Here is a 221,649-nt window from a genome sequence, read left to right on the forward strand (position 1 = left end):
AGCAGCTCTTTCTCCGGTACCGCCTGCTGCATTTTATAAAAGATGCCGCGATCGGTGGCCACAATCATTTGCGGATGCGGCAGCGATTTCGCCGCCTGAATCAGCTGGCTGGTAGAGCCCACCGCGTCGGCCAGATCGACAATCGCCTGCGGCGACTCCGGATGCACCAGCACCGCTGCGTCGGGATAGAGCGCCTTCATGCGCTGCAGCGCCTGGGTTTTAAATTCGTCATGCACAATACAGGCGCCCTGCCAGCACAGCACATCCGCGCCCGATTTTTGCGTCACGTAGCGGCCAAGATGGCGATCCGGTGCCCAGATGATCTTCTCACCGAGACTGTCGAGATGTTCAATCAGCTCAACCGCGATGCTGGAGGTCACCACCCAGTCGGCGCGTGCTTTCACCGCCGCGGAGGTATTGGCGTAGACCACCACGGTACGATCGGGATGGGCATCGCAGAAGGCGTTAAACTCCTCAATCGGGCAGCCGAGATCGAGTGAGCATTCCGCCTGCAGCGTCGGCATCAGCACCCTCTTCTCCGGGCTGAGAATTTTGGCGGTTTCACCCATAAAGCGCACGCCCGCCACCAGCAAGGTCGTGGCCGGATGTTGACTGCCGAAGCGCGCCATCTCCAGCGAGTCCGAGACACAGCCGCCGGTCTCTTCGGCCAGCGCCTGAATTTCCGGGTCGGTATAGTAGTGCGCCACCATGACGGCGTTACGCGCTTTCAGCAACGCTTTGATTTTTTCGCGGTAGCCCGCTTTTTCATCGTCAGTCAGACGGGCCGGTTTAGGCGGAAAGGGGTAAACGGCGCTCTCAGGATCGAACATCACACTCATGACACAGCTCTCGTTTTATCTAATTAACGAAAATCGCCTGTTAAGGCGACTTATGGCGTTGATCCCGCCATCGTGTTTTATATGCTAAACACGATAGCGGAAATGTCTCGGTGTGTCGTGGGGTTTTTGTTCAGCCCGTATGAATAATCAGCTCACGTCGGGCTGCGTGGTGGTTGCCAGCGCCAGGTGTGCCTGCGGGGCTTCCAGTGCCAGCAGAAAGGCTTTGATCTCCAGTCCCCCGGCAAAGCCGGTGAGTTTACCGTTGGCACCAATCACCCGATGGCAGGGTGCGATAATCGAGAGCGGATTACGGCCGTTGGCGGCCCCGACCGCACGGACTGCCAGCGGATGACCAATCTCACGGGCAATCTGGCTGTAGCTGCGTGTTTCGCCAAACGGGATCGCCACCAGCGCCTGCCACACCTTCTTCTGAAAGTCGGTGCCGACAAAGTCGAGCGGCAGTTCGAAACAGCGGCGTTTGCCAGCAAAATATTCCGCCAGCTGCTGTTCGGCCGCCAGAAACACCGGCAGGTCATCGTGACGGGTTTGCGGTAGAAACCGGGTGCGTCTGGGATCGTCGTTCTCCCACAAAATGCCGACCAGACCACGGTCGCTGGCCACCAGCTTGAGTTCGCCGACCGGTGTGACGATAGGTTTGAAGTAATACATGCTGATTCTCCGCTCACTGAGTCAGTGCCGATTATCGCACTTTTCAGCCGTCAGGCTGGCTGTTTTCGGTCACGACGATAAACTGTTGTGCTGTCCGAAAACAGCCAGTCTGCCTGCCGTATCCGGCGTAGGCTGCGCTTTATTTGCCGGAGAAAGACCATGCTCGATCCCGAGATTGCCTATCAGGCGCTGACCTCACGTGATACCCGCTTCGATGGAGTTTTCTTCGTCGGCGTCACCTCAACCGGCATCTATTGCCGTCCGATCTGCCCGGTGAAAGCGCCGATGCAGAAAAACTGTCTGTTCTTCAGCAGCGCCGAAGCGGCCGAAAAAGCGCGGTTCCGTCCCTGCCTGCGCTGCCGGCCAGAACTGGCACCGGGCAATGCGCCGGTGGATCATGCGCATCGCATTGCCGATCGGCTGGTGCAGCGCATTGAGGAAGGCGTGCTGGAGCAGCACGAGGGGCTGGATGAGATTGCGGCCGAGTTTGGCATCAGCGCACGCCAGCTGCGGCGGATTGTGCAGCAGGAGCTGGGCGTCTCGCCGCTGGAGCTGAAGCAGACGCGTCGGATGCTGCTGGCGAAACAGCTACTGACCGAAACCCGGTTGCCGATTATTGATGTCGCCTATGCCAGCGGCTTTGGCAGCCTGCGGCGCTTCAATGATGTCTTTCAGGCCCGTTACCGCATGACACCGGGTGCCTTACGCAAGCAGACGCTGCCGGCGGCACAGCTGCAGCCTGATGATACTATGCGGCTGCGGCTTAGCTATCGTCCGCCTTACGACTGGCAGGCGATGCTCAGTTTTCTGCAGCTCCGCCTGATGAAAGAGATCGAGGCGGTTGAAGATAACTGTTACCGGCGCACCGTGGCGCTGGGCGACTATCGCGGCTGGGTCAGCGTGTCACATCTGCCGGCAAAACAGGCGTTGCAGGTTGAGTTCACCAGCAGCTTAACGCCGGTGTTGCCCGCCCTGCTGCGTCGGCTGCGCGATCTGTTCGATCTTAATGCGCAGCCACAGCGAATTGCGGCGCACCTGCAACAGGACCCGCTGCTGGCGCAGAGCCTGGCGGATTATCCCGGCCTGCGGGTGCCTGGTGCCTTTGACGGCTTTGAAATGGGGGTCCGGGCGATACTTGGTCAGCAGATCACGGTGAAAGCCGCGACCACGCTGAGCAGCCGTTTTGCTGAGGCGTTTGGCGAGGCCTGCGTGACGCCGTTCGCCGATCTGTCACGTTACTCCGCCCGTCCGGAACGGATTGCAGAAACCGCGCTGGATGAGATTGCCCGGCTCGGGATTGTCAGCGCCCGCGCCAGAGCGATTCAGGCGTTCGCCAGCGCCTGCGCCAGCGGTGAGCTACGGTTCAATGCCACGCTGTCGCCTGAGGCGATGATGACGCGGCTGATGAGCTTACCGGGCATTGGTCCGTGGACGGCTCACTATATTGCGATGCGCGCCCTGCGCTGGCCGGATGCGTTTCCGAAAGAAGATATTGCGGTGCGCAATAATCTGGGTGGCCTGACGCCGCGCGCCGCTGAGCAGCGTTCACAGGTCTGGCGGCCGTGGCGTAGCTACGCGGTGATGCATATCTGGAAAAGTCTGTCGTAGTCGGGAAATGGAGTGATGCTGGCGCATCAGCCGAACCTGCGGCAGGTTCTCATCCGGCACGCTTAACTCTGTGCCCTGAAAACGAAAAAAGCGCCTTAAAGGCGCTTCTTTTTTAATTGGTGGGTCGTGCAGGATAAGCCTCGGCCCATCCGGAGCCTCGCCCTGCGGGTGATGCTGGCGCATCAGCCTGAATCGCTCCTGGCGATTCAGTCGAACCTGCGGCAGGTTCTCATCCGGCACGTTTAACTCTGTGCCCTGAAAACGAAAAAAGCGCCTTAAAGGCGCTTCTTACTTAATTGGTGGGTCGTGCAGGATAAGCCTCGGCCCATCCGGGGCCTCGCCCTGCGGGTGATGCTGGCGCATCAGCCTGAATCGCTCCTGGCGCATCAGCCTGAATCGCTCCTGGCGATTCAGTCGAACCTGCGGCAGGTTCTCATCCGGCACGCTTAACTCTATGCCCTGAAAACGAAAAAAGCGCCTTAAAGGCGCTTCTTTCTTAATTGGTGGGTCGTGCAGGATTCGAACCTGCGACCAATTGATTAAAAGTCAACTGCTCTACCAACTGAGCTAACGACCCGCTGGGGGCTTACAACCGTTCTTCGCGCCAGGCGCCTGAAACAAGATGGTGGGTCGTGCAGGATTCGAACCTGCGACCAATTGATTAAAAGTCAACTGCTCTACCAACTGAGCTAACGACCCATCTTAGGTTGTGAAGCAATGCTGAAGGTTATTTCCTGAAAGGGCGCGCAATTAATAACGCGTCTGACCGGAGATGGTGGGTCGTGCAGGATTCGAACCTGCGACCAATTGATTAAAAGTCAACTGCTCTACCAACTGAGCTAACGACCCATCTTCAGGCTTACCGGACACTTTTGCAATTTTGCAATGTCACCCGGCAACGGCGGCATATATTACTGATTTACTGAGGTAGCGCAACCCTTATTTCTGCCAAAAGCGTCGTTTGCTTACCTTTCATACGGCAAGACCAGAAATCACACGATATCCGGTCTGAACCGTACAGATTACATCCCTGCCAGACGTTTTTGCGCCTGTTTTGCAGAGTCGGTATTGGGATAAAGTTTGATCACCTGCTGGTAAACCGCTTTGGCTTTCGCCGTGTCGTTTTTCTCCTGCATGATGACGCCCACTTTCAATAACGCCTCTGCGGCTTTCGGCGACTTCGGATAGTTTTTCACCACCGTGGCGTAATAATAGGCCGCGTCGTCCTTTTTGCCTTTGTTGTAGTTCAGCTGTCCCAGCCAGTAATTGGCGTTCGGCTGATAGGTCGAATCAGGGTAACGTTTTACCCATGCCTGCAGCGCAGTGATCGCCTGATCGTACTGTTTCTTCTCCAGAATCAGCGCAACAGCCGCATTGTAATCACTGTTCGCATCACCGCTCTGCGTCGGTGCGCTATCAGTGGCAGCCGCCGCACCCGCGTCGGTGGCCGCTGCTGCACCGGCTGAGGCATCGCTGCCAGCCGCTGACTGCGCGCCGCCGCTGTTACTGCTGCTCAGGCTGTCGATCTGCTGATAGAGCTGCTTCTGACGCTCGACGACCTGATTAAGCTGATACGAGTTTTGCTGGATTTGCCCACGCAGCGAGTCGATGTCACGCTGGTTATCGCTCATCTGCTGTTGCAGTTGTTGCATCAGCTGTGCCTGGGCATTGGAGATTCGTTCAAGAGTGGTGACACGGTCTTCGACCGAGCCGGAGCCAACGCTACTGATTGACGCTTGGGCATTAGCGGCCCAGGGGGCCGCTACGCCAATCAGTAACGACAGACTCAACAGATGATGTCTGAAGTTACTAACCATGTGATTCTCTTAGTAGACCAGTACGGCACGACGGTTTTTAGAGTAAGCCGCTTCGTCATGACCCAGAACCGCTGGCTTCTCTTTACCGTAAGAAACGATAGACATCTGATCGGCAGAAACGCCTTTGCCTTGCAGATACATTTTCACTGCGCTGGCGCGACGTTCGCCCAGGGCGATGTTGTATTCCGGCGTACCGCGCTCATCCGCGTGACCTTCAATGGTCACTTTGTAAGATGGGTTGCTACGCAGGAAGGCAGCATGCTGATCCAGCATCTGAGCGTAATCAGACTGAACGTCATATTTGTCCAGACCGAAGTAGACGATGTTGTTCTGCTGCAGCTGCTGCATCTGCAGACGCGCCTGCTCGTCAGAAGACATGTTGCCGCCGTTGCCGTTCATGCCAGAATTTGCACCGTAAGCGCCATCAGCGCCCATGCCAGTCTGGTCATTGTTGTTGTTTTTGTGTGAGCTACAAGCCGCTACTGCCAGAACCGGCAGAGCCAGCATCAAACCCTTCAGCACTTTGTTCAGTTGCATTTCAAAAATCCCATTATTGTTTATTGTTTGTGATGTCTGTTAAGTCAGACATTACAGATACGGCGACCAGGCAGGAAATTTTACCTGTCCATCAGTTGCCGGAAGACGCGCTTTGAAACGGCCGTCGGTTGAAACCAGCTGCAGCACGGAACCCATCCCCTGAGTAGAGCTATAGATTACCATTGTGCCGTTCGGTGCCAGGCTCGGCGTTTCATCCAGGAACGTGTCCGTTAACGTTTGAACGGCTCCCGTTTCCAGATCCTGTTTGGCGACGTGTTGAGCACCGCCACTGGTGCTAATCATCACCATTGATTTACCATCGGTAGCCACATCCGCATCCTGGTTCTGACCGCCTTCCCAGGTAATACGCTGTGGCGTGCCACCGTTGAGACCCACTTTATAAATCTGCGGCGCACCCGCCTGATCCGAGGTATAAGCCAGCGTCTGGCTATCCGGGAACCAGGTCGGTTCGGTGCTGTTATAACGGCCATCGGTCACCTGACGGGTCTGACCGGACGCCAGATCCATGACGTAGAGGTTGAGGCTGCCGGTTTTAGACAGGGCAAAAGCCAGTTTTGAGCCATCTGGTGAGAACGCCGGCGCACCGTTGTGACGTGGATAAGAGGCGACCTGGCGCACAGCACCGTTGGAGAGCGTCTGCACTACCAGCGCTGACTTGCCGCTTTCAAAGGTCACGTAAGCCACTTTGCTGCCATCTGGCGACCAGGCGGGTGACATCAGCGGCTGCGGCGAGCGGTGTACCACAAACTGGTTGTAGCCATCGTAATCCGCCACGCGCAGTTCATATGGGAACTGACCGCCGTTGGTCTGCACCACATAGGCGATACGGGTGCGGAAAGCGCCTTTAATGCCGGTCAGCTTCTGAAAGGTTTCGTCACTGGCGGTGTGCGCCGCATAGCGCAGCCACTGTTTGGTCACCTTGAAGGAGTTCTGTGCCAGCACGGTTCCTGGCGCGCCGCCGGTATCGACGAGCTGATAAGAGACCTGATAGCTGCCATCCGGGTTAGACTGCACCTGACCCACAACGACGGAATCAATGCCCAGCGCGCTCCAGGCAGCAGGCTGAACTTCCTGCGCGCTGGTTGGCTGCTGTGGCAGACGTGAGCGATCAAGCGGATTAAATTTACCGCTGTTGCGCAGGTCAGCCGCCACAATGCCACCGATATCTTCTGGCGCGGCGCCAGCACCGGCCCATTTAAACGGGACCACGCCAATCGGGCGTGCGGTATTCACACCCTGGGTGATCTCAATACGAACTTCTGCATGCAGCACGGCTGCCCACAGCAGGATAAAAAAGCCTAACGTAACGCGAAGAGCTTGCTTCATTTTATCTCCCTTATCTGAACCTCAGTCCACGATAATTGGCACTGTTCCTGGAAACCATGAGTACGACTTAATTACGGCAAGCTAACCTTAGATCAACTTGCCGTCAGATACTGCATTATTGCGGTTTAAAACGCATTGGGGCGTTTTTAAACACTTCGTAGACCGCCTGTGAAGGTGGCTTCGGTATACGTGCCTGTCTGGCGGCAGCAATCGCGGCCTGACAGAGCGCGGGATCGCCACCCTCTGACTTAACATCAATCAACAATCCATCAGGCGCAAGTTTAATCCGCAAATCACAGGTTTTTCCGCGATAGAGATCCGCATCATAGAATCGACTTTGAATTGCACTGACAACCTGGCCCATGTAGGAGTTAATCTCCGCTCCTGAGGCACCCGCTTTCTTCTGATTTCCCTGACCTGCTGCGCCGCCAGAAGTGCCACTTTTCGGCGCATTTTTACCGGAGGCGAGTCCGCCTAGCAGGTCATCAACATCGCTGTCGTTGGCGGCATCTGCAGCGGCTTTGGCCTTCGCATCGGCTTTCGCTTTGGCTGCGGCGTCAGCTTTTGCTTTGGCGGCTGCATCCGCTTTCGCTTTCGCAGCGGCTTCCGCTTTCTCTTTAGCTGCGTCCGCTTTGGCTTTGGCGGCGGCTTCTGCTTTCTCTTTAGCGGCTTCGGCTTTCGCTTTCGCGGCTTCAGCCGCCTTTTCTTTGGCTTCTTCAGCCGCTTTAGCTTTCGCATCGGCCGCAGCTTTCGCTTTAGCTTCTGCAGCGGCTTTCGCCTCAGCTTCCGACTTCGCTTTGGCTTCGGCTACGGCTTTTTCTTTGGCTGCCGCGGCCGCGGCCGCTTTAGCCTGCTGATCGGCCTGTTTCTTCGCCTCTGCGGCAGCCTGTTTGGCCTGTTCAGCAGCGGCTTTCGCCTGCGCATCCGCCTGAGCTTTTGCGTCCGCTTTCGCTTTCGCTGCAGCCGCTTCAGCGGTTTTTTGTTGCTCCTGCGCTTGCTTCGCTGCCTCTTCTGCCGCTTTTTGCTGTTCGGCCTGCTGCTTCGCCTGCTGTCTGGCGTTTTCCTGCGCTTCCAGCCGCTCTTTCTCCAGCGCTTTCAGACGCTGCTGCTCAGCGGCCTGTTTCTGTTGCAACTCTTCAGCCTGCTGCTGCGCCTGCTTTTTACGCTGCTGTTCAGCGCGCTGGCTGTCGCTCTGCTGGTTCTGCTGACGGTTGTATTGACTCACTACCGCACCGGGATCGACCATCACAGCATCAATATCGCTGCCGCCGCCACCGGCACTGCTGGCGTCAATGTGCTCATTAAACGAGCTCCATATCAGCAGCGCGATCAGCACGATGTGCAGAATCACCGAAATGATTATCGCGCGCTTTAACTTCTCGTTTTGCTCGGTTGCCTTCGACACACTCGGTTCCCAAAAAACGGTTCGATTTTAAATCGGCTGCGTCATCAAACCGACAGATTTAACACCCGCCTGGTGCAGCAGGTTGAGCGCTTTAATAATTTCGTCGTAAGGCACTTCTTTCGCGCCCCCGATCAAAAAGACGGTCTTTGGATTCGCTTCCAGTCGACGCTGCGCTTCGCTGATAACCTGCTCCGGTGGCAACTGATCCATACGATCGTGATCGACCACCAGACTGTACTGACCGACACCCGCCACTTCGACAATCACCGGCGGGTTATCGTCACTGGCGACGGTTTTCGAATCGGTGGCATCAGGCAGGTCCACTTCTACGCTCTGGGTAATAATGGGCGCCGTCGCCATGAAGATCAGCAACAGCACCAACAGGACGTCCAGTAGCGGAACGATGTTGATTTCCGACTTCAGGTCGCGGCGTTTGCGACCACGTACTCTGGCCATCATTAACCTCTATTTACTTAGCGCTATCGCTGGAGAAAGCCTGGCGATGCAGAATGGCGGTGAACTCTTCCATAAAGTTGTCATAGCCCTGCTCCAGTTTGTTCACGCGCTGGTTCAGTCGGTTATAGGCCATCACCGCCGGGATCGCCGCAAACAGACCGATCGCCGTGGCGATCAGCGCTTCAGCAATACCTGGTGCAACCATTTGCAGAGTCGCCTGCTTCACCGCGCCCAGCGCGATAAAGGCGTGCATGATTCCCCAGACGGTACCAAACAGACCGATATAGGGACTGATGGAACCGACGGTGCCGAGGAAAGGAATGTGGTTTTCCAGCGCCTCCAGCTCACGGTTCATCGAGATGCGCATTGCACGACTTGCGCCCTCAATGACGGCTTCAGGCGCGTGGTTATTCGCGCGATGCAGACGGGCAAACTCTTTGAAGCCGGAGTAGAAAATCTGCTCCGACCCGGCGAGTTCATCACGGCGACCCTGGCTCTCCTGATAGAGACGAGAGAGTTCGATACCGGACCAGAACTTGTCTTCAAACGCCTCCGCTTCCCGCCCCGCCGCGTTGAGAATACGCGTACGCTGAATAATGATCGCCCAGGAGGCAATCGAAAAGCCGATCAAAATCAACATGATAAGTTTGACCAGAAGGCTCGCCTTCAGGAACAAATCAAGAATGTTCATGTCAGTCACTGCTTGAACTCCGCGACAATAGACTTGGGAAGCGCAATCGGCTTCATCAGATGTGGGTTAATGCAGGCAATCAGGACCTCTGCCTCATTGAGCACTTTGCCTTCAGCATTCACGATACGCTGGGTAAACGTCATAGTCGCCCGGGTCATTGATGTCACTTCACTCTGGATTTCCAGAAGGTCATCAAGACGCGCTGCGGCCAGATAGTCCACCGTCATGCGCCGCACCACAAAAGCGACCTGCTGTTCTAACAGCGTCTGCTGATTGAAATGGTGCTGACGCAACATTTCGGTACGTGCTCGTTCATAAAAAGCGATATAGCTGGCGTGATAAACCACGCCACCGGCATCAGTATCTTCGTAATAGACCCGAACCGGCCAGCGAAACAGCGTTGTACTCACTCTATATCCCGGCCTCGTTTTAAACGTTGCTACTATACGCAAGACAAATCGGGTTTGGAATGGGTCGCCAGAGCCAGGCGAAAATAATTATCGCACCGAAACAAACGGAACGATTTCAGGGAGATTTCTTGACCGGACGCTGACAAAAACTCACTCACAGCGTCGATATGGCGGGAGATTAAGCGTAAAAGCGATAAAGCGCGATAAACAGCACCCCCATTGCCGGTAAGGGAGAAAACAGCGCCTGCCATCGGGTATGTTGTGGCCGGAAACCGACGCCGTGGATCACGCCACAGCAGATCGCCCAAATCAGCACCACCGCCTGCAGTGCAGGCAGCCGGCCTGCGTGGTCGGCAAAGCGCGTCGGGTCCCACAGCACGCCGCCAGCCGTCACCAGCGCCAGCAGCAGTGAAAGGGCCCGTAACGGGCCCTTATCCATCAGACCATAGAGCATCTGAATCACGGTACGCATCAGTGTGTCTCATCCTGCGCATCGACATGCTCAATCGCCAGTGCGGTGACGATACCAAAGGCACAGGCCAGCAAGGTGCCAAGAATCCAGGCAAAATACCACATGCGTCGTCTCCTTAATCAGTAGAGTGAGTGACTGTTGCTTTCAATGTGCTCTTTAGTGATGCGACCGAACATCTTCCAGTAACACCAGCTGGTGTAGGCAAGAATGATCGGTACGAAAATCACCGCGGCGACGGTCATAATTTTCAGGGTGAGCAGACTGGAGGTGGCATCCCACATCGTCAGGCTCATTCCCGGCACCGTGCTGGATGGCATGATGAACGGGAACATCGCGATACCGGCGGTCATGATGACGCAGGCCAGCGTCAGGGAAGAGAACAGGAACGCCCACGCGCCCTTCTCAACCCGTGAGCAGAGGATGGTCAGCAGCGGCAGCACAGTACCCAGCACCGGGAACAGCCACAGCACAGGATGATTCTGGAAGTTGACCATCCAGGCACCCGCTTCGCGCACCACGGTTTTACCCAATGGGTTAGAGGCAGCGAAGTGATCGATGGTGCTGGTGACTACGTAGCCATCAATCCCATATTTGACCCAGACGCCCGCCAGTACGAAGCAGACCATCATCACCAGCGCCGCCAGTTGTGCCGCAGTGCGTGACCGCAGATGCAGTTCACCGGTGGTGCGCATCTGCAGGTAGGTCGCGCCCTGCGCCAGAATCATCGCGACGCTGACCACGCCCGCCAGCAGGCCAAACGGATTCAGCAGCTGGAAGAAGTTACCGGTATAGAACAGGCGCAGATACTCATCAGCATGGAACGGTACGCCCTGCAACAGGTTACCGAACGCCACGCCAATCACCAGCGGTGGCACGAAGCTGCCGATGAAGATGCCCCAGTCCCAGGCACCGCGCCAGCGGTTGTCTTCAATCTTCGAGCGGTAATCGAAACCCACCGGACGGAAGAACAGCGAGGCGAGCACCAGAATCATCGCCACATAGAAGCCGGAAAACGCGGCGGCATAGACCATCGGCCAGGCAGCAAACAGCGCGCCGCCCGCCGTGATCAGCCACACCTGATTGCCATCCCAGTGCGGCGCAATCGAGTTAATCATGATGCGGCGTTCGGTATCGTTGCGGCCCAGAATGCGCGTCAGCATACCGACGCCCATATCAAAGCCATCCGCGACCGCAAAGCCAATCAGCAGGACGCCTATCAGCAGCCACCAGACAAAGCGCAGTACTTCATAATCAAACATGATCCTTCTCCTTATCCCTGCACCGGCTGGGTGATCGCCGTGATCTGTTCATGATGGTAACGCCCGGTTTTCAGGCTGCTCGGCCCGAGGCGGGCAAATTTAAACATCAGGTACATCTCAGCTATCAGGAACAGCGTGTAGAGGCCGCAGATCAGGATCATGGAGAACAGCAGATCGCCCGTGGTCAGCGACGAGTTGGCGACCGCGGTCGGCAGCACTTCACCGATCGCCCACGGCTGACGACCATATTCGGCCACAAACCAGCCCGATTCGATGGCAATCCACGGCAGCGGGATACCAAACAGCGCCGCTTTCAGTAACCAGCGATTCTTACCGATGCGGTTACGGATCACGCTCCAGAACGCCAGGGTCATCACACCCAGCAGCAGCACGCCGCAAAGAACCATGATGCGGAAGGCGAAGTAAAGCGGAGCCACGCGCGGGATGGAATCCTGCGTCGCCTGCTGAATCTGTGCTTCGGTCGCATCCGCCACGTTGTCGGTATAGCGCTTCAGCAGCAGACCATAACCAAGATCCTGTTTATGGGCGTTGAACGCATCGCGTACTGCCGGGTCTTGGCTGCCGCCACGCAGTTCATTCAGCAAGGCGTAGGCTTTCATGCCGTTACGGATACGCACTTCATGCTGCGCCATCAGATCTTTCAGACCGGTCACTGGCGTGTCGGTGGATCGGGTCGCGATCAGGCCGAGCAGCCACGGGATTTGAATGGCATATTTGTTTTCGCGGGTTTCCTGATCCGGCAGGCCAAACAGGGTAAATGACGCAGGCGCGGGCTGGGTTTCCCATTCCGCTTCAATCGCTGCCAGCTTGGTTTTCTGCACGTCGCCCATCTCATAACCGGACTCATCACCCAGCACGATTACCGACAGTATCGCCGCCATGCCAAAGCTGGCCGCAATGGCGAACGAGCGTTTAGCAAAGGCGAAGTCACGCCCTTTCAGCATGTACCAGGCGCTGATGCCCATAATGAACATCGCACCGGTGGTGTAACCGGCTGCCACGGTATGAACGAATTTCACCTGCGCAACCGGGTTCAGCACCAGCTCAGAGAAGCTGACCATCTCCATACGCATGGTTTCGAAGTTGAACTCAGAAGCGATGGGATTCTGCATCCAGCCGTTGGCCACCAGAATCCACAGCGCAGACATGTTTGAGCCAAGCGCCACCAGCCAGGTCACCGCCAGATGCTGCACTTTGCCCAGCCGATCCCAGCCAAAAAAGAACAGACCGACAAAGGTGGATTCGAGGAAGAACGCCATCAGGCCTTCAATGGCGAGCGGCGCACCGAAAATATCGCCGACGTAGTGAGAATAATAGGACCAGTTGGTGCCGAACTGAAATTCCATCGTCAGACCGGTAGCCACACCCAGCGCAAAGTTAATACCAAATAACTTGCCCCAGAATTTAGTCATATCTTTATAAATTTGTTTACCGCTCAGGACGTAAACCGTTTCCATGATCGCCAGCAAAAACGCCATACCCAGCGTTAAAGGCACGAACAGAAAATGGTACATCGCCGTTAAGGCAAACTGTAACCGCGACAGCTCGACGATATCTAACATAATGACTCCTTGCTCCTCGCATTATCTCGTTACGCGCGCGTCAGCGGCGCGCGTAATCTGAGTCAGGAACGACTGTTTATTAATTCCAGTTTTTTTATACCCGGCGGAACCGGTAAATGAGCTGCCCGATGCTGGCAAATAACGGGTAAAGCAGCCCTGAGTGTCAACGCAGCGCTATCTTCAACGTAAGCAGAAACAACAGAAAAGAGGGTGTCATCCCCGGTCAGAGCAAACGTTTGAAAGTTTGTGTAAAAGGCTGGATTGATGCAGCGCAATTTACGCCTTTAACGCTGCGCTTTGCCAGCGGAATAGTTGGTTATAACTTGCCGATAATTGATCTGGATTAACGCAATAAGTTTCCAGATATGTTCAGGTAGGTTTCTTGTTATCAGGATGTCATCGTCGCGCTGAATATTATTTAAAAAAGGTTACCTTTGATCTATTTAATTAACGTTGGCGGTTTTTAGAGGATGATTCAGCGCGGTATCCGGCCCAGCCGCACCAAGCTCTGGCGGCCGTTTAACCGCATAAAAAAAGCCACCCGCATGAGGTGGCTTTTTTGTCGGAACGGTCCGGCTTATTTCGCTGGCAGTACCGCTTTCACGGCATCACCAATGTCAGCCAGGCTGCGAACGGTTTTCACGCCCGCTGCTTCCAGCGCCGCAAACTTCTCGTCAGCGGTGCCTTTACCACCGGCAATGATGGCGCCCGCATGGCCCATACGCTTGCCTTTAGGTGCCGTCACACCCGCGATGTAACCAACAACCGGTTTGGTGACGTGCTCTTTGATGAACGCCGCCGCTTCTTCTTCCGCGCTGCCACCGATCTCACCGATCATCACGATCGCTTCGGTCTGTGGATCGTCCTGGAACATTTTCAGGATGTCGATGAAGTTAGAACCTGGGATCGGGTCGCCGCCGATGCCGACGCAGGTCGACTGGCCGTAACCGATGTCCGTGGTCTGCTTAACCGCTTCATAGGTTAGTGTCCCTGAACGTGACACGATGCCGACGCGGCCCGGCTGGTGAATGTGGCCCGGCATGATGCCGATTTTGCATTCGCCTGGGGTGATCACGCCTGGGCAGTTTGGACCGATCATCCGCACGCCTGCTTCATCCAGCTTCACTTTCACCGTCAGCATATCCAGCGTCGGGATACCTTCGGTGATGGTGATGATCAGTTTAATGCCCGCATCGATCGCTTCGAGGATGCCATCTTTACAGAACGGTGCCGGTACGTAGATGACGGTGGCGGTTGCGCCGGTCGCTTCTACGGCTTCGCGCACGGTATTGAACACCGGCAGACCAAGGTGCGTGGTGCCGCCTTTGCCTGGCGTCACGCCGCCAACCAGTTGGGTGCCGTAAGCCAGCGCCTGCTCAGAATGGAAAGTCCCCTGGCCACCGGTGAAACCCTGGCAAATGACTTTGGTGTTTTTGTCGATCAGAATGGACATTATTTACCCTCCGCGGCAGCAACAACACGCTGTGCGGCGTCTGTCAGGCTGGTTGCTGCAATGATGTTCAGACCGCTGTCCGCCAGTTTCTGGGCGCCCAGCTCGGCGTTGTTACCTTCCAGGCGTACCACGACTGGTACGTTAACACCCACTTCAGCCACTGCGCCGATGATGCCGTCGGCAATCAGGTCGCAGCGTACGATACCGCCGAAGATGTTAACAAACACGGCTTTCACCGCATCGTCAGACAGGATGATTTTGAAGGCTTCTGTGACGCGCTCTTTGGTTGCGCCGCCGCCGACATCAAGGAAGTTGGCTGGCTGACCGCCGTGGTGCTTAACGATGTCCATGGTACCCATCGCCAGACCTGCGCCGTTCACCATACAACCGATGTTGCCTTCCAGCGCAACATAGTTCAGTTCCCACTGTGTCGCATGGGCTTCACGCGGATCTTCCTGGCTTGGATCGCGCATTTCGCGCAGTTCTGGCTGACGGAACAGGGCATTGCCATCGGCGCCCAGTTTGCCATCCAGGCAGATCAGATCGCCCTGCTTAGTGATCACCAGCGGGTTGATCTCAACCATCGCCAGATCGCGCTCCAGGAACAGCGTCGCCAGACCCATAAAGATCTTGGTGAACTGACCCACCAGCTTACCGGACAAGCCCAGTTTGAATGCCAGCTCACGGCCCTGATAAGGCTGTGGACCGGTCAGGGGATCAAGCGCCATTTTGTGGATCAGGTGCGGGGTCTCTTCCGCCACTTTTTCGATTTCCACGCCGCCTTCGGTTGAGGCCATGAAGATCACGCGACGCGTTGCACGATCGACCACCGCACCCAGGTAAAGCTCCTGATCGATGTCGGTCGCTGCTTCAACCAGAATCTGGTTGACCGGCTGGCCATTGGCGTCTGTCTGGTAGGTCACCAGGCGTTTGCCCAGCCAGTTTTCAGCAAAGGCACGGATCTCTTCTTTGCTGTTAACCACTTTCACACCGCCCGCTTTACCGCGGCCACCGGCATGAACCTGACATTTTACTACCCACGGGCCTGCGCCAATTTTCGAGGCTGCTTCTTCCGCTTCACGTGGTGTAGTACAGGCGTAACCGGTCGGTGCTGGCATGCCATACCGTGCAAACAGTTGTTTCGCCTGGTATTCGTGTAAGTTCATGATGTTCTATCCATTCAGGTCTGAAAAGAGTAAAGAGGTTGGGCGCGCGGCGAGGCGCGCCCGATGAAAATCAGACATCCAGCAGCAGGCGCGCCGGGTCTTCCAGCATCTCTTTCACCGCAACCAGGTAGCCGACAGATTCACGGCCATCGATCAGACGGTGATCGTAGGAGAGCGCCAGATACATCATTGGCAGCACCACCACCTGACCATTGACCGCCATCGGACGATCTTTGATGGCGTGCATACCGAGGATGGCACTCTGTGGCGGGTTGATGATCGGTGTAGACATCAGGGAACCGAACACACCGCCGTTGGTGATGGTGAAGTTACCGCCGGTCAGATCCTCAACCGTCAGCTTGCCGTCACGGCCTTTCACCGCCAGTTCTTTAATTTTCTTCTCGATGTCAGCCATGCTCAGTGCATCAACATCGCGCAGCACTGGCGTGACCAGACCGCGTGGCGTCGAGACGGCAATGCTGACGTCGAAGTAGTTGTGGTAAACCACATCTTCGCCATCGATGGAGGCATTCACTTCCGGATAGCGTTTCAGCGCTTCAACAACCGCTTTAATGTAGAACGACATGAAGCCCAGACGCACGCCGTGACGCTTCTCGAACGCCTCACCATACTGCTTACGCAGATCCATGATTGGCTTCATGTTGATTTCGTTGAAGGTGGTCAGCATCGCAGTGCTGTTCTTCGCTTCCAGCAGACGTTCAGCCACGCGCTTACGCAGACGGGTCATCGGCACGCGTTTTTCGCTGCGGTTTGCCACAGCAGGCTGCGGCGCGCTGTCAGCGGCAGGTGCAGCGGCTTTCGGCGCAGCAGGCTTGTTGGCCAGATGTTTTTCAACATCTTCACGGGTCAGACGACCACCAACACCGCTGCCTTTGATCTGCGAAGCGTCGAGGTTATGTTCCGCGATCAGACGGCGAATGGCCGGGCTGAGCGCATCATTGCTCTCTTCTTCCAGGGAGGCGGTCTGACGCTGAGCCGGAGTCGACTCTTTGCTTTCAGACTTCGCGCTGCTCTCTTTACCGCCGCTGTTGCCCTCTTTCAGACGGCCCAGGATCTGGCGTGAAGTGACGGTTGCGCCCTCATCTTCCAGCACGGCTTCTAAGATACCGTCAGCGGATGCCGGCACTTCCAGCACCACTTTGTCAGTTTCAATTTCAACCAGCACTTCATCGCGAGTCACTGCATCGCCTGGTTTTTTGTGCCAGGTTGCCACGGAGGCATCGGCAACCGATTCAGGCAGGTCGGGAACGAGAATATCTACGCTACTCATTATCTTTCCTTTTAATTAATTAACGTTCAGCGCGTCATTAACCAGGTCTTGCTGCTGTTTTTGGTGTACGGACATGTAACCCACGGCCGGTGAAGCGGATGCCGGACGGCCTGCATAACGCAAGGTGGCGCCAAACGGCACGACTTCGCGGAAATGGTGCTGACTGCAGTACCATGCACCCTGATTCAGTGGCTCTTCCTGACACCAGACAAAATCCTGCACGTGGGAATACGCTTTTAAAGCTTCCTGTACCGCTTGATGCGGGAACGGATAGAGCTGCTCGATGCGCACGATAGCCACATCGGTCTGCTCATTTTTACGGCGCTGTTCCAGCAGGTCGTAATAGACTTTACCGGAGCACAACACCACGCGTTTCACGCCCTGCGGATCGAGATCGTCGATTTCGCCAATCGCCGGTTTGAAGCTGCCGTTAGCCAGTTCATCCAGCGTGGAGATCGCCAGCGGATGACGCAGCAGCGATTTCGGTGACATCACAATCAGTGGACGACGCATTCCGCGCAGCGCCTGACGACGCAGCATGTGATAAACCTGCGCTGGCGTAGACGGCACGCAGACCTGCATGTTCTGCTCAGCGCAGAGTTGCAGATAGCGCTCAAGGCGTGCTGAGGAGTGCTCAGGACCCTGACCTTCATAGCCGTGCGGCAGCAGCATCACCAGGCCACACATCCGGCCCCATTTCTGCTCACCGGAGCTGATGAACTGGTCGATCACCACCTGGGCACCGTTGGCGAAGTCACCAAACTGCGCTTCCCAGATGGTCAGGATACGCGGTTCTGCAGTGGCATAACCATATTCAAACGCCAGCACCGCCTCTTCTGACAGCACGGAGTCCCAGACTTTGAACTGGCCCTGACCACTGTGCACATGGTGCAGCGGGGTATAGGTTGAGCCGTTCGCCTGGTTGTGGACCACTGCGTGACGGTGGAAGAAGGTACCGCGACCGGTATCTTCGCCCGACAGGCGAACCGGGATACCTTCATCTACCAGCGTGGCATAGGCCAGGTTTTCCGCGCCGCCCCAGTCAAAGGCTTTTTCACCTTCGGCCATCAGTCGGCGATCGTTGTAGATCTTGGCGACGCGTGACTGGACTTCTACCTCTTCCGGCACCTGGCTGATACGCAGCGCCAGTTCCTTCAGACGTTTCATGTCGACCTGGGCCGGATATGGCTCATCCCACTCGTGGTTGAGGTAAGGCGACCAGGTAAAGGAGTGCAGGCTCATCGGACGCCATTCCGGCACCACGCATTCGCCGGCATCCAGCGCATCGCGGTAGAGATTGACCATCTCGGTCGCATCTTCCTGAGTGGCTACCCCTTCGCTCTCCAGACGGTCAGCGTAGATTTTACGCGGCGTCGGATGCTTTTTGATTTTCTGGTACATCAGCGGCTGGGTCGCACTCGGCTCATCGGCTTCGTTGTGACCATGACGGCGATAGCAGACCAGATCGATAAACACATCACGTTTAAAGGTGTTGCGATAATCGAGCGCCAGACGGGTAACAAACGCCACCGCTTCCGGATCATCCGCATTGACGTGGAAAATCGGTGCCAGCACCATTTTGCCGATGTCGGTGCAATAAGGCGTTGAGCGCGCATCTTTCGGGTTGGAGGTGGTGAAGCCAACCTGGTTGTTGATCACGATGCGAACGGTACCGCCCACTTCGTAACCGCGCGCCTGGGACATGTTCAGGGTTTCCTGCACCACGCCCTGGCCGATCACAGCGGCATCACCGTGAATGGTGATCGGTAACACTTTGTTGCTGCTTGGCTCTTCCAGACGATCCAGACGGGCACGCACTGACCCCATCACCACCGGGCTGACGATCTCCAGGTGCGATGGGTTAAACGCCAGCGCCAGGTGGACCAGGCCGCCTTCGGTTTCGACGTCAGACGAGAAGCCCATGTGGTACTTCACGTCACCGGTACCGAGGTGCTCTTTATGCTTACCGGCGAACTCGTCGAACAGATCCTGCGGCTTTTTACCCAGCACGTTGATCAGAACGTTGAGACGACCACGGTGCGCCATACCCAGTACCACTTCACGGGTACCGCTTTTACCGGCATGGCGAATCATTTCGCGCAGCATCGGCACCAGCGCATCGCCGCCTTCCAGCGAGAAGCGTTTGGCGCCCGGGAATTTAGCCCCGAGATATTTTTCCAGACCTTCTGCCGCGGTCAGCTCTTTCAGGAAACCTTTTTTCTCTTCGCTGCTGAATGACGCATGGCCCACCGCCGATTCAAGACGCTGCTGAATCCAGCGTTTCTCGTCGGTGTTATTGATGTGCATATACTCCGCACCAATCGAGCCACAGTAAGTCTGGGTCAGCGCCTCGAACAGATCGGCCAGCTTCATGGTCTCTTTGCCGATGGCAAACGAACCTACGTTAAAGCTTTCCTGAAAATCGGCGTCGGTCAGATCGTGAAAAGCCGGGTCCAGATCGGCAACCCGATCCTGCTTCCACAGGCCGAGCGGATCGAGATTGGCGTGCTGATGGCCGCGGAAACGGAACGCGTTAATCAGCTGCAGCACTTTCACTTGCTTGGAGTTGGTTTCTGGATCGGAGACAGATGAGGTGTAACGAGATGCGTCTTTCGCCAGGCGACGGAAGTACTCACGTGTGGTGGAGTGAAACTGCTCAGGTTTCATTCCGGTGCCCGGTAACTGTTGGAACATCGAGCGCCACACTGCATCGACAGAGTCAGGATCGGTCAGGAAATCCTCATAGAGTTGCTCTATGTAAGACTGGTTCGCGCCGGCCAGCCAGGAGGAGTCCAGCCAGGGCTTCATCGCGCTGTTCTGCATTGTGATCCCTTAAGCATTGCTATGCTTTTTTGAGGTTTCATTTGTTGCCGCTTTCGCGGTTTGCCGTAGTGAGTTCAGCGATACGAGCACTGTGCGCAGCGCGCGCGTGGCCCGTAAGGGAACCTTTGTAAACGTAGTACCAGACCGCGCTTACAGAGGCTTCCGTAAACCACCGGGAACCTGAGGTTCCCGGATGGTGTGGTGCTTATGCCCCGCGTTGCAGCAGCATCGACTTAATGTGGCCGATGGCGCGCGTCGGGTTCAGCCCTTTCGGGCATACGCTCACACAGTTCATAATGCTGTGACAGCGGAATACACTGAAAGCGTCGTTCAGATTGTCGAGACGCGCATCGGTTTCGGTGTCGCGGCTGTCGATCAGGAAGCGGTACGCGGCCAGCAGGCCAGCAGGTCCGATAAACTTCTCCGGATTCCACCAGAACGATGGGCATGAGGTTGAACAACAGGCACAGAGAATACATTCGTATAATCCGTCCAGATGCTCGCGCTCATCCGGCGATTGCAGATGCTCGCGTGCCGGCGGATTTTCCCCATTATTCAACAGGAAAGGCTTAATTTTCTCATATTGTGCATAAAACTGGCTCATGTCTACCACCAGGTCACGCACCACCGGTAAACCGGGCAGCGGACGGATAACAATTTTCTGTTTACCGTTGCCTAACGCCGAGACTGGCGTGATACAGGCCAGACCGTTTTTACCGTTCATGTTGAGGCCGTCAGAGCCGCACACACCTTCACGGCAGGAGCGACGAAACGCCAGCGTCGGATCTTTCTCTTTCAGACGGATCAGCGCATCCAGCAACATCATGTCGCGACCATCTTCCGCTTCCAGGCTGTACTCCTGCATCCGCGGTTTGTCATCGACCTCTGGATTGTAGCGATAAATTGAAAACTCGAGTCTCATCATCGTCTCCGAAATTAGTAGGTACGCACTTTCGGCGGGAAGGCCGCGCGCAGTTTCGGCTGCATGTTCACCTCACGGCGCGTCATGCTCTCGGTTTCCGGGACATAAAGACTGTGGCACAGCCAGTTTTCATCATCACGATCCGGGAAGTCGAAGCGACTATGTGCACCGCGGCTCTCGGTGCGATAGTTAGCCGCCACCGCCGTGGCAAACGCCGTCTCCATCAGGTTATCCAGTTCCAGACACTCAATACGCTGGGTGTTGAAGTCCGGTGAGCGATCATCCAGACGCGCCGATTTCAGGCGTTCACGAATCACTTTCAGCTCTTCCAGGCCCTGCGCCATGGCATCGCCTTCACGGAAGACCGAGAAGTTATTCTGCATGCAACGCTGCAGTGCTTTACGAATCTCAACCGGGTCTTCACCGGTGGTGTTGTTTTCCCAGCGGTTGAAGCGCGCCATCGCCGCATCAATTTCATCTTCAGAGGCATCACGCAGATCGCCCTGCTCCTGAATGCTTTCCAGCAGATGCAGACCGGCCGCACGGCCAAAGACCACCAGGTCGAGCAGCGAGTTGCCGCCCAGTCGGTTGGCACCGTGAACCGATACGCAGGCGATTTCGCCCACCGCAAACAGCCCTGGAATCACCACGTCTTCGCCCTGCTCATTCACCCGCAGTGCCTGTCCGGTCACTTTGGTTGGAATGCCGCCCATCATGTAGTGACAGGTCGGAATTACCGGGATCGGCTCTTTAATCGGGTCAGCATGAGCAAAGGTGCGCGACAGCTCAAGAATGCCTGGCAGACGTGACTCCAGCACCTCTTTACCCAGGTGATCGAGCTTCAGTTTAATGTGCGGGCCCCACGGACCATCGCAGCCGCGACCTTCACGGATTTCGATCATCATCGAGCGCGCAACTACGTCACGGCCCGCCAGATCTTTGGCATTCGGCGCATAACGCTCCATGAAGCGCTCGCCATGTTTATTCAGCAGATAACCGCCTTCACCACGGCAGCCTTCGGTCACCAGCACACCAGCGCCGGCGATGCCGGTTGGGTGGAACTGCCACATCTCCATATCCTGCACCGGTACGCCGGCGCGCAGCGCCATGCCGACACCGTCACCGGTGTTGATGTGCGCATTGGTGGTGGACTGGTAGATACGCCCCGCGCCGCCAGTGGCCAGCACGGTAGCTTTGGCTTTGAAGTAAACGGTTTCACCGGTTTCGATACAAATCGCGGTACAGCCAACCACGGCGCCGTCGGCATTTTTCACCAGATCCAGCGCATACCACTCAGAAAAGATAGTGGTCTTATTTTTCAGGTTCTGCTGGTAGAGCGTGTGCAGCAGGGCGTGACCGGTACGGTCCGCTGCCGCCGCGGTACGTGCCGCCTGCTCGCCGCCGAAGTTCTTCGACTGACCACCAAACGGACGCTGATAGACACGGCCATCATCCAGACGCGAGAACGGCAGACCCATGTGCTCCAGCTCCAGAATCGCTTCCGGGCCGGTTTTACACATATATTCAATCGCGTCCTGGTCACCGATATAGTCGGAGCCTTTGACGGTGTCGTACATGTGCCATTCCCAGTTATCTTCATGGGTATTACCCAGCGCGACGGTAATACCGCCCTGCGCAGATACGGTGTGGGAACGGGTCGGGAAAACTTTGGATAACAGGGCACAGCTCTGGCCGGCCTGGGAGATTTGCAGTGCGGCTCGCATTCCTGCGCCACCTGCGCCGATCACCACGGCATCAAACTCTCTGATTGGCAAACTCATTTACACACCCCACACCACAACAAATCCATAGATCGCATACCACAACAGCGCCACCACAATCACAAACTGCAACAACAGACGGGTTGCCAGTGGTTTGACGTAGTCAGTCAACACCTGCCACATACCGATCCAGCCGTGGATCAGAATGGAAAACAGCGTCAGCAGGGTGAACACTTTGGTGAATGCGGAAGCGAAGAAGCCACGCCACAGCTCATACGTCAGCGTGTCTGTCATCACCACAAAACCGAGGATATAGACGATGTAGAGCGTAATCAGAATTGACGTTGCCCGCAGCAGCAGCCAGTCCTGAATGCCGTTGCGACCCAACGCGGATGCATTGCTTACCATACGAGGACTCCCGCCAGAATTGCCAGCACGACAGTGATCACAAAAGTCATATAAGCCGAACGTTTACCCACCTGCAGGGTTTCAGCCAGATAACCAAAATCCATCAACATATGACGAATCCCGCTCACCGCGTGATAGGCCAGCGCCGTTAAAATGCCCCACATGATGAACTTCGCGAAGAAGCCATCCATGATGGTTGCAGCGTGCTGGAAACCTTCCGGAGAGGAGAGAGAGAGACCGAGCAGCCACAGCAGGATGCCAAGGGCAACCAATGTGATTACGCCGGAGACGCGGTGAAGAATGGACGATATTGCAGTAACGGGAAACCGGATCGTCGAGAGATCCAAGTTGACAGGTCTTTGTTTTTTCACGGTTTTGCCCACACAGCTCTTTTTTATTTTGCTTCCTCCGGACCTGAGGCGGAGTCTAATCACAACGCGTGGCAGACTTTAACCGTCACCAAAAAAGCAACATCCAGTGTTAATTGACGCGGTAGAAACGCTGGGTGGCTCCTGGTGTCAGGGTGTTCCGGAGACCTGGCTGGAGTATAGGAGGATCACATTCTGATTACAATTCCCCTACAAACTCTTTGGTAAATTTTAGGTGGAACAGTGATCCTACTCACGATTTTCACAAATGATACAATTTTAATTATCTGATTTGACAATAGTTCAACAATTCAGTTACAAACTAACGCTACAAATTCCTATGATGCACAAAAGTTATGGGGATACACTTTCCCCTAAGCGCAAGTTATGTAACATTGCGAACGTAAGCATTAAAAAGCATCAGGTTATTGGTTACCAAGAAGTTATGTCCTGACCGGATCTTTAACAACCGCGATATGCAGCATGTCCATGGCTCTACGGTTCCTGCTGGGAACGCGCCTCTCACTCTGTACCCTGCACCAGCTATAAGACAGCAGAGTGATGCTGTGAAGTTTTGCCAACCGCAACATGAACGCGTTTCAGGTGTCTAAAGATCTTTACCTGCCTAAGGCGCTATGGAGACGAAAATGACAGATAAAAAAGTGACGCTAACCCTACAAGATGAAACGTCCGTTGAACTGGATGTGCTGCAAGGCACGCTGGGCCAGGATGTGGTTGATGTCCGCGCCCTCGGCTCCAGTGGACTCTTTACCTTCGATCCGGGTTTCACCTCTACCGCATCCTGCGAATCAAAAATCACCTTTATTGATGGTGATGAAGGTATCCTGTTGCACCGCGGCTTCCCGATCGCCCAGCTGGCGACCCACTCTAACTATCTGGAAGTGTGCTACATCCTGCTGAATGGCGAAGCGCCAAATCAGAAGCAGTTTGAAGAATTTCGTACCACCGTTACCCGTCATACCATGATTCATGAGCAGATCACCCGTCTGTTCCACGGTTTCCGTCGTGATTCGCATCCGATGGCGGTGATGTGTGGTGTGACCGGCGCACTGGCGGCGTTTTACCACGATTCGCTGGACGTAAACATTGAGCGTCACCGCGAAATCGCCGCGTTCCGCCTGCTTTCCAAAATGCCGACCATGGCCGCGATGTGCTACAAATACTCCATCGGCCAGCCGTTCGTTTATCCGCGTAATGACCTCTCTTATGCCGGTAACTTCCTGCACATGATGTTCGCCACGCCGTGCGAAGAGTACAAGGTTAACCCGGTACTGGAACGCGCCATGGACCGTATCCTGATCCTGCATGCTGACCATGAGCAGAACGCCTCAACCTCGACCGTGCGTACCGCTGGTTCTTCTGGCGCGAATCCATTTGCCTGCATCGCGGCGGGCATCGCCTCCCTGTGGGGACCGGCGCACGGCGGCGCGAACGAAGCTACGCTGCGTATGCTGGAAGAGATCAGCACCGTTGAGCACATTCCTGAATTTGTGAAGCGTGCCAAAGATAAAAATGACTCCTTCCGCCTGATGGGCTTTGGTCACCGGGTTTACAAGAACTACGATCCGCGCGCGACCGTGATGCGCGATACCTGCCATGAAGTGCTGAATGAGCTGGGTATGAAGGACGATCTGCTGGAAGTGGCGATGGAGCTGGAACACATTGCGCTGAACGACCCGTACTTTATTGAGCGCAAACTCTATCCAAACGTCGATTTCTACTCTGGCATTATTCTGAAAGCGATGGGTATCCCGTCATCCATGTTTACCGTGATCTTCGCGATGGCGCGTACCGTTGGCTGGATTGCACACTGGAAAGAGATGCACGACGAAGGGATGAAAATTGCCCGTCCACGTCAGCTCTACACCGGTTATACCGAGCGCGAATTTAACTCGCAGCTGGACAAATAAACGTTATTTCCCAACACAAAAACGGGGCCATCTGGCCTGATGCTTGTCAGTTAAGGTTAAATTTGCAAAAGCTGTCACGGTCACGTGGCAGCTTTTTTTCTGCGCGAGCGTGCCGGAGTGCGGGCCTGAGCACCTCTGCTGCTGCCGGGCCGTCCTCGCGCCGCTGCGCGGTTCCTTCGGCTTTGACGTCGTGCCGACGAACCGTTCGGGGATCGGCCTTCCCTGGCCGGCCCCGAACTCTCCACGCTTCCCGGCGTGGACTTCTGGCTCAACGTCACGCCTCAGCGCTGCGGATAGCCCTTTCAGCAGCAGAGGCGCTCAGGCCTCCACTATCGTGCCCTTTTTAACAGCACGCACTGAAGTTTCAGAGCAGGCGGGGGGCGATCAGGGGCAGGCAATCCGCAGCGCTGAACATTAGCCAGGAGAGCCCGCAGGACGCGGGCGAAAGGCGGGGCGGCACAGGATGTGCCATCCCCGGCGGTCCGTCAGGCAGAGGAATGAAGTGAAGGTACCGCGCAGCGGCGCGAGGACCGGCAGCCCCTGAGCGGCACCAGACTGCGTTATCACCTGTCGATTAACTGACGAGCATCAGGCCATCTGGCCCCGTTTTTTTAATGTCACCGTCAGGCATTCAGTGCTGACAGCCCGGACACCAGTAAAAAGGGCGTGATGAAAGCGTGCCCTTCTCAATCACCGTGCCACAGCGCCGGCATTTCTTGCCCTGCCGGTGAAACACCTCAAACTGAAACGCCGCCTCGTGGTGATATTTCTTCATGGTGCCACGCATTCGATAGGCGTGGCGCGGCACGGATAACAGCGCCTCGCTGAATGCAGTCAGCTGATCCTCGTTCAGCTCCTGCGCCCGGTGATGCGGCAGCAACTGCGCCAGCCAGAGGATCTCAGCGCGCAGGTAATTGCCCAGCCCGGCCAGAAAAGCCTGATCGAGCAACAGCCCACTGAACTGACGCCGCCGGAAACGCGGTGACAGCAGCCGCAGCTTCACCTCATCCCATGTCAGCGCACTGTTGAGCACATCCGGCCCGATGCGGTTAAGAAACGGGTGCGCGGCCAGCGTGTCGGCATTCAGTAGTTCAATATCTGACGCGCTATACAGCAGAATCGCCTGACTGGCCGTGGCCAGCCGCACCCGTAGCTGCCGGGTGGTCTGTAATACCGTTTCCGGTGTCACAATGCGCCAGACGCCATACAGCTGATTATGGCTGTAGAGCGTCAGACCGTTGCTGAAATGTGTCAGCAACGCCTTGCCGCGCGTCTCAATCGCCTCTACCTGTTCGCCCATCAGCGCCGGTTCATAGGTTTTCAGTTCGGGAAAGGCAAACCACGCCTCGGTTAACGGCTGGCCAACAATCGCTGTTTCAAGCTGATCCGCCACCCGGCGAATCTCTGGTCCTTCAGGCATGGTGAATCCTCTTAATGGGTGGCGCCGCCAGCCAGTTTCAGATCCTCAGCGGTTTCCAGCGTGATCCGGACCGCAATCTCCAGCGCCTGAATCACATTCGCGGCCGACATGCTCGGCGCGCCCGGATGCTGCGCCGCCTGTTCCGGCAGATAAGGAATGTGGATGAAACCGCCGCGCACCGGCGTCTCCTGCTGTGCCAGCCAGTGCAGCAGGCCATACATCACCCGGTTGCAGGTAAAGGTGCCGGCAGTCTGGGAGACCGAGGCGGGAATCCCCGCCTCACGCAGTGCGGCGACAATCGCCTTGATCGGCAGACGCGAGAAATAGGCCGCCGGGCCATCCGCGACAATCGCTTCATCCACCGGCTGACGGCCGGCATTATCGGGGATACGCGCGTCATCAACGTTAATACCGATGCGTTCAACGGTAATGTCGCTGCGCCCGCCCGCTTGCCCGACCGACAGAATCGCATCCGGTTTTACCTCATCCAGCGCCTGGTAAAGCACATCCAGCACGTCAGAAAAGACCACCGGCAGCTGACGGATAACGATCCGCGCGCCAGCAATCTCTTTGCCTTCCAGCGCACTGACCGCTTCCCACGAGGGGTTAATGCTTTCACCGCCAAAGGGTTCAAAGGCGGTCATCAGGACAGTTTTCATTCAGCCTCACAGGAACATCAGGAAATAGAGCAGGAAAATGTTAACGATTAACAGTAGCACACCGGTCGGGACCTGAGCTTTGATCACCGCGTTACGGTCCGGCAACTCCAGCAGCGCCGCCGGGACGATGTTAAAGTTAGCCGCCATCGGCGTCATCAGCGTGCCGCAGTAACCGGAGAACATCCCGATGGCGGCCATCACCGCCGGGTTGCCGCCGTGCTGCAGCACCAGAATCGGGATGCCCACGCCAGCGGTGATAATCGGAAACGCAGCAAAGGCGTTACCCATCACCATGGTCAGCAGCGCCATACCGCCGGCATAAACCGCCACCGCGATAAAGCGGCTGTCCACCGCCAGATACGTTTCCGTCAGATGAGAAATCGCACTGCCGACCCCAGCCGTGGTAAACAACAGGCCGAGGGTGGCGAGGATTTGCGGCAGAATAAACGCCCAGCCGATCGCATCGAGCAGCCGTCGCGTCTCCTGCATCGACTGCACCGGTTTCTCATGAGTCAGTTTCAGCGCCACCAGCCAGCCGATCAGGCAGCCGATCATCATCGAAAACAGCGTTACCAGCGTCGCATGGTTACCGGGACCAAACACCCACTCCTGTAAGCCTGGAATATGGTTAAAAGCCAGCACGCCTGCCACCGTCACCACCGGGATCGCCAGCGCTGGCAGGAACAGTTTATTGCGCAGTCGCAGCGCGCTGGCCTGTTTTTCTTCATCAGTGCGCTGATGATAGCGGCCCAGCTTCACGCCGCCTAAGCCAGCGATCAAGGCCATCACCACCACCGCGACGCCGACGCCAATGTTCAGCATTCGGGTGCCGGCTGCCGCCGATCCCATCCACTGCGTCATCAGGTGCGTGGTCCAGTCGCCGACCAGAAAAATCAGTCCATACAGCGCCCAGAACAGACCGGTGGTCACGCGGCGCGGATTGGCGCGATCGCCCCAGGAAAGAACGGCCACCACCAGCAGGATCAGGCCTGCCAGCCACATCAGATATTGTTGCTGAAACATCACTGCCCTCCTTTGGCTTTCAATGCCTGACCGTTCAGCGTCTGTAACTCACGCGCCAGGCGACGATCCAGCCGCACCAGACGGGCCGAGTGGATCAGAAAGGCGGCCACAGCGGTCGGGATGCCCCACAGGGCGATATGCAGCGGTTCGGTCTGGATCCCGGCCGACTCCTGCATAAAGTTGTGCATGAAGATGATGGCGCCAAAGGCGACAAAAATATCCTCGCCAAAGAACAGGCCGACGTTATCGGTGGCCGCTGACATGGCGCGCAGGCGATGGCGCACCTCTGGCGAGACGTCACCGTAGCGATTTTCCGTGGCCCCTTCCGCCATCGGTGCCAGCAGCGGGCGCACCATCTGCGGATGCCCGCCGAGGCTGGTCAGCCCCAGCGCTGCAGTCAGTTCGCGCACCAGCAGATAGACGATCAGCAGACGTCCGGCGGTAGCCGTCTTAATCTGGGCGATCCACGCCTGCGCCCGCTCTTTCAGACCGTGACGTTCCAGCAGACCAATGACCGCCAGCGGCAGCAACAGAATCAGCGGCAGGTTACGAGTGTTAAGAAAGCCTGAACCGAGCTTTTCCAGAATATCGGCTAGCGGCATCATGGCCGCTAAACCAGTGACGAAACCGGCGACAATCACCACCAGTACCGGATTAAAACGTAATACGAAGCCGATGATAATGGCTGCAATGCCAAGCAGCGGCCAGAGAGTTACCACGCTATCCATCTTTTCCCCTTAGAGTATGAAAAAGCCCGGATAGAGCCGGGCTAAAAGTATTTCAGGCGCTGGTGACGCAGATTTGCTGAGCGGCAAAAGCATCACGCAGTCGCCGGGCAAACTGCAGCGCATGTGCACCGTCGCCATGCAGGCAGACGGTTTGCGCCTTAACCGCGACCCATTCCCCGCTGATACTCTGTACTCTGCCCTGCTGTACCATATTCAGCGTTTGATCAATCGCCTGCTGTTCATCCTCAATCAGCGCACCGGGCTGACTGCGCGGCACCAGCGCTCCGCTGCTGAGGTAACCGCGGTCAGCAAACACCTCTTCACGGGTACGCAGACCGTAGTGCGCCGCCGCCCGAATCGATTCGCTGCCCGCCAGTCCAACCATAATCAGCTGGCTGTCCACTGCCTTGATCGCGCGGGCAATGGCATCAGCCAGCACCGCGTCTGCCGCCGCCTGGTTGTAGAGCATACCGTGCGGCTTAACATGCACCAGCCGCGCGCCTTCGCTTTCTGCCAGACTTTTCAGCGCCCCAATCTGATAGATCATCTGGGCGTAGACCGTTTCCGGCGGCAACTGCATCGCGCTACGGCCAAAGTTCTCGCGATCGGGGAAAGCCGGATGCGCCCCAATGGCCACACCCGCCGCCTGCGCCCAGCGCACCGATTGCAGCATGGTCTGTGCATCACCGGCGTGAAAGCCACAGGCGATGTTAGCGGAGCTGACCAGTTGCAGCAGTGCGCGATCGCTGTCGCAGCCTTCGCCCAGATCGGCATTTAAATCAATCTTCATCAGCGAGTCCCCATACCATCTGATCCAGCGCCCGTTGCTGATGCTGACGCGCCTGCATCGCCTCCGGCAAGGTGCAATGAATAAAGTGAATCGGTTCACCCAGGCGGATTTGCGCCAGGTGATAGAGATCGGCCTCAATGATACAGGCGATACGCGGATAGCCGCCGGTGGTCTGGGCATCCGCCATCAGCACGATCGGCTGACCGTTAGGCGGCACCTGCACCACGCCAGGCACCAGACCGTGCGACAGCAGTTCGCGCGAGGTTTCCCGGTTGAGCTGACGCCCCTCCAGCCGGTAACCCATCCGGTTGCTTTGCGGGCTGAGTTTCCACGCGGTGCGCCAGAATGCCTGCTGCGCCTCGCGACTAAATTCGTGATATTCCGGCCCAGGCAGCGCCCGGATGCGGTTGCCCCACAGCAGTTGCCGCACGCCCGCCTTGCGCGAAAACTGGCGGGTCGGTTTCCCGAGCGGCAGACAGTCGCCATCCTGCAGTTTACGTCCGTGGAAACCGCCAAATCCGGCTTTCAGATCGGTGCTGAATGAACCGAGCATTTCAGGCAGATCGAAGCCACCCTGCACCGCCAGATAACTGCGCATCCCGCGCACCGGCATCGCCAGTGACAGCACCTGCCCTTTTTTAACCGGGGTACGCCAGCCGGTCCACACCGGCTTACCGTCCAGCTCGGCGTTACAGCCTGCGCCGGTCAGCGCAAACCAGCCTGCGCGGGTAAATTCCGCTTTGAACTGGCCCAGCACCATCTCCACCACCGCGCTATCAGGGGAATTACCCACCAGCAAGTTAGCGGTGGTCATGGCGGGCTGATCCAGCACCCCACCGAGGCTGATGCCATACTGTCGCCAGCCGTGACGGCCCGCATCCTGAATCGTCGCTGCCAGTCCGGCCCGCAGAATCCTCAACATACGCCCTCCTTTTGCGGTACAAAGCGCACGGTATCGCCGGGACGCAGTAACGTCGGCGGTTGTTGCAGCGGATCGAACAGCGCGATGGGCGTCTGACCGATTAACTGCCAGCCGCCCGGTGACGCCAGCGGATAAACACCGGTCTGGCTGCCGCCGATACCCACCGAGCCCGCGGGTACTGAGACCCGTGGCTCTGCCCGCCGTGGCGTATGCAGGCGCGGATCAAGCCCACCCAGATAGGGGAAGCCGGGCTGGAAACCGATAAAATAGACCACATATTCGCTGCTGCTGTGCAGCTCAACTACCTGACTGACCGAGAGCGAGGCCTGCTCCGCCACCACCGCCAGGTCCGGACCCGCTTCGCCGCCATAGATCACCGGAATATCAACCTGACGCGACGCTGGCAACTGCGCTTCACTCTCCTCCCACCAGCGCTGTAAACGCTCAATGGCGTCCAGCGCGCTCTGCTGCGGATCACGCAGTATCAGGGTGATGTTGTTCATGCCGGGGATCACCTCCAGCACGCTCCCGAACGCCTGCAGGCGCTGATTCAGTCCCCAGATTCGTTGCTGGCTGGCCAGCGATATCGGGGGTTCAAGCTCCAGCACCACCGCGCGCTCACCCAGTAAATAACAACGTGCTCGTTGCAACAGCGACCTCCCGTTAAGCTGAAATCCGGCGCGCCAGAAACATTCAGGCGCACGGCTCAGCCGTTTGCTTATCTACTCAAAGCAAATAGTTATGCGAAAGTGACAGAGGCGTGTCAACAGATTTAGGTCCTGCACGGGATGCAGGACCTGTGGAGTAGGATCAGGCAGGGTTGGGAATATCGATAAAAGTGACATCCAGGCCGTGGTGCTGTGCCAGCCACTCGCCCAGTGCTTTAACGCCACCGCGTTCGGTCGCATGGTGACCGGCGGCGAAGAAGTGCAGCCCCTGTTCACGCGCGCTGTGAATCGTCTGCTCCGACACTTCGCCGGTGATATAGGCATCGACGCCAAAGGCAGCGGCCTGATCGATAAAGCCCTGTCCGCCGCCGCTGCACCAGGCGATACGACGAATCAGCGCGGGCGCGTTATCACCGCAGTGCAGCGGTTCACGTCCCAGCTTATCGGCGATGCGCTGCGCCAGCTGCTGACCGGAAAGGGGTTCAGCCAGTTCACCCCAGAACACCAGCGGCATCACTTCGCCGCGCACGTCGATCTCCAGCAGCTTCGCCAGCTGGGCGTTATTGCCGAGCTGCGGATGCGCGTCGAGCGGCAGATGCCAGCCATACAGGTTGATATCATTCGCCAGCAGCGTGCGCAGGCGACGCCGCTTCATGCCTTTAATCGCGGCAGGTTCGTTTTTCCAGAAGTAGCCGTGATGCACCACGATCGCATCCGCCTGGCGCGCCACCGCTTCATCCAGCAGCGCCTGACAGGCGGTGACGCCGGTGATCACTTTTTTCACTTCGCTGCGGCCTTCGACCTGCAAACCATTCGGGGCGTAATCGCTGAAGTTCTGGCTTTCCAGTTGCTGATTGATCAGCGTTTCAAGTTGGTAATGATTCATCGTGGCTCCTTGATCGCCTCAGGCAGCGCTTTTTGCCCGCTCAAAGGCGTCTAATGTCTTTTTACGTGCGGCCTTATGTTCCACGATCGGTGCCGGATAATCGAGTTTCTTCTGATTTTTCACGGCCCACAGCAGCGGCTGATGAATGTCGCTGTCCGGCACTTCCGCCAGCTCCGGCAGATAGTGACGAATAAAGGCGCCCTGCGGATCAAAGCGTTCGCCCTGGGTGGTCGGATTAAAGATGCGGAAATAGGGTGCGGCATCGGTACCGGTTGAAGCTGCCCACTGCCAGCCGCCATTATTCGCCGCCAGGTCGCCATCAATCAGCTGCTGCATGAAGTAGCGTTCGCCTTCGCGCCAGTCGATCAGCAGGTCTTTAACCAGAAAGCTGGCGGTGATCATCCGCAGCCGGTTATGCATCCAGCCCAGCGAGTTCATCTGCCGCATTGCCGCATCGACAATCGGATAGCCGGTTTTCCCCGCTTTCCAGGCCTCAAAATGGGCAGAGTTACGCTGCCATTCAACATGCCGCGTCCAGCCGATAAACGGCTGATGTTTGCACAGCGCTGGCCAGGCCACCAGCAGATGACGATAAAACTCGCGCCAGATCAGCTCATTCAGCCAGCTAAAGGCACGGCTGTTATCCAGCGCGTCCGGGTGTTCATGCAGCACCCGATGCAGACACTGACGAGGCGACAGTACACCGGTTGCCAGATAAACCGACAACCGACTGGTGCTGTCCCGCGACGGCAGATCGCGCTCAGCGGGATAGTCGAGCACGGACCCGGTCGCAAACTGCCGCAGGCGTTTCAGGGCCGCCGCTTCGCCGGGCGGAAACAGCGTTTCATCAACGCTGTCGACAGGATAATCAAAGGGCGGTATCGGGGTGCTTTTCAGTGGCGCACCGTGACGCGCTTTGGGCGCTGGCACGCATTCCGGCAGGCCTTGCTGCAGCCTTCGGACAAAAGCCTTGCTGAAAGGGGTAAAGACTTTATACATCGAGCGGTCACCGCTCTGCACGCTGCCGGGCGGCAGCAGCAGACTGTCATCAAATCCCTGACAGATCACGCCAGCGGCGTCGAGACGCTTCTCGGCATCGGCATCACGCTGGCGTTCGTTGACTTCATACTGATAGTTATAGAACAGCTGGTCGACCTGCTGCTGCTGGCAAAACGCCACCAGAGAATCGACCGCATCGCTAAAGGTTTCACACGCCTGATAATGCAGCGCAATGCCGCGCTCGGCCAGCGATTCCGCCAGCAGTTGCAGGCTGGCATGGATGAAAGCCGCCTGCCTCGGTGACATATCATGCTGCTGCCACTGTTTCGGCGTGGCGAGATAAAGGGCAATCACCCTGGCTTCACTGTCGCGGCAGGCGGCGTGCAGGGCCAGATTATCGTTGAGGCGTAAATCGTTACGCAGCCAGACCAGATGGGTGGTCATAACACTCCTGAATTATTGTCCGTAACGTAAACGCAGCGCTTCGGGATAGGGATCGAAGTAGCGTTGCTCAGCCAGCCAGGGATGCGGAAACTCCGCCATGTAATGTTTAAGAATGGTGATCGGCACCAGCAGCGGTTGCGTCCCCTGACGGTAACGATCAATCAGCGTCGCCAGCTCCTGACGCTGTGGTGAACTTAACTGACGGCGGAAATAGCCCTGAACGTGCATCAGAACGTTAGTATGGTTCCGGCGTGAAGCGGGCCGTGACATCAGCGCCATCATCCGGTTGCGGTATTCGAAGGCGAACGCCTCCAGCGACGCCCACTCGCTCATTGAGGCCACAAACGGCCCCAGCTCGCGGTATTTTTCCTGCGAATGGGCCAGCATCAGTAACTTATAGCGGCTGTGGAAGGCAATCAGACGGTGACGGGTCAGGCCGCTTTGCCACATCTGGTTAAACTCATGCAGCGCGCAGATACGGCCAATGAAATTTTCACGTAGCGCAGGATCGTGCAGTCGCCCATCCTCTTCCAGCGGCAGCCACGGCATTTCACGCTGCAAAAACTCAGCAAAAATACCGGTGCCGGCTTTACGATTGTTATTGGTCTCTGGCTCGTAAACCCGCACCCGCTCCATGCCGCAGCTGGGAGATTTGGCGCACAGGATATAACCTGACAGATGATGCAACGATTTCACGCGCTCGGCTGACCAGTCACGCATCCGGTCAGTCACCTCTTCCCCGCCATCTTTACTGAAGCACAGATGCAGTGCCTCATCGCCCTGGTCAACCAGGCGTAAAGCGGGACGCGGTGTGGGCAGACCGATCGCCATTTCAGGGCAGATCGGCTCGAACCGCACAAATGGCGTGAGATCTTCGGTAGCAAAAGTAAGGCGCTTGTGTCCACCGTCAAATCTGACGCTTTCACCAAGCAAGCAGGCACTGATTCCCACCGGGATTTTTTCGCTCATACTTGTACAACCTCCGAAATCTTGTAGAGGTTTAAGTGTAGCGTAAAATGGTCAGGAAAACAGGGTGGCCCGGTAGTTTTGTCGCCGGAACCTAAGAAAAAACGCAAAAAAAAGCCTGGTCAGGTGACCAGGCTGATTCAGCGGGAAACGCCCTTACCAGAAAGCGCCGCCGGCAGCTTCAGATTGCGCCAGCCATACCGGCTTCGCGCTGGTTTTGCACCACATCCGATGCAGATAGCTGTAGAAACGCGCGCGATCCTGACGAAACAGCATCACCGGTAACGCCACGACGCCGAGAAGCACCACCAGCGTGCGACGCAAAATGATTTTGGAACGTGGATAAGCCTGATACATGGTTATCGCCTCCCGGTCAGTTAAAAGGTGTGAGTGTGATCTGTGTCTAAGATTACGCCGTATTGTGTAATTTTACTACTCATCTGACCACTTATTTGACCGGAATTTTGCCGTTTAAGAATTAACCTGTAATTAAGTTACATAATTGTTACCCGTGAGTTACCGTCAGGTTGAACCCAGCCCTGCGCAACCGGCACGGACGGCAGAATAATTTATTGGTAAAGTATGACCTCACTGTTTACTCAAGGCAGGTTTGCGTGACCACGGTTTTAATCGTTGAAGATGAAAAAGAGATCCGCCGCTTTGTCCGGCTGGCGCTGGAAAATGAAGCCCTGAAAGTCTTCGATGCCGATACGTTGCAACGCGGCTTGATTGAGGCCGCAACGCGTAAGCCCGATCTGGTGATCCTTGATTTAGGCCTGCCGGATGGTGATGGCACCGATTTTATCCGTGACCTGCGTCAGTGGAGCGCGGTGCCGGTGATTGTACTGTCAGCGCGCAGCGACGAGCAGGATAAAATCGCGGCGCTGGACGCCGGAGCTGATGACTATCTGACCAAGCCGTTCGGCATTGGTGAACTGCTGGCACGCGTCCGGGTGGCGTTGCGGCGTCACAGCAGCCAGCAGCCCGATGCCCGCGTCAGTTTTGCGGATGTCAGTGTCGATTTTGCTGCGCGGCGGGTACAGCGTAGCGGTGAGGAGATCCATCTCACCCCGATAGAGTTTCGCCTGTTAAGCATCCTGCTTAACAATGCCGGCAAAGTGCTGACCCAGCGCCAGCTGCTGAGCCAGGTATGGGGACCGAATGCAGTAGAGCACAGCCACTATCTGCGCATCTATATGGGACATCTGCGGCAAAAGCTGGAAGCGAACCCAACCCAGCCGGTACATCTGCTGACCGAAACCGGCATTGGCTACCGCTTTATGCCATAAAAAAAGGCGCCCGCGGCGCCTTTTTCACTGCCCGATGACTCAGGCGTTTTTCAGCACTTCGCTGACAATCTCAACCGCTTCTTTCTCGATCTGCGCGCGGTGTTCGGCACCCAGGAAGCTTTCACAGTAGATTTTGTAGGCGTCTTCGGTGCCTGACGGACGGGCAGCGAACCAGCCGTTGTCCGTCATCACTTTCAGACCACCAATCGATGCGCCATTACCTGGTGCAGCGGTCAGTCGCGCGGTGATTGGATCACCGGCCAGCGTATCGGCGCTCACCATCTCAGGGGACAGCTTCGACAGCGCGGCTTTCTGCGCAGAAGTCGCTGAGGCCTGCAGACGGTTGTAGCTTGGCGCACCAAAGCGCTCAGCCAGTTCATCGTAGTGCTGCTGCGGGTTTTTACCGGTAACAGCGGTGATCTCTGCTGCCAGCAGGCACATGATGATGCCGTCTTTGTCGGTTGACCATGGCGTACCATCGAAGCGCAGGAATGAGGCACCGGCGCTCTCTTCGCCGCCGAAACCAAAGCTGCCGTCATACAGACCATCAACGAACCATTTAAAGCCAACCGGGACTTCAACCAGCTTACGACCAATATCGTTAACCACACGGTCGATCATTGCGCTGGAAACCAGCGTTTTACCCACGGCAACGTCCTGGCCCCACTGCGGACGATGCTGGAACAGGTAGTTGATCGCCACCGCCAGATAGTGGTTAGGATTCATCAGACCCGCCGGGGTCACAATGCCGTGACGGTCATAATCGGGATCGTTACCGAATGCCAGATCGAACTTGTCACGGTAAGCCAGCAGGCCTGCCATGGCGCACTCTGATGAGCAGTCCATACGAACCACGCCATCTTTATCCAGATGCATGAAGCGGAAAGTCTGATCGACCGCGTCATTCACCAGCGTCAGGTCCAGCTTGTAGTGCTCGGCGATACGCTGCCAGTAAGCAATACCGGAACCACCCAGCGGATCAACGCCGATTTTCAGACCAGCTTTCTGAATCGCCGGGAAGTCGATCACCTGCGCCAGACCTTCAACGTAAGGCTGGATCAGATCTTTCTCGACCACATGACCGCTGGCCAGTGCCTGATCGATCGGCAGACGTTTGACCTCTTTCAGGCCATCTTTGATCAGCTGATTGGCACGATCTTCAACCACTTTGGTGACGTTGGTATCAGCCGGTCCGCCGTTAGGTGGATTGTACTTGATGCCGCCATCTTCTGGTGGGTTGTGCGAAGGGGTAATCACGATGCCGTCGGCCAGTGCGCCACCCGCTTTATTGTGCTCAAGAATGGCGTTCGAGATAGCAGGCGTTGGCGTATAACCATTGTCCTGCTGCACGATCACATCAACACCGTTCGCTGCCAGCACTTCCAGTACCGACAGAATCGCCGGCTCGGACAGCGCGTGCGTATCTTTACCGACGTAGCACGGACCGGTGATGCCGTTCTTTTTACGCTCTTCAGCGATCGCCTGAGCAATCGCCAGAATGTGCATCTCGTTGAAGCTCTGACGCCCTGCACTACCGCGATGGCCAGAGGTGCCAAACTTCACCGCATGTTCCGGGTTCGCCACATCGGGCTGCAGGACATAATATTGTGACGTTAATTGTGCAACGTTAATCAAATCGCTCTGCTGGGCGGGTTGCCCGGCACGGGGGTGATTGGCCATTGGCGCTTCTCCCTGACGCTTCAGTTTAAATGGTGCCGCAAACTTTCTCTGTCAGTTCCTGCGGGAACTGCATGGAGAGCATGATGTGTTCGACCATGCTGCATTTGCGACCAGTATTGGTATTAGTGATCACCCAGTACGGTGTGCCGGGTACGTGCTTCGGCTTAGTATGGGTGCCATTTTGCAACAGCGTATGCTCATCACCCGCAAAATAGACGCGGGTACGGCCCTGCAGAGATGCAGTCGCCTCAGCAAAGGCTGCGGTATCAAGACGATAGAGCGTTGACAAGATTAGCATAAAGCGATTAACCGCCCGCTTCTGCTCCGCATATTCATCAGACAGCATCAGCTCGCGCATGGCGCGTACCCGATCCTGTGGACGTGAACCGACCACCGCAGGCTGAGTCTCTTTCGCCGCACCGGATGCCGCGTTTTGCGCAGGCGCCGCGGGCGCAGTCTGACCGGCCGTGAACTTCAGCATACGACGCAGAATGTCGGATGCGCTTTCACCAATGTGTTGCGTGTGGCTGGCAATATAACGGTAGAGCTCTTCGTCAACTTCGATCGTTTTCATCTTATTCCGTACGGTTCTTTCTCATGACAGAACCACCTGTATCCTGAAAAGCCCTTAACATAGTTTGGCGATTCGAAAGGTGAGCAGGTTCTAACATGAGGATTATAAAGTTAAATTCAGGCGGGTTGTTAGCAATCAAACGGTTTACGGGCAAAAGTCAGAATATGTCCTAATGCCGCCGGAACCGGCGCGCCTGAAAAGGTGAATCCATGATAACCTAAGCTTAGGTCTCAAACTTAAGAACTTTGCCATGATTTTGAACGCCCGTCTGCAAACTGAACAATCCCCCACCGATTCCCTGCCCATCCTGCTGATCCACGGCCTGTTCGGGACGCTGGATAACCTTGGCGTGCTGGCTCGCGGGCTGAAAGATGCCGGCCCGCTGCTGCAGGTTGATGTGCGCAATCATGGATTATCACCGCGATCCGATGAGATGAACTACGCTGTGATGGCACAGGATATGTTTGACACGCTGGATGCCCACGGCATCGATCGGGTGGCGGTGATCGGTCATTCGATGGGCGGCAAAATCGCCATGACCATGAGCGCACTGGCACCGGCGCGCATTGCCCGTCTGGTGATGATCGATATCGCCCCGGTGGATTATCAGACCCGCCGCCACGACACCATTTTTGCGGCGATCCGCGCGGTCACGGAAGCGGGCGTCACCTCGCGCAGTGAGGCGGCGCAAATCATGCGCGGCGTCATTGATGAAGAAGGCGTAATCCAGTTTCTGCTGAAATCGTTCCAGCAGGGCGAATGGCGCTTCAACGTGCCGGTACTGTGGGACAACTATGCCACCATCTCTGGCTGGCAGCCGGTGCCCGCCTGGCCGCATCCGGCGTTGTTTATCCGCGGCGGCGACTCCAGCTATCTGGATAATCAGTACCGGGATGCGTTGATTGCACAGTTCCCGGCGGCCCATGCGCATGTGATCAGCGGCGCGGGACACTGGGTACACGCAGAGAAACCGGATGCGGTATTACGCAGCGTTCGTCGCTTTTTTGCGCTTTAAAAGCAAATACCTGGCGGTAAATGTTTAGGATTGGCGTCGGAAGTTAGCCTGGAGTATGATGGCGCGCTAAAATTTTGCCGCCGGTCATTTTGCCGCGGTAACGGCCAATAATTTATAATCTGCGCGGCGAGCGTCTGGCGCCCGCACCATTCAGTTTCACTAAGCCATGGCAAAAGAACACACTGACCGCACGACGCTCGATCTGTTTGCTGATGAGCGCCGCCCTGGTCGACCTAAAACCAGTCCGCTATCGCGTGATGAACAGCTGCGCATCAATAAGCGCAATCAACTGAAACGTGACAAAGGACGCGGGCTTCGCCGTGTCGAACTGAAAATGAACAGTGAAGCCGTCGAAGCGCTCAATACGCTGGCAGAACAGCGTAATCTCAGCCGTAGCGAATTGATTGAACAAATGCTGCTGGCGCAACTCAAACTGGATTAATGCGGGCAAAACGCACGCAGAGGCAAATGTCGAGGCTTTAACCGTTCCGCGGGTTTGCCTCGTCTGCTATTATTCGCTGAATTGTGCTGCGGCACACATCTCATCATCAGGATTTAAGAGGTTATTTTACTCATGGCACTCGTAGGCATCTTCTTTGGCAGCGATACCGGCAACACCGAAAACATTGCAAAAATGATCCAGAAACAGCTGGGTAAAGACGTTGCAGAAGTCCACGACATCGCGAAAAGCACTAAAGAAGATCTGGAAGCGTTTGACATCCTGCTGCTGGGTATCCCGACCTGGTATTACGGTGAAGCGCAGTGCGACTGGGATGACTTTTTCCCGACGCTGGAAGAGATCGATTTCAACGGCAAACTGGTTGCCCTGTTTGGCTGTGGCGATCAGGAGGATTATGCCGAGTATTTTTGTGACGCGATGGGCACCATCCGCGACATCATTGAGCCGCATGGCGCCGTGATCGTCGGTCACTGGCCAACCGAAGGTTATCACTTCGAGGCCTCAAAAGGTCTGGCGGATGATACGCACTTCCTGGGCCTGGCCATTGATGAAGATCGCCAGCCTGAGCTGACCAATGCGCGCGTTGAGCAGTGGGTGAAGCAGATCTTTGATGAACTGCAGCTCAAAGAGATCCTCGAAGCCTGATGCTCTCCGCCTCAATGTGAGCGCCAGCTCACATTGAGGCAATGGAAATTCCTATAGAAATAATAGCCACATTTTTTTAACTTTCTTCGTTTAATCTGTAGAATACCCGCATCGATCTTCCGCTTATTTTCTCTGGCAGCAGATAGGGCTAAGCGAAATGTTAACAGACTCCTGCAGAAATCCTCCCCGGCTCGGTGACGTATCCCATACAGCCCATGGTGATTTAGGCACTCCCCTCGGTTTTCATTTCACGGCTTCAGTTCTATAATGAGACGCAAATGAGAATGGGTGTAGATCGACATTCAAGGCCAAGCGCCACAAAAGTGAATATTAGTAACAGGACAAAATCCGCATGACTGACAACAATACCGCATTAAAGAAGGCTGGCCTGAAAGTCACGCTGCCCAGACTGAAAATTCTGGAAGTGCTTCAGGAACCTGAGTGCCATCACGTCAGCGCGGAAGATTTGTACAAACGCCTGATCGATATCGGCGAAGAGATTGGTCTGGCCACCGTTTACCGTGTGCTGAACCAGTTTGATGATGCCGGCATTGTGACCCGTCACAATTTCGAAGGCGGCAAGTCGGTGTTTGAACTGACTCAGCAGCATCACCACGACCACCTGATCTGCCTGGACTGCGGTAAAGTGATCGAGTTCAGCGATGAGTCGATCGAAACCCGTCAGCGGGAAATTGCGACCCGCCACGGCATTAAGCTGACGAACCACAGCCTTTATCTCTATGGTCACTGCGCGCTGGGTGACTGCCGTGAAGATGAAACGCTGCACGATCAGTAACACTGATCCTGCCTGATATAAAAAAACCGGTTCACAGACCGGTTTTTTTTCGTCCTTACTACGCCGGGTCGTCAGGCGACCAGCGTTTCCTGCAGGTAACGCCAGCGCGGAATCGAGGTGCTGCAGTCGAGAATCGCCAGCGCGATGCGGCTCTGATTATCGCCATTCAGCATCTGCATCTCCCGATACTGTACCGTCACTTCCTGATCGTGATGTGAAATAATGACGTGCTCACAGGTGGCGATACGCATGCCTTCCCGCTTGCCGTGCAGCTGACGGAAAAGTTCTTCCACTTCGTTCAGGTTTAGCTGATTTCCCCGTGGCGTTACCATGCGAAATTCAGGGTGGAAATAGGACATCATCAGTTCAAAACTGTCATCGGATCCGGCAGGCTGATTGAAAATACGTTCAATAAGCTGATGTAAAACGACGACACTGTGTTTGGCTTCCTGGGCGAGAACGGTCATTTTTTTTCCTTATATCACTCGCTGCGCTCTGTCTGAGTGCGCATAGCCTACCTGAACGCCGATAATTCACATCTGGTAATTGATTAATTTTTTTAAACTCAGATTTCTCTCACAAATTTGTAACAACCACAGAACCAGGCTTGCAGCACAAACCTCGGCGATGGCAGAAATCAGGACAATAAAAAAGGGCGATAAGTCGCCCTTTTGTCATTTTATCAGCCAGCGTTAATGATTATTCGCCGCTTTTAGTCCAGGTGTCTCGCAAACCGACGGTACGGTTAAACACCAGCTGTGACGGCTTCGAATAGACGCTGTCGGCACAGAAATACCCTTCACGCTCAAACTGGTACGGTGTGGTTGCTTCCACATCGCGCAGGCCCGGCTCAACAAAGCCCTGTTTGATGGTCAGTGAATCCGGGTTGATGACCGACAGGAAATCGTCTGCCGCGGCCGGGTTTGGCACGCTGAACAGGCGGTCGTAGAGACGAAACTCTGCGGGCTGCGCATGGTCTGCTGATACCCAGTGGATCACGCCTTTTACCTTACGGCCATCTGCAGGATCTTTGCTCAGGGTATCCACATCGCTGGTGCAGTAGATGCAGGTGATGTTGCCCGCATCATCTTTCGCCACCCGCTCAGCACGGATCACATAAGCGTTGCGCAGGCGAACTTCTTTGCCCAGCACCAGACGCTTATATTGCTTGTTAGCCTCTTCGCGGAAATCCGCCCGATCGATCCAGATCTCACGGCTGAACGGCACCTCACGCGTTCCCATCTCCGGTTTAGAAGGATGGTTAGGCATGGTGATGGTTTCATGATGGCCCGCTGGCAGGTTTTCAATCACCACTTTCAGTGGATCAAGCACCGCCATCGCGCGTGGCGCATTCTCGTTGAGATCGTCACGAATGCACGATTCCAGCGACGCCATTTCCACAATATTGTCCTGCTTGGTAACACCAATACGGCGGCAGAACTCGCGGATTGAGGCGGCGGTATAACCGCGACGGCGTAAGCCAGAAACGGTCAGCATGCGCGGATCATCCCAGCCTTCAACGTGCTTCTCGGTCACCAGCTGAGTCAGTTTGCGTTTCGACATCACCGCATACTCAAGATTCAGGCGAGAGAACTCATACTGACGTGGATGCACCGGAATAGTAATGTTGTCCAGCACCCAGTCGTAGAGACGACGGTTATCCTGGAACTCCAGCGTACAGAGTGAATGCGTGATGCCTTCCAGCGCATCGGAGATGCAGTGGGTAAAGTCATACATCGGATAGATGCACCACTTGTTACCGGTCTGGTGGTGTTCAGCGAACTTAATCCGGTACAGCACCGGATCGCGCATCACGATAAAGTTAGAGGCCATATCGATTTTTGCGCGCAGACAGGCTGTACCTTCAGCAAATTCCCCGTTACGCATTTTCTCGAACAGAGCCAGGTTCTCTTCCACGCTGCGGTCGCGATAGGGACTGTTTTTGCCCGGCGCGGTCAGAGTGCCACGATATTCGCGGATCGCTTCCGGGGTCAGCTCATCGACGTAAGCCAGCCCTTTATTGATCAGTTCAATCGCATAGTTGTAGAGCTGATCAAAATAGTTTGATGAGTAACAAACCTCACCGCTCCACTCAAAGCCCAGCCATTTGACGTCACGCTTGATGGATTCGACGAACTCCACATCCTCTTTTACCGGATTGGTATCGTCGAAACGCAGGTTACATTGCCCCTGGTAATCCTGGGCGATGCCAAAATTCAGACAGATCGATTTCGCATGACCAATGTGCAGATAGCCATTGGGCTCCGGCGGAAAACGGGTATGCACGCTGCTGTGCTTACCGCTCGCCAAATCTTCGTCGATGATCTGACGAATAAAGTTAGTTGGGCGGGCTTCAGCCTCACTCATCTCAAAAATCCTCAATACGAATAGCGGGTGATTTGTACCACGAAGTAACGGAGTATGATCCACAAAGCGCCAGAGGGAAACAACCGTTTGTTAAGCCTTTAAAACAAAAAAGGCAGGAATCGCTTCCTGCCTTGTGGGTTCTGTTGCGGGGATTAGCCTTTCACTTCATACAGCGGGGTTTCACCCGCCACCACCTGGCCGCTGGCCAGCAAGGTCAGACCAGCGAAATCATCGCTGTTGCTGACCACCACCGGACTCACCATCGAGCGGGCATTGGCATTCAGGAAATCAAGGTCCATCTCCAGCACAGGCTGACCGGCCACCACGCTGGCGCCCTCTTCCACCAGGCGGGTAAAGCCTTTTCCTTCCAGCGCCACGGTGTCCAGCCCCATGTGCACCACAATCTCAACGCCGTTGTCAGTTTCCAGACAGAAGGCGTGATTGGTATTAAAGATTTTCACCAGCGTACCGGCGATCGGTGCCACTACCCATTTATCGCTGGGTTTGATCGCCAGACCGTCGCCCACCGCTTTACTGGCAAAGGCTTCATCCTGCACATCATCCAGCGCGACAACTTCACCGCTGACCGGTGCCAGTAACGTAGCAATCACTCGCTTTTCACTGTTCAGCACCGCCTGCGGTTTCACTTCCGGGGCGGCGGCTGGCGTAGCGCTGCTGCTGGCCGTTGCGGCGACCGGGCCTTTAGTCAGCACTTTTTTCATCGCTGAAGCGATGCTTTCTGCCTGGGTACCGACGATGATCTGCACGCTCTGCTTGTTAAGACGAATCACCCCGGACGCGCCAAGACGTTTCGCCACGCTTTCATTAACCTGGGCCGAATCATTGACGTTAAGGCGCAGACGGGTAATACAGGCATCAATGCTGGTTAAGTTTTCAGAGCCGCCAATCGCACCGATGTAACGGCGCGCCAGCGTCTCTGTTGCACTTTCACCGTTGTCAGTTTTATCGACGTTAACGTCGTAGCCATCGCTTTCATCACCGGCTACCGCCAGCTCACGGCCTGGGGTCATCAGGTTGAATTTTTTGATGGTGAAACGGAACACCACATAGTAGATGACGAAGAACACCAGCCCCTGCGGAATCAGCATGTACCAGTGGGTTGCCAGCGGGTTGCGGGTCGACAGAAACATATCCACCAGCCCGGCGCTGAAGCCGAAACCGGCAATCCAGTGCATACTGGCCGCGATGAAGACCGAAATACCGGTCAGCACAGCGTGGATCAGATAGAGCACCGGTGCCACGAACATAAAGGAAAATTCCAGTGGTTCGGTAATACCGGTGAAGAAGGCCGCAAAGGCTGCCGCCAGCATGATACTGCCGACTTTTACGCGGTTTTCCGGCCGTGCGCAGTGGTAAATCGCCAGCGCGGCACCCGGCAGACCGAACATCATAATCGGGAAGAAGCCCGCCTGATAACGACCGGTGATGCCGACCGTTGCCGATCCGTCAGCCAGCGACTGAGCACCGCCGAGGAATTTAGGAATATCGTTAATACCGGCCACGTCGAACCAGAACACCGAGTTCAGGGCATGATGTAAACCGACCGGAATCAGCAGACGGTTAAAGAAGGCGTAGATGCCCGCACCAGCCGAGCCAAGTTTCTGGATATGTTCGCCGAAATTGACCAGACCGTTAAACACGACCGGCCAGATATACATCAGGATAAAGGCGACTAAGATCATCAGGAACGACACCAGAATCGGTACCAGTCGGCGTCCGCTGAAGAACGAGAGCGCTTTAGGCAGCTCGACGTGACTGAAGCGGTTATAGACTTCCGCTGATAAAATACCGACCAGGATACCGACAAACTGGTTTTCGATTTTGCCAAAGGCAGCAGGCACCTGCTCCAGCGGTATTTTCTGAATCATCGCCACCGCAGCCGGTGAACAGAGCGTGGTGACCACTAAAAATCCGACGAAGCCGGTCAGCGCCGCTGCGCCGTCCTTGTCTTTGGACATTCCGTAAGCGATACCGATAGCGAACAACACTGACATGTGTTCGATGATAGCGGCACCGGATTTAATCAGCAGCGCGGCCAGCGCATTATCCGCACCCCAGCTGACGGGATCGAGATAGTAACCGACCCCCATTAATATCGCTGCCGCTGGCAGGGTCGCCACCGGCACCATTAGCGCACGGCCTACCTTCTGTAAGTAACCTAACATTTACCCTTCCCCCTATGAGCCTGCTTATCGCTCTGCGCCGCTTTATGTTGTTATGTCGGCAGCAAAGACCTTAATGACACTTCATATCACGCTGCGAAGTGTAATGATAAATTAATTCGCCTCGCAAATTAAAACCACCACTATTGTGACTTTTATCACCAAAAAACATCCTTTGATACGGCAACATCTGGCTATAGCCGCAAACTTATTTTATGATCCGAAATATTGAGGCGCACTCAGACCGTGGCGGGATGACATAATCCGTTTAGGCTAATGAGTAACACAACCGATTCGCGCCCTCCTATCCATTTCCTAATTGAGGTGAAACATGAGACTGATTCCTTTAGCCACCCCGACCCAGGTCGGCAAATGGGCCGCACGCCACATTGTGAACCGGATTAACGCCTTCAACCCAACGGCAGAGAAACCCTTTGTGCTGGGACTGCCGACCGGCGGAACACCGCTCGAAGCCTACAAGCACCTGATTGAGATGCATAAAGCGGGCCAGGTTAGCTTTAAACATGTTATCACTTTCAATATGGACGAATATGTCGGCCTGCCGAAAGAGCATCCGGAAAGCTACCACAGCTTCATGTATCGCAACTTCTTTGATCATGTTGATATTCAACCAGAAAACATCAATCTTCTGAATGGTAATGCGCCGGATATTGACGCAGAATGTCGCCAGTACGAAGAGAAAATTCGCGCGCTGGGCAAAATTCACCTGTTTATGGGCGGCGTCGGTAACGATGGTCACATTGCCTTTAATGAACCAGCCTCTTCACTGGCTTCCCGTACCCGGATTAAAACTCTGACCCATGACACCCGCGTGGCAAACTCGCGCTTCTTTAACGGCGATGTGGATCAGGTGCCAAAATATGCGCTGACGGTGGGTGTCGGTACTCTGCTGGACGCGGAAGAAGTGATGATTCTGGTTACCGGCCACGTTAAAGCCCAGGCGCTGCAGGCGGCGGTTGAAGGAAACGTGAATCACATGTGGACCATCAGCTGTCTGCAACTGCACCCGAAATCGGTGGTGGTGTGTGATGAGCCGGCCACCATGGAACTGAAAGTGAAAACCGTGAAGTATTTCCGCGAGATGGAAGCGGAAAATATGAAAGGCGTGTAACACAAAACGTTGTCATACCTGCTGTTGCCACAGGCAGCAGCAGGTCAGGACGGGAGAGAAGAGATGTACGCACTAGTTAACGGCCGGATCTATAGCGGCCACCAGATTCTGGATAATCACGCCGTGGTGATTGCCAATGGCCGCATTGACCGCGTGATCCCACGTGAGTCGCTGCCCGCAGACGTGGAGCAGCGCGATATGGCCGGCGCCATCATTGCTCCCGGCTTTATCGATCTGCAGCTCAATGGCTGCGGCGGCGTTCAGTTTAATGACGACATTGACGCGCTCAGCGTTGAGACGCTGGAAATTATGCAGCGCGCTAATCAGAAGTCAGGCTGCACCAGCTTTTTACCGACGCTGATCACCAGCAGCGACGAATTAATGCAGCGCGCAATTGAAACCATGCGCGCTTATCTGCAGAAACATCAGCATCAGGCGCTGGGACTGCATCTGGAAGGCCCGTGGCTGAGCAAAGCGAAGAAAGGCACCCATAATCCGGCGCTGATTCGCCTGCCGGATGCTGCGCTGGTGCAATACCTGTGCGAAAACGCGGATGTGATCACAAAAGTGACGCTGGCCCCGGAAAATGCGGGCAGCGATGTGATTCGTCAGCTGACTGAAGCGGGTATCATCGTCTCTGCCGGGCATTCAAACGCCACCTATGAAGAGGCCAAAGCCGGTTTCTCCGCTGGCGTCAGCTTTGCTACGCACCTGTATAACGCCATGCCGACCTTTGCCGGTCGTGAACCGGGTCTTATCGGTGCGCTGTTTGATTCGCCTGATGTATACTGCGGCATCATTGCGGATGGTTTACATGTTCATTACGCCAATGTCCGCAACGCAAAACGCATTAAAGGCGATAAGCTGGTGCTGGTAACCGATGCCACTGCACCCGCTGGCGCGGCGATCAGCGAATTTATTTTTGCTGGTAAAACAATCTATTATCGTGATGGTCTGTGCGTTGATGAAAACGGCACGTTGAGCGGCTCTGCCCTCACCATGATCGAAGCAGTACAAAACAGTGTTGAACATGCTGGCATTGCACTGGATGAAGCGTTGCGCATGGCGTCACTCTACCCGGCACGGGCGATGGGCGTGGAAAGGCAGTTGGGATCGATCGAAGCAGGAAAAATCGCGAACCTGACTGTGTTTACGCGCGACTTTAAAATCATTAAGACGTTTGTCAACGGAGACGACGTCCTGAGCGAGTAAGCACTGAATGACCACTGGCGGCCAGTCACAAATAGGAAATGTCGATCTTGTTAAGCAACTCAATAGCGCAGCCGTTTACCGGCTGATTGATCAACAGGGGCCGATATCGCGCATTCAGATAGCCGAACTCAGTCAGCTTGCGCCCGCCAGCGTCACTAAAATTACGCGTCAGTTGATTGAGCGCGGCTTGATCAAAGAGGTCGATCAGCAAGCCTCTACCGGCGGTCGCCGCGCCATCTCTATCATCACTGAAACCCGCCATTTCCACACCATCGGCGTCCGGCTCGGACGCAATGATGCCACCCTGACGCTGTTTGATCTGAGCGGTAAATCCCTGGCGCAGGAGGATTATGCGCTGCCGGAACGTACTCAGGAGACGCTGCAGCATGCACTGTTCAACGCCATCAGCGCCTTTATTGAGCAGCACCAGCGCAAGATCCGCGAGCTGATTGCCATCTCGGTCATCCTGCCCGGACTGGTTGACCCGATTAACGGCGTGATCCGCTATATGCCGCACATTGCCGTCAGTCACTGGCCGCTGGTTTCCAGCCTGAAAGCGCGATTTAACGTGACCAGCTTTGTCGGTCACGATATTCGCAGCCTGGCACTGGCTGAGCACTATTTTGGCGCAAGCCGCGACTGTGCCGACTCCATTCTGGTGCGCTTACATCGCGGCACCGGAGCCGGCATTATTGCCAACGGCCATATTTTTCTCGGCAGCAACGGTAACGTCGGGGAGATTGGTCACATTCAGGTCGATCCGCTGGGGGAACGCTGCCACTGCGGTAATTTTGGCTGCCTCGAAACCATCGCCGCCAACGGCGCGATTGAAAACCGGGTGCGTCACCTGCTGAATCAGGGCTACCCCAGCGTACTGACGCTCGAGGCGTGCCAGATGTCGCACATCTGTAAAGCGGCCAATCAGGGCGATGCGCTGGCCTGTGAAGTGGTTGAATATGTTGGCCGTTACCTCGGCAAAGCCATCGCCATTGCCATCAACCTGTTTAATCCGCAAAAAGTGGTACTGGCCGGTGAAATCACCGACGCGGAGAAAGTGTTGCTGCCGGCAATTGAAGGCTGCATTAATACCCAGGCTCTCGCCGCGTTCCGCAAAAATCTGCCGGTGGTCCGCTCAACCCTGGATCATCGTTCGGCAATCGGCGCCTTTGCGCTGGCAAAACGTGCCATGCTTAACGGCATTCTGCTGCAACATCTTCTCGAAGAATAAGCTCAGCCTGCCGCTCTGGCGGGCCACATCGGATCTGACTATGACCATTAAAAGCGTAATTTGTGACATTGATGGCGTGCTGATGCACGACAATACGGCAGTTCCCGGCGCGCAGGAGTTTTTGCAGCGCATTCTGGCGAAAGAGATGCCGCTGGTGCTGCTGACCAACTACCCTTCGCAAACCGAGCAGGATCTGGCGAACCGTTTTGCTTCGGCGGGCGTTGAAGTGCCGGATTCGGTGTTCTATACCTCGGCGATGGCCACGGCAGACTTTCTGCGCCGCCAGGAAGGCAAAAAAGCCTATGTGATTGGTGAAGGCGCGCTGATCCATGAACTCTACAAAGCGGGCTTTACCATCACCGATATCAACCCCGATTTTGTCATCGTTGGGGAAACGCGCTCGTTCAACTGGGACATGATGCACAAGGCCGCTTTTTTTGTCGCCAACGGCGCGCGGTTCATTGCCACAAACCCGGATACCCATGCGCGCGGCTTTGTTCCCGCCTGTGGCGCGCTCTGTGCCGGCATTGAGAAGATTTCCGGCCGCCGCCCGTTCTACGTCGGTAAACCGAGCCCGTACATTATGCGTGCGGCCCTGAACAAGATGCAGGCGCACTCGGAAGAGACGGTAATTGTCGGTGACAATCTGCGCACCGATATTCTGGCCGGTTTTCAGGCCGGGCTGGAGACGGTGCTGGTGCTGTCTGGCGTATCAACCTTAAGCGATATTGATGCCATGCCATTCCGGCCAGACTGGATCTACCCTTCCGTCGCGGATATTGACCTGTTCTGATGCCTTTTTCTTATGACGCATCGGGCTAAAGCGTGATGCGTCCCCTCTTTTCGACCGATTACCCGCCCTTTCCTTCGGCTAAAATTCAGCCAGAAAATGCATTTCATTATCGATTCGACAATAAAATTGCCGTTAAATTGAAGTTTGTTCAATTTTATCGCCATACCAACAATCTTTTTGTCAGTAAATCGTGATTCTTCTTGCATTGAATGCACCAAATAGCGCATTTTCTTATACATCTTGCATTGAATGCACCAAATAGCGCATTTTCTTATACATCACGCAGCGTCAGGCTGCCGGACAAACGCAAAAGATAACATCGCCGTAAGGTGAGCTCAGGAGTCAGTTATGTGTTCAATTTTTGGTGTGCTGGATCTGAAAACCGATCCTGTTGAGCTGCGCAAAAAAGCGCTGGAATGTTCACGCTTAATGCGTCATCGCGGCCCGGACTGGTCTGGCGTCTATGCCGATGACCATGCCATCCTGGCGCATGAACGCCTCTCAATCGTTGACGTCAACAATGGCGCACAGCCGCTGTACAACGCCGACCACACTCACGTCCTGGCGGTTAACGGCGAAATCTATAACCATCAGGCGCTGCGCGCAGAGCTGAGCGACCGCTATCAGTTCCAGACCGGATCTGACTGTGAAGTCATCCTGGCGCTGTATCAGGAAAAAGGCGTTGATTTCCTCGACGATCTGGAAGGTATGTTCGCCTTCATTCTGTATGACAGCGTTAAAAACAGTTACCTGATTGGCCGCGATCACATCGGCATCATCCCGCTCTATATGGGTAACGATGAGCATGGCAACCTCTATGTCGCGTCAGAGATGAAAGCGCTGGTGCCGGCCTGCCGTTCAATCAAAGAGTTCCCGCCGGGAAGCTATCTCTCCAGCACCGATGGTGAAATCCGTCGCTACTGGCAGCGTGACTGGATGGAATATAAAAATGTCGAACACAACACCACCGACGCTGCCGGCCTGAAACATGCGCTGGAAGAGTCAGTGAAAAGCCATCTGATGTCTGATGTGCCTTACGGCGTGCTGCTGTCGGGCGGACTCGATTCCTCAATCATCTCTGCCGTCACCAAGCGCTTTGCCGCTAAGCGGGTAGAAGATCAGGATAAAAGTGATGCCTGGTGGCCACAGCTGCACTCATTCGCGGTGGGCCTGGAAGGATCGCCCGATCTGAAAGCGGCCAAATCGGTTGCAGAACATCTCGGCACGGTGCACCACGAAATTCATTTCACCGTGCAGGAAGGTCTGGATGCGATTCGCGATGTGATTTACCACATCGAAACGTACGACGTCACCACCATCCGCGCGTCCACGCCGATGTACCTGATGTCACGTAAAATTAAAGCGATGGGCATCAAGATGGTGCTGTCGGGTGAAGGCGCGGATGAAGTCTTCGGCGGCTACCTCTATTTCCATAAAGCGCCGAACGCCAAAGAGTTCCACGAAGAAAACGTGCGTAAACTGCAGGCGTTGCACATGTTCGACTGCGCCCGTGCCAACAAGGCGATGTCAGCCTGGGGCGTGGAAGCGCGTGTACCTTTCCTGGATAAAAAATTCCTCGACGTGGCGATGCGCATCAACCCGGCCGACAAAATGTGTGGCAGCAACGGCAAAATGGAGAAGCACATCCTGCGTGAATGTTTCTCGTCCTACCTGCCGGAAAGCGTAGCATGGCGTCAGAAAGAGCAGTTCTCTGATGGCGTGGGTTACAGCTGGATCGACTCGCTGAAAGAGGTTGCCGCGAAGCAAATCAGCGACCAGCAGCTGGCCACCGCGCACTTCCGTTTCCCGTTCAACACGCCGGGTTCGAAAGAAGCCTATCTGTACCGTGAAATCTTTGAAGAGCTGTTCCCGTTACCGAGCGCGGCAGAGTGCGTGCCTGGTGGTCCATCCGTGGCCTGCTCCTCAGCCAAGGCGATTGAGTGGGACGAAGCATTTAAAAACATGGACGATCCTTCTGGTCGCGCCGTCGGCGTCCATCAGTCAGCCTATAAATAAGGGCGTTGAAACAGAAGAAAAATGGGCCGTTGCGGGCCCATTTTTTTCATCATCAGCGTTGTATTCACTGTAAAATTGTTGAATAAACCAGCAGCCTGGTTATAAGCCGGTCAAACAGCGGTTATCCGTAAAAAAACGGCAAAAAACTTGTTGACGCTGTTAAGTCAACTCCGCATAATGCGCCCCGCAACGCCGATGAAGGTAACGCGAAAAAAAGATGGCTACGTAGCTCAGCTGGTTAGAGCACAGCACTCATAATGCTGGGGTCACAGGTTCGATTCCCGTCGTAGCCACCATCTTTTTTTGCGGGAGTGGCGAAATTGGTAGACGCACCAGATTTAGGTTCTGGCGCCGCAAGGTGTGCGAGTTCAAGTCTCGCCTCCCGCACCATTTCATTATTCGGCAGCATGGATGGGGTATCGCCAAGCGGTAAGGCACCGGTTTTTGATACCGGCATTCCCTGGTTCGAATCCAGGTACCCCAGCCAATTTCGATGAATCTCGTGGCTGCGAGTGGACGAATGGGATATCGCCAAGCGGTAAGGCACCGGTTTTTGATACCGGCATTCCCTGGTTCGAATCCAGGTATCCCAGCCATCATCGAAATGCAGTACAATTTGGCTACGTAGCTCAGCTGGTTAGAGCACAGCACTCATAATGCTGGGGTCACAGGTTCGATTCCCGTCGTAGCCACCATATTATTGGGGTGTCGCCAAGCGGTAAGGCACTGGTTTCTGATACCAGCATTCCGGGGTTCGAATCCCTGCACCCCAGCCACACAAAAGACAATTTGAATTAACACCTATTGGGGTGTCGCCAAGCGGTAAGGCACTGGTTTCTGATACCAGCATTCCGGGGTTCGAATCCCTGCACCCCAGCCAAATTGCACAACAAAGCCCGCTTTTGCGGGCTTTGTTGTTTTTGTGCTTTCCCTGAACGCTGTCAGCCAGTGAGACGGCCCGGTCTTACTCCGAGCCGTTCGGCCTTGTCAGGCCAGCTTATAACCCCAGCGCATAGCGCAGCACCTGCCGCTTCAGTACCCCGGAGTGCTCGGCCGCAATCAACCCCAGATTACGCGCAAACCGCAGCGGCGCCAGCTGATTGCTGAAGGCGAAATAGAAGAGATCCATCCCGCCCTGCATCAGCATGTTGTCGGTACGGCGCTGTCGCTGATAGCGTTGTAATATCCGCTCCGCCGCCCAGTCTTCCGCCGCACCGCGCGCGGTGACCAGCACATCGATCAACGCATCAATATCGCGATAGCCAAGATTGACGCCCTGCCCCGCCAGCGGGTTGATGGTGTGGGCCGCATCGCCCACCAGCGCCAGTCCGGGCAGCACATAACGCGCCGCATGACGTCGCACCAGCGGAAACCCGCCCGCGGCGTGGGCTTTAAACCGCCCCAGACGCGCCGGGAAGTGGCTGGCAACCTCTTTCTCAAGCTGAGGCAGCGCCATCGCCTGCAACTGACGTATCCGCGCAGGAGCGTCATACCACACCAGCGAGGCGCGATTGTCATACAGCGGCAGGAAGGCGCGCGGTCCCTGCGGGGTAAAGTGTTGCCAGGTGGCATCGCCTGCCGGATGTTCACAGCTGACGCTAATCAGCAAACAGGACTGGGCATAGCTCCAGCCGTGAATGCCAATCCCCGCCATCTGCCGCACCTGAGAGTTAGCGCCATCTGCGCCCACCACCAGCCGGCTATGCAGCGTCTCGCCGCCGCTCAGATCAACACGCCAGCCGCCATTCTCCTGCTGCAGGTTCTCCAGCGTGGCCGGGCAACAGAGCGTGACGCCAAGCGCCTGCATCTCTTCCCACAGCGCCCGTTGCAGCACGCTATTCTCTACCATAAAACCGAGTTCCGGCAGCCCGAGCGAGGCGGCATCAAAGCTGACCTGCGCGGATTGCCACTCCCAGGTTTCCAGCTTGCGATAGGGCGCACAGCGCATCGCTTCAACCCGGGACCAGACGTTAAGCTGCTTTAATAACGCCACCGAGGATGAACCGATCGCTGAGATCCGCAGATCGGGATCGCTCTCCGCGGCAAAAGGGGCCGGCTCCGCGCGCTCAATCACCGCCACGCGAAATTTATGCTGCGTCAGTCCACACGCCAGCGCCGCACCCACCATGCCGCCGCCGACGATCACCACATCAAACTGGTTATCCTGCATTGCTTTTATCCTTCTTCTTTTCCCGCCAGCCTGCGCAACACGGGTCTGATTGAAGCAAAGTGTACCGGAAAATTCTGGCACGATCAGAAAAGCCCTTAGGCTGGTCACAACAGCATCAAAGCATTACAATACGCGCCCTGCACTTCACTGCACTGAATCAATGGCTAGTTCGATGACAAAAAAACTGCATATCAAAACCTGGGGATGTCAGATGAATGAGTATGATTCATCTAAGATGTCTGACCTGCTGAACAGTACGCACGGCTACACGCTGACCGAGGTCGCTGAAGAGGCGGATATTCTGCTGCTCAACACCTGTTCTATTCGCGAGAAGGCGCAGGAGAAGGTTTTCCACCAGTTGGGACGCTGGAAAAAGTTAAAAGAGCGTAACCCGGATTTGATCATCGGCGTCGGCGGCTGCGTGGCGTCGCAGGAAGGGGATCACATTCGCCAGCGTGCGCCCTGCGTGGATATCGTTTTTGGCCCGCAGACCCTGCACCGTCTGCCGGAAATGATTAACACCGTACGCGGCAGTAAAAGCCCGGTGGTTGACATCAGCTTCCCGGAAATCGAGAAATTTGACCGTCTGCCGGACCCGCGCGCAGAAGGTCCTACCGCGTTCGTCTCGATCATGGAAGGCTGCAACAAATACTGTACCTTCTGCGTGGTACCCTATACCCGCGGTGAAGAAGTCAGCCGTCCGAGCGACGACATTCTGCTGGAGATCGCCCAGCTGGCGGCCCAGGGCGTGCGCGAAGTCAACCTGCTCGGCCAGAACGTTAACGCCTATCGCGGGGCCACCTTTGATGGCGGCGTCTGCACCTTCGCGGAACTGCTGCGCCTGGTGGCGGCCATTGACGGTATCGACCGCATTCGCTTCACCACCAGTCACCCGATTGAGTTCACCGATGACATCATCGAGGTCTACCGTGATACGCCGGAACTGGTGAGCTTCCTGCATCTGCCGGTCCAGAGCGGTGCCGACCGGATCCTGACGCTGATGAAACGGGCGCACACTGCGCTGGAGTATAAGGCGATTATCCGTAAGCTGCGCGCGGCGCGCCCGGATATTGAGATCAGTTCCGACTTCATCATCGGCTTCCCGGGTGAAACCCAGCAGGATTTCGAGCAGACCATGAAGCTCATCGCCGATGTCAATTTCGACGTCAGCTTCAGCTTTATCTACTCGGCGCGACCGGGCACGCCGGCAGCTGACCTGCCGGATGACGTCAGCGAAGAGGAGAAAAAGCAGCGCCTGTGGATTCTGCAGGATCGCATCAACCAGCAGGCGCAGGCGATCAGCCGCCGGATGCTCGGTACGGTGCAGCGTATTCTGGTGGAAGGCATCTCCCGTAAGAACGTGATGGAAGTCTCTGGCCGCACCGAAAATAATCGGGTGGTGAACTTTGAAGGTTCGCCTGAGATGATCGGCAAGTTCGTTGATGTCGAAATCGTCGATGTCTACACCAACTCGCTGCGCGGTAAGCTGGTGCGTACTGAAGAAGAGATGGGGCTGCGCATGGCCGAAAGTCCGGCTTCCGTCATTGCCCGCACCCGTAAAGAGAACGAGATCGGCGTGGGTCTGTTCCAGCCTTGATGCCTGCCATACTTGCGGCAATGCGCGCAGCATTGCCGCCAATTTCACTTTGTTGCACTTGGTTTCTGAAAGTGCCGCCCAAATATCTTTCCTTAAGCTTGCGCCCAGGCGTTACGGCATAAATAATTTCGTTATGGTGCATCCGTTTAAGCCCAACGGTGCGTCAGACAACCCTCATAACTGGCCCTGAGTGACCCAAAGGATTCGTTTGAATATCGAAACTCGTGAAATCGCCCTTGAACCGGCCGATAATCGTCGTCTGATGAGCCTGTGCGGTCCATTTGACGATAATGTGAAACAGCTTGAACGTCGTCTGGGTATTGAGATCAATCGTCGGGACAACGTCTTTAAGCTGGTCGGGCGCGCACTCTGCGTGAATGCGGCGGCTGACATTCTGAAAACACTCTATGTGGATACCGCGCCGGTACGCGGTGACATTCCGGATATTGAGCCGGACCAGATCCATCTGGCGATTAAAGAGAGCCGGGTGCTGGAGCAGACTGCCGAAAGCGTGCCGGAGTATGGCAAAGCGGTCAATATCAAGACCAGGCGCGGCGTGATCAAACCACGCACGCCAAACCAGGCGCAGTATATCGCCAACGTGCTCGACCATGACATCACCTTTGGCGTCGGTCCTGCCGGTACCGGTAAAACCTATCTGGCGGTGGCAGCAGCCGTGGATGCGCTGGAACGTCAGGAGATTCGCCGTATCCTGCTGACCCGTCCGGCGGTAGAAGCAGGTGAGAAGCTCGGCTTTCTGCCCGGCGATCTGAGCCAGAAGGTAGACCCGTATCTGCGCCCGCTGTATGACGCGCTGTTCGAGATGCTTGGATTTGAACGGGTTGAGAAGCTGATGGAGCGCAACGTCATCGAAGTGGCTCCGCTGGCTTACATGCGTGGCCGTACGCTGAATGACGCCTTTATTATTCTTGATGAGAGCCAGAACACCACCATCGAACAGATGAAGATGTTCCTGACGCGCATCGGCTTCAACTCGAAAGCGGTGATCACCGGTGACGTGACCCAGATTGACCTGCCACGCCACGTTAAATCGGGTCTGCGCCATGCGATTGAAGTGCTGTCGGACGTGGAAGAGATCAGCTTCAACTTCTTCCACAGTGAAGATGTGGTGCGACATCCGGTTGTGGCGCGTATCGTCACCGCCTATGAAGCCTGGGAAGAGGCCGATCAGAAACGCCGCGATCAGCAGGCTGAAGAGCGTAAACGTGAGGCGCTGGCCGCCCAGAGCGTGACGCAGGAGAGCAAATGAGCGAGGTGATTCTTGACCTGCAGATCGCCTGTGAAAGCAGCGCCGATCTGCCCACTGAAAGCCAGTTTCACCGCTGGCTGTCAGCGGCGGCCACTCCTTTTCAGCCGGAAAGCGAAGTCACGGTGCGTCTGGTGGATGAAGCGGAAAGTCATGAGCTGAATCTGACCTATCGCGGTAAAGATAAACCCACCAACGTGCTCTCTTTCCCGTTCGAGGCTCCGCCGGGCATCGAACTGCCGCTGCTGGGCGACCTGATTATTTGTCGTCAGGTGGTGGAGCAGGAAGCGGCTGAGCAAAACAAAAGTGTAGAAGCCCACTGGGCGCATATGGTGGTCCACGGCACGCTTCACCTGCTGGGTTACGACCATATTGAAGACGACGAAGCCGAAGAGATGGAGTCACTGGAGACCGAGATAATGCTTGCTCTTGGTTATCCTGATCCGTACATTTCGGAGAAAGAAGACGCCTGAACCCTGGGTTCCGGCTATCCTGCTGCCAGTGCTTTGCTGGCAGCGTTAATTCCTCACCAGAGAGATCTTTAAAAACCGCCATGAGCGACGACCATTCTCAAAACAGCGATGCACCCAGTAGTAAAAAGGGATTCTTTTCCCTGTTGATCAACCAACTTTTTCACGGTGAACCGAAAAACCGTGATGAGCTACTGGAGCTGATCCGCGACTCAAATCATAAAGACCTGATTGACCAGGATACCCGCGACATGCTCGAAGGGGTGCTGGATATTGCGGAGCAGCGCGTGCGTGACATCATGATCCCGCGCTCGCAGATGATTACCCTGAAACGCAATCAGAACCTCGAAGAGTGTCTGGATGTGATTATCGAGTCGGCCCATTCGCGCTTCCCGGTGATCAGCGAAGACAAAGATCACGTTGAAGGGATTCTGATGGCCAAAGATTTACTGCCGTTTATGAGCAGCGAATCTGAACCGTTCAGCATTGAAAAAGTGCTGCGTCCGGCGGTAGTGGTGCCTGAAAGCAAGCGCGTAGACCGGATGCTGAAAGAGTTCCGTTCTCAGCGTTATCACATGGCGATTGTGATCGATGAATTTGGTGGCGTCTCAGGCCTGGTGACCATCGAAGACATTCTGGAACTGATTGTCGGTGAAATTGAGGATGAGTATGACGACGAAGAAGATCGTGATATCCGTCAGCTCAACCGCCACACCTTTACGGTGCGGGCATTGACCGCGATTGAAGATTTCAATGAGGTGTTCGGCACGCAGTTCAGCGATGATGAGGTCGATACCATCGGTGGTCTGGTGATGCAGGGATTCGGTCATCTGCCGGCGCGCGGTGAGAGCATCGAAATTGAGGGTTACCAGTTCAAAATAGCGATGGCCGATAGCCGCCGTATCATCCAGGTTCATGTCACAATTCCGGAAAACTCGCCACAACCTCAACTGGATGACGAATAAGTCTATGGCTTTAGCCTCACTTTACCCGCGTCAGCGGGTTCGCCTGCTGCTGGCTTTATTAACGGGTGCGTCTGGCACCCTCGCCTTCTCTCCTTACGATTTCTGGCCCGCCGCGCTGCTGTCGCTGTGCGGTTTACAGCTTCTGACCCTGAACCGCTCCAGCCCGCAGGCCACCGCGATTGGCTTTGTCTGGGGACTGGGTCTGTTCGGCAGCGGCATCAACTGGGTTTACGTCAGTGTCGCCACCTTTGGCGGCATGCCTGGCCCGGTGAATGTCTTTATCGTGGCATTGCTGGCAGCTTATCTGTCGATCTACCCGGCGCTGTTTGCCGGCGTACTGAATCGCCTCTGGCCGCGCACGACGCTGTGGCGTCTGGCGCTGGCCGCACCGGCGTTATGGCAGATCACCGAGTTTCTGCGCGGCTGGATCCTGACCGGCTTTCCGTGGCTGCAATTTGGCTACAGCCAGATAGATGGCCCGCTGAAAGGCGTGGCGCCACTGGGCGGCGTGGAAACGCTGACTTTCCTGCTGATGGCAATCGCTGGCCTGCTGGTCTATGCCCTGCAACAGCGCAATATGAAAAGCCTGGTGGCGGCACTGCTGCTGCTGGCCCTGCCGTGGCCGCTGCGCTACGTTCAGTGGGTTCAGCCGTTACCGGCACGCGCGGTGGATGTGGCGCTGGTACAGGGCAATATTCCCCAGTCGATGAAGTGGGACCCGCAGCAGTTACTGAACACGCTGCGCATCTATAGCGAGCTCAGTCAGCCGCTGATGGGCAAAACGCCGATTATCATCTGGCCGGAATCGGCCATTACCGATCTGGAGAGTAATCAGCAGCCGTTTCTGCGCTCGCTGGATGATGAACTGCGCGCACGTGGCAGCTCGCTGGTTACCGGCATCGTCGACTCGCGACTGGAGCAGAACCGTTATCACGATTACAACACGGTGATCGTGCTGGGCGGTCATGCGCCGTATAACTACTTCAGCGGTAACCGCTACCAGAAAAACCATCTGGTGCCGTTTGGTGAATTTGTGCCGCTGGCCGATCTGCTGCGTCCCCTCGCGCCGTTCTTCGATCTGCCGATGTCGGCGTTCAGCCGTGGCGCTTATCTTCAGCCGCAGCTTCGGGTCGCGGGCTACAACCTGACCAGCGCCATCTGCTACGAGATCGTGCTCGGTGAACAGGTGCGCGCCAACTTCCATCCCGATACCAATTTCCTGCTGACGGTTTCTAACGATGCCTGGTTTGGTCACTCTATTGGTCCGTGGCAGCATTTCCAGATGGCGCGGATGCGGGCGCTGGAGCTGGGTCGTCCACTGTTACGCAGCACTAATAATGGTGTGACGGCGGTGGTTAATGCCCGTGGTGACGTGGAAAAGATGCTGCCACAGTTCACCCGCGGCGTCTTAACCGACAAGGTCACTCCGACTACCGGTGAAACACCGTATGCGCAGGCTGGCGTCTGGCCAGTCTGGATCCTCACCGCCCTGGCGGCGCTGATTGCCCTGCTGCGTCGCCGCCGCTGATTGCCAGTATGCTGAAAGGCGAAGCGGTTGCTTCGCCTTTTTTTATCGCTTTTCCCCGCTATTTTCCCCTTCCCTGACCGCAGACTCTGCTGCGTTATCGCGTCTGAACCCGTTTCTGGCACGATGATTGCTAAATATTTCAGTGTTTTTCGCAAACAGGCTAGTTGTACGCGCTGACGTGAGTCCGGTTGCACCAAAATAGTTACTTCGCCTGCACCTTTACCGCGCAGGCAGGAAAAACTGCCTTTTTTTGGTGCGTATCACCTCGCAAAAAAGAAACTTTTTTGTTTCATCGCGTTAACAATCCGCTATGTTAGTGACTATTCTGCGCGCAGCCGCGCTGCAGGGTAAACCGAAGAAAAGCAGCAGCAAATACACACAACATCATAATCAGCACAGGTTATATCCTGTGCATTTTCCATACGAAGGAGTTGGAACATGCAACTACGCAAAGTGGCATTATCTCTTCTGCTGATCGGCGCAGCAGCGGGAGCGGCCCAGGCGGAAGATCTCAGCGGCACCCTGAAGAAGATCAATGACAATGGCGTCATTGTGGTCGGGCATCGCGAATCATCAGTTCCCTTTTCTTACTATGACAACCAGCAAAAAGTCGTCGGCTACTCACAGGCCTATTCCGCAGCCATTGTGGACGCCATTAAAGCGAAGCTGAACAAGCCTGATCTGCAGATCAAAATGATCCCAATCACCTCACAAAACCGTATTCCGCTGTTGCAAAACGGCACCTACGATTTTGAGTGTGGATCTACCACCAACAACCTGGAGCGCCAGAAACAAGCCGCGTTCTCAGACACCATTTTCGTCATTGGTACTCGTCTGCTGGTGAAAAAAGGCGGTCCGATTAAAGATTTCACCGACCTGAAAGGCAAAACCGTGGTGGTGACCTCCGGTACCACTTCTGAAGTGTTACTGCACAAGCTGAATGACGAACAGAAACTGGACCTGCGTATTATCAGCGCGAAGGATCATGGTGACTCGTTCCGTACGCTGGAAACCGGCCGTGCCGTGGCCTTTATGATGGATGATGCGCTGCTGGCTGGTGAACGTGCCAAAGCGAAAAAACCAGACAACTGGGAGATCTTAGGGACGCCGCAGTCCAAAGAGGCTTACGGTTGTATGCTGCGTAAAGACGATCCGCAGTTTAAAACCTTAGTGGATGAAACCATCGCCAAAGCCCAGACCTCAGGTCAGGCTGAAAAATGGTTCGATACCTGGTTCAAACAGCCGATCCCACCGAAAAACCTGAACATGAACTTTGAACTGTCAGATGACATGAAAGCGCTGTTCAAGACGCCAAATGATAAAGCACTGAACTAACAACAAAATACCCAATGGATTTCAGTTTGCATTGAGACGGCAAGAGAATGAATCCCGATGAGCTTACTCAGGTAAGTGATTCGGGTGAGTGAACGTAGCCAACAAAAATGCAGCCTGAAAGACGACGGGTATACCAAGGGCGGCCTGGCTGCCCTCTCGATTGCTGAAACCGCGGCGCGGACAGACAGACTGAACCGGGTCGTTCCCCTGGTCCAGGAGAGAAAACGCCGTTCATCAATCTTCAGGGTAGCTTAGCTACCCTTTTTTACCGGAGCTCGTTATGGGTATCGATTGGAACTGGGGCATTTTCCTCGAACAGGCCCCGTTCGGTAACACGACCTACCTCGGCTGGCTGTGGTCCGGTTTTCAGGTGACGATTGCCGTCTCCTGCTGCGCCTGGATTATTGCTTTCTGCGTGGGTTCATTCTTCGGCATTCTGCGCACCGTGCCTAATCGACTGCTGTCGACCATTGGCACCTGCTATGTCGAACTGTTTCGCAACATTCCGCTGATTGTGCAGTTCTTCTTCTGGTATCTGGTGGCACCGGAACTGGTGGGCGAGAACCTCGGTATGTGGTTCAAGGCCGAGCTCGATCCCAATATTCAGTTCTTCGTCTCATCGGTGATCTGTCTTGGCCTGTTTACCGCTGCCCGCGTCTGCGAGCAGGTACGCGCCGCGATTCAGTCGCTGCCGCGTGGTCAAAAGAATGCCGGTCTGGCGATGGGTTTAACGCTGCCGCAGACCTACCGCTATGTTCTGCTGCCGAACGCTTATCGGGTGATCGTGCCGCCGATGACCTCGGAAATGCTTAACCTGGTCAAGAACTCCGCCATCGCCTCCACTATCGGTCTGGTTGATATGGCGGCGCAGGCGGGCAAACTGCTCGACTACTCCGCGCACGCCTATGAATCCTTTACCGCCATTACGCTGGCCTACATCGCCATTAACCTGGTGATCATGTTGTTGATGAGCCTGGTCGAACGCAAAGTGCGTCTGCCTGGCAATGGGGGAGGCAAGTAATGTACGAGTTTGACTGGAGTTCAATTACCCCCAGCCTGCCCTATCTGCTGAACGGTCTGGTGATCACCTTCAAGATCACCATCACCGCCGTGGTCTTCGGTATTCTCTGGGGCACGCTGCTGGCGGTGATGCGTCTGTCGACCTTTAAGCCCATCAGCTGGTTCGCCAGAATTTATGTCAACCTGTTCCGCTCGGTGCCGCTGGTGATGGTACTGCTGTGGTTCTATCTGGTGGTGCCAAGTTTCCTGCAGCAGGTGCTGGGGCTGTCACCCAAAACTGATATCCGACTGATTTCCGCCATGGTGGCCTTCTCGCTGTTTGAAGCCGCCTATTATTCGGAAATTATTCGCGCCGGGATCATCAGTATCTCACGCGGTCAGGGCAACGCCGCGCTGGCGCTGGGCATGACTCAGTGGCAATCGATGAAACTGATTATCCTGCCACAGGCGTTCCGCGCCATGGTTCCGCTGCTGCTGACCCAGGGTATCGTGCTGTTTCAGGATACCTCGCTGGTCTATGTGTTAAGCCTGGCGGACTTCTTCCGTACGGCGTCCACCATTGGTGAACGCGACGGCACCCAGGTTGAAATGGTTCTGTTTGCCGGTCTGGTCTACTTCGTTATCAGCCTGAGCGCGTCACTGCTGGTCAGTTATCTAAAAAGAAAAAGGACGGTTTAAATGATTAGCCTGAAAAACGTTTCTAAGTGGTATGGTCACTTTCAGGTGCTGACCGACTGCTCTACCGAAGTTAAAAAAGGTGAAGTGGTGGTGGTATGCGGACCGTCCGGCTCCGGTAAATCGACCCTGATTAAGACAGTGAATGGCCTTGAGCCGATTCAGCAAGGCGTGATCGCGGTAAACGGCACCGAAGTGAACAACAAGAAAACCAATCTCGCCCAGCTACGCAGCAAGGTCGGGATGGTGTTCCAGCACTTCGAACTGTTTCCGCACCTCAGCATCATCAACAATCTGGTGCTGGCGCAGGTCAAAGTGCTGAAGCGCGATAAAGCGGCAGCGCGTGATAAGGGGCTGAAACTGCTCAATCGGGTGGGATTATCGGCACACGCCGAGAAGTTTCCAGGTCAGCTCTCGGGCGGCCAGCAGCAGCGTGTGGCGATTGCCCGCGCGCTTTGCATGGACCCGATTGCGATGCTGTTTGACGAGCCAACCTCCGCGCTTGATCCCGAGATGATTAATGAAGTGCTGGATGTGATGGTTGAACTGGCGCAGGAAGGGATGACGATGATGGTGGTGACGCATGAGATGGGCTTTGCCCGGAAAGTGGCCAATCGCGTGATCTTCATGGATGAGGGTAAAATTATCGAAGACACCAACAAAGATGACTTCTTTAATAACCCGCAGTCTGACCGCGCCAAAGATTTCCTCGCAAAAATTCTGCACTGATTTTCTGCACGGGATCTTTTGCACCAGAGAAAGGCGGGCCCGGTTGCCCTGATGCTGGTCAGTTAAGATTAAATTTGCAAAAGCTGCCACGGTCAAACGTGGCAGCTTTTTTTCTGAGCAGGCGTGCCGGAGTGCGGGCCTGAGCACCGCTGCTGCTGCCGGGCCGTCCTCGCGCCGCTTCGCGGTACCTTCGGCTTTGACGTCGTGCCGACGAACCGTTCGGGGATCGGCCCTCCCTGGCCGGCCCCGAACTCTCCACGCTTCCCGGCGTGGCGTTCTGGCCCAACGTCACGCCTCAGCGCTGCGGATAGCCCTTTCAGCAGCAGAGGCGCCCAGGCCTCCAATATCGTGCCCTTTTTAACAACACGCACTGAAGCTTCAGAGCAGGCTCGAGTCGATCAGGGGCAGGCAATCCGCAGCGCTGAGCAGAATGAGTCTGCCAGGAGAGCCCGCAGGACGCGGGCGAAAGGCGGGGCGGCACAGGATGTGCCATCCCCGGCGGTCCGTCAGGCAGAGGAATGAAGTGAAGGCACCGCACAGTGGCGCGAGGACCGCCAGCCCCTGAGCGGCACCAGGCTGCGTTATCACCGGTCGCTTAACTGCCCAGCATCAGGCCAGGTAGCTCACCTTTTTTTCAGGGTTCGAATGGCTGACGCTGAAACTGATCGTGACCGCACTCCGGACAGCGCGACAGGGTTTCCGGCGTGTAGATCGCCCGGGTGAACTGGCACTTTTCACATACCAGATTGCCCAGCCCCACCACCTCGCCGCTCTGATAGACGCCATGGTGATGCAGATCCTGAAACACTTCACGCCACTCAAGCTGGCTTTTATCGGTGATATCCGCCAGCTCTTTCCAGACGCTTTCGCGGATAATCCGCATAAACAGGGAATCGGCCAGCGGTTCTTCTACATCGGTGTAGCTGCGTGCAAATTCTTCTAAATCGCGGCGCACCGAGCTGAGCGCCTGATCGACCTCAGCGGTGGTCAGATCCGGACGCGCCATCAGCTGGCTGCGCCGTTCGCTAATCAGACTATCAATATTCCGATCGCCCTGACGCAGCCGTTCGGTCAGCACCGCTAACGACTCGCGATATTCCTGAGCCACTTTATTCATTTTGTTCTCCTTTATGTAGATAATCGCTGCAGTAAGTTTAGTCGCTTTGCGCTGTTTGCCGTGTCGTCTGTACAGGGAATTACAAAAGGGTGAAGGCATTGACGCTTTCCGCAGAAATCGCGCCAGCAAAAGTGGGAAGTGTTGTTGATGCGCGGCCTTATGGGTATGCTATGCGGATCTTAATATCAGCAAAGTGTTATTCATTAAGGACCACAGGCAGCCATGCAAGAGCAATACCGCCCGGAAGAGATTGAATCCCGTGTGCAGCAGCACTGGGATGAAAACGAAACGTTTAAAGTGACTGAGCAGGAAGGCAAAGAAAAATACTATTGCCTCTCCATGTTGCCCTATCCTTCTGGTCGCCTGCATATGGGCCACGTTCGTAACTACACCATCGGCGACGTAATCGCGCGTTATCAGCGTATGCTCGGCAAAAACGTGCTACAGCCGATCGGCTGGGATGCCTTCGGTCTGCCTGCGGAAGGCGCGGCGGTCAAAAACAATACCGCACCGGCCCCCTGGACCTACGACAACATCGCCTACATGAAAAACCAGCTTAAACTGCTGGGTTTTGGTTATGACTGGAGCCGTGAACTGGCGACCTGTCAGCCGGAATATTATCGCTGGGAACAGTGGTTCTTCACTAAGCTGTATGAAAAAGGCCTGGTGTATAAGAAAACATCTGCGGTGAACTGGTGCCCGAATGACCAGACCGTGCTGGCTAACGAGCAGGTGATTGATGGCTGCTGCTGGCGCTGTGATACCAAAGTTGAACGCAAAGAGATCCCGCAGTGGTTTATTAAAATCACCGATTACGCCGAAGAGCTGCTGAACGACCTTGATACGCTGGAAGAGTGGCCTGAGCAGGTCAAAACCATGCAGCGTAACTGGATTGGCCGCTCTGAAGGGGTAGAAATCACTTTTGACGTGGCGGAGAGTGAAGAAAAAGTCACCGTCTATACCACCCGTCCGGACACCTTTTACGGTGCGACCTATGTCGCGGTAGCGGCCGGTCACCCGCTGGCTACCCAGGCTTCGGTGAATAACCCGGCGCTGGCTGACTTTATCGCCGAATGTCGCAATACCAAAGTAGCTGAAGCGGAAATGGCGACCATGGAGAAGAAAGGCATGGCTACCGGCCTGTCTGCTATCCATCCGCTGACCGGCGAGCCCATCCCGGTCTGGGTGGCTAACTTCGTGCTGATGGAATATGGCACCGGCGCGGTCATGGCGGTTCCGGCACACGATCAGCGTGACTGGGAATTTGCCATCAAATACGATCTGCCGATCAAGCCCGTGGTCCTGAACCTTGACGGCAGCGTGCCAGACGTCAGCACTGCGGCGATGACCGAGAAAGGTGCGCTGTTTAACTCAGGCGAATTTAACGGTCTGGATCATGCCGCCGGCTTCAACGCCATTGCCGAAGCGCTGGCCGCAAAAGGCGTGGGCGTGCGTAAAGTGAACTACCGCCTGCGCGACTGGGGTGTCTCACGCCAGCGTTACTGGGGTGCGCCAATCCCGATGGTCACGCTGGAAGATGGTACGGTCATGCCTGCGCCAGAAGACCAGCTGCCGGTGATCCTGCCGGAAGATGTGGTGATGGACGGTATTACCAGCCCGATCAAAGCCGATCCGGAGTGGGCAAAAACCACGGTGAACGGCCAGCCAGCGCTGCGTGAAACCGACACTTTCGATACCTTTATGGAATCGTCCTGGTACTACGCGCGCTATACCTGTGCAGACTACAAAGATGGCATGCTGGACCCGGCGGCGGCGAACTACTGGCTGCCGGTCGATCAGTATGTGGGCGGGATTGAACACGCCATCATGCACCTGATGTATTTCCGCTTCTTCCACAAACTGCTGCGTGACGCCGGTCTGGTTAACTCCAGTGAACCGGCCAAACGCCTGCTGTGTCAGGGTATGGTACTGGCCGACGCCTTCTATTACCTGGGTGCCAGCGGCGAGCGTAACTGGGTCTCTCCGGTCGACGTTAACGTGGAACGCGATGAGAAAGGCCGCATCATCAAGGCGGTTGATACTCAGGGCCGCGAGGTGATCTATGCGGGCATGAGCAAGATGTCGAAGTCGAAGAACAACGGCATCGATCCTCAGCTGATGGTCGAGCGTTACGGCGCCGATACCGTACGTCTGTTTATGATGTTTGCTTCTCCAGCTGATATGACGCTGGAGTGGCAGGAATCAGGCGTAGAAGGCGCTAACCGCTTCCTGAAGCGCGTCTGGAAACTGGTGTTCGACCATACGCAGAAAGGCGCTACCGTAGCGCTCGACGTCGCCAGCCTCAATGATGAGCAGAAATCGCTGCGTCGCGATCTGCACAAAACCATCGCCAAAGTGGCGGATGACATTGGCCGTCGTCAGACGTTCAACACCGCCATTGCCGCCATTATGGAGCTGATGAACAAGCTGGCGCGCGCGCCACAGGAGAGCGAGCAGGATCGTGCGCTGATGCAGGAAGCGCTGCTGGCGATCGTCCGTCTGCTCTATCCGTTCACTCCGCATGCCAGCTATGTGCTGTGGCAGACGCTGGGTGGCGAAGGCACGATTGATGAAGCCGCGTGGCCGGTTGCTGATGAAGCCGCAATGGTGGAAGATTCACTGCTGGTGGTGGTGCAGGTTAACGGTAAAGTGCGCGGTAAAATTACTGTGCCAGCCGATGCCACACAGGAACAGGTTCAGGCACGCGCTGCCCAGGAGCATCTGGTGGCGAAGTACCTGAACGGCGTGACGATTCGTAAAGTCATTTATGTACCGGGCAAACTGCTTAACCTGGTCGTGGGTTAAGTTCAGGAGGAACTGTGCGACATCCGATTATCAGGTTGTTTGTCATGCTGGCGGTGGTGATCACCGCTGGCTGTGGTTTTCATCCACGCGGCACCACCCAGGTGCCGAGTGAACTGAAAACCCTGATTGTTTCTACCGGCGATCCTTACGGGCCACTGGCGCGTACCGTTCGTCAGCAGCTGCGTATCAACAATGTGCGCATTGTTGAGGACAGCAAGCAGAACCGCACCGATATCCCGACGCTGCGTCTGGGTAGCGAATTGCAGGGCCGCGATACCGCGTCGGTCTTTATCACTGGTACCGCCGCCGAGTACCAGCTGGTGATGACCATTACCGCGCAGGTGTTGTTGCCGGGCAAAGGTATCTATCCGATCAGCACCACGGTCTATCGTTCGTTCTTCGATAACCCGAATGCGGCGCTGGCGAAAGATGCTGAGCAGGACATGATTACGCAGGAGATGCGTCAGCGTGCTGCCGAACAGCTGGTACGTAAGCTGCTGACGGTTCATGCCGCCCAGCTCAACAATAAAGACACCCTGCGCCAGACGACGATTCCGGTGCCGGGTCAGGACTCAGAGGAAGTCCCTTCTTCCTCTGCCACCAGTCTGCAATGATCAGGATTTATCCTGAGCAACTCAGCGCGCAGCTCCGTGAGGGGCTGCGCGCCTGTTATTTGTTAGCCGGTAACGAACCCTTACTGTTGCAGGAGAGCGCAGACGCGATCCGGGCAGCCGCCACCACGCAGGGCTTTGAAGAGCACTTCAGCGTCAGTCTTGATGCCCAGACCGACTGGGAGAGCCTGTTCGTCAGCTGTCAGTCGCTGAGTCTGTTTGCCCAGCGGCAGACGCTCACCCTGCAATTCCCCGACAATGGCCCGAATGCCGCGATGGCTGAGCAGCTGGTTAAGCTGTCACAACTGCTGCATGCCGATATTCTGCTGATATGCCGGATGCCGAAGCTGACCAAAGCGCAGGAAAACAGCGCCTGGTTTAAAGCCCTTTCCGCTTCCGCCGTGTTAGTCCCCTGCCAGACCCCGGAACAGGCACAACTGCCGCGCTGGGTGGCGAACCGCGCCAAAGCGCTGAAACTGGCGGTAGATGACGCGGCGATTCAGCTGCTGTGCTACTGCTATGAGGGCAATCTGCTGGCGCTGGCCCAGGCGCTGGAGCGGCTGTCGCTGCAGTGGCCGGATGGCAAACTGACGCTGCCACGGGTTGAAGAAGCGGTCAGCGATGCGGCGCACTTTACCCCTTTCCACTGGGTTGATGCCGTGCTGGCGGGCAAAAGTCGCCGCGCGTTGCATATCCTGCATCAGCTGGAGCGGGAAGAGAGCGAAGTGGTGATCCTGCTGCGTACTCTGCAACGCGACTTACTGACGCTGCTGCATCTGCAACGCCATCAAACACAACAGCCGCTGCGTACGCTGATGGATCAGCAGCGCATCTGGCAGAATCGCCGTGCCCTGTTCACGGAGGCGCTGCAACGGCTGGATGCGGTGCGTCTGCAACGCGCTATTCATCTGCTGAGTCAGATAGAGATCACCTTAAAGCAGGATTACGGCCAGCCGGTCTGGCCGCAGCTGCAAACCCTGACGCTGCTGCTCAGCAGCCGCGCGTTTCCCGCGAGCTTCGCCCATGTCTGAGTTACACGCGCTGTTTGGCGGCACCTTCGATCCGATTCATTTCGGCCACCTGCGTCCGGTTGAAGCACTGGCGCAGCAGACCGGGCTGCAAAAAGTCACGCTGTTGCCCAACAACGTCCCGCCGCATCGTCCGCAGCCGGAAGCCAGCGCGGATCAGCGGGTCGATATGCTGCGTTGCGCCATCGCCGACTTGCCGCTGTTTGACATTGATACCCGCGAACTGAAGCGCGATACGCCTTCCTGGACCGTGGCCACGCTGGAAAACCTGCGTGCCGAGCGCGGTGCCCGGCAACCGCTGGGCTTTATCATCGGTCAGGATTCGCTGCTCAGCTTATCAAAGTGGCATCGCTGGCAGGATCTGCTGACGCTCTGTCATCTGCTGGTGTGCCAGCGGCCGGGTTATCCGACGCAGATGGCGTCACCAGAGATGCAGCGCTGGCTCGATCAGCATGTGACGCACGACGTACAACAGCTCCATCTTCAGCCCGCTGGCCATATCTGGCTGGCAGAAACGCCGCTGGTTGACATCTCCGCTACCGAGATCCGTCGCCGTCGCCATCATCATCAATCCTGCGACGACCTGCTGCCCGCTGCGGTTATCGATTATATCGACCGCGCAGGCTTATATCGCGACTGATCCGGGCATGCTATACTGCGCCGCTTAATTTTTTGGCTGCATAATCCGGGCTTACAGCCGGCTCGTCACCACCAGTTTTAGAGGGGAACCTTTTGCAAGGTAAAGCACTCCAAGAGTTCGTTATTGATAAGATTGATGATCTCAAAGGCCAGGACATTGTCACCATCGACGTTCAGGGCAAATCCAGCATCACCGATTTCATGATCATCTGCACCGGCACCTCCACGCGTCATGTGACTTCTATCGCAGAACACGTAGAGCAGGAGTCGCGTTTAGCTGGCCTGATGCCGTTAGGCATTGAAGGCAAAAGCACAGCAGATTGGGTTGTGGTTGATCTCGGTGATGTCATCGTGCATGTGATGCAGGAAGAGAGTCGCCAGCTGTATGAGCTGGAAAAACTCTGGGGCTAACCGGTGAAACTGCAACTTGTTGCCGTCGGCACCAAAATGCCTGACTGGGTGCAGACCGGTTTTATGGAGTATCTGCGCCGCTTCCCGAAAGATATGCCGCTGGAGCTGACCGAAGTCACCGCAGGTAAACGCGGCAAAAATGCTGACATTAAACGCATCCTTGAAAAAGAGGGTGAGGCGATGTTAGCGGCGGTCGGCAAAGGCAATCGCATCGTGACGCTGGATATTCCCGGACATCCGTGGGAAACCCCGCAGCTGGCACAGCAGCTTGAACGCTGGAAGCTGGATGGTCGCGATGTCAGCCTGTTGATTGGCGGTCCTGAAGGTCTGGCCCCGGCGTGTAAAGCGGCGGCCGAACAGAGCTGGTCACTGTCAGCATTGACGCTGCCCCATCCGCTGGTGCGCGTGCTGGTGGCCGAAAGCCTGTATCGTGCATGGAGCATAACGACAAATCATCCTTATCATCGTGAATGACCGATCAGCCCACATCAGACATGACAAGTAGCGGATGAAATTACAAAGCAACGCCTTTCGCGATTACAGTGCCGAACAGAAACTCTTTGTCCGCCGGGCATTTATCGCTTTCGTCGGGATCTTACTGCTCTCCTCCGTGCTGGTGGTTAACCTTTACCACCTGCAAATTTTACGCTTTGACGATTACAGCACCCGCTCAAACGAAAACCGCATCAAGCTGGTGCCGGTTGCGCCCAGCCGCGGCATTATCTATGACCGGACCGGCACGCCGCTGGCGCTGAACCGCACCATCTATCAGGCCGAACTGGTGCCGGAAAAAGTCGATAATCTGCAGCAGACGCTGGATAATCTGCGCCCGATTCTTGAACTCACCGACGACGACCTCGAAAACTTTCAAAAAGAGCGCAAACGCTCGCGTCGATTTACCTCTATTCCGGTGAAGACTGGCCTGAACGAAGTGCAGGTCGCGCGCTTTGCCGTTAATCAGTACCGCTTTCCCGGCGTTGAAGTTAAAGGCTATCAGCGCCGCTACTACCCGTTTGGCCAGACCCTGACGCACGTTGTCGGTTATGTGTCAAAAATTAACGATCGTGACGTCGCCCGCCTCGATAAAGAGGGGAAATGGCCGAACTACGCAGCCACGCACGACATCGGTAAGCTGGGCATTGAAGCCTATTACGAAGATCTGCTACATGGCAAAACCGGTTTTGAAGAGGTTGAAGTCAACAACCGTGGCCGGGTGATCCGTCAGTTGCACGAAGAGTCGCCGCAGGCGGGCCGTGATATCTACCTGACCATCGACCTGAAGCTGCAGCAGTATATCGAAACGCTGCTGACCGGCAGTCGCGCCGCCGTGGTGGTCAGCGATCCGCGTACCGGCGAGATCCTCGCTATGGTTTCCACCCCCAGCTATGACCCGAACCTGTTTGTCGACGGTATCTCCAGCAAGGATTATCGCGGCCTGCTCAGCGATGAAAACCGACCGCTGTATAACCGTGCCATTCAGGCCGCTTATCCTCCCGCCTCGACGGTGAAACCTTATGTGGCGGTCTCTGCGCTAAGTGCTGGCGTCATTAACCGCAATACCAGCCTGTTCGATCCGGGCTGGTGGCAGTTGCCGGGCTCTGAGAAGCGTTTTCGTGACTGGAAAAAATGGGGCCACGGCCGGCTGAACGTGACCAAAGCGCTGGAAGAGTCTGCCGATACCTTCTTCTATCAGGTTGCCTATGACATGGGCATCGATCGGCTATCGGAATGGATGAACAAGTTTGGCTACGGCAACCGTACCGGCATCGATTTGCCGCAGGAGAGCGCCGGTAACATGCCAACCCGTGACTGGAAGCTCAGACGCTTTAAAAAGCCGTGGTATCAGGGCGACACCATCCCGGTGGGCATCGGCCAGGGTTACTGGACGGCGACGCCGCTGCAGATGAACAAAGCGATGATGATTCTGATTAACGACGGCGTGATCAGGGTGCCGCACATGCTGCGCGCGACCCGCGAAGGACGCACCCTGGTGCCCTATCGCCAGCCGCCAGCCACGCCGATTGGCGACATTCATTCCGGCTACTGGGAAATTGCCAAAGACGGCATGTATGGCGTGGCTAATCGCCCTAACGGCACCGCGCACAAGAGCTTTGCTGACGCACCCTATAAAATCGCCGCCAAATCGGGAACGGCGCAGGTGTTTGGCCTGAAAGAGAATGAAACCTATAACGCACATAAAATTGCCGAACGATTACGCGACCATAAGCTGATGACCGCGTTTGCTCCCTATGACAAGCCTCGGGTCGCGGTGACCATTATCCTGGAAAACGGCGGCGCCGGACCGGCTGTGGGTACCGTTATGCGCCAGATTCTGGATCACATCATGTTAGGTGATAACAATACTGTCCTGCCGGACGCCGCCCCCACGCCGCCCGGCTATGAAGGTGAATAAACATGTCGATGAACGATAGTCCGCAGAAACGATCAATCTGGACCCGCATCCATATTGATCCGCTGTTTATGCTGGTGATTCTCGGCCTGCTGATTTACAGCGCCGTGGTGATCTGGAGCGCCAGTGGTCAGGACCCGGGCATGATGGAACGCAAAATCGGTCAGATCGCGATGGGGCTGGTGATCATGATTGTGCTGGCGCAGGTGCCGCCGCGCGTCTACGAAGGCTGGGCGCCCTACCTCTATATCATCTGCGTCATTTTGCTGATTGCGGTGGATGCGTTTGGGCAGATCAGTAAAGGGGCGCAGCGTTGGCTCGACCTCGGTATCGTCCGTTTTCAGCCGTCGGAGATCGCGAAGATTGCCGTGCCGCTGATGGTGGCGCGCTTTATTAACCGTGACGTCTGCCCGCCAACCCTGAAGAATACCGGTATCGCACTGATCCTGATTTTTGTGCCCACTCTGCTGGTGGCGGCGCAGCCCGATCTCGGCACCTCGATCCTGATTGCCGCTTCGGGACTGTTTGTGCTGTTCCTGTCCGGCATGAGCTGGAAACTGATTGGCGTCGCGGTGCTGCTGGTGGCGGCCTTTATCCCGATTCTGTGGTTCTTCCTGATGCACGACTATCAACGTGACCGCGTGATGATGCTGCTCGATCCGGAAAGCGACCCGCTGGGCGCCGGTTACCATATTATTCAGTCGAAAATTGCGATTGGCTCTGGCGGGCTGCGGGGCAAAGGCTGGCTGCAGGGCACCCAGTCACAGCTGGAGTTTTTGCCGGAGCGCCACACTGACTTTATTTTTGCCGTGCTGGCCGAAGAGTTAGGGCTGGTGGGCGTGCTGGTTCTGCTGGCGCTCTATCTGCTGCTGATCATGCGCGGTTTGATCGTGGCAGCCCGGGCGCAAACCACCTTTGGTCGGGTAATGGCCGGCGGTTTAATGCTGATTTTATTCGTTTATGTTTTCGTTAACATTGGCATGGTTAGTGGTATCTTACCGGTAGTTGGCGTGCCGTTGCCGCTGGTCAGTTATGGCGGCTCCGCGCTTATCGTGCTCATGGCGGGATTTGGCATTGTGATGTCGATCCATACTCACCGAAAAATGTTATCTAAAAGTGTTTAAGAGGCAGCAGATGCGTAAGGAATGGCTTGGCGTTGCACTGGCATCACTGGTTCTGGCAGCCTGTACCACGCCGGAACCCCAAAATACCGCGCCGCCACAACCGGCTTATAATGGCCCGGTGGTGGAGATTCCAGGCGTTGAGCCACGCTATGAGCCGATTAATCCTGGCACCAGCCAGGATTACAGCGTCAACGGCAAAAACTACCGCATCATTAAAGATCCGTCGAACTACAGTGAAGTGGGCCTCGCCACCTGGTACGGCGAAGAAGCCCAAGGCAATCGCACCGCTACCGGCGAAGCCTATGATCCGGATGCGCTCACCGCCGCGCACCCTACGCTGCCGCTGCCGAGCTATGTGCGCGTCACCAACATCGCTAATGGTCGCCAGATTGTGGTGCGGGTTAACGATCGCGGCCCTTATACGCCAGGCCGTATCATCGACCTGTCGCGCGCCGCAGGGGATCGCCTCAATATCTCCAATAATTCACGGGTCCGCGTTGATTACATTAAGGTCGCGCCGGATGGGACGCTTTCCGGTCCCGGCACCATCGGAACGGTGGTCGCGAAACAGAGCTATTCCCTGCCGGCCCGCCCGGATCTCAGCGGAGGTGCCGTGATGAACAGCGGCAGCGCCGCAGCTTCCCAGCCTGCACCGCAAAACGTCGAGGCGATCAGCAACAGCACGTTGCAGAGCAGTGACAACATGGGCGCACCGGTACAGAGCAGTGGTTTCCTCGGCGCACCTCAGCCGTTAGCCACCGGCGTGCTGGAAGGCAATGAACCCGCCGCCGCGCCTGCGGTGACGGCCGCACCGGCAGCCGCAGAAGCCAGCGCGGCACCGACTGCCAGCCCAGCCGCTGGTGGCTATGTGGTGCAGGTCGGCGCGCTGAACGATCCGGCGCGGGCGCAGCAACTGATGAAAAGCCTGAGCCAGCGTTATGGCGTGCCCGGCACGGTGGAAACCGCGGGCAATGTCTATCGCGTCCAGCTCGGCGGTTATCCGACCCGTGCCGAAGCGGCCGCGTTGCAACAGCGTCTGAGCAGTGATGGCCAGACGGCCTCATTTATTACCAGTACGCGTCGCTGATTGAACGGTTTACCGTTACGTCTGCTAACAACCCAATCATCCTGCCCGATGCGGTCCAGACGGCCATTGGGTATGATGAATGATTTACTTAACCTCAAAACCACGGATGTTGTAGTCCTACACATGAACACGCTGAAATCATCTCGTTTGCTGAAACGCCTGACAGTGGGATCACTGATCGCCTTCTCTCTCAGCCATGCCGCTATTGCTGATGACGTCAATCTCAAGACCATGATTCCGGGCGTACCGGACATTGATGCCGAAGCGTATGTCCTTATCGACTACAACTCGGGCAAAGTGCTGGCGGAAAAGAATGCCGATGCCCGTCGCGATCCGGCCAGTCTGACCAAAATGATGACCAGCTACGTGATTGGCCAGGCAGTCAAAGCGGGCAAAATCCATCAGGACGATCTGGTCACCGTTGGTCCGGATGCCTGGGCCACCGGTAATCCGGTGTTTAAAGGTTCATCGCTGATGTTCCTCAAGCCGGGCGATCGGGTTCCGGTTTCACAGCTGACGCGTGGGATTGTGCTGCAGTCGGGTAACGACGCCTGTGTCGCCATGGCTGACTATGTCGCCGGCAGCCAGGATGCGTTCGTTAATCTGATGAACAACTACGTCAAAGCGATTGGCCTGCAGAATACCCATTTCCAGACGGTACACGGTCTGGATGCCGAAGGTCAGTACAGCTCGGCGCGCGACATGGCGCTGATTGGTCAGGCGCTGATCCGCGACGTGCCGGAAGAGTACGCTGTTTATAAAGAGAAAGAGTTCACCTTCAACAATATCCGCCAGATGAACCGTAACGGTCTGCTGTGGGATACCAACCTGAACGTGGATGGCATTAAAACCGGTCACACCAATGCGGCCGGTTACAACCTGGTGGCTTCAGCTACCGAAGGCCAGATGCGTCTGATCTCCGCGGTAATGGGCGGTCACACCTACAAAGGCCGCGAAACCGAAAGCAAAAAACTGCTGACGTGGGGCTTCCGCTTCTTTGAAACTGTCGCACCGCTGAAAGCGGGCAAAGAGTTCGCCTCTGAGCCGGTGTGGTTTGGCGACAACGATCGCGTCCAGCTCGGCGTTGAGAAAGATGCCTACCTGACGATTCCGCGCGGCCGGATGAAAGATCTGAAAGCCAGTTATGTGCTCAACAACACCGAGCTGCACGCGCCGCTGAAGAAAAATCAGGTCGTCGGCAGCATTAACTTCCAGCTGGATGGCAAAACCATCGAACAGCGTCCGCTGGTGGTGTTAAATGAGATTCAGGAAGGCGGGTTCTTCAGCCGCATCGTGGACTACATCAAACTGATGTTCCATCACTGGTTCGGCTAAGCGTAGTGGGTGGTTGAAAAGTCACCCCATCGCCCCCATTACAGGTTATTATGATGCTCCCGCTCAGGCGGGAGTCTTTTTTTATGCACCGGAGTCAATATGAAAACCAAACTGAATGAACTGCTCGAATTTCCTACCCCGTTTACCTACAAAGTAATGGGTCTGGCGCAACCGGAGCTGGTTGATCAAGTGGTTGAAGTGGTGCAACGCCATGCGCCCGGCGACTACAGTCCTGAAGTCAAGCCGAGCAGCAAGGGCAACTATCACTCCGTAAACATCACCATTACCGCCACCCACATCGAGCAGGTTGAACGCCTGTACGAAGAGCTGGGCCAGATCGAAATCGTACGCATGGTGCTCTGATTTGCAGAGTCGGCGAAGCGTCTTACCCGGACGGTTTGCCGACGTTATTCTCAGCTTAATTTGTTAAAGCGGGTCATCGTTTTGTCAGTTGAAACCCTTCTCGTCCGCCGGTCAGGTTTACGCGACTGGCAATCCGTCTCCGACGCCATGCATCACTATACCGACCAGCGCGACAGCCTGAGTCGCGATGAGATCTGGCTGGTGGAACATCCTGCGGTATTTACCCAGGGCCAGGCAGGAAAAGCGGAGCATCTGCTGATGCCCGGCGATATTCCGGTGGTGCAGAGCGACCGTGGCGGCCAGGTCACCTATCATGGACCGGGCCAGCAGGTGATGTACGTGCTGATTGATATCAAGCGCCGCAAGCTAGGCGTACGCCAGCTGGTAACCGCGCTGGAAGAGACGGTGATTGCTACCCTGGCCGGATTTGGCGTCAATGCCCGCGCGCGCGCCGACGCGCCTGGCGTCTATGTGGGTGAACAAAAAATCTGTTCACTCGGGCTGCGGATCCGTAAAGGCTGCTCGTTTCACGGTCTGGCGCTGAATGTCGCCATGGACCTTGCACCCTTTTCGCGAATCAATCCCTGTGGCTATGCGGGCATGAGCATGACCCAGCTGCAGCAGTTTCAGCCAGACATCCGGCTGGAACAGGTTCAGGCCCCGCTGGTTGACGCATTTGCCCGTCTGACAGGTTATGAAAATGTTGAATGGTCAGAGGAAGATTTGCCGCTTCAGCCTTAACGCTGAATGCGAATTTACAAATATGTAACTTATCCGCGCTGACGGTGGCTGCTTCCGGGGCGATGAGATGATATAATTTTTGCACTTTTTTCAAATAAAGTTGAAAGCACCCTTCTCGGGTTGAGTGAGAACGCTTTCAAATCGCAATCCGACCGGAACCTGCTGATTTATGAGTAAACCAATTCAGATGGAACGCGGCGTCAAATATCGTGACGCAGACAAAATGGCGCTGATCCCGGTGAAAACCGTGGCCGTTGAACGGCAAGAGATGTTGCGTAAGCCGGAATGGATGAAAATCAAGCTGCCTGCTGACTCCAGTCGTATTCAGGGCATTAAAGCCGCGATGCGAAAAAATGGGCTGCACTCGGTCTGTGAAGAGGCCTCCTGCCCTAACCTTGCTGAATGCTTCAACCACGGCACCGCCACCTTTATGATCCTCGGCGCGATCTGTACCCGCCGTTGCCCATTCTGCGACGTGGCGCATGGCAGGCCTAACGCACCCGATGCAAACGAGCCGGGCAAACTGGCACAGACCATCGCTGATATGGGTCTGCGTTACGTGGTGATCACCTCGGTTGACCGTGACGATCTGCGTGATGGCGGTGCTCAGCACTTTGCCGACTGCATCAGTGCGATCCGTGAAAAGAATCCGACCATTAAAATTGAAACCCTGGTGCCTGACTTCCGTGGCCGGATGGATCGCGCGCTGGAAATTCTGACCGCTACGCCGCCGGATGTGTTTAACCACAACCTGGAAAACGTGCCGCGCGTCTACCGTCAGGTTCGTCCTGGCGCTAACTATGAGTGGTCACTGAAACTGCTGGAGCGCTTTAAAGAAGCGCATCCTGATATTCCGACCAAATCGGGTCTGATGGTGGGTCTGGGTGAGACCAATGCAGAGATCGTCGAAGTGATGCGCGATCTGCGTCGTCACGGCGTGACTATGCTGACGCTCGGCCAGTATCTGCAGCCCAGCCGTCATCACCTGCCGGTTCAGCGCTACGTCAGCCCGGCGGAATTTGATGAGATGAAAGAAGAAGCGATGGCGATGGGCTTTACCCATGCAGCCTGCGGTCCGTTTGTCCGCTCTTCTTATCATGCGGATATGCAGGCGAAAGGTCTGGAAGTTAAATAAGCTCGCGCTGCTGATCGGCAAAGATAAAAAAACCAGACTGGCAGCAGTCTGGTTTTTTAATGCCGGTCAGACATAAAAAGTAACAGTTATTATCAGCCAATAACCGATTAATCTTTATGGACGACGCGATCGGCCGGTACGTCTTCAGCCGTGGTCCGGGTTGCGCTGGTGTCTTCATCTTTCATGGCTTTCTTGAAGCCCTTGATTGCGGAGCCCAGATCGCCACCCAGAGAACGTAACTTATTGGTGCCAAAAAGCAGTACGATAAGCGCACCGATGATCAGCAGTTTGGCAATACTGATACCTTCCATATTTAACCTTTCAACTTCAGCGAATAACGGTGACTGTTATTTACGCGCAGTTTGCCTGCCGCGACAACTGCAATCTGTAACAGAGTAAGATCGCACTGGCCTCAGTATCAGATAAAACGGCTGAGAAATGCCTGAGTGCGGGGATGCTGAGGATTAGCAATCACCTCTGCTGGCGTGCCCTGCTCCACTACCACGCCACCATCCATAAACACCACCCGGTCAGCCGCCTCACGGGCGAAACTGATCTCATGGGTCACCACTATCATCGTCAATCCCTGATCGGCCAGCGTGCGCATCGTCGCCAGCACTTCGCCCACCAGTTCCGGGTCCAGCGCCGACGTCGGTTCATCAAACAACATCAGCTGCGGCTTAATGGCTAACGCGCGCGCAATCGCCACACGCTGCTGCTGACCGCCCGACAGATGGCGCGGCCAGGCATCCGCCTTGTCACTCAGCCCCACCGTTGCCAGTAACGATCGGGCATGTTCCAGCGCCTGCTGACGCGGAAATTTATGGACGCCAATGGGCGCTTCAATGATGTTCTGCAGCACCGTCATGTGCGGATAGAGATTGAACTGCTGAAACACCATGCCAATCTTCTGCCGCTGACGGGCGATCTGACGCGGCGACAAACGGTGCAGCAGATTGCGTTTCAGCACGTAGCCAATCTGCTCATCACCTACCCGAATCGATCCCCCATTCATCTCTTCGAGATGGTTGATGCAGCGCAGAAAGGTCGATTTACCCGATCCCGACGGTCCCAGGATCACCACCACCTCACCGGGCCAGACATCAAGATCGATCCCCTTCAGCACCTGATTGTCGCCGTAACGCTTCTGCACGTTACGCGCGCAGACTAACGGTTCTGTCTGGCTCATTGCTCCTCCTTCTGTCGCGGTACGCTGTTGTTTCGTGGCGACGGGCGCTTCGCTACGCTGGTCACCCGACGGGTACCGCGCGCGTAATAGCGCTCAATGGCGGATTGCCCGAGGTTGAGGATTGAGGTGATCAGCAGATACCAGATAACCGCCACCATCAGCATCGGAATAATTTCAAAGGTCCGGTTGTAGATCGCCTGGACTGAGTAGAGCAGATCGCCCATCGCAATCACGCTGACCAGCGACGTCGCCTTGATCATACTGATCAGCTGGTTGCCGGTAGGCGGAATGATCGACCGCATCGCCTGAGGAATAATAATTCGTCGCAGCGCCCGCGCCCGGCTCATACCAAATGCCTGGGTGGTTTCTACCTGGCCGTTATCCACCGACAGCAGTCCGGCGCGAATAATTTCAGCCATATAAGCGGCTTCATTGAGCGCCAGTCCGGCGATAGCGGCGGTCAGTGGAGTGATCAGATCGTTGGTATTCCAGCTGGCCAGAGTGATGTCGGTCCACGGCAGCGTCAGCGACAGCGCGGGAAACAGCGTGGAAAGGTTGTACCAGAAGATCAGCTGCACCAGCAGCGGCGTGCCACGGAAAAACCAGATATAGAGCCCGGCGATGCCACGCAATAGCCGGTTATCAGAGAGCCGCCAGACGCCTAACAGCAGCCCCAGCAGCGTGCCCAGCACCATTGAGATCACCGTCAGTCCCAGCGTGACCTGTAACCCTTTCAGCACCGAGCCTTCAGTGAACCACTTCAGCACCACCTGCCATTCAAAATTGGGGTTGGTCATCACCAGCCACAGCAGGTTGGAGCCGACCACCAGCACCACAATCCAGCTGATCCAGCGTCCATAGGCGGGTGCGCTGCGGGCGAAAGCGACGTCGCGCAGTTGCGCCTCATCGCGCCGCTCTTCCCTGATCGGCGAATCGTGGCGAATCAGGCTCATTTCGCCTCCTGTCTGGCCAGGTTCAGCCCGGGCGCTGCGGTCATGTTGCCCTCCAGCTGCCATTTTTTCATGATGGCGGCATAGGTACCGTTCTGATAGAGCACCTTATAGGCATCGAGAACCACGCCACCTAGCGGTGATCCCTTCGGCACCACGGTTCCCTGGAAAATGTCACCAAAGCCGTTTTTCTGTCCTTTGCCTGACAGTTCGAGCTGACCTTTGGCCTGATTAACAAACCAGGTCAGTGGCGCCTGTGAAGAGAAAAAAGCATCCGAACGTTTCGAGCGCACCGCCAGAATCGACGACGGCTGATCGGTAAAGGCCTGCACCGTGACCGCCGGTTTTCCGGCGGCCGTACAGCGGGCGGATTGCTGGCGTATCACCTGTTCCGCCGATCCCGCCGCCATCACCGCAATGCGTTTGCCACAGGTATCCTCAAGCTGATTGATCTGCGCCGGATTGCCCTTCTGTACGCCAAACACCACAAACTCCTGCACAAAATCGATAAAATCGACCTTCTGCTGGCGATCCGGATAATCGCCAATCGGGCCGATGGCCAGCTGATAGCGGCCCGCGTTAATCCCGGTCAGCACGCCGGACAGGCCACTCACCGTGGCATGATCGATCTTCACGCCCAGCAGCTGCGACAGTGCAGTAGTGAGATCCGCCGATGCGCCCTCCATTGAGTGCGGGCCATTGACGATCTCATAGGGCGGAAACGAGCCGTTATTGACGGAAATCATCCGTCCCGCTTGTTTGATCTGTTCCGGCAAACGATCGTGTAAAGCCTGATCGACCGTCTGGGTCGGAAGGATGTCGGCAGCCTGCGCCAGGCCTGCGGTCAGTCCCAGCGCCAGCGTTAAGGCGGTCACTCTGTTAGTCATGGTTCGTCCTCCAGGATCAGGGGTCAGTTCAGTTCGGGACGGGCGAAACGACGATTCTCCAGCACCGGCAGCACGCGGCGGGCATAGGCCACGCGTTCAGGATCGAGCTCGGCAAACATCAGCGCTGGCGATTCAGCCGCATTCGCGATGACAACACCAAGCGGATCGACCACCAGGCTGTTACCGATATTGCGCGGGCCACACTCGCCTACCGCCACCATGTAGCAGGTATTCTCCAGCGCACGGGCGCGGGTCAGCAGCTCCCAGTGCATCTCTTTCAGCGGCCCTTTTACCCACGCAGCAGGCAACACCAGCAGGTCCGCGCCATCCAGCACCAGCCGGCGGGCCAGCTCCGGGAAACGTACGTCATAACAGGTCATCAGGCCGACTTTCATCCCCGCGACCTCAACCAGCGGCGGGATGACATGTCCCGGATTGACCCGCTGTGACTCCTGCATCGCAAAGGCATCGTAGAGATGCAATTTTTCATAAGCGGCAATGATTTTCCCGTTGCGGATAGCGATCAGTACGTTGAGCGCTTTCTGCTGTTCAGTGGGAACATGCACGCTCATCATGGTGGTCAGATCGTTATTCTCACTGGCTGCCAGCAGTTGGGTGAGAAATGGGCCATCCAGCGGTTGTGCGGCTTTCAGCACTAAATCGGGATCGGCAATATCCCGCGCCAGCACCCCTTCCGGCAGCACCAGCAGATCGGCCCCGCCAGCGGCGGCGCGCTGCATTAAATCCAGACAGAGTGTGGCGTTCTCCTGCCATTCACGGTTGACCGCAAATTGTCCCATCGCAACTTTCATTATTTCTCTCCTCCTGCCAGCGGAAACATCGCTTCCGGCGTCAGTAATTTGTGGGTGAGTCCCTGCTGGAACAGTTCACGGGCAAAATCCGCAATCATCTTTCTATTAGCGGTAAAACCATTCTGATTCCAGCCGGCCGGTAATTCCTGCGCGGTGCGTCGCAGATCGTCCAGCAGCCACGGCGTGGTATCGGCATATTTCTCTCGTTTTTGCATCCATAGCGCGTAGGAACGATCGATGACTTCACTCAGAGCGGCAGGCAGCCACGGATGCTGTGCCGCCAGCGCCGGTTTTAACGCCAGAATATGAATGCCGGGCACGTAACCGACGCGATGAAAGTAGGCCCGCTCGGCCTGATAGAAGTCCGGCTGGAGCTGACGCAGACCGGACGCCGGCAGGAAAAAACCTTCCGGCATAAACGGGGTAAAGACCGCATCCAGCTCTCCCGCTTTCAGCAGCTCAATCAGAGGACGCTCGCCCGGCGCTGGCTCTATCCGGCCTGGCCGGCCAAATCCGGCCAGCCGATCGACAATCGGATGATCGGCGGTCAGTCGCCCGGCAAACCAGCGAACGTCGTCAATGTCTACTCCCGCTTCGCGCAGTACCGTGCGCGTCCAGGTGTTGCCCGAATCCTGCCAGCCGGTAACACCGATGCTTTTGCCCTTCAGCTCTGCAGGCGTGGTGATGGGACTGTCGGCGGTAGTGATAATGCAGCGCTGGCGAAAACCGCGCATCAGGAAGTGCGGGATACCGAGCAGAGCATCATCGTCTCTGGCCCGCGCCTGGGCGTAGCGGCTGAACGACACCTCTCCCGCATCGTAATCGGGGCTGGTGGCGAGATCGTTCACCAGCGTGCCGACGCGGTCGATGTGCAGATCAAAATTGTCCGGTTTGATATCGCCCAGCGCCAGTGGGGTGAAATAGTCCCAGTCGCGCACTGCCAGTCTGATACTCAGCCTTGCCATGATCTCTCCGTTTACGTCGTGCCGTGAAGCCGGGTGGGTTGATAGCTCAAATAGTGCTTGAATTTGATACTAGATCCGGAATACTGAGCTGAACAATCATTAATTTGTTACTGAACAAAGTATTTTCTTATGACGCAAATGATCGATCCAGAGTGGTTCTGTAGTCAGATAACAACCCCGTCGGTAAAAGGCATCGCCCAAACGGCATCCCGCCTGATTCGCGACGGTGAGATCGCCGTCGGCATGCAGATGCCGGCGGTACGGGATATTGCGGAGCGGCTGGGTGTCAGCCCGGCAACCGTTTCCGCTGCCTGGTCGCGGCTAAGGCAGCATAAAGTGCTAGCGGGAAAAGGCCGCAGTGGCGTCTGGGTCAGTGGCAACACCGTGATGCCGCGGCCGATCCGCTTTGAAAAGATCGGCAACTATGGCGAACACATTCGCGCCGATCTGGCGATGGCCTCTCCCGATCCCGCCTTGTTACCTGACCTGCACAATGCGCTACAGGCGGCGTTGCGGTCGCCTCAACTGAATAGCTACGTTCGTGAGCCGATTTCCGCCCCGCTGTTGCAGGCGGTCACGCCGCGCTGGCCCTATGCGGCGGAAGCCTTTCTGGCAACCGATGGGGGTTTCGATGCGATGAATCTGCTGGTACAGACGCTGGTTTCACCCGGCGATCGGGTGATCATCGAAGACCCGACAGCCACTCGCCTGCTCGATATGCTGGATAACGTGGGCGCTGAAATTTTGCCGCTGGCCTGCGATGCGGAGGGACCTTTGCCTGAGGTGTTAAGTCAGCTGCTCACCCGTGCGCCGGTGATGATGATCTATCAGCCACGTACCCATTCGGCTACCGGGCGCACCATCAGTGTCGGACGACGTCAGGCGCTGGCCCAGCTACTGGCGAACAGCAGCACGCTGATTGTGGAAGACGATGGGATTGGGGATCTTTCCGCCGCAGCGGGCTGGAGTCTGGGATCGCAGTTTCCCGAGCGAACCCTGCATGTCCGCTCGTTTTCTAAAGCCTACGGCCCCGATTTGCGTCTGGCGGTACTGTCGGCCACCGCAGAGATGGTAAAACGCATCCAGGCGTGGCGAAACTTTGGTGTCAGCTGGACCAGCCGGATATTACAGGATGCGGTAGCGTGGCTGCTGGAAGATGAAACGACGCAGCAGCAGGTCGCCAGCGCGCGGGACGTTTATCATCAGCGACGCGAGCAGTTGCGGCAAGCACTGGCGCAGCGCGGACTTCTGTTGCCGCCACAGGATGGGCTTAGCCTCTATATCCCGGTCGCTTCAGAGCAGTTTGCCATGATCACCCTGGCGGCACGCGGTATCGCCGTGTTACCGGGTGAGCGCTGCAGCCTGGGCACCACGCAGTTTATCCGCGTCAGCATTGCCAGCCTCAGGGATGAACAACGGGAGATGATAGCCGAGGCACTGGTTATCGCTTCCGGCCGTGAAGCTAACGCGCGGGCAGATCTTTAACGTGATAGCGTGGCGATTCAACGTAGCCTTCACGGGCGTAAAACTGATTCGCCTTGAGGCGGGAGTGATGGCAATGCACTTCCATCCGATCGCAACCGCGCTGTGCCGCCAGTGATTCAGCGTGCTGTAACAGCTGCTGGCCGACGCCTTTACTGCGTTCGCCTTCAGCGATACAGAAGTAGCTGATGCGGGCAAAATCGCCGGCCAGTGCCAGCTGTGGAATAAAGTGCATTGATAAAAAACCGAGCACCTGATTGCCGAACTCCGCCACCAGCAGCGCTTCGCTGGGATCGCTGCTTAACTGCGCCAGGCGCTGCTCAATGAAATTTTCCGTGCCGCCGTAGCCCAGCTCACTCAGTAAGGCACTCAAGGCAAAACTGTCTTTTAAATCCGCCTGACGTATGTTCATCCTGTTTCCTCAATAGCCTGGTCCTGTCGCTCTGTTATATAGCGTTGGACAAGAAAAAGCTGCAAGTAAGGTTGTTATGATTATGTTACGAGGATTTATTGTGAAGCGTCGCGCAGTTTGTGCGGCGTAGCGAGTGGCACAGCGGGCAATGAAGGGAGTTTTCAGGTGATTTTTACCATAAAAAAACCCGCCATCAGGCGGGTTTTTAGAATTCTGACTGTTAACTTACAGACTGATAACGTTAGCAGCAGATGGGCCTTTCGCGCCGTCGGTGATTTCAAACTCAACGCGCTGACCTTCAGCCAGAGTTTTGAAGCCGTTGCTCTGGATTGCAGAGAAATGTACGAATACATCTTTGCTGCCATCTTCAGGAGTAATGAAACCGAATCCTTTGGATTCATTAAACCACTTAACGTTACCTTTGATCTTAGACATCTATATTACCTTTACATGAAAAATGGACACTAAACTGTGTCGCCATCTAGTACAGCAATTGCGGAGAGATTTGTCCAGTGTCATTTGATGAAAAAGTGATAAATTTCGACTTTCTGCTTACGCATCACACTTTTCCACTTTTTGCCTTGCGAAAAAACCGCTTCCAGGGCCGGTGATTTTAACCGGTAAAATCCGTTAACTCACTGGAATCCGGATTCTTTTTGCATCAAAAGTAATTGGACTGCTTACGCTAACCAGAAAATTCCTGCCGTTCTGACTTTAGCCCTTTGACAGCAAAAAAGCGCTCATCGCGCCCTTTTTTAGCGGGTAGTGAAAAACAATGCCAACGCATTTGCCAGCTTTTTTTAACCCAGCGAGTCATCAGACCAAAAAAATTTGCCCGCTACTGACCACCTCGGGTGATTTTCAGATAATTAAATCTGCTTTTTTACTGAGTCAGATCAACCCCTCAGGCCCAGCAACCCCGCTTCAGCCGGCTATCTGGCTGCATTTCAGGCAGTCGACAATAAACATTGATTTAAATCAAAGAAGTGCTTTTTTTGCCATTCGATTCGCATTTGGCAACAAACAACGCTCGCCACAAGACACTATTTTTTGCTGCGAACGGCGCGATAATATTGTCAGGAAATAAATAAGGAACGTTTACCTGTGGTATCGATCGCGCACTAACTCAACGGATTGTTACTAAAGGGGGAGGAGAGTCAGGATGGTAATGAAAATTCGCTGCAGCCAGTGCGGGAGTGCCCGGTTTGTTTTCACTGAACGGGATGGGGAGCCTCTCACTTTTCATGGAGCCTGCTGTGCACATTGTAAAAAGCGGCTGGGAGTAAAAGATTTGCTGCCAGAGACGCGTATGGACCCAATCACCCATTGCCTGATTGGCCAGCATAAAAATGTGTCGGGCACCTGATCAAGGTGCCCGCTGAAGCCGAAAAGCGCGATCAGAAAATCAGTTTAAACACCCCTGTCAGGGTTAACAGTCCCACGATAAAAATGATGGCAATAATCCACAGAATAATTTTCATTTCCTTCTCCCTCACCAGTAAAAAAACCTTTCCCATAAAGAGTATAGCCAAAATAAAACCCTTTGCCGCTTCCCCTGATCGCCCCGCCGCCCTTGTCGGATTCAGGCGGTTTTTATCGAAATTCTGAGAGTGAGATCGCAACTGCGGATTTTACCGCTCGCCGCTTTTCGTTTTACAGAAAAATCCTGGCTAAAATTTAACCGGCAAGGCGGGCCTCATTGGTTAAGACCTGAATATGCTTAGCAAGGAGATCTTATGAGCACGATTAATACCAGCATGGGCCGCTATAGCCTCAAGGCAAAAAATAGCGGCGACCACATCAAAGGTTCTTTCGCCATCAACGATGAAGGCGGCACCCAACTCACGATGCAGGAGTTCGAGGAGCATTATCTTGATGATGTGGTGAATAACGTGATTTATCCGGTCACTGGCGGCAACCGCGAGATTGCGCGTGCGCTGCGGGAACAGATGATTAAAGCAGGTTTTGAACAGCCACATTAAGGCGTTCAGCCTCATCCTGTTATCAAGACAGCGGGCCGCATTTCGCGGCCCTTTTCCTGCCCGTAATCGCACTTGCCGTGTTGCCTTTTTCGACCCAGGATGAACTATCCCACTGAAAAGGAGAACATCGTGAGCACCCTACACTCTATTAATGCCGCCCGGCTGCATCAGTTCACCGAAGCTATCTGGCTCGCTGCCGGTAGCCAGCCGGAAGAGGCACGCCTGGTGGCCGATCACCTGGTGGCCGCCAATCTGGCCGGACACGATTCGCACGGCGTCGGGATGATCCCTAGTTACATGGCATCACTGAAACAGGGGCATCTTCGACTGAATCAGCGCCCTACGCTCGATAAAGACAGCGGTGCCGTGCTGACGCTGAACGCCCATCAGGGCTTCGGTCAGGTCGCGGCCTGGGAAGCGATGAAGCTCGGCATTGAACGGGCGCAGAAACTGGGCATCGCCGCGGTCGGCCTTCATCATTCGCATCACATTGGTCGTATTGGTCACTGGGCGGAGCAGTGTGCAGCGGCCGGCTTCGTCTCTTTCCACTTCGTCAACGTGATGGGCGACCCGATGGTGGCGCCGTTTGGCGGCAGCGATCGCCGCTTCGGCACCAATCCATTCTGTGCCATCTTTCCGCGTCCACATGCCCGCCCGCTGCTGCTTGATTTCGCTACCAGCGGCATCGCCTATGGCAAAACCCGCGTCGCGTGGAACAAAGGCACAGCGGTCGCGCCAGGTTACCTGATCGACGCGCAGGGCCAGCCCACCACCGATCCTGGCGTGATGCACCAGTCACCTTATGGCTCTCTGCTGCCCTTTGGGCTGCACAAAGGCTACGCGCTGGCGACGCTGTGTGAAATATTTGGCGGCGCCTTGTCGGGCGGACGGACAACCCATCAGGCCACGTTGCAGAGCGGCAATGACGCCATCTTTAACTGTATGACCACCATCATTCTTAATCCCGACGCGTTTGATGCACCCGCGATGCAGGATGAGGCGGAAGCGTTTATTGATTGGGTGAAAGCGTCACCCCGCAGCGGCGATGCGCCGATACAGGTTCCGGGTGAGTGGGAAGAGGCTAATCGTATCGCACGCGATCGTGAAGGGATTCCGCTGGACAGCACCAGCTGGCAGCAGATCTGCCAGGCCGCGCGTGAGGCGGGGATGTCAGAGGCGGAGCTGGCGGCTTTCCGCGCACTGGCGGTATGACGCAGGCCGGTTAACACAGCCAGCCGCTGGCAGACACGCTGCCAGCGGCTGCCGGTCAGATGACCATCGACAGCAGTAAGCACCCGATCAGGCCACAGACCGAAATGATGGTTTCCAGTGCTGACCACGAACGAATGGTTTCCCCGATAGTCAGGTTGAAATACTCCTTGAACAACCAGAAGCCCGGATCGTTGACGTGAGAGAAAATCACGCTGCCCGACCCGACTGCAATCACCATCAGTTCCGGGCTGGCGCCGCTGGTTACAATCAGTGGTGCGACGATGCCGCCCGCGGTGATCGCCGCAACGGTTGCCGACCCCAGCGCAATACGCAGTACCGCCGCAATCGACCAGGCCATAAAGATCGGTGACAGCTGGGTAGAGTGCATCATGTTAGCGATATATTTATCCACCCCGCTGTCGACCAGTACCTGCTTAAAGGCCCCGCCGCCGCCGATGATTAACAGCATCATGGCGATGATTTTGATCGAATCGCTCAGGGTCTCCATCACCTGATCCATACTGCGGCCACGGTTCAGACCGAAGGTGAAGATCGCAATCAGTACCGCAATCAGCGTCGCCATCACCGGATCGCCGAAGAACTCGGCGTAAGGCAGCAGCGCATGGCCTTTTGGCAGCAGCATTTCGGCGACCGCGCGCAGCGCCATCAGCACCACCGGCACCAGTGAGGTCCAGACGCTGACGCCAAATCCCGGCATCTCAGCTTCGGTAAAGGTTTTTGGGTTGTAGAGCCCCTGAGGGATCGGTTTATCAATGCCTTTCAGGAAGCGGGCATAAACCGGCCCCGCCAGAATCACGGTAGGAATGCCGAGCAGCGTACCGAACAGCAGCGTTTTGCCCATATCCGCATTGAACAGCGTGGCGATAGCGGTCGGGCCAGGATGCGGCGGTAAAAAACCGTGGGTGACTGAGAGCGCAGCCGCCATCGGCACCCCGACATAGAGCAGCGGCACGCGCGCTGAGGCAGCCACGCTAAACACCAGCGGCAGCATCAGAACAAAACCGACTTCATAGAACAGCGCGAAGCCGACGATAAAGCCGGTCAGCACCAGCGCCCACTGAATATGCTTTGTGCCGAACTTTTCGATTAAGGTGGTGGCAATGCGCTGCGCGCCCCCGCAATCAGCCAGCATCTTGCCGAGCATGGCACCAAAGCCCATGATCAGCGCCAGGCTGCCGAGCGTGCCGCCCACGCCCGCTTTAATCGACGTAATCACTTTGTTGACCGGCATGCCCTGCATCACACCGACCGCCAGCGCCACCAGAATCAGCGCGATAAATCCATTAAGCTTAAAGCGAATCATCAGCAGCAGCAGTAACGCGACGCCAATCGCCACATAGAGTAATGGCATAGGTTTTCTCCACCTTGCGCACTGAACGGCGTTCAGTGCCGGTTTGTTATCATCATCCCCTGAGGGCTACAAAACAGTGCGCCTGTAAGAATTTTTAACATTCCGACAACCGCTGTTACCGATAACATGTTAAGGGTAACATGCGCAGGAAAGCACCACCCCGCCGCCAGTGAATTTCTGTTTTGCGAAGGTGATCAACTTTTTGCAAATGCGTTATCAGAAAGATTGCCAGCGCAGGCGGCGCGCTTTTCGTTACACTCAGATTTTAGCGAAAATGTAAAAGGATGCGCTGGTGAGTGAGAATCTGAGTGAGCTGTACGGTAATCAACGACCCCTGTCTGGACGCGGCAGTCTGGATAAGCTGGTGCCGATGCTGGCGGCGGAGTCGCTGCCCACCCTGCTGTTTTGCGGACAATCGTTTTTGCAGGGACCGGCCTATGACCGCCTGAAAGCAGAGCTTAATCAGCAGATTATTGGCTACGAAATTGTCAGTCATGAAGCCTCACCCGCAGAGATTGATGGCTGGGTCGCGCGCTGGCGTGGACACGTTGACCGCGTGGTAGCGATTGGCGGCGGCAGCGTGCTGGATGCTGCCAAAGCCTTCAGTGCGATGATGCAGCATCCGCTGCCGACCGCGCGTTATCTGGAGAAAGTGGGCGACACGCCGGTGCAGCCGGTGACGCTGCCGCTGATTGCGGTGCCGACCACCGCCGGTACCGGCAGTGAAGTAACGCAAAATGCGGTGGTCACCGATCAGCGCGATATCCAGGTCAAAGCCTCGCTGCGCCATCCGGTCTTTGTGCCGCAGGTGGCGATTCTCGATCCCGATCTGCTGAAAGGCGCTCCCGATCACGTACTGGCGACCTGCGGCATTGATGCCTTCACCCATCTGTTTGAGGCCTGGCTTTCAGGCAAAGGCAATCTGTTTACCCGCCAGCTGGCGCTGACCGGCCTGCGCCAGTTTGTTCAGGCCTGGCCGGATCTCAACCGGCATGATGCCGAAGGCGATCGGGCACGCGAGGCGATGATGATGGCCTCCTGGCTGGGCGGCGTCAGTCTGAGCAGCGCCGGGCTGGGCGTCATTCATGGGATTGCCGGTGAACTGGGGGCGATCAAACCGTTTCACCACGGTGAAGTGTGCGGACGCCTGCTGTTTCCGTTCCTCGACCAGCTGGCCGACAGCCACCATCCGCAGCAGCGCGCCTTGATGGATGAGCTGCATCCGCAGCTGTTCAGCGAGCCGACCGATTCACCGGCACGCTTCCTGAAGCAGTGGCTGCAACAGCGGGCGATTACCCCGTTCTGGCGCGATGGCCCCACCCTGACCACGGCAGAAGCCGAATGGGTGCTGGCGCGCGCAAACAGTAAAAATTCGCTGGTGAATTACAGTCGCGAACAGATGCACGCCATGCTTGCAGAGGCGTGGACGCTCACCGACTGATCCATGCAAAGGGATTAGCTGCTCCGCAGCCGCAGCACGGCAACGCCGCAGCCAGGCGCGACCGGCTGCGCGTCAGCCCGCCGGAGAAGCGAACGGCCCCTCGCCTGCCAGCATCTGCTCAATCACCTGTAACACCCCTTGCTGATTGTTGGCAGGCGCAAGATAGCGGGCCGCCTGTTTAACCCGATCCGGCGCGTTGGCCATGGCAAAGCTGAAGCCCGATTGTTTCAGCATCTCCAGATCGTTGCCGCCATCGCCAAACGCCAGCACCTGGTCGTGGCTGATCCCCCAGCGCTGCGCCAGCAGATTCAGGCCGTTGGCTTTGTGATGACCCGGCACAATCAGGTCAACGGAGCCGTGTCCGCTGGACGTCGCCGCCACCTTGCCCTGATGCAGATGTTCGATATCCGCCATCAGCGGTTCGATGTAGTCATCTGACAGATTCAGCGCGAATTTGAACAGCCGATCGTCGCCCGTCTCATCCAGCTGGTGAATAGGCCTGAGGCGGTGACAGTAGTGCCGCATCTTAACCAGCCAGCTCTCTTCCATGCCATCAAAGTAATAAGCACTGTTACGTCCACACAGCAGATAACGCAGGCCGGGATAGTGACCGTTTTGCAGGGTATCGATTACTGCTTTCACATCGCGACGTTCAAAGGCACCGCAGAACAGCTCTTCATCACGATCGATAATCCACGCGCCGTTCTCCGCCACAAAGGCGATGTCGCTGGCGATCTCCGGGAAAAATGATTTGAGCTGGTAATACTGATTGCCGCTGGCGACGACAAATTTAATGTCACGGGCGGTGAGCTGCTGATAGCAGGCGAGAAAGCGGGATCGATTGTACTGCTTCTGGTCATCCAGAAAGGTGCCATCCATATCTACCGCAACCATCTTAACCGTCGTCATCATGACTCCTTACACGCGAAGGTTTTCTGAGTGGACTGTCAGGATAGCTGCTGGCGCGGCAAAACGGAAAGTGTGACGGATGGCGATTGCCATCCGTCACACCCTGGTCGGGAGCTGAGTTCGGTGACTTAGTGCAGCGCGCTACTCAGGATCAGCGAGGTAATAATGCCGGTCGCGGCCGCAATCAGCACATAGTTACCGTCAATGTAGGCCCAGTGTTCGCCACGAGGCGGTTCACGTAAGCCCCGGTCGTGCCAGTCGTTGATGCGATAGCGATCGCCGCGATATTCCGACGGGATCGCATGGCCGCGGCGGAAATCGTGACCGTTCCAGGCAAAGTGATCGCGCTCATCGCGCCGGCCATCGTTGTGCCGGTCGTTATTATGTCGGTCATTATCGGCACGATCGTGCCCCTTGCCGTTGTCGTGACCGTTGCCCCGACCTTGTCCCTGACCATGATTGTCAGCGTGCGATTGACCGCCCTGCTGCCAGCGCTGACCATGATCGTCGCCCGGGCCATCCGCCAGTGCGGTGTGAGAAAACAGGGTGCTGCATGCAAAAAGTGAAGCGATAAGTGTTAACGTTGTTTTTTTCATGGTACTGCCTCCGAAGAAACGGCTATTCAGGCACCGTTGAGCATCATAGTGGCAATAATATGACGCATCAGCATCAGTAAAAGTCTTAAAAAACGGTAACTTACACACTATTACGCTTACTTATCGCTTTCTTAACAGTAACCCGATTTTGCTCCATTTTTGCCAGACGCCTTATTAACCCGAACAGCGTAACGAGCAGGCCGAAACCCAATGGCGGGATGGCGGCCAGCGGCGAAACCCGATCGCCGCTGACGGCTTCAGGCCCGGCAATAATCAGGGCATCGGCCGATGCGCTCTCTATCGCGCCGGATCAGGGCGTACTGAGAATGATTGGCGAATCCGGTAGCCGGGTAAAGTGGCTGACCAGGTAATGATAATCAGCGGTGGGATCAACATCGCTGAAGATCTGCGGATAGAGATCTTTTGCCAGAATTTCCATGCCGATAATGTTGTACGGATGGTTATAGAAATGGTGATAGAGACCGTAGACCCGCTGTTGCTTCACCGGGGCGATCTGCGCCAGGCCGGTACGGCTCAGCAGGCGATTAAAAGTCGCGGTAATTTCAGCCTGAGTCGCCCCATAACCAAACGGCAGTACGTTGCTGTTGGGCCGTTTTGAGCCGGTCATGATGTAGACGTCCGGCTTCATGGCGATGATTTTTTCCAGTGAGACAAAGCCTGAACTGCCTGGCAGCAGCGCCGAGCCAATATTTTTGCCGCCTACCGCTTCCACCAGCGCGCCCCAGCCGTTATGGCCGTGGGTAAAGCAACAGTTATCGCTGTTACCGGCTATCGGCTCGATAAATACTGTCGGCTTGTGCTGCACCTGCGCCACGCCCTGCTGAATCCGCTGCCAGCGCTGCTGGTAAAAATCGGTATAGGCTTTAGCCTCGGCTTCGCGGTTCAGCACTTTACCCAGCAGCGTGATACCCGGCACCGTATTCTGCTTCGGCTTCAGCTCATCGTCGATGAACAGCACCGGGATATGCAGATTTTTTAAGGTCGCCAGTACACCCGACTGGGTCAGCGCCGGTTTCGCGCGCAGCTGCGCAATCATCAGATCGGGCTGCTTCGCCAGAACGCTCTCCAGATCGACCTGGCCCTGGTCATTAAAGCCCATATCAACGATTGACGTCGCTTCTGGCCAGCGCTGCTTCAGCAGATCCCAGGTCTGGGTATCCTGTTTTTTCGGCAGGTTATTCCACGCCACCACCCGCTGAAACGGATTTTGCCGGTCGAGTAACGCCAGCGCCAGAATGTCGCGACCATCCTGCAAAATCAGATGCTGCGGCTCTTTTTGCAGCGTGATGGTTTGCCCATCCAGATCGGTCACCGTGACCGGATAGGTGGTGGCCGCACAGGCGGTTGACAGCAACAATGTGATGGCGGCAAGCAGCCTGGTTTTCATTTTCTCAGCACCCGATTAAGGAATAATAATTATTCGCGTTAACTCTAACATGCTAATAAGTAACAAAAGTAAACCATTGCTGAATAAATACGTCAGCCGGGAGGCCGATGAACATGCAGGATCGTCGCGCGAAGATATTGATTAGCGCCTGCCTGATGGGGTTTCGGGTGCGCTACAACGGCAGTGACAAAAAATGGGTGCTGGCCGCGCTGGCACAGTGGCAGCGTGAACAGCGGCTGGTGGTTCACTGCCCTGAACTGGCCGCCGGTTTGCCGACGCCACGCCTGCCGGCGGAGATTGTCGGCGGCAGCGGTGCCGATGTGCTGGCGGGACGAGCCCGTGTGGTGGAGTCTGACGGGCGTGATGTGACCCGGATTTATCTGCTCGCCGCAAATCTGGCACTCGAAACTGCACAGCAGGCCGGATGCCGCTACGCCCTGCTCAGCGATGGCAGCCCGACCTGCGGCAGTCAGGGCATTTATGACGGTCGCTTTAGCGGTCAACGGCGGCGCGGCGCGGGCGTTGCCGCCGCCCTGTTACGTCAGCACGGCATTACCGTTTTTGCCGAACAGCAGGCGGACGAACTGCTGGCCCATATCCGCCGTATGGAAGCAGCAGATTGATAACTGGCCTACGCGGGTACCGATCAGTGCGCCAGTGAGTAGAAGATCGCAGAGATAGCAATCAGGCCGGTCAGCACCACAAACAGGTTGCTGATTTTGCCACTGTACTGACGCATCGCCGGGACTTTCTGAATCGCGTACATCGGCATCAGGAACAGGATCATCGCAATCACCGGGCCGCCGAGCGTCTCAATCATCCCAAGAATGTTGGGATCGAGCGTAGCCACCAGCCAGGTCGTCAGCAGCATAAACAGGGAGGTCAGGCGGTTCAGCCGGGCAGGCGCCATCTGTTTACCGCGGCTGCGCAGCGCTTTATTCACCATGCCGTTAAAGCCTTCCCGCGCGCCAAGATAGTGGCCGAGGAACGATTTGGTGATCGCCACAATCGCAATGATCGGCCCCAGCCATGCGATAACCGGCACCTGAAAATGGTTCGCCAGATAGGAGAGGATGGTGATGTTTTGCGCCTTCGCCGCGTGCAGATCGGCGGGCGACAGGCTCAGCACGCAGCTGAAGACAAAAAACATCACCGTTATCACCATCAGCAGGTGGGCGCAGGCCAGAATACGTGAACACTTTTTCTCTGCCGCGTCGCCATACTCTTCACGTTTCGCCAGCGCAAATGACGAGATGATCGGCGAGTGGTTAAAAGAGAACACCATCACCGGAATTGCCAGCCACAGCGTCATCCATAAACCGTTTCCGCTGGGCGTTGCGCTGCTCAGCGTCGTCAGCGCGGCACCGTGCCAGTGCGGGATCAGATAGCAGGCCATCAGCATCAGGACCGCGACAAACGGATAGACCAGCACGCTCATCGCTTTAACGATCATCTGCTCACCGAAACGCACAATGGTCATCAGGCCGACAATCAGCAGCAGCGACAGCAGCACGCGCGGCGGTGGTACCAGTCCGAGCTGATTGACCATCAGGCTCTCCACCGTATTGGTAATCGCCACGCTGTACATCAGCAGAATCGGGTAGATAGCGAAGAAATAGAGCAGCGTAATCAGCTTACCGGCGCCGGAGCCAAAGTGCTCTTCCACCACGTCGGTGATGTCGCCAGCCGGATTTTTACCGGAAAGCACAAAGCGCGTCAGGGCGCGGTGGGCAAAGAAGGTCAGCGGAAAGGCGAGGATCGCCATAATGATCAGCGGAATCAGTCCCCCGACGCCAGCATTGATCGGCAGGAACAGCACACCCGCGCCAATCGCGGTGCCGTATAAGCCCAGCATCCACATCGTATCGGTTTTACGCCATGCCGTATCAGCGTCACGTTCAAGCGCGCCCAGCGTGCTCGTTTGCGTGGTTTTCATCTGCTATTCCCTGTTAAAAGCCGCCGGTTATCTGACAGCCAGAACGGAAAGTGTTGCAGCGTCCGCTCCGGGCCAGACATCACTGCGTCAGCCGCATCGGCAGGTGGTATTCCGATCCGCTGGCGCAAAGGTAATCGATTGCGTGCGCCTCTTTTTACACTACCTGACGATAAAAGTTCAAGTTATACGGCTTACTGCGCATACATCGCTGAAAAAACCGTCAGGTTGTGCGCAACGACCATAGCCGATGATGCCATTTTTCAGCCTGCTTTACCGCACTGGCGTCAGGTCATCGGCGCGATGAGTGCGTCAGACGGGCTACGCTTTAGCTATGCTTCAGGCGTTACGCTGACGCCATGACACAGGAGAAGAGAATGAAAATTGCCTGCCTTGGATGGGGATCGCTGATCTGGAAATCAGGGGCGCTGCCGGTTGCCAGCCCCTGGCATTGCGATGGTCCAGCGGTGCCGATTGAGTTTGTCCGCATCAGCGAAGGCGGTGAACTGGCGACGGCCATCTGCCTGAATGCCACGCCGGTCCCGGTGCTGTGGGCCTGGCTGAATACCGCCTCACTGGAGACCGCCTGTGGCGCGCTGCGTGAGCGGGAAGGCATTCCGGAAAGCCGCGACGATGGGCTGGGTATACTGACGGTGACGGAGACGGCGGTGGGACCGCTGGCGGACTGGGCGCGTGCCAGAGGCATTGAAGGGCTGATCTGGACCGCCTTGCCCGCCTGCATCGACGGAACAGAAGGTCGCATTCCGACCCTGGATGAGGCGCTGGATTATCTGCAGCGGCTGGAAGGTGAAACACGTAAGCATGCGCGACGCTACATCGAACAGGTTCCGCCACAAATCGATACCGTTTACCGGCGCGCCTTCAGCACCCTGCCTGACTGAGTACGTGCCTCCTGCTGGCGGCAGGCGTGCCCAGACCTCATTAACGGCTTAACGCCGCCCGTCTGCCCCACCGCTCTGCTTACTGTCCGGATGCTGGCTACACTTCAGACAGGTTTCGATTTCAGGTTCCCTGAGTCTGCCCCCGCTTTGTCGCGGCGAGTCTTTTTTCATGCCGCATACACTCATCAGCAGGAGTTGAACAGATGAAAGCATTAACCTATCACGGTCCGCATAAAGTCAGCGTGGATAACGTCCCCGATCCGGGTCTGGAAGCTGACGATGACATCATTTTGCGCGTCACCGCCACCGCGATTTGCGGCTCGGACCTGCATCTCTACCGTGGCAAGATCCCCGGTACCGGTCATGGCGATATCTTCGGTCATGAATTTATGGGTGAAGTAGTGGAAGCCGGTAGCGCCGTTACGGCCGTCGCCAAAGGCGATCGGGTCGTCATTCCGTTTGTTATCGCCTGTGGCGACTGTTTCTTCTGCCATCTGCATCAGTATGCCGCCTGTGAAACCACTAACAGCGGTCGCGGTGCCATCCTTAATCGTAAAAACATAACGCCGCCCGCCGCGCTGTTTGGCTACAGCAAACTCTATGGCGGCGTGCCGGGCGGACAGGCGGAATATGTCCGGGTGCCGAAAGCCAATACCGGCCCGTTCAAAGTGCCGTCGCTGTTATCCGATGAGAAAGTGCTGTTCCTCTCCGATATCCTGCCCACCGCCTGGCAGGCGGTTAAAAATGCTGAAGTGAAACCGGGCTCCAGCGTTGCCATTTTTGGTGCCGGACCGGTGGGATTACTCAGCGCCGCCTGTGCCCGCCTGGAGGGCGCGGAACAGATCTATATGATCGATCATAACGATTATCGCCTGAACTTTGCCCGCGATCGCTACGGCGTGATTCCGATCAACTTTGATCAGATCAACGACCCGGCGGGCTGGATTATCGAACACAGCGCAGGTCATCGGGGAGTGGATGCGGTGATCGATGCGGTGGGATTCGAAGCCAAAGGCAGCCTGACGGAAACCGTGCTCAGCAACCTCAAGCTGGAAGGCAGCAGCGGCAAGGCGCTGCGTCAGTGTATTGCCGCGGTGCGGCGTGGCGGCATCGTCAGCGTGCCGGGCGTCTACGCCGGATTTATCCACGGCTTCCTGTTCGGCGATGCGTTTGATAAAGGGCTGACCTTTAAGATGGGCCAGACCCACGTTCACGCCTACCTGCCGGATCTGCTTAAACTGATCGAACAGGGTCATCTGAAACCGGAAGAGATTGTCACTCATCACCTGCCGCTGGAAGATGCGGCGCGCGGCTATGAAATCTTTGAGAAGCGCCAGGAAGATTGCCGCAAAGTAATTCTGGTACCCGGCATGACCGCCACTCAGGCCACGCTGTAACCCACCTGCCCGGTGTCACCGGCTCCCTTTTCAGCCGGCAGCACCGGGCGACTATAACAGCCACGGCTTGCGCTGCAGGCTGACGCGCGGTGACCGTGGCTCCTGCAGATGTTCATCCGGCGTATCGGCGGTATCCGCCAGATTCCCCTGCTCCAGTAACCTTGCGCTGCGTGAATGGGGATGACTTTCACTGATTACCTGCTGTGAAAAAGCGCCGAACGATAACAATAAAAACAGCAACGCGCTGGCCAGCCTGATACTCATCGGTGACTCCTGGAGGGGGAAGAAGGTCGCTATGCTGCCCGAATCTGTTTGATTTTCTGTCAGTGGCAGGCAAAGTTATGTGGTGAGCGGGAACAAGCCGCTACCGGTTTAAGCGCCGTTAAAACAGCCGTTCAGGCCAGCAGGGTATCGGTCCGGCTTGCAGCTACCTCCCTTTCTGACGCCCCTTTTGCCGCAGGAGACGCCGTTGAACCCCTATCACGATAATCAGCCGGTCGGTAACGCGCTGCCCGACTGGCAGCCGGTCACCATCCCGCCTCGCCAGCCGCTGCCGGGCCAGCATGGCAGCCTGCTGCCACTGCATCAGGACCATGCGGAATGCCTGTTGCAGGCTTTTATGCTGGCCCCGGACGATCGGGACTGGAGCTGGCTGGGCGCTGAGCGTCCGGCTTCGCTGGCGCAGATGCAGCAGTGGATCGCAGAAAAGGTAGCCGATACCGGTCTGGTGCCCTATGCGGTCTGCAACCGCCAGCAGCAGCCGCTGGGCGTGGTCTGCTTTGCCAGTATTGAAACCCGCAACGGTGCGATAGAAATCGGACACGTCACCTGGTCGCCCCTGATGCAGCGCAGCGCACTGGGCAGTGAAGCGATTTTTTTGCTGCTGCAACAGGCCTTTTCGCTCGGCTACCGTCGGGTCGCCTGGCGCTGTGACTCAACCAACCTCGCCTCGCGACGGGCGGCCGAACGGCTGGGTTTTCGCTTTGAGGCGCGCTTTCGTCAGGCCATGACGCGTAAACAACGCAACCGGGATACCGACTGGCTCTCGGTCATTGACCCTGAATGGCCTGACATCCGGCGCGCCCTGAGCGACTGGCTGGCCGCCGACAACTTCACCCCCGACGGCCAGCAAATTCGTCCGCTCAGCGCCTGTTTCGCAGGAACTCACCCGCTGCCCTGACGTGACGCGCGGTCAGTGCAGGCGGCGGGTTTTCAGCGCTGCGGACCAGCGCTGTCGCTGGCAACGCGGGCAGACAGCCTGCTGCTGACCCGCAATCTGCTGCGTCTGGCCGCAGTGGGTACAGGCGTAAAGCCCGCTGTGCGGCACGGTGTCGAAATCCTGACGGTGTTCGGGCGGTAACACGCTTAAACCGGCGCGCATCTCATCATCGTCGTAGAAGTAAATACTCAGCTGACCATCCACCTCCACCAGCGCCAGCCGGATCTGCCCCAGGTGCTCGACCCCACTCTGCCGCAGCTCCATATAGAACTCATCCTCCGAAATGTTCAGATGATCGAGGCTCTCCAGCACGTATAAACCCTGTTTGATCAGCGTAATCACATCTCCCTGAATCAGGCGCGAAAAGCGCGGGCTGCGCGCCGTCAGCATGGTGGTCAGCCGGTAGAGCGTCAGCAACACCACAAACACCATGATCACCGGCAGGACCGGCACGTCGTCATAGAAGGTCACATCGCCCGAAGCGGAACCCAGCGTCAGAATCACCACCAGTTCAAACAGCGATAGCTGACGCACACCGCGCCGGCCTGAGACTTTTAAAAAGGTGAAGACCACCAGATAGGCGATCATCACCCGTGCCACCACCTCCAACAGAAAAGTGGCCGGTTGATCGTTGAGTAAAAAGCGGTGCCAGTCGAAAGAGAACATATCCTGTGAAACATCCTGTCAGTGAAAAAGAGCCGCGACCCGCTGATCGGTCAATTAACGGCCTGCCGATCGAGGCCAGTGATTAATTAATCTTGCTGGCGCTGGATGAAAAGGCAAGCGAAGCAGCAACCCGCAGGCCGCGAAGTCTGCCCGGTTTGCATCTCATGGAAAAGGTTCACAAAGCTGAAAAGCCTGTGGTTCTGGTCACGTTTCGCTTATCGCCAGCCGCAAAACGCTGATGCTTAAATTTTCCTGATTTATAGCGACTACATTCTGCCGCTGTGCTTTTTCTTTTTACTTCAACACATTGCGAAGAGTCGCACCTTACCTATACTTTCCAGTAAGGCTTCCACAAGGTTCAGTAACTCTACGAGAAGCCAGAACTTTTTCTCCTGCCGATAGCGCTGCGTGCTTCCACCCGCTATCTCTCACTCGTCGTCAATGCGACAGGACTCTGCGCCTGCGGCTCAGTGTCGGTTGCTTTTGGCAAGGATTGCCCGCCCGTTCAGAGTGGCATCATCGGCCAGTCTGCTTTGCATACCTGTACCCCAACCTGACCCGTCCGCGGACGGCCTGTCAGCGGGCGAACTGTTGCTGTTTTATGGGAGATGCCATGACCCCCTTTATCAGTTTCTGGCAGGCCGGCTATGAAGGTGCCGATCACGTTAATCCCGCCGGTGTTGCGCTGTCGATGAATGCGCTCAATCAACACCAGGCGCGTGCAGCCGAGGATTACGCCGCGCTGGCGCCCTTTGCTATCCGCACCGTACGCGAAAGTGCGGGCTGGCGTTTGTGCGAACGGCATGGCCGCTATGACTTTTCAGACGTGGCTGCCCGGATGCAGGCGGCGCAGCAGCAGGGCATCCAGATCAGCTGGACCTTCTGCCACTACGGCTGGCCCGACGGCGTCAGCCTGTTTGATCGCGACTTTGTCAGCCGTTTCGCCGCCTTCTGCGGTGCGCTGGCACAGTTTCTGGCCCCGTGGTATCGCACCGCGCCGGTCTATTCGCCAATGAATGAAATCTCTTTTCTCAGCTGGGGCATTTCGGTTGGCCTATTTGCCGCTGGCGACTGTACGGCAGCGGATCGGGCCGATGCAGCCAAACGGCAGCTGGTGCGCGCCACGCTGGCGGCCTGCGAAGCCATCTGGCAGGCCGATCCGCGGGCGCGCCTGTTGCATTGCGATCCGCTGATCCACATCGTTGCCGATCCTGCCGATCCCAGCAGCGCGGAGACCGCCGCGCGGATGCGCGAAACCCAGTATCAGGCGTGGGACATGCTGAGCGGCAGGCTGTATCCCGAACTCGGTGGGGCTGCGCGCTATCTCGACCTGATCGGCGTGAATTACTACCACGACAACCAGTGGGAACAGGGCTCGAATCGGCGCCTCTACTGGCATCTGGGCGATCCCCGCCGTGTGCCGCTGCATCAGCTGTTGCAGCAGGTTTATCAGCGCTATCAGCGCCCGCTGCTGCTGGCAGAAACCAGCCATGTCGGCAGCGGACGCGGCGCCTGGATCAGCCAGGTCGCCGCCGAAGTAGCGCAGGCGCAGCTGGCGGCTGTCGATCTGCTCGGCATCTGCCTCTATCCGATCCTCGATCGCCCGCTGTGGGAGGAGCCAGCCTTCTGGACCCGCAGCGGCTTATGGGATCTCGATCGGCTCGGTCCCGATCCTTACGCCCGTCAGTTACAGCAACCTTATGCCCACGCATTACACCAGGCGCAGCAAACCCTGCAACACATCCAGCAATCACAACGGCATCGTCAGGAGCCCACTATGAACCCACCCGTACTCATTGTTTTCAGTCATTTACGTTGGGGATTTGTTTTTCAGCGCCCGCAGCAGTTGCTGACGCGCCTGGCGCAGCACTATCGGGTGCTGTTTGTCGAGGAGCCGGTCTGGCAAGCCGGGCCGCCAGGGCTGCATCAGAGCCAGCCGGCCGCCAATATTACGGTGATCCAGCCGCATACGGATATTCAGGCTGCGGGCTTTCACGACAGCCAGATTGCGCCGCTGCAACTGCTGCTGGCGCCCTTGCTGGAAGAAGATGAACAGCCGCTGGTCTGGTTTTATACGCCGATGGCGCTGCCGCTGCTGACGCCGTTTAATCCGGCGCTGGTGATTTATGACTGCATGGATGAACTTTCTGCCTTTCACAATGCGCCGCGCCAGCTACAGCAGCGTGAATCCGCGCTAATGACCCGCGCCGATCTGGTGCTGACCGGCGGCTCCAGTCTGTATGAAGCCAAACGCGATAAACATCCGCAGGTGTACTGCTTCCCAAGCAGCGTGGATGCGGTCCACTTCGAGCAGGCGCGCGATCGCAGTAACCGTCATCCGTTGCAGGATACGATTCCTGCGCAGCGCCTCGGGTATTACGGCGTGCTGGATGAGCGCATCGATTTGCCGCTGATCGCCGCGCTGGCTGACTCGCATCCCGACTGGCAGATTGTTATGGTCGGTCCGGTGGTGAAAATCGATCCGGCCAGCCTGCCGCAGCGCGACAATATTCACTGGCTCGGCCAGCAGCCCTATCAGGCGCTGCCACAGTTTCTTGCCGGCTGGGATGTCTGTCTGATGCCCTTCGCCCTCAACGCCTCGACCCGCTACATTTCACCCACCAAAGTGCTGGAATACATGGCCGCGCAGCTGCCGATTGTCAGTACCGCCATCATCGATGTCGCCCGCCATTATGCCGATGAGGTGGCGGTCGCCGGCGATCATCAGCAATTCATCGCCGCCTGTGAACGGGCCATCGCGCTGAGTGCGGCCGACCGGCTGACGCTGGCTGGCAAAATGCAGGCAAAAGTCGATGCCACTTCGTGGGACCGCACGGCAGAGCAGGTCGATCAGCTGATCCAGCAGGCGTTAAGCCACAAGCAGTCCCTCACCACGCCCGCCGCATCGCTGGCAGAGCCGCAGGCCAACGTCAGCGCATTAACCCCGGCGATGCTGGAGAGCGAGGCGGTTCCCTGTCTGATTATCGGTGCCGGTCCGACCGGCCTGAGCGCCGGTTATCACTATGGCGAAGGCGCAGTACTGCTGGAAAAAAATGCCACGCCCGGCGGCTGGTGCCGATCGGTTGAAGATCAGGGATTCACCTTCGATTACGCCGGTCACATTATGTTTTCGCAGGACCCGTATGTGCTGCAGCTGTATGAGATGTTGCTGGGCGACAACCTGCACTGGCAGGCGCGTGAAGCCTGGGTCTATACCGACGGCGTTTTTACCCGCTATCCGTTCCAGTCAGCGCTGCATGGTCTGCCGATTGAGGTGGTGAAGGAGTGTGTGCTGGGCGCGATTGAAGCCCGCTACGGCGAAAGCGCGCCGGTCACCGTGCCGCTGGAGCGGGCACGTCAGCGACGAGACTGCTGCGCCGACGGTGCGCTGCCTGATGAGGGCAACAGCGTTGGCGAGGTGCAGGAGGAAGAGGATTTCCAGCATTTTATCCTGCGCACCTGGGGTAAAGGCATCGCACGTCACTTCGCCCTGCCCTATAACCAGAAGCTGTGGAAAGTGCCGCTGACAGAGATGGAAACCTCGTGGCTCGGTGGCCGGGTACCGCTGCCGGATCTGGCGCAGATTATTGATGGCGCGCTGCAGCCGCTGGCGAAACCGGTCGGTCCCAATGCCCGCTTTGGCTATCCGCTGCGTGGCGGCTTCCAGGCGTTGATGTCCGGATTTCTGCCGCATCTCAAATGCCAGCTTGAAACCGGGGCACGCCTGATTCGTCTTCATCCGCAGGCGCACGTTGCGCTGCTGGCCGACGGACGCTACTACCGTTATCAGCAACTCATCAGCACCATGCCGCTGCCGGAACTGATTAAACTGATGGGCGATGAGGTACCGGAAAACGTGCAGCAGGCGGCACAGCAGCTGCAGTTTGTTTCGGTACGCTGCGTTAATCTGGGGATTGGCCGCGCTGACCTGACCGAAAAACACTGGATCTACTATCCCGGCGATACGCTGTTTCATCGCATTTTCGTCCAGGGCAATGCCAGTCCGCACTGCAATCCGCCGGGCGGTTTCGGCTTAACCTGCGAGATCACCTACAATGCCGCCAACCCGCTGCCGCTGGAGGGCGAAGCGCTGATTGAGCGCTGCCGTCAGGACTGCATCCGGGTCGGGATGATCCGCGCTGACGATCCGCTGCTCTGCGCGTCGCAGGTTGATATGCCCTACGCCTATGTGGTCTATGACCATGCGCGCAGCCGCAACGTAGCGCTGATCCGGCAGTGGCTGCTGACCCAGGATGTCCATCTCTCCGGCCGTTACAGCGAGTGGGAGTATTACAATTCCGATCACGCCTTCCTCGCCGGTAAACGCGCGGCGGAAAATGTCAGGATGCAGCACGTCAGCCAGCGCACGCGGGTCTGACCGGCGTCAGCCAGCTACGCCAGACGCTGGCTGCACTTTGCGGCTTTTAGCGACTGCAACTGTTGCAGTCGCGTATCCGCCTTATGGCTGGCGCTGAGCTTCGCAATGCCATTACCGAGACCGAAATCCCCGACGAACCCCAACAGGGTCAGCGCATCGAAACGGCCGGTGTGATCAATCTCGCCCTGCACGTCGTGCGCTTTCACGATCTCCTGATCCAGCATTTTGCAATCCAGCATCGCCGTCTCTTCCGGCGTTACCACGGCTGCCTGTGGATACTGTTTGGTGGCGCAGCCGCTTAGCAGCATCACCAGCACGCCTGACATCACTATTCTGTTCATGATTGACCGCCATCGTTTCATTGCCCTTAGCGGTATATCGGCAGTGCAACCTGCGATCGTGAATCTGTTTGCTACCAATAATGGGCGAAACCGCTACGCTAAGGTAGGATTTAGCGCGTCGGAATAAAGCGAAGCGCTTTCCGTCAGCAAAGTCAGGTTGTGAGCGGGATCGCTCCGTTTATTATTTCCACCTTATCTTTCAAATTGTTAGCCAGAATAGTGTTGTTGCTGGCAGCTGTTACAGAGTCAAAGCCTGACGCGACATTCGCCGGATAGCCCTCGCGTAAGCGAGACTATGCGCAGAACAGACGGCATTCAGGGTTTTCAGGGGACGTTTACCATGAGGTTTTTCCATGCGTTTTAAAGGATTGAATATCGGATTTTTCATTCTGATTCTGGCGATTGCGACTCTCGCCTTTTTTGAGGTGCTTTCACCCTATTTCTCGCCGATTCTCTGGGCGGCGATTCTGGCGGTTATTTTCCATCCGCTAAAAACCTACCTGCGTACCCGGCTGGGCGAACGCAACGGCCTGGCCGCCTTGCTGACCCTGCTCTGTATCTGTCTGATTGTGTTCACGCCACTGGCGATTATCGCCTCGTCGCTGGTGGTGGAAACCAATGCGGTCTATCACAAGCTCCAGACCAACTCGGCGCAGTTCCCGGTGGTGTTTGCCGACCTGTTGCAGCATCTGCCGCGCTGGGCGAAACATTACCTGGCTGAAAATAATCTGGATAACGCCACCCAGATTCAGGAGAGGCTCTCGTCGTTCGCCCTGAAGGGAGGACAGTATGTGGCGGGCAGCGCTTTCATCATCGGTAAAGGCACTTTTAGCTTTACCGTCGGCTTTGGCGTGATGCTCTACCTGCTGTTTTTCCTGCTGAAAGATGGTTCCTACCTGGTGCATCTGATTCTGGAAGCGTTACCGCTGTCGACCTACGTTAAGCATCACCTGATGGTGAAGTTCGCTGCGGTGGCGCGCGCCACGGTGAAAGGCACCGTGGTGGTCGGGATCGTTCAGGGGATACTCGGCGGTCTGGCATTCTGGTTTACCGGCATCGACGGCAGCCTGCTGTGGGGCGCGCTGATGGCGTTCCTGTCACTGATCCCGGCGGTGGGTTCTGCCATCATCTGGGTACCGGCGGCCATCTTCTTCTTTGCGACCGGCGCACTGTGGAAAGGTCTGTTCCTGGTCGGCTTCTTCGTGGTGATTGTTGGGCTGGTGGATAACATTCTGCGTCCGCTGCTGGTGGGCAAAGATACCAAAATGCCGGACTACCTGATCCTGATCGCCACGCTGGGCGGCATGGAAATCTACGGCATTAATGGCTTTGTGATCGGTCCGGTGATCGCCGCGCTGTTTATCGCCTGCTGGAATCTGCTGTCGGGCCGCGACAACCGCGAGAATATCGAAGAGATTGATGAAGAGGTGATCGAGGAAGGCAAGAAGCAGTCAGATACCGCAGCCGAAGCTGCTGCTGAAGCCGCCGCAGCGGCAGCCGATGCCGCCGCCGAAGCGGAGATCAAAGTCTCGGCACTGGCCGCCGCCGAAGCGGAAAAAAACGCCAGCGCGAGTAAGAAATAAAAAAAACCCACCTTAGGGTGGGTTTCTTTTTTCTGCAAACCAGCCGACTTAGTTGGTCGCTTTGTTTTTCAGGTCTTCAGCACCCTGCTTGGTTTTATCCCAGCCTTTCTCGGTGCCTTCTTTAGTTTTGTTCCAGCCTTTCTGCGCCCCTTCGGTCACTTTGCTGCTGGTGGCATCACTTTTGCCTTCAGCCGCATGCTCGGACTTGAGTTTCATCTCTTCGCCCTGATGCTGCGTCTGATGCAGTTTTTCTTTAGCGGTATCCGCGCCTTTATGCGCTTCCGCAACGGTGTTGTCTGTGGTGGTCGCGGCAAAGACTGGCGAAGCCAGTAAAATAGCAGACAGTGCAATAATTGTTTTCTTCATAATTCCCTCTGTATTGAATAGTTGCCGTGTCAGGTTTTAATCCTGGCATAGCGCTGCCAGGAAAGATTTAAGAATAAACCAGGAATGAAAAAGGGCCAGTTTTCGCCAGAAAAAGCGCTGTTCGCCCGATATTCCCCCCTCACCATAACGCCAGTTGCGGATCGTCATCCGGTTTCACCTGCGCTTTTTGCGGTCGGGCAGCCGGTGCCGGCCGCTGCATCTGAGCCGCTATCCACTGCAGCAGCACCGCTACCACATACGCCTGCTGCTCCGCGCTGAGCGGCTGGTCCGGAGCAATCTGGTGCCATTTACTGAGACAGCCACGGCAACAGGTAGCGGTCGCATGCTGGGCGATAAACACCGGATGGCCGCGCATCGGCGTCTGCTTACCGTCGTTAGCGGGCCGGGCCGGTGCCAGCCGCCGGGCGATAAACTCTGCCGCATGCTGGCGCAGCGTCGCCTCATCCCGGCTGCGAACATAGTCATATTCTGCACGCCCCAGCCGAAAGCGCTGGCGAAACGGTGACTGCGCCAGGCGGTTAAAAAGATCGTCAAAAGAGGTCATAGCATCCCGATAGCCGGTTTAATCGTATTTCCGTCCCGCCAGATAACGCACACCCTGCGGGCCAAACGCCTCACGATGCAGTTCATTCGGCTGAAGATGGAAGGTGTCGCCGGGATGATAGGTGGTATCGCTCTGTTCGGTGCTGATGGTGATATCACCACTGAGAATCAGGGCCAGCGCCTCAAAGGGATGGACATGATTATCGAGTTGCGTGGCGGGTGCGCGCTCAACCAGTACCGGCTCATCAAAACCCTGTTCGGCTAACAACGTTCTGAATTCGTGTTCCGTCATTGTTCCTCCTGCGTGTGGACCTGAACATTAGCAGTGTAGACGATCTTTATTATCAGTCGGTACGCCTGTCGCGCTGCGTAAAGTAGCGCAAGGCGGGTTGTTCCCCGGCACAACAGGTGCTGTACTTGCCGGCTCATGACTTTTGTAATGCCATAAGGATAGGCCACAGCGATGTCTGAACAGGTTAAAACCGCCCTGCTATTGATTAATCAGCGTTCACGTAAAGGACAAACCGACGCCAGCCGCGCCAGAGGGCTGCTCGCCGACTACGGCATTCGATTGCTGCAACCGGATGAACAGGATTCGCGCAGCTACAGCGAACTGATCGGCGCCTATGCGGATCGCGTTGATGCGGTGATTGTCGGCGGCGGTGACGGCACCCTCAATGCCGCTGCGCCCGGTCTGATGCAAACCGGTCTGCCGCTCGGCATTTTACCGCTCGGCACCGCCAATGATTTCGCCCGAACCCTGGGCATCAGTCCGCGTCTGGAGCAGGCGGTGAAGATTATCGCGGATGGACAACTGCGCCCGGTCGATCTTGGCGAAGTGAACCAGCATCTGTTCCTTAACGTCTCCAGCATCGGTTTTTCCGCGCAGCTGGCGCATCATCTGACGGCAGAATCGAAAAAGCGCTGGGGCGTTGCCGGCTATGCGCTGGCCGCCTTCCGGCTGCTCCGTCAGAGTCGCCCTTTCAGCGCCACGCTGATCCATCAGGGCGAACGGACGCCGATTAAAACCGTACAGATCTCAGTGGGCAACGGACGGTTTTATGGCGGCGGCATGACGGTTGAACAGCAGGCCGCTCCTGATGATGGTCTGCTGGATGTTTACAGTCTGGAATTGCAACAGAGCTGGCAGTTGATCGCGCTGCTGCCCTACCTGCGGCGTGGCACGCAGGGGCGCTGGCGTAACGTGCGGGCATTTTCGACGACCGAACTGACCATTGAGACCCGTCGCCCGCATGACATTAATGCGGACGGCGAGATTGTCGGACAGACGCCAGCACATTTTCGCCTGATTGCGAATGCGCTAAAGGTGTATGTGCCGTCAGATAAACCCTGAGCCGGTGACAACAGTAGAATCAGGGCTTTTCCGCATTTTCTTCTGCGTAATCAATATGTTCTGACAGGTTAACCACCAGCTTTTTCGCCATCTCAATCGTCATGCCGAAATAGAGTGACTCCTGCTGACGTTTGGTGAAGGGTGCCTGAGGATCGTGGTAGCCAAATTGCAGCACCAGCGCCTGATGACCGGGTAACGGCCCGACATGCCAGCCGGTGACCGGATAGAAGGTAAAACGACTAAAATTATTCACTTTAAACCTGACCGTGAAAGCATAACGCTGATTGGGAGTCAGGCCAGCTCTGGTTATAAAAACGTGAGTGGTAAGCTAAGTCTGAACGAAATCCACAGAATCACAAGGGAAACGGCAGGAATAAGCGAAGCGTGGAGCAAAAGCCGCCAGCGGCTAATTTATTGATACGAAATAAAAAAGCCGTACCGGCAAACCACTCTGCGGCGGCACGGCCAGAAGGTGATTATTTTTGCGGCTGCGGGATGACAGAAATGTGGCCGTTCACCTCCAGCACCGCATATTTAATCTGATCAAAACGCTCAAGCCCCTGACTGGAGCGCGCGGCTTCCAGCACATCATCAGGGCTGATACCGGTCATTTTCATCCGTTCAGTCAGTAAATTGCCATGCTCCACCAGAATCACCGGACCGCCATCAATCGCCTGCTCCACCACCGGAAAACGATTTTTCAGTTTCCCCAGCAGGATATCGATCGTGACCAGCGTGATAATGGTCAGGGCAGCCCCGGTGACCGAAAAATCGTCTCCCAGCAGCGCCTGCTGGGTCGCTTCACTGATAATCAACAGCAGGATTAAATCGAACGAGGTCATCTGCAGCAGGGTGCGTCTGCCGGCAATTTTGATCACCACCATCAGCACCAGATAGATACCCGCTGCACGTAATACCGTTTCCATAACGCACTCCTGTCAGGGATAAATCCATTGGGTAAAACGGGCCGGCGGACGATCGCCGCTGCTGACGCTGACGTGAACCCGGCCAGGACTGCGCGGTTGCAAACCGAGCCAGATAGCGTGATCCGGACCGGTATCACGCGACGAGAAGGTCAGCCGCAGATCGCTGCCGATGGTGATCGCCTCCAGCGGCTGCGGCTGCAGCGTCTGGATCTGCAGATTATCCAGCGCCCCGCTACCCAGGGTGACGCTGAACTGCTCCGCCTGTGGCGACCGGAGCCGGATGGTCATATCCATGTTGCTCTGAACCCGGCCAAACCGCTCATATTCCACCTGAATCGCGCCATCCGGCGACTGGGTTGTGCCATTACTCAGCACCCCTTTTGAAAAGAGTCCGCAGGCACCCAGAATCACCAGCAAGATCAGGAGGTACTCGCCAACGCGCTGAATCAGCCATTCGCGGCGTATCCAGCGAACATCTTCTTTGATCGGGTAATCCCGACTGCTGATATGATCTTTTTTCACTGTGGCATCGTCTCCTGTCTGCACAAACCAAACTGAACGCTGACTAAAGCATAGCGGGAGTCCGATTATTTACCGCGACGTTCAATCCAGAACGACCAGCTGTGGTAAAGCAGCGTCAGCGGCATGGCGATCGCCGCCCCCACCAGCACAAAACCCTGGGTGGCCGGGGCCGATGCACTGTCATTGATGGCGAAATGGTACGGCACTAACCAGGGATAGAGACCGCACAGCAGGCCGATAAACACCGCAGCTATCAGCATCAGCGTCACAATCAGTTGCACCAGCGGTCGGGCGCGCCACAGCGCCAGCGGCAGAGCAATCCACAGCATGACAATCGCCACGCCAGCCACTTTACCCAGCGGTCGCTGCCAGCTTTGCTGCCAGAGGTCGGCGTTAAGATAGAGCTCAAGCAGAAACAGCATCAGCGCCAGCAGCCACCACAGCCAGCTCTGCGCTTCGGCCAGCGGCTGAACCTTCTCCCCGATGCGCCAGCCGATCCAGCAGCAGGCCAGCAGCGAATTGATCGCCATTAAGCCTGCGCCGCTGATCAGCGGAACCAGGCTGAGCCCGTCAGGCAGGCCGCTATGCGGCTGAGCGCTGATGATCATCCCGGCGCACCAGCCCTGAATAAAGGTCGCCAGGGCCGAACTGCTGGCCATGATACGGTCGAGCCAGTGGCGCAGCCGGGTGCTGCTCTGGGCGCGATACTCCAGCGCCATCGCCCGCACCACCAGCGCCAGTAACATAACAAACAGCGGCGCGCTTAACTCACTGAGCAGCAGACTGTAGACCGGGGGAAACAGCGCCAGTAAACCGCCTGCGGCCAGCACCAGCCAGGTCTCATTAGCATCCCAGACCGGCAGAATGCTGTGGGTCATCAGTTCACGCTGCTGATTATCGTGAAACCAGAAGAACAGCATACCCACGCCGAGGTCGGTGCCATCCAGCAGCAGATAGAGCAGCAGCGAGAAACAGATGATCAACGCAGAGAGATCGGCCATGACGAACTCCTAATTGGGCGTTTTCAGCTGAATGACCACCGGGTTTCCCGACGGCAGTTCACCTTTAATCCGGCGCAGCAGATAGTGTAAGCCGAGGGCAAACACCAGCGCGTAGATCAGCAGTACCGCCAGAAAAATGCCCAGCGTGGTGCTCAGCGCCAGCGGCGACACGCTCTGAGCGGTGCGCACCATGCCGTAGACCGTCCACGGCTGCCGCCCGACCTCGGTGACCACCCAGCCCGACAGCAGCGCGACAAAGCCCGCTGGCGTGAGCCACGTCAGCCAGCGCAGTAAGCGCCACGAAACCGGCAGCCGTCCACGCCAGCGCTGCAGGTTCGCCACCAGCGTGGTCAGTAAGATCGTCATCCCCAGCCCCACCATCAGGCGAAAGGCGAAAAAGACCGGCAGCACCGGCGGGATCGCATCGGCGGGAAATTCACTCAGGCTTTTAATGTGGCCGGAAAGATTGTGCCGCAGATAAAGCGATCCGAGATTGGGCAGGCTGATCTCCAGATGGTTGCGCTGCGCCTGTTGATCCGGCACGGCAAACAGCCGCAGCGGCTCGCCCTCACCCGGCGCAGGCGGATGCCAGCCGCCTTCGATGGCGGCCAGTTTGGCGGGCTGATAGTCGCGGGTATTTTCACCGTGCAGATCGCCGAGTACGATCTGCACCGGAACGGCGAACAGCAGAAAGGTCAGCGCGCTGTTGAGCATCAGTCGCGACGCGGCCTCCGCCTTGAAATGCCGCAGCCGCCAGGCCGCCACGCCCATAATCAGCACCGCCACGGCAATCAGTGACGCCATCACCATATGGCTGAAGCGCCACGGAAAGGAAGGTGACAGCAAAATCGATTGCCAGCTGTCAGCGAGAAAAACGCCGTTCTCATCGCGGGTGAAGCCGACTGGCGTATGCATCCATGAGTTGGCCGCCAGTATCCAGAACGCGCTAAGCAGCGCCCCGAACGCCACCAGACAGGTGACGGCAAAATGCACGCCAGGACGGATGCGGTTAAAGCCAAACAGCATCACGCCGGTCAGCGCCGATTCGAGAAAAAAGGCGACCAGCACTTCGTAAAACATCAGCGGACCGATAACGCCACCCACCTGATGAGAGAAGCGCGCCCAGTGGGTACCGAACTGAAACTCCATCACCACGCCCGAAACCGCGCCAATCGCCACCGTCAGGGAGAAAATCGTCAACCAGAAGTGCAGCGCATCACGGGCAGCCTGCTGTTTTCCCCACAGCCAGCGCGCTTCAAACCATACCAGAAAAGGGGCCAGCCCCAGCGTCAGTGCCGCCAGGGTAATATGCATCCCCATCGTCAGCGCAAACTGCGCCCGGGCAATGATCAACACCCAGTCGTTCTCATTCACGATCGGACGTACCCTTAGCGACGTGCGCAAGCGGGCCATCGCCAGAGAGGACCAGGCGCAGAGGATGAGTCCGTTCTGTCATCAGAATGTCTCCGGTTATAAGCACGTCTCACCGGCTACTGCTGAAATATCAGCAACGCAAACGGTTTTTCGCCGGGGCGACGTATTTAACAAGGTATTATCAGCGTAGCGAAGAAATATAAAGGCAGCTAGTTAAGGATTGGTCGGAATAAAGAAACCGGGCCATCTCAGGATTATTCTGAATTGATAATGACGTGACTCAAGGGATGAAAATGATTATTTTCTGCGTTGGTTATCGCTGCGCTTAAATAAGATTAAGCGCAGCGCGTTAATAAGCTGCCGCGTCATCTCTCCGCGGTCTCTGCCGCTACAGCCAGCCTGAACGGCGGAGTTTTGCCCACAGTCCGCCGCACGCCAGCAGCGTGATGCCCACCGCCAGCGGGTAACCATACAGGGACTTCAGCTCCGGCATATGTTCAAAGTTCATGCCATACATGCTGAATACCACGGTCGGGATCACCAGAATCGCGCCCCAGCCCGCCAGTTTTTTTACCACCTCGTTCTGCTGCACCGTCACCAGCGCCAGATTGACCTGCATGGCGCTGGTCAGCATCTCGCGCATATCCTCAGCGTCGGTCACCACATGACGTGCGTGATCCTGCACGTCGCGAATATAGGCCCGCAGCGGACGGGGGATCAGATCTTCATGCAGGTGAATAAGCTGGTTACAGATCTCCTCCAGCGGCAGCGCAGCGTTACGCAGCGTCAGCAGATGACGACGCAAGGTGTAGACCGCCTGCACCGACTGACGATCAAACTCGCTTTTGAACAGATCGTTCTCCATCTGCCCGACCCGCTCATTCAGCGAGGTTGAGAGTTCAGCATAGCGATCAACAATAAAGTCGAGCAGGCAATAGAGCGGATAACCGGGTCCCAGTTTAAGCAACGCCGGATTCTCCGCAGCCCGCTGACGTACCGGGGAGTAGCTCTCCGAGGCGCCGTGACGGATGCTGATCAGAAAGTTTTTTCCGACAAAGAAATGGGTTTCGCCCAGTTCGCAACTGTCATCTCTGGCGCGTACCGTCTTGACCACGATAAACAGCGATTCGCCATAATGCTCAATTTTCGGCCGCTGATGGGCGTAAAGCGCATCTTCAACCGCCAGTTCGTGTAGCCCGAACTCCTCTTTAATTTTCGCCATGAATGCCGGATCAGGCTGCCACAGGCCCAGCCAGATAAAGGCATCCGGCTGTTTAATTACTTCACTGATCTGCTCAACATCCACCTCTTCGCCTGCGCATCCCGGACGATAGACCCTGCTGCTTACGATCATCTTCTGCATTCTCCCTTTATCGGTATCAGCAGCTTAGTCAAAGCCGGGCCGGCATCCTAAGAAAAACGGTAAAGATTTGCTGCAACCATTAACGCGACCGGCCTTACCACTTCACGCCTAAGCCGGTGGAGAATGTGCCTTCATTCAGGGTGTCCGGCGTGCCGCTGACCAGGTTGCGGTGATAGCCCAGATGCAGGGTTGACCAGGAGGTCAGGGTATAACGCAGGCCCACTTCCGCATCCAGCGTAAATACCCCATCATCATCCAGCGAATGGCCGACGTCGCCGTTACTGTAGAGCGTGACCGATTTGCCCAGCAGGTAACGCTGGTAGCTCCAGCGCACCGAGGCGCCAAAATGATTCTCCTCGCGGCCATCGCTGTAGCCATAGCCAAAAGCGCCGCCCAGTATCGACACCGAGAACGCACTCAGTTCGGTATCCCACAGCTGGTAGCCGGGACCGGTGCCAATCAGAGCCTGACGCGAAAGATCCTCTACCCAGTCGCGTTTGTAGGTGGCGCGGGTTTGCCAGAAGAACTGTTCTCTGAACAGGTAATCAAAGGCGTAGCGCAGGCTGTAGTTGTCGGTATTGACGTCTTCATTTTCCTGCTCGCGGTTGTAGGTTGCACCGATATCGTGACGCCATTTGCCCTGCGCCAGTTTGGTATTGAGGGAAAAACTGTAATCGTCGGTTTTGGTCGAGGCTTTTTTGACCTTCATGCCGGCGTCGATATTGCCGGTCCACGACAGCTGATCGGTGCGCACTTTGGCTTTCATAAACTCATCGATACGCTTTACCGAGACTTTCTCTTCGCGCTCATTGCGTTCCACCCAGACATAACCCGGATCGGAGGAGGAGAGCCGCACCTGATAGTGCTCGCCGGTCTTTTTGTTTTCGACGTTGACCGGATTATCGCTCGCCAGGGTACTGACCACATTCCAGTCGAGGGTCACCGTGCCGGCATAGGCGGTCTCGATCGCCAGTTTACCGTCGCTCAGATAGCGCACCGTGCCGGTCAGCCGGTCGCCATTATTCAGCCAGACGGTATCCGCAGCGGCCTGCTCTGCCCATCCGGCACAGAGGCCCACCACCAATAGCGGACTGATGAGGTGTTGCTTCGGGCCAGTGATGCGATGCATAGCGTTCCCTGTTAAGGCGTCGTCGTCTTTTACGGGCAATGAGGCACCGCTGATTCAGGCTTAATAATTAAGACTATATCGCGCCGATATGCAATGCCGCTTAACAGGCACCGTTTATCAGTTGGCCACTGCAGCAAAAATAAGCGAAGTGCGGAAAAGGTTATTAACTTATTCGTTATTTGCATAATCCGCGATCTTTTCCAGGATTAAGGAGGTAACCCGAAACAGAAATAAAGGAGGCAACATGAACGAAGAATTTAAAAAGTGCATTGAGGCCTGTTATCTGTGTGCGGCGGCCTGCGATAACTGCGCGGCGTCCTGCCTGCAGGAAGAGAACCTTGAGATGATGCGAAACTGTATCCGGCTGGATATGCAGTGCGCCAATATCTGCCGTCTCGCGGCACAGTTTATGACCCTGCAAAGTGAGTCGGCCCGCCAGCTCTGCCAGCTGTGTGCTGAAGTCTGCCAGCAGTGCGGCGATGAGTGCGGTCAGCATCAGCACGATCACTGCCAGCACTGCGCTAAAGCCTGTCACCACTGCGCTGAAGCGTGCCGTAACATGGCCGCCTGAGCGTCCTGATACCGGCATCGCCCCTGTGCCTATCGGCCAGGGGCGAACAGCCCTGCCCGATAGAGCCGGTCTGAAAACCGCACAAATTACCTGCGCTGCCGCCTTTAATCTCTGCGTCACTTACCCTACACTTTTATCTGTTGCACTAGATAATCAAACACAAGGTAAAAAGATGAGCAGCGAGTCTCGTGCCGACATCGGCAAACAACTGTCGTTCGCCCTGTATGGCGCGGCCAGCCGGATGAACCGGATGCATAAGCCCTTTTTAGATCCGCTCGGCCTGACCTTTCCGCAATATCTGGTGATGCTGGAGCTGTTCAGCGAGACGCCGCGCACCGTGGGCGATCTGGGTATGAAACTGGGCATGGATACCGGCACCATCACGCCGGTTCTCAAGCGCCTGGAATCGGCTGGCCGGATCGTGCGTACCCGCGATCGTCATGATGAGCGGCGCGTTCTGATTACGCTGACTGATGAGGGTGCCGCGCTGCAGCAGACGCTGTGGTCAATCACCGACAGCATCAAATCCGCCTGCAACATGACGGATCAGCAACTGGCTGCGCTGCGCGACACCCTGCTCAACTTCGCCCATCCGGCGTAGTCATTACTCTCAACCACAACGAGGCAGACGATGAATATCAGCATTATTGGCGCAGGCAATATCGGCGCAACCCTGGCACGTAAACTGGCCGCCGCCGGTCACCGTATCCGGCTGGCTAACTCACGCGGCCCTGACTCTATTCAGGCACTGGCAAGCGAAGTGGGTGCCACGGCAGTGACGCGCGAGGCTGCGGTTCAGGATGCAGAGGTGATTATCCTGGCGATACCGTTTGATAAACATCCGCTGATGACCAGCCTGTTAAACGCCGCGCCGTCAGAAGCGATCATTATTGATACCAGCAACTACTATCCGTTCCGTGACGGCGATATCGCGGCACTCCGGAATGGTCAGACGGAAAGTGACTGGGCCAGCGAGCAACTGCATCGTCCGGTGATCAAAGCGTGGAATGCGGTGCTGGCGGCAACGCTGGCCGATAAAGGCCTGCCGGCGGATCAGCCCGGACGTCTGGCGATCCCGGTAGCCGGTGACGATCCGCAGGCCAGAGCGGTCGCGATGTCACTGGTCGAGGCGACCGGTTTTGATGCGGTTGATGCCGGATTGCTGAATGACTCATGGCGTCAGCAGCCGGGCACGCCCGCCTACTGTACCGAACTGACAAAGCCGGCGCTGATTGCCGCCCTGCAGGCCGCCGATCGCCAACGCGCGCCGCTCAACCGCGATGCGTTAATTAAAGAATTTATGTCTGCCGGAGAGCTGACACACGAGGCGATCGTGGCGCGCAACCGTGCCGTGACGGCCAGAACGGAGTAAAGAGCAAAGCATGACCCGATTAAACGCAGCGGTGTCCTGAGCCGGTATGCTGAGTTTCAGACAGAGGATGCAGCGACGTCGCTTGTCGCGGGGATTCCTGCCGATACCGCGCCGCAGCAGAGGCAGCGCGTCCCCTCTGAATGCAACACTCAGCCGTGGGAGTGGATCTCAGCGAGTCGCTGATCTCTCACGGCTATGCACCGTTTACGACAGGTCGTGCAGCGCTTTGCCGGACGGCGGGCTGATGATGAAGTCACTAAAACCGATCGCCAGCCCCTGGCGTTCGGGTGAGCAACCCATCACTCCGACAAAGCGCCGCGCATGGCCTGGCCACGGACAGAGACGTAACAGCGGCCAGTGCTCACCATCACTGGAGTACTGAATGCGCAGCGCCTCATTGACCAGCGTCGCCCGCAGCCAGAAGGTGCGCGGATCGCCGGGAAACAGACCGGTTGACCAGTCTGATCTTTCGCGCGTCACCACACAGCCCATCGCGGGCTGGTCATCATTAAATTCAATTCCCGCCTTAACCCAGTGCGTCTCATCATCCTGAATAAACAGCCCGGCCTGATCGTAGAGCTGGCTGAAATCCGCCCTGACCTGCACCTGTACGGTAAAGTCCTCATCGATCCAGAATCCATAAGCGTGCCCGCTGTGCCGCTCAAAACCGTACCAGGTGCGCTGCCAGAAATCGCTGTTAAGCGCCGTTTCGAAGCGTAGTTGATCTTTTTCAAGGCGGTGGTGCGGTGGCGGGTTAATCCAGACGCCACCCTGGTGGTTAAACGAATCGATGACTGTCATTACGTCTCCTGTTGAGGTGGACTGGCCGTGCAGAACTCTCCTCTATCTTAGCGGCCTTCAACTGATGCGTCGCTGAAGCGCTGATGATGGGAAGCGATTCGCAAAGTCTGTATTCGCGTTCGCTATTGGCCTGGGCCAACGCAGCGACAATATTATTTTCATTATTGAGTGGTCTGATATTTCCGCCAAATAAGCCTTTATTATGCAGGATGTTAAGCTAAAAATATTTCATTTTGTTAATATACTGGCGTAATTCAGGTTCAGCAGCCAGGATTAATTCGTCTGAGGCGATGACCTCACAAACGAATAAGGAGAAATCACCATGGTAGATAAATCACAAATTTTAGACCACGCTCAGGTCGTTGATGTTAATGGTGAACACGTAGGGATTGTTGACCATTTTGAAGGCGATGACAAAATTAAACTGGCAAAAAGCGATCCTGAAGCGGGTGGACAACACCATATTATTCCCTTTAGCTGGGTGAAAGAGGTGGATGATAATAAAGTCATTCTCTCCAAAGCGAAGGCAGATGTTGAAAGCGAGTGGCAATCAGCCTGATTCGCTGGCCGTGGCCCAGGCCACGGCACTGCTTTTCGTGGCAATGCAATGTTATCTTCAACATTATCTCTCCCCACAACTTACCCTCATAACGGGCAATCCATAACACTCATCCCCCTTAGCGATCGTTAAATCCACTCCTCAAATAAGCAGACAACTTTTATCGCCATTAATATTCAGAAACAGATATTCAAAGTATAAGACGACGTTTAATTTTCTATCCCGCTGCGCTAAGAATAAGCTGTCTTAAAATAAAACCCCCAGCCCCAAACATCCTTCAAACCAAAGCGGCCTTCAGGATATTTTCACTGCTTTCGGCACTATCAATACAATGCCGCTGCTGTGGCTGGCCTGGCATCAGAAACGGGTAACGGCTTCAGCCACAACAACGTCGCCGTGATCGGGCGATGATCGGCTGGCCTGATGCCACAGATACAATGCCCTGCCCGCTTACCGGGCAGCTAATGCGATGCGGTCGCCGGGAAGATATTCATCATCGGCGCGGTCGTGACCGGGTAGCTGACCAAAAAGTTTTCTTTCCTCCCTGCTAATAAAGGATTCACCATGAAAAATGCCCTGATCGTGATTGATATTCAGAATGACTATTTCCCCGGCGGAGCCTTTCCGCTTGAGGCCGCCGAAGAGGCGTGCAAGGCGGCCGTTAACGCGATTGATGACGCGCGGGAAAAGGGATGGCTGATCGTCGGCGTTCAGCATATCGCCACGGCTGAAGCGCCGTTTTTCCGTCCGGATACCGCAGGCGCCGCGTTTCATCCTGATATCGCGGTGGCGCTGGAGAATGCACCCGTGGTGGTTAAGGCGGAAGCGGACAGCTTTTTTAACACCAATCTTGAATCGTTACTCAGCGAACACGGTATTACCGATATCTATCTCACCGGCATGATGACCCAGCACTGTGTGACGCATACGGCGCTCTCACCCCAGAGCCAGGCCATGAAAGTCCACATTATCGCAGCAGGCTGTGCCGCGCCTTCCCGCGCGCTGAGCGATCTCGCCCTCTCCGGCCTTCGTGTCCGGTGTAGCGTGGAGTAACAGGCACTGAACTCAACCGCGCCAGGTTCAGGCAGCGGAACCCGCATTGCCCCGATCAGACCGCCGGTATGCCTTCCACCGGCGGTCTCTTGCCACAAAGCGGCCCGCCACCATTGAATCAGCGTCAGACGCCCAGCATCAGCGGTTATCCGCCGGCTCAGGCAGCCGGGCAATTACCTTAATTTCAAAATCAAAACCCGCCTACCGCGGTCCAGTTCGGGTAAGGCGCCTCTGTCCATATTTCATTTTTAATCTCCAGCACGGTGGCAAACTGGTTTTTGCTGCCAGGAAGCCTTTGCCGAACAGGGATTGGCCGCCGCCTCAATCCGCCAGCGTCGGGCTCACCCGCGGTGCGCTGTATCATCATTTCGGTGATAAAAAGGGGCTGCTGGCCGCGGTGGTGTCGCAGGTCGACAGCGAGATCGCGCTGCGTGCCAGAGAGGTGGCCGCTAGCGCCGATTCGGACTGGGAAAAACTGATGTGGGAGGGTGCCGCTTACATTGAAATGGCGCTCGACCCGGAAGTGCAGCGTATCGTCTTGCTGGATGGCCCGGCTTTTCCTGGCGATCCCAGCCGCTGGCCGAGCCAGAATGCCTGTCTCGACGCCACCCGCAGCGCACTGGCGGAAATGGCCGCAAGCGGCGCGCTCAGGCCGGTCGATACTGAAGCGGCCGCGCGCTTACTCAATGGTTCGGCTTTTAATGCCGCCCTTTGGGTCGCAGCGAGCGAGAACCCTGCCATCACGCTGCCAAAAGCGATTGAGGGTTTCAGGCTGCTGGCGAGTGGATTGCTGTCGACCAGCAACAGGCTGCTTTGTGTCACTTTTTCGCTGGCCTATTGCTATCATCGGGTCACCCGCAAACGTCTCCGTCACCAGACCCGCCGCTAAGGCACATATGCCTGACTGTCATGTTCCGGCGATCACGCTGGCTGTGGAAAGCGCAGCGTGAAGCGCGTGATGCCGTGCGCACTCTGCACCTCACAACGTCCCTGATGGCGTTGCATAATGCTGCGCACAATAGCGAGCCCTAACCCGCTGCTGCCCTGATGCCGTGACGCATCGGCGCGCCAGAAACGATCAAAAACGCGTGCCTGCTGGTCAGCGCTCAGCGTCGGGCCGTGATTTTCCACCACCAGTTCGACCGCCGATGGCAGTATCCTGCTACTGATTCTCACCGGCGTGCCGGCATCGCCATAGCGCAGCGCATTGGCCATCAGGTTGGCCAGCGCGCGTTGCAGCAACAGCGGATCGGCCTGCAGTTCACCGTTTAACGCCATCTCCAGCCGCATCGCTTTTTCCTCCGCCATATCGTCGAAATAGCTCCGCAGCTTCTCGCCCAGCGACGCCAGATCGATACGCTGTTCATCCCGTGCCTGACTGGCATCTTCCGCTCTGGCAAGAAACAGCATGTTGTCGATCATCTTCGCCAGCCGTTCCAGTTCTTCGTAGTTGGAGCCGAGCAATGCCTGATAATCACCCAGGCTGCGGGTCTGGCTCAGCGCCACTTCGGTCTGCCCCAGCAGCGTGCCGATGGGCGTGCGCAGTTCATGCGCCATATCCGCCGAGACCTGACTCAACTGCTGATAGCCGGTTTCGAGGCGACTCAGCATCTGATTAAACGCCGCCACCAGCGGCTCTAATTCCGCCTGCGCCTGTCCGGGCATCCGTCGTGCTAAATGACGCACATCGATCGCTTCCGCCTCTGCCGCCAGGCTGCGCAGCGGCGACAGCGCGCGTCGCACCAGCCAGATGCTGATGGCCGCCACCAGCACGGCCGCCAGCGTGGTCGCCAGCACTATCTGGTCGCGGTAATGCTGCAGAGTCTGGGTGCGGTCGCGCATCAGGCGGCCGGTCACGATCTCAATCTGGCCGTTGCCATCGCGGGTTGGTGCCAGCGCCGCCGCCGAGATAAACGGCGTGCCTCCTGCGCTGACAAGATGATGCACCGACGACAGCGTCAGCGGCTGGTCAGCCGGAATCGGCGTGATGGCAGGCAGAGGACGCTGTCCCGGATTCACCACAATCAGCGGCGGCTGGCCGGGAAACCGCAGAACCAGCAACGACTCGGTATTGCCGAGCATGTTGGCAAACAGGCGGGGTTTTTGCTGGATCAGCGTGATGGCATCTTCATCGCGCAGCAGCGTACGAATCTGATCGATGCGCGTCAGCAGGGCAGCATCATCCCGCACGCTGATTTGCGTTGCCAGTGAATGATAAAGCGCGTAACCACAGAGTGAAAAAATAACGATCACCGTGACGCTGAGCATCAGCGACAGACGCAGCGTCAGAGAATGGCGCTTCACGCTTCGGCTTCGCAGCGATAACCCACGCCATGCACGGTGTGAATCAGTGGTTGAGCAAACGGACCATCAATTTTCTGACGCAGACGCTTCACCGCCACATCAACCACGTTGGTGTCGCTATCAAAATTCATGTCCCAGACGCGGGAAGCGATCAGCGTCCGGGTCAGCACTTCACCCGGATGCAGCAGGAACAGGTGCAGCAGGTTGAACTCTTTGTTGGTGAGATCGATGCGCTGGCCACCGCGCTCGACGCGGCGTTTAAATACGTCGAGCTGCAAATCGGCCAGCGTGAGAATGTCCGGCAGCTTCTGCTGGCTGCCGCGCCGCAGTTGAGTACGGACGCGCGCCAGCAGTTCGGCAAAGGAAAAGGGTTTAACCAGGTAATCATCCGCGCCCAGCTCCAGTCCTTTGATGCGATCTTCCAGCGTGCCTTTGGCGGTCAGGAAGATCACCGGAGTGTGGATCTGTTGATCCATCTCCGCCATCACCTGCCAGCCATCGATGCCGGGCAGCATCACGTCGAGCAGGATCAGATCGTAGTGATGCTCACGGGCATAGAACAGACCATCCACGCCATTGTCCGCCACGTCGACGATGAAGCCGGCTTCCGTCAATCCTTTGCGCATGTAATCACGCGCTTTGGCCTCATCTTCAATCACCAGAATTTTCATGCGCCTCTTCCCGCGGGTTGTTTTCAGGGCTGTGCCTGTTGTGCGGCTTGCTCGATCAATTTTACAACATCCTCAGGATGTGACTGATAGACCGAATGGCTGGCACCGGCAATTTCTACCGTATGGCTGTGCGCACGTCGGGCGTACATCCGCTCCAGATCGGGACTGATAATTTTGTCAGCTTTCGCCACCATGTACCAGCTGGGCCGGGTTTTCCACGCCGGATCGGCAATGTTAGCGGTGAACACCGCGGCGTTGGTTGGCATCTGCGCATGTGCCTCAAAGTCAGCCTGCGCGGCGGGCAGGTCGGCAGCAAAATCGCTGTGATAATACTGTGGCGCAATCGTCAGATAGCCATCGGCCGATCGGGCAAACGGATGGGCGCTGTTGGGGAATTTTTTCCCGTTGCTGGCCTCGGTTTCACCGTTGTCCAGCGCATGAGCGGCAATGTAGACCAGCCCTGCCACTTTACTGTCGTTACCCGCTTCACTGATGATCGCCCCGCCGTAGCTGTGGCCGACCAGAATCACCGGCCCATTCTGCTGATCGATAATCCGTCGCGTTGCCGTCACATCCTCTGCAAAACTGGTCAGCGGCTCCTGTACCAGCGTCACCTGATAGCCGTCATGCGTCAGCCGGTCATAGACCGGCCGCCAGCCCGCGCCGCCAACAAACGCGCCGTGTACCAGCACAATATTTTTTACCGGCTGCGACTGCGCTTGCGCCTCACCGCCGGCGACAGCCAGCAGCATACCCAGGGCCAGGGTGATGGTATTCAGTTTCATTGTCATACTCCTGATTGTGAAAGTTCACCTTCAGAATAAGCAACCGGCCCTGACATCAGGGTGAGCGAGTAATGACAAAAGAATGACAGTGGCAAGCGGACGGTTGTCGCGGCCCGACCACGGATGAACTCTCTGGTTCTGCTGCAGCAGATAAAGGGCTTAGCGATTTCAGGGAGAGTTCACGGGGGATTAAGGTCAGCTCATCTGAAAGGACTCGCTGAATGTCTGAATAAACGTCCGCTTCGGGCTGCGAGTTCTGCTGCCCCGGCCGCGCCTCACTTTATCCTTTATTTTTTCGGCTGTTATGGCTTCATCGCTGATTAATACCATGCCACAGCTTTCAACCCTGGCCAGCCAGCGACTGAAATCTGGCTGATATCAGTCGCTACTGAACCAGGGTTAATTCAAACAACGCTGTAGCAAAGGTTAAAGGGTGTTACTTCTGACTTTGCTGTTGATTTTCCGCTTCTTTTTCTTTTTTCTTAGCCATGTGATGACCTACCGCGCAGCCAGCAGCGGCACCTGCAACACCGTGATGGGCAACATGACCAGCGACGCCGCCGACCGCAGCCCCTTTCAGGCATCCCTTCGCCTCAGCCTGCATGCTCATGCCGAAAAGGAGGCCAGCAACCATGATGCCAAACGTTAACTTCTGCATATTTTTTCCCTGTAATAACTGGCGTGTTCCAGTCAGGTACAAGCATAGCCAGTGAAAAGCTGACTTCCTGCAGGAATGGCTAAAACTCAAACTTGTTTACCAGTGGTTACGTTTATCACCGACCTGGCGGGCTTTTCAGGCGTTTGGCGGGTGATCCTCTCTGGCTGGCGCGCTGACAGGCAACGCCCTTATCTGGCCGAAAGCATCACCACGCTATGGGGAAGTCTGATCTGGCGGCCGTTTCCACCTCGCCAGCGCCCTGGGTATGCATGAAGATCACTACAGATCTTTCGTCAATATCTCGCTGTTCTCCGCCAGGATATTAAGCACGGCATTCACATATCTGTCCCTGTTTCCCTGGTGCCACATCACACAGAGCGGCAGCCCTTCAATTTCCATATCATTGACCGGTGCCAGCGGCAGGTACTTTACGCCATCCGCGTTCATGTTGCGGTAAGAGGAAGGAACGAGCGCCACGCCCAGCCCGGCAGCGACAAAGCTCAGGATGGTCTGTTTTTCCTCGGCATACTGCGCAATCACCGGATATCGGCCCGCCGCTCTGAACAGGTTCATCGTCAGGTCATGGCTGTGAGGTCGGGTGCGTCTTTCCGGCACGATGACGGGCTCGTCGCAAAAATCGTCGATGCTCACCTGCGCGTAATCCACCAGCCGGTGATGCGCCGGCACCGCCAGCACGCAGGTTTCATTGGCAATAAAGCGCGTGGTCAGGGTGACGTCGGTCTGTTCTGGCGGCCGGACAAAGACCAGATCCAGCCAGCCGGAGGTCAGTCGTGGGATCAGGCTGTGCGATTTATCTTCGCTGATATGGATATCCGCATCAGGAAAGGCGCTGACGAACAGGTTGAGCAGTTTCGGCAGTAATCCCCTCGCCGCGCTGTCAATGGCCCCGATCCGCAATGTCTTTTTCTGCGCAGCGATGTTTTTATGGAACCTCTGCCGTAACGCATCAAAATCAGCAACCACGGACTTAGCCTCACTCAAAAACTCTGCGCCTTCCCGGGTCAGAGTCACATTCCGGGTCGAACGATTCAGCAGCCGTATGCCTAAATCCTCCTCCAGCAACCGGATAAAACGGCTGAGTGACGCAGGCATCATTTCAAGCTTGCGGGCTGCCCTGCCGAAGTGAAGTTCATCACCTACCACCACGAAGCATCTCAGCTGATTTATATCCATTTTTCGCCCGCATTCAGATTATTCAACTTATTTATATAAACCCTTGCCGATGATAACGCCAGTCAAAACAGCATACTGAGTTCACAACAAAACGATAACAACCCTACCTGACTGTGGAGCATCCTGTTATGCACAATGACCTCGAAAAAAAGGTGATGCGCAAAGTAACGCTGCGGATCATTCCTTTTATCATGCTGTTGTATTTCATCGCATTTCTCGACCGGGTTAACATTGGCTTTGCCGCCCTGACCATGAATCAGGACCTGGGTTTTTCGCCGATGGTCTTCGGGATGGGGGCCGGGATTTTCTTTCTTGGCTACTTTCTGTTTGAAGTCCCGTCTAACCTGATTCTGCATAAGGTCGGTGCCCGAATCTGGATCGCCCGCGTCATGATTACCTGGGGACTGGTCTCGGGTTGTATGGCATTTGTGCAGGGCACCACCAGTTTCTATATTCTGCGTTTTTTGCTCGGCGTGGCCGAGGCCGGTTTCTTTCCGGGCATCATTCTTTATCTCAGCTACTGGTTCCCGGCGGTAAAACGTGCGCAGGTCACCGCTATTTTCATGGCCGCAGCGCCGCTCTCTACCGCGCTGGGCTCACCGATCTCCGCCGCGCTGCTGGAGATGCACGGGCTGATGGGCTTTGCCGGCTGGCAGTGGATGTTCGTGCTGGAGGCGATCCCCGCGTTACTGCTGGGCATCGTGGTGCTGTTCTGGCTCACCGACCGTCCGGCTAAAGCGAAATGGCTGACCGAAGAGGAGCGGAGCTGGCTGCAAAACACCATGCAGGCTGAAGAGCAGGCGCGTGCGGTGGGACAGAGCCACAGCAGCGCATGGCGCGGTCTGGCGGATAAGCGGGTGCTGGCACTGGCGCTGGTCTATTTTGGCACCTCGGCCGGCCTTTATACCCTGGGTATCTGGGCACCGCAGATTATTCACAGCTTCGGTGCCTCATCGTTAGAAATCGGCTTCCTCAATGCTTTCCCGGCAGTGATCGGCGTTCTCGGCATGATCCTCTGGGCGCGCCACTCCGACCGGACCAACGAGCGCAGCTGGCACGTTATTGCTGCCTGTCTGCTGGCCGCGGCCGGACTGATTTATGCCGGCAGCGTCAGCACGCTTTTCTCAGTGATTATCGCCCTGACGCTGGTTACCGTCGGGATCAGCGCATCCAAGCCACCGCTCTGGAGCATGCCGACCCTGTTCCTGAGCGGGCCAGCGGCAGCGGCTGGCATCGCTGCCATCAACTCGATTGGCAACCTCGGCGGCTTTGTCGGCCCGATGATGATTGGCATCATCCGCCAGCAAACCGGCAGCTATACCTGGGGACTCTATTTCGTGGCCGGACTGCTGCTGATTTCAGCCCTGACGGTACTGATACTGTCCGGAAAAGCGAAAAAGCCACAGACCACTGAACTTCATCAACCTCACACCCATTAATCGATACGGAGAAACATCATGCGTAACTACTCTATTGCCGCTATTCCTGCTGACGGTATCGGCCCTGAGGTCATCTCAGCCGGCGTTGAGGTTCTGAAGGCACTGTCACAGCGCGATCCGCAGCTGAAATTTGATATTCAGACCTTCGACTGGGGTTCCGACTACTACAAACGCTACGGCGTGATGATGCCGGAAGATGGCCTGCAGACGCTGAAAAGATTCGATGCGATCTATTTCGGCGCGGTCGGTGCGCCAGATGTGCCTGACCACATCACCCTCTGGGGGCTGCGCCTGCCGATTTGCCAGGGATTCGATCAGTACGCCAATGTGCGGCCAACCAAAATTCTGCCTGGCGTCACCTCGCCGCTGCGCAACCGCGGACCAGGCGATCTCGACTGGGTGATCGTGCGCGAAAACTCCGAAGGGGAATACTCCGGCAACGGTGGCCGCGCCCATAGAGGTCTGCCGGAAGAAGTCGGTACCGAAGTGGCGATTTTCACCCGCGTCGGGGTCACGCGCATCATGCGTTATGCCTTTAAACTGGCGCAATCCCGCCCGCGTAAGCTGCTGACGGTAGTCACCAAATCCAATGCGCAGCGTCATGGCATGGTGATGTGGGATGAAATTGCCGCTGAGGTGGCGCAGGAGTTTCCGGATGTGCAGTGGGACAAGATGCTGGTGGATGCCATGACGCACCGCATGACGCTGCATCCGCAGAGCCTGGATACCATCGTCGCCACCAACCTGCACGCCGATATTTTATCCGACCTGGCGGGCGCGCTGGCGGGCAGCCTCGGCGTAGCGCCGACGGCGAACATCGATCCTGAGCGGCGTTTTCCTTCGATGTTCGAACCGATCCACGGCTCAGCCTTTGATATCACCGGTAAGGGCATCGCCAACCCGATCGCCACCTTCTGGACGGCGGTACAGATGCTGGAGCATCTGGGCGAGCCTGAAGCCGCCGCGCTGATCATGGAAGGCATCGAACATGTCTGCACCCACAGCATCCTGACGCCCGATGTGGGCGGCACGGCAACCACCGCCGATGTTACGCGTGCCGTGGTGCAGTTCATCGAATCCCGTTCAACCGTTGCCGAGAGTGCATAACGATGAGAAACGATCAGGCCGCAGCGATACTGGAGGATATCTTTACGCAGGCGGTTGACAGCGCCCGTCCCGGACCTGTCGTGCCGGCCGCGCTGCCGCGGAAGCCCGCCGGCCGCTGTGTGGTGGTCGGGGCCGGCAAGGCGTCGGCCGCTATGGCGGCAGCGGTGGATGCCGCCTGGCCAGATGTGGAAGTCAGTGGCGTGGTGGTGACGCGCTACGGTCACGCCGTACCCGCCGGACGCATCCGTATTCTGGAGGCGTCTCATCCGGTTTCAGATGCAATGAGTGAAACGGCAGCGATGCTGATTCTGGAAACGCTGCGCGGCCTGACACCCGACGATCTGGTGCTGGCGCTGATATCTGGCGGTGGCTCCGCCGTGATGGCTTTACCCGCGCCGGGTATCACGCTGGCCGATAAACAGTCAGTTACCCGGGCACTGCTGCACAGCGGTGCCAGCATCAGAGAGATGAATCTGGTCAGGCGTCATCTGTCGGCGATAAAGGGCGGCCGACTGGCTGCACTGGCGCAGCCCGCCCGGGTGGTTTCGCTGATTATCAGCGATGTGCCGGGTGATAATCCGGCGGATGTGGCATCCGGTCCGACGGTGGCTGACAGCAGCACGCCAGAAGAGGCGCTGAAGGTACTGGAGCGCTACGCTATTCCGATCTCCGCAGCAGTTCGCCATGTGCTGAGCCAGCCGACGGCATTATCAGGGATGCTGGCTAAAGGTGAGGTCAGAATGATTGCCACACCCGCGATGGCATTACAGGCCGCGGCCAGCGCCGCGCGTCGTCACGGGATCACCCCGCTGATACTCGGCGATGCCATCGAAGGTGAGAGCCGGGAGGTCGCCACCGTTATGGCGGGCATCGCAAAATCGGTGAAGCAGCACGGTCAGCCGCTGAAAGGGCCGGCTGTGTTGCTCTCCGGGGGAGAAACAACGGTCACGGTAAACGAGGCAAAGGCAGGTAAAGGCGGGCGTAACAGCGAGTTTTTACTTGGGCTGGCCTGCGCACTGCGGGGAGAAAGCGGAATCTGGGCCATCGCGGGAGACAGTGACGGTATTGATGGCACCGAGGAGGCTGCGGGTGCGATGGTTTTTCCGGATACGCTGGTGCGCGGTAAAACCTGTGGGCTTGATGCGCTTAGCTATCTGAATGCGCATGACAGCTACAGCTATTTTCATGCGATTAATGACCTGCTGATCACCGGACCGACGTTAACCAACGTTAATGACATCCGGGCCATCTTAATAGGTTAATCTGTGGCTCTCTCTGCAACGGAGAGAGCCACTGTTTATTTCTCTTATTACGCGAACAAAGATGTCGCTGGACTGGCATTTTTCCTTTAAACCGGTCTGCGCAGGGAAGAATGAGCAAATGCTCATTTATCCTCCCTCGCCCCGCCTCACTTTATTCGTCACTTTTTCGGCAATGGATAATCGTGATTTCTTCGCTATCGATTGAAACCAGCCCGTAGCTTTCAGGACTGGCCTGCCAGCGACTGAAATTGGCTGAAATCATTCATAACTGAACAGGGTTAATTCAAATAGCCCGGTGATACAGGTTGAAGGCAATCTGCTCCTTGTTGATTAATATACCGCGATGTTAGTCATGTCTTCATCAGTAACGTGAGGACATCCTCATGAAGAAGCGACTTTCCGACGAACAGATCATCAGTATCCTATCCTGCGTCAGGCTGATGCCGGTGTTTCCTCCGGGAGCTCTGCCGCCAGCACGCTATTGCCGGCGCCATATTTTATAGCTGGCGCAGAAAGTATGGCGGCATGGAGGTGCCGGAAGTTAAACGGCTGAAGTCGGCTGAGGAAGAGAACGCCAGACTCAGGAAGCTGCTTGTCGAAGCCATGCTGGATAAGGAAGCGCTTCAGGTGGCTCCTGGGCGAAAGTCCTGACGACAGCCCAGAAACGGCAACCCGTGCTGTTGATGTGTGTTGCGGCCGGTATGTTGCAACGTCGAGCCTGCAGACTCACTGGTTTGTCTCTGTCGGCCTGCCACTATGATGCTCAACGTCCGGCTGATGACGCGCAGCTATCTCTACGCATCACTGCGCTGGCACCTGAACGCCGCCGCTTTAGTTACACAGCTTCTGCGGCGTAAAGATCTTTATGTTAATCACAAGCGGGTTTATCGCATCTGTCAATTTAATGGCCTGAGCGTAAAACGCAATATTATATAGCGTCTGTGCCTTCTTAATCTTCCCCCTGTGCAACCACACAGTTTATAATCAAACCTTGTTATGGACTGAAAACAGTTATTGTTCGCGTCACAAAGGTTATTTCACCACTAACATTTACACAACGCGTGTAAGAACACCCAGAAACCAAGGCCACAAAGACCATAAAAAATGTAAAAAAAGATCACATAACGAACAGGCAGGCCGGAAAGCAATAAAGCCTTTCCGACCAAATTTTATTTATGGCTTTAGTGTTTATTTTCTGAAAATTTGAATTCTCAAACACATTAATTTTTAAAAAAATACCCAGCAGGAATGCATAATAAAATAGATACCAGCTCTAAAAACAGCAATGGAAACATTCCTTTTTTTGCAAGCCACTTAGCTTACTCCTGTTCATTAGCTAGCCTGCACTTTCTAATTAATTTATGAAAAGCTTTTATTTTTAAATATAAAGAATCTCAATTCAAAATACACAGTGAATGCGCAATATTTAACCAACAATTTGTAAATAAATGCAAATTCAGATGATAACTAGTTATTAGCATTTAAAGAATTTCATTATTAAAATAAATCCTATAAGTTTATCATGTCAAATTAAGAACCTTAATGCCGCTCCATACACCTCACTGTATTTTCAAAGGAAATATATTTTTTGAAAGGAGCATTATGAACTTACGCACTTCAGGGAAAATTGATAAAATATGGCTTTATATCAGAATTCTATTAACCCTGTTTTTTGGCAGAAAATAGCCATCGCCTCGAGATAGTGGTCATCGCTCGCATAGATAAGAACTTCCAGATCATCAAGATTACCTGGATCATCAAAATTACAATGCCTCTTTGGCAGAAGCGGACCAGATAACTGAGCCGAACGTCCGCTATGAGAGAGTTTACAACGCTAATAAACCGCTCCCACTGTGTTGATATAAAATTCACCACTCCTGAATAAATAGATGGACTTAACCTGCACTAAAACTGATCGTGAGCAATACTGTCTGACAAAGATGATTTAAAATTATATCTATTGTTTTCATCATTTATATTGCAGCTATGTTCTCCCCTAAACATCTTTTAATTCCCCTATCCATAGTTACAAGCCTCACGGCTCAAGCCCTGAATTTTTCTTCTACCCTTTTATATCTGGATTGCCCGGAAAGAGGTCGTATCGAGGTTATCCTTCACGTCTATAATCATACTGAAGAGAAGTGGAAGGATAACTTTGAGGTAGGTGCCGGACACAAAAAAACAGGCAGGCTAGAGCTTGTTAAATTCGTCAATGGCGACGTGCTGATTCATGACAACAAGAGTGATGACTTTAGCTATCTTTATTATGGAACAGGCCCCATTAAACATTGCGTTAAAATAACCGAACGAACTATCCACCCTACATTCTGAATGATTTTGCGCCGGATATAGTGTAGGTGCTATACCGGTCTTACTTTCCGGGCAGACGTAATGCCCGACCGTCATTCAAAACAGCCCTGGAAATTTTAAAGTAAAATCCTGATCAATGACTTTTATTTAACATCATCTCAATAATAAATATTCAGAAGACAGATATTATATGAGGTTGTCTCTACCCTGCTTTCTCAATATCTCAATAAGTCTTCTGACGGTTAGTTCTTAGCGATAACAGAACAACATCTGTGAGAAGTATCACTTTAGCATTTTATGTCATCCATAAGCGTGTAAAGTCAGGCCAACCCAACTCGCAGGTTTCCACCCCTTTGACCTGCTCAGGCACAAGGAGTCGCCAGCGCTGGATATACAAAGGAGTCACCCACCCGTTATGCTTTAAATAACAGAACAGACGCCTGATGCGGCGTGAGTGCTGTGACGGAGATCCTTTTACCGCCCTCTTCAAAATTTGTTCACCCCGCTCATTAAAGTCTTTACCCCAGAATGCTCTGAACATATGACAGTGTCGGTAATGCTCTTCCAGTGTGCCGGCCAGGTGCGCGCCCATCGGCTGGAATCCTAAACATAAATCAAACGATGACCAGTCCTCCTCCGGTAGTAGCCAGTGGCTGGCTGCCCGCGTCGTCACATTCAGCTGGCAACCCCGCCACCGCAGACTTTTCTTTAATTGCTCTATCAGCGTTGTCAGTTCGGGCAAGAGGCAGTAAACAATATTCAGTTGTGGCGGCAAGTCAGCAGACTCTACCTCGCTATTTTCCCCGCGCAGCCACTCAGGGCATTCTGCAATCGTTGTGGTCTCCATCAACATACGCTGCACATGTCCCTGAATGATCCGCCGGATAACAGCCTGCTGTGCCAGCGTAGTTGACTTCCGCGTCGAGTTATAAGTCAGGAAGGTAACCCCTCCATCTCCGGATAGTATTTTCACATCTTCAGACGAGACAGGAAGCTGCGCTGTTTTCAGTGTAATTACCGACCAATCCGGCGCAGGGCGCGGGTGGATGTTGAAACTTACTTTTGCTACCTGAGGCCGTTCCCCATACCAGAATGCTGAACGCTGTAAAACCAGAGCCGATTCTGTATGCTCTTTTATTCGAAACGGACCGAGTCCGATAGTATGGTCTTCAGGGTGTGACAGGGAATAAGCCGGATGTGCCAGTCGGTGTGGCAGTAAAACATCAGGATTTGTCAGCTTCAACTGCAGGACATATCCCGACAGAGTGATCTGTGCCACATGCGGTAATCCTGGTCCGCCAACATGACGCTGCAAGGCTGATACAAGTTGTTCTGGTCGCAGCGGCTCCCCATTGTGCCAGACTAATCCCCGTCGCAGATAGAGCGTCCAGCTCAGACCATCAGCGCTGACTTCAGCAGTATGTGCCAGTCCAGGAACTGGCCCGGCCGCTCCCGGCACGAATCGCATCAGCCCTGCATGTACCATCTGTATAAGATGACGTTCAGGCCATGCGGTATAAAGGGAAGGCGTGATTTTCATCAGGGGGCGGAAAAAAGGAATAACATATCCCTCCCCATCATCGTTATCTGCTGAATAAACCGGCCCCGAGATAAGAGTTTGATCTGTCTGCATTGCATAGTCACCGTCGAGCAAAGCCTTAAGCGCCGCAGGATCAACGCGGCACTGAAGCACGCCGGTTGCGCCACGACCCGCCCTGGCTTTCCAGTTCAACCAGCCTGATTGCTGCATTTCACTCAATAATGTCCTTGCATAACGGGGGGAGCAATACAGGGCTTCTGCCACCTCATTCAAAGATACCTGAGCGGGTTCGGTACGCCAGCGCATCAAAAGCCGTTGATAGCGGAGCAAAAGTCGTTTTTGGTGTGAGGAAAGACGTTCTGTCACGTAAAAAATCTCCGGTTTATATTTATTAAGGACTATTTTGATAATTTCTGCGTATAAGGATCAGCCCGAAAATCACTGATTAGCGGTATAAACAGTTATTTATTTTTCAGAAAAAGCTCTCGCCCCCTCTGGCCTGCTAAACGCGGGCACGGCGCAACCAGAGAATTACATCTTATCTTTCAAATAATTACCTCAATCCATGATGGACTTTTCAGGGCAAAACAAGCCTCGAATGAGTCCGGTAATTCTGCGCAGCACGGAAAATATTTTTTTAGCAATAACGAGCTCAGCTTTATATATTTTCAAAACCACAGAGCTCCCCTTTACGGTGTAATTAATATTCCCCTGAAATTTGCGCGTGAACCTTTCCCTCATCGACAATAAACTGTATTGCCCTGCTTCCCGGTACTGCCAATAGATATGCCGTAAGGGATGATCACAAAACATGCCCCACGGTTTTTTACTGTCTGTAAAATGCAGGATGTGGGGAGAATTTATCGCCTCCTCAGCCATTGCCAAAGAGTATTTATGCTCAAGCTCGTTAAAGGTAAACATCCGGCTGCTAACGTTCCATTTGAGCGGGAGCGTTTTAATGCAGTCTTTAAAGATAATATTCAGGATGTCCTGATCCTGCAGAGTGATCAGCCCCCTGTGCTGATAAAAACGTTCAAAACAGGTCATAAACATATCCGGGAAGCGTCGGTTTATTTCCCTGAAGTTAAACAGTAGCACGCCTGCGTTGATGTAATCCTGATGCGCATAGGGATGCAAACGTCGCGCCTGAAATACCCCGCCCTCATCCTGAACGCCCGCTATGCAGTAGCCTTCTGTCTCTGTATCCCACAGTTCTGCAATGTTTCCGCAGACAACCACATCTGAGTCAAGATAGATGATTTTTTCAATAGTGGCTGGCAGCAACCTTTGCATCAGCAGCCTGTAGTAGGTGTTAAGTGAAATATATTTTCTGTTCAGTGGTAATGCTGGCAGCATACTCGCGCTGACCGGCAAAAAGTGAAATTTCACCTCCGGTGCCCGAATCTGCGCTGACTTTATTTTCTCCCTGTTCGCCTGGGTTAATCGTTCGTCACAGATAATATAAAAATCAATCACCTGCTCAGGGTGCGCATTGCTAATCAGTGAAGTAATGGCCACATCGGCATGCGGCGCATAATGGTCATCAAAGGACATACAGATGTTCACCTTGCCGGTCCTGCGGACTGCCGGCGTGACGACAGGATGCGAGGCATGTAAAACCGCTTTCTCCGTCACGCCATAGGCCAGCGCCAGGGTCCCTACTTTCAGGCCGGGATAGGTGTTTTGCGCATATACCCGATAGGCGTTTAATAAACGCTCTCCGATAAAGCCGAAAACCCGTTGCTGATACGGGTCATAGCCGGAAAGATCAATGCGCTTTTCAGCTTCGCCAAGCACGCCAAATAAAAACTGGCAGTACTCATGAAAGTAAAGGGACTTCATTACTGCAATATTTCCCCATGAGCAACTGCTCTCGCTCAGGCTTTGCAGTAACGGCAGATAATAATCTGGGTACTGTTTTTTCACGATCTGCAGGACGGTATCCAGCACGCGAACATCATGTTCCCTGGCATAAAAGTCACGGGCACTCATCACTTTTTTGGGCAGACCCGCCGGATGAATTTGCCACAGAGGAGATGTGATGATGTCATACCGGGCGCAGGTCTTCCTGACGTTATCCGGCGTCCATCCAAAATCCTGAACCTGCTTATCCGTTATTTCGTTGAAGATGTAACACCCGTCATCCTCAGCCCTGAAATTAAGCAGGCGGCGATAATGCATCAGGCCATAGTAGTCGGCATTAAGATTCTTCCACGCCCAGTAAAGCGCTGTCAGTTCACACCACGAGGCGTTTTTATCCGAAATATTGTCTCCGGTATTATCCGGTACTGCGTAGTCCAGACTGAACTCACTGATGCTTTTTCCGACCTGAACAGGAAGGAAGCACTCGTTTTTAACAAAAGGGTATGACCTGTGATGGCAAACCAGAATTTTAATATTCATTTTCGTTTATAAAGTTAGTGATATTCAGTGGTCACTTGGTAGCAGTGCACGCAGCGTCCCGGTAAAGGAAATTCAAATCATTGAAGCGGCAGATAACCGGCTCTGTGAGGCGCCTTGATACAGAAGGCAGTAGACAAACAGAGCCAGGCACCATGACGGCTATTCTCTTATGTGTGATAGGTCCGTACGCATGCCATCCAGGAAACCTGCACGCCAGGCCGCCATCGCTGGCAGGCGCGGCTGATCAAGCAGGGCACCATAAAGCTGCAGCGTCAGCCGCAGTAAGGTGACAGATCGCGACCACGGCGAACCGGCGCGGGAATGCCGCAGCCATAAAAGATTTCGGGTCAGGTAATACCGTTTACGAGCACAAATGCGCCCCTGTGAAGGAACATCATGGACGTAACGCAGGGCTGGCGACCAGACCAGCCTGGCCCCTTGCCTGGACAGGGAGGCCCCTGCGCTGAGGTCGTCATAATAGATAAATAACCGTTCATCCAGAACGGCGCGCAAGCGTGTCAGCCATTCACGACTGACGCAGGCCCCCACGAACGAAAGGCTCTCTACCCGGGTACGGCTTACACTGGGCCGGAACGCTGCCGGGTTCCAGGCATAGTGCAGAGTCTGCCACAGGGTAGCCGGCACGCGGATGAAGGGCAGGTTCATGGTACAGGGCTGACCGTCCGGACGACGAACATCGCTGCAATATGCATCGGCAACCGGCTCCCGGGTCAAAGCATCAAGCCAGTCATCCGCCGGCCAGGCGTCATCATCCGCCAGGCAAACATGCGTCCAGCCCGGCTGTTCCGCCAAAGCTGCGAGGCCGGCACTGAAGCCGCCAGCTCCGCCAGTGTTCTCCGGCAGTGATAGCACCTGCAAACGCGGATCGTTCTGCTGTGCCAGCCAGTCACCAGTACCATCGGTGGCGGCATTATTAACCACCAACACGGAATGAAACCCCTGCGCCAGCGTATGCTTCAGTGCCCGTCGCAGCTTCGGCAGGCGGTTATACGTTACCATCAGCATCGCCACCTTCATGACGCCGCCTCTGGCCATGCAGGAGAGCTTAAAAAGGCCTGGGCCGCCCCCATGGCCTGCGCAATGGTGGCATCCATATCAAGGTAGCGACAGGTACCAAGCCGGCCAAGAAAAGTGACGTTCGGCTGCTGCCGGGCTCGTTCCTGATACTGAGTTAGCAGAGTTTCTTCTTCTGCCATGCGGACCGGGTAGTACGGGATATCGCCAGGGCCGGCCTCTCGGGAATGCTCCCGAAAAATAACGGTTTTATCGTGGTGTTCCCACGGGCTCAGACGGGCATGGTCAGTGATACGGGTCCAGGGGATGTCAGGATCGGCATAGTTCATTACAGCGCAACCCTGCCAGTCTGCCGGCACGACCTCCCGGACAAAATCCAGCGTCCGGTAGCGCAATCTGCCAGCATCATGACCAAAATAGGCATCCAGCGGACCGGACCAGAACAGATGTCCCCGCCGCGCCAGTTCCCTGGCCTCTGCTGGCGTCACCTTATGGCAGGTATGCACCTGAATGCCCGGGTGGTCCAGCATTGCCCTGACCAGCCCGGTATATCCTTCCGCAGGCATTCCCTGATACGGGTGACTGAAGTACCCGTCACTGAAATCAAACCGGAACGGCAGTCGGTTCAGGATGGCGGCCGGCAGCTCCGAAGCCGGACATCCCCACTGTTTTTCGGTATATCCCCGAAAGAAAGCGTCATACAGATCCCGCCCCATCAATTGCAGCCCCCGGGCCTCAAGGTTCCCCGCAGCCTGAGCCGTGCCGGTCGTCAGCGAGGTCAGCCAGTCACGCGCCTGGCGCGGCGTCATCGCCTGGCCCCGGAACTGGCTCAGGGTTAGCAGGTTGACCGGCAGGGACCAGACCTGGCCGCGTGCCGTGGTAAAGACCCGATGAAAATAGGGCATAAAGCGGGCAAAACGGTTCACAAACTGCCAGACAGCCTCATCCGCCGTATGGAAGATGTGGGGACCGTACTGATGCACTCTGACCCCCGTTTGTGAACAGCGGACGTCATAACAATTTCCGGCCAAATGGTCCCGCGCTTCGTACAGGGTAACGGTAATGCCCTTCTCTGCCAGAAGGCGTGCGACGGTGCTGCCGGCCAGGCCAGCACCGACGATAAAAACGGATGGTAATAGCATAGTGAGACTCAGATTAACGTTGGAAAACCTTACTGCCTGGCAGCCTTCATTGCCGTTTGATAACGAGGCAACAGCTCTTTCGGCGTGCCGTCCGCCACCAGCCGACAATTTTCAAACCACAGTACCCGGTCACAGAACTGGCGGATATCCGTCGGGTTATGGCTGACAAACAGCAGCGTAACGCCCTTTTTCCGGAAGGCGGTCAGCACATCCAGACAGCGCTGGCGGAAGGCGATATCTCCGACGGCCAGCACCTCATCAACCAGTAAAATGTCCGGTGAGACTTCGGTAATAACGGCAAATCCCAGACGGGCCTGCATACCGCTGGAATAAATGCGTACCGGCTCATTGATAAAGTCACCCAGCCCGGCGAACTCTATGATGCGCGGCATAGCCTGACGGATGTCCGCCTGACTCATACCCAGCAGCGTGGCATTCAGACGGATATTCTCGCGCCCCGTCAGCTCCGGATGAAAACCAGCGCCCAGTTCCAGCAGAGAGGCCACCCGTCCACGCACCGTTACTCTCCCTGCGGAGGGCTGCAGTACGCCGGCCACCAGGGACAAGGTGGTGCTTTTACCGGCACCATTGCGCCCCATCAGGGCCACGGACTCTCCCGAATGAACAGAAAAACTGACGTCATCCAGCGCGGTATGGGTACGGTGCCGCCACAACGCCAGAGCTCGCCGGGGATGCAACAGCAGGGACTTTAGCCCGCTCCCCAGATGGTGATACAACGGATACCGCTTAATCACATGATCAAAGGTTATGACCGGTTGCTTTGCCTTCATCACAGCACCTCCGCCAGTCGTGGAGCCAGGCGGCGTAGTACCTGTGAACCCGCCAGTAAGCTCAGAAGCACCATCAGCGCCATCACCGGAAAGCGAGATAGCGTGACCTGGTTATCCAGCAACAGCTCGCGCCAGGCCATGACCAGCGGAGCGGCCGGATTCAGGTTCAGCAGCCACTGCCAGCGCAGAGGCAGCATATCCGGTGCCCAGATGATCGGAGTGGAATACATCAGCATCATGATGCCCAACTGAACAAAACGTTCCAGGTCGCGCAAAAACGGCGTAAGGCTTGCCAGCAGCAAGGTTATGCCCGTCAGCAGCAGCAACTGCAGCAGGAAAAGTAACGGTATCGCCCACAGCCAGCACAGGGCTGGCTGGTGGCCATACCACAGTAAAAATCCAGTCAGAACCGGAAGCGCGCACAGAAAGTGCACCCCTTCCATCAGCACCTGGCTGAACGGCAGAACGCCGCGCGGGAAGGCGGTTTTACGGATGATGGCGCTGTTGGCCAGAAACGCATCAGGAGCATTGCCCAGTGAGGCGGCCATCCACTGCCAGGGGAAGAGTCCGCTCAGCAGGAACAACGGGTACTCAGCTACCGGCACCCGCATTACCTTGCCGAAAACGACCCAATAAATCAGACCAAAGGTCAGGGGATGAGCAACCGACCAGACGTACCCCAACAGACTGCCCCGGTACCGGACCTGCATTTCCTTGTGCAGCAGCACCAGCACCATTTCATACCAGCGGCGAACCGAATAGCGGTGAGTCATAGCAGCACCTCCCGGGTCTGACGACCAAAAGCGGCTGGATCTGCTCCGGTCAGGGCGGCATAGCACAACAGATTCTGACGGGCCGCAGCCTCGGCGGTAAAAGACTGCAGTACCCTTTTGCGTCCTTCAGCCCCCGCCCGGATGGCATACTCGCGGTCCCGCAGTACCCGGGCCAGCGCCACGGTAAAGGCGGACACGTCACCGTCCGGCACCCTGATGCCACACCCATCATCCGGCAATAGTTCCCGGACGCCGCCGCGGTCAAACGCCACCACCGGACGCCCGCAACTGGCTGCTTCCAGCAGAATGCGGGGAACACCCTCTGCATAACGGGAAGGCAGCGCCACCACGGTGGCTCCTGCCAGCACCGCTGGCATATTTTTCTCTTCAACCTCTCCCAGCCATTCAATATCCCCCTGCGAAGCCAGCAGACTGAGCACGCGTTCGGGGATAGCATCCGGATCGCCGGGAACCGGCAGACCGGCCACCTGAAGAGTCAGGGCTATTCCCAGACGCCGCAACGTACGACAGACGCCAACCAGCGTATCAAGCCCTTTAGACTGGATAAGGCGGGCCGCAAAGAGAACCACCGGCGGCTGTGAGGCCGGCAAGGGAGAGTCCCTGTACACGAAGGGGTCCACGCCAGATACACCGGTCACCCGGGTGGCGCGCTCGGGCAGACGAGCCAGATCTGTTAATCGCCGCCGGTCATCTTCGTGCTCGAAAGCCATCAGACAGGTCGGATGGCGGGCTGCAAATCGCCAGACCTGGCAGACCAGCCTTCTCAGAAGCCGTAACGACAATCCCCGACCGCTAAACAACCGTCCCAGCCCCGGGAAGCTCATCATTACGCGATAGCGTCCGGTCAGCATGACAGCGATCAGACAGGGTTTAAGCGTGATGGCGTGCACCACATCCGGCTGGAGTCGCTTCACCTGACGCCCGACCTGCCACGCGCTAAGCAGAAAATTCAGCGGACTGCGGGAGGTGGCTTTCAGGACGAGAGAATGGACCTGCAGGCCGGCGGCTTGCATCGTCGCCATCACAGACGGCGACGACGACCGAACCAGCACGTGCACCTCCATGCCGGCAGCGCGTGCGGCGCGAGCGCGCGCCAGCCAGTGCAGAACAAAGTAACGGTCATCGTTGACAATAAAACAGAGCCTCATAGCTGCGCTCCTGTAAGGTGAAAACGGGGATCGCCGGGAAAGCTCACCCGCGCGCGGCGTAGTGTGTCCGCCGCAAGCTCCTCACGACCCAAAGCTTTTTCCACACGGATAAGAGAGTCCATCAGATTCGGATCGTTATGGGCGGACAGGTAGCCGTTAGCCTCCTGAACAAAGGCCTGCAGCAGCTTTACATCCCGGGGCTGGTTATAAGCAATCAGCAGGCTGACACAGCGGTCAAACTGCAGGCGATCCGCCTGCATCAGCTGCGATACCTCGGGCAGAAAAAGCGTTATGGGAGATGAAAAACCGCTTTTCTCCACCTCACGCAGATGAATGAGGTTTAGGGTACACGCAGCAAGCACCACGAAGCCGGCCAGACCGGCAGGAAGGGCCAGCCACGCTTTTCTGGCGACATCTTCGCACCGACGGCCGTCCGGCAGCGCCAGACGCCAGAGCAACAAGAACAGAACGAAGTGCAGGGCTGACAGATAAAACGGAAATTCGGTCATGGCGTGCAGCGCCAGCGGCAGGGACAGCGGCCAGAGGCTGATATAATGTCGGGCTGCACCCGGCCTTCCTTTTGCGCGAAGGAAAGAGACAGCTGGCAGCATCCAGAGCACGCCGGCGAGCAGCAATCCGGCGAGCGCTACAGCACCGCCCTCCGCCCAGACGTACAGCAGTTCATTGTGAGGATAGATAACCCGCTCCGGGGTCGCGCTGACCTCACCCAGCGCCTCAAGCCCGTCTGACCAGCGTCGTTCAAAGCTGCCGAGCCCGCTGCCCGCAAGCGGACGTTGCTTTATGAGCTCTGCCGTCACGCGCAGCATCTGCAGGCGACGTTCGCGAGACTCGCTGCGCATCCGGTCGAGGCTGAAAGTGTCGGCCGCCCGAGGTGAAACCGCATGAGCGGTTGCCACAACGACCTGCGGTTGCACGGAAAGTACGCCGATGGCCATAATGCTACTGAGAAGGACACATCCCCCCAGCGCGCGCCAGTGACGGTGCCGACCAACCAGCCACAGCACGCCGCCGCACGCCAGAAGTCCTCCCAGCCAGCCGGTGCGGGAGCGGGCTACGGCCAGCGCAGCCAGAATAAGCGCCAGCGCGAGCCAGCCGCACAGGCGAAGGCTACGGCGACGAACGGGTAGAGAAAGAAGGCACCACAGCGTTGCTCCGGCACCTGTCGCCAGAAACGACCCCAGCAGGTTCACCTGCCCCAGACTGCCGAGCGCCCGTCCCTGGGCGGAAAGCACGTCATAGTGAAGCATGCCGCGAACGAAAGGGCTCAGGGGAAACAACAGCTGGGCCAGCGCCATCAGGGCCTGTAATAAGGCACCCGCCGCCAGAACGGAAACAAGCAGCGCCCGGCCCCGCACGCCGAAGCGAACATGCAGCAGCAGAATAAACAGTCCAGTGCCGGCCCACAGCCCGACCAGGCGCGGCAGGGCATTAAGCCGCCAGGCCGGCACCGTCGTCCACAGCAGTGGCAGGGTCATCAGGACGGCCGCTGACAGCACCCCGACAACCAGCCCGCGCGGCGCAAGCGTGTTGCGTGCGCACCACAGAACAACCAGCCAGATCGCCACGCAGGCCCAGACCAGCAGATTGTGCCCCCCCAGCATGCCGGGGCCGACGCTGCCGGAAAAGGGGAGCGTCACGCATGCAAGCAATACAACGGCAGGAATGCAGCTGCGCTGAAATTTATTACCCAGCATCACGAGAAAGACACCCCGCGATGGGCGCGCAGCCCAAAACAGTCTTCTTCATCCAGCTCGCCAGCAATGGCCACGTCACGCAGGTAGGCCGTGACGTCATAAAGTAGCGCAGCGGCTTCTGAATCTACATTACGCATGCGACGAGCTGTGTCACGCACCCTTGTCTCAAGCGCACGCCTGCCGCCGCCATAGTTAATAACGGCATTCTCAAGCAGGCGAAGACGATGGTAGTCTTCACGAATGCCGGTGATATCAGAAATACCAACCGTAAAAGCGCGATTATTATCGCCACCGCGACGGCGTGAAAAAGACATAATAAGCTCCCCGCCATCCGGAAGATGGCGTATATAATTAATAAGCTGGCATATAAAGCCGAAATTAAGCGGGCGTAGAAATCACATAAATAAAAAAACTTTATACTTCATGAAATTTTAAATAACCGCGAAACTACTGCTCGGTCATAACCATTACCGCACTGGCGGTAAAGGCACCGGTGGGAATATTTTTGGCCTCGACAACAGGGTTGCGAACCGCCTGAAATTCCAGTTCGCGATCGGTGTAACCATTTTCGAAAGTTTCGATTATGGGTGTGGAAGCAGGACCGACCAGCTTTCCATTATAAAAAATGGCAACCCCGAGGTTTGGGGTACTGGTTGAAACCACTTCATTGCCATTAACAGTTAAAGACGTGAACTGAAACGTTGTTTTCACGGTAACCCCGGCATCGCGGGTACAGAGCACCGGAAATGTCTTTTTGATATTACCTGAGGTGCCGCTTGCTGGTACGGTGGCTATCTTACTTCGCTCAAGCATACCCAACTCTACATCCAAATCTGTATGATAGTTTAAGTAACATGTTGCTGGTTGAGAGGGTAATAAATGAGCATCAGCACATACTGCGCCATCCCATTGGTGGGTTGACCATTCATTTCCCGCATCATCAACCAGTGTGTAGCAAACCATAGATTTAGTTTGTAATTTTGCTCCTACAAAGCTACCAAAATAAGGCTGCTGACTTTCTATCGTTTTGTTTTGTTCCAGCCTAACGGATGCAACGGAATCATAAAATGTATAGCTCTTTGAGATCGTACATGCAACTCCCCATGAGCCTGCACATAAATGCAGCCTTGATCTATAAGTGCCCGTATATGGAACATAAAACGTGCCCCACAACACAAAGCTCATATACTTACCGTCATTTTCATAAGCGGCGTTGAATTCTTGACCGACATCGTACCCCCAAGGTGCATCTTTGTACGGAACGCATAATTTATAATAGCTAAAGGTGTTTATACCTGTACCCGCACAAGCTTTGTTGCTTGGTGAAATTGAAGTACCCATCTGAGCCCCCATACCTGTGTTCCAGTATGTATTGGCAGCAGCACTCAAGCTCCACAAAATAAATGAAACAGCGAATAAAAAATTGACCTTATATTTCATTTACCACTCCAAAAACCATTTAACCAAGGGGGGGGGGGGTGGAATCAGAATCAATCTAATTCCCACCCACTTATTATCTTAATAATTAACGCCCAGCACAAAACCACTGAATTATGGAAATTTATTCACATAACATCAGTTAAAAATAAAGATGAAACTGCCTACCGAGACTTTCTTAACCCAAAACAAGGATTATTAACAGGAGCTTTGCAAATAAATCTTCACCATGAGAAATGAATTCCCTATGTTTTTTCAGGTCAGACATAGTCCACTACTAACGTTCCTGTAGCTACAAACGACTGGTCTGTCAATTGTACATCCGGGTCTTTGACCAGACGAACCTGAAGTGACGGTGGATTTGCCGGGTCAGTAATTGATATATATGTATTGAGCTCAATAGGACTGCCATCTTTAAGCACCTGCGCGCCCAACCCGGTAACGTCGGTTGCTATGGCCTTCGTATCCCAGGTGGCAGGATTCGCCTTGATAAACATTGAAACCTTATCCTTACTGGTTGCACCGCCGCAGTTCAGGCTGTAATGCAGGTCCTGAACGTACCTTCCGGTATCAATTTTACTTATACCCACATTGCCAAAAGATACCATTATTGGCTGGTCACCGTTTATAGCGCAAGGCGTGGTTTGCACCATGTATATCTCGAATACTATTTTCTTAGTGTCTCCAGTTTGCGCAGCATAACAAAAAAATCTGCCCGTCATGACCAGGACAAATACCATTATAAATTTCAGTATTCTTTTACACATAATTAGATTTTCTTCGCCCATCGAGAAGCCTTACTGAAACTCCATAGTCAGGACAGTTTCAGCCAGCACCATCGACCCGTTGAAATCTGCTGTTCCTGTCTGAACAAGCTTAGCCTCCAGCTGCGGTGGATTGGTCATATCAACGTTGAAGGGGGCTCCTACATCCTGTATTACACCGTTTACAAGAAGTTCAACACCCAGAATGTTTGAAGCGCCTACTACAGTCAGTAATTTATGTCCATCGAAGTCCACCCCATTTCCATGGTAATCAGTAAATGTCATTGTAGCTGCACCTTCAGTATCACCGGAGCAGGTCATTGCACCATCAATCGCCAGGGTATATTCACCAATTAGCCTGAAGCCATTTGCCATGCTGTAGGTAACATTTTTCCATTCCTGATAGGTTATGTTACCCCCGCTTCCGGAGTTAAAGGTACAGCTCCCCGTTACCACCACCGTGCCGCTGATATTGATATTCATTTTGAACTGGTCGCCCGCTGCCCGCCCGCTAAGCGCCATCGTCGGAGCGCTGAACAGCAACATCGTCACTGTTACAATCAGGCCGGGGATACAGCGTTGAATAAATGTATTCATCTCGTCATGGCTCCGTTTACGGGTATTCCGCGTCAATCGTGGCCGTGGCGGAGAAGGCGCCGGGCACCAGTGACTGATTTTTAATGGCGTCCGGCTCAGCCTGCACATAGGCCTGCAGAACGATTTCCGTCGTACCGTCATTTAACGCAAATCCGGTCATGGCCTGATTCACCGGCAGGTTTTTACCCTCCGGGGTTTCAATACCAATGGCAACGCCGGCGCTGCCGGAGCCCGTCGCGGTCAGATAGCCCGGCAGCGGTGTGCTTTCTGCGCCGGTGAGCGTAAGGCTTACCGTTTTCCCCAGGCTGATGTCACATTCCGTCAGCGAAATGGTAAACGGCACGCCCGGCGTGCGAACGTCTTTATAGAGCCCTTTCTCAATCACCGTGCCGAAGTCCACCGTCTGCGTGTTATTGTTCACATCCAGCGTACAGGGCTCGGTGACGAGCGTGCCGCTTATCTGCAGGTTGTTTTCCAGCGCCTGCGATGGGCCAGCGACCGTCAGCCACAGCAGCAGGACCAGCCCGGGCATTACTCGTTTTTCTCTCATCGTCGCGATATCATCAGTCATAACTCACCTTAAAGCCGGCCACCGCACGAAACTCCCCCGTCGTGAGCCTCTGCGCCGTGCGCACCGGCGTCACCGTGTACGTCAGAACGTTATCGCCGGGTGCCAGGAACAGTGGCTCTCCGCGCTCACCCGGCGTAACGGGCCGCCCCAGAGGGTCAGCAACGGCCAGCCCTACGCCGCTTACGCCGGTCGCTTCTAACAGGCCGGGAGCCTGCGGGAGAGTGACGCCGGTAAAAGAGAGCGTTACCACAGGCTGAATGGCATCCTGCGTGCTTGTCCCGGTATACCGGTCAGACTGATTTCCCCCGGTGCGGCTGCAGCGGCTCAGCTTAATCCGGAACGATACCGGCTCCCCCCTGTCTCCGGTTTTGGCGAGCACATGGCGGGCAACGGGACCAAGACTCACCGTCTGGTAAGCTGACGTCATGTCCAGCTGGCAGGCGCCCTCAAGAAGCAGGCCATAGACGCGCAGCTCACCGTGTTCGCCGTCCACGTTCCAGTCATCCACTGCGGTCGCGGTTTTCGACAGCGCGCCGCTGGCCAGCGCTGCCAGCAGGCCCAGCGTTAGCGTGGTCTTCCGCCAGCTCATACCGGACAGAAATTCCGCCGTGTCATTTTGTCGGTTCATGTCTGACTCCCGGATTCAGGCATACGAGGAAAGCATCAACCCTCTTTCGTTCCGGTAACGGTGCAGGTAGCGCCCCTGCAGCTGAAAAGAAGCTGCGGTCGACCGCCGTAGTCGTTAATAAATGTCAGCACCGGATGGCTGCCCAGCGCGGATGCACTTCCCCCAAGCGTCAGGCTGCCTTTTGGCGCCACCATATCGGCCTTAAAGCCCGGCACATCGGCTCCCTTCTCGCCGGCCGCCGCATGAACAATGGTCACGTAATAGCCGGTCGGGTTATTCACCGTATAGCGGTCACCGCTTCGGGTCAGAGTCAGTGCCTTTTGCGGTACCGCTCCGCTCTCCAGCGCCAGCGATGCCGGGCGATAGAACAGCTTCACCCGGGTCTGCAGCGCAATCTGCAGCGTGTTGGGCTTATCGCTTTTAGGCGGAATTTCGCGCAGATTGAAGTAATAGAGCGATTCCCTGTCCTGCGCCAGCGGCGTAGCTCCACCGGTAACCTGAAGTTTTATCTGGCTTTTTGCCCCGGGCTCAACGCGCTGAAGCGGCGGAAGGGCCGTCAGCGGATTTTCAATCTTGTTCCCCTGAGCATCTTCAACCCAGGCCTGAGCCAGATAGGGCAGCGTCTTGTTCTGGTTTGCGATAGTCAGGGACGTGGACGTACGGGTGCCGTCAAAAATAACGCGCGTCCGGTCCAGGGAAATAGCGGCCTGCACCGGCTGTGCTGCCATAATCGCTGCTATGGACAACGCTGCCGTGCGGGAGAGGGTCTTAAGTTTCATGTATCGGGCTCTCGCGGATTACTGGAGGCCAGCTTTTTCGGAGCCAGCCGGTTAAACAATATTTCCGTCAGCTGCGGTCGTTATGCCTGCAGCCTCCGGATGTTCTGTCACCACATTTAAAAGGGGGCCTCCCTGCCCGACCTGCTTCCTGGCACAGCCCCGTCTGTCGTGGTGGTACAAGGCTAATTGCCTTTAATCACCGTTTTACGGGTGAGTGAGACGGTCCTTTTCCGCACCGATGGCACCGTAGCTGAGGCCGCCCTCGTGCGGGATAGCGGCGGCGACATCGTGCGCTTTTTGTTCCTTCCGTTTACCATCAGGCACAGCCCCTCCCGTCACGCCTTCACACGGCAGAAGCAGGGTCCGGCTCATGTCTTCCGGCAGTTCCGGCGGCAGGTGGATATGGCACTGCACCTCACCGCTCCAGCTGACGTTCATTACCCCGTCAGCCCTGAGGCCAGTCAGCCAGACGTTGCCACCGTCACCCACAACCCCCGTCTGAATCTGGTCCGCATTGGTTACCGTTGACCCGAACGGCGGCGCGCTGCCGTCGGCGAGCTTAATCACCGCCATGGCCTTCTGCCCGGACAGGATGCCGAATTTCCGGTAGCCGATAGCGCCTTCCGTCAGGGTGTCCTGAATGACTGAGCGGGTGGCATCCACATCATCCGGCAGAGCATCCAGGTCCACGTTCACGCTGCTGCGATAGTAGCTGCTGATATCCGTGATAACCGCCTTGCCGAACAGGTTGGTATGCGCCACGCCTCCGTACCCGCGAACCGGCACATTACTGACCCCGTCCGTGTCTACCATCATGCGGGTGCCGCCTGAATTTCCTGCGCGGTGCAGCGCAGCGCCATACAGGGTGGCGGTCATGCCCCCGCGCAACGACATGCCGAACGCGCGATAGTTGCTGCTGTTGTAGCTGGCATTAGCCGTCATTTCGGCAATATCCCCTTCATGGGTAAAGTAGCCGCTGGCCGTGCTGTCGCCGCCCTGTGCGGCGCCGGCTGAGATCCGGTAGTTATTGTTTTCATCAATACGGTCGTAATAGCCCACGCTGTGGCTGCTGACACCGCCGCCAAACTGTCCGCTGTAGTCCAGCGCTGCACTCCTGCCCCAGGGCAGAGACAGGCTGACGTACATACCGTCATCATTTTTTCCGTTAACTTTGGTACGGGAAGCCGACAGGTTCAGACTCACGTTGCGGAAGGTGCCGGCATCAAAATACGTTGAAACCGATGCGTTCCAGGTATTATTCGCCTCCCGGTCCCAGTAGGTCTGATGGCTATAGTTCAGGTACGTGCTCATGTTCACATCCCTGAACTGCTTGTTCAGGGAGACGGTGTACAGCTCCTTGCCGTTGCCGTTACTGGTGGCGCTGTGGTAGCGCGTATCAAGGTACTGCGTCATGCTCATGAACTCGCGCTCTGAGAAGCGGTATCCGGCGAACGTTATCTGACTGTCGTACTCGTCAAAACGCTTTGAATAACTCAGGCGATAAGACCCACCCTGCCGCGTTTTCTGGTCGGGCAGAACTGCCCGCGACTGCGTGACGTCAAAAGACAACGCCCCGAAGGCCAGCAGGTCACGTCCAAGCCCCAACGCCAGCGCGTTATAGTCTCCGGCAAACAGGCCGCCGCCGTAGAGCGACCAGCCGTTGTTCACCCCCCAGGAGAACTCGCTGGTCAGGAAATCCGGCCCCTGGCTGTGATGGTCATAGTCCGACGGCTTACCGGCAGATACCTTATAGCGCACCAGACCCGGGCGGCTGAGATACGGAATGGAAGCGGTGTCAACCTGGAAGGTCTGCACGCTGCCATCCTGCTCCTGAACCTTCACATCCAGCTTACCGGTGACCGTGTCGTTGAGGTCCTGGATACGAAATGGCCCTGCCGCAACGGTGGTTTCATACAGCACCCGCCCCTGCTGGGTGATAGTGACCTTTGCGTTGGTCTTCGCCACGCCGGTCACTTCAGGCGCATATCCGCGCAGGTTCGGCGGCAGCTGGCTGTCATCTGTTTCCAGGCTGAGGCCGGTAAAACGGAAGCTATCAAACATCGATGAGGACAGATAGTTTTCCCCCATCATCAGCTTCGCGCGCAGGGACGTAATTGCCCTGTAGGCGTAATACCGGCTCCAGTCCCAGCTTTTTTGCGTACTGCCGGTCTGCCCGCTCGTACGGTCATAGCTTGCCTGCCAGTCAGCGCGCAGGCGCCAGGGGCCGAGGTTGACGCCGGTAGTCCCGTTCCCGCTCACGGACTGCTGTTTTCCGGAGCCTGCCTGGCGGGTGTCCATAGCGTTAATGTCATAGTCAAACAGTAAACCGGTTACACCGTTGTCCCAGCGCGACGGAGGGTCCCAGCTTTCTGAGGTATATTCCAGCCAGGCCTGAGGGATGGACAGGTATAGCGCGCCGGTGCCCAGGTCCGCTCGCGCGGTCATCCCCTCAAGCGACGCCGTATTCATGCACTGCCCGTTATGCCACCACGTCACCTGACGAAGCGCGCTCTCTTTAAGGCCCATATCCGATACCAGCTCAGGCGTCAGGCAGGGCTCAGACCCTTTCGGATCGTCATCCGGCGCGATAAACGAAATAGTCTGTTCCGGCAGCTCTGCCTTATTAATTCGAACCACCAGATGGTAGTCCCCCGGCAGCAGATAACCGGCCCGGGAAAACTGATTCAGGTCGATGCGGCTGCGGTCCTTAACGTCAAGGACGTCCGTGTTAAATTCGATAGCGTCTTCCGCAGCCTGCGATACCTGCCCGGCAGATAGGGCAAGGAGCACCAGTAACGTCAGTGGACGAAGCGTAAGGTGGAAAAAGTCGGCCCTGAGACATACGGCTTTAGCTTTACGGCATTGAAAAGATGAATATCGAATCAAAAACACAAAAAACGCTCCGCAATGGCTCCGAATTAAATCAACCGAAAAGAAGAAACAAAAAATAATTAAAAGAAAACGCCCTCAGAAATAATCGACCTTGAAGCGGATAGTGCTCCGGTAGTCGCCGGCGCGCAGGCGGTGCGGCGCCGCAACGACGCGCAGGGTGTACTCAAGCACCTGTGCTTCCGTCGTTAGCGGTACACCCGGAAGCGGCACGCCGGGACTGGCTACCTGCCCGTTCTGGTCACTTATCTGTATCCCAACCCCGTCCGCACCTTCTACTTTGAACAAATCCCCGTCGGCAACGCCGTCGAAGGTCACCTGAAACCCGCTCCATTTTTTGGCATGCGGCGCCCGGGGCTCGAGAACGCAACTTGTCAGGTGGATAAAAAACGGCCTCGAAGAGCCAAGACCGTCATGGATAAGCTCTCCCGTCGTATCTACGGCGAGGTAGACCACCTGGTTAGTGTCGCTTGTTTGTATGGCGCACGGCGTGTCAATGATGCTGCCTTTCATGCTGACGGTGCCGTGCCCCCGATCCGGAGCGCGCGCATGCCCGTCCGCCGGCAGCAGCGCCATCAACATGAAGGGCAGTACCCGCCTTGTGTTAGAAAGCTTTCCCATCTCCTCCCCTTGAAAGCCCGGCATTGCCGGGCTTATTCAGAACGCAGGCCTGAAGGCAGTAGTACTGCATCGGCTTGCCGAAACGCTTAGTTGTAGGACAGGGTAAAGTCAGCGGTGGAGGAGAAATCACCCGGCGTTACCGACGCGCCATTAGCCTGTACGTAGGCTGAGAAGGACAGTTTGTTGCTGCCGTCGCCGATGGTCTGCGCATTTGATAGCGTACCGTCCAGTTTTACAGGCGTGTTGCTACCATCGGTGATCACAATCCCTGCGCCTGTTGCAGAGCCGGTGATACCGAGCATGTCTGAGTTATTGGCGTCGGTCGCCCCGGTAAAACCAACAGATGCGCCGCTGGTCAGTTTGCTGGCATCGCATTGCTCAAGCTGAATATAGAAATTTACCGGGGAAGAGGTCTGGCCGTTGTTTAACGCGGAGTTAGACACCTGCCCCAGGTCTACGGTCTGGTTGGCCGTTTCTGCCGTAATGGAGCATGGCGAGTCAGTAATAGAGCCAGTGAAGGTAATAGTACCGTGGCCCTGATCGGCTGCATTAGCCGCGCCGGCAACCATAACCATACCTAATGCCACAACGAGTTTATTAAATTTCATGACTTTTGCTTTCCTTAAGAATATTTAAAATATCCTGACGCTTCAGGAACTATTGCTATCAGAAAACGCACCTTTTTCTTTCTGTTTCAGACAACAGGAAACCGTCGAAAATATGTGAAATATTTCCGTATCAGTTAAGGAGGTTTTTCCGCCCCAGCCTATATAGATTGAACACGAACTATATTTAAGCCGGACATACCGCAACAGCACGGGGCATATTTTCCCTGCGTACCTCGTTAGTGTCAATTTTTGTAAGAATACTCCGAAAACATCACTTAACCATTTGATTTACAGATATTTTTACCAAGTGATTTCGTTAATCGCTCTTGGATTAAAGTATCAAAAAAAGCAAATTACAGAGTTTTTTGCTCCAACGTAACCTCATCAATCCGACTTTTCCGGTTTTAAATTCTGCATAAAATATTAAAAAAAGTATAAAATAAAATAATGAGTCCGGATTGTTAGTGATATGTACTTAAAATAAGTCTTCAATCAACCGAAACAATCATCCATTCATTTAAAAAAGCATGCACTCAGGGTTATTAATCGAAGTAAATCAGACAAAAAAAACTATTTTGCAAAGGCCCTTCATTCATTGCATTTAAAAATCAGGACGTAAAACTCCTTTTTCTGCTATTTATACGTAAGTCTGTAAACGGCATTCTGGCAATCACACTGCTTATGCTCTTCATGCAAAAGCGTCATCGGTGTAGTCAGGCATCTGCCATAGGGCTTAATTGAGATCAAACTCAACCCATTAACTTTCTCGCAATTCAATCGTGTGCGGCCCAGTTATTATTAATAGTCTCGTGACATACCGGGTCACTCTGCTGCCGGGTTTGTCTCTGGGCCTGGCAGTGCCTATCTCGCGGGCATTCAGTTTTGATTTTGGGGGACTTCATTTCATTGAACAGAGACATACCCCTGAACGTACCCCCAGAAGGAAGTGGATTACAGGAGATGAGAAGAGACCTCAGCAGACGCTGATTTTGATAATGCGCTTGTTTTTTAAGGGATTTTGCAGACTTCAGGAGAGGGTGTAAGAAGAAAGATTGGTACGCCCTACAGGATTCGAACCTGTGACCTACGGCTTAGAAGATAGTAGATCATCATTTAATACACTGATTTAAGGCCAGAAATCCATGCTCGCGCAAAGTGATGTGTCGTACTGTGTCGTTAAGTGCAGTTATCAGAAATTCATCTGCGTTATGTGGCGACACAATTACGACACACCATTTCATTCGTTCGAGTCACACAATAGGATTCGAACCTGAGCTATCAGATAGTCGGCCGGTATGGCTCATACACAGCCAGCACTTCGGCCGTCACCTTTCCCAGCACCACTACCCCATCTAAACCCTGACCGTCGATCGTCTCGCCGTCCTGAGTGATGATGCCCGAGGGGAACAGTTTCCCAATCTGCGGGTAATCCTCAAACTGGAATGCAACCTTGTCGCCGGGCTTAGGCGGGATGGAACGGTCAACCAGCACAAACCCTTCCGGAGTTTCAATGCGCATCATATTGGCCGGGTTAGGCATCAGAATGTCATTCAGGCTTAGTCGGTGCTCAACATGGTCCTGCGCAGGAGATGGAAATCCCATGGTCAAATTCCCCCGTTCGGGTTGAACTGGGCATAAGTCTTGACCTTCCCCTCCTGCGTGGAAACGTCACGGAACGTGCTTGCGTGCGTCTTTATCCACTGATTAGCCTCACGCAGGCTGAAGTGCCAGTTTACTCGCTCAAGCTGATGGACAAAGTTCTGCGTGGTCACAATGTACCGCCCTGTTGAATCGCGTTTAATGGCATTGACGAATGCACCTTTAATCTCGTAGTCGCGCGGCATGACAAATCCTCCCTTGATAAATACTGTATGAATAAACAGTAATATCGATCGGTGGTTTTGATCAAGGGCAAGACTCACGCTTCTTTTAAATGCAAGCATAAATATTTTCCAAATCATGCTTGCTTGTAAATATATACAGTTGTTATTATGCAAGCACATTTCACAAAAACGGTGCATGCAAATGTCAAAAAGTAATGTAGAACCAGCAGGTAAGGCGAAGGGCGGGATTGCACGAGCTGAGTCCTTAACAAAGGAACAGAGATCTGATATTGCAAAAAAAGCAGCTGCTGCTAGATGGGCATCAAAACCGCTCAAAGCCACTCACAAGGGGAATTTTAAAGATTACTTTGGCGTAAATGCAGAGTGCTACATCCTAGATGACCAGACCAAAACTCCTGTAGTAACAAAGACAGGGCTTGCTAAGCTGCTTGGCATTGGCGATTTAGCGCGCGATATAGACAGGCTTCTTGAAGCACCGTACATGAAAGAACATGGTGATCCAGAATTGAGGGCTAAAATGAAGAAAGCCTTTAATTTTCAATACAGTGGGCAATCCAAAAATATCACAAATGCTCATGGTTACGATATCACCACGATTGTGGATATTGGAAAGGCTCTTATTGATGCCAGAGAGGCTAAGGCTCTGCCGGAGTCCAGGATTGCCTCCGCTGACACAGCGCAAAAGATTATCAACGCCTCGGCCAAGTCTGGCATTCGTGGCTTAGCATACGCCGTAGCAGGCTATGAGCCTGAAGCTCAGGAAGTTATTGAAGCTTTCAAAGTCCATGTGCAGGAGGAGGCTAGAGCTTGGTCAAAAGTGTTCCCGGATGAACTTTATTATGAATGGTACCGACTCTACGGACTTAACAAGCCTGACAAGGGAGGTCATCCGATCGCTTTCAGGTGGTTTACAGAGCGCCATATATACAAACCGTTAGCGAAAAGCAAAGGCGTGGTTTTTGAGTTGGCGAAACAAAGCCGTGATGAAAAAGGCTCTCGTAGCGACAAGATCCATCAGTTCCTTTCTGAGGTGGGAGACAAAGCGCTTCGCCATCATATCGGTAAGGTTGTAGGCATGGCCTCGATGTCAGAAAGTAGCGAGCAATATGAATCGGGCCTGAAAAGGGTTTTTGGTGAAATCGAGTAAGGCATGATAACCCGGCCACCGTGCCGGGTTTTTTATGTCACTCGTTCAGCAGCACTACACCAAAAAAAGACTACCGCTTACGCTTGTTGTTGAGTTGTTTATGAATAAAATTTTTAATGTGGAAGGTGAATGGATGCAACTCCCATCCGGCAAGAAGTGAAATCCACCCTACGTCCTTCTTGCAAGCACAGTAGAGAGCCTAAAAACAACAGAACGCCTTTGCGCGTTCGAGAGCTTCACCTCACTTTGTACCTGCCCTGTTCATTGGGGGGCGGGTATTTTTTTGCCCACAGTTTCAGTGATGACTAATCTCAAATGACACCCCGCAGCCTGCTGAGATGGGCGCGGTCCGTTCTGCCCCGTCGCCGGGGCTTTTTTGTGTAATTTATTATTCGGCAGGCTCATTCGACACATCATCTGCCTGCATATTACCTGACGGTTCAGGCTCAGATGGCCAGATCGGCGGATTAAGTAAGGCCCATTCCATTTTCATGCTTGTTTTATTGACGTCATCAGTAGATTTGTTAATCGCGCTGATCAACTCTGTAATCTTTGTTTTGGCTGCTTCCGGGTCATTAAGCATCTCGAGCATCAACGGCATAAGGTCTTTTAGGGCTTCAGTATGCATCCCGGCAATGGCGCTATAATCCAGTGACAACGTCTCTGTGAGTATCGTCCCATCCTCCAGCACCAGGGGGTCTTTATTCCGGGTCACGGATTCGGGAAGAACTTTTAACGCGTCCTGAGCTATAACCCCCGCTTTTCGATCTCCATTTAAGTCATATGTCATCCCTCGAAGTGACATAGACTTCATTAATGCTGATTCGATAAAGGTTTTATTAAACTTCAGATTCGAATCAGATGTTGGGTTAAAGGATGATGCATATACTGCTCCGCTAGATCGTACTTGCAATGTTTCCGTTCCATTCTGGACCATCCTGAACTTATGATATTGACCAGTTACAAGATAATACTGCATGACTATATTGAAGCTGGGGTCAGCAGCCACAATACTGAGACCATCACCAACAGTATTACTTCCGTCTGCAGAAAGTTTATTTACGGTCAGTGCAGATGAAATTGTACCGCCGCTCTTGCCATTAATTGTATTTAATCGTGAGTCATCTCCTGCAGCTACTGTGCCCGCTACGGTTCCCACGTTTCTTGTTGCAGCGTTACCTAGCCCGGCCAGTGATTTACTCAGGCTGCTCCATGATGGGCCACTGTATTGACTGCCATCTGGAAGGGTAACTGTGATATTTCCTGAAGCGCTGTAGACCTGCTGCCAGTTCGCCTTGTCGAGATTTAGCCCGCGAATGGCCCTTGCTGTATCAGCTGCGGTCTGAGCAGGAATACCTACCATTGCTCCGTTAGGTAAAGCCGTCCATGCTACACCTGATGTTGTGGGCCCATTGTAAGCGGTAATCAGCGTCAGTCCGGTAGCGGAGTTTACAGATTGCACAGCAAGCGTGTACGTGACACCTCCGACAATAGTAATGAGGAAGTCATTCGCCTTTAGCTCGGAAGAGAAATTAGTACCTGAGCCGTTAACTGCGGTTGAGTTGTTGGTTAGTGCAATAGTGCCTGCTGGCATAGCTTTCTCCGGGCAATAAAAACCCGGCGCGGTGGCCGGGTTCATTGATTTGAGTTATTTACTATTTATCGCAGGTGCTCTGAGTGAAGTTTGACTTAGAAACCCACTTCCATCCAAAAGGATTTCCTGCGTAATACTTAGTCTGGCTTGCTACACTCTTGACGCCATAGATAGGCACCTTTACATCCTGACCGCCGATTCTGGCAGTTGCAGAGCATTTTACAGGAGGTAATGTCTGGCATCCGGCGAGTGTCGCTGCAACAACTAATAACAGAATTTTTTTCATTTCATCATCCTTGCTTGGTTCCTATCCTTGTATCCCAAACCAGGCAAAGCATCAACAAAACCAATTAATTCACAGGATCGAATTATTCAATATTTGCTCACATCTATAGCATTCAATTTACACCGGGTGTTAACCACTACTAGATTACTCACGCCACCGGGAAAAGAGTCACCCACGGTTCCATGAGATCTGATCAGTGTTTGAATGCCATTGTAATAGGCAACTGTGTAAAAGAAATTTGAGTACGGCCTGACTCCCCCCGAGTTAATTACGCCAGTCGCTCCCCCGGTAATGGTAGGCGCAACAGCCCAATCACCATTAAGGGTTGTTTGATAGTACATACCTGACTGTTGATCTACATCCGGGTTTCCTAGTGATGTCACCCCTCTCAGGACTTTGGTTTCATTATGGATAACACACTCGTTTTTTTCATTCCAAATTGCCATGCCCCATTTTGGAATTGTTGCCTCAACCCGATATCCAAAAATGTATGCCGTTATGACAGTTCCGCTTGGAAAGCTATTATTCAAAACCCAGTCAGAGTTTTCAAGGTTGCCACGCTGCAAATAGAAATATCCATCTTTATTTGCCTTTGCGAAAACAAATCTCATTCTCCCATCATCAGGAAAAAGGAAGAAATATCCGCCTGCATTCCCCGTCGTGAAGGTTTTTATGTCAATCAGCTTTAATGGTAAAGTTCCATCAATATAAAAAGGAACTCCACTTTCATCTGACAATAAAGCTCCATATGACATTATTGAGCCCTCAAAAAAAACAGGTAATATCCAGCATTGGCCGCTTCCGTTCCGCTTGAGAAATCCCCACCTCCAACGGCTGAGAGAGTTACTAAACCTCCATTTATGGTTACCCGCCTTCGATTTGTGGAAAAGGATATTTGAGAGGATTGAAAGAGATAATCCATCACATATCCAGATGGGATGATGAAGTTGATCGATCCGGTTTGCTGCTCCGAAACTGTCCATGTACCTACAGCTAAAATCCGGACCAATCCGGTATTGTTATCAATGCCGTTTGAATCCCATGTTCCGAGACCGTATCCCATCAGCTTAGCTTCCCTATTCTTACACGCAATACACCGTTGCCGTCATATACGCTTATCTGGTTATTGGTTTGAACCATCCTTCCTTGGCCTGGCTCGTATCCGTTGTTTTCAAATACGCCGCTCTTATTAAGAGCCCACCCCGTTGCTCCTGATACGAAGTTTGTAGATTGAATGACATTTCCGATTTTTGCGTTTGTTATTGATCCATCCTGAATAAAGGCATCGCGAATGAAAACCTGCCCATTCACAGCTGCAAACGCCAACTGATATGTGCCGTTGTTTGTGTTATAGATGCCGAAGTTATCAGCGCTGAATAGTGCGTACGACTGAGTTGAGCCTCCACTCCCCTCGACACCCAGTTGCATGCCAGCAACATATTTGTTGCCGTTACTATCTACCTGCACCTTCACGCCCCATTGGGCCGAAAGCTTGCCGCTGAGGTCAGAGTAAGCGCTGGAAACCTGTTGCACAGATGCTGTGTTCTGGTCTGACTGAGCCTGAATTTGCTCAAATTTCTGAGCGTAGGCGCTGTCGTTGCTGGCAACCGTCTGGCGTACAGAGATGATATCGGCGCGGTTGCGCCCGTAAGCCTCGAGCTGGTGGTCAACAGATGCGTCAAGGTTCAGGGCATTCTGCAGTATCCCCTCAATGTTCGTATCAATGTTGGAGGTAAGCCGGTCGAATGCTTCCGACTCTCTTATCGCCTTATCGATGTAATCAATCATGCCCGGAATATCGGAAGATGCCTGACCTGATACCTGTACGAAAGGAGACACTCCAAAGGCGTTTTTGGTCCTGACGTACATGTAGTAGGTTTTATCAGCCTTCAGGCCATGAAGAGTCCACTGTGAAGCCCTGCCGAGAAACTGCGCCTCCGTCTCCACGGCACCGATAGAGCTGGCCGGCACCTCCCCTGTGTACCAGAACTCAAATGTCGTATCTGTTGTTGCGCTGACATTCATCACCGGCACGATATCGGCCGAGAAGATGCCTGGTGTCCACTGTATGAACGAAGGTGCAGAAGGCGCGCCAATCACCAGGCTGACCTGAGTTTCGGCACCCTTCATGCCGTTTTCGTTGCGGCCACGCACGCCCAGCGTATAGATACCGGCATCCAGTCCATAGAAGTCATAGCGAAACTGGTCTGTTTCGTACTGAGCAACTACCTTCCCGTCCGCGTTATAAACATAGAGTTCGAACACGATCTTCTTTGTAAGCGTTGCTGTCTGCCAGGTTGCTGTGACCTGAATAGTCTCGCTATTGACGTTGATGATCCGCAGGTTTTCGATGTTCGGGACGCGATATCCATTCAGGGTATCGTTAGGCGTTTCGAATACAGCGCCATCATCCACCACCGCCTGCTTGTTCGGGTCATAGAGCGTTGCTGAGATGCTGTATACAGAGTTATTTTCGTCTTCAGAGACTCCCATGACGCGAAACAGCCGCGTTGCCACGTCACCAGTAGAGATGACGAATATCGTTCCGTCTTTAACCCAGTTCGGCGCAGTTCGCAGGGTGATGATACGCCCTGAGACTGAGGCAATCTGATAGCGGGTGAATTTGCCATTCGAACCCATCAGCGACATTGTGTCGCCGCCGCCGGCCAGAGATGAAACATCGGCATCCACTGTTATTACGGCGCCGCTATGAGAAATGATGCGGCCGCCAAGCCTGGTGGCGGCATAGTCATTATCCATGACCTCAATGACATCGCCCGGGATGAAGGCAATAGCATCTCGCGCCATCTTGAAAGTGACTTTTTTGGTCTCTCTCTTGCAGGTTTCCAGCAGCCATTTACCGGCGCGGAAAGCTTGCCCGCGGGAGGTGCAACCGAAGGCTTCCAGCGTCGTTTCGTTGTAGCCGTACCGGTCAATCATCTGGTCATCAGAGACGTATTCTTTGACCTGCTCCCATCCGTTGTTTGGGTCAGTCCATGACACCACGACGGCGTTAAAGCGCTCTGAGCGTTTCATGGAGCTGTAAGTAAATAACCCGTCCACAACGCTGGCGTTGGTTACAGCTGCCACCGGGTCCCGCGGGTTGTCCAGCATGATTGAGAATCGCATGCCGTCCCACAGAGCAATGCCGCGGAACATGCCTGCAATCTTGTCGAGAATGTCGCGGGCGCTGGATTGCTCAGTGATGTAAGCATTCAGGGTGAAGCGTGGTTCTTTGCCGCCATATCCATCATCAACAAGCTGATCGCAGAACTGAGACAGGATATAAAGGCTGCCATCATCAACATCGATGTATCCTGCCCGGCGGGCCAGCCCAAAACGCGTATTTTTTACTAAGGCGCGAAACAGCCATGCGGGGTTATTGGTCCATGCGGATTTAAACCCGCCGGTCCAGATGCCAGAATATGTTCTGGCAATCGGGTCATAGTTGTCCGGCACATCAACAATAAGCCCACGCAGGTGATAGGTGCGGGTTGGCGTGTCGGTGTACTGGTCCCGGTCAATCACTGCGCCCGCTACGGCTGAATATGGGTATGACAGGCTATCGTCGGTGATTTCAGTAAAGCTGTTCCAGATGGTTCCGTTAGTAAGCAGGTCGCTGGAGCTGTCAGCAGTGACACGACGCAGCCGGATATCAAATGGCTTCTGCAGGGGGGCATCAATGATATGCGCCTCAAGGTACTCTCCTGATATTTTTCCGCTGATAGTAACCGTTTTCTGAATGCTCCATGAGCCAGCCGAACCGTTGCGCGTCTCGATCACCATGGTCACCGAGGTTTCGTGCTGGTTTCCTTTGGTGTCCTGCTCTACCAGGCCGGTTACACCGATGTTCATTCTCACTCGAGTCACGTCAGTGTCAGTTACCGTACGTACCAGCGGTGTGCTCTGCGTTAAGTCTGTATTGACGACCGTGGTCGCTTCAATCGCGTCAAAGCCGGTGATCGGCGCCTGATTTGCAGAACCCGGCCGCCACGCCACGCTGACTCCGTTGATTGTGACGTTGCCAGCTGCATCAGTGACGGACGTTTTATTCACCATGAACGAGGAAAGGTGGTTCTGGTCTACCGGTCCGTAAATCGGGCCTTCAGAGATGAGATCGAGGGCTTTGAGAAACTGCTTTGATTTGAGGTTGTCGTCGATAAGTTTGGGAGTGCTTCCGCCACCGCCGCCTGAGCTCATGCTTTCACCTTAACTGATGGAAATGTCCCAGTCCTGATTGTTGCTGGTATCAATACCGAGAGAGATAACGTTGCTGCCAACCACCATTTCGCCCAGGAGTATTGGAACCGCCCGGCCCTGGCCGATTCGGTTCTCTGCGCTGGTAAAAGAGTTGTTGGTAATGGAATTTGTGTCCTGGTCTGCGGCGCTCTGCGTCTTCATGTGTGAGGTCATATAGAGCGAGTAAGCAACCGAGGCGACCGTGACGGCCACCATGATCCAGACTGCAGCTACGGCGCTGATTGCACCTTCTACAATCGGCACGAAGAGGACTGTCGCGCCGTCTTTCAGGTGCCTGTTCATGTGGAATTCGAGGTTATCCTGTGACACGTCACCGCCATCGATGCGAAGACGCAGACGGGTTTTATAGAAATCGCGTTTGAATTCGGGGCATTGAGCAAGCAGAAGGCGCAGGCCTTGCGAAGGCGTATCGACGTTCAGAGTGATTTGGCGGAAATGTCGTCGGAGATTCCCCGCAAATCTAAAGATGAGCATTGTTCATGCCTCCATATAGAGTGCGTCAGGCTTACATAGGCTTGCCGGTAAGGTTCGCGGCGGCTGAGGCGCCCGGCCAGTTCGTGATGAAGCACTGTGTTGTCTCCTAGCCATAACATTGCGTGGCAAGGGTCTGATTCAGGGAAGGCGCGCCGGATAATCACATCCCCCGGCAGAATGTCGGCCGGAGTAACTTCGTAAAATCCGTTAGCAGCCATATTCTTCAGGTAGAGGTTTTCACCCCGAACCCACCATCCGTTAGTACGCTCGAAGTCTGGCAGGTCGATACCGCACAGGTGGTAGGCGTCCCGGAAAAGCGTATAGCAATCCATCACGCCATGGTCGAACCGGCGGCCCAGTAAATGCGGTACCGGTCGGAACTTTAGAAGCCTGCCGGCGCTTGCCAGCCACCACTCAATTCCGGTAGAAATCTGCGCCACCCTGTCGGCAGCCGAAAGAACGAGCTTTGGCTCAGGATGGGAATGAAAAACGGCGGTGATTTCTCCCGCCGCTTCTGCTCTCATCCAGTCTGTATCGCTTATGCGAAAGTTTCGCCCCGGGTCCGGGTGCTGGTTATCACAGCGCATGAACCGAGCGTCATCAATAATCAGACCACACACTTCATCCCGGGATAACGCTGCATATGTCAGGCATTCATCTTCAATCATCAGGACACCTTGGCAGAGCCGGGATAGCCGCCATAGGGCAGCGGCTCAGGTTTAGGGAATCGCATGCGACATCCGGTAAGGTGCTTTGAGCACTTATCCCGTGACATGTCAGAGGTTGGATTATCTTTCTCATCAGCAACCGGCCCGCCGGAATAACCACAGCCGTCGCCGCGGTAAACCCACTGGCAGACATCCGCCAGAATGGTTCGCGCCGGTATGATGGCGTTATCGCAGTCAACCGGTGTCGCCAGGTTGTAGGTCACGGTCTCGAATGTCTCTTCCGCCATCTCCTCTATGACGTAACGAGACACGGCTTCCATAGTCGGGTCTGCATCGGCATTACCATTCGGGAAGTTCACCGCGTCGAGATGCTTTACCAGAACCTGACGGCGCGTCACTACGGCACCAAGCGCATCATCGAAATCGTGGTTGATGCCAGTGATAAGGCCGGTGATGTTCGCCACCTTCATCGTCGGGCGCGAATAGGTGCCTTCGGACTTGGTTTCGAATCCCTCAACCGCGATCGGATAGGCTGAGTACTGTCGGCCCTGCCAGATGACGTCGCCGTAATAGCCGTTCGTGCCTGCATGGAAGCGAATGACATCACCGCCGAATGACTGCAGGTCCACTTCGAAAAGGTCGAGCATCGCGCCAACACCCGAGTCAGTGCTTTCGATAATCAGTTCTGCTGGTATATCTCTCATCTCGGCACCTGCTCAAACGTGGCGGTCAGCTCATGCTTATTGCCTGTCTTCTTCAGTGACCATGACCGGCACACATACAGCCTCTGCACGCCGGTATCCGATGGCGTCCAGTAGAACGCTTCGACAGCCATCCTTGCTTTCAGGAACGCATCGGCCGCTTTAGCCGCGTTAGGTCGTGAGCATTTGGCATCGTCGAAGCCAACGAAAGTCAGCTGGTACCGCCCCATTAACGGGTTGATACCCTTAACCTGCCGCTGCTCATAACCATCGCCCAGCTTAACTACGGCTACATCAGGCGTACGGTCGCCCGTGAAGCCCTTTTGAGGGCTCCATATGAAAGTTTCTGGCATGGGTTATCTACCTTTACTGAGTAAACCTGAAGGGCGCTGCTGGTCTTTGATAGTCCGAATGGCAATAGTCTGCATCATCTGCGCCATCTGCTTCTGCGTGGCTTCGTCAACGCCGCCAGTGGTTTGAATGTCGAAGTTGAAATTCATCACAAGCCCACCACCGGCTCCGCCCCCACCGCCAATATCCCGGTTGCTGATTACCGAACCATTGTCGCCGGGGATCATGTACTGGCTGCCATTGCTGGCTTTGAAGATTTCAGGCTTACCGCCTTCACCTACCCGGTACATGCTGCTGGCGTTGACGGGACCGCCGTGCTCGCGAGCGCCACCCATAGAGATACTGCCAATGCTGGTCAGGAGTGATGCGCCAGCACTGGCAATCGCAGCATAGTTAGCAAACTTTTGAGCTGGCGTTAAAGCTGTTGGATCAGCCATGGCCTGTGAAATGGCCAGTTGCAGGTTTAGTGCTGCCTGAGCTACGGCAAATCCTTTGCTCAGAGCGAACATGGCCTGATAGGCGCCGCTGCTTTTCCCTGCCGCTCCCGCGGCTAAGTTTGCCAGCCCATCAAATCCCTGCGACACCGAACCAACAATTGAGGAGATAGCCTGCGACTGCATATTTGCTTCGTTCACTGCAATCTGCTGACGAGCATTAGCCGCCTGTTGCTGGATGGCAGTTTTGGCATCTTCATAAAGCTGAGCGTTCTGTATGTCGATAGCCTGATACTTAGCCAAGGCAGCAAGCTTTTGTTGCTCCTGAAGGTCTATCTGTGCGTTTGGGTCTTGCACGGCCCCAGAGAGCGCATCAGGTGTTGCTTTAGCTGCTGCTACCTCCTGACCTGCAAACTTCCGCCCCTGCTCAGCCTGGGCCAAATCCCGGACGGCTTTGGCGCTGTCGAATGTTTTCGCGGCGTAAACTCCCGCCTGTCGAATTTGGTCTTCTGTAGCCGCTTTTCCTAGAGATTGCTGAGCACGCAATATCGCTTGCTCACGACTCAGATCCTGGGTAGATGTTGCAGCCAACTCAGACTGTTCTTTCAGGTCAGCCAATCTTTCGCTAATGGCTTGCGTCTGAGATTCTGTTCTCTTCCCTTCACTATTATTTTGCTTAGTAGCTTCAGTATTCCGGAGGGTCTGCGCGTACTGGTCTTGAAGTTGTTTAATGCGGGGGTCGTTGCTTTTCCATCCAGCATCCTCAGCATCATACTGAGCCATCAATTTCGCGCGGGCTTCTCCCTCAACTTTCGACAGGGCAAGCCGGCGCTGAGAGTTCTGCAGTAATTTTTGGGTTAACTTATCGTCTCCACCTGTAGATGGGCTGTTAAATGTCCCATTACTCTTAGCATCGCTTGCAGCCTTGGCTCGAATGCTAGCAATCTCCTGCTCAACCTGTTTTAACTGAGATGCCGCCTGCCCCCTTCTTTGCTGAAAGACTGTGTCAGTCTCGTACCAGCGCTGACCATCTTTAACCTCATCATTCAGATCCTTTTGCATCTGAATTAATTTAGGCATTCGAGATGCATCGCCAGCGTTGCGATTGTAGTAGTTAAGGTTGTCGGAGACGGTCTGCATCAAACCGGCTAGCGTTTGCGTAAGCCCAATAGACTGATTCAGGTCACCAATGACGTTTTTAAAAGCAACATCTAAACTGTTTTTTGCCCGCTCGACGCTAACCGGCATTTTATCAAATTCTTCATTCACTACCTGCGCTCTGCCCTGAATAGCATTCAGCGCATCGGCCGCTGTTAACTTCCCTTCAAGCATTCGCTGCCGAAGCTGGCCCATGCTGAGCCCTAACCCTGTAGCGATTTGCCGGGCAAGTTCAGGCATCTGTTCCAAAACAGAGTTGAACTCTTCTGCCCTCACAACGCCGCCTGCAATTGACTGACCGAACTGGCGTAGGGCGTTGCTCATTTCCTCTGCAGAAGAACCTCCGATCGTACCTATTTTTTGCAGGGTAGATGTCAGAGCTAATATTTGAGAGTTTGTGGCACCGGCCTCTTTTAGGCTGGATGTCATCGACTCCCAAAGTTTTTCGGTATCTGCCAGGCTGTTACCGGTAGTAGATGCAATTGAGGAAAGAGACTTCATTGTCTCTTCAGCCTCTATTGCGCTACTGCTTAACCGGGTAATGCGAGCTTGAAGCACCGACATGTTGTCGGCGATTTCAATAATGCGGCGCGCAGTATCAATTGTGAAGGCAGCGGCAACTGCAGCTCCCACTCGATTTAAAGATGTTTCTAGTCGGTCAGCTGATCGGCTTGAACGGCTCATCCCATCCTGCATGCTATCAAGCCGGGAGTTAACTTCTCGCTGCGCTTCAAGTAGCTTCGCAACCTCTAACTCAACCTCGTAAACAATATTGCCAAGCTGTCTTTCGTTAGCCATTCAATTACTCCGGGCGTAAAAAAACCCGCCGGAGCGGGTTGATATTATTTGCAGGCCTCTCGCCCTACATAGTAAGCAATGGACTGGTTTACTATGGGCGCCATACTCGGATCGGCTTTAGCATTTTTCATTTCTTCGAGTGAGTCGCCAGACCCGAGATACTTGACCTCGTTCGAGTCACAGTTGTAAATGCGCTGAGAGAAAGTAGTACCGTATGTCCCTTCCCTTTTGGTAACTATCGTCCTCAGATTCCCCTGACTACCTTTTTCGATCACGGTATAAGTGGCTTTAGAATCAGTCGGGATTTGAATCTGATACGGCGCTGATGAAGCGCCAAAAGAAACGATGATTGCTACCAAACCTAATGCCTTCTTCATGCCCCACCCCCAAACGTAAAAGATGGGATAAATCCTAGCATGGAGTGGTTGCAAGGTGGTGCAAAGAAATCAGCTAAAGCATAAGCAACTCTTGCCGATACTATGTACTGAGGATGAGGTCATGATATTCTCTCGCCCTCACAAAACGGAGGGTCCGCAAATGAACTTGGAACAGATCGGTAGCTCAGTTTTAGCTAACCTTCAGCTACTGATTGATAGTGCGGGTATACCCTTGGCGGTAGGCGCTATCACTGATGAAGATTATCAGTGGCTTTCTTCTCAATTTGTTGAGCTAAACTGGGATTTCGCATTTGCTGAGTTTGGTAATCATGACAACAAATTTGAGATGACAGTTAAGCTGATCTCATCGGAAAGCGGAATTCCAGCGGGTGCGGCAATTTGCACCTACAATACAGAAGCAAAGAGTTTTGACATCCAGTTTGTAGAGAGCTTTGTTAGGCATGTACCGGATCATCCTTTGCATGGCAAAATGCTCAAAATAACGTTAATTGCTGCATATCTCTTTTGCTCGGCTGTTGAATGTTCTACCGTCAATGTGATAGAACCAGATACCCAAGACCTCATGAATCTATACAGTTCCTTTGGATTCAGGGGTGATGACACGCTGATGACAGCATCTATCGCAGAGATAGAGCATGTGATTATGTCTATACTTGATGTCTAGGTAGACAATCACAATATTAAAAGTATAATCCTTGGCCCATCACGGTCGTGGTTTGTGAAATGGTCCGCCGCGTGTTCCGTAGATATTGCCTGTAGTTGCAGGCACAGGAGAGCTCATGAAACATATCCGTCAAAGTAAAGCTGCAGAAGTTCAAATCCGTACGTCTGATGCGTTTGCACGCATGGGTGTAGCTATGGAGAACATGCTTGCCGCTGCACCTAAGTTTCTGGCTGCAAACACCATTGATGGTACTAAAGAGTGTCATGGTAAGAGAAAGAGCGCCAAGCAAGCCGCTTAACTCCCTCCACTCTGAATAAGCCCGACCTCTGTGTCGGGTTTTTTAATAGACTTTCTGCGTCCGCCTGGCCTTCCTAGCCATAAATTCTTCAGTCACTTGATCATACTCCTCACGCGTGAAGCCCTTCTGTTCTGGAAACTTCGCAGCCAGCATCATCTGAAACTCCGTCATCGTTAGCTGCTCTGCCTCTTCCCTGCTCATACCGAGATGGGTTCGGGCCGCGCTGATGTACTCGAAGGCGTTGAATTCAGATGATGTGCTGCTTCCTTCATGCCGCTGCAGCTTTCTGACTTTTGCCTTGCCGATGATTCCGTGCTGAATGAGAGACTGTGCAATCAACACCATGTCACTAATCGGCATCGCACCGGGCCGATACATGAATGCGCGTCGTCCTGTTTTACCTGGTACGATCTCGCCGGTTAGCGGAGTCACATCACGATCGCAGCAGGCGACCAGCACAATCATAGCGGCAGATATCGCAGCTTTAGAGCACGAGGAAGATAGGAGCCATTTAAGCGCGAAAGCCGGCGCAATATCGCTGCCGCTGTATGCAGCATAGAATCGTCGCTGATGCTCAGGGATAGCCTGATAGTTCTCAGCCAGAGCTTTCAGACGTGGCGTCGCTTCGTCGTTATGCAGCGCGTAGAAAGTCTCTACGATTTCCTCTGGCGTTCCGATGCGGGACATAGCAGTGAAAGATGGTCGAAAGAAATACTCCTCGGCACCGCTGCTAATCAGGCACTCGCCTATTTCCTTCCAGGGCGTCATTGAACCTCCATAATCATTATCAAGGGCTGAACCCAGCCCTTTGGAATGGTTACGAAGCAGTAACCGTTACAGCCGTAGTGCCAGTAAAGTTGCCGTCATTCGACTTGAATGTGATCGTCGCTGTGCCGGCGGCCACACCAGTAACCAGGCCGGTGCTGCTGACGGTTGCTTTCGTTGCATCTGAGGTTGTCCATGTGCCGGACTTATCAGTTGCATCAGCCGGTAACACAGTGCCGGTAAGCTGGCGAGTTGCACCAACCACGACTGAGGTAGTGGCCGGGGTAACTGTAACGCCGGTAGCTGGGACCGTCTCGTCAGTGTCGATAACCTGAATCGTGCTGGCGTCACCGACTTTGAACTCAGTAGTGAATGTCACAATGTCATTTGTGCCACCGTCAGAGCTAAGGGCGGTGATGACCATGTAGCCCTGAAAGGTCACTTCGCCGTATTCCATGCGCACCCAAAGACCTGGCTGACGACGTGCTTTCAGTTCGGCGGCAAAATACTTAATGAATCGGCCAACGCCGTACTGGTCCAGCTTTCCTTTCTTACGCACTTCACCCTCAAAGCTGATGGTGAAATCGGAGTTAGTAATGATGCTTTCGACATAACCGCCGCCGTCATCTGCATCACTGGTTACCGTGTTCGGGCTAAAGTCGAAGCCCTTTGATGTGCCGGCGGCAAGCGCTTTCCACTCCGATTCCTGCGGCACCTGATCGGGGCAACCGTCAGCCACTTCGAGCACAACGGCGCCACCGAACAAACGTTCGTTGCTGTTCTGGCAATCTGCCATGGGTAATTCCTCTTTGACGTTTATCTAGCTGCCGAAAGTGGCAACAAACTGGAGCCGATAGACCAGGCGGCCTTCGGCTGTTGGAACTGGCGAAGGGATGCCGCCGAGGTTCTGGAGATAACCGACACAGGCGTCAGTCATAGGGTTTTGCTGGACGTAATCAATGATGGCCTGTACCCGCTCATCTACCGCGCCGTTCCCGCCTTTGGCTCCGATTACGTCGAGCAGTACGTAATATTCACCACCAAGCTGATTACGTATCGCTGAGCCGCCATTGGGCCGGAAAACCATGAAGCGATCGGAAAGACTGCCAGAGTCATTCCACATCAGGAGTTGCACCTGAAAGCCGTCGGTGAGTCCTGCATCGCTAAGGTAGTTCTTCACCCTGGTATGCATTGGAGGGTTCAAAGTGCCATCTCCTTAGCAATGACCGCTGTGATTGCGTCACGCTCATCTTCAAAGCCTTTGGTCAAAAACTCCTTCTGAGCCGTTGCCCGGCGGAAGGTCTGCGGCACGTTAGGGTCATGGACGTAAACCGCATAATTCGCTGTGTAGCCAACCCGGCCAACTACGCGCGTTCCGTTAATGCTCACCTCACGGAACTGACTGTTGATGAGCGTGGATGTGTCGATAGGTGTGTACAGCGCTGCACGGGAAGAACCGATGATTAATGCGCTCTGAATGGCTCTGACAGCCTTCCTGCCCTGAATGTCGCCAATCAGTGCGTTGAGGTTCTGCTGAGCCTGCCGGATGCCGCGGACTTTTACTCCCATATCAGGCTCCTGTCAGGATTGCGTAATCATCAGTCAGCCGCTCAAAGGTGTCTGCATAGCGAATAGCCTGCATAACCTCATCAGCGCCCGCTGCGATCGGGTCAGGATTGCTCGACGCACCAATCAGGATGTAATCACCGGTATCTGCCAGTGCGTACTCCGTCCATATGGTGTTATTAACTACCTTCTCGCCGCCAATCGCCCCTAACCGCTTGCTCAGTCCACCCTGATAGTCGCAGGCAATCACCATCGGCTCAGACCAGCCTAGAGAATCTCCGTACTCATCCAGCCCTAAAGGTTTCCAGATTGTCGCCTGAGCTGTGTATGACCAACTGGCTAGGCTGCTCAATGCTCACCTCCAAATTGATTGTGACGTCACCGTGTGACTTTTCTGCCCTATAATCCACGCGGGGCATGAGGTGGTCACAGCAGTGTTCGCCTGCGATGTAGGTTTTGCCTGATTCGACAAAGCCGCCGGTTCTGGTCATATCATGCCCTCCAACTAACAACGGTGGGCTTTTCAGCAGCGATGCGAGGGCAGGTAATCACCCACTCACCGCTGCTGTTCATATAGCCGGTTGTCTGTCGACCACTTGAAGTTGTCACCCAGACGCGTTCGAATGGCTTTGGTGGTTGTGTTGAAGGTAGCCAGCTCATCATCGCCCACCACACATGCATCCGCCCTTGGCAATCCAAATGCCTGCAAAGGACTGCTGAGTTGGGTCGGCGGGTATCAATGCAGTGGCACACCCGTTTTTGTCGAGGCCGCGCAGAAGTCCAAGCGAACCCTTCCAGCGATCTGCAAATGAGCCGTAGCGGAATGATCTCGACGCACCAGATGGGGCTGACTGAGAGCTGATATATTTATCGCCCTGCCCCAGCCCCATCAGTCCTAACAGGTACATCTGAATGAGTAACGCAGTAGCTGGCGGGTAATTAGCATCCAGACATTCCTGAATGCTGTTTGCCTGCTCAACAAGCGCCGTGAGAATGAAATCTGGCAGCGTAATACCCTGGCTAGCCAGATACTCTTTTGCCTGTTCCTGGGTAACCATGAATACCTCTCAGCCCTGCCGGAACAGGGCATAAAAAAACCGCCAGCGCGGCGGTTGTTATTCAGCGGTTGGGAAAAGCTTTTCCAGCTCACCGTCCGGCAGCAGCTCTGCCAGCTTGTCAGCGCCGAGATTGCCTTTGTACTCAATACCCAGCTCATCAAGACGCTTGGTGATCGCATCTTTGCGGGCCTGCTTGTCTGACGTGGCGCTAGGCGTTGCCGGAACCAAATCAGCCGATGCTTTATCAGAAAGCTTGCGGACGTGTGATTTAAGTGATAGATGCAATGTTTCCAGCTGCACCACATCACCCTTTGTCACGCCGTGCCACGGCCTAATCACTTCGTATTTATCAGCCATGATTTCTCCTTAAGCCAGGTTCGCGCCGTAGACCACACCGGACAGGCCTTCGCCGTCCTTCTTAATCTGCAAACCTTCTGCAGACATGATCTGGAAGTTGTAATTGCTCTGCGGCATTGGACGCGGGAGCGGCACAGTACCAACAGCCATACCAACCAGCGGAGAAATGACGTCCTGACGGCGCTGGTAGCCGAAGAATTCATTGCCGGTAAGTGCGAAGGTCGGGGTAATTTCTCGGGCAGGAATGAATTTAGCGATCGCATCCAGCACGGTGCCGTTTACAAAGGCATTCGAGCCGCTGCCAACTTCAATGGTGTAAGGCTTGGACATGTTCGCCCAGATTTCGGCGCTCACCCACAACTTGTCATAAGCAGCGACTTTGTTGCGGCGAGCATTGAGACCAAAGGCACCAGTTGGACCGAAGAAGGCCAGCATCTGAGCCGGGGTAGCCGTAGTCAGATCGATATTTGCACCGCCAGCGCCGCTTCCAAGGTTGATCTTGGAAGTGTTGCGGTGGTTGCGAATGCCCTGACCTTTCATACCATCGACGGAGATTGCGTCACTGCCATTCAGGTAGTAATCCACGCGCTTTTTATGGAACTTACGCAGCTTGGCGGCCTGAGAATCAAGCGCCAGATCGATACCGACAGTGCTCAGGCCAGCAGCATGACGCCAGTTGACGCCGTAACCAGCAGTAAACACAGGAATCGGGTCGCCATCACCATCGTAATCAGTATGGTCGAATGAATATGGTGCCTGACCATCAATGCTGATGGATACGTCATCTGCGATGTCGCCTGATACGTTATACATCTTCGCAGTCTTGCCAATAGGAAGAACGGTCTGCACGCCCATCAGGTCGTTGATGATTTCCATGCCATCTTCCTGATCTCGCATCTGGATAATCTGGCGGTCAATCTCAGCCCAGAACTCGCGGGTAAAGCCGCCGATGGCATTCGCTGCCAGCATGTCATGCGTCATGCGCGTACGAAACGCGTTAACCATCATGTCGTGCTGAGCATTGAAGATGTCACGGTTCGCCCACAGCTCGTTCCAGTGTCCGCGCAGTCGGCTGTTAGCAGCCAGTGTTTCAGCGGTAAAATACATTCTTATTCTCCTGATTAAGCGCCAGCAGCTGCGGCAACGGTGCCGACGCGCATACGCACGCGGATAAAGTCGGTAGAGCTCGCAGCGATAGTCGCTTCATCCTGGCTGTAGCCGATAACCGAATCGGTATCAGATGTGGCTTTGGTGAACTGACCGTTCGTTCCGAGTTTGATCGGGTCGTCTTTTCCGTAGGTGCCTGCAGCGCACAGCAGCGCCAGCTCACGACCTTCTTCCACGTAGTTGCCTACAGCAGAGTCGCCAGCCGGCACGGCTTCGGTGATTTTCAGGCCCTGATGGTAGGCAACGTCAATGATGTAGAGACGACCAGCCAGCGCGGTAGCCTGCGCAAACTCATTGTCGTCGTTGATTACAGCCGCAGTACCCGGCAGCAGAGCTGCAGCAGTAACGCGGGTTTCGGTCTTGTACAGAGACTGACCGTCGATATTAACGCGACGATAACGTGCCATTACGCAGCACCTCCGAAGTAAGCAGCCGGATCCGGTGCGCCGGTCACTGGTGGGTTTTTGGCACTGTTGGTGCCGATGTGGGTAGCTTCACCCAGAGACTTAAACATTGCGTCCAGGGCTTCGCCTGACAGTGCGCTAGCAACGATTTCGCCATGCGCTGCTGCCACAGCATCACGCTTGGTTTTCTCTTCAGCGCGTGAGTTGGCGGTCAGTGAATCTGACAGCGTTTTCTGATTGGCCTGGATGCCTGCCAGTGCTTCAGTAATGGGCTTCAGTGACGCTTCGTTGTTAGCAGCGATAGCGCCGCTGACGATAGTGCCAATCTGTTCCAGTTCTTCTTTGGTTAAAGGCATATCGCCCTCCGTTTGGTGGTTTGTTGCAGGAGCATCCTGCGGTGTGAAAAGGGATTTAACTTTGTTGGCTACGATGGCGACCCATGATTCCTGGCGGGCGACTTTTGAGCCGGTATCGTCAAAGGTGATCTTGCCGCCTTCGGTGGTGTAACCGTAAACCTGCGCATCGCCCCCGTTACGGATGACGATCGCCTGTGAGTCAGTGAAGTCAGCAATCCACGCGTAATCATCCGGCCCGGTAGCAAACTTATCTCGGGCAGCCTGCTCCAGACGTCTCTCCCGTTCGCGGTATGATTCGCCAATCAGCGCGTCAGTGTTGGATTGCAGCGTTTTCGCCTGGTCAGCGTTAACCATCAGGCCAACACCCTGCTCGGGCTGCGCTGCGCCAACTTCATGAAGCAGAATGGCGTCGTGGTCCATCATGTTAATCTTCGCGACCCACTCGATGCCCTGCGACTTCTGTTCTGCGCTGGATTCCATCTGGTCGAGGAAGACGGCAACACTGGTGTGGATCGGCGGAACGTCATCACCACGCTCAATGGCGGCAACGCGCTCAAGCAGCTCCCGCCCGCCTTCGCTCTGATTCGCTACGGTGGTATCAACCCACTTCTCCGCATAAACGCGGTTGCCGGACTTCTTAACATTGCGGTTCCATGCGCCAATGTGACCTGCGTTGATGCCTTCAGGTGAAAAGGCTGAGACAAACTGGCCGTCTACAGTCGGATGACCGAGTGGCGCCAGCGTGCCTTCCAGCCCCTGATAATGTGCGTCGATTTCAGATGCCGGATACAGGCCGCCGTTCATCACAACGTTGGCTGGCAGCGTGTAACTTGGCAGCACCAGATGCGGCCGACCGTTATACGTTTCACGGCGAATAGCCTGACTGTTCACCTTAGTGGTGACGTTGACCTGCATAGTCATGGTTATCTCTCGATTAAGCCGCGTGCTTATGGTCGCAGCAGTGATGTGATTTATTGGTTGCCATGCGTTTTCCCCATGTCTGGGCAAACTCTTTTTTGGCGATATCGATTACTGAGGAATTGAGCGGCACGCCCTTCTTATCAACCAGCACAGTGACCTGAGAGCATTTGCAGTTGATCGCGTTGCCGTTGATGCTGTACCAGTCGCGGACATCTTCTGAGGTGTAAAGGTTTCCGTGGCGCAGTGCGTGCGTCCGGCGCGTTGTGGCGCTCAGGGCAGACAGATGAAGCAGCATGACATTCAGACCCAGTTCATCTTTGGCTGAATCATGCTCATCCCATCTGGCACGCCGTAGTGCGGTGGTGATTTCCGTTCTGGCTATACGGTTAGCACGGCCCTGCTCAATACCTATCTGGTCACGCAGCCGTCTGGCTATTTCTTTCGGATCCTGTCCGCGGCCCATTCCATCAGTCAGGATTCGCGACAGGTCCTGCTTAACATCCGCAGCCAGTCCTTTCATCTCTTCAAAGGTGCGGGCTCTCACCAGAATTAACCGGCTTTGATAGGCATCACTGAGAAGGATTTCCTGCACGCTGCCGCGATCTGCTTCGTACGCGGGAGATTGCTGAGACAGGTTGGCAAACTCCTGCGACGTGCCTCGCTGATAGGATGGTGAAACGTAGTCCTGAAAGAGCCACGGATTGAATTCGCCACCCTGCAGCAGGATTTCATCAACGAGTGAATCGCCGTTTTGCAGCAGCATTGAAAGCAGGGTTGGGTCTAACTGGAAGGTGTAACGCTGGTTTACTGCTGGCTCTGCCGGGATGCGGTTAAGGAGCTCGATGTAGCGTGTGCTGATTTGCTTAAGGCGCCTGCCGTACTCTCGCATTGCGCCGCGCTCAAGGCGGTCAACGCCGGTCGGGTCAAGCTTGTTGCCGGGCAGGATTGCTGGCTTCGCCTTCTTCTTCATTCTCGCCATCTTCCTCATCCTCCGGTAATGGCTCACCGCCGCCCGGCTCATATCCTGCAGCAACGCGTATTTCATCGACCGTGAATACCTGCTCGCCTGATGCGAGAGATGTCTGGTTGATGCTGCTCATCTTGGTGGCGCTATCGAGCTTGTCAGATGGTGACTGCTCGTTTAGCTCATCCCATACGATGCTGAATTTCGCGACCGGCTTGATAACCTGCAGAGATGTGAGCTTATCGACCATGTCCTCAATATCAAACGACAGGTCACCACGTCGCGACTGGCAGCGGCTGTTGAAGTAAATCTGGTCTTCGGTGCTGGCCCGCTCACCTGACTGGTTGCCAACGATGATGCGCGATGGAATATCTACCGAAGCGCTGAAGGTCTTTAGGTTGACCTCATAAGTCGGTGAAGGGTCTGATACCGGGCTAACCAGTGATGTGACCTGCGCACCCTGAGTAATCAGCAGCGTATCGTTGCCGCGGTTAATCTCTCTGGCTGCTTCGTTGTAGCGTTCCTGAAGCTCATCAACTGTGACGCCATACATCGAGGCCAGATTGTTGAAATCTATCTCTTTATCGAAGTTGATATTCTGCTGGCGTGCTGCGTTCTTCAGGAATGACTCACCTGAGCCGCCCTCAACCTTTTCCAGGCTGACGCATGCGTTATAGCCAGGCTCAAGGAAGCCAATCTCGTCTTCTGACATATCGCCGATAATCAGTACGCGATCAGGATGAACGTTGCGCTGCGCCGTACTGCTATCAGAAAGCGATTCTGTGTACTGCCACATTGTTATGGCGCCGTTTTTATCCCGACCGCCCACCTTCAATGCGCTCGCCCAAACCGGCGTTATCTTTTGTAGTGCTTTGCCTTTAACTACTGGCTCATCCCACTTCTTGCTGTCTTTGATGTGTAGCAGGATGCCGGCCCATCTACCGACAAGGCGACGAGCGTCAGCTTTGGCAAAGGTGCGCCAGAAACGGTGAGTGAACACCTGATTGCTGGCTCGCTCCCATGCAGTAAGCTCTCGTGAGTCGTCTGACTGCTCACCCTCAACAACTTGCGGGTTTGTCTTCCAGCAGTTTGAAACCAGCTTATTCACCGCCCCGTGCGCAATGCCGCCGCGGCGATAGAGCTTGTACAGATCATCGAATGTCAGCTCTTCTTTGAAGCCGTATTCGCACCACGCGCTTTCACGTTTCGCATCCAGCCCCATGCCAGGGTTAAATGCCATTTGCCGCGCACGAGCAAGCCTGACGTCATTCAGCGCGTGATTGACGGCTAGTGATAATTTGTCAGTCATGGTTTGTCCGTTGGTGTGTTATCTGCCTTGCAGGCGTTTTGGAATCATCATGCCCATCGGTTGAGCGCCGCCTAATTCGGTTAGCGCATAAACCATCGCATCGAGGCGGTCAGGCGACTTTTTGGCGGTGGTCGGCACGTATTCCATTAGCTGATTTTCCAGCACGTAGAGATTGCCGTTATTGGCGACACGGCCTTGCTCATAAAGCGCAGAGATTGGTTCAGCTCGGGCATATTTTCCTTTGCTGGCATGCACGCGGATTACTCGCCCCTTAAAGCCAGCATTGCGTAGCGTTTCCTCTGCCATATCGCCACCCTGATTTGTTTCGATTACGATCGCATCAGCATCATGCTCGTCATACGCGAACATCGCCTTTTTTGCCCAGCCAGCTGGTGAGTATTTACCACTGTAATCTGCATCCACTGTGAATTGCTTCCTGTCTCCGGCGCCGTATGCGCTGGCAACAACAATTCCTGACTCATCACTTTCTTCGCTGTTGGTAGCCTGCGGGTCAATTGCGACTACTGTTCTTACCTTCTCGTGCTGGATATTCAGAGCGTGCGAGGCGGTTATCATGGCCTCTGTCCACAATGCACCCTCAGCATTGAAGCGCCGTGGCTTCTGCATGTACTGAGCTTCAGCAGTACGTCGGTGGGAGAACAGCGATATGCGATGTGATTCGTTATGCTTGAACGGCCATAGCCAACCATCAGGCAGGCCATGATCGATCGGTATGGCGTGAGTGTTTTCTGGATACTGCTCTGAATAGCTCAGAGTGTTGTCGATCAGCACTGGCAGGTTCAGGTGATGCCACTTTTCACCGCTACCACCGCGAAGCAGATAACCGCTAAGGTCTTGGTAGTGGATGCGCTGCATAATCACGATCATCGGCGTTGTTTCAATTGCCAAACGTGATTTGATTGTTTCGTTAAAGCGATTGTTCACGCCATCACGAACGGTTTCGCTGTATGCATCATCTGGCTTAACCGGGTCATCTATAATCAATGCGCCCTGCCAGCCCGGCTCCATATGGCCTGCACGAAAACCGGTAACCTGACCAGCAGCGGATGATGCGTATACACCACCACCGAACTCGTTCCACCACATCGCCTTGCTGTCTGCATCGTCGCGCAGCTCCATCGGCCACATGCTCTGATATGCTTTCGACTTGATCATGCCGCGTGCAGTAGACGAGTTAAGTAGCGCCAGATTGTGCGAGTACGACAGATGCATGAAGCGGGCGCGGTTGTTAAGCGTCAGCCCTCGTCCCATCATATTGATGGTTGCCAGCTCGGTTTTGGTGTAGCCAGGCGGAACGTTGATTATCAGGCGGGTTATTTCGCCGCTAATTACACGATCAAGAGTCTGCTGGATTACTTTGTGGTGGGGAGCAACAATCATCTTGCCGCCGGTGCGCTGCTTGAAGAAGTATCTGGCGTAATAGAGCCCATCCTCTTCACACTCTAAGCGTCGCGCATAATTCTTCTGCTCAGCAGTCGTCATCCTCCAACATCTCCCGCCGGGCAGCTTTGTATTCGTCTTTGGTCAGCGTTGCCACTTCAATCGGGCCGCCGTTCTTGCCAGTGTGCTCATGCGACGCCTGCTCTTTGAAAGCCATAACGCTGATGTGCTTGCCAAGCAGCTCAAGGTTTTTCACCTTATCGGGCCACTTAATCTTCTTGAGGATGTTCTCCATCGTCGTTTCATCGAAGTTGGTGACGGTGGTGAGGATATCCAGCCCGCTTAACGTGGTGCGCCATACCTTCGGCCATTCGTGAACCATCTTCAGTCCGCCGTCATCTTTCAGGATGTCGAGCACATCCATTTCGTCGATCTCAACTAAGCGACGGAGAACATAATCTGCGTTTATCTCTACCCTTTCGTTGCGCTCTGATTTAAGGTCAATGATGCGTTGCGCAATGTCTGGTTTTGTGAGGTTTTCACTGCCAATCTTGCGGGCGGTGTTATCGCTGTACCCCGCCCGAATGGCCGCTTGTGTGGCGTTCAAATCGATGAGGTACTCGCGACAGAACATTTCTTGTTTGTCGGTGAGTGCCATTATTGCCTCTCAAATTAAGGAGCTGTATATGAATCAGGTAGTCGTTAATCGCCTTCTGGCTTTAACTAATGATTTAAACAAGGATATTAAAATAGCAGCGATTCAAGCATTGGGTGAGGGTTCTAGTCCAACTCATGAGATTGAAAGTCGCTTATTGCAACTTACCAATGATCTTAATAAAGACATAAAGATTGCTGCAATCAACGCGCTTGGTCGTATTTATCGCCGCCGATAAGTGATAGCTCCATTAGTGGGCGTGATATCGCCCCTTGCTCTCACTAACAAATCAATAAATTTGCTCCGGCACATACTCAATCTTGAGCACGTCATCAGGCGCGAGGTATAGCCAAGCGCCATCTTCTTTGGCGACACCGATGAAGCCGTTATCCATCTCAGGCTGTGATCGGTTCATCAGGCCTTCGTGAGTTTCGCCTGACTTCGTGGTAACGGTGATGCGGTAGGTGTCGGTCATATAGGCCCCAATAAAAAAGGCCCGCCGAAGCGAGCCCTTAATGAGCAAATTTGAGGATGTTTTTACTTTTTTTTGCTGCCCTTAATCTTTCTTTTAAAGACATCATCTGTCACATAAAAGATATGCAACCACATAAAAAAAGCAAAGACAATAACACCACCACCCCATGCAAGAATTGGGTGTTTTGCATCCATGAACACGCCGAAAGGAATAATGGACCAGCATAAACTCACATATACATAGCATATAAATAGAGGTATTAAACTCCACCTACTTAGAAACAATAAAGCAGCGGATATACCATAAACTAACGCAAACAATAACCCAATAGATCCCTTTGAATGTTCATAAATCATAAAAACAAGCCCGAAGTTAAAAACAACGAGTTGTGCGATGATAGCCCAAAGGTTTCCTGTAGACCGCCCGCCGTAAGCGATCCTATGTAAGCTTTCCTTTATTTCTTTCAGATCATCCTCTGTACGCATCTCTATACCCTTCTTTTAAAGCGAACAACGTCCGCGACGGCAAATTAGCCAAAGGTGAACACCCTAACTGTGCTCAGGTATAACGTTTATTCCTTTAATAAATGCGTTTCCTGAATCTTACTAACCCAACCACACTGGTTCAAGCTTCTTATAAAAAAATTCACAGCGTGGCTAACCGTTATCCCTTGTCGTAGAGGTTCATCATCAGGCGCTCTCGGAAATGCGCCTTGTGATGGTCACTTATTGGCAATAAGGTTTCCGGGATATGATGCCAACTCTGAAAGGTGCTCTTTCATTAGACAAAACCACTCCCCATGCGCTCTGAACCCGCCATACTTCTGGTGCAATTCAGTCTCCAAACCTCTCTGCGCCGGTATCTTTGCGATCATCTTCAGTGACGCTCCGCTCATCCGGGCAATTTCACTCACTCGCTTGTCTACACGAGTACTGAATCCGATTTTGGTAAGTCCGCTATCTTCTGCATGCAAAACATACACATGGGGTTTACCATCCGCCCTCTGTTTATTTACAGAAATCATGTCATGCATAAATCCGTGCCTAAGTAAGGCATCAAAGAAATGGGAGTTAACACACCCCGCTGCTTTAAGCTCATCGCCCATCTTCTGAATTTCAGCTAGAACATCCATCTCACCGGCCTGAGTTCGTAAATACTCCGAATACAGACGACCAATTCTTGATGCTCTCTCAATAAATTTATTCATCGCGATTACCTTTTAGTGAATAAGCCTCGTTGCCCAGATAACCGCCCACAGAGAAGCCGCCGCTTATAACGGTTATCTCCGAAGCTGATTCCTGAAAGGCTCTGTGTTGTTTAATGCGCCGGGCATGGCGCGTGTGGTTTTAACTGCGGACATAAAAAGCCCCGCAACTGCGAGGCTGGTTTACTTCAAGCATTGCTCTCTGATGTACTGCTGCAATGCGGCTATTTTTGACTGGTCGCTTTTAATTCCGGATCGGATACCGAGAACGTTTCGTCCAGCAACTGGAGAGAGTTCGACGGTGGTTCCATTGTCCAGGCTGGCGGTGCCGGTGGTCTGCTTCGGACAGTTGCCTGAGACGAGCACCCGACCACCGCGATCAAGCTTGCGCTGCAAAGCATCATTTTCAGCTTTTGCACTGGCTAACTCCTTCGTGTATTTGGCATCAAGCGCGGCAACATCACGCTGACGCACTTGCATGTCATCAATCGTCTGTTGGCGCTCGGTTGCAAGGCTGTCAGCACTAACGTATTTACCGTGGTAGTAAATGGCTAGCCTGCAGACCAAAACCAGAATCACAATTAAGACGCCGAACAGCATGGTTCGCCAGCTAAATGGGAAGTTGATCATCACTCACCTGCCGGCGCAGCCTGAATTATCACTGTTCCGCCTTCCTTGTTAGCTTTATCAACAGCACTAGGATCGATTGCTATTGAGCACTGCTTGCTGGAGCGGAGGAACTCGTTTTCTTTCTGCAATGAGTTAGCATGGGTCTCGGCAGTAGAGCGCCGGCGGCTTTCTTCATCGAGCGTTGTTGCCAGGCTATCGAGTCGCTTCGTAATCGGCCCTAATCCCTCAGCAAACTTCATGTTCCGCTCATTCGCCAGAATGAATTGCTCACGCAGGCGGTTGTTGCGATCTGTGAGGTTGGCATTGTCATACCAGAGCTTGCCAACGAACCCGATGATGATTACCGAGAAGATGACGGGGATGAAACGGCGATATCTCGCCATTCGCGCTTTACCTGTCATAGGAGCACCTGCTCTGCAATCCTTGTGCGCGCAATGCGATCTGCCAGCCCGTTTGTGCCGCCATTAATCCGGCGGGTAAGCCCGGTCACGTCAGAAGCATCGGCGAAGCGGTTGCAGTCGTTAGCCTGCCAGAACCAGCCAGCCGAGCGAGCGGCATTGACGTCTTCCAGCAGTAAATCGGGATTAGATAGAAGCGGCAGGTTTAATGCTTTACCGCAGGCTGCGTAGTTATCGCGGAAGGTAACCTGTTTCAGCCCTCGCCCACGATATTTCCAGCCATCTCCATTCAGGTTGTTACCATAGCGTCCACCGTAAACGATATTGGCAATGGCAGCCTGCCGCTCCTGCGATAAGGCTGGCTCACCTGACTTGCGGCCGAGCTGCTCACGCTGTGCAGCAGTAAGACGGGATGCGAAGATTGCCAGTCCGGCAACTGAGTAATTCAGGCTTTCCCTGATTACAGTGAACCCGCCTGACTCCGTACCAACCTGTGCAATGAAGTAAGCCTGGCGCTTTGGTGTATCAATGCCGAACTCTTTCATTGCAGCCAGAACGTGTGGATACCACCGGCTGGCGAGTGCATCAGAAATAGATGCAGCCTTTTCAAACTGGTCTCTGGTCATCATTCAGCAACTCCCGAATCTCCTGCAGCTTTCTGCAGGAAACGCTTTTCAAGGGTTTTAATCAGAGATGAACCGGACCAGCCAGCCATACCACAGATTGCGCCGGTGACTTCCTGCGGCCACTGCCAGTAAATGGCGAGCAGCATCATGAGGAACCCGGCAAACACGGAGACGATCATCTGAAGACACAGGGTGCGCCAGCTGAAAGCGTCCCCGCTTAATACCTTGTAGGCGTATGCTGCTATCGACCCGAGGACTGTCATCCCCAGGGCGATCATGGCGGCGAATAAGCCCGGATCTGATTTATATGGCATGCGACGCATTCCTACCCCCTGATACGGGGACTTATCCTGTTTAGGAATTGATGACATTGTGAACAGAACAAGCCCGGTTAAACTTCCCACTGTCACCTGAGAAACCTTCCCGAGCTTTCCCGCCGTCTAATGCCCGACGCAGCCTTAGTTGATCACAATGAGAATCCCGCGATTGCGGATATCCACCGTAGAAAAAAGCGCCCGCGTAAAAGACACAGGATGAAGTGTGAGGAAATCCATTGGGCGCTGAAATGAAAAAAGGCCGCTCTAATGGCGACCTTCTGAAATAGTTAAGTGATGTTACTTATCCGCTACAGGGTATGAGGTGAATCTTATCCCCGGGAGGGGATGAGCCGATTATATGAGTTTATTCGGCTCAGGTATTGTGGTGGCCGGTGCTGATCTCCGGCATCTAGGAAAACATGATTAGCTCTCGAGGTTTCGCTTATCACATACCGCGCATCAGCCTGCGCATTCACCACAACGGAAATAGCACTGAACGGATCGACTGGGGATTACCCGCCGGCTGCGTGGATTAGCTTATGAGGCTGTCACGCCAATGCTATCACCTGTTGTGCGCCCATTATTAATCACACCGGGCCAGTGCGCCAAATTCGGTTATGAGGGATTGGAAGACCTCACTGACTTACAGGCTGTTAAGCCGCCATCAGAACTGCATCATCGTTTGCATTTATCTTTGTGGTTCGTTTCTAAAAACCCGCAAAGTCGCTCGCGAAAACTATCGGAAAGAGCACTGATACGCGTTGTCACATTCCCCGGCGACATTTCACGGCGCGCTATTCTGGAGTCGGGGTATGCCGTTCGACCTAATGCTCTTACCTGATACTTTCGCGCCAATAAAAAACGCCCTCGCAGTTGGTGAGACCGGAGGGCGCTTTGACTATCACAAATCGATGGAACTGACTGGATTACGTTAACGCTTCAAACAACAGCGCGCAACTTCAACTGTTAGGAATAATATCCCCAGTTTCGGGAAAAGTAAATAGTCCACGATAAATTAATGAGCTATTTCCGATTGCGCTATCGAGTTACCTGATTGAGGGCGGCATTAGCCCATGATTCCTCCATCTCCACCTTGCCTATCAGGCCGTCATAGTACGGCTTAACGGACTTCTTCCAGGTATCAAGCGACACCGCATCAGTGAGACCTGTGATTGTGCGATGAACATCCGTAGATGGAATGCGCTCATAACCGCGACCGCAACAGCGCTTACAGTCTCCCAGAACCGGAACGCCCTGCTCTTCAGTCAGTTTGCGATCAACCGCCCGGCCCCTCCCGCTACAGTCGCGACATGATGATGAGACCACGCCCTTCCCGTTGCAGGCTTTGCAGATAACGCGGACAACCTCTTTCACGCTTCTGGATGAACCGCCTGATAGCGGTGACTTCATGGTGAACACATCCGCCTCAATGAATCCTTTCGCCTGGCAGCATTCGCACGGCTTGACGCTGGCAGCGCTGCGGCAATAATCCATGTAGGCATAAGTTGCGAGCGTTTGCATAACCGCTGGCTTAATATCAGTGTCTAGCTTGCGCAAGGCGGCAACCTTATCGCAGGTACTCAAAGCATATTCAGTTAATAACGATACGGCGCGTCGGGCGTCGTTATCGCTTACTCCAACCTTACCCATAAACGCACTGTAACCCAGCGGAGCGCGACTTTGGGTCATTCCCATGGCTGCCATATAGTCAGTGCCAGATAAAGCATCTGAGGCTGTTGCAGGCGGCATACCGGCAAAGCTCGCTGTCTTCGCAAAATGATATTTGACTGTCGCTTCAAGCCCCATGTTTAACTCCCATCATTTTCGCCATGTTATGAATGATCTGATAATCAACCGCGAATCCACCTTTGCGTTTGTAGATGCGAAGGCGGAGCCACTTCTCTCTGAGGTATTCGGTCATGCTACATACTCCATCTGACGTTTACGCAATTTCTCGTAATGGCGTGCCCGGCGCGTGAATATGGATTTCACTCGCTTCAGGTACTCGATATCGAATTTGCGAACGGTGTTGTCATGCTCGATGCGCTCGACCCTGTGCAGGCCAAACTTCTCGATAAGGTTTATTCGGTAGGGGATCAGGTTTCCGGACAGGTCACGATTGCAGTGAACGCAGCCAGCATTATTGTTGAAGACATTGAAGCGGAGCCATGGTGCCGCGGCTCGCGATCGGTAGTGACTGGCGTCTACTGCCCCGCCGCGCACTCCGTAGTTGAGTGGCTTGCCGCAGGCTATGCATGGGTCGCCATAGTCGCGCCAGAAGATGAACTTATTAACCGCTGCCTGAGCCTCCCTGTTCCACTCCGATTTACCCTTAAGTCTTTCCCTACGTTGCCGCAAATCATCGCGCTGTAGGCGTTCCTGCTTACGTTTTTCACGCGCAGCATTACGCTCATCAACCTGTCGGTTGAATTCCATGGCGCATTTGTAGTTGTGGCAGACTTTCTGGAGTGAACTTCGGGGAATGTATTCGGTAGTGCAGATGGGGCATTTCTTTGGCTTCGGCGGCTTTATGCCTTTAGCCATGTGTCAGCTCCTTCTGTCGTTCATCTTCGTGTTGGAAGTCGTCGCCGTCGATAGGAACCAAGTGCTGTGGGGAGATGAGCGCAAACCCCTGCAAAACGGATTTATTGGAAAGGATGACCCTCAAACCCTTCTTCGTTATCAACCACCTCGCTGGCGCTTCATTCCAGAAAAGCGGCTGCCCTGGAATCTTTACCATGCTCTCAGCGGCAACAAGCCTAACTAGCTCAACCGTTCGCCCTATTAACACCTCATTTTTATGGCCGCCAACCACTAAGGCCAAGGCTCCAGCTCTTAACTCAGCCATTATCTTCCCCTCCGCACATGTTGAAGTTTGCGTCTTTCATCCAGCCGGCAGCGCAGGTATCGCATGCATAGGTTTCCTGCGGCGACAGGCGCACCTCGCAACCAACGCATACAGAAGCAGATGGCTCGCCAGCGCCAGTAGGCGGATTTGATTGGCTGATGCATTTCGGCCTGCTCGAAACGGTAATCTGTTTCACAGTTTTCACATGATGCTCCATACCAGTACTTGTCTTCTGAGGTGAGTGTTATGTGACAGCGGCAGCAGCGTTCACGCATTGGGTTGCTCCTGCATCATCAGGAAGACAATCATGGCGGCGCGCAGTGGGTTGCCATGCATATGTGAAAAATGATGATTACCCTCTTCAAGTTGCTTCATGGTTTTGGCTGTTGAAACAAAGCAAAACCACCCTCCAAATTGAGCATTCATGGTTATTCGATACTTCTCGATAATCGGCCCGGCATCAGCCCATGAGTTGCAGTAACTTTTTCTGCCTCGCAGTCTGCCAAGGTCATCCCTGAACATTACGCTGTCGTCCTGATGGATGAATTCTGCATTCCATCCCATGGCTTCACCAACGGCGGCATTAATTTCATGATCCTTCATTTCGCTGTAATTCATCTTCAGCTCCACATTGGGTTTTTATACTGCCTGCTCGGTATTGGCTCGTTCCGGAACTCAGGCAGCAGCGCGCTGACCAGCCAGAGGCGCGGGTCGGTTGCGAGTGTCTTCTGAGTTTTTATGTTGCGAGAGGCGTAGCGGGAAAGGAGTTCGTTAGCGGTTTCAGTGTCTACAGGGTCATGAACGAACCATGTCATTCGCATGAGCACCTCTCACTTTCGCTAACAGGTTGTCGAGCATTGCCATGTTGTAGCTGATACCAAATCCAATGCTGAAGGCGCCCATCCGATACTGGTAGTCATGGTCCGAGTTTCCTAACCGTTGACGCTTTATTTTGTTGTTGTCGGCCATGTCATGCAGGGCGACCGTCACGTTGATGCGCTTTGCAGATGCAAGCACGCAGACGCGATCGATAATCTCTTTCGATGTGTGCCATTCGTCGTCTGATAACACCTGATGAATTGCTGTGGTTAATTTGCTCATGCTGCTTTACTCCCCATCACAACGCGGCCGTACTTCATCAGGAAATCACGATCTACAAAGCTGACAGCACAGCGAGCCAGCATGTGTGGGTTCCAGATAATCAGCATCGAGCCTTTATTGTTGCCATTGACTGGTTTTCCGGTATCAGCGCGGACGAAGGACAGCCGGCCGCCGGTTATGAAACGCACTTCACTGCATGTCCTCTGTGCATCTGCGAACCAGCCAACTGACGTGTCAGCAGGAACCAGCATCACCACGCCGTGTACATCGCTATCAATGGAAGACGCCTTTTCCACCCAAGGGCCAATGTCGCTGTAGGGCGGATTTAGCCAGATGTAGCCAGGAGGAAAATAAAATTCCCAAACTTCATCCAGTGCGTTCTGCTGCTCTGTCAGATATTTCGGGTGAAGATGATTGAGATCGCTTGCGGCTGCATCACCAATGAAGTTGAACTCCCGGTTTAAAGCAGCGTAGATTTCGGGCGGCGTCTGCCAGAGGTTTCGTATGTCGATCGGAGTGTTGCTTCCTGTGTAATCACTCATTCTTTGCTCCTGTTATTTTCGCCCCAGCGCTGCGCCCATTCGATTTCTAACCGGGCTTCGTCGCTGAATTTCACGTTCTGCTCTGTGCCAAACCAGTAAATAGCCTCGATGACCTCAACCATTTCGCTCACGCGCATCTTGCTGGTCCGTGAACCAAACATGACGACGCCGCCGCCGATACCTGGTGCGGTGCGCTGCTGTTCGTTTTTGGATTTCGCTACGAGGGCGGTGATAAGGTCTTTCCAGTCGTCCGGGGTGTACTTCTGCCCATACCATTCAACCTGCCGGGAAAGGTCATGGAGAAGCGGCCACATACGGCGATTCTGGTCCGTCGTGCGCTTGCGTTCCTGGATGACAATTTCGAATGGCTTATCTTGGCTGGCGGGGAGTTGCTGGATGGCGCTGATGCAGTTCTGTCTGATGTTGTTGTCTCTCAGTAGATAACGCTGCGTCTCCACTGTTACCTCCCTTCGATTGTCTCCACGTAGTCATGGATGTTGTCAGCGGCTGCGCTCAACAACAGGTCAATGCTCTGCTTACTGTGTCCGCCTTCACGAAGCATCTTGAGGGCTGCCAGTAGCGCTGAGTGTGAATCCTTGAGGGGTTGATGCTTAGGTCTGAGGGGGATTACATTGTTCATGCTTTCTCCTGTTTGCCGCGAGGAAGTGTCCAAAAGGCTTGGCCAATCCGGCTGCGATAACATTTCTCGACCAATCCGCGCTTCGCCATATCGGTCAGCAATTTTCGCAGCGTTGCCGAGTCGGTTTCGTTTTCGGGATTAGTTCGGTTGTAGTGGTCTTTAATCAGGAACGTTGGCATTGAGTGGTAATATTCGCCTCTTGACCAGCGCCAGTACTCCTGCTGCTCAATGCGCATAATGCTAAGCACCTGCCTTTCCAGCTCATCGTTGTTTGTCATCTAATAAAACTCCATGCGAATTTAGCGACTGCCACGGGTGCGAAACCAATAATAAACCAGAAGAAAGTCACGGCCCCAACACCCTTAAATAGCGTGAAATTACCACCGTTAACTCCTTTAATGAGTAGGATGATGCAGAAGAAAAATGCCATCACCATCCATGCAGTGCCGATTATCTTGGCGAATATCATCACTGCTCTCCGTTCTGATTGGTGGGCTGCTCCGGGATGATGCGGTAGGCGATGATGTCGTCGTCATCTGCTTCGTGGCACCACTCAAAAGCCTCAGCGCAGTCCTCTGCTACATGTCCATTCCTGGATTTAACCTCTACTAAGGTCGCATATGCGACTGGGCAGCTTCCGCTAGCGCCGCCGCCCCACTCAATCCAGCCACTATCCCCCCGTTCCTGCTGCTCAAGAGCCTTTAGTGCATGCTCATAAGCCTGAATGTCATATTCATCGCGGATAGACATGCCCGGGCCTTCGGCAGCCATCCACTTAAAGCCCTGAATAACGCTTCTGCACTTCTCAGCGGTTAGCTTTTTCATTGGTGCTCCTGTCTTCCTGCTCAAACTCAGCATCAACAATCGTGTCGTGTGCTTCACGCGCCAGCATGTCGATAGCGTGCAGGCGGTCCCGGAACTGCTCCGGCGTCAGGTCGCGCTTCTTAGCCAGGTCGATGATTGCCAGCGTCATATTGCGGGCCTGACGCATCAGTGGCGGTGTGATTACCAGTTGAGTTACCTGTGTCATGCTGCACTCTCCCTTCCCTCAAGCCAGAAGAAAAATGCCCGGTCAACGGTGGCGTCCTGATAGCCAAGATGTGATCGGGTCAGGTTGTGTTTATCGCCGTGCACGCTGCGGTAAAGGCGCTCAAAGCGGATGCGGTTCACCTCAGTCATGACGACCACCTTTCAACCCAAAGCGGCGGCGAATGTCGGCGAGGTGGTCCAGCGCCTTTTCGTTACCGGTCGGGATGTGCAGCTGAGGAATCTGTTTGCGTGGCGGCGGGATGATTTCACCAGCCTCGATGCGACGGGACATCTTGCGCAGCTCATCGCCCAGGCGTTTGCGACACTCCGTATCAGTCAGGTTGAAAGAGCGCATCTGGTTGTAGACCGCTGTCACCATGTGGAAACATGCCGGGCTTTCCCATGGGAACTCTTCGCTGCTGTCGTACATGCCACGGTCGCGACAGTACAGGCGGAACATGTCATACAGTTCCTCATCGGTCGGCAGACCGGCGGCGCGGTGTTCACCCTGCTTGCACCACTCGATAAACTGACCGGGCGACGGCAGGAACGGTGAGCCACTGGCGCGGGCCAGCTTCATGCCTGCCGATAGCTGCTGCTTGTTATGAATTCCGTTCTCTGCAAACGCGGCGATCCACTGGCGCTTTGCTGCGGCTTCATCATTCGGGTTACGCCATGCTGTGCTTACCGACGCCGGGAATACCTGTTTAAGATTCGAAAACAAAGCGTCTACCAGCCGCTCAACATCTTCATGCACTCCACGCTCAACCGGGCGCGGCCCATCTCCTGCAATGCGAGCCAGTGCGCCTGCATCACGATTCTGAATTGCTGATACGAGATTTCTCATAGGAATTCATTCTCCCAGGCTTCGCGGCTGTTCCAGTGCTGAGCGGGTTGCTGAGCCACTGACTGCCGGTTACGCCCTGGCTGACTCATCTGCGCACGAAGTGTGTCCCACTTGGCGCGGAGTTTTGCAGGGCTGAGGATGTTGCTCTGCCAGAAGTGATCGGCGTTGGCCCACTTAAAGGTTTCGCAAATGTCGTGATGCGTTACCTCAAGGGCGCCTCTCATCAGGCGGACGTCGTTAGCCCAGGCGGGCCAGTTGGGTTGTTGTGCTGTTGGGGTAACCATCTGCACTTTGCTGAATATCCACTCGGCTGCCTTCAGGTCATCAGCAGTGCCCCACTTGTCGCCTTTCGGTGAGTGTGTGGCTGCTTCAGGTCTAATCACAGGAAGACTCTTCAGGGGGCTGTCGGAGGATTCGCCAGAATTCTCTGACGTAGATTTAATGTCTTTCTTGTCTTTTGTAATAGTGTCTTTTGTGTGTCCCTGTTTTGGTGACAACCCTGTCACCGTTTTGGTGACACTTTTTGTCACTGATTTGGTGACAGTGACACCATCTTGGTGACACTCAGGAATTTGCCACTCCGTGAGGTTCTTGTTTGGTCCAATTAGCATGCCTTCCCTGACCAGAACACACATCTGAATTAACTCGTTTTTTGCCTTATTCACCTTCTGCCTGGGCAGTTTGGTGAGCTGGCTAATTTGACTATCAGCAATGCGATCCATCTTCTTGTTGAAGCCGTATGTCTTCCGGCAAACAGCATGTGCAACCTTCGCCTGATTCCTGGTCAGGTTGGCCCCTATCAGCTCTTCGTACAGCTCGTTTGCCAGACGCGTGTATCCATCGTCTGTATCTGCCACACGTTGCTCCACGGCCCTGAGAGCGGGCCTGATTGGTGATACGTTGTCATGCGCAAGATTCATCGCCGCCCCCGTCAGAAGTAATGCCAGAGCGATAATCAGCGAGAATCCGCTTTATCTCTTCAGTGGTGCCATGAGCGAGAATCAGGCTGTCGAAACCACCATTCCGATAAAACTCTGCATCAACCAGCAATTCAGCCAGGCGGCGTGCCTTTGATGCGCTGAACTGAGGAATGGCCGCTGATCGCGTCAGTTTGGTTTTACCTGCGGCTTTGGCCTTCTGCATTTGCGCCTGTGCAACAGCGTCTGCTTTCGGGCCGTGCTCACGTGATAAAGCAACAGCGGTAGTGGGGGCTACTTCGCCCGCCTTAACCATTGCGATTAGGCTCTCTCCACACTCCAGCAACTGAAGATGCTGATCCACATCAGCTGGTGATCGCTTAACCTTTTTGGCAATCTCAGCAGGTGTCCAGCCCTGATTCAGCAGGCGCTGATATGCCGCCGCACGTTCCAGAGGAGACAGAGCCTTACCCTGTGAACTGGTGACCATGAATGCGATGCGATCAGCTTCGGAACCTGAGAAGTCTTTGCACTCAAGGCGTGGTATTTCATGCCCGGCTTCAGACGCCATTTTCGCGCCATAGTACCGGTGGTGACCGTCGATAATCTTGATGCCCTGCTCTGTAACCTGAACCGCCAGTGGTGGCACAAACTCACCAGCAATGAATGCATCACGAAATTCAGCGACGTGCTCCTGGTCGATTTCGCGCACGTTGTAACCCGGCTCGACGTAAAGCTCTGCCAGCGGTACCAGAAAGGTTTTCTTGACCGTTGTTTCCGTGCCGTTTTTCTCTTTTGCCTTGTAAAGCGATAATAAAGAACTCATAATTACTCCTGTACGTTGATCCAGTATGATTCGTGCATCAGGCCTCTAGCGTTCCAGCGCTCGGGGCCTTTTCTTTTGTCAGTAACTGCTCTATGCGCAACAACCGCTGCGCCATTTCTGATTCAGGTGAAACAACATCCAGATACGCCAGTGCCAGACTCATCATCTGGAAGAAGCTGTGACGCTGCTTTCCTGATGGACGTTTCATACGGCTTACAGCTGCGTCGTCCAGGTCGAGTACCTTCGCCAGTGTTCCCTGTCCACGTTCAGCCAGTTTGTTCAGTAACTGGCTTTCAATCTCTCTCGCTTTTTTGCGATAGCTTGCAATTTCCATGATGTAAAATTCCTTTGTTGGTTAAGTAATTGCGTGACATTGCGGTGAGCAAGTCACTTGAGTTTTGGGGGCCGAAACAGCCTCCGGTCTGATTGATAAAGAGCGGTGTTGCTTAAGAAGCTGCTAAGAGTTCTGCCAGGTCAGGTCGAATCTCGTGAGGTTTAACTTTGCCCTGCGTGGCTTTGGCAATTGCCATCACGTATTTGGCATCAATGCCGCCGCCGTGAAGCCATCGCCAAACAGTTGGCTGCTTTACGCCGCACAGGGCAGCTAACTTCTGCTGGCTGCCAGCGATGTTTACAGCTCGTTGGATAGCTTTGTTGGTCATGTGCAATTCCTTTACGTATTATCACAATGAGAATAATAGCAATGAGTATCGGTGAAAGCAATAGCTTTCCGCATTTGACGCGTAATACGCCTAGTTATAAATTGCCGGGTATGAATAAAACTCTCGCAGAACGATTGGCTACGGCCATGCAAGAACGAGGAATGTCACAGGGAGCTTTAGCTAAAGCGACTGGCGTTGCTCAACCAACGATTTGGCGCCTTGTTAAAGGTGAAGCCAAAGGGTCAACACGCCTTGTGGATATAGCGCGTGCGTTGTCAGTTAGCGTTGAGTGGCTGGCAAATGGTGACGGCCAGATGACGACTGAAGAGAAGATGACTTATCCTCAGCCGCCGTCTAATGAAATGAAATTGGGTGGTGTTTTCCCGGTACCGATTTTTGACAGAGATAATCATCAAACTACTGATTATGTTTACGTACCTGTCTCGGTAGAGAGTGATACATGCCGCGCATTCGTGCTCGAAAGGAACAGCGGTTGTTTCGAGGCGCCTGCGGGTACTGTGGTGGTCGTAGATACAGCTGAGAAGCCTGGTAATGGCGATCTTGTCTATGCTCTCGTTAACGGATCATACTCCGTCTACAAGTTCGTTGATGGCGGCACAACAGGCTATCTGTCAGTTGATGACGAGCGAGTGCCTTTGTCTCCTGCCTTAGACTCCTCCGTTGTTGGCGTGGTCGTGTTCCTGCTTCGCGATCTAAAACGCAAAAAGTAATCTTCCTCTTTTTTAGGGGGGTGTATTCAATATACCCTCCTTGCCTATTCCTAAGCAAAGCCGTTGCCATACCCCCTCCCATTTTATATTAGATTCAACAATTTAGGTTGATCGCCCCAGTTAACTACTGTTTATCCAAACAGTGTTTTCATAGTGAAACACATCCTTCCATAAATCAAGCTAACGCTTACCCTTTTTTTCTTACCGCTCCGAAATCACTCTCAAAATTACCCAAATAACTAATTTTTTTCTTTTGCGCATCATTGGTTTATGCGTTTAGCTATTACTTTTTTACTAATACGTATTGCTATGGATAATACGCAATGCTATTGTTTATCCCATCAGCAGGACGCTGGCAGGCCACAGGGAACGGAGTGGCGGGTTCTTTAACAATAGAGATTGAGACTGATTCGGTCTCACCAAAGTGAAGTTGGCTTTGGGGTGTGATGAATGCGCAGGTCGATGCGCTAAAGGTAGCGGTTTCAATACCGTGGGAATTGTCGCCGAGAAAATACGACGGGTTATGGTCAGGTACAGCGGCCGCTCCCGGCAGCCTGACAATAAGACCTCCACGGAAGCTGGCACTTTCGACGCCAGCCATCACACCACCTAAGCCAATTACCGGAGGCAAGATGAACAACAAGCAACGCAAGAAACTGCAACGCGCAGTAGAGCATCGGGCCATGAAGCTGCAACAGCAGGGTTTCGAGCGCCGCATCGTCAGCACCTTATCCAGCTGCAACCAGAGAGTAGAGAAAGCAGTTATCTCCCCTTCTCTGCGTGACAGGCATGAGAGCACATCACAGTGCTTACCGGAGATAGCTATTTTTGCAGCTGGCTATCGCAACTCAAAAGACATCGTAACGGCGAGGTAGTTATGACTGAGAAAAAAATAGCGCCTATTGAGATTCGTATAGACGCCAGTAAGGCGGAAAGTCAGGTGAATGAGATTGCTAAGTTACTTGAATTTCCAGCCAGTTCCTTTGAGGGTATTCCTCAGCATATCGTCAACCTGTTTTTTAGCCACATCCGTAGCCTGATTGACAACATCGCTCCTGGTGATTTCTCTACCACAATCAGCACAGAAAACGTCAACGAAATTGCTGTCAAAATCAAAATCGTCGGGCCTCTTGAACATCTCGCTACCGCAATCAGGACAAACGGTCTTCATGGTCTGCATGAACACATCCTTTCTACTGTTGGGGAGCTTAAAGATTAAACGAATTCTTGCTGTTGGGGAATGGCAGGGACACGCGCCGGGCGTGGATAAATATCCCGGCACTTACATCAATCAGGCTGCCTAACCCGCAGCCTTTTTTATTGGAGGTTCCATGAGCAACGCTGAATGGATTATCGGCTGGATAGCTATTGGTGTGTTGATGGTGCTGGGGTTTATAGCAGTGAATTGAGTGACACCGTAAAGCCGCCTGTGTAGACGGCTTTGAGCTGCTACGCACCAACGCTGAGATTTCAGCAGGATAGATAACCAGAACGTAACACACCTTATGGGGGCCGCAATGGCCCCTTCTTTTTACACCAACCAAATTTATCACGAGGTATCCCATGCCAGCTTATGCAACGGCAGGGGCGGCATTGGGCTGCCCTTTCGACTTTGAATCCCAGCTAGAACGCATTGCACGTCGCCTTCGCAGCCTGTTCATCTCCATCCGCAAAGGAGTTCAGTCATGAAATCACGTTACTTCACGAAGGCTCAGGAGCTTTCAAGAGAGGCTCATCTGTTTGGTGACCGTGCCAAATGGGATATGGCGATGCAGTTACTGCGCAGGGCGCTGAAATGAAAATGAAGATTGAATGTGGCGAGCTTAAGACGCGCGCCGGATATCGCCCTGGCATGATGATTATCGAGGCAGATGAGGTCTCTCTGCTCGACTTCAGTGGCAGGCAGGTGCTTAACCAGCTTGATATCAAAGACGTCATGGAGTGGCTCACAGAGCAGGGCTACACAATTCACCAGGAGCACGCAGCATGATTGATCCGGGTATCTATTTCATCGAAATGATGAAGGCCATCTTAGAGCCAGTGCTTGATGAGATGACGCCACAGCAGGCTGCAATGGATGCGGCGGCTGATTACCGTACGGAGCAGCAGGCAAGCAGAATGGGAGTTGCCTATGAGTAAGGAATTCTACGTCAGGCTGGCAGAGATACAGCGCACTTTGAACGCGCCGAAGGGCCAGTACAATAGCTTTGGCAAGTATCACTACCGCAGCTGCGAAGACATCCTTGAGGGTGTGAAGCCGCTGCTTAATGGCCTGTTCCTGTCCATCTCGGACGAAATCGTTTTGATTGGCGATCGCTATTACGTCAAAGCTACGGCGACGATAACCGATGGCGAGACCACACACAGCGCCTCTGCAATGGCCCGTGAAGCCGTCGATAAGAAAGGCATGGATGACGCGCAGATTACTGGCGCTACCAGCTCCTACGCCCGCAAATACTGCCTGAATGGCCTGTTCGGCATTGATGATTCAAAAGATGCTGACACGGACGAGCACAAGAACCAGCAGAACAATGCAAAGCAGCAGCCTCAGAAGCCATCCATGTCGCCAGAAGAAGTTCTGAAGGCATTCACCGAGGCGGCGCATCTTAAATCAACTATTCCTGAGCTGAAAACCGCATTTGCTAAAGCCTGGCAGATGCTGGACGGCAAGCCTGAGCAGGCTAAAGCTCAGGAAGTCTATGAAATTCGCAAATCAGAGCTTGAAGGAGCCACAGCATAATGCCAATCAACACGATCACAATCGCAGGTAATGTCGGCAAGGATGCCGTTCTGCGTGTCACACCAAACGGAAAGCACATCGCGTCGTTCTCTCTGCCGGCCAAGTCCGGATTTGGTGACAACGAGAAAACATCCTGGCTGCAATGCAAGATGTTCGGGGCTATGGCAGAGAAGCTGTCGGCCAGCATTCTGAAAGGTGCAAAGGTCACAGTGACCGGCGAGTTTGTGCTTGAGGAGTGGACGAAAGACGACGGCACAAAGGTTTCTACGCCAACGATTCTCGTGCGGGATATCGACCTTCCGCCAAAGCAGAGCGGTCAGCAACAGAGTCGGCCGCAGCAGTCGCATGGTCAATCTACCGAACCTCAATACGATAATTCGATCCCCTTCTAACACCCACTAATAAGGCACCCTCATGACCATCACCGAACCTTCGGCGGACTCTGCACGCCCTGATGAAACGGAATCACAGCGCAGATGGATGTTAGCGATGCAGGACGCACAGCAGCAGATTCTGGCGAAGAAAGGCGTGAGGGTGTCGCTATCAGTACGGACCACTGAGCAGACAAAGGAATGGGTGCAGGAGGCCACGGAGCGGCGTCTGACGAAGTACGTCGAGCATCAGGAAGCCATTGAGCGCAACCGGCACAGCAAGCATGACATGCCGGTCAGAGATACCAACCCTGCCTATCCGGAATGGGCAGCACGCCGCTATCACGGCGACTAAGGAGAGCAAGTGAGTGTGATTTGTGACTATTGCGGTAAGGATGCTGCGCTTGTGAGCGGGAAGGATATGTACCCGAATCGGCCCGACCTCGCGGGGCTGCAATTCTGGAAGTGCCCACCCTGCGCCGCATGGGTTGGATGTCATAAGCGATCAAACGCAGTTCCGCTGGGTCGGCTCGCAAATGCAGAGCTGCGAAAGGCCAAGAGCGCAGCTCACGCAGCTTTCGACCCCATATGGAAGTCAGGAAGAAAGTCCCGGCGAGGTGCTTATGAGTGGCTAAGTAAGCGACTGAGCATCCCGTTCAAAAACTGCCATATCGGCATGTTCGACGTAGATACGTGTGAACGGGTCGTGACCGCTTGTGCCGAATTTAAAGGCTAACTATTTTCGCCGCGGCAGTTAGCCTGCCAGCGGCATAAGGGGTAAGAGATGAAAAAGCATTATTCAAAACGTGACTTACTTGAGATGGACAGAGCCGGAAATCACTACGGCAATCACGTAATGGCTATGACAGCAGAGCAACTTCATTCAAAGTCAGACATTGCCGCTGAGTTGGGCTGGCGCGATATGCAAATCGCCGCCCTGGAAGCAAAGGTAAAGCAACTGGAGTGGGATAGCGTATTCATTCCCAAAAACATTGAGACAGCCTTAGCGGTTATGGGAGTTGCTCTCCCTGAATCGAAAGAAGAATTTAATTTCTCGATAAACCGCTGGGTGCAGCGACTGGTTGATCGTGTGATTCGCGTCGGTCCGGAGCTTGATGCAGAGCGCAATAACTTGCGGGCTGAGGGTGTGGAATCATTCGCACATCAGCAGCGCGTGATTGCGGATTCATTATCGGGTGACGAGCAGCGCAGCCACCGCATTACAGCATGCCGAGCTGAGGATTTCGCCGCCCAACTCCGCGCCGGTAAGGATGGTGAGTGATGGCTATTGTCTGCGATAAGCACCTGACCGATGAGGTCATTGCAAAAGCGTTTGAGAATACCAATTTCGGCCGGGATGACTACCGCACTATCCTTGCAGAAACAGTGATGAAGCGTGCTGCCGGGTATCACTCAGGATGGACAGCAACAACCATCTGCATGCGACTGGGGCTGCTCAGCGAAAAGAATCAGTCCGCAACAAAGTTGGGGCTGACCATGGCATTCCATCACTACTACAGGCCGGTAGTTCGCGAAGCGATCAATGCCGCCCAACTCCGAGCAGGAGAGCCATCATGACCGAAGAGCAGGAACAGGCGCTGATTGAATACTGTCAGGAAGAAGTCCGGCTTAAAGCCGAGCATATCGCGCGCCTTGAAAATCACATGCCAGGCCAGTTCGATCTGACCAGGTATCAGCTGGAGTTACAGACGGCAGAAATCGCGCTGGCCGCCCTGACAGCGCAGCCGGTTAAGCTGCCAAAAGGTTTCAGCCCGGGGATTGGCGATCTTTTTGATAAAGCGGCACCGGTTATGCGTCGCGATAGTAAAGGCGGGAAATGGCTGCACAAAGCAGTCGTTACGCAAATGCTTAATGAACTTGGCTATGAGGTGCAGGAATAATGAAAAAGCTGAATGAATTAGTTGATTTGGTTAAAAGGGCGCGGCACTCAGAGTACACGGCTGACGTCGTGGAAGCAGAGAACGAAATTATCGCCCAAGACTGGTACGAAAACATCCTCACCATTGCCGTAGCATTCCGGGCGCTGGAGCAGCGCGCAGAAGCAGCGGAGGCGATAGTCAGCGACGTTAAAGAGGTGATCGGCCTGTTATCTGAGCGTGAATGGGCAGAGCATTGTACGAAAACAGAAACAGGAAAGCTGCTTGAAGAGCTTATCACTAAGCTGCACGATGATGCCTCACCTGCCTCCGGCCTTGCAGAGCTGGTGCCGGATGAAATTCTAGGAGCATTCGTGTACCACGGAGCTAAAGGCGCTTTTGATGCTGGTAAAAGTGCCGGCTGGAATGCATGTCGCGATGAGGTTTTAAAAAATATCGAGGAAAGGGAAAGTGAGGAAGCCTGAGCCATTCGAGGCTGCGTGCATAGTAATGGTTGTATCTCTGTTCCTTCTCGCGGTCTTTACCTTCTTTTTTGTGACCTATTAACAACTTCACTTCGGCACCATTTGTGATTATATAAAGCGCACGCCCTGACTGTTAGGTGTCGCTATGTCTGATTACGATGAACTGTCCGAGAGTGTCTATCAGGAAGCCTGCCGTATTGTCGGCCAGCTTTGCTTTATGCTTGCCGAAAACGATGCTGAGACCGACAGAGAGCAGTTGGTGTATCAGCTTCAGATGCTGCTGGACCTCATGCAGGAATATGCCAGCGATTACACCATCGCTTTAGAGCTAGCTTTAGAGCAGCTTTCGAAGAAATAGCGATATACTCCCCACAGGAGGACATCGCCATGTCACACAACTTAGCAGCACGCAGCAGAGAAGAACGCGACAGGATTAACGTTGATTTAGCCGCGTCAGGAGTTGCATACAAGGAGCGTATGAATCAGCCTGTTATCCCGCATGAAGTGGAGATGCAGCAGCCGGAAGCGCTGAAGGAGTATTTCAGCCAGAGATTGCAGCATTACAGGAACGTTGCGCTAAACTATCCGCGCGGGACTGACCCGATTTATCAGAAGGAAGAAGGAAAATGATTGAATCAGACGATCACGAGCAAGGAATGCCTGCCTGGATGAAGAAAGACCAGTTGCTTTCACAGCAGGTTAAAATTGATGGCGACCACATTCTTATCAACGTTGCATACGAATATGGTGTTCCATTAAATGAGTGCGCAACAGCAGAAAGGATTTTGCATTGGGTTTGGCATCTGGCTGAAAAAACGTGGATGACACAGGATATCTCAAGGAAGTTTATTGAGATCGCATGTAAGCATCACGGCATTAAGTACACTTAGATTTATTTATCGATCAACAATGGAACCTCGCCACGGCGGGGTTTTTTATTGCCTATAGGAAACCGAAATGATTAACACCGACTACCCGAAAGAGCTACGCGCTAACCTCATTTCCGCGGTGAAAGGTTGCTTTGCTGATTGTTCTGACCAGCGCGAACTATATATTGCTGGCAACTGCATCCTTGAGATTCTTTCTGCGCTCTCTATGTCCGACGATGAGCTGGTTTCAGTACTTCAGGATGCGACGGGCGATGCAGCTGAAGTTGATGATTACATTGATCAGATGATTGCCAATATCAAGGAGTAAAACCCATGAGCCATGCCGATATTTTGGATGAAGCAGCAGAACGCGAGCAGCAGATGATTGAGATTGCCCTTGCTAACCGGCCTAAGCCCAACATGGTTTACACCGGTGAATGCAACTGGTGCGAGGAGCCGATCGACAAGGGTCACTACTGTGACGCCGAATGCAGAGAAGACCATGAGAAATACTTGCGGGCGCATAGCCAGAGGAGCGTGGCATGAAGCTGATTGATTTGTTAGTGCAGGAGTTACCTAAGCATGGCGGATGGCCTTCATCCACCAATGATGTGCTTAACCTTAGGGAATTTATGAAAAAACATAGCTTGAGCTTCACCGCCAACCCGGGAAATCAATGGTTCACAGATGGCTCCTTTCAGGAAGTCACATTGGAGCAATATGAATCAGCCTTTTCCGCATTGCAACAGCCGGAATGGAATGGTGAAGGCCTGCCGCCGGTTGGGACTGAGTGCGAATACATGGTGCGACAAGCAGCAAATCAATTCTGGCAAATCTGTACCGTTATCGCATCAGGAAAAGAAAACCTAATCGCTGATGTTAACGGCGAAGAGGTTGTATTTTTCGCGCCGCAAATAGATTTCAGGCCACGCCGCAACGAAGCCGAGCGCAAGCGTGAGGAGGTTGGTGTCGCCCTCTTTTATGCCATTAACTGGAATCATCAGGACGGACCGGTAAGCGAGGCAAGAATGGAAGATTATCGAAAGGCATACGACGCAATCGCCGCTGGAAAAATCCCCCACATCACCCTGAAGTAACCCCCACCCACCCTATTCACTATCGCGCTCTGCGTGAGGAGTTGTTATGCGCATTTTTGCCTGTGCCGCTTTCGTGTTTCTGTTATCCGCCTGCACGGACCCGGACGGGGCTAGCAAGGTTCTGGCTCAGAACGGTTACAAGGACGTAAAGCAGACCGGTTATTCATGGTTTGGTTGTGGGAAAGAGGATTTCTATCACACCGGATTCACCGCAACGACCCAATCCGGATCGCAGGTAAATGGAGTTGTCTGCTCTGGTGTTGGCTGGGGAAAAGCTTACACCATCCGGTTCTTTGACTGATGAACACCATCAGCGACATCTCCCCCGGCGAGTTCACTCTGTGGCTCGTCGTTTTTATTTGCATCGTGCTGGTCTGGAACTGGCCGTATAAGGAGTAGATATGGAAAACGATGAGGCGCTGACGCTCGCCGAGGCCGCCTGCTTTCTGAAAGTGTCTTCCCGAACAGTGAGCAATCTCATTAACCGCGGCGATCTGGTTGGTCGGCGGACGGGTGGAGATACCGGCAAGTACCTAGTGCTGCGATCAGCCTGTATTGCTTATCTTTCAAATCCAACTCAAAATCGCCCGGCGAGCATGGGTGATGGCACAACTGGAGGTCCATCATGTCAATCACCCTCAGGGGAGGAGTATGGCACTGTCATTTCTTTACCCCGAATGGCAAAAGAGTTAGGCGATCGCTTGGGACAGCGGACAAAAAGCAAGCGCAGGAGTTGCACGACAGGCTGAAGTCAGAAGCCTGGCGGGTAGAGGAGTTAGGGGATTTGCCGCAGAGGTCATTCGAAGAGGCCTGCATGCGGTGGCTGGATGAGAAGGAGCACAAGCGAAGCCTTGATGATGACAAGGTTAAGATTGAATTCTTTCTCAAGCACTTCGCCGGACGCGATATCGCCACCATTACCGGCGAGGAAGTGCAGAAGATTGTGAGCAGGATGATAAACCGCAACCACCGCAGGAAGTGGGAGATACAGCGCGACACTGCAATCAGGGATGAAAAGCCGGCGCCGCCATACAAGGACAAGCCAGTCAGCGCGGGAACAAAGAGCCATTACCTTTCATTTATGCGATCGCTGTTACGCGCAGCAGCAAATGAATGGGGCTGGATAAAGACCGCGCCGGTTATCAAAACAAAGAAGCCAGTCAGCAAGCGCATCCGCTGGCTAACCCGAGAGGAAGCAAACCGGCTGATTGAATGCATGCCGGAAAGCATTAAGCCGGTGGTGATATTCGCGCTGGCTACCGGGCTTCGTCGTTCAAATATTCTGGATCTGGAATGGACGCAGGTTGATATGCAAAGGAAGGTTGCTTGGATTAATCCGGAGAACGCCAAAGCGGGCAAGGCTATTGGCGTGGCTCTGAATGATACGGCATGCAAAGTGCTGAAGGGACAGATAGGGAAGCATTCACGCTGTGTGTTCGTACACACCAAGGCGAAGCATCGCAGCGACGGAACGCTGGCACCGGCAGGCAGGAAAATGCGCAGTGATGATAACACGGCGTGGAATATCGGTCTAAAAGCGGCAGGGATAGAAGACTTTCGCTTTCATGACCTAAGGCACACCTGGGCAAGCTGGTTAATCCAGTCTGGCGTGCCGTTGTCTGCGCTGCAGGAAATGGGTGGGTGGGAAAGCATTGAAATGGTGCGCCGGTATGCTCACCTTGCACCTAACCACCTGACCGAGCATGCGCGCAAAATTGACTCACTTTTGGGTGAGAGCGACACAAATACGACACAAGGAGATAATCAGGTAGGATTGAAGCTGGCGTAAGTAATTGAAAGGTATTGGTACGCCCTACAGGATTCGAACCTGTGACCTACGGCTTAGAAGGCCGGTGCTCTATCCAACTGAGCTAAGGGCGCATGGAGATGGCACGGATTATACGTCGGGAAGCGGGTACGTCAACGTTTTTGCCGTTTCTCCGCAGCGAACTGCTGCGGTAATGACCAATTGGCGTCAGTGACGCCTGCGCCATTCGCTGAGCGACACGAGTTTACTGTTGTCGGTAAATTCTCCTTCCAGCTCAATCCCTTGTGATGTGAAACGCGCATTGTATTGCTCACGAAGTGCATGTAGCGCCGGGATGTCCGGCTCCAGCTGGCGCAGAAAGCCCAGCGCGAGCAGCAGCTGCTGGCGGCTAATAAGCGGTGGAAAACCGGCACGACTGAGAATCGCATGCCAGCGCTGGCTGTTCTCCTCGCTGCCGTCCACAATCAACACCTGCCAGATCAGCAGTACCGCTGCGCCATTATGCAGATGCGTTTCATTATCGTTGCTGAGATAGTCGGTAAACTCTTTCGCCGCCTCTTTCCCCATCATAGAGATCATTGATTCCACCTGTACCGGTGGCAGCTGCAGCCGTTTGCTGAGCCGCTGAGCGGCGTGACGTGAGCCAGCGGTGAGCAGCTGAAATCCAGCGACAAACACCACCGCCAGAGTAGCAAGCATTATCCAAATCATTACATCGTCCCCTGATTGTCCTGCAGATATCATACGCATGCAGGCCGGCACTCGTCGCGACGAAAAAGCCGGAAAGCGCGTACGCGTCTGAAACTGTAACTGACAGCGCGCCACGCTTCTGACAAAATAGCCCCCTTCCCCCGATTCAACACAACACAGTGGATTTCCTCTCTGATGGCAGCAAAAATTATGGACGGTAAAACGATTGCGCAGCAGGTGCGCCTTGAGGTTGCGGAAAAAGTGAAGCAGCGTCTGGCGGCCGGCAAACGTGCGCCGGGTCTGGCAGTGGTTCTGGTGGGTGAAAACCCGGCATCGCAGATTTATGTGGCCAGCAAACGCCGCGCCTGTGAAGAGGTCGGTTTCCTCTCCCGCTCCTACGATCTGCCCGCCACCACCCGCGAAGCGGAGCTGCTGGAGCTGATCGACCAGCTCAATCAGGACAACGACATTGATGGCATTCTGGTGCAGCTGCCGCTGCCCGCCGGCATCGACAACGTCAAAGTGCTGGAGCGCATCACGCCCGATAAAGATGTCGATGGCTTCCACCCGTATAACGTCGGTCGCCTGTGCCAGCGTGCGCCAAAACTGCGTCCCTGCACCCCGCGCGGTATCGTGACGTTGCTGGAACGCTACAACATCGACACCTACGGCCTGAACGCCGTGGTGGTTGGCGCGTCCAACATCGTTGGCCGGCCAATGAGTATGGAACTGCTGCTGGCGGGCTGTACCACCACCGTTACCCACCGTTTTACCAAAGATCTGCGTCATCACGTTGAACATGCCGATCTGCTGGTGGTTGCGGTCGGTAAACCGGGCTTTATTCCGGGCGACTGGATTAAGCCGGGCGCTATTGTGATTGATGTCGGCATTAACCGGCTGGAAAGCGGCAAAGTGGTTGGCGACGTCGATTTTGATTCCGCGTCACAGCGCGCGGCCTATATCACGCCGGTACCAGGCGGTGTCGGACCGATGACCGTTGCAACCCTGATTCAAAACACGCTGCAGGCGTGTGAAGAGTTTCATGATGGAGAGGTAGAATAAATGGCAACTTTTTCGCTGGGAAAATTCCCGCACGTCGATCTGTGTGATCTGCTGAAACTGGAAGGCTGGGTTCAGAGCGGCGCACAGGCTAAAGTCGTGATTGCCGAGGGTGAAGTGAAGGTCGATGGCGCGGTGGAAACGCGTAAACGCTGCAAAATCGTAGCCGGTCAGACCGTAGAATTTTCAGGTTTCCGCATTACTGTGGTCGCGTAAACCTCCGGCGTCCCTGCGGGGACGCTGTTACAACAACGTCTCCCCCTTCACCCGCGTCTCCCCTTCCCGCTGTTCCAGCGCAATATGATTCACCGCCGTGTGCTGCGCAATCAACGTCGCGAGCAGGGGCGAATGGCTGGTGATCCAGAGCTGACTGAACTCACTGGCTTCAGCGATTAAGCGTGCCAGCGCCGGCAGCAGATCTTCATGCAGGCTGTTCTCCGGCTCATTCAGCGCCATAAAGGCGGGTGGACGCGGGCTGAGCAGCGCCACCACCAGACAGAGAAACCGTAGCGTACCGTCAGAAAACTCAGCGCTTTCCAGCGGGCGCAGAATGCCACGTCGCGACATCAGCATCTGAAAACGACCGTTCTGGACCTCCACCTCAAACTGGCTGTCGGGAAAGGCCTGCGCCATCACCTCAAACAACAGCTCTGAATGGCCGCGCTCCACAATGGTCGCCCACGCCGCCGCCAGATTACTGCCGTCATGCGCCAGCACCGGGGCCCGGACGCCAATCTGCGGCGCACGTATCGGTGAGCCAGGCCAGACCGCGAACTCATGATAGAAACGCCACTGCTGCAGACGTTCACGCAGCTGCGAAAGCTCCGGATAGCGATGCGGTTCGCCAAGCTGACCGAACAGCGACTCTTCGGGATGCAGCACCGCCGGATAAGCGACGCGTTCGCCCTCAACGTTGTGCAGAAAGGCGGTCTGATTTTCGCGCTGCATAATGCAGGCGGAAGGACGGCGCTGCTGACCGCTCAGCCAGAGTCGCTCCTGCTTCACCAACGGATCGAGATTGAACAGGCTGGTGACCAGCGGTTCGGGAAAGCCAATCTCCAGCTGGTAATCCATATCCTCCATCACCACCGCCAGCTCCAGCCGCTTTGGATCGTGTCGGCGATCGCCCCGGCGTAAGCCACCGGCCCACATCGCTTTCTGAATGCCGCCTTCGTCAGCCAGCGCCAGCGCCAGACGCCCGCTGGCCGCCTCATGCAGCAGCCGCACCGCTTTATAGAGGTTGGATTTACCGCAGCCGTTAGGGCCGCTGACCACATTGAGCTGCTGCAGCGGCAGCGTCAGATCACGAATCGATCGAAAGCCGCGTATCTGAATCTGTTCAATCGCCATAAAAAAAGGGCGATTGCTCGCCCTCTCCGGTTTATTTGCGGCGCCAGCTGGACCCCTGCGGTCCATCTTCAACGATCACGCCGAGCGCGTTGAGCTTGTCGCGGGCGATATCCGCCTGCGCCCAGTCTTTGGCGGCACGCGCATCGGCACGCGCTTTCACCCAATGTTCAATCTCTGCGACTTCTTCATCATTCACCTGCGCGCCACTTTGCAGGAACTGCTCCGGGTCCTGTTGCAGGATGCCCAGCACGTTGGCGATTTCACGCAGCTTCGCCGCCAGGCCATTCGCTGCGTCACGATCTTCACTTTTCAGGCGATTGACTTCACGCGCCATATCAAACAGCACCGAATAGGCTTCCGGCGTGTTGAAGTCATCATCCATGGCGGTGCGGAAACGTGTTTCAAACGCTTCGCCGCCCTGGGCAGGTACGCTGCTGTCGGTGTGGCGCAGCGCGGTGTAAAGACGCTCCAGCGCCGCACGCGCCTGATTCAGGTTATCTTCGCCGTAGTTCAGCTGGCTGCGATAGTGACCGGACATCAGGAAGTAACGCACGGTTTCAGCATCATAATGTTGCAGCACATCACGCACCGTGAAGAAGTTGCCAAGCGATTTCGACATCTTCTCGCGGTCAACCATCACCATGCCGGAGTGCATCCAGTAGTTGACGTAAGGGCCGTCATGGGCGCAGCTCGACTGAGCGATCTCGTTTTCATGGTGCGGGAACATCAGATCGGAGCCGCCGCCGTGGATATCGAAATGGGTGCCGAGCTGTTTGCAGTTCATTGCCGAGCACTCGATGTGCCAGCCGGGACGACCATTGCCCCACGGCGATGACCAGGCTGGCTCATCCGCTTTGGACATTTTCCACAGCACGAAGTCCATCGGGTTGCGCTTCACGTCGGCGACTTCAACCCGCGCGCCCGCCTGCAGCTGCTCCAGATCCTGACGGGACAGCGCGCCGTAATCGGTATCGCTAAGCACATCAAACATCACGTCGCCATTGTCCGCCACATAAGCGTGACCGCGAGCGATCAGTGTTTCCACCAGCTCAATGATCTCAGCGATGTGGCGCGTGGCGCGTGGCTCCTGATCGGGCGGCAGAATGCCCAGCGCAGCGAAATCGTTGTGCATCTCACCAATCATCCGGTTGGTCAGGGTTTCGATGCTCTCGCCGTTTTCATTGGCACGCTTGATAATTTTATCGTCGATGTCGGTGATGTTACGCACGTAGTCCAGCTGGTAGCCGAGGTAACGCAGATAGCGTGCCACCACGTCAAACGCCACGAACGTCCGCCCATGACCAATGTGACAGAGGTCATACACCGTGATGCCGCAAACATACATCCCGATTTTACCGGCATGAATGGGTCTGAATTCCTCTTTCTGTCGACTCAGGGTGTTATAAATCTTAAGCATTGAACGGTTCCGTATTGGCGTGTGGTTGACACTTTTAAGTATCCAGACATTGTGCCGTATTTTTATCGCTCGCGCGACGCAAAGCAAGCCAACTGCGCCGCGCTGCTGACGCGTCATCAGAAATTATGATATAAGAACGGTCGACAAAAAGAGGCACGCCAACCGATAAAGCGGCCTCAGCAACTGACGACAACCTTTACAGGACGACAATAATGGTAACTTTCCAGACGAACCATGGCGATATCGTAATCAAAACCTTCGATGATAAAGCGCCGGCAACCGTAAAGAACTTCCTGGATTACTGCCGTGAAGGTTTCTACGACAACACCATTTTCCACCGGGTGATCAATGGTTTTATGATTCAGGGCGGCGGCTTCGAGCCGGGCATGAAGCAGAAAGCCACCAAAGATGAAATCCAGAACGAAGCCAACAATGGCCTGAAAAACACCAAAGGTACGCTGGCCATGGCACGTACCTCTGCGCCGCACTCTGCGACCGCACAGTTTTTCATCAACGTGGCTGACAATGACTTCCTGAACTTCCGTGACGAAAGCGTCCAGGGCTGGGGTTATTGTGTATTCGCCGAAGTGGTTGAAGGCATGGATGTGGTCGAGAAAATCAAGGGCGTTTCTACTGGCCGCAGCGGCATGCACCAGGATGTGCCGAAAGATGACGTGATCATCCAGAAAGTGACCGTCAGCGAGTAATGTCGCGTACCCTGTTTATCGCAGACCTCCATCTGTGTCAGGAAGAACCGGCGATCACCGCCGGTTTTCTGCATTTTTTACAGCGCGAAGCGCCACACTGCGACGCGCTCTATATTCTTGGCGATCTGTTTGAAGCCTGGATTGGTGACGACGATCCGAATCCGCTGCATCAGCAGGTCGCCAGCGCCCTGCGCGCCCTCTCCGTTCCGATCTACTTTATTCACGGCAATCGCGATTTCCTGATCGGTCAGCGCTTCGCCCGCGCCAGCGGGATGACGCTGCTGCCTGAAGAACAGGTGCTGACGCTCTACGGCCACCGCCTGCTGATCATGCACGGCGATACGCTCTGCACCGACGACGCCGGCTATCTGCGTTTTCGCGCTAAAGTCCATAACCGGTGGATTCAGCGGCTGTTTCTTGCGCTGCCACTGTCGCTGCGTAAACGCATCGCCGCCCGGATGCGTGCCGACAGCAAACAGGCCAATCAGCATAAATCCATCTCCATCATGGATGTGAACCACGAGGCGGTGACCGCCACTATGCTGCGCCAGCAGGTACGTCTGCTGATCCACGGCCATACCCACCGTCCGGCCATTCATCAGCTGACGCTACAGGATGAAACCGCGCAGCGCGCGGTACTGGGTGCCTGGCACAGCCGGGGATCGATGATTCAGCTCGACGCCAGCGGCATTCAGCTGATCGATTTCGACTTTTAATCGTCGGGAAAATCCGCCCCTTTCGCCCGACGCAACCGTTTTCCTTGCTCGCTTCTCATGCTATTCTCTGTGCCCTTCAAAACCTGTCCGCCCGGCCAGGTCTGTTTGTTCATTCACAGGAGTTGACCGCATGTCATCCAACGCCGCCCCGGCCCGCATCGCGATTGTTATGGGTTCTAAAAGTGACTGGTCCACCATGCAGTTCACTGCAGAAATCCTTACCAGCCTGGACGTGCCCTTCCATGTTGAAGTGGTCTCCGCACACCGTACGCCAGATAAACTGTTCAGCTTTGCCGAAACCGCTGCTGACCAGGGTTTTCAGGTCATTATTGCTGGCGCGGGTGGCGCGGCACATCTGCCGGGTATGCTGGCGGCTAAAACCCTGCTGCCGGTACTGGGCGTGCCGGTACAGAGCGCCGCGCTGAGCGGCGTCGATAGCCTCTATTCGATTGTGCAGATGCCGCGCGGGATTCCGGTCGGTACGCTGGCGATCGGCAAAGCTGGTGCCGCCAATGCCGCACTGCTGGCGGCGCAGATTCTGGCAATTCACGACGGCGCGCTGGCATCACGGTTGGCGAACTGGCGTCAGAGCCAGACCGATGAGGTGCTGAATCATCCCGATCCGCGGGAGGACGCATGAAGCCGGTTTGCGTACTCGGTAACGGTCAGTTAGGCCGTATGCTGCGTCAGGCGGGTGAACCGCTGGGGATTGCGGTCTATCCGGTGGGTCTGGATGCCGATCCGGCTGCCCTGCCGATGGCCGACAGCGTCATCACCGCCGAAATCGAGCGCTGGCCGGAAACCGCGCTGACGCGTGAACTGGCGAGCCACCCGGCGTTTGTGAACCGCGAGATTTTTCCGCGTCTGGCCGATCGCTTTACTCAGAAACAGCTGCTGGATCAGCTCCATCTTGCGACTGCGCCTTGGCAGTTGCTGGCCGACCAAAGCGAATGGCCGTCAGTGTTTGACTCGCTCGGCGAACTGGCGATTGTGAAACGCCGCACCGGCGGCTATGACGGTCGCGGCCAGTGGCGTCTGCGCGCCGGTGAAACCGATGCGTTGCCGGAAGAGTGCTATGGCGAATGCATCGTCGAACAGGGAATTAATTTCTCCGGCGAAGTGTCGCTGGTCGGTGCGCGCGGTCACGATGGTGGCACGGTGTTCTATCCGCTGACCCACAACCTGCATCAGGATGGCATTCTGCGCACCAGCGTGGCGTGGCCGGTGGCGGATCAGGCCCGGCAGCAGCAGGCGGAAGCGATGCTGAGCGCCATCATGCAGGAACTGAACTACGTCGGCGTAATGGCGATGGAGTGTTTTGTCACGCCGGACGGTCTGCTGATTAATGAACTGGCGCCGCGCGTTCACAACAGCGGTCACTGGACGCAGAATGGCGCCTCGATCAGCCAGTTTGAACTGCATCTGCGGGCAATTCTGGGGCTGCCGTTGCCACAGCCGGTGGTGTTTGCGCCGTCGGTGATGGTCAATCTGATTGGCACCGCCGTGAACATTGACTGGTTGCAGCAGCCGCTGGTGCATCTGCACTGGTATGACAAAGAGGTGCGTCCGGGCCGTAAGGTCGGGCATCTTAACCTGACCGACGGTGATACCGCGCGGCTCAGGGCGGCCCTTAACGCGCTGGTGCCACAGCTACCGGAAGAGTACGCCAGCGGTATCGCCTGGGCGGTTGAGAAACTGTAATCTCCGCACCGCCTGCTGATGGCTTTATCAGGCGGCTGAGCGCGATGGCGCAGTTCCCGGTAAGTCAGAGGCAGACGCCGGTCACGGGAAACGATCGCAAAAACGCAAAAACGGCATCCCTGCCAGCCCGCCACGCACCACTGCGCACCTCATCCCTGAGGTGCGCCCGTTGCCGGGCCAATGCGTTGCGGCGTTCTTATCCAGGCGGCGTGACGCTTTGCTCTGCGTTTCCCGTTACCCGCTTGCTGGTTCTGGCTGCGATCGGGAAGACGACCGGATGCTGACGACATGCGATCTGGAGGAGGATTAAACTCAGCCCTTCCTTATGCCGCATCATGCCGCATCAAACTTCCTGAACAGCGCTTTGCCTTTCAGTAACCGCACGCCAAGCCAGCCCCCGCACAGCGACAACAACAACGCGCCGCACAGCGGTAACGCCAGCCACAGCGTCCAGTCAGGCTGCCACGGAAAATCAAAGATCTTGCGCTGCAATCCCCACAGCGCCGCTTCCGCGCCAATCGCCGCGGCGACCCCGGAAACCACGCCAAGCAGGGCAAACTCGCACCATAAGGTGGTGCGCAGCAGCCGTTTACTGGCGCCCAGCGTCCGGTACACCACCAGTTCCTGACGCCGCTGACGCATCCCGACCTGAATCTGCGCCAGCAACAGCAGCACGCCGCAGGCGGTCACCAGGATCACCATAATCTCCAGCGCCTGACTGACCTGCGCCAGCACCTGGCCGATCTGCCGCATGATACTGCCGATATCCAGCAGACTCAGCGCCGGGAAGCTACGGTTCAGCTCCGCCAGTAATGCCGGATTGGCCTCCATACGGAAGCTGGTGAGCCAGGTCTGCGGCTGGCTATCCAGCGCGCCCGGCGGGAAGATAAAGAAGAAATTCGGCTTCAGGCTCTCCCAGTCCACTTTACGCAGGCTGGTGATTCTGGCGCTGAATTTTTGCGTATCGCCATCAAAGGTCAGGGTATCACCGAGTTTCAGCCCTAAGCGATTCGCCAGCTCCGCCTCCATCGAGACCTCGCCCGCTTTCGGCGGCCAGCGACCGGCAACCAGCGGATTATGATCCGGCCGCTCCGCCAGCGCGGTGAGGTTAAGTTCACGGTTGAGAGCGTTATCCCGCGTCGGATCGGCCGGTTTGCCATTGAGTTCGCTGAGCCGCACCCGCGCTATCGGGTAGAAGGTTTCGGGTTTGATCTGATGAGACTGCAGGAAATCGCGCACCTGCGGCACCTGATCCGCCGTCATATTCAGCAGGAAGAAGTTCGGACTGTCGGCCGGTAGCTGCTGCTGCCAGCGATCCAGCAGATCGCCACGCATCACCAGCAGCAGCGCCAGCAGCATAAACGACAGCGAAAAGGCGGAGAGCTGACTCAGCGTGATGCCCGGCTGACGCAGCAGGCGGTTGATCGCCAGCCGTAATGCCAGGTTGCGCACCACCAGCCGACGCAGCAGCAGCAGCGTGCCCCAGCCCAGCAACGACAGCAGTCCGGCCAGCACCACCACGCCTGCCAGCAGCGCCCACAGCATTTTACTGCCGCCTACCAGCAGCGCCAGCAGCCCCACCACCACCGCAGCCATCAGCGGAATATAGATTTTCAGCGGCCACAGGTTAGCGACCGCATCACGCCGCAGCACCCGCAACGGCTGCGTCGCCAGCAGCAGGCGATAAGGCCGCAGCCCCACCAGCAGCGAGATAACGAACAGCGAGCCAACCGCCCAGACCCACGGCCAGACGCTGGCCGCCGGTAAGCTGGCCGGCAGCACCGGTTTCAGCATCGCCATCAGTACCGCTTCAACCGCCTGGCCCAGCAGGCTGCCTGCTATCGCCGCCAGCAGCAGCACCGCCAGCCACTGACCGATAATCAACTTCTGCAACGCCCCCTGAGTGGCCCCCAGCGTCTTCAGCACCGCCACCAGATCGTAGCGACTGCGGCAATAGTGGCTCATGGCCACTGCCACCGCGGCAATCGCCAGCATCAGGGTCAGCAGCGCAGATAACAGCAGGAACTGTTGTGCCCGCTGCATCGAACGTCCCAGCGCATCCTCTGAGTTTTCCACGCTGATCCAGCGCTGGTCAGCTTTGATCTGCGGCTCTATCCAGCGGTCATAACGCGCCAGCTGCTCCGGGTTACCGGAAAATTTGTAGCGCCAGCTGATACGGCTGCCGGGCTGAATCGCTCCGGTTTTTGCCGCGTCCGCCAGGTTGATCAGCAGCCGCGGTGCCATCTCAAACGGGTTAAAACCGCCGTCCGGCTCCTGAATCACTTCACCGGCAATCCGTAGCTGAGTATCGCCCACCTCAAGCAGATCGCCGACCTTGAGATTGAGCAACGCCATCAGCCGCGGTGCCGCCAGCGCGGTGCCCGCCTGCGGCTTCAGATCCGCGGGTTGGGTCTGCAACGTGCCAAACATCGGATAGCGATCATCCACCGCCTTCACGGCTGCCAGCTGCGGCGTCTGATCGGCAAAGGTCATGGTCATAAAGGTTAGCTGCCGGCTGACCGTCAACCCGGTTTCCCGCGCTTTCTCCAGCCACGCCTCCGGCGCCGTATCACTGCTGCGCAGCGTCCGGTCGCCCGCCATAAAATCACGGCTCTGCTGGCTGAGGCCTTTCTCCATCCGATCGCTGATCGACCCCAGCGCCAGCACGCAGGCCACCGCCAGCGTCAACGCCAGCCAGACAATTAACAGCGAGGGCGAGCGCCACTCGCGCCAGAACCAGCGCCAGATCATTGCTCCTCCCATAATTTACCGTCACGCAGCCGCAGGCGACGATCGCAGCGCGCCGCCAGTTGCTCATCGTGGGTGACCAGAATCAGGGTGGTGGCAAAATCGCGGTTCAGCGAAAACAGCAGGTCGGCGATGCGATCGCCGGTTTTGCGGTCAAGATTGCCGGTCGGCTCATCGGCAAACAGCAGGCCTGGACGGCCACTGAAGGCACGCGCCAGCGCCACACGCTGCTGCTCGCCGCCGGAAAGCTGCGCCGGCAGATGGTGCAGACGCTCACCCAGCCCGAGCAGCGTCAACAGTTCCCGCGCCTGCTCGCGGCTCTGACGATCGCTGTCACCCCGCAGCAGCGACGGCAGTTGCACATTTTCCAGCGCATTCAGGGTCGGCACCAGCATAAAAGACTGAAAGACAAACCCGACCTGGCGAGCGCGTAACGCCGCACGCTGCTCTTCATTCATCTGGTGCAGCGGCTGGCCCAGCAGATGAACCTCACCGCTGCTACCATCGTCCAGCCCGGCCAGAATCCCCAGCAGGGTTGACTTACCGGAGCCCGACTCGCCGATCAGCGCGATGGTCTCGGCTGGTTTGACAACTAACTCAACTCCGGTAAGGATGGTTAACTGATGCTCTCCCTGACCGACGGATTTAGTAAGATGATGAACTTCAACAATGTTTTCCGCTGGCATTATCCCTTCCTGTTATTGATTCTTTTGCTGGTGTCGCGTTTTGCCGCCGCTGACACCCTGATGGTACTGGGCGACAGCCTGAGCGCCGGATACCGGATGTCTGCGACTGCGGCCTGGCCGAGCCTGCTGGATAAGCAGTGGCAACAGCAGCCCAGAGTGATCAACGCCAGCATCAGCGGCGATACCGCCGCACAAGGACTGGCGCGTTTGCCGGCGCTATTAAAGCAGCATCAGCCGCAATGGGTGTTAATCGAATTGGGCGGTAACGACGGTCTGCGTGGTTTCCCGCCCGCTGATATCGCGCAAAATCTGCGTAAAGTGATCGACGATGTTAAAGCCGCCAACGCGAAGCCGCTGCTGATGCAGATTCGGCTGCCGGCCAATTACGGACGCCGCTATACCGAGGCGTTCAGCGGTATCTATCCTGATTTAGCGCAGCAGTACAATATTCCGCTGGTGCCCTTTTTCATGGAGCAGGTCTATCTGAAGCCGGAGTGGATGCAGCAGGACGGTATTCATCCCAATCCGGATGCGCAATCTTTTATTGCGCAGCTGATGGCAAAAGAGCTGGCTCCCTTAGTTAAGCAGCCGTAGCGCGAACAGGCGTGCAAAAAGGGTAAAGAAATGCAAAAAACCATCCTGATAACAGGTTGTTCCAGCGGTATTGGTCTGGTGGCGGCGCACGATTTACAGGCGCGCGGCTACCGGGTGATCGCCGCCTGCCGCAAGGCGGATGATGTGGCGCGCATGGAGACGCTGGGTTTTATCGGACTGCAGCTGGATCTCGACGATCCACACAGCGTCGATCACGCTGCCGATAAGGTCATCGCGCTCAGCGATAACTGTCTCGCCGGCCTGTTTAATAATGCCGGTTTTGGTCTTTATGGACCGTTACGCACCCTCTCTCGTCAGCAGCTGGAGCAGCAGTTTTCCAGTAACTTTTTCGGCGTTCATCAGCTGACGCTGCGGCTGATCCCCGCGCTGGCGGCCAGCGGCGATGGCCGGATTATTAATACCAGTTCGGTGCTCGGGCTGATCTCGACGCCGGGCCGGGGCGCGTACGCCGCCAGTAAGTATGCGCTGGAAGCCTGGAGCGATGCGCTGCGGCTGGAGCTGCGGAGCAGTCAGATCCGCGTCAGCCTGATTGAACCGGGCCCGATTAACACCCGTTTCACCGATAATGTGACCCAGGGCGAGCAGGATAAGCCGGTGCGCAATCCGGGCATTGCCGCGCGCTTTACGCTGCCACCGGAGGCCATTCTGCCTAAACTTCGTCATGCACTCGAGAGTAAACATCCACGTTTACGCTATCCGGTGACGCTGGTCGCACATGCCATGAGCCTGTTGAAACGCTTGTTGCCAGGCTGGATGCTGGATCGCATTTTGCGCAGTCATTAAGCGCCCGGCCTGATTAGAACTTGAAGCGCGGCCAGTCGGCCCCATATTCTTTAAACACTTTTTGCAAAGAGACTTCTCCATGTCACCACATGCTTCGATAATCGACATCAACGAATCTAACCTGCATCAGACGCTTGAGCAGTCGATGCAGCTGCCGGTGCTGTTTTACTTCTGGTCTGAGCGCAGCCAGCATTGCCAGGAGCTGACGCCGGTGCTGGAGCGGCTGGCGCAGGAGTATGCCGGCCAGTTTATTCTCGCCCGACTGGATTGCGATAAAGAGCAAATGGTGGCGTCGCAGTTTGGTCTGCGCTCGATTCCAACCGTCTATCTGTTCCAGAACGGTCAGCCGGTCGATGGCTTCCAGGGACCACAACCCGAAGAAGCGATTCGCGCCCTGCTGGAAAAAGTGCTGCCGCGTGAAGAGGAGCTGAAAGCTCAGCAGGCGATGGCGCTGATGGAAGAAGGCAAGCCGCTGGAGGCGCTGCCGCTGTTAAAAGAGGCCTGGCAGCTGAGCAACCAGTCGAGCGAAATTGGCTTTCTGCTGGCCGAGGTGCTGATCACCCTGAGCCGCAGCGATGAAGCGGAAACGGTGCTGAAAGCCGTACCGTTACAGGATCAGGATACCCGTTATCAAAGCCTGATGGCGCAGATCGATCTGCTGAAACAGGCCGCAGATACGCCGGAGATTCAGCAGCTGCAATCTCAGCTGGAAGCCGACCCGACTAACGCCGGACTGGCTGCTAAACTCTCGTTACAGCTGCATCAGGTGGGTCGTAATGAAGAAGCGCTGGAACTGCTTTTCAGCTTCCTGAAATCTGATCTTAACGCTGCTGACGGCCAGGCGCGTAAAATGCTGCAGGAGATTCTGGCGGCGCTGGGAACCGGCGACGCACTCGCTGCCCGTTACCGTCGCCAGCTCTATTCCCTGCTCTACTAACGGCGGGACCACGGGCCGAAGCGACTCGGCCCGTTAATCTGACAACGCGGAGGTTGTATGATAACTGTAATTCCTGCTCTGATCGTGCTGGCGCTGGTGGCTGTCTGGGCGACCGTCAAGATTGTGCCACAGGGTTTTCAATGGACGGTTGAGCGTTTTGGCCGTTATACCCGTACGCTGCAACCCGGGTTAAGCCTGGTGGTGCCGTTCATGGATCGTGTCGGTCGTAAGATCAACATGATGGAACAGGTACTGGATATCCCCTCGCAAGAGATCATCTCTAAAGATAACGCCAACGTCACCATTGATGCGGTCTGCTTTATTCAGGTCGTTGACCCGGCGCGTGCCGCATATGAAGTCAGCAATCTTGAGCAGGCTATTCTGAACCTCACCATGACCAATATGCGCACCGTGCTTGGCAGCATGGAGCTGGACGAAATGTTGTCGCAACGCGACAGCATCAACACCCGCCTGCTGCATATCGTCGATGAAGCGACCAATCCGTGGGGCGTCAAGATTACCCGCATCGAGATCCGCGATGTTCGTCCGCCGCAGGAGCTGATCGGTGCGATGAATGCGCAGATGAAAGCGGAGCGGACCAAGCGCGCCGATATTCTCACGGCGGAAGGGGTTCGCCAGGCGGCTATCCTGCGCGCCGAAGGGGATAAACAGTCGCAGATCCTGAAAGCCGAAGGGGAACGGACCTCGGCGTTCCTGCAGGCAGAGGCGCGGGAACGGCAGGCGGAAGCGGAAGCCAACGCCACCAAAATGGTCTCTGAGGCGATTGCCGCTGGCGATATCCAGGCGATCAACTACTTCGTGGCACAGAAATATACCGACGCGCTGCAAAAAATTGGCGAGGCCGATAACAGTAAAGTGGTGATGATGCCGCTGGAGGCAAGCAGCCTGCTCGGTTCGATTGCCGGCATCGGTGAACTGCTGAAAGCATCCCGTACCGAGTCGAAACGCTGATGCTGGTCGATATCATTGCCCATCCGCACTGGTTCTGGCTGACGCTGGGCGGACTGCTACTGGCAGCAGAGATGCTGGGCACCAGCGGTTATCTGCTGTGGAGCGGCCTGGCCGCGGTAATGGTCGGCATTATCGAATGGGTAATGCCGTTTAGCTGGACCGCTCAGGGCTCAATGTTTGCCGTTCTGACGCTGGTCTGCGTCTTTTTATGGTATCGCTGGATGCGCCATCGGGAAGCGCATCAGACGCCGAATGCCCTTAATCAGCGCGGCAGCCAGATGATTGGCCTGCAGTTAACGCTGGAGAGCGCGCTGCACAACCGCACCGGCCATGTGCGAATCGGTGACAGCAGCTGGCGGGTAGAGGCAGAGCAGAATCTGCCAGCGGGCACGCCGGTCGAAGTGGTGGCGGTTGAAGGCATTACTCTGCGCATTCAGCCGCGCTTACCGCCCGGCTGAGAACAGCATCCGGCCAGATTATTGATGATTGGGCATTCGGCGCTGTCGTCGCCCGGACAGGCCTCGGCCAGCGCCAGTAAGCGTGCGCGCATCGCGTGCAGCTCTTCAATATGTGCCGCAATCTCATCGGCTTTCTGTAAGGTACGCGCCTTGACGTCGGCGCTGTGGCGCGACGGATTATTGAACAGCGCCACCAGTTCACGGCACTCATCCAGCGTAAAGCCAACCTGACGCGCCTGGCGCAACAGATTGAGTTCATCCAGATGGCGCATGCTGTAGCTGCGATAGCCATTTTCACTGCGCAACGGGGGCGTGACGACCCCCTTCTCTTCATAAAAACGAATCGCCTTGCTGGTCAGCCCGGTCTTTTTCGCCACATCGCTGATGTTCATTTTGTCCCCCTTGACCTTCCCCTTGATGGAAGGTTTATGCTTAATCATGAATCGAAACTGACCAGCCGGTCAAATCTGATCACACAAGGAGTTCATCATGTCACAGACCATTTCTCTGGCCCTGGACGGTCTGTCCTGCGGCCATTGCGTTAAACGGGTGAAAGAGGCGCTGGAACAGCGGGACGATGTTGAGCAGGCAGAGGTTACCCAGCAGGAAGCGCGGGTTTCCGGCGCGGCCGATGCGGCAGCCCTGATCGCCACCGTCGAACAGGCGGGCTATCACGCCACGCTGAAAGCGGCTGACGCTTCCCCAAAGCCTGAGCCGTTGACAGCATCGGAGCCGCCGCCGGAGGCGCTGACAACGGATACGCTCTCCCGTCCGGCAGAAAAAAACGTTCCCGCTCACATGCTGCTGATTGACGGCATGACCTGCGCCAGCTGCGTCAGCCGGGTTGAAAAGGCACTGCAGCAGGTGCCCGGCGTCAGTCAGGCCCGGGTTAACCTGGGCGAACGCAGCGCGCTGGTGCTGGGCGAGGTCGAACCGCAACAGCTGGTCGCCGCGGTGGATGCCGCGGGTTACGGCGCGCAGGTGGTCGACGATGAGCAGGAGCGGCGTGAGAAACAGCAGCAGAGTTCACGTCGCGCGATGCGCCGTTTCAGCTGGCAGGCGGCAGTGGCACTGGTTTTTGGTGTGCCGCTGATGATCTGGGGAATGATGGGCGACAACATGATGCTCACCGCCAGCAACCACGGCCGCTGGCTGACGCTGGGCGTTATCACGTTGCTGGTGATGGTGATCACCGGCACTCATTTCTATCGCAGCGCCTGGCGCAGCGCGCGCAACGGCAGCGCTACCATGGACACGCTAGTGGCACTGGGTACTGCCGCGGCCTGGATCTACTCGTTCAGCGTGGTGCTTTGGCCCGACTTTTTCCCGGCGCAGGCGCGGCACCTCTATTTCGAAGCCAGCGTCATGATCCTTGGGTTGATCAATCTCGGTCATGCGCTGGAGCAGCGGGCGCGTCAGCGATCGTCAAAAGCGCTGGAACGTCTGCTCGATCTGACCCCGGCGCAGGCGCGACGGGTCGATCCTCAGGGCGATACGCTGATCCCGATCGATGCGGTGCAGGCCGGCATGACGTTGCGTCTGGTAACCGGCGATCGGGTGCCGGTCGATGGTGAGATCACCGCTGGCGAAGCCTGGTTTGATGAGGCGATGCTGACCGGCGAAGCGGTGCCACAAAGCAAAAGCCAGGGCGACGCGGTGTTTGCCGGTACCCTGGTTCAGGATGGCTCAGTGCAGTTTGAAGCCCGCGCAACCGGCAGCCACACCACGCTGTCGCGCATTATCCGGCTGGTGCGTCAGGCGCAAAGCAGCAAGCCCGATGTCGGCCGGTTAGCCGATCGCATCTCCGCGGTTTTCGTCCCGGTGGTGGTGGCGATTGCGCTGATCAGCGGCGGCATCTGGTACCTGTTCGGACCGCAGCCGCAGATCGCCTATATGCTGGTGATTGCCACTACCGTGCTGATCATTGCCTGTCCCTGTGCGTTAGGGCTGGCAACGCCGATGTCTATTATCGCGGGCGTAGGTCGTGCCGCCGAGCTGGGCGTGCTGGTGCGAGATGCCGATGCGTTACAGCGCGCCAGCCAGATCGACACGCTGGTGTTTGATAAAACCGGTACCCTGACTGCGGGTACGCCGCAGGTCAGCGAGGTGCGGGTCTGGGGTACAGCCAGCCGTAAGTCGGTATTACAGAGTGCCGCCGCGCTGGAGTTCTCCTCCGGTCATCCGCTGGCAAAAGCCATTGTTGCCGAAGCTGACCTGCAGAGTCCGCCTGCACTGGCACAATTTCGTACAATACGCGGCAAGGGCGTCAGCGGCATACTCGATGGCAGAGCACTGCTGCTGGGCAATGCCGCCCTGCTGCAGGAAAACGGGGTGGATTGCCAGCCCGCCGCAGCCGATATCGAACGCCTGACGCAACAGGGCGCGACGCCGGTGTTGCTGGCTGAGCAGGGCCAGTTGATCGGCCTGATCGCCCTGCGCGATGCCCTGCGGCCGGAGAGCGCAACGGCGCTGAAGCGGCTGCATCAGTCGGGTTATCGCCTGATTATGCTCACCGGCGACCATCAGAAAACCGCGCAGGCCATTGCGGCTGAGGTGGGGATTGATGAGGTGATCGCGGGCGTACTGCCGGAAGGCAAAGCCGCGGCGATTGCGCAGTTGCAGCAGCAGGGACGACGCGTTGCGATGGTCGGTGATGGCATTAACGATGCGCCGGCGCTGGCCCAGGCTGAAGTGGGTATTGCGATGGGCGGCGGCAGCGATGTGGCGGTTGAAACCGCGGGCATTACCCTGATGCGCGCCGATCTCAACAGCGTGGCCGATGCGTTAGCGATCTCGTCAGCGACGCTGCGGAATATCCGGCAGAACCTGTTCGGCGCATTTATTTATAACAGCCTCGGTATTCCGGTGGCGGCTGGCGTGCTCTATCCGCTGACCGGTACGTTACTCAGCCCGATTGTGGCGGGTGCTGCGATGGCGCTCTCCTCAATTACCGTGGTGGCGAATGCTAATCGCCTGCTGCGCTATCAGCCCCCGCGCCAGGATTAGCCGTTTCGGTGCTGTTTTTCAAAGCCTGAAGCCGCTAGCATGGGGGTTTAACATAGCGAAGGACCGGGAATGACAGGCAACGTTTGGCGCTCACTGCGCGGCTTTATCAGCCAACTCTTTCCCGCCAGTTATCGCTGGCCGGCCATGGATGTCCGGCTCGGCGATTGTCATCTGCACCTGGTGGGCAGCATTCATATGGGCACGCGGGATATGCAGCCGCTGCCTGCGCGGCTGCTGCGTCAGTTGCAGAAAGCGGATGCACTGATCGTCGAAGCGGATATTACTCAGGGTGGCTCACCGTTCGATCGCAGCGCAGAACGTCCACCGCTGGCTACCCGGCTGGATGACGCGGCTCTGCAAACGCTCACCGGCCTGTGTGATGAGATGAACCTGTCGATCGGTTCGTTTGACACCCTGCCCGCCTGGCAAATTGCACTGATGCTACAGGCGCAGCAGGCGCAGCGGCTGGGATTACGCCCCGACTACGGCATTGACTATCAGCTGTTGCAGGCAGCAAAGCAGTGGAACAAGCCGGTGATAGAGCTGGAGGGCGCTGAGGCGCAGATCGCCCTGCTGAATACCCTGCCGGATGATGGTATGGCGCTGCTGCAGGATACGCTGACCCACTGGCATACCAACGCCCGGCTGCTGCAGATGATGGTGAGCTGGTGGCTGGATACGCCGCCGCGTCAGCCGCAGATTGCGCTGCCCGCGACCTTCAGTCAGGCGCTGAATGATACGTTGATCGGTCAGCGTAATGCGCAGTGGCGGGATAAACTGCAGGCCTTAGCGGCGGGGGAATATGTGGTGGCAGTTGGTGCGCTGCATCTTTACGGTGAGGATAACCTGCCCGGGATGCTGAAGAAGCCCTGAAAAAAAGAGAGCCGGTAATGTTACCGGCCCGTCAAAGAGGAATTTGTTTATGATTTTGGTTATCGCTCAGCAATCAGATTGCTGGCGCGCGGCCAATTCTCGCCCAAAGCACAAATTTTCGCCACCTTTATTCATTCATCTGTGGTAATAAGATTTTTCTCAGGAAGGGACCGGTATGACACCTGCGGTAAAATTGCTGGAAAAACAAAAAGTCAGCTTCACTCTGCACCCCTACGAACATGACAGTCACGAAACCCACTTTGGCGATGAGGCGGTGCGGAAACTGAATCTGGACGCACGTCAGGTGTACAAAACGCTGCTGGTGGCGCTGAATGGTGAAGCGAAACAGCTGGCGGTGGCGGTTACGCCGGTGTCGACCCAGCTCGATCTGAAAAAAGTCGCGAAAGCACTGGGCGCGAAAAAGGTGGATATGGCCGATCCGCTGCAGGCGCAGCGGGTGACCGGCTACCTGGTGGGCGGCATCAGCCCGCTGGGCCAGAAGAAACGGCTACCCACGGTGATCGATATTTCTGCTGCTGACTTTGCCACCATTTTTGTTTCCGGCGGCAAGCGCGGGCTCGATATAGAACTGGCACCGCAGGATCTGGCCCGCCTGCTGGCTGCGCCGCTGGCGGACATTGCCCGCCACGATTAAACCCGCGGCTGAGCGCACAGCTGATCGATCATCCAGCGTCCCGCCGGGCCCGGCGGGTTTCGCCGCGACCAGATCACCTCAACCGCGATATGCTGCGGCCAGCCCGGCAGTGGCAACTCCTGCAACACGCCGTGGCCAAACTGCTTTACCAGCCAGCGCGGCAGGATGCTCCAGCCAAAGCCCTGCTCCGCCATCTCCAGCAGGAGTAAATAGGTGGGTGCCGACCAGACCCGCCCCAGTGAGATCGGTTCCCGCTGCTCGACCCAGGTGTTCAGCCGCAGATGTCGTACCTCTTCAAGCTGACTTTCACTGACGGCGTTGAGCGTCGCCAGTGGATGATCGCGATGCAGATAGACGGCCATTTCCGCTTCCACCTGCAACCGTGCCACGGCGATATCCGCTGGCAGCGCGGGCTGCGCCCGGACCACGCCAAGGTGAACGCGTCCGGCCTGCAGCAGATCCAGCACATCGCCATCCTCTGCAATCATGCACTCCAGCTCAATCTCCGGGTAGCGCGCGTCAAACTGCTTGAGCAGATGTTCGTGATGATCGGTTTGCCAGAAGTCGGAAACGGCAAAACTTAATCGGGGCTCGACGCCCTGCGATAAACGTATCGCCAGCGCATCGAGCCGCTCACTGGCTGCCAGGATCTGCTGCACCTGCGGCAGGGCGCGTCGTCCCTGCTCGGTTAATATTGGCTGGCGTCCGCCACGATCAAACAGCACAAAGCCGAGATCGTCTTCTAAATTCGCTACCGCTGCACTGATGGTGGACTGGCTTTTTCCCAGCGCGCGGGCGGCGGCTGAAAACGAGCCGCTGGTGACGGTCTGAACAAACGCCTCAAGGGATTCCGGGGAGTAACGCATCTTATCCATCGCTTTTTTCGATAGGTATTCATTTTATTCTAGCATCCGGTGGTGAGAGAATGCGTGGCATAAACGAAGGAGAATGAAGCAATGCGTACCCGCTCAATCAAAGAACGTATTTTACATGCCGTCTGTTTTGAAACGCTGGCGATCCTGACCGTGTCGCCGCTGGCCGCCTGGGTAATGAATAAGCCGCTGTTTCAGATGGGATCGCTGGCCATTATGTTGTCCACCGTCGCCATGCTGTGGAACATGATCTACAACACCGGATTTGATCGACTGCATCCGCCGGGACAGAAGCGCAGCGCCGGCGTGCGCGTGCTGCACGCGCTGGGATTCGAAGGAGGATTTATTCTGATCGGCCTGCCGATTGCCGCCTGGATGCTGGATATTTCACTGTGGCAGGCTTTCCTGGTGGAAGTGGGCTTCTTCCTGTTCTTCCTGCCTTACACCATGGGCTATAACTGGATCTGGGATAAACTGCGCGAGCGCTGGATCAGCCGTAAATCCTGTCAGGCATAAAGAAAATCGGGAGGCGCTATGCCTCCCGAAACGTTCAGTGGGCCCGGGCTGTTTCATTCCCCCACGGCCAGATCCATGCCAGAATCATTTTGGGGTAGTTGCGTTTACGCGCTTTCTCCGCCGCCTCATCACGTTGCCTGATCTGCTCATCGGTAAGATGCACAACCTGGCCTTGTGGCTGATAGTCGCTGGCTTTGACCGGTGAGTGCGCCTTGATAAAGTCGCGCAGCACCTGCGCATCCTGCGCGCCGCTGTTAACGTAACCGGCATGGTTATCCAGTCGTGGATAGCCGTCGCCGCCCGCCGCATTAAAGCTGTTGGTGGCCATGCGATAGTGCTGTGTATCCTGCAGCGGCTTGCCGTTGATACGGATATTGCTGGCCTCTTTGCCGTCAGCCGTCAGGCTGATACCCGCAAACTGGGCGTAGCCGCCTGAGTCAGGCTGGATATTGGCGACCACCGCCAGATATTTTTTGATCTCCGCACCGGTCAGGCTCACCGACACCACCTGATTGCCAAACGGCTGGACCTGCAGCAGATCGCGCCAGCTCAGTTTGCCCGATTTCAGAGAAGTTCGGATACCGCCGCCGCTCATCACCGCAAAGTCCGCTTTAGTGTGCGCCATCTGCGCGCGTAAAATCAGCTGGCCGAGATTGGTCTGCTCAAAGCGCACCTGCTCTTTTTCGCCATTAAAATCTCCCACTATGCTGCCGACGTTGACGGTCAGCTTCGCCTCAGCCCGTTTCTGAAACGGCATCAGCAGCTTCATCATGGCGCTGTTTTTCGGGATCTCCTGCTGCCAGGTGAGCCAGGTTTCGCTGCCGTCTGCGTTTTTCACCAGATGTTTGAGATTAACCGGCACCAGCTGGTAGGACTCCAGCGTCACCTGACCATTACGGAAGGTGAAATCGCCGCGCCCGACATATTTGCCCCATTTCTCTGCCTGCATAATCCAGATGCCGTTCTGTTTATCGGGCTGGCAGGGCTGACCCGGCTGATAATTTTTTACGCTGACGTTCTCTTTTTCCATGCAGACCGCATCGTGCGAGTGACCGCCGACAATCAGGTCAAGGG

The 221,649-nt window shown here is 55.3% G+C and carries 245 protein-coding genes, 11 tRNA genes, 2 other RNA genes and 3 pseudogenes (2 of these 261 running past the window's edge); 104 read left to right on the top strand and 157 right to left on the bottom strand.

Annotation, left to right across the window (positions count from 1 at the left end; all coding sequences use genetic code 11):
- Both nadA and LZU96_RS14090 read right to left on the bottom strand, forming a co-directional pair.
- On the bottom strand, positions 1–839 hold the 5' portion of the coding sequence (gene nadA / locus LZU96_RS14085; protein ID WP_233984877.1) for a quinolinate synthase NadA. Its footprint begins 223 nt before the window's first position; the window shows 839 of its 1,062 coding nt (coding positions 1–839); its start codon is at positions 837–839; the stop codon falls past the left edge of the window.
- A 147-nt stretch (positions 840–986) separates the two neighbouring features.
- Positions 987–1,508: a methylated-DNA--[protein]-cysteine S-methyltransferase gene (locus LZU96_RS14090; protein WP_233984878.1), complete on the bottom strand. Its 522-nt coding sequence runs from the start codon at positions 1,506–1,508 to the stop codon at positions 987–989.
- A 159-nt stretch (positions 1,509–1,667) separates the two neighbouring features.
- Between LZU96_RS14090 and LZU96_RS14095 the strand changes: the two genes are divergently transcribed.
- Positions 1,668–3,116 (top strand): AlkA N-terminal domain-containing protein, encoded by a 1,449-nt coding sequence (locus LZU96_RS14095; RefSeq protein WP_233984879.1) that lies wholly within the window; start codon positions 1,668–1,670, stop codon positions 3,114–3,116.
- A gap of 117 nt (positions 3,117–3,233) precedes the next feature.
- Here LZU96_RS14095 and LZU96_RS14100 read toward each other — a convergent pair.
- From LZU96_RS14100 to sdhC, 24 genes are all read right to left on the bottom strand, one after another.
- A non-coding RNA gene (locus LZU96_RS14100) (RtT sRNA) lies at positions 3,234–3,370 on the bottom strand.
- A gap of 43 nt (positions 3,371–3,413) precedes the next feature.
- Positions 3,414–3,574, bottom strand: a non-coding RNA gene (locus tag LZU96_RS14105) — RtT sRNA.
- A gap of 43 nt (positions 3,575–3,617) precedes the next feature.
- Positions 3,618–3,693, bottom strand: a tRNA-Lys gene (locus LZU96_RS14110).
- 46 nt (positions 3,694–3,739) lie between these two features.
- A tRNA-Lys gene (locus LZU96_RS14115) sits at positions 3,740–3,815 on the bottom strand.
- A gap of 74 nt (positions 3,816–3,889) precedes the next feature.
- Positions 3,890–3,965: transfer RNA gene (locus LZU96_RS14120), tRNA-Lys, on the bottom strand.
- A gap of 173 nt (positions 3,966–4,138) precedes the next feature.
- Positions 4,139–4,933 carry a cell division protein CpoB gene (gene cpoB, locus LZU96_RS14125; protein ID WP_233984880.1) on the bottom strand — a complete coding sequence of 265 codons (795 nt, stop codon included), beginning with the start codon at positions 4,931–4,933 and terminating at the stop codon, positions 4,139–4,141.
- Positions 4,934–4,942: 9 nt separating this feature from the next.
- Positions 4,943–5,470: a peptidoglycan-associated lipoprotein Pal gene (pal, locus tag LZU96_RS14130; RefSeq protein WP_031374834.1), complete on the bottom strand. Its 528-nt coding sequence runs from the start codon at positions 5,468–5,470 to the stop codon at positions 4,943–4,945.
- Positions 5,471–5,521: 51 nt separating this feature from the next.
- Positions 5,522–6,817 (bottom strand): Tol-Pal system beta propeller repeat protein TolB, encoded by a 1,296-nt coding sequence (gene tolB, locus LZU96_RS14135; RefSeq protein WP_233984881.1) that lies wholly within the window; start codon positions 6,815–6,817, stop codon positions 5,522–5,524.
- A 115-nt stretch (positions 6,818–6,932) separates the two neighbouring features.
- Positions 6,933–8,222 (bottom strand): cell envelope integrity protein TolA, encoded by a 1,290-nt coding sequence (tolA, locus tag LZU96_RS14140; RefSeq protein WP_233984882.1) that lies wholly within the window; start codon positions 8,220–8,222, stop codon positions 6,933–6,935.
- A 27-nt stretch (positions 8,223–8,249) separates the two neighbouring features.
- Complete coding sequence (gene tolR, locus LZU96_RS14145; protein WP_010260764.1) at positions 8,250–8,678, bottom strand: colicin uptake protein TolR; 429 nt, start codon at positions 8,676–8,678, stop codon at positions 8,250–8,252.
- Between the two features lie 13 nt (positions 8,679–8,691).
- On the bottom strand, positions 8,692–9,378 hold the full coding sequence (tolQ, locus tag LZU96_RS14150) for a Tol-Pal system protein TolQ (protein ID WP_031374831.1): 687 nt from the start codon (positions 9,376–9,378) through the stop codon (positions 8,692–8,694).
- The gene (gene ybgC / locus LZU96_RS14155) at positions 9,375–9,779 is read right to left on the bottom strand and encodes a tol-pal system-associated acyl-CoA thioesterase (RefSeq protein WP_031374830.1); all 405 of its coding nucleotides are present in this window, start codon (positions 9,777–9,779) and stop codon (positions 9,375–9,377) included. Before ybgC ends, tolQ begins: the two co-directional genes overlap by 4 nt.
- A 178-nt stretch (positions 9,780–9,957) precedes the next feature.
- Positions 9,958–10,251 (bottom strand): cyd operon protein YbgE, encoded by a 294-nt coding sequence (ybgE, locus tag LZU96_RS14160; RefSeq protein WP_233984883.1) that lies wholly within the window; start codon positions 10,249–10,251, stop codon positions 9,958–9,960.
- A complete protein-coding gene (gene cydX / locus LZU96_RS14165; protein WP_094119676.1) occupies positions 10,251–10,355 on the bottom strand; it encodes a cytochrome bd-I oxidase subunit CydX in 105 nt (34 codons plus the stop codon). Before cydX ends, ybgE begins: the two co-directional genes overlap by 1 nt.
- A 15-nt stretch (positions 10,356–10,370) precedes the next feature.
- Entirely contained in the window at positions 10,371–11,510 is a 1,140-nt protein-coding gene (gene cydB, locus LZU96_RS14170; protein WP_233984884.1) for a cytochrome d ubiquinol oxidase subunit II, read from the bottom strand.
- An 11-nt stretch (positions 11,511–11,521) separates the two neighbouring features.
- Entirely contained in the window at positions 11,522–13,093 is a 1,572-nt protein-coding gene (gene cydA, locus LZU96_RS14175; protein ID WP_233984885.1) for a cytochrome ubiquinol oxidase subunit I, read from the bottom strand.
- A gap of 577 nt (positions 13,094–13,670) precedes the next feature.
- On the bottom strand, positions 13,671–14,546 hold the full coding sequence (sucD, locus tag LZU96_RS14180) for a succinate--CoA ligase subunit alpha (RefSeq protein WP_021508535.1): 876 nt from the start codon (positions 14,544–14,546) through the stop codon (positions 13,671–13,673).
- Entirely contained in the window at positions 14,546–15,712 is a 1,167-nt protein-coding gene (gene sucC / locus LZU96_RS14185; protein ID WP_046288453.1) for an ADP-forming succinate--CoA ligase subunit beta, read from the bottom strand. The genes sucD and sucC overlap by 1 nt, the downstream gene beginning before the upstream one ends.
- Before the next feature lie 70 nt (positions 15,713–15,782).
- Entirely contained in the window at positions 15,783–17,003 is a 1,221-nt protein-coding gene (gene odhB / locus LZU96_RS14190) for a 2-oxoglutarate dehydrogenase complex dihydrolipoyllysine-residue succinyltransferase (protein WP_233984886.1), read from the bottom strand.
- A 15-nt stretch (positions 17,004–17,018) separates the two neighbouring features.
- A complete protein-coding gene (gene sucA, locus LZU96_RS14195) occupies positions 17,019–19,826 on the bottom strand; it encodes a 2-oxoglutarate dehydrogenase E1 component (RefSeq protein WP_233984887.1) in 2,808 nt (935 codons plus the stop codon).
- A gap of 205 nt (positions 19,827–20,031) precedes the next feature.
- Complete coding sequence (locus LZU96_RS14200; RefSeq protein WP_233988207.1) at positions 20,032–20,748, bottom strand: succinate dehydrogenase iron-sulfur subunit; 717 nt, start codon at positions 20,746–20,748, stop codon at positions 20,032–20,034.
- Positions 20,749–20,762: 14 nt separating this feature from the next.
- Positions 20,763–22,529 (bottom strand): succinate dehydrogenase flavoprotein subunit, encoded by a 1,767-nt coding sequence (sdhA, locus tag LZU96_RS14205; protein WP_233984888.1) that lies wholly within the window; start codon positions 22,527–22,529, stop codon positions 20,763–20,765.
- Complete coding sequence (sdhD, locus tag LZU96_RS14210) at positions 22,530–22,877, bottom strand: succinate dehydrogenase membrane anchor subunit (protein ID WP_233984889.1); 348 nt, start codon at positions 22,875–22,877, stop codon at positions 22,530–22,532.
- Positions 22,871–23,260, bottom strand: coding sequence for a succinate dehydrogenase cytochrome b556 subunit (gene sdhC, locus LZU96_RS14215; protein ID WP_046288454.1), 390 nt, complete (start codon positions 23,258–23,260; stop codon positions 22,871–22,873). The genes sdhD and sdhC overlap by 7 nt, the downstream gene beginning before the upstream one ends.
- Before the next feature lie 632 nt (positions 23,261–23,892).
- Between sdhC and LZU96_RS14220 the strand changes: the two genes are divergently transcribed.
- Positions 23,893–25,176, top strand: coding sequence for a citrate synthase (locus LZU96_RS14220; protein WP_233984890.1), 1,284 nt, complete (start codon positions 23,893–23,895; stop codon positions 25,174–25,176).
- Between the two features lie 631 nt (positions 25,177–25,807).
- Here LZU96_RS14220 and nei read toward each other — a convergent pair.
- The 11 genes from nei to LZU96_RS14275 all read right to left on the bottom strand — a co-directional run bounded on the left by nei (position 25,808) and on the right by LZU96_RS14275 (position 35,038).
- Entirely contained in the window at positions 25,808–26,596 is a 789-nt protein-coding gene (nei, locus tag LZU96_RS14225) for an endonuclease VIII (RefSeq protein ID WP_233984891.1), read from the bottom strand.
- Positions 26,597–26,607: 11 nt separating this feature from the next.
- The gene (pcp, locus tag LZU96_RS14230) at positions 26,608–27,255 is read right to left on the bottom strand and encodes a pyroglutamyl-peptidase I (protein WP_233984892.1); all 648 of its coding nucleotides are present in this window, start codon (positions 27,253–27,255) and stop codon (positions 26,608–26,610) included.
- A 6-nt stretch (positions 27,256–27,261) separates the two neighbouring features.
- Complete coding sequence (locus LZU96_RS14235) at positions 27,262–28,281, bottom strand: DUF979 domain-containing protein (RefSeq protein ID WP_233984893.1); 1,020 nt, start codon at positions 28,279–28,281, stop codon at positions 27,262–27,264.
- The gene (locus LZU96_RS14240) at positions 28,278–29,006 is read right to left on the bottom strand and encodes a DUF969 domain-containing protein (protein WP_233984894.1); all 729 of its coding nucleotides are present in this window, start codon (positions 29,004–29,006) and stop codon (positions 28,278–28,280) included. The genes LZU96_RS14235 and LZU96_RS14240 overlap by 4 nt, the downstream gene beginning before the upstream one ends.
- Before the next feature lie 52 nt (positions 29,007–29,058).
- Positions 29,059–29,796 carry a 5-oxoprolinase subunit PxpA gene (gene pxpA / locus LZU96_RS14245; protein WP_233984895.1) on the bottom strand — a complete coding sequence of 246 codons (738 nt, stop codon included), beginning with the start codon at positions 29,794–29,796 and terminating at the stop codon, positions 29,059–29,061.
- Complete coding sequence (gene pxpC, locus LZU96_RS14250) at positions 29,786–30,718, bottom strand: 5-oxoprolinase subunit PxpC (RefSeq protein WP_233984896.1); 933 nt, start codon at positions 30,716–30,718, stop codon at positions 29,786–29,788. Before pxpC ends, pxpA begins: the two co-directional genes overlap by 11 nt.
- On the bottom strand, positions 30,712–31,368 hold the full coding sequence (pxpB, locus tag LZU96_RS14255; protein ID WP_233984897.1) for a 5-oxoprolinase subunit PxpB: 657 nt from the start codon (positions 31,366–31,368) through the stop codon (positions 30,712–30,714). Before pxpB ends, pxpC begins: the two co-directional genes overlap by 7 nt.
- Positions 31,369–31,528: 160 nt before the next feature.
- Positions 31,529–32,272, bottom strand: a complete 744-nt coding sequence (locus LZU96_RS14260) for a type 2 GTP cyclohydrolase I (protein ID WP_233984898.1) — start codon at positions 32,270–32,272, stop codon at positions 31,529–31,531.
- Positions 32,273–32,290: 18 nt separating this feature from the next.
- Positions 32,291–33,715, bottom strand: a complete 1,425-nt coding sequence (phrB, locus tag LZU96_RS14265) for a deoxyribodipyrimidine photo-lyase (RefSeq protein WP_233984899.1) — start codon at positions 33,713–33,715, stop codon at positions 32,291–32,293.
- Positions 33,716–33,727: 12 nt separating this feature from the next.
- A complete protein-coding gene (locus LZU96_RS14270) occupies positions 33,728–34,684 on the bottom strand; it encodes a YbgA family protein (RefSeq protein ID WP_233984900.1) in 957 nt (318 codons plus the stop codon).
- Positions 34,685–34,837: 153 nt separating this feature from the next.
- Positions 34,838–35,038: a DUF2517 family protein gene (locus tag LZU96_RS14275; RefSeq protein ID WP_233984901.1), complete on the bottom strand. Its 201-nt coding sequence runs from the start codon at positions 35,036–35,038 to the stop codon at positions 34,838–34,840.
- Positions 35,039–35,295: 257 nt separating this feature from the next.
- Here LZU96_RS14275 and kdpE point away from each other — a divergent pair, with 257 nt between their 5' ends.
- Entirely contained in the window at positions 35,296–35,970 is a 675-nt protein-coding gene (gene kdpE, locus LZU96_RS14280) for a two-component system response regulator KdpE (protein WP_233984902.1), read from the top strand.
- A 39-nt stretch (positions 35,971–36,009) separates the two neighbouring features.
- Here kdpE and pgm read toward each other — a convergent pair whose 3' ends face one another.
- Together pgm and seqA are read right to left on the bottom strand one after the other, a co-directional pair.
- Positions 36,010–37,650 (bottom strand): phosphoglucomutase (alpha-D-glucose-1,6-bisphosphate-dependent), encoded by a 1,641-nt coding sequence (gene pgm, locus LZU96_RS14285; protein WP_233984903.1) that lies wholly within the window; start codon positions 37,648–37,650, stop codon positions 36,010–36,012.
- Between the two features lie 25 nt (positions 37,651–37,675).
- A complete protein-coding gene (gene seqA, locus LZU96_RS14290) occupies positions 37,676–38,224 on the bottom strand; it encodes a replication initiation negative regulator SeqA (RefSeq protein WP_233984904.1) in 549 nt (182 codons plus the stop codon).
- 250 nt (positions 38,225–38,474) lie between these two features.
- Between seqA and ybfF the strand changes: the two genes are divergently transcribed.
- The 4 genes from ybfF to fur all read left to right on the top strand — a co-directional run bounded on the left by ybfF (position 38,475) and on the right by fur (position 41,140).
- On the top strand, positions 38,475–39,239 hold the full coding sequence (gene ybfF / locus LZU96_RS14295; protein ID WP_233984905.1) for an esterase: 765 nt from the start codon (positions 38,475–38,477) through the stop codon (positions 39,237–39,239).
- A 166-nt stretch (positions 39,240–39,405) separates the two neighbouring features.
- Positions 39,406–39,681: a LexA regulated protein gene (gene ybfE / locus LZU96_RS14300; protein WP_069728027.1), complete on the top strand. Its 276-nt coding sequence runs from the start codon at positions 39,406–39,408 to the stop codon at positions 39,679–39,681.
- Positions 39,682–39,813: 132 nt separating this feature from the next.
- The gene (gene fldA / locus LZU96_RS14305; protein ID WP_094119655.1) at positions 39,814–40,344 is read left to right on the top strand and encodes a flavodoxin FldA; all 531 of its coding nucleotides are present in this window, start codon (positions 39,814–39,816) and stop codon (positions 40,342–40,344) included.
- Between the two features lie 352 nt (positions 40,345–40,696).
- Positions 40,697–41,140, top strand: a complete 444-nt coding sequence (fur, locus tag LZU96_RS14310; protein ID WP_031374805.1) for a ferric iron uptake transcriptional regulator — start codon at positions 40,697–40,699, stop codon at positions 41,138–41,140.
- Positions 41,141–41,211: 71 nt separating this feature from the next.
- Here the strand turns inward: fur and LZU96_RS14315 are convergent, their stop codons facing one another.
- The 3 genes from LZU96_RS14315 to nagE form a co-directional block, all read right to left on the bottom strand.
- Positions 41,212–41,607: a hypothetical protein gene (locus LZU96_RS14315; protein ID WP_233984906.1), complete on the bottom strand. Its 396-nt coding sequence runs from the start codon at positions 41,605–41,607 to the stop codon at positions 41,212–41,214.
- Between the two features lie 232 nt (positions 41,608–41,839).
- Positions 41,840–43,507 carry a glutamine--tRNA ligase gene (gene glnS / locus LZU96_RS14320; RefSeq protein ID WP_233984907.1) on the bottom strand — a complete coding sequence of 556 codons (1,668 nt, stop codon included), beginning with the start codon at positions 43,505–43,507 and terminating at the stop codon, positions 41,840–41,842.
- 152 nt (positions 43,508–43,659) lie between these two features.
- The gene (nagE, locus tag LZU96_RS14325; RefSeq protein WP_233984908.1) at positions 43,660–45,693 is read right to left on the bottom strand and encodes an N-acetylglucosamine-specific PTS transporter subunit IIBC; all 2,034 of its coding nucleotides are present in this window, start codon (positions 45,691–45,693) and stop codon (positions 43,660–43,662) included.
- Between the two features lie 328 nt (positions 45,694–46,021).
- On the opposite strand from nagE, the gene nagB reads away from it, so the two are divergent.
- The 12 genes from nagB to LZU96_RS14385 all read left to right on the top strand — a co-directional run bounded on the left by nagB (position 46,022) and on the right by LZU96_RS14385 (position 52,951).
- Positions 46,022–46,822 (top strand): glucosamine-6-phosphate deaminase, encoded by an 801-nt coding sequence (nagB, locus tag LZU96_RS14330; RefSeq protein ID WP_233984909.1) that lies wholly within the window; start codon positions 46,022–46,024, stop codon positions 46,820–46,822.
- A gap of 63 nt (positions 46,823–46,885) precedes the next feature.
- Positions 46,886–48,034, top strand: a complete 1,149-nt coding sequence (nagA, locus tag LZU96_RS14335) for an N-acetylglucosamine-6-phosphate deacetylase (RefSeq protein WP_233984910.1) — start codon at positions 46,886–46,888, stop codon at positions 48,032–48,034.
- A gap of 7 nt (positions 48,035–48,041) precedes the next feature.
- Positions 48,042–49,262 carry a DNA-binding transcriptional regulator NagC gene (nagC, locus tag LZU96_RS14340; RefSeq protein WP_233984911.1) on the top strand — a complete coding sequence of 407 codons (1,221 nt, stop codon included), beginning with the start codon at positions 48,042–48,044 and terminating at the stop codon, positions 49,260–49,262.
- A 40-nt stretch (positions 49,263–49,302) separates the two neighbouring features.
- Positions 49,303–50,055 (top strand): HAD-IIA family hydrolase, encoded by a 753-nt coding sequence (locus LZU96_RS14345; protein WP_233984912.1) that lies wholly within the window; start codon positions 49,303–49,305, stop codon positions 50,053–50,055.
- 348 nt (positions 50,056–50,403) lie between these two features.
- Positions 50,404–52,071, top strand: coding sequence for an asparagine synthase B (gene asnB, locus LZU96_RS14350; RefSeq protein ID WP_233984913.1), 1,668 nt, complete (start codon positions 50,404–50,406; stop codon positions 52,069–52,071).
- A gap of 219 nt (positions 52,072–52,290) precedes the next feature.
- A tRNA-Met gene (locus tag LZU96_RS14355) sits at positions 52,291–52,367 on the top strand.
- A 9-nt stretch (positions 52,368–52,376) separates the two neighbouring features.
- Positions 52,377–52,461 (top strand) — tRNA-Leu (locus tag LZU96_RS14360).
- 22 nt (positions 52,462–52,483) lie between these two features.
- A tRNA-Gln gene (locus LZU96_RS14365) sits at positions 52,484–52,558 on the top strand.
- A gap of 34 nt (positions 52,559–52,592) precedes the next feature.
- Positions 52,593–52,667 (top strand) — tRNA-Gln (locus LZU96_RS14370).
- 22 nt (positions 52,668–52,689) lie between these two features.
- Positions 52,690–52,766 (top strand) — tRNA-Met (locus tag LZU96_RS14375).
- Positions 52,767–52,772: 6 nt separating this feature from the next.
- A tRNA-Gln gene (locus tag LZU96_RS14380) sits at positions 52,773–52,847 on the top strand.
- Positions 52,848–52,876: 29 nt separating this feature from the next.
- Positions 52,877–52,951, top strand: a tRNA-Gln gene (locus tag LZU96_RS14385).
- A 117-nt stretch (positions 52,952–53,068) separates the two neighbouring features.
- Here the strand turns inward: LZU96_RS14385 and ubiF are convergent.
- The gene (gene ubiF / locus LZU96_RS14390; RefSeq protein WP_233984914.1) at positions 53,069–54,241 is read right to left on the bottom strand and encodes a 3-demethoxyubiquinol 3-hydroxylase; all 1,173 of its coding nucleotides are present in this window, start codon (positions 54,239–54,241) and stop codon (positions 53,069–53,071) included.
- 172 nt (positions 54,242–54,413) lie between these two features.
- Here ubiF and miaB point away from each other — a divergent pair, with 172 nt between their 5' ends.
- The 9 genes from miaB to LZU96_RS14435 all read left to right on the top strand — a co-directional run bounded on the left by miaB (position 54,414) and on the right by LZU96_RS14435 (position 63,827).
- Positions 54,414–55,838 (top strand): tRNA (N6-isopentenyl adenosine(37)-C2)-methylthiotransferase MiaB, encoded by a 1,425-nt coding sequence (gene miaB / locus LZU96_RS14395; RefSeq protein WP_233984915.1) that lies wholly within the window; start codon positions 54,414–54,416, stop codon positions 55,836–55,838.
- Positions 55,839–56,046: 208 nt separating this feature from the next.
- Entirely contained in the window at positions 56,047–57,108 is a 1,062-nt protein-coding gene (locus LZU96_RS14400; protein ID WP_233984916.1) for a PhoH family protein, read from the top strand.
- A complete protein-coding gene (gene ybeY, locus LZU96_RS14405) occupies positions 57,105–57,578 on the top strand; it encodes an rRNA maturation RNase YbeY (RefSeq protein ID WP_233984917.1) in 474 nt (157 codons plus the stop codon). Before LZU96_RS14400 ends, ybeY begins: the two co-directional genes overlap by 4 nt.
- Before the next feature lie 80 nt (positions 57,579–57,658).
- A complete protein-coding gene (gene corC / locus LZU96_RS14410) occupies positions 57,659–58,540 on the top strand; it encodes a CNNM family magnesium/cobalt transport protein CorC (protein ID WP_094119641.1) in 882 nt (293 codons plus the stop codon).
- 4 nt (positions 58,541–58,544) lie between these two features.
- A complete protein-coding gene (gene lnt / locus LZU96_RS14415) occupies positions 58,545–60,068 on the top strand; it encodes an apolipoprotein N-acyltransferase (protein ID WP_233984919.1) in 1,524 nt (507 codons plus the stop codon).
- A 438-nt stretch (positions 60,069–60,506) separates the two neighbouring features.
- Complete coding sequence (locus LZU96_RS14420; RefSeq protein ID WP_233984920.1) at positions 60,507–61,403, top strand: amino acid ABC transporter substrate-binding protein; 897 nt, start codon at positions 60,507–60,509, stop codon at positions 61,401–61,403.
- A 280-nt stretch (positions 61,404–61,683) separates the two neighbouring features.
- A complete protein-coding gene (locus LZU96_RS14425) occupies positions 61,684–62,424 on the top strand; it encodes an amino acid ABC transporter permease (protein WP_233984921.1) in 741 nt (246 codons plus the stop codon).
- Complete coding sequence (gltK, locus tag LZU96_RS14430; RefSeq protein ID WP_233984922.1) at positions 62,424–63,101, top strand: glutamate/aspartate ABC transporter permease GltK; 678 nt, start codon at positions 62,424–62,426, stop codon at positions 63,099–63,101. The genes LZU96_RS14425 and gltK overlap by 1 nt, the downstream gene beginning before the upstream one ends.
- Positions 63,102–63,827, top strand: a complete 726-nt coding sequence (locus LZU96_RS14435) for an amino acid ABC transporter ATP-binding protein (protein ID WP_233984923.1) — start codon at positions 63,102–63,104, stop codon at positions 63,825–63,827.
- A gap of 634 nt (positions 63,828–64,461) precedes the next feature.
- Here LZU96_RS14435 and LZU96_RS14440 read toward each other — a convergent pair.
- Complete coding sequence (locus LZU96_RS14440; RefSeq protein WP_233984924.1) at positions 64,462–64,944, bottom strand: zinc ribbon-containing protein; 483 nt, start codon at positions 64,942–64,944, stop codon at positions 64,462–64,464.
- A gap of 222 nt (positions 64,945–65,166) precedes the next feature.
- Here LZU96_RS14440 and leuS point away from each other — a divergent pair, with 222 nt between their 5' ends.
- The 13 genes from leuS to lipA all read left to right on the top strand — a co-directional run bounded on the left by leuS (position 65,167) and on the right by lipA (position 78,633).
- The gene (gene leuS / locus LZU96_RS14445; protein WP_233984926.1) at positions 65,167–67,749 is read left to right on the top strand and encodes a leucine--tRNA ligase; all 2,583 of its coding nucleotides are present in this window, start codon (positions 65,167–65,169) and stop codon (positions 67,747–67,749) included.
- 14 nt (positions 67,750–67,763) lie between these two features.
- Positions 67,764–68,363 (top strand): LPS assembly lipoprotein LptE, encoded by a 600-nt coding sequence (lptE, locus tag LZU96_RS14450; RefSeq protein ID WP_233984927.1) that lies wholly within the window; start codon positions 67,764–67,766, stop codon positions 68,361–68,363.
- Complete coding sequence (gene holA, locus LZU96_RS14455; RefSeq protein WP_233984928.1) at positions 68,360–69,391, top strand: DNA polymerase III subunit delta; 1,032 nt, start codon at positions 68,360–68,362, stop codon at positions 69,389–69,391. The genes lptE and holA overlap by 4 nt, the downstream gene beginning before the upstream one ends.
- Positions 69,384–70,028: a nicotinate-nucleotide adenylyltransferase gene (gene nadD / locus LZU96_RS14460; protein WP_233984929.1), complete on the top strand. Its 645-nt coding sequence runs from the start codon at positions 69,384–69,386 to the stop codon at positions 70,026–70,028. The genes holA and nadD overlap by 8 nt, the downstream gene beginning before the upstream one ends.
- A 92-nt stretch (positions 70,029–70,120) precedes the next feature.
- Positions 70,121–70,438: a ribosome silencing factor gene (gene rsfS, locus LZU96_RS14465; protein ID WP_233984930.1), complete on the top strand. Its 318-nt coding sequence runs from the start codon at positions 70,121–70,123 to the stop codon at positions 70,436–70,438.
- Between the two features lie 3 nt (positions 70,439–70,441).
- On the top strand, positions 70,442–70,912 hold the full coding sequence (gene rlmH / locus LZU96_RS14470; RefSeq protein ID WP_031377197.1) for a 23S rRNA (pseudouridine(1915)-N(3))-methyltransferase RlmH: 471 nt from the start codon (positions 70,442–70,444) through the stop codon (positions 70,910–70,912).
- 34 nt (positions 70,913–70,946) lie between these two features.
- Positions 70,947–72,851, top strand: a complete 1,905-nt coding sequence (gene mrdA, locus LZU96_RS14475; RefSeq protein WP_233984931.1) for a peptidoglycan DD-transpeptidase MrdA — start codon at positions 70,947–70,949, stop codon at positions 72,849–72,851.
- 8 nt (positions 72,852–72,859) lie between these two features.
- Entirely contained in the window at positions 72,860–73,972 is a 1,113-nt protein-coding gene (mrdB, locus tag LZU96_RS14480) for a peptidoglycan glycosyltransferase MrdB (protein WP_233988208.1), read from the top strand.
- Between the two features lie 10 nt (positions 73,973–73,982).
- On the top strand, positions 73,983–75,059 hold the full coding sequence (rlpA, locus tag LZU96_RS14485; RefSeq protein ID WP_233984932.1) for an endolytic peptidoglycan transglycosylase RlpA: 1,077 nt from the start codon (positions 73,983–73,985) through the stop codon (positions 75,057–75,059).
- A gap of 123 nt (positions 75,060–75,182) precedes the next feature.
- The gene (gene dacA, locus LZU96_RS14490; RefSeq protein WP_031377759.1) at positions 75,183–76,394 is read left to right on the top strand and encodes a D-alanyl-D-alanine carboxypeptidase DacA; all 1,212 of its coding nucleotides are present in this window, start codon (positions 75,183–75,185) and stop codon (positions 76,392–76,394) included.
- Positions 76,395–76,493: 99 nt separating this feature from the next.
- The gene (gene ybeD, locus LZU96_RS14495; RefSeq protein ID WP_094119629.1) at positions 76,494–76,757 is read left to right on the top strand and encodes a DUF493 family protein YbeD; all 264 of its coding nucleotides are present in this window, start codon (positions 76,494–76,496) and stop codon (positions 76,755–76,757) included.
- A gap of 81 nt (positions 76,758–76,838) precedes the next feature.
- Positions 76,839–77,498, top strand: coding sequence for a lipoyl(octanoyl) transferase LipB (gene lipB / locus LZU96_RS14500; protein WP_233984933.1), 660 nt, complete (start codon positions 76,839–76,841; stop codon positions 77,496–77,498).
- 169 nt (positions 77,499–77,667) lie between these two features.
- Positions 77,668–78,633, top strand: a complete 966-nt coding sequence (gene lipA, locus LZU96_RS14505) for a lipoyl synthase (protein ID WP_094119627.1) — start codon at positions 77,668–77,670, stop codon at positions 78,631–78,633.
- 107 nt (positions 78,634–78,740) lie between these two features.
- Here lipA and tatE read toward each other — a convergent pair whose 3' ends face one another.
- From tatE to LZU96_RS14535, 6 genes are all read right to left on the bottom strand, one after another.
- Positions 78,741–78,944: a twin-arginine translocase subunit TatE gene (gene tatE / locus LZU96_RS14510; RefSeq protein ID WP_094119626.1), complete on the bottom strand. Its 204-nt coding sequence runs from the start codon at positions 78,942–78,944 to the stop codon at positions 78,741–78,743.
- A gap of 107 nt (positions 78,945–79,051) precedes the next feature.
- Positions 79,052–79,822, bottom strand: coding sequence for an amino acid ABC transporter ATP-binding protein (locus LZU96_RS14515; RefSeq protein WP_233984934.1), 771 nt, complete (start codon positions 79,820–79,822; stop codon positions 79,052–79,054).
- Positions 79,819–80,775: an amino acid ABC transporter permease gene (locus LZU96_RS14520; protein WP_233984935.1), complete on the bottom strand. Its 957-nt coding sequence runs from the start codon at positions 80,773–80,775 to the stop codon at positions 79,819–79,821. The genes LZU96_RS14515 and LZU96_RS14520 overlap by 4 nt, the downstream gene beginning before the upstream one ends.
- The gene (locus tag LZU96_RS14525; protein ID WP_233984936.1) at positions 80,772–81,659 is read right to left on the bottom strand and encodes an ABC transporter substrate-binding protein; all 888 of its coding nucleotides are present in this window, start codon (positions 81,657–81,659) and stop codon (positions 80,772–80,774) included. The genes LZU96_RS14520 and LZU96_RS14525 overlap by 4 nt, the downstream gene beginning before the upstream one ends.
- A 23-nt stretch (positions 81,660–81,682) precedes the next feature.
- Positions 81,683–82,471 (bottom strand): deaminated glutathione amidase, encoded by a 789-nt coding sequence (locus LZU96_RS14530; protein WP_233984937.1) that lies wholly within the window; start codon positions 82,469–82,471, stop codon positions 81,683–81,685.
- Positions 82,471–83,436: an ABC transporter substrate-binding protein gene (locus LZU96_RS14535; RefSeq protein ID WP_233984938.1), complete on the bottom strand. Its 966-nt coding sequence runs from the start codon at positions 83,434–83,436 to the stop codon at positions 82,471–82,473. Before LZU96_RS14535 ends, LZU96_RS14530 begins: the two co-directional genes overlap by 1 nt.
- Before the next feature lie 129 nt (positions 83,437–83,565).
- Between LZU96_RS14535 and LZU96_RS14540 the strand changes: the two genes are divergently transcribed.
- Positions 83,566–84,921, top strand: coding sequence for a PLP-dependent aminotransferase family protein (locus LZU96_RS14540; RefSeq protein WP_233984939.1), 1,356 nt, complete (start codon positions 83,566–83,568; stop codon positions 84,919–84,921).
- Here LZU96_RS14540 and LZU96_RS14545 read toward each other — a convergent pair.
- Together LZU96_RS14545 and cspE are read right to left on the bottom strand one after the other, a co-directional pair.
- Positions 84,899–85,330 carry a GNAT family N-acetyltransferase gene (locus tag LZU96_RS14545; protein WP_233984940.1) on the bottom strand — a complete coding sequence of 144 codons (432 nt, stop codon included), beginning with the start codon at positions 85,328–85,330 and terminating at the stop codon, positions 84,899–84,901. The two genes, LZU96_RS14540 and LZU96_RS14545, sit on opposite strands and share 23 nt — an antisense overlap.
- 225 nt (positions 85,331–85,555) lie before the next feature.
- Entirely contained in the window at positions 85,556–85,765 is a 210-nt protein-coding gene (gene cspE / locus LZU96_RS14550; RefSeq protein WP_006118399.1) for a transcription antiterminator/RNA stability regulator CspE, read from the bottom strand.
- 340 nt (positions 85,766–86,105) lie between these two features.
- Between cspE and LZU96_RS14555 the strand changes: the two genes are divergently transcribed.
- From LZU96_RS14555 to LZU96_RS14565, 3 genes are all read left to right on the top strand, one after another.
- On the top strand, positions 86,106–86,417 hold the full coding sequence (locus LZU96_RS14555) for a hypothetical protein (RefSeq protein WP_233984941.1): 312 nt from the start codon (positions 86,106–86,108) through the stop codon (positions 86,415–86,417).
- A 649-nt stretch (positions 86,418–87,066) separates the two neighbouring features.
- Entirely contained in the window at positions 87,067–87,312 is a 246-nt protein-coding gene (locus tag LZU96_RS14560) for a hypothetical protein (RefSeq protein ID WP_094119617.1), read from the top strand.
- Positions 87,313–87,441: 129 nt separating this feature from the next.
- On the top strand, positions 87,442–88,524 hold the full coding sequence (locus tag LZU96_RS14565; RefSeq protein WP_293001415.1) for a malate/lactate/ureidoglycolate dehydrogenase: 1,083 nt from the start codon (positions 87,442–87,444) through the stop codon (positions 88,522–88,524).
- Positions 88,525–88,579: 55 nt separating this feature from the next.
- Here LZU96_RS14565 and gntT read toward each other — a convergent pair whose 3' ends face one another.
- Entirely contained in the window at positions 88,580–89,896 is a 1,317-nt protein-coding gene (gene gntT / locus LZU96_RS14570) for a gluconate transporter (RefSeq protein ID WP_233984943.1), read from the bottom strand.
- A gap of 292 nt (positions 89,897–90,188) precedes the next feature.
- On the opposite strand from gntT, the gene LZU96_RS14575 reads away from it, so the two are divergent.
- Positions 90,189–91,337, top strand: a complete 1,149-nt coding sequence (locus LZU96_RS14575) for an iron-containing alcohol dehydrogenase (RefSeq protein ID WP_233984944.1) — start codon at positions 90,189–90,191, stop codon at positions 91,335–91,337.
- A gap of 72 nt (positions 91,338–91,409) precedes the next feature.
- Here the strand turns inward: LZU96_RS14575 and LZU96_RS14580 are convergent, their stop codons facing one another.
- The 3 genes from LZU96_RS14580 to LZU96_RS14590 form a co-directional block, all read right to left on the bottom strand.
- Positions 91,410–92,246, bottom strand: a complete 837-nt coding sequence (locus tag LZU96_RS14580) for a Cof-type HAD-IIB family hydrolase (protein WP_233988209.1) — start codon at positions 92,244–92,246, stop codon at positions 91,410–91,412.
- A 128-nt stretch (positions 92,247–92,374) separates the two neighbouring features.
- Complete coding sequence (locus LZU96_RS14585; RefSeq protein WP_233984945.1) at positions 92,375–92,842, bottom strand: RcnB family protein; 468 nt, start codon at positions 92,840–92,842, stop codon at positions 92,375–92,377.
- A 310-nt stretch (positions 92,843–93,152) separates the two neighbouring features.
- Positions 93,153–94,250 (bottom strand): ABC transporter substrate-binding protein, encoded by a 1,098-nt coding sequence (locus LZU96_RS14590; protein ID WP_233984946.1) that lies wholly within the window; start codon positions 94,248–94,250, stop codon positions 93,153–93,155.
- 113 nt (positions 94,251–94,363) lie between these two features.
- Here LZU96_RS14590 and LZU96_RS14595 point away from each other — a divergent pair, with 113 nt between their 5' ends.
- Entirely contained in the window at positions 94,364–94,873 is a 510-nt protein-coding gene (locus tag LZU96_RS14595) for a DUF523 domain-containing protein (RefSeq protein WP_233984947.1), read from the top strand.
- Positions 94,874–94,896: 23 nt separating this feature from the next.
- Here LZU96_RS14595 and LZU96_RS14600 read toward each other — a convergent pair whose 3' ends face one another.
- On the bottom strand, positions 94,897–96,186 hold the full coding sequence (locus tag LZU96_RS14600) for an HAAAP family serine/threonine permease (RefSeq protein WP_233984948.1): 1,290 nt from the start codon (positions 96,184–96,186) through the stop codon (positions 94,897–94,899).
- Between the two features lie 374 nt (positions 96,187–96,560).
- On the opposite strand from LZU96_RS14600, the gene LZU96_RS14605 reads away from it, so the two are divergent.
- Positions 96,561–97,085: a hypothetical protein gene (locus LZU96_RS14605; RefSeq protein WP_233984949.1), complete on the top strand. Its 525-nt coding sequence runs from the start codon at positions 96,561–96,563 to the stop codon at positions 97,083–97,085.
- Between the two features lie 203 nt (positions 97,086–97,288).
- A complete protein-coding gene (locus LZU96_RS14610) occupies positions 97,289–98,482 on the top strand; it encodes a zinc-dependent alcohol dehydrogenase (protein ID WP_233984950.1) in 1,194 nt (397 codons plus the stop codon).
- 51 nt (positions 98,483–98,533) lie between these two features.
- Here the strand turns inward: LZU96_RS14610 and LZU96_RS14615 are convergent, their stop codons facing one another.
- A complete protein-coding gene (locus LZU96_RS14615; protein WP_233984951.1) occupies positions 98,534–98,746 on the bottom strand; it encodes a hypothetical protein in 213 nt (70 codons plus the stop codon).
- 205 nt (positions 98,747–98,951) lie between these two features.
- Between LZU96_RS14615 and LZU96_RS14620 the strand changes: the two genes are divergently transcribed.
- Positions 98,952–99,662 carry a GNAT family N-acetyltransferase gene (locus LZU96_RS14620; protein WP_233984952.1) on the top strand — a complete coding sequence of 237 codons (711 nt, stop codon included), beginning with the start codon at positions 98,952–98,954 and terminating at the stop codon, positions 99,660–99,662.
- A gap of 12 nt (positions 99,663–99,674) precedes the next feature.
- Here the strand turns inward: LZU96_RS14620 and LZU96_RS14625 are convergent, their stop codons facing one another.
- Complete coding sequence (locus LZU96_RS14625; protein ID WP_233984953.1) at positions 99,675–100,367, bottom strand: DUF421 domain-containing protein; 693 nt, start codon at positions 100,365–100,367, stop codon at positions 99,675–99,677.
- A 613-nt stretch (positions 100,368–100,980) separates the two neighbouring features.
- Here LZU96_RS14625 and LZU96_RS14630 point away from each other — a divergent pair.
- Complete coding sequence (locus LZU96_RS14630) at positions 100,981–104,745, top strand: FAD-dependent oxidoreductase (RefSeq protein ID WP_233984954.1); 3,765 nt, start codon at positions 100,981–100,983, stop codon at positions 104,743–104,745.
- A 14-nt stretch (positions 104,746–104,759) separates the two neighbouring features.
- Here LZU96_RS14630 and LZU96_RS14635 read toward each other — a convergent pair whose 3' ends face one another.
- The gene (locus LZU96_RS14635) at positions 104,760–105,086 is read right to left on the bottom strand and encodes a hypothetical protein (protein WP_233984955.1); all 327 of its coding nucleotides are present in this window, start codon (positions 105,084–105,086) and stop codon (positions 104,760–104,762) included.
- A 353-nt stretch (positions 105,087–105,439) separates the two neighbouring features.
- Here LZU96_RS14635 and LZU96_RS14640 point away from each other — a divergent pair, with 353 nt between their 5' ends.
- Positions 105,440–106,669, top strand: coding sequence for an AI-2E family transporter (locus LZU96_RS14640; protein WP_233984956.1), 1,230 nt, complete (start codon positions 105,440–105,442; stop codon positions 106,667–106,669).
- 48 nt (positions 106,670–106,717) lie between these two features.
- Here the strand turns inward: LZU96_RS14640 and LZU96_RS14645 are convergent, their stop codons facing one another.
- The 3 genes from LZU96_RS14645 to LZU96_RS14655 form a co-directional block, all read right to left on the bottom strand.
- Entirely contained in the window at positions 106,718–107,035 is a 318-nt protein-coding gene (locus LZU96_RS14645; RefSeq protein WP_233984957.1) for a hypothetical protein, read from the bottom strand.
- A gap of 139 nt (positions 107,036–107,174) precedes the next feature.
- A complete protein-coding gene (locus LZU96_RS14650; protein ID WP_233984958.1) occupies positions 107,175–107,600 on the bottom strand; it encodes a DUF4186 domain-containing protein in 426 nt (141 codons plus the stop codon).
- Positions 107,601–107,618: 18 nt separating this feature from the next.
- Positions 107,619–107,891 carry a cupin domain-containing protein gene (locus tag LZU96_RS14655; RefSeq protein WP_094119599.1) on the bottom strand — a complete coding sequence of 91 codons (273 nt, stop codon included), beginning with the start codon at positions 107,889–107,891 and terminating at the stop codon, positions 107,619–107,621.
- Positions 107,892–108,062: 171 nt separating this feature from the next.
- On the opposite strand from LZU96_RS14655, the gene LZU96_RS14660 reads away from it, so the two are divergent.
- Positions 108,063–108,953 (top strand): lipid kinase, encoded by an 891-nt coding sequence (locus LZU96_RS14660; protein WP_233984959.1) that lies wholly within the window; start codon positions 108,063–108,065, stop codon positions 108,951–108,953.
- A gap of 19 nt (positions 108,954–108,972) precedes the next feature.
- On the opposite strand, the gene LZU96_RS14665 is transcribed toward LZU96_RS14660, so the two are convergent.
- The 7 genes from LZU96_RS14665 to LZU96_RS14695 all read right to left on the bottom strand — a co-directional run bounded on the left by LZU96_RS14665 (position 108,973) and on the right by LZU96_RS14695 (position 115,268).
- A complete protein-coding gene (locus tag LZU96_RS14665; RefSeq protein ID WP_233984960.1) occupies positions 108,973–109,206 on the bottom strand; it encodes a hypothetical protein in 234 nt (77 codons plus the stop codon).
- Between the two features lie 223 nt (positions 109,207–109,429).
- Positions 109,430–109,879, bottom strand: a complete 450-nt coding sequence (locus LZU96_RS14670) for a DUF421 domain-containing protein (RefSeq protein ID WP_094119596.1) — start codon at positions 109,877–109,879, stop codon at positions 109,430–109,432.
- Between the two features lie 12 nt (positions 109,880–109,891).
- Complete coding sequence (locus tag LZU96_RS14675) at positions 109,892–110,401, bottom strand: hypothetical protein (RefSeq protein ID WP_233984961.1); 510 nt, start codon at positions 110,399–110,401, stop codon at positions 109,892–109,894.
- Positions 110,402–110,466: 65 nt separating this feature from the next.
- The gene (locus LZU96_RS14680) at positions 110,467–111,402 is read right to left on the bottom strand and encodes a cytochrome d ubiquinol oxidase subunit II (protein WP_233984962.1); all 936 of its coding nucleotides are present in this window, start codon (positions 111,400–111,402) and stop codon (positions 110,467–110,469) included.
- 9 nt (positions 111,403–111,411) lie between these two features.
- Positions 111,412–112,776, bottom strand: a complete 1,365-nt coding sequence (locus LZU96_RS14685) for a cytochrome ubiquinol oxidase subunit I (protein ID WP_233984963.1) — start codon at positions 112,774–112,776, stop codon at positions 111,412–111,414.
- Positions 112,777–113,164: 388 nt separating this feature from the next.
- Entirely contained in the window at positions 113,165–114,130 is a 966-nt protein-coding gene (locus LZU96_RS14690) for a magnesium and cobalt transport protein CorA (protein ID WP_094119683.1), read from the bottom strand.
- 103 nt (positions 114,131–114,233) lie between these two features.
- Positions 114,234–115,268 carry a DUF481 domain-containing protein gene (locus LZU96_RS14695; protein WP_233984964.1) on the bottom strand — a complete coding sequence of 345 codons (1,035 nt, stop codon included), beginning with the start codon at positions 115,266–115,268 and terminating at the stop codon, positions 114,234–114,236.
- Positions 115,269–115,512: 244 nt separating this feature from the next.
- On the opposite strand from LZU96_RS14695, the gene LZU96_RS14700 reads away from it, so the two are divergent.
- The 3 genes from LZU96_RS14700 (at position 115,513) to LZU96_RS14710 (ending at position 117,211) form a co-directional block, all read left to right on the top strand.
- Positions 115,513–115,839, top strand: a complete 327-nt coding sequence (locus LZU96_RS14700; protein ID WP_233984965.1) for a four-helix bundle copper-binding protein — start codon at positions 115,513–115,515, stop codon at positions 115,837–115,839.
- A 172-nt stretch (positions 115,840–116,011) separates the two neighbouring features.
- Positions 116,012–116,440 (top strand): MarR family winged helix-turn-helix transcriptional regulator, encoded by a 429-nt coding sequence (locus LZU96_RS14705; protein ID WP_233984966.1) that lies wholly within the window; start codon positions 116,012–116,014, stop codon positions 116,438–116,440.
- Between the two features lie 30 nt (positions 116,441–116,470).
- A complete protein-coding gene (locus LZU96_RS14710) occupies positions 116,471–117,211 on the top strand; it encodes an NADPH-dependent F420 reductase (protein ID WP_233984967.1) in 741 nt (246 codons plus the stop codon).
- 204 nt (positions 117,212–117,415) lie between these two features.
- Here LZU96_RS14710 and LZU96_RS14715 read toward each other — a convergent pair whose 3' ends face one another.
- Positions 117,416–118,012: a DUF1349 domain-containing protein gene (locus LZU96_RS14715; RefSeq protein WP_233984968.1), complete on the bottom strand. Its 597-nt coding sequence runs from the start codon at positions 118,010–118,012 to the stop codon at positions 117,416–117,418.
- A gap of 322 nt (positions 118,013–118,334) precedes the next feature.
- Between LZU96_RS14715 and LZU96_RS14720 the strand changes: the two genes are divergently transcribed.
- The gene (locus tag LZU96_RS14720) at positions 118,335–118,571 is read left to right on the top strand and encodes a DUF2171 domain-containing protein (protein ID WP_233984969.1); all 237 of its coding nucleotides are present in this window, start codon (positions 118,335–118,337) and stop codon (positions 118,569–118,571) included.
- 564 nt (positions 118,572–119,135) lie between these two features.
- Complete coding sequence (locus LZU96_RS14725) at positions 119,136–119,624, top strand: isochorismatase family protein (protein WP_233984970.1); 489 nt, start codon at positions 119,136–119,138, stop codon at positions 119,622–119,624.
- Positions 119,625–119,762: 138 nt separating this feature from the next.
- Here the strand turns inward: LZU96_RS14725 and LZU96_RS14730 are convergent.
- A pseudogene (locus LZU96_RS14730) lies at positions 119,763–119,904 on the bottom strand (RidA family protein); the annotation flags it as partial.
- Here LZU96_RS14730 and LZU96_RS14735 point away from each other — a divergent pair.
- Positions 119,869–120,414, top strand: a pseudogene (locus LZU96_RS14735) (TetR/AcrR family transcriptional regulator); the annotation flags it as partial. The pseudogenes LZU96_RS14730 and LZU96_RS14735 sit on opposite strands and share 36 nt — an antisense overlap.
- A gap of 131 nt (positions 120,415–120,545) precedes the next feature.
- Here the strand turns inward: LZU96_RS14735 and LZU96_RS14740 are convergent.
- From LZU96_RS14740 to LZU96_RS14760, 5 genes are all read right to left on the bottom strand, one after another.
- The gene (locus LZU96_RS14740; protein ID WP_233984972.1) at positions 120,546–121,928 is read right to left on the bottom strand and encodes a heavy metal sensor histidine kinase; all 1,383 of its coding nucleotides are present in this window, start codon (positions 121,926–121,928) and stop codon (positions 120,546–120,548) included.
- Complete coding sequence (locus LZU96_RS14745) at positions 121,925–122,599, bottom strand: heavy metal response regulator transcription factor (protein WP_233984973.1); 675 nt, start codon at positions 122,597–122,599, stop codon at positions 121,925–121,927. The genes LZU96_RS14740 and LZU96_RS14745 overlap by 4 nt, the downstream gene beginning before the upstream one ends.
- Positions 122,600–122,622: 23 nt before the next feature.
- A complete protein-coding gene (locus LZU96_RS14750) occupies positions 122,623–123,384 on the bottom strand; it encodes an alpha/beta fold hydrolase (RefSeq protein WP_233984974.1) in 762 nt (253 codons plus the stop codon).
- Between the two features lie 436 nt (positions 123,385–123,820).
- Positions 123,821–124,042, bottom strand: a complete 222-nt coding sequence (locus LZU96_RS14755) for a hypothetical protein (RefSeq protein ID WP_233984975.1) — start codon at positions 124,040–124,042, stop codon at positions 123,821–123,823.
- Between the two features lie 279 nt (positions 124,043–124,321).
- Positions 124,322–125,236: a LysR family transcriptional regulator gene (locus LZU96_RS14760; RefSeq protein ID WP_233984976.1), complete on the bottom strand. Its 915-nt coding sequence runs from the start codon at positions 125,234–125,236 to the stop codon at positions 124,322–124,324.
- A 128-nt stretch (positions 125,237–125,364) separates the two neighbouring features.
- Here LZU96_RS14760 and LZU96_RS14765 point away from each other — a divergent pair, with 128 nt between their 5' ends.
- The 4 genes and pseudogenes from LZU96_RS14765 to LZU96_RS14780 all read left to right on the top strand — a co-directional run.
- Positions 125,365–126,675 carry an MFS transporter gene (locus LZU96_RS14765; protein WP_233984977.1) on the top strand — a complete coding sequence of 437 codons (1,311 nt, stop codon included), beginning with the start codon at positions 125,365–125,367 and terminating at the stop codon, positions 126,673–126,675.
- An 18-nt stretch (positions 126,676–126,693) separates the two neighbouring features.
- The gene (locus LZU96_RS14770) at positions 126,694–127,782 is read left to right on the top strand and encodes a tartrate dehydrogenase (RefSeq protein WP_233984978.1); all 1,089 of its coding nucleotides are present in this window, start codon (positions 126,694–126,696) and stop codon (positions 127,780–127,782) included.
- A 2-nt stretch (positions 127,783–127,784) separates the two neighbouring features.
- Complete coding sequence (locus tag LZU96_RS14775; protein WP_233984979.1) at positions 127,785–129,044, top strand: glycerate kinase type-2 family protein; 1,260 nt, start codon at positions 127,785–127,787, stop codon at positions 129,042–129,044.
- A gap of 383 nt (positions 129,045–129,427) precedes the next feature.
- A pseudogene (locus LZU96_RS14780) lies at positions 129,428–129,968 on the top strand (transposase); the annotation flags it as partial.
- Positions 129,969–131,649: 1,681 nt separating this feature from the next.
- On the opposite strand, the gene LZU96_RS14785 reads toward LZU96_RS14780, so the two are convergent.
- From LZU96_RS14785 to LZU96_RS14880, 20 genes are all read right to left on the bottom strand, one after another.
- A complete protein-coding gene (locus LZU96_RS14785) occupies positions 131,650–133,260 on the bottom strand; it encodes an SgrR family transcriptional regulator (protein ID WP_233984980.1) in 1,611 nt (536 codons plus the stop codon).
- A gap of 192 nt (positions 133,261–133,452) precedes the next feature.
- The gene (locus LZU96_RS14790; RefSeq protein WP_233984981.1) at positions 133,453–135,297 is read right to left on the bottom strand and encodes a DUF4422 domain-containing protein; all 1,845 of its coding nucleotides are present in this window, start codon (positions 135,295–135,297) and stop codon (positions 133,453–133,455) included.
- Positions 135,298–135,456: 159 nt separating this feature from the next.
- A complete protein-coding gene (locus tag LZU96_RS14795; protein ID WP_233984982.1) occupies positions 135,457–136,335 on the bottom strand; it encodes a glycosyltransferase in 879 nt (292 codons plus the stop codon).
- Positions 136,332–137,474 (bottom strand): UDP-galactopyranose/dTDP-fucopyranose mutase family protein, encoded by a 1,143-nt coding sequence (locus LZU96_RS14800; protein WP_233984983.1) that lies wholly within the window; start codon positions 137,472–137,474, stop codon positions 136,332–136,334. Before LZU96_RS14800 ends, LZU96_RS14795 begins: the two co-directional genes overlap by 4 nt.
- A 29-nt stretch (positions 137,475–137,503) precedes the next feature.
- Positions 137,504–138,265 carry an ABC transporter ATP-binding protein gene (locus LZU96_RS14805; RefSeq protein ID WP_233984984.1) on the bottom strand — a complete coding sequence of 254 codons (762 nt, stop codon included), beginning with the start codon at positions 138,263–138,265 and terminating at the stop codon, positions 137,504–137,506.
- A complete protein-coding gene (locus LZU96_RS14810; protein ID WP_233984985.1) occupies positions 138,265–139,038 on the bottom strand; it encodes an ABC transporter permease in 774 nt (257 codons plus the stop codon). The genes LZU96_RS14805 and LZU96_RS14810 overlap by 1 nt, the downstream gene beginning before the upstream one ends.
- Positions 139,035–140,207 carry a glycosyltransferase gene (locus LZU96_RS14815; protein WP_233984986.1) on the bottom strand — a complete coding sequence of 391 codons (1,173 nt, stop codon included), beginning with the start codon at positions 140,205–140,207 and terminating at the stop codon, positions 139,035–139,037. The genes LZU96_RS14810 and LZU96_RS14815 overlap by 4 nt, the downstream gene beginning before the upstream one ends.
- Entirely contained in the window at positions 140,204–141,922 is a 1,719-nt protein-coding gene (locus LZU96_RS14820; protein WP_233984987.1) for a PglL family O-oligosaccharyltransferase, read from the bottom strand. Before LZU96_RS14820 ends, LZU96_RS14815 begins: the two co-directional genes overlap by 4 nt.
- Positions 141,922–142,236 carry a hypothetical protein gene (locus tag LZU96_RS14825; RefSeq protein ID WP_233984988.1) on the bottom strand — a complete coding sequence of 105 codons (315 nt, stop codon included), beginning with the start codon at positions 142,234–142,236 and terminating at the stop codon, positions 141,922–141,924. Before LZU96_RS14825 ends, LZU96_RS14820 begins: the two co-directional genes overlap by 1 nt.
- 133 nt (positions 142,237–142,369) lie before the next feature.
- Positions 142,370–143,362, bottom strand: coding sequence for a fimbrial protein (locus LZU96_RS14830; RefSeq protein WP_233984989.1), 993 nt, complete (start codon positions 143,360–143,362; stop codon positions 142,370–142,372).
- 257 nt (positions 143,363–143,619) lie between these two features.
- Positions 143,620–144,147 carry a fimbrial protein gene (locus LZU96_RS14835; RefSeq protein WP_233984990.1) on the bottom strand — a complete coding sequence of 176 codons (528 nt, stop codon included), beginning with the start codon at positions 144,145–144,147 and terminating at the stop codon, positions 143,620–143,622.
- Between the two features lie 9 nt (positions 144,148–144,156).
- On the bottom strand, positions 144,157–144,720 hold the full coding sequence (locus LZU96_RS14840) for a hypothetical protein (RefSeq protein WP_233984991.1): 564 nt from the start codon (positions 144,718–144,720) through the stop codon (positions 144,157–144,159).
- 16 nt (positions 144,721–144,736) lie between these two features.
- Positions 144,737–145,291 (bottom strand): fimbrial protein, encoded by a 555-nt coding sequence (locus LZU96_RS14845; protein WP_233984992.1) that lies wholly within the window; start codon positions 145,289–145,291, stop codon positions 144,737–144,739.
- A complete protein-coding gene (locus tag LZU96_RS14850; RefSeq protein WP_233984993.1) occupies positions 145,284–145,919 on the bottom strand; it encodes a fimbrial protein in 636 nt (211 codons plus the stop codon). Before LZU96_RS14850 ends, LZU96_RS14845 begins: the two co-directional genes overlap by 8 nt.
- 35 nt (positions 145,920–145,954) lie before the next feature.
- Positions 145,955–146,698, bottom strand: a complete 744-nt coding sequence (locus LZU96_RS14855; protein ID WP_233984994.1) for a fimbria/pilus periplasmic chaperone — start codon at positions 146,696–146,698, stop codon at positions 145,955–145,957.
- A gap of 204 nt (positions 146,699–146,902) precedes the next feature.
- On the bottom strand, positions 146,903–149,500 hold the full coding sequence (locus LZU96_RS14860) for an outer membrane usher protein (RefSeq protein ID WP_419149891.1): 2,598 nt from the start codon (positions 149,498–149,500) through the stop codon (positions 146,903–146,905).
- Positions 149,501–149,665: 165 nt separating this feature from the next.
- On the bottom strand, positions 149,666–150,208 hold the full coding sequence (locus tag LZU96_RS14865; protein WP_233984995.1) for a fimbrial protein: 543 nt from the start codon (positions 150,206–150,208) through the stop codon (positions 149,666–149,668).
- An 86-nt stretch (positions 150,209–150,294) separates the two neighbouring features.
- Entirely contained in the window at positions 150,295–150,816 is a 522-nt protein-coding gene (locus LZU96_RS14870) for a fimbrial protein (RefSeq protein WP_233984996.1), read from the bottom strand.
- 1,278 nt (positions 150,817–152,094) lie between these two features.
- On the bottom strand, positions 152,095–152,418 hold the full coding sequence (locus LZU96_RS14875) for a LexA family protein (protein ID WP_233984997.1): 324 nt from the start codon (positions 152,416–152,418) through the stop codon (positions 152,095–152,097).
- Between the two features lie 2 nt (positions 152,419–152,420).
- The gene (locus LZU96_RS14880) at positions 152,421–152,759 is read right to left on the bottom strand and encodes a DNA polymerase V (protein ID WP_419149882.1); all 339 of its coding nucleotides are present in this window, start codon (positions 152,757–152,759) and stop codon (positions 152,421–152,423) included.
- A gap of 82 nt (positions 152,760–152,841) precedes the next feature.
- On the opposite strand from LZU96_RS14880, the gene LZU96_RS14885 reads away from it, so the two are divergent.
- Positions 152,842–153,807 (top strand): P63C domain-containing protein, encoded by a 966-nt coding sequence (locus tag LZU96_RS14885; protein ID WP_233984998.1) that lies wholly within the window; start codon positions 152,842–152,844, stop codon positions 153,805–153,807.
- Positions 153,808–154,195: 388 nt separating this feature from the next.
- Here the strand turns inward: LZU96_RS14885 and LZU96_RS14890 are convergent, their stop codons facing one another.
- From LZU96_RS14890 to LZU96_RS14940, 11 genes are all read right to left on the bottom strand, one after another.
- On the bottom strand, positions 154,196–155,401 hold the full coding sequence (locus tag LZU96_RS14890; protein ID WP_233984999.1) for a tail fiber domain-containing protein: 1,206 nt from the start codon (positions 155,399–155,401) through the stop codon (positions 154,196–154,198).
- Between the two features lie 61 nt (positions 155,402–155,462).
- Positions 155,463–155,687, bottom strand: a complete 225-nt coding sequence (gene cor / locus LZU96_RS14895; RefSeq protein ID WP_233985000.1) for a phage exclusion lipoprotein Cor — start codon at positions 155,685–155,687, stop codon at positions 155,463–155,465.
- An 86-nt stretch (positions 155,688–155,773) separates the two neighbouring features.
- Positions 155,774–156,424, bottom strand: a complete 651-nt coding sequence (locus LZU96_RS14900) for a hypothetical protein (protein ID WP_233985001.1) — start codon at positions 156,422–156,424, stop codon at positions 155,774–155,776.
- A gap of 17 nt (positions 156,425–156,441) precedes the next feature.
- Positions 156,442–156,750, bottom strand: coding sequence for a hypothetical protein (locus LZU96_RS14905; protein ID WP_233985002.1), 309 nt, complete (start codon positions 156,748–156,750; stop codon positions 156,442–156,444).
- On the bottom strand, positions 156,750–159,887 hold the full coding sequence (locus LZU96_RS14910) for a host specificity protein J (RefSeq protein ID WP_233985003.1): 3,138 nt from the start codon (positions 159,885–159,887) through the stop codon (positions 156,750–156,752). The genes LZU96_RS14905 and LZU96_RS14910 overlap by 1 nt, the downstream gene beginning before the upstream one ends.
- Before the next feature lie 9 nt (positions 159,888–159,896).
- The gene (locus LZU96_RS14915; protein ID WP_233985004.1) at positions 159,897–160,421 is read right to left on the bottom strand and encodes a tail assembly protein; all 525 of its coding nucleotides are present in this window, start codon (positions 160,419–160,421) and stop codon (positions 159,897–159,899) included.
- Positions 160,364–161,089 carry a C40 family peptidase gene (locus tag LZU96_RS14920; protein ID WP_233985005.1) on the bottom strand — a complete coding sequence of 242 codons (726 nt, stop codon included), beginning with the start codon at positions 161,087–161,089 and terminating at the stop codon, positions 160,364–160,366. The genes LZU96_RS14915 and LZU96_RS14920 overlap by 58 nt, the downstream gene beginning before the upstream one ends.
- Positions 161,089–161,793, bottom strand: a complete 705-nt coding sequence (locus LZU96_RS14925) for a phage minor tail protein L (protein WP_233985006.1) — start codon at positions 161,791–161,793, stop codon at positions 161,089–161,091. The genes LZU96_RS14920 and LZU96_RS14925 overlap by 1 nt, the downstream gene beginning before the upstream one ends.
- Positions 161,790–162,143, bottom strand: coding sequence for a phage tail protein (locus tag LZU96_RS14930; protein ID WP_233985007.1), 354 nt, complete (start codon positions 162,141–162,143; stop codon positions 161,790–161,792). The genes LZU96_RS14925 and LZU96_RS14930 overlap by 4 nt, the downstream gene beginning before the upstream one ends.
- 3 nt (positions 162,144–162,146) lie before the next feature.
- Positions 162,147–164,531: a tape measure protein gene (locus LZU96_RS14935; RefSeq protein ID WP_233985008.1), complete on the bottom strand. Its 2,385-nt coding sequence runs from the start codon at positions 164,529–164,531 to the stop codon at positions 162,147–162,149.
- A gap of 44 nt (positions 164,532–164,575) precedes the next feature.
- On the bottom strand, positions 164,576–164,908 hold the full coding sequence (locus LZU96_RS14940; RefSeq protein ID WP_233985009.1) for a hypothetical protein: 333 nt from the start codon (positions 164,906–164,908) through the stop codon (positions 164,576–164,578).
- Between the two features lie 160 nt (positions 164,909–165,068).
- On the opposite strand from LZU96_RS14940, the gene LZU96_RS14945 reads away from it, so the two are divergent.
- Together LZU96_RS14945 and LZU96_RS14950 are read left to right on the top strand one after the other, a co-directional pair.
- Positions 165,069–165,593, top strand: a complete 525-nt coding sequence (locus LZU96_RS14945; RefSeq protein WP_233985010.1) for a hypothetical protein — start codon at positions 165,069–165,071, stop codon at positions 165,591–165,593.
- Positions 165,594–165,708: 115 nt separating this feature from the next.
- Positions 165,709–165,891, top strand: coding sequence for a hypothetical protein (locus LZU96_RS14950; protein ID WP_069025916.1), 183 nt, complete (start codon positions 165,709–165,711; stop codon positions 165,889–165,891).
- Positions 165,892–165,933: 42 nt separating this feature from the next.
- On the opposite strand, the gene LZU96_RS14955 is transcribed toward LZU96_RS14950, so the two are convergent.
- From LZU96_RS14955 to LZU96_RS15020, 14 genes are all read right to left on the bottom strand, one after another.
- Positions 165,934–166,659 (bottom strand): DUF6246 family protein, encoded by a 726-nt coding sequence (locus LZU96_RS14955; protein ID WP_233985011.1) that lies wholly within the window; start codon positions 166,657–166,659, stop codon positions 165,934–165,936.
- 49 nt (positions 166,660–166,708) lie between these two features.
- The gene (locus tag LZU96_RS14960) at positions 166,709–167,452 is read right to left on the bottom strand and encodes an Ig-like domain-containing protein (RefSeq protein WP_233985012.1); all 744 of its coding nucleotides are present in this window, start codon (positions 167,450–167,452) and stop codon (positions 166,709–166,711) included.
- Between the two features lie 24 nt (positions 167,453–167,476).
- Entirely contained in the window at positions 167,477–167,860 is a 384-nt protein-coding gene (locus LZU96_RS14965; protein ID WP_233985013.1) for a hypothetical protein, read from the bottom strand.
- On the bottom strand, positions 167,857–168,225 hold the full coding sequence (locus tag LZU96_RS14970; RefSeq protein ID WP_233985014.1) for an HK97 gp10 family phage protein: 369 nt from the start codon (positions 168,223–168,225) through the stop codon (positions 167,857–167,859). The genes LZU96_RS14965 and LZU96_RS14970 overlap by 4 nt, the downstream gene beginning before the upstream one ends.
- Position 168,226: 1 nt before the next feature.
- Positions 168,227–168,574 (bottom strand): hypothetical protein, encoded by a 348-nt coding sequence (locus LZU96_RS14975; RefSeq protein WP_233985015.1) that lies wholly within the window; start codon positions 168,572–168,574, stop codon positions 168,227–168,229.
- 307 nt (positions 168,575–168,881) lie between these two features.
- On the bottom strand, positions 168,882–169,280 hold the full coding sequence (locus LZU96_RS14980) for a DUF7370 family protein (protein ID WP_233985016.1): 399 nt from the start codon (positions 169,278–169,280) through the stop codon (positions 168,882–168,884).
- Between the two features lie 57 nt (positions 169,281–169,337).
- Positions 169,338–169,637 (bottom strand): hypothetical protein, encoded by a 300-nt coding sequence (locus LZU96_RS14985; protein ID WP_233985017.1) that lies wholly within the window; start codon positions 169,635–169,637, stop codon positions 169,338–169,340.
- Between the two features lie 9 nt (positions 169,638–169,646).
- Positions 169,647–170,744, bottom strand: a complete 1,098-nt coding sequence (locus LZU96_RS14990) for a major capsid protein (RefSeq protein WP_167423334.1) — start codon at positions 170,742–170,744, stop codon at positions 169,647–169,649.
- Positions 170,745–170,758: 14 nt separating this feature from the next.
- Positions 170,759–171,211 carry a phage cement protein gene (locus LZU96_RS14995; RefSeq protein WP_233985018.1) on the bottom strand — a complete coding sequence of 151 codons (453 nt, stop codon included), beginning with the start codon at positions 171,209–171,211 and terminating at the stop codon, positions 170,759–170,761.
- Positions 171,211–172,485 (bottom strand): hypothetical protein, encoded by a 1,275-nt coding sequence (locus LZU96_RS15000; RefSeq protein ID WP_233985019.1) that lies wholly within the window; start codon positions 172,483–172,485, stop codon positions 171,211–171,213. The genes LZU96_RS14995 and LZU96_RS15000 overlap by 1 nt, the downstream gene beginning before the upstream one ends.
- A 13-nt stretch (positions 172,486–172,498) precedes the next feature.
- Positions 172,499–173,455 carry a phage minor head protein gene (locus LZU96_RS15005; RefSeq protein WP_233985020.1) on the bottom strand — a complete coding sequence of 319 codons (957 nt, stop codon included), beginning with the start codon at positions 173,453–173,455 and terminating at the stop codon, positions 172,499–172,501.
- Positions 173,409–174,758, bottom strand: coding sequence for an anti-CBASS protein Acb1 family protein (locus LZU96_RS15010; protein WP_233985021.1), 1,350 nt, complete (start codon positions 174,756–174,758; stop codon positions 173,409–173,411). Before LZU96_RS15010 ends, LZU96_RS15005 begins: the two co-directional genes overlap by 47 nt.
- Before the next feature lie 18 nt (positions 174,759–174,776).
- Positions 174,777–176,261: a DNA-packaging protein gene (locus LZU96_RS15015; protein WP_233985022.1), complete on the bottom strand. Its 1,485-nt coding sequence runs from the start codon at positions 176,259–176,261 to the stop codon at positions 174,777–174,779.
- A complete protein-coding gene (locus LZU96_RS15020) occupies positions 176,248–176,817 on the bottom strand; it encodes a terminase small subunit (RefSeq protein WP_233985023.1) in 570 nt (189 codons plus the stop codon). Before LZU96_RS15020 ends, LZU96_RS15015 begins: the two co-directional genes overlap by 14 nt.
- 28 nt (positions 176,818–176,845) lie before the next feature.
- Here LZU96_RS15020 and LZU96_RS15025 point away from each other — a divergent pair, with 28 nt between their 5' ends.
- On the top strand, positions 176,846–177,052 hold the full coding sequence (locus tag LZU96_RS15025; protein WP_233985024.1) for a HEAT repeat domain-containing protein: 207 nt from the start codon (positions 176,846–176,848) through the stop codon (positions 177,050–177,052).
- Between the two features lie 51 nt (positions 177,053–177,103).
- On the opposite strand, the gene LZU96_RS15030 is transcribed toward LZU96_RS15025, so the two are convergent.
- The 25 genes from LZU96_RS15030 to LZU96_RS15145 all read right to left on the bottom strand — a co-directional run bounded on the left by LZU96_RS15030 (position 177,104) and on the right by LZU96_RS15145 (position 189,876).
- The gene (locus LZU96_RS15030) at positions 177,104–177,289 is read right to left on the bottom strand and encodes a hypothetical protein (protein WP_233985025.1); all 186 of its coding nucleotides are present in this window, start codon (positions 177,287–177,289) and stop codon (positions 177,104–177,106) included.
- A 62-nt stretch (positions 177,290–177,351) separates the two neighbouring features.
- Positions 177,352–177,774 (bottom strand): hypothetical protein, encoded by a 423-nt coding sequence (locus tag LZU96_RS15035; RefSeq protein ID WP_233985026.1) that lies wholly within the window; start codon positions 177,772–177,774, stop codon positions 177,352–177,354.
- Positions 177,775–178,010: 236 nt separating this feature from the next.
- Complete coding sequence (locus tag LZU96_RS15040) at positions 178,011–178,496, bottom strand: GIY-YIG nuclease family protein (RefSeq protein WP_163762791.1); 486 nt, start codon at positions 178,494–178,496, stop codon at positions 178,011–178,013.
- Positions 178,497–178,676: 180 nt separating this feature from the next.
- The gene (locus LZU96_RS15045) at positions 178,677–179,123 is read right to left on the bottom strand and encodes a lysis protein (protein ID WP_233985027.1); all 447 of its coding nucleotides are present in this window, start codon (positions 179,121–179,123) and stop codon (positions 178,677–178,679) included.
- A complete protein-coding gene (locus LZU96_RS15050) occupies positions 179,123–179,524 on the bottom strand; it encodes a hypothetical protein (RefSeq protein ID WP_233985028.1) in 402 nt (133 codons plus the stop codon). Before LZU96_RS15050 ends, LZU96_RS15045 begins: the two co-directional genes overlap by 1 nt.
- Positions 179,521–180,147, bottom strand: coding sequence for a glycoside hydrolase family 19 protein (locus LZU96_RS15055; RefSeq protein WP_233988212.1), 627 nt, complete (start codon positions 180,145–180,147; stop codon positions 179,521–179,523). The genes LZU96_RS15050 and LZU96_RS15055 overlap by 4 nt, the downstream gene beginning before the upstream one ends.
- The gene (locus tag LZU96_RS15060; RefSeq protein WP_419149883.1) at positions 180,147–180,470 is read right to left on the bottom strand and encodes a phage holin family protein; all 324 of its coding nucleotides are present in this window, start codon (positions 180,468–180,470) and stop codon (positions 180,147–180,149) included. The genes LZU96_RS15055 and LZU96_RS15060 overlap by 1 nt, the downstream gene beginning before the upstream one ends.
- A 1,032-nt stretch (positions 180,471–181,502) precedes the next feature.
- Positions 181,503–182,270: an antitermination protein gene (locus tag LZU96_RS15065; protein ID WP_233985029.1), complete on the bottom strand. Its 768-nt coding sequence runs from the start codon at positions 182,268–182,270 to the stop codon at positions 181,503–181,505.
- Positions 182,260–182,385, bottom strand: coding sequence for a YlcG family protein (locus LZU96_RS23600; protein ID WP_307618076.1), 126 nt, complete (start codon positions 182,383–182,385; stop codon positions 182,260–182,262). Before LZU96_RS23600 ends, LZU96_RS15065 begins: the two co-directional genes overlap by 11 nt.
- Entirely contained in the window at positions 182,382–183,008 is a 627-nt protein-coding gene (locus LZU96_RS15070; protein WP_233985030.1) for a recombination protein NinG, read from the bottom strand. The genes LZU96_RS23600 and LZU96_RS15070 overlap by 4 nt, the downstream gene beginning before the upstream one ends.
- A complete protein-coding gene (locus LZU96_RS15075) occupies positions 183,001–183,312 on the bottom strand; it encodes a hypothetical protein (RefSeq protein WP_233985031.1) in 312 nt (103 codons plus the stop codon). Before LZU96_RS15075 ends, LZU96_RS15070 begins: the two co-directional genes overlap by 8 nt.
- Positions 183,313–183,579: 267 nt before the next feature.
- Positions 183,580–183,930 carry a phage protein NinX family protein gene (locus tag LZU96_RS15080; protein WP_233985032.1) on the bottom strand — a complete coding sequence of 117 codons (351 nt, stop codon included), beginning with the start codon at positions 183,928–183,930 and terminating at the stop codon, positions 183,580–183,582.
- A 177-nt stretch (positions 183,931–184,107) separates the two neighbouring features.
- Entirely contained in the window at positions 184,108–184,413 is a 306-nt protein-coding gene (locus LZU96_RS15085) for a hypothetical protein (protein WP_233985033.1), read from the bottom strand.
- Entirely contained in the window at positions 184,410–184,955 is a 546-nt protein-coding gene (locus LZU96_RS15090) for a phage N-6-adenine-methyltransferase (protein WP_233985034.1), read from the bottom strand. The genes LZU96_RS15085 and LZU96_RS15090 overlap by 4 nt, the downstream gene beginning before the upstream one ends.
- Positions 184,952–185,413, bottom strand: a complete 462-nt coding sequence (locus LZU96_RS15095; RefSeq protein WP_233985035.1) for a recombination protein NinB — start codon at positions 185,411–185,413, stop codon at positions 184,952–184,954. Before LZU96_RS15095 ends, LZU96_RS15090 begins: the two co-directional genes overlap by 4 nt.
- Positions 185,414–185,591: 178 nt before the next feature.
- Positions 185,592–185,873 (bottom strand): hypothetical protein, encoded by a 282-nt coding sequence (locus LZU96_RS15100; protein WP_233985036.1) that lies wholly within the window; start codon positions 185,871–185,873, stop codon positions 185,592–185,594.
- Positions 185,870–186,067 carry a hypothetical protein gene (locus tag LZU96_RS15105; protein WP_233985037.1) on the bottom strand — a complete coding sequence of 66 codons (198 nt, stop codon included), beginning with the start codon at positions 186,065–186,067 and terminating at the stop codon, positions 185,870–185,872. The genes LZU96_RS15100 and LZU96_RS15105 overlap by 4 nt, the downstream gene beginning before the upstream one ends.
- Positions 186,064–186,420 carry a hypothetical protein gene (locus LZU96_RS15110; RefSeq protein WP_233985038.1) on the bottom strand — a complete coding sequence of 119 codons (357 nt, stop codon included), beginning with the start codon at positions 186,418–186,420 and terminating at the stop codon, positions 186,064–186,066. The genes LZU96_RS15105 and LZU96_RS15110 overlap by 4 nt, the downstream gene beginning before the upstream one ends.
- Entirely contained in the window at positions 186,401–186,625 is a 225-nt protein-coding gene (locus LZU96_RS15115) for a hypothetical protein (RefSeq protein ID WP_233985039.1), read from the bottom strand. Before LZU96_RS15115 ends, LZU96_RS15110 begins: the two co-directional genes overlap by 20 nt.
- Positions 186,622–186,774, bottom strand: coding sequence for a hypothetical protein (locus LZU96_RS15120; RefSeq protein WP_233985040.1), 153 nt, complete (start codon positions 186,772–186,774; stop codon positions 186,622–186,624). Before LZU96_RS15120 ends, LZU96_RS15115 begins: the two co-directional genes overlap by 4 nt.
- A complete protein-coding gene (locus LZU96_RS15125) occupies positions 186,767–187,471 on the bottom strand; it encodes a replication protein P (protein ID WP_233985041.1) in 705 nt (234 codons plus the stop codon). The genes LZU96_RS15120 and LZU96_RS15125 overlap by 8 nt, the downstream gene beginning before the upstream one ends.
- Positions 187,468–188,328, bottom strand: coding sequence for a replication protein (locus tag LZU96_RS15130; RefSeq protein WP_233985042.1), 861 nt, complete (start codon positions 188,326–188,328; stop codon positions 187,468–187,470). Before LZU96_RS15130 ends, LZU96_RS15125 begins: the two co-directional genes overlap by 4 nt.
- Before the next feature lie 46 nt (positions 188,329–188,374).
- Positions 188,375–189,214 (bottom strand): ParB/RepB/Spo0J family partition protein, encoded by an 840-nt coding sequence (locus tag LZU96_RS15135; protein WP_233985043.1) that lies wholly within the window; start codon positions 189,212–189,214, stop codon positions 188,375–188,377.
- A 37-nt stretch (positions 189,215–189,251) separates the two neighbouring features.
- Positions 189,252–189,548: a CII family transcriptional regulator gene (locus LZU96_RS15140; protein ID WP_233985044.1), complete on the bottom strand. Its 297-nt coding sequence runs from the start codon at positions 189,546–189,548 to the stop codon at positions 189,252–189,254.
- Positions 189,549–189,660: 112 nt separating this feature from the next.
- A complete protein-coding gene (locus LZU96_RS15145; RefSeq protein WP_033782058.1) occupies positions 189,661–189,876 on the bottom strand; it encodes a helix-turn-helix domain-containing protein in 216 nt (71 codons plus the stop codon).
- 41 nt (positions 189,877–189,917) lie between these two features.
- Here LZU96_RS15145 and LZU96_RS15150 point away from each other — a divergent pair, with 41 nt between their 5' ends.
- A complete protein-coding gene (locus LZU96_RS15150) occupies positions 189,918–190,607 on the top strand; it encodes a LexA family transcriptional regulator (protein WP_233985045.1) in 690 nt (229 codons plus the stop codon).
- Between the two features lie 632 nt (positions 190,608–191,239).
- Positions 191,240–191,482, top strand: a complete 243-nt coding sequence (locus LZU96_RS15155; RefSeq protein ID WP_143789000.1) for a transcriptional regulator — start codon at positions 191,240–191,242, stop codon at positions 191,480–191,482.
- Between the two features lie 83 nt (positions 191,483–191,565).
- Here LZU96_RS15155 and LZU96_RS23605 read toward each other — a convergent pair whose 3' ends face one another.
- The gene (locus LZU96_RS23605) at positions 191,566–191,787 is read right to left on the bottom strand and encodes an ECs_2282 family putative zinc-binding protein (protein ID WP_419149884.1); all 222 of its coding nucleotides are present in this window, start codon (positions 191,785–191,787) and stop codon (positions 191,566–191,568) included.
- A gap of 383 nt (positions 191,788–192,170) precedes the next feature.
- Between LZU96_RS23605 and LZU96_RS23610 the strand changes: the two genes are divergently transcribed.
- From LZU96_RS23610 to LZU96_RS15250, 20 genes are all read left to right on the top strand, one after another.
- Positions 192,171–192,296 (top strand): protease FtsH-inhibitory lysogeny factor CIII, encoded by a 126-nt coding sequence (locus LZU96_RS23610; protein WP_411829892.1) that lies wholly within the window; start codon positions 192,171–192,173, stop codon positions 192,294–192,296.
- 106 nt (positions 192,297–192,402) lie between these two features.
- On the top strand, positions 192,403–192,597 hold the full coding sequence (locus LZU96_RS15165; protein ID WP_233985047.1) for a thioredoxin reductase: 195 nt from the start codon (positions 192,403–192,405) through the stop codon (positions 192,595–192,597).
- Entirely contained in the window at positions 192,594–192,746 is a 153-nt protein-coding gene (locus LZU96_RS15170; RefSeq protein ID WP_233985048.1) for a hypothetical protein, read from the top strand. The genes LZU96_RS15165 and LZU96_RS15170 overlap by 4 nt, the downstream gene beginning before the upstream one ends.
- Entirely contained in the window at positions 192,739–193,347 is a 609-nt protein-coding gene (locus LZU96_RS15175) for an ERF family protein (protein ID WP_233985049.1), read from the top strand. The genes LZU96_RS15170 and LZU96_RS15175 overlap by 8 nt, the downstream gene beginning before the upstream one ends.
- Entirely contained in the window at positions 193,347–193,739 is a 393-nt protein-coding gene (locus tag LZU96_RS15180) for a single-stranded DNA-binding protein (protein ID WP_233985050.1), read from the top strand. The genes LZU96_RS15175 and LZU96_RS15180 overlap by 1 nt, the downstream gene beginning before the upstream one ends.
- A gap of 22 nt (positions 193,740–193,761) precedes the next feature.
- Positions 193,762–194,073 carry a hypothetical protein gene (locus tag LZU96_RS15185; RefSeq protein WP_233985051.1) on the top strand — a complete coding sequence of 104 codons (312 nt, stop codon included), beginning with the start codon at positions 193,762–193,764 and terminating at the stop codon, positions 194,071–194,073.
- Positions 194,074–194,139: 66 nt separating this feature from the next.
- Positions 194,140–194,454: a zinc-finger-containing protein gene (locus LZU96_RS15190; protein WP_233988164.1), complete on the top strand. Its 315-nt coding sequence runs from the start codon at positions 194,140–194,142 to the stop codon at positions 194,452–194,454.
- A 48-nt stretch (positions 194,455–194,502) separates the two neighbouring features.
- Complete coding sequence (locus LZU96_RS15195) at positions 194,503–195,000, top strand: hypothetical protein (RefSeq protein WP_233985052.1); 498 nt, start codon at positions 194,503–194,505, stop codon at positions 194,998–195,000.
- Entirely contained in the window at positions 195,000–195,296 is a 297-nt protein-coding gene (locus LZU96_RS15200) for a hypothetical protein (protein WP_233985053.1), read from the top strand. The genes LZU96_RS15195 and LZU96_RS15200 overlap by 1 nt, the downstream gene beginning before the upstream one ends.
- Positions 195,293–195,619 carry a hypothetical protein gene (locus LZU96_RS15205; protein ID WP_233985054.1) on the top strand — a complete coding sequence of 109 codons (327 nt, stop codon included), beginning with the start codon at positions 195,293–195,295 and terminating at the stop codon, positions 195,617–195,619. Before LZU96_RS15200 ends, LZU96_RS15205 begins: the two co-directional genes overlap by 4 nt.
- Positions 195,619–196,080 carry a hypothetical protein gene (locus LZU96_RS15210; protein WP_233985055.1) on the top strand — a complete coding sequence of 154 codons (462 nt, stop codon included), beginning with the start codon at positions 195,619–195,621 and terminating at the stop codon, positions 196,078–196,080. Before LZU96_RS15205 ends, LZU96_RS15210 begins: the two co-directional genes overlap by 1 nt.
- A 145-nt stretch (positions 196,081–196,225) precedes the next feature.
- Entirely contained in the window at positions 196,226–196,438 is a 213-nt protein-coding gene (locus tag LZU96_RS15215; protein WP_137244750.1) for a DUF2767 family protein, read from the top strand.
- A gap of 29 nt (positions 196,439–196,467) precedes the next feature.
- Positions 196,468–196,710, top strand: coding sequence for a DNA polymerase III subunit theta (locus tag LZU96_RS15220; protein WP_233985056.1), 243 nt, complete (start codon positions 196,468–196,470; stop codon positions 196,708–196,710).
- Positions 196,707–196,970 carry a hypothetical protein gene (locus tag LZU96_RS15225; protein ID WP_233985057.1) on the top strand — a complete coding sequence of 88 codons (264 nt, stop codon included), beginning with the start codon at positions 196,707–196,709 and terminating at the stop codon, positions 196,968–196,970. Before LZU96_RS15220 ends, LZU96_RS15225 begins: the two co-directional genes overlap by 4 nt.
- A gap of 67 nt (positions 196,971–197,037) precedes the next feature.
- Complete coding sequence (locus LZU96_RS15230) at positions 197,038–197,277, top strand: hypothetical protein (protein ID WP_233985058.1); 240 nt, start codon at positions 197,038–197,040, stop codon at positions 197,275–197,277.
- Positions 197,278–197,282: 5 nt separating this feature from the next.
- Entirely contained in the window at positions 197,283–197,495 is a 213-nt protein-coding gene (locus LZU96_RS15235) for a hypothetical protein (protein WP_233985059.1), read from the top strand.
- The gene (locus LZU96_RS15240) at positions 197,492–198,046 is read left to right on the top strand and encodes a hypothetical protein (protein ID WP_233985060.1); all 555 of its coding nucleotides are present in this window, start codon (positions 197,492–197,494) and stop codon (positions 198,044–198,046) included. Before LZU96_RS15235 ends, LZU96_RS15240 begins: the two co-directional genes overlap by 4 nt.
- A gap of 46 nt (positions 198,047–198,092) precedes the next feature.
- Positions 198,093–198,347 carry a hypothetical protein gene (locus tag LZU96_RS15245; RefSeq protein ID WP_233985061.1) on the top strand — a complete coding sequence of 85 codons (255 nt, stop codon included), beginning with the start codon at positions 198,093–198,095 and terminating at the stop codon, positions 198,345–198,347.
- 100 nt (positions 198,348–198,447) lie between these two features.
- The gene (locus LZU96_RS23615) at positions 198,448–198,795 is read left to right on the top strand and encodes a helix-turn-helix domain-containing protein (RefSeq protein WP_419149885.1); all 348 of its coding nucleotides are present in this window, start codon (positions 198,448–198,450) and stop codon (positions 198,793–198,795) included.
- Positions 198,678–199,835: a tyrosine-type recombinase/integrase gene (locus tag LZU96_RS15250; RefSeq protein WP_419149892.1), complete on the top strand. Its 1,158-nt coding sequence runs from the start codon at positions 198,678–198,680 to the stop codon at positions 199,833–199,835. Before LZU96_RS23615 ends, LZU96_RS15250 begins: the two co-directional genes overlap by 118 nt.
- 15 nt (positions 199,836–199,850) lie before the next feature.
- Here the strand turns inward: LZU96_RS15250 and LZU96_RS15255 are convergent.
- Together LZU96_RS15255 and LZU96_RS15260 are read right to left on the bottom strand one after the other, a co-directional pair.
- A tRNA-Arg gene (locus tag LZU96_RS15255) sits at positions 199,851–199,927 on the bottom strand.
- Between the two features lie 94 nt (positions 199,928–200,021).
- A complete protein-coding gene (locus LZU96_RS15260) occupies positions 200,022–200,525 on the bottom strand; it encodes a DUF1198 family protein (protein WP_233985063.1) in 504 nt (167 codons plus the stop codon).
- A gap of 174 nt (positions 200,526–200,699) precedes the next feature.
- On the opposite strand from LZU96_RS15260, the gene folD reads away from it, so the two are divergent.
- Together folD and ybcJ are read left to right on the top strand one after the other, a co-directional pair.
- The gene (gene folD, locus LZU96_RS15265) at positions 200,700–201,566 is read left to right on the top strand and encodes a bifunctional methylenetetrahydrofolate dehydrogenase/methenyltetrahydrofolate cyclohydrolase FolD (protein ID WP_233985064.1); all 867 of its coding nucleotides are present in this window, start codon (positions 200,700–200,702) and stop codon (positions 201,564–201,566) included.
- Positions 201,567–201,779, top strand: coding sequence for a ribosome-associated protein YbcJ (gene ybcJ / locus LZU96_RS15270; protein ID WP_031376075.1), 213 nt, complete (start codon positions 201,567–201,569; stop codon positions 201,777–201,779).
- A 27-nt stretch (positions 201,780–201,806) separates the two neighbouring features.
- On the opposite strand, the gene LZU96_RS15275 is transcribed toward ybcJ, so the two are convergent.
- Both LZU96_RS15275 and cysS read right to left on the bottom strand, forming a co-directional pair.
- Positions 201,807–202,913: an AAA family ATPase gene (locus LZU96_RS15275; RefSeq protein ID WP_233985065.1), complete on the bottom strand. Its 1,107-nt coding sequence runs from the start codon at positions 202,911–202,913 to the stop codon at positions 201,807–201,809.
- 31 nt (positions 202,914–202,944) lie between these two features.
- Positions 202,945–204,330 carry a cysteine--tRNA ligase gene (gene cysS / locus LZU96_RS15280; RefSeq protein ID WP_233985066.1) on the bottom strand — a complete coding sequence of 462 codons (1,386 nt, stop codon included), beginning with the start codon at positions 204,328–204,330 and terminating at the stop codon, positions 202,945–202,947.
- Between the two features lie 212 nt (positions 204,331–204,542).
- Here cysS and ppiB point away from each other — a divergent pair, with 212 nt between their 5' ends.
- The 4 genes from ppiB to purK all read left to right on the top strand — a co-directional run bounded on the left by ppiB (position 204,543) and on the right by purK (position 207,454).
- A complete protein-coding gene (ppiB, locus tag LZU96_RS15285) occupies positions 204,543–205,037 on the top strand; it encodes a peptidylprolyl isomerase B (protein ID WP_031376072.1) in 495 nt (164 codons plus the stop codon).
- On the top strand, positions 205,037–205,753 hold the full coding sequence (lpxH, locus tag LZU96_RS15290) for a UDP-2,3-diacylglucosamine diphosphatase (RefSeq protein ID WP_233985067.1): 717 nt from the start codon (positions 205,037–205,039) through the stop codon (positions 205,751–205,753). The genes ppiB and lpxH overlap by 1 nt, the downstream gene beginning before the upstream one ends.
- Positions 205,754–205,883: 130 nt before the next feature.
- Positions 205,884–206,393 carry a 5-(carboxyamino)imidazole ribonucleotide mutase gene (purE, locus tag LZU96_RS15295; RefSeq protein WP_233985068.1) on the top strand — a complete coding sequence of 170 codons (510 nt, stop codon included), beginning with the start codon at positions 205,884–205,886 and terminating at the stop codon, positions 206,391–206,393.
- A complete protein-coding gene (gene purK / locus LZU96_RS15300; RefSeq protein ID WP_233985069.1) occupies positions 206,390–207,454 on the top strand; it encodes a 5-(carboxyamino)imidazole ribonucleotide synthase in 1,065 nt (354 codons plus the stop codon). Before purE ends, purK begins: the two co-directional genes overlap by 4 nt.
- A 333-nt stretch (positions 207,455–207,787) precedes the next feature.
- Here the strand turns inward: purK and ybbP are convergent, their stop codons facing one another.
- Positions 207,788–210,205 carry a putative ABC transporter permease subunit YbbP gene (ybbP, locus tag LZU96_RS15305; RefSeq protein ID WP_233985070.1) on the bottom strand — a complete coding sequence of 806 codons (2,418 nt, stop codon included), beginning with the start codon at positions 210,203–210,205 and terminating at the stop codon, positions 207,788–207,790.
- A complete protein-coding gene (gene ybbA / locus LZU96_RS15310; RefSeq protein ID WP_009091595.1) occupies positions 210,202–210,888 on the bottom strand; it encodes a putative ABC transporter ATP-binding protein YbbA in 687 nt (228 codons plus the stop codon). Before ybbA ends, ybbP begins: the two co-directional genes overlap by 4 nt.
- On the opposite strand from ybbA, the gene tesA reads away from it, so the two are divergent.
- From tesA to LZU96_RS15335, 5 genes are all read left to right on the top strand, one after another.
- Positions 210,856–211,482: a multifunctional acyl-CoA thioesterase I/protease I/lysophospholipase L1 gene (tesA, locus tag LZU96_RS15315; RefSeq protein ID WP_233985071.1), complete on the top strand. Its 627-nt coding sequence runs from the start codon at positions 210,856–210,858 to the stop codon at positions 211,480–211,482. The genes ybbA and tesA overlap by 33 nt on opposite strands.
- A gap of 30 nt (positions 211,483–211,512) precedes the next feature.
- The gene (locus LZU96_RS15320) at positions 211,513–212,286 is read left to right on the top strand and encodes an SDR family oxidoreductase (RefSeq protein WP_233985072.1); all 774 of its coding nucleotides are present in this window, start codon (positions 211,513–211,515) and stop codon (positions 212,284–212,286) included.
- Between the two features lie 79 nt (positions 212,287–212,365).
- Entirely contained in the window at positions 212,366–213,223 is an 858-nt protein-coding gene (locus tag LZU96_RS15325; RefSeq protein WP_233985073.1) for a co-chaperone YbbN, read from the top strand.
- A 57-nt stretch (positions 213,224–213,280) separates the two neighbouring features.
- A complete protein-coding gene (locus tag LZU96_RS15330; RefSeq protein WP_233985074.1) occupies positions 213,281–214,195 on the top strand; it encodes an SPFH domain-containing protein in 915 nt (304 codons plus the stop codon).
- Entirely contained in the window at positions 214,195–214,653 is a 459-nt protein-coding gene (locus LZU96_RS15335) for an NfeD family protein (RefSeq protein ID WP_233985075.1), read from the top strand. Before LZU96_RS15330 ends, LZU96_RS15335 begins: the two co-directional genes overlap by 1 nt.
- Here the strand turns inward: LZU96_RS15335 and cueR are convergent.
- A complete protein-coding gene (gene cueR, locus LZU96_RS15340; RefSeq protein WP_233985076.1) occupies positions 214,629–215,045 on the bottom strand; it encodes a Cu(I)-responsive transcriptional regulator in 417 nt (138 codons plus the stop codon). The two genes, LZU96_RS15335 and cueR, sit on opposite strands and share 25 nt — an antisense overlap.
- A gap of 97 nt (positions 215,046–215,142) precedes the next feature.
- Between cueR and copA the strand changes: the two genes are divergently transcribed.
- From copA to ybaK, 3 genes are all read left to right on the top strand, one after another.
- Positions 215,143–217,659 (top strand): copper-exporting P-type ATPase CopA, encoded by a 2,517-nt coding sequence (copA, locus tag LZU96_RS15345; protein WP_233985077.1) that lies wholly within the window; start codon positions 215,143–215,145, stop codon positions 217,657–217,659.
- Positions 217,660–217,728: 69 nt separating this feature from the next.
- Positions 217,729–218,532 (top strand): TraB/GumN family protein, encoded by an 804-nt coding sequence (locus LZU96_RS15350; RefSeq protein WP_233985078.1) that lies wholly within the window; start codon positions 217,729–217,731, stop codon positions 218,530–218,532.
- A gap of 175 nt (positions 218,533–218,707) precedes the next feature.
- Positions 218,708–219,187, top strand: coding sequence for a Cys-tRNA(Pro)/Cys-tRNA(Cys) deacylase YbaK (ybaK, locus tag LZU96_RS15355; protein ID WP_233985079.1), 480 nt, complete (start codon positions 218,708–218,710; stop codon positions 219,185–219,187).
- On the opposite strand, the gene LZU96_RS15360 is transcribed toward ybaK, so the two are convergent.
- Complete coding sequence (locus LZU96_RS15360; RefSeq protein ID WP_233988213.1) at positions 219,184–220,053, bottom strand: LysR family transcriptional regulator; 870 nt, start codon at positions 220,051–220,053, stop codon at positions 219,184–219,186. The genes ybaK and LZU96_RS15360 overlap by 4 nt on opposite strands.
- A 90-nt stretch (positions 220,054–220,143) precedes the next feature.
- Here LZU96_RS15360 and LZU96_RS15365 point away from each other — a divergent pair, with 90 nt between their 5' ends.
- The gene (locus tag LZU96_RS15365; protein WP_233985080.1) at positions 220,144–220,575 is read left to right on the top strand and encodes a multidrug/biocide efflux PACE transporter; all 432 of its coding nucleotides are present in this window, start codon (positions 220,144–220,146) and stop codon (positions 220,573–220,575) included.
- Positions 220,576–220,609: 34 nt separating this feature from the next.
- Here LZU96_RS15365 and ushA read toward each other — a convergent pair whose 3' ends face one another.
- Positions 220,610–221,649, bottom strand: the 3' portion of a protein-coding gene (ushA, locus tag LZU96_RS15370) for a bifunctional UDP-sugar hydrolase/5'-nucleotidase UshA (RefSeq protein WP_233985081.1). Its footprint extends 727 nt past the window's final position; 1,040 of the gene's 1,767 nt are visible here — the last part of the coding sequence; the start codon falls outside the window, past its right edge — the gene reads right to left on this strand; the stop codon is at positions 220,610–220,612.

Origin of the sequence: Pantoea agglomerans (assembly GCF_021397715.1) — a bacterium.
Taxonomy (GTDB): Bacteria; Pseudomonadota; Gammaproteobacteria; order Enterobacterales; family Enterobacteriaceae; genus Pantoea; species Pantoea astica.

What these genes read in the sequence shown, in the direction of transcription:
- LZU96_RS14090 (WP_233984878.1), bottom strand. Translation starts at nt 1,508, where the DNA reads ATGTATTACTTCAAACCTATCGTCACACCGGTCGGCGAACTCAAGCTG.
- LZU96_RS14095 (WP_233984879.1), top strand. Translation starts at nt 1,668, where the DNA reads ATGCTCGATCCCGAGATTGCCTATCAGGCGCTGACCTCACGTGATACC.
- cpoB (WP_233984880.1), bottom strand. Translation starts at nt 4,933, where the DNA reads ATGGTTAGTAACTTCAGACATCATCTGTTGAGTCTGTCGTTACTGATT.
- pal (WP_031374834.1), bottom strand. Translation starts at nt 5,470, where the DNA reads ATGCAACTGAACAAAGTGCTGAAGGGTTTGATGCTGGCTCTGCCGGTT.
- tolB (WP_233984881.1), bottom strand. Translation starts at nt 6,817, where the DNA reads ATGAAGCAAGCTCTTCGCGTTACGTTAGGCTTTTTTATCCTGCTGTGG.
- tolR (WP_010260764.1), bottom strand. Translation starts at nt 8,678, where the DNA reads ATGGCCAGAGTACGTGGTCGCAAACGCCGCGACCTGAAGTCGGAAATC.
- ybgE (WP_233984883.1), bottom strand. Translation starts at nt 10,251, where the DNA reads ATGCGTACCGTGATTCAGATGCTCTATGGTCTGATGGATAAGGGCCCG.
- cydX (WP_094119676.1), bottom strand. Translation starts at nt 10,355, where the DNA reads ATGTGGTATTTTGCCTGGATTCTTGGCACCTTGCTGGCCTGTGCCTTT.
- cydB (WP_233984884.1), bottom strand. Translation starts at nt 11,510, where the DNA reads ATGTTTGATTATGAAGTACTGCGCTTTGTCTGGTGGCTGCTGATAGGC.
- cydA (WP_233984885.1), bottom strand. Translation starts at nt 13,093, where the DNA reads ATGTTAGATATCGTCGAGCTGTCGCGGTTACAGTTTGCCTTAACGGCG.
- sucD (WP_021508535.1), bottom strand. Translation starts at nt 14,546, where the DNA reads ATGTCCATTCTGATCGACAAAAACACCAAAGTCATTTGCCAGGGTTTC.
- sucC (WP_046288453.1), bottom strand. Translation starts at nt 15,712, where the DNA reads ATGAACTTACACGAATACCAGGCGAAACAACTGTTTGCACGGTATGGC.
- odhB (WP_233984886.1), bottom strand. Translation starts at nt 17,003, where the DNA reads ATGAGTAGCGTAGATATTCTCGTTCCCGACCTGCCTGAATCGGTTGCC.
- sucA (WP_233984887.1), bottom strand. Translation starts at nt 19,826, where the DNA reads ATGCAGAACAGCGCGATGAAGCCCTGGCTGGACTCCTCCTGGCTGGCC.
- LZU96_RS14200 (WP_233988207.1), bottom strand. Translation starts at nt 20,748, where the DNA reads ATGAGACTCGAGTTTTCAATTTATCGCTACAATCCAGAGGTCGATGAC.
- sdhA (WP_233984888.1), bottom strand. Translation starts at nt 22,529, where the DNA reads ATGAGTTTGCCAATCAGAGAGTTTGATGCCGTGGTGATCGGCGCAGGT.
- sdhD (WP_233984889.1), bottom strand. Translation starts at nt 22,877, where the DNA reads ATGGTAAGCAATGCATCCGCGTTGGGTCGCAACGGCATTCAGGACTGG.
- LZU96_RS14220 (WP_233984890.1), top strand. Translation starts at nt 23,893, where the DNA reads ATGACAGATAAAAAAGTGACGCTAACCCTACAAGATGAAACGTCCGTT.
- nei (WP_233984891.1), bottom strand. Translation starts at nt 26,596, where the DNA reads ATGCCTGAAGGACCAGAGATTCGCCGGGTGGCGGATCAGCTTGAAACA.
- pcp (WP_233984892.1), bottom strand. Translation starts at nt 27,255, where the DNA reads ATGAAAACTGTCCTGATGACCGCCTTTGAACCCTTTGGCGGTGAAAGC.
- LZU96_RS14240 (WP_233984894.1), bottom strand. Translation starts at nt 29,006, where the DNA reads ATGGATAGCGTGGTAACTCTCTGGCCGCTGCTTGGCATTGCAGCCATT.
- pxpA (WP_233984895.1), bottom strand. Translation starts at nt 29,796, where the DNA reads ATGAAGATTGATTTAAATGCCGATCTGGGCGAAGGCTGCGACAGCGAT.
- pxpC (WP_233984896.1), bottom strand. Translation starts at nt 30,718, where the DNA reads ATGTTGAGGATTCTGCGGGCCGGACTGGCAGCGACGATTCAGGATGCG.
- LZU96_RS14260 (WP_233984898.1), bottom strand. Translation starts at nt 32,272, where the DNA reads ATGAATCATTACCAACTTGAAACGCTGATCAATCAGCAACTGGAAAGC.
- phrB (WP_233984899.1), bottom strand. Translation starts at nt 33,715, where the DNA reads ATGACCACCCATCTGGTCTGGCTGCGTAACGATTTACGCCTCAACGAT.
- LZU96_RS14270 (WP_233984900.1), bottom strand. Translation starts at nt 34,684, where the DNA reads ATGAGCGAAAAAATCCCGGTGGGAATCAGTGCCTGCTTGCTTGGTGAA.
- LZU96_RS14275 (WP_233984901.1), bottom strand. Translation starts at nt 35,038, where the DNA reads ATGTATCAGGCTTATCCACGTTCCAAAATCATTTTGCGTCGCACGCTG.
- pgm (WP_233984903.1), bottom strand. Translation starts at nt 37,650, where the DNA reads ATGGCCAATCACCCCCGTGCCGGGCAACCCGCCCAGCAGAGCGATTTG.
- seqA (WP_233984904.1), bottom strand. Translation starts at nt 38,224, where the DNA reads ATGAAAACGATCGAAGTTGACGAAGAGCTCTACCGTTATATTGCCAGC.
- ybfF (WP_233984905.1), top strand. Translation starts at nt 38,475, where the DNA reads ATGATTTTGAACGCCCGTCTGCAAACTGAACAATCCCCCACCGATTCC.
- ybfE (WP_069728027.1), top strand. Translation starts at nt 39,406, where the DNA reads ATGGCAAAAGAACACACTGACCGCACGACGCTCGATCTGTTTGCTGAT.
- fldA (WP_094119655.1), top strand. Translation starts at nt 39,814, where the DNA reads ATGGCACTCGTAGGCATCTTCTTTGGCAGCGATACCGGCAACACCGAA.
- fur (WP_031374805.1), top strand. Translation starts at nt 40,697, where the DNA reads ATGACTGACAACAATACCGCATTAAAGAAGGCTGGCCTGAAAGTCACG.
- LZU96_RS14315 (WP_233984906.1), bottom strand. Translation starts at nt 41,607, where the DNA reads ATGACCGTTCTCGCCCAGGAAGCCAAACACAGTGTCGTCGTTTTACAT.
- glnS (WP_233984907.1), bottom strand. Translation starts at nt 43,507, where the DNA reads ATGAGTGAGGCTGAAGCCCGCCCAACTAACTTTATTCGTCAGATCATC.
- nagE (WP_233984908.1), bottom strand. Translation starts at nt 45,693, where the DNA reads ATGTTAGGTTACTTACAGAAGGTAGGCCGTGCGCTAATGGTGCCGGTG.
- nagB (WP_233984909.1), top strand. Translation starts at nt 46,022, where the DNA reads ATGAGACTGATTCCTTTAGCCACCCCGACCCAGGTCGGCAAATGGGCC.
- nagA (WP_233984910.1), top strand. Translation starts at nt 46,886, where the DNA reads ATGTACGCACTAGTTAACGGCCGGATCTATAGCGGCCACCAGATTCTG.
- nagC (WP_233984911.1), top strand. Translation starts at nt 48,042, where the DNA reads ATGACCACTGGCGGCCAGTCACAAATAGGAAATGTCGATCTTGTTAAG.
- LZU96_RS14345 (WP_233984912.1), top strand. Translation starts at nt 49,303, where the DNA reads ATGACCATTAAAAGCGTAATTTGTGACATTGATGGCGTGCTGATGCAC.
- asnB (WP_233984913.1), top strand. Translation starts at nt 50,404, where the DNA reads ATGTGTTCAATTTTTGGTGTGCTGGATCTGAAAACCGATCCTGTTGAG.
- ubiF (WP_233984914.1), bottom strand. Translation starts at nt 54,241, where the DNA reads ATGCAGGATAACCAGTTTGATGTGGTGATCGTCGGCGGCGGCATGGTG.
- miaB (WP_233984915.1), top strand. Translation starts at nt 54,414, where the DNA reads ATGACAAAAAAACTGCATATCAAAACCTGGGGATGTCAGATGAATGAG.
- ybeY (WP_233984917.1), top strand. Translation starts at nt 57,105, where the DNA reads ATGAGCGAGGTGATTCTTGACCTGCAGATCGCCTGTGAAAGCAGCGCC.
- corC (WP_094119641.1), top strand. Translation starts at nt 57,659, where the DNA reads ATGAGCGACGACCATTCTCAAAACAGCGATGCACCCAGTAGTAAAAAG.
- lnt (WP_233984919.1), top strand. Translation starts at nt 58,545, where the DNA reads ATGGCTTTAGCCTCACTTTACCCGCGTCAGCGGGTTCGCCTGCTGCTG.
- LZU96_RS14420 (WP_233984920.1), top strand. Translation starts at nt 60,507, where the DNA reads ATGCAACTACGCAAAGTGGCATTATCTCTTCTGCTGATCGGCGCAGCA.
- LZU96_RS14425 (WP_233984921.1), top strand. Translation starts at nt 61,684, where the DNA reads ATGGGTATCGATTGGAACTGGGGCATTTTCCTCGAACAGGCCCCGTTC.
- gltK (WP_233984922.1), top strand. Translation starts at nt 62,424, where the DNA reads ATGTACGAGTTTGACTGGAGTTCAATTACCCCCAGCCTGCCCTATCTG.
- LZU96_RS14435 (WP_233984923.1), top strand. Translation starts at nt 63,102, where the DNA reads ATGATTAGCCTGAAAAACGTTTCTAAGTGGTATGGTCACTTTCAGGTG.
- LZU96_RS14440 (WP_233984924.1), bottom strand. Translation starts at nt 64,944, where the DNA reads ATGAATAAAGTGGCTCAGGAATATCGCGAGTCGTTAGCGGTGCTGACC.
- leuS (WP_233984926.1), top strand. Translation starts at nt 65,167, where the DNA reads ATGCAAGAGCAATACCGCCCGGAAGAGATTGAATCCCGTGTGCAGCAG.
- holA (WP_233984928.1), top strand. Translation starts at nt 68,360, where the DNA reads ATGATCAGGATTTATCCTGAGCAACTCAGCGCGCAGCTCCGTGAGGGG.
- nadD (WP_233984929.1), top strand. Translation starts at nt 69,384, where the DNA reads ATGTCTGAGTTACACGCGCTGTTTGGCGGCACCTTCGATCCGATTCAT.
- mrdA (WP_233984931.1), top strand. Translation starts at nt 70,947, where the DNA reads ATGAAATTACAAAGCAACGCCTTTCGCGATTACAGTGCCGAACAGAAA.
- mrdB (WP_233988208.1), top strand. Translation starts at nt 72,860, where the DNA reads ATGAACGATAGTCCGCAGAAACGATCAATCTGGACCCGCATCCATATT.
- rlpA (WP_233984932.1), top strand. Translation starts at nt 73,983, where the DNA reads ATGCGTAAGGAATGGCTTGGCGTTGCACTGGCATCACTGGTTCTGGCA.
- dacA (WP_031377759.1), top strand. Translation starts at nt 75,183, where the DNA reads ATGAACACGCTGAAATCATCTCGTTTGCTGAAACGCCTGACAGTGGGA.
- ybeD (WP_094119629.1), top strand. Translation starts at nt 76,494, where the DNA reads ATGAAAACCAAACTGAATGAACTGCTCGAATTTCCTACCCCGTTTACC.
- lipA (WP_094119627.1), top strand. Translation starts at nt 77,668, where the DNA reads ATGAGTAAACCAATTCAGATGGAACGCGGCGTCAAATATCGTGACGCA.
- tatE (WP_094119626.1), bottom strand. Translation starts at nt 78,944, where the DNA reads ATGGAAGGTATCAGTATTGCCAAACTGCTGATCATCGGTGCGCTTATC.
- LZU96_RS14515 (WP_233984934.1), bottom strand. Translation starts at nt 79,822, where the DNA reads ATGAGCCAGACAGAACCGTTAGTCTGCGCGCGTAACGTGCAGAAGCGT.
- LZU96_RS14520 (WP_233984935.1), bottom strand. Translation starts at nt 80,775, where the DNA reads ATGAGCCTGATTCGCCACGATTCGCCGATCAGGGAAGAGCGGCGCGAT.
- LZU96_RS14525 (WP_233984936.1), bottom strand. Translation starts at nt 81,659, where the DNA reads ATGACTAACAGAGTGACCGCCTTAACGCTGGCGCTGGGACTGACCGCA.
- LZU96_RS14530 (WP_233984937.1), bottom strand. Translation starts at nt 82,471, where the DNA reads ATGAAAGTTGCGATGGGACAATTTGCGGTCAACCGTGAATGGCAGGAG.
- LZU96_RS14535 (WP_233984938.1), bottom strand. Translation starts at nt 83,436, where the DNA reads ATGGCAAGGCTGAGTATCAGACTGGCAGTGCGCGACTGGGACTATTTC.
- LZU96_RS14540 (WP_233984939.1), top strand. Translation starts at nt 83,566, where the DNA reads ATGACGCAAATGATCGATCCAGAGTGGTTCTGTAGTCAGATAACAACC.
- LZU96_RS14545 (WP_233984940.1), bottom strand. Translation starts at nt 85,330, where the DNA reads ATGAACATACGTCAGGCGGATTTAAAAGACAGTTTTGCCTTGAGTGCC.
- cspE (WP_006118399.1), bottom strand. Translation starts at nt 85,765, where the DNA reads ATGTCTAAGATCAAAGGTAACGTTAAGTGGTTTAATGAATCCAAAGGA.
- LZU96_RS14555 (WP_233984941.1), top strand. Translation starts at nt 86,106, where the DNA reads ATGCCAACGCATTTGCCAGCTTTTTTTAACCCAGCGAGTCATCAGACC.
- LZU96_RS14560 (WP_094119617.1), top strand. Translation starts at nt 87,067, where the DNA reads ATGAGCACGATTAATACCAGCATGGGCCGCTATAGCCTCAAGGCAAAA.
- gntT (WP_233984943.1), bottom strand. Translation starts at nt 89,896, where the DNA reads ATGCCATTACTCTATGTGGCGATTGGCGTCGCGTTACTGCTGCTGCTG.
- LZU96_RS14580 (WP_233988209.1), bottom strand. Translation starts at nt 92,246, where the DNA reads ATGACGACGGTTAAGATGGTTGCGGTAGATATGGATGGCACCTTTCTG.
- LZU96_RS14585 (WP_233984945.1), bottom strand. Translation starts at nt 92,842, where the DNA reads ATGAAAAAAACAACGTTAACACTTATCGCTTCACTTTTTGCATGCAGC.
- LZU96_RS14590 (WP_233984946.1), bottom strand. Translation starts at nt 94,250, where the DNA reads ATGAAAACCAGGCTGCTTGCCGCCATCACATTGTTGCTGTCAACCGCC.
- LZU96_RS14595 (WP_233984947.1), top strand. Translation starts at nt 94,364, where the DNA reads ATGCAGGATCGTCGCGCGAAGATATTGATTAGCGCCTGCCTGATGGGG.
- LZU96_RS14600 (WP_233984948.1), bottom strand. Translation starts at nt 96,186, where the DNA reads ATGAAAACCACGCAAACGAGCACGCTGGGCGCGCTTGAACGTGACGCT.
- LZU96_RS14605 (WP_233984949.1), top strand. Translation starts at nt 96,561, where the DNA reads ATGAAAATTGCCTGCCTTGGATGGGGATCGCTGATCTGGAAATCAGGG.
- LZU96_RS14610 (WP_233984950.1), top strand. Translation starts at nt 97,289, where the DNA reads ATGAAAGCATTAACCTATCACGGTCCGCATAAAGTCAGCGTGGATAAC.
- LZU96_RS14615 (WP_233984951.1), bottom strand. Translation starts at nt 98,746, where the DNA reads ATGAGTATCAGGCTGGCCAGCGCGTTGCTGTTTTTATTGTTATCGTTC.
- LZU96_RS14625 (WP_233984953.1), bottom strand. Translation starts at nt 100,367, where the DNA reads ATGTTCTCTTTCGACTGGCACCGCTTTTTACTCAACGATCAACCGGCC.
- LZU96_RS14630 (WP_233984954.1), top strand. Translation starts at nt 100,981, where the DNA reads ATGACCCCCTTTATCAGTTTCTGGCAGGCCGGCTATGAAGGTGCCGAT.
- LZU96_RS14635 (WP_233984955.1), bottom strand. Translation starts at nt 105,086, where the DNA reads ATGAACAGAATAGTGATGTCAGGCGTGCTGGTGATGCTGCTAAGCGGC.
- LZU96_RS14640 (WP_233984956.1), top strand. Translation starts at nt 105,440, where the DNA reads ATGCGTTTTAAAGGATTGAATATCGGATTTTTCATTCTGATTCTGGCG.
- LZU96_RS14645 (WP_233984957.1), bottom strand. Translation starts at nt 107,035, where the DNA reads ATGAAGAAAACAATTATTGCACTGTCTGCTATTTTACTGGCTTCGCCA.
- LZU96_RS14650 (WP_233984958.1), bottom strand. Translation starts at nt 107,600, where the DNA reads ATGACCTCTTTTGACGATCTTTTTAACCGCCTGGCGCAGTCACCGTTT.
- LZU96_RS14655 (WP_094119599.1), bottom strand. Translation starts at nt 107,891, where the DNA reads ATGACGGAACACGAATTCAGAACGTTGTTAGCCGAACAGGGTTTTGAT.
- LZU96_RS14660 (WP_233984959.1), top strand. Translation starts at nt 108,063, where the DNA reads ATGTCTGAACAGGTTAAAACCGCCCTGCTATTGATTAATCAGCGTTCA.
- LZU96_RS14670 (WP_094119596.1), bottom strand. Translation starts at nt 109,879, where the DNA reads ATGGAAACGGTATTACGTGCAGCGGGTATCTATCTGGTGCTGATGGTG.
- LZU96_RS14680 (WP_233984962.1), bottom strand. Translation starts at nt 111,402, where the DNA reads ATGGCCGATCTCTCTGCGTTGATCATCTGTTTCTCGCTGCTGCTCTAT.
- LZU96_RS14690 (WP_094119683.1), bottom strand. Translation starts at nt 114,130, where the DNA reads ATGATCGTAAGCAGCAGGGTCTATCGTCCGGGATGCGCAGGCGAAGAG.
- LZU96_RS14695 (WP_233984964.1), bottom strand. Translation starts at nt 115,268, where the DNA reads ATGCATCGCATCACTGGCCCGAAGCAACACCTCATCAGTCCGCTATTG.
- LZU96_RS14700 (WP_233984965.1), top strand. Translation starts at nt 115,513, where the DNA reads ATGAACGAAGAATTTAAAAAGTGCATTGAGGCCTGTTATCTGTGTGCG.
- LZU96_RS14705 (WP_233984966.1), top strand. Translation starts at nt 116,012, where the DNA reads ATGAGCAGCGAGTCTCGTGCCGACATCGGCAAACAACTGTCGTTCGCC.
- LZU96_RS14710 (WP_233984967.1), top strand. Translation starts at nt 116,471, where the DNA reads ATGAATATCAGCATTATTGGCGCAGGCAATATCGGCGCAACCCTGGCA.
- LZU96_RS14715 (WP_233984968.1), bottom strand. Translation starts at nt 118,012, where the DNA reads ATGACAGTCATCGATTCGTTTAACCACCAGGGTGGCGTCTGGATTAAC.
- LZU96_RS14720 (WP_233984969.1), top strand. Translation starts at nt 118,335, where the DNA reads ATGGTAGATAAATCACAAATTTTAGACCACGCTCAGGTCGTTGATGTT.
- LZU96_RS14725 (WP_233984970.1), top strand. Translation starts at nt 119,136, where the DNA reads ATGAAAAATGCCCTGATCGTGATTGATATTCAGAATGACTATTTCCCC.
- LZU96_RS14745 (WP_233984973.1), bottom strand. Translation starts at nt 122,599, where the DNA reads ATGAAAATTCTGGTGATTGAAGATGAGGCCAAAGCGCGTGATTACATG.
- LZU96_RS14750 (WP_233984974.1), bottom strand. Translation starts at nt 123,384, where the DNA reads ATGAAACTGAATACCATCACCCTGGCCCTGGGTATGCTGCTGGCTGTC.
- LZU96_RS14755 (WP_233984975.1), bottom strand. Translation starts at nt 124,042, where the DNA reads ATGCAGAAGTTAACGTTTGGCATCATGGTTGCTGGCCTCCTTTTCGGC.
- LZU96_RS14760 (WP_233984976.1), bottom strand. Translation starts at nt 125,236, where the DNA reads ATGGATATAAATCAGCTGAGATGCTTCGTGGTGGTAGGTGATGAACTT.
- LZU96_RS14765 (WP_233984977.1), top strand. Translation starts at nt 125,365, where the DNA reads ATGCACAATGACCTCGAAAAAAAGGTGATGCGCAAAGTAACGCTGCGG.
- LZU96_RS14770 (WP_233984978.1), top strand. Translation starts at nt 126,694, where the DNA reads ATGCGTAACTACTCTATTGCCGCTATTCCTGCTGACGGTATCGGCCCT.
- LZU96_RS14775 (WP_233984979.1), top strand. Translation starts at nt 127,785, where the DNA reads ATGAGAAACGATCAGGCCGCAGCGATACTGGAGGATATCTTTACGCAG.
- LZU96_RS14790 (WP_233984981.1), bottom strand. Translation starts at nt 135,297, where the DNA reads ATGAATATTAAAATTCTGGTTTGCCATCACAGGTCATACCCTTTTGTT.
- LZU96_RS14795 (WP_233984982.1), bottom strand. Translation starts at nt 136,335, where the DNA reads ATGAAGGTGGCGATGCTGATGGTAACGTATAACCGCCTGCCGAAGCTG.
- LZU96_RS14800 (WP_233984983.1), bottom strand. Translation starts at nt 137,474, where the DNA reads ATGCTATTACCATCCGTTTTTATCGTCGGTGCTGGCCTGGCCGGCAGC.
- LZU96_RS14805 (WP_233984984.1), bottom strand. Translation starts at nt 138,265, where the DNA reads ATGAAGGCAAAGCAACCGGTCATAACCTTTGATCATGTGATTAAGCGG.
- LZU96_RS14810 (WP_233984985.1), bottom strand. Translation starts at nt 139,038, where the DNA reads ATGACTCACCGCTATTCGGTTCGCCGCTGGTATGAAATGGTGCTGGTG.
- LZU96_RS14815 (WP_233984986.1), bottom strand. Translation starts at nt 140,207, where the DNA reads ATGAGGCTCTGTTTTATTGTCAACGATGACCGTTACTTTGTTCTGCAC.
- LZU96_RS14820 (WP_233984987.1), bottom strand. Translation starts at nt 141,922, where the DNA reads ATGCTGGGTAATAAATTTCAGCGCAGCTGCATTCCTGCCGTTGTATTG.
- LZU96_RS14825 (WP_233984988.1), bottom strand. Translation starts at nt 142,236, where the DNA reads ATGTCTTTTTCACGCCGTCGCGGTGGCGATAATAATCGCGCTTTTACG.
- LZU96_RS14830 (WP_233984989.1), bottom strand. Translation starts at nt 143,362, where the DNA reads ATGAAATATAAGGTCAATTTTTTATTCGCTGTTTCATTTATTTTGTGG.
- LZU96_RS14835 (WP_233984990.1), bottom strand. Translation starts at nt 144,147, where the DNA reads ATGGGCGAAGAAAATCTAATTATGTGTAAAAGAATACTGAAATTTATA.
- LZU96_RS14840 (WP_233984991.1), bottom strand. Translation starts at nt 144,720, where the DNA reads ATGAATACATTTATTCAACGCTGTATCCCCGGCCTGATTGTAACAGTG.
- LZU96_RS14845 (WP_233984992.1), bottom strand. Translation starts at nt 145,291, where the DNA reads ATGACTGATGATATCGCGACGATGAGAGAAAAACGAGTAATGCCCGGG.
- LZU96_RS14850 (WP_233984993.1), bottom strand. Translation starts at nt 145,919, where the DNA reads ATGAACCGACAAAATGACACGGCGGAATTTCTGTCCGGTATGAGCTGG.
- LZU96_RS14855 (WP_233984994.1), bottom strand. Translation starts at nt 146,698, where the DNA reads ATGAAACTTAAGACCCTCTCCCGCACGGCAGCGTTGTCCATAGCAGCG.
- LZU96_RS14865 (WP_233984995.1), bottom strand. Translation starts at nt 150,208, where the DNA reads ATGGGAAAGCTTTCTAACACAAGGCGGGTACTGCCCTTCATGTTGATG.
- LZU96_RS14870 (WP_233984996.1), bottom strand. Translation starts at nt 150,816, where the DNA reads ATGAAATTTAATAAACTCGTTGTGGCATTAGGTATGGTTATGGTTGCC.
- LZU96_RS14875 (WP_233984997.1), bottom strand. Translation starts at nt 152,418, where the DNA reads ATGGGATTTCCATCTCCTGCGCAGGACCATGTTGAGCACCGACTAAGC.
- LZU96_RS14880 (WP_419149882.1), bottom strand. Translation starts at nt 152,759, where the DNA reads ATGCTTGCATTTAAAAGAAGCGTGAGTCTTGCCCTTGATCAAAACCAC.
- LZU96_RS14885 (WP_233984998.1), top strand. Translation starts at nt 152,842, where the DNA reads ATGTCAAAAAGTAATGTAGAACCAGCAGGTAAGGCGAAGGGCGGGATT.
- LZU96_RS14890 (WP_233984999.1), bottom strand. Translation starts at nt 155,401, where the DNA reads ATGCCAGCAGGCACTATTGCACTAACCAACAACTCAACCGCAGTTAAC.
- cor (WP_233985000.1), bottom strand. Translation starts at nt 155,687, where the DNA reads ATGAAAAAAATTCTGTTATTAGTTGTTGCAGCGACACTCGCCGGATGC.
- LZU96_RS14905 (WP_233985002.1), bottom strand. Translation starts at nt 156,750, where the DNA reads ATGGGATACGGTCTCGGAACATGGGATTCAAACGGCATTGATAACAAT.
- LZU96_RS14910 (WP_233985003.1), bottom strand. Translation starts at nt 159,887, where the DNA reads ATGAGCTCAGGCGGCGGTGGCGGAAGCACTCCCAAACTTATCGACGAC.
- LZU96_RS14915 (WP_233985004.1), bottom strand. Translation starts at nt 160,421, where the DNA reads ATGCTCATCTTTAGATTTGCGGGGAATCTCCGACGACATTTCCGCCAA.
- LZU96_RS14920 (WP_233985005.1), bottom strand. Translation starts at nt 161,089, where the DNA reads ATGATTGAAGATGAATGCCTGACATATGCAGCGTTATCCCGGGATGAA.
- LZU96_RS14925 (WP_233985006.1), bottom strand. Translation starts at nt 161,793, where the DNA reads ATGAGAGATATACCAGCAGAACTGATTATCGAAAGCACTGACTCGGGT.
- LZU96_RS14930 (WP_233985007.1), bottom strand. Translation starts at nt 162,143, where the DNA reads ATGCCAGAAACTTTCATATGGAGCCCTCAAAAGGGCTTCACGGGCGAC.
- LZU96_RS14935 (WP_233985008.1), bottom strand. Translation starts at nt 164,531, where the DNA reads ATGGCTAACGAAAGACAGCTTGGCAATATTGTTTACGAGGTTGAGTTA.
- LZU96_RS14940 (WP_233985009.1), bottom strand. Translation starts at nt 164,908, where the DNA reads ATGAAGAAGGCATTAGGTTTGGTAGCAATCATCGTTTCTTTTGGCGCT.
- LZU96_RS14945 (WP_233985010.1), top strand. Translation starts at nt 165,069, where the DNA reads ATGAACTTGGAACAGATCGGTAGCTCAGTTTTAGCTAACCTTCAGCTA.
- LZU96_RS14950 (WP_069025916.1), top strand. Translation starts at nt 165,709, where the DNA reads ATGAAACATATCCGTCAAAGTAAAGCTGCAGAAGTTCAAATCCGTACG.
- LZU96_RS14955 (WP_233985011.1), bottom strand. Translation starts at nt 166,659, where the DNA reads ATGACGCCCTGGAAGGAAATAGGCGAGTGCCTGATTAGCAGCGGTGCC.
- LZU96_RS14960 (WP_233985012.1), bottom strand. Translation starts at nt 167,452, where the DNA reads ATGGCAGATTGCCAGAACAGCAACGAACGTTTGTTCGGTGGCGCCGTT.
- LZU96_RS14970 (WP_233985014.1), bottom strand. Translation starts at nt 168,225, where the DNA reads ATGGGAGTAAAAGTCCGCGGCATCCGGCAGGCTCAGCAGAACCTCAAC.
- LZU96_RS14980 (WP_233985016.1), bottom strand. Translation starts at nt 169,280, where the DNA reads ATGGTTACCCAGGAACAGGCAAAAGAGTATCTGGCTAGCCAGGGTATT.
- LZU96_RS14985 (WP_233985017.1), bottom strand. Translation starts at nt 169,637, where the DNA reads ATGGCTGATAAATACGAAGTGATTAGGCCGTGGCACGGCGTGACAAAG.
- LZU96_RS14990 (WP_167423334.1), bottom strand. Translation starts at nt 170,744, where the DNA reads ATGTATTTTACCGCTGAAACACTGGCTGCTAACAGCCGACTGCGCGGA.
- LZU96_RS14995 (WP_233985018.1), bottom strand. Translation starts at nt 171,211, where the DNA reads ATGGCACGTTATCGTCGCGTTAATATCGACGGTCAGTCTCTGTACAAG.
- LZU96_RS15000 (WP_233985019.1), bottom strand. Translation starts at nt 172,485, where the DNA reads ATGACTATGCAGGTCAACGTCACCACTAAGGTGAACAGTCAGGCTATT.
- LZU96_RS15005 (WP_233985020.1), bottom strand. Translation starts at nt 173,455, where the DNA reads ATGAAGAAGAAGGCGAAGCCAGCAATCCTGCCCGGCAACAAGCTTGAC.
- LZU96_RS15010 (WP_233985021.1), bottom strand. Translation starts at nt 174,758, where the DNA reads ATGACTGACAAATTATCACTAGCCGTCAATCACGCGCTGAATGACGTC.
- LZU96_RS15015 (WP_233985022.1), bottom strand. Translation starts at nt 176,261, where the DNA reads ATGACGACTGCTGAGCAGAAGAATTATGCGCGACGCTTAGAGTGTGAA.
- LZU96_RS15020 (WP_233985023.1), bottom strand. Translation starts at nt 176,817, where the DNA reads ATGGCACTCACCGACAAACAAGAAATGTTCTGTCGCGAGTACCTCATC.
- LZU96_RS15025 (WP_233985024.1), top strand. Translation starts at nt 176,846, where the DNA reads ATGAATCAGGTAGTCGTTAATCGCCTTCTGGCTTTAACTAATGATTTA.
- LZU96_RS15030 (WP_233985025.1), bottom strand. Translation starts at nt 177,289, where the DNA reads ATGACCGACACCTACCGCATCACCGTTACCACGAAGTCAGGCGAAACT.
- LZU96_RS15035 (WP_233985026.1), bottom strand. Translation starts at nt 177,774, where the DNA reads ATGCGTACAGAGGATGATCTGAAAGAAATAAAGGAAAGCTTACATAGG.
- LZU96_RS15040 (WP_163762791.1), bottom strand. Translation starts at nt 178,496, where the DNA reads ATGAATAAATTTATTGAGAGAGCATCAAGAATTGGTCGTCTGTATTCG.
- LZU96_RS15045 (WP_233985027.1), bottom strand. Translation starts at nt 179,123, where the DNA reads ATGATCAACTTCCCATTTAGCTGGCGAACCATGCTGTTCGGCGTCTTA.
- LZU96_RS15050 (WP_233985028.1), bottom strand. Translation starts at nt 179,524, where the DNA reads ATGACAGGTAAAGCGCGAATGGCGAGATATCGCCGTTTCATCCCCGTC.
- LZU96_RS15055 (WP_233988212.1), bottom strand. Translation starts at nt 180,147, where the DNA reads ATGACCAGAGACCAGTTTGAAAAGGCTGCATCTATTTCTGATGCACTC.
- LZU96_RS15060 (WP_419149883.1), bottom strand. Translation starts at nt 180,470, where the DNA reads ATGCGTCGCATGCCATATAAATCAGATCCGGGCTTATTCGCCGCCATG.
- LZU96_RS15065 (WP_233985029.1), bottom strand. Translation starts at nt 182,270, where the DNA reads ATGGGGCTTGAAGCGACAGTCAAATATCATTTTGCGAAGACAGCGAGC.
- LZU96_RS23600 (WP_307618076.1), bottom strand. Translation starts at nt 182,385, where the DNA reads ATGACCGAATACCTCAGAGAGAAGTGGCTCCGCCTTCGCATCTACAAA.
- LZU96_RS15070 (WP_233985030.1), bottom strand. Translation starts at nt 183,008, where the DNA reads ATGGCTAAAGGCATAAAGCCGCCGAAGCCAAAGAAATGCCCCATCTGC.
- LZU96_RS15075 (WP_233985031.1), bottom strand. Translation starts at nt 183,312, where the DNA reads ATGGCTGAGTTAAGAGCTGGAGCCTTGGCCTTAGTGGTTGGCGGCCAT.
- LZU96_RS15080 (WP_233985032.1), bottom strand. Translation starts at nt 183,930, where the DNA reads ATGAATTACAGCGAAATGAAGGATCATGAAATTAATGCCGCCGTTGGT.
- LZU96_RS15085 (WP_233985033.1), bottom strand. Translation starts at nt 184,413, where the DNA reads ATGAGCAAATTAACCACAGCAATTCATCAGGTGTTATCAGACGACGAA.
- LZU96_RS15090 (WP_233985034.1), bottom strand. Translation starts at nt 184,955, where the DNA reads ATGAGTGATTACACAGGAAGCAACACTCCGATCGACATACGAAACCTC.
- LZU96_RS15100 (WP_233985036.1), bottom strand. Translation starts at nt 185,873, where the DNA reads ATGACAAACAACGATGAGCTGGAAAGGCAGGTGCTTAGCATTATGCGC.
- LZU96_RS15110 (WP_233985038.1), bottom strand. Translation starts at nt 186,420, where the DNA reads ATGAAAAAGCTAACCGCTGAGAAGTGCAGAAGCGTTATTCAGGGCTTT.
- LZU96_RS15115 (WP_233985039.1), bottom strand. Translation starts at nt 186,625, where the DNA reads ATGACACAGGTAACTCAACTGGTAATCACACCGCCACTGATGCGTCAG.
- LZU96_RS15120 (WP_233985040.1), bottom strand. Translation starts at nt 186,774, where the DNA reads ATGACTGAGGTGAACCGCATCCGCTTTGAGCGCCTTTACCGCAGCGTG.
- LZU96_RS15125 (WP_233985041.1), bottom strand. Translation starts at nt 187,471, where the DNA reads ATGAGAAATCTCGTATCAGCAATTCAGAATCGTGATGCAGGCGCACTG.
- LZU96_RS15135 (WP_233985043.1), bottom strand. Translation starts at nt 189,214, where the DNA reads ATGAGTTCTTTATTATCGCTTTACAAGGCAAAAGAGAAAAACGGCACG.
- LZU96_RS15140 (WP_233985044.1), bottom strand. Translation starts at nt 189,548, where the DNA reads ATGGAAATTGCAAGCTATCGCAAAAAAGCGAGAGAGATTGAAAGCCAG.
- LZU96_RS15145 (WP_033782058.1), bottom strand. Translation starts at nt 189,876, where the DNA reads ATGACCAACAAAGCTATCCAACGAGCTGTAAACATCGCTGGCAGCCAG.
- LZU96_RS15150 (WP_233985045.1), top strand. Translation starts at nt 189,918, where the DNA reads ATGAGTATCGGTGAAAGCAATAGCTTTCCGCATTTGACGCGTAATACG.
- LZU96_RS15155 (WP_143789000.1), top strand. Translation starts at nt 191,240, where the DNA reads ATGAACAACAAGCAACGCAAGAAACTGCAACGCGCAGTAGAGCATCGG.
- LZU96_RS23605 (WP_419149884.1), bottom strand. Translation starts at nt 191,787, where the DNA reads ATGCAGACCATGAAGACCGTTTGTCCTGATTGCGGTAGCGAGATGTTC.
- LZU96_RS23610 (WP_411829892.1), top strand. Translation starts at nt 192,171, where the DNA reads ATGCCAGCTTATGCAACGGCAGGGGCGGCATTGGGCTGCCCTTTCGAC.
- LZU96_RS15165 (WP_233985047.1), top strand. Translation starts at nt 192,403, where the DNA reads ATGAAAATGAAGATTGAATGTGGCGAGCTTAAGACGCGCGCCGGATAT.
- LZU96_RS15170 (WP_233985048.1), top strand. Translation starts at nt 192,594, where the DNA reads ATGATTGATCCGGGTATCTATTTCATCGAAATGATGAAGGCCATCTTA.
- LZU96_RS15175 (WP_233985049.1), top strand. Translation starts at nt 192,739, where the DNA reads ATGAGTAAGGAATTCTACGTCAGGCTGGCAGAGATACAGCGCACTTTG.
- LZU96_RS15180 (WP_233985050.1), top strand. Translation starts at nt 193,347, where the DNA reads ATGCCAATCAACACGATCACAATCGCAGGTAATGTCGGCAAGGATGCC.
- LZU96_RS15185 (WP_233985051.1), top strand. Translation starts at nt 193,762, where the DNA reads ATGACCATCACCGAACCTTCGGCGGACTCTGCACGCCCTGATGAAACG.
- LZU96_RS15190 (WP_233988164.1), top strand. Translation starts at nt 194,140, where the DNA reads ATGTACCCGAATCGGCCCGACCTCGCGGGGCTGCAATTCTGGAAGTGC.
- LZU96_RS15195 (WP_233985052.1), top strand. Translation starts at nt 194,503, where the DNA reads ATGAAAAAGCATTATTCAAAACGTGACTTACTTGAGATGGACAGAGCC.
- LZU96_RS15200 (WP_233985053.1), top strand. Translation starts at nt 195,000, where the DNA reads ATGGCTATTGTCTGCGATAAGCACCTGACCGATGAGGTCATTGCAAAA.
- LZU96_RS15205 (WP_233985054.1), top strand. Translation starts at nt 195,293, where the DNA reads ATGACCGAAGAGCAGGAACAGGCGCTGATTGAATACTGTCAGGAAGAA.
- LZU96_RS15210 (WP_233985055.1), top strand. Translation starts at nt 195,619, where the DNA reads ATGAAAAAGCTGAATGAATTAGTTGATTTGGTTAAAAGGGCGCGGCAC.
- LZU96_RS15215 (WP_137244750.1), top strand. Translation starts at nt 196,226, where the DNA reads ATGTCTGATTACGATGAACTGTCCGAGAGTGTCTATCAGGAAGCCTGC.
- LZU96_RS15220 (WP_233985056.1), top strand. Translation starts at nt 196,468, where the DNA reads ATGTCACACAACTTAGCAGCACGCAGCAGAGAAGAACGCGACAGGATT.
- LZU96_RS15225 (WP_233985057.1), top strand. Translation starts at nt 196,707, where the DNA reads ATGATTGAATCAGACGATCACGAGCAAGGAATGCCTGCCTGGATGAAG.
- LZU96_RS15230 (WP_233985058.1), top strand. Translation starts at nt 197,038, where the DNA reads ATGATTAACACCGACTACCCGAAAGAGCTACGCGCTAACCTCATTTCC.
- LZU96_RS15235 (WP_233985059.1), top strand. Translation starts at nt 197,283, where the DNA reads ATGAGCCATGCCGATATTTTGGATGAAGCAGCAGAACGCGAGCAGCAG.
- LZU96_RS15240 (WP_233985060.1), top strand. Translation starts at nt 197,492, where the DNA reads ATGAAGCTGATTGATTTGTTAGTGCAGGAGTTACCTAAGCATGGCGGA.
- LZU96_RS15245 (WP_233985061.1), top strand. Translation starts at nt 198,093, where the DNA reads ATGCGCATTTTTGCCTGTGCCGCTTTCGTGTTTCTGTTATCCGCCTGC.
- LZU96_RS23615 (WP_419149885.1), top strand. Translation starts at nt 198,448, where the DNA reads ATGGAAAACGATGAGGCGCTGACGCTCGCCGAGGCCGCCTGCTTTCTG.
- LZU96_RS15260 (WP_233985063.1), bottom strand. Translation starts at nt 200,525, where the DNA reads ATGATTTGGATAATGCTTGCTACTCTGGCGGTGGTGTTTGTCGCTGGA.
- folD (WP_233985064.1), top strand. Translation starts at nt 200,700, where the DNA reads ATGGCAGCAAAAATTATGGACGGTAAAACGATTGCGCAGCAGGTGCGC.
- ybcJ (WP_031376075.1), top strand. Translation starts at nt 201,567, where the DNA reads ATGGCAACTTTTTCGCTGGGAAAATTCCCGCACGTCGATCTGTGTGAT.
- LZU96_RS15275 (WP_233985065.1), bottom strand. Translation starts at nt 202,913, where the DNA reads ATGGCGATTGAACAGATTCAGATACGCGGCTTTCGATCGATTCGTGAT.
- cysS (WP_233985066.1), bottom strand. Translation starts at nt 204,330, where the DNA reads ATGCTTAAGATTTATAACACCCTGAGTCGACAGAAAGAGGAATTCAGA.
- ppiB (WP_031376072.1), top strand. Translation starts at nt 204,543, where the DNA reads ATGGTAACTTTCCAGACGAACCATGGCGATATCGTAATCAAAACCTTC.
- lpxH (WP_233985067.1), top strand. Translation starts at nt 205,037, where the DNA reads ATGTCGCGTACCCTGTTTATCGCAGACCTCCATCTGTGTCAGGAAGAA.
- purE (WP_233985068.1), top strand. Translation starts at nt 205,884, where the DNA reads ATGTCATCCAACGCCGCCCCGGCCCGCATCGCGATTGTTATGGGTTCT.
- purK (WP_233985069.1), top strand. Translation starts at nt 206,390, where the DNA reads ATGAAGCCGGTTTGCGTACTCGGTAACGGTCAGTTAGGCCGTATGCTG.
- ybbP (WP_233985070.1), bottom strand. Translation starts at nt 210,205, where the DNA reads ATGATCTGGCGCTGGTTCTGGCGCGAGTGGCGCTCGCCCTCGCTGTTA.
- tesA (WP_233985071.1), top strand. Translation starts at nt 210,856, where the DNA reads ATGATGAACTTCAACAATGTTTTCCGCTGGCATTATCCCTTCCTGTTA.
- ybbA (WP_009091595.1), bottom strand. Translation starts at nt 210,888, where the DNA reads ATGCCAGCGGAAAACATTGTTGAAGTTCATCATCTTACTAAATCCGTC.
- LZU96_RS15320 (WP_233985072.1), top strand. Translation starts at nt 211,513, where the DNA reads ATGCAAAAAACCATCCTGATAACAGGTTGTTCCAGCGGTATTGGTCTG.
- LZU96_RS15325 (WP_233985073.1), top strand. Translation starts at nt 212,366, where the DNA reads ATGTCACCACATGCTTCGATAATCGACATCAACGAATCTAACCTGCAT.
- LZU96_RS15330 (WP_233985074.1), top strand. Translation starts at nt 213,281, where the DNA reads ATGATAACTGTAATTCCTGCTCTGATCGTGCTGGCGCTGGTGGCTGTC.
- LZU96_RS15335 (WP_233985075.1), top strand. Translation starts at nt 214,195, where the DNA reads ATGCTGGTCGATATCATTGCCCATCCGCACTGGTTCTGGCTGACGCTG.
- cueR (WP_233985076.1), bottom strand. Translation starts at nt 215,045, where the DNA reads ATGAACATCAGCGATGTGGCGAAAAAGACCGGGCTGACCAGCAAGGCG.
- copA (WP_233985077.1), top strand. Translation starts at nt 215,143, where the DNA reads ATGTCACAGACCATTTCTCTGGCCCTGGACGGTCTGTCCTGCGGCCAT.
- LZU96_RS15350 (WP_233985078.1), top strand. Translation starts at nt 217,729, where the DNA reads ATGACAGGCAACGTTTGGCGCTCACTGCGCGGCTTTATCAGCCAACTC.
- ybaK (WP_233985079.1), top strand. Translation starts at nt 218,708, where the DNA reads ATGACACCTGCGGTAAAATTGCTGGAAAAACAAAAAGTCAGCTTCACT.
- LZU96_RS15360 (WP_233988213.1), bottom strand. Translation starts at nt 220,053, where the DNA reads ATGCGTTACTCCCCGGAATCCCTTGAGGCGTTTGTTCAGACCGTCACC.
- LZU96_RS15365 (WP_233985080.1), top strand. Translation starts at nt 220,144, where the DNA reads ATGCGTACCCGCTCAATCAAAGAACGTATTTTACATGCCGTCTGTTTT.